143 protein-coding genes, 4 tRNA genes and 1 other RNA gene are annotated in these 168,599 nt (G+C 40.4%); 90 read left to right on the top strand and 58 right to left on the bottom strand.

Annotation, left to right across the window (positions count from 1 at the left end):
* Positions 1–218: 218 nt before the first annotated feature.
* The gene (gene metF, locus PVK70_RS06090; RefSeq protein WP_130047202.1) at positions 219–1,109 is read left to right on the top strand and encodes a methylenetetrahydrofolate reductase; all 891 of its coding nucleotides are present in this window, start codon (positions 219–221) and stop codon (positions 1,107–1,109) included.
* A 192-nt stretch (positions 1,110–1,301) separates the two neighbouring features.
* On the opposite strand, the gene ppc is transcribed toward metF, so the two are convergent.
* On the bottom strand, positions 1,302–3,932 hold the full coding sequence (gene ppc, locus PVK70_RS06085) for a phosphoenolpyruvate carboxylase (RefSeq protein ID WP_130043876.1): 2,631 nt from the start codon (positions 3,930–3,932) through the stop codon (positions 1,302–1,304).
* 179 nt (positions 3,933–4,111) lie between these two features.
* The gene (argE, locus tag PVK70_RS06080) at positions 4,112–5,248 is read right to left on the bottom strand and encodes an acetylornithine deacetylase (protein WP_130047194.1); all 1,137 of its coding nucleotides are present in this window, start codon (positions 5,246–5,248) and stop codon (positions 4,112–4,114) included.
* Between the two features lie 206 nt (positions 5,249–5,454).
* Here argE and argC point away from each other — a divergent pair, with 206 nt between their 5' ends.
* From argC to argH, 4 genes are all read left to right on the top strand, one after another.
* Complete coding sequence (gene argC / locus PVK70_RS06075) at positions 5,455–6,459, top strand: N-acetyl-gamma-glutamyl-phosphate reductase (RefSeq protein ID WP_130047193.1); 1,005 nt, start codon at positions 5,455–5,457, stop codon at positions 6,457–6,459.
* A gap of 15 nt (positions 6,460–6,474) precedes the next feature.
* Complete coding sequence (gene argB, locus PVK70_RS06070) at positions 6,475–7,257, top strand: acetylglutamate kinase (protein ID WP_130047192.1); 783 nt, start codon at positions 6,475–6,477, stop codon at positions 7,255–7,257.
* A gap of 67 nt (positions 7,258–7,324) precedes the next feature.
* Positions 7,325–8,536, top strand: coding sequence for an argininosuccinate synthase (locus tag PVK70_RS06065; protein ID WP_130047191.1), 1,212 nt, complete (start codon positions 7,325–7,327; stop codon positions 8,534–8,536).
* Positions 8,537–8,803: 267 nt separating this feature from the next.
* Entirely contained in the window at positions 8,804–10,678 is a 1,875-nt protein-coding gene (gene argH, locus PVK70_RS06060; RefSeq protein ID WP_130043881.1) for an argininosuccinate lyase, read from the top strand.
* 173 nt (positions 10,679–10,851) lie between these two features.
* Here the strand turns inward: argH and PVK70_RS06055 are convergent, their stop codons facing one another.
* The 3 genes from PVK70_RS06055 to PVK70_RS06045 form a co-directional block, all read right to left on the bottom strand.
* Positions 10,852–11,091: a DUF3624 domain-containing protein gene (locus PVK70_RS06055; protein WP_130043882.1), complete on the bottom strand. Its 240-nt coding sequence runs from the start codon at positions 11,089–11,091 to the stop codon at positions 10,852–10,854.
* Positions 11,092–11,194: 103 nt separating this feature from the next.
* Complete coding sequence (locus tag PVK70_RS06050) at positions 11,195–12,661, bottom strand: dihydrolipoyl dehydrogenase (RefSeq protein ID WP_130047190.1); 1,467 nt, start codon at positions 12,659–12,661, stop codon at positions 11,195–11,197.
* Positions 12,662–12,838: 177 nt separating this feature from the next.
* Positions 12,839–13,567, bottom strand: a complete 729-nt coding sequence (locus PVK70_RS06045; RefSeq protein ID WP_130043884.1) for a glutathione peroxidase — start codon at positions 13,565–13,567, stop codon at positions 12,839–12,841.
* Between the two features lie 180 nt (positions 13,568–13,747).
* Between PVK70_RS06045 and oxyR the strand changes: the two genes are divergently transcribed.
* Entirely contained in the window at positions 13,748–14,644 is an 897-nt protein-coding gene (gene oxyR / locus PVK70_RS06040; protein ID WP_130043885.1) for a DNA-binding transcriptional regulator OxyR, read from the top strand.
* Between the two features lie 109 nt (positions 14,645–14,753).
* On the opposite strand, the gene PVK70_RS06035 is transcribed toward oxyR, so the two are convergent.
* Positions 14,754–17,252, bottom strand: coding sequence for a penicillin-binding protein 1A (locus tag PVK70_RS06035; RefSeq protein ID WP_130047189.1), 2,499 nt, complete (start codon positions 17,250–17,252; stop codon positions 14,754–14,756).
* 138 nt (positions 17,253–17,390) lie between these two features.
* Between PVK70_RS06035 and pilM the strand changes: the two genes are divergently transcribed.
* The 17 genes from pilM (at position 17,391) to PVK70_RS05950 (ending at position 34,326) form a co-directional block, all read left to right on the top strand.
* Positions 17,391–18,389: a type IV pilus biogenesis protein PilM gene (pilM, locus tag PVK70_RS06030; protein WP_130047188.1), complete on the top strand. Its 999-nt coding sequence runs from the start codon at positions 17,391–17,393 to the stop codon at positions 18,387–18,389.
* Complete coding sequence (locus tag PVK70_RS06025; RefSeq protein ID WP_130047187.1) at positions 18,374–18,943, top strand: PilN domain-containing protein; 570 nt, start codon at positions 18,374–18,376, stop codon at positions 18,941–18,943. The genes pilM and PVK70_RS06025 overlap by 16 nt, the downstream gene beginning before the upstream one ends.
* Positions 18,936–19,514, top strand: coding sequence for a type 4a pilus biogenesis protein PilO (locus PVK70_RS06020; RefSeq protein ID WP_130043889.1), 579 nt, complete (start codon positions 18,936–18,938; stop codon positions 19,512–19,514). Before PVK70_RS06025 ends, PVK70_RS06020 begins: the two co-directional genes overlap by 8 nt.
* Entirely contained in the window at positions 19,511–20,026 is a 516-nt protein-coding gene (locus PVK70_RS06015) for a pilus assembly protein PilP (protein ID WP_130047186.1), read from the top strand. Before PVK70_RS06020 ends, PVK70_RS06015 begins: the two co-directional genes overlap by 4 nt.
* 20 nt (positions 20,027–20,046) lie before the next feature.
* Positions 20,047–21,768 carry a type IV pilus secretin PilQ gene (locus PVK70_RS06010; RefSeq protein WP_130047185.1) on the top strand — a complete coding sequence of 574 codons (1,722 nt, stop codon included), beginning with the start codon at positions 20,047–20,049 and terminating at the stop codon, positions 21,766–21,768.
* Positions 21,769–21,992: 224 nt separating this feature from the next.
* Entirely contained in the window at positions 21,993–22,511 is a 519-nt protein-coding gene (gene aroK / locus PVK70_RS06005) for a shikimate kinase AroK (RefSeq protein WP_012551169.1), read from the top strand.
* Positions 22,512–22,549: 38 nt separating this feature from the next.
* Entirely contained in the window at positions 22,550–23,638 is a 1,089-nt protein-coding gene (gene aroB, locus PVK70_RS06000) for a 3-dehydroquinate synthase (protein WP_130043892.1), read from the top strand.
* 3 nt (positions 23,639–23,641) lie between these two features.
* Positions 23,642–25,141: an SPOR domain-containing protein gene (locus PVK70_RS05995; protein ID WP_130047184.1), complete on the top strand. Its 1,500-nt coding sequence runs from the start codon at positions 23,642–23,644 to the stop codon at positions 25,139–25,141.
* Between the two features lie 83 nt (positions 25,142–25,224).
* Positions 25,225–26,055 carry an adenine-specific DNA-methyltransferase gene (gene dam / locus PVK70_RS05990; protein WP_130047183.1) on the top strand — a complete coding sequence of 277 codons (831 nt, stop codon included), beginning with the start codon at positions 25,225–25,227 and terminating at the stop codon, positions 26,053–26,055.
* 149 nt (positions 26,056–26,204) lie between these two features.
* The gene (rpe, locus tag PVK70_RS05985; protein ID WP_130043895.1) at positions 26,205–26,882 is read left to right on the top strand and encodes a ribulose-phosphate 3-epimerase; all 678 of its coding nucleotides are present in this window, start codon (positions 26,205–26,207) and stop codon (positions 26,880–26,882) included.
* 5 nt (positions 26,883–26,887) lie between these two features.
* Complete coding sequence (locus tag PVK70_RS05980; RefSeq protein WP_130047182.1) at positions 26,888–27,571, top strand: phosphoglycolate phosphatase; 684 nt, start codon at positions 26,888–26,890, stop codon at positions 27,569–27,571.
* A 106-nt stretch (positions 27,572–27,677) separates the two neighbouring features.
* Positions 27,678–28,694 (top strand): tryptophan--tRNA ligase, encoded by a 1,017-nt coding sequence (gene trpS, locus PVK70_RS05975; protein WP_060992628.1) that lies wholly within the window; start codon positions 27,678–27,680, stop codon positions 28,692–28,694.
* Positions 28,695–28,779: 85 nt separating this feature from the next.
* Complete coding sequence (locus tag PVK70_RS05970) at positions 28,780–29,358, top strand: aminodeoxychorismate/anthranilate synthase component II (protein WP_130047181.1); 579 nt, start codon at positions 28,780–28,782, stop codon at positions 29,356–29,358.
* Between the two features lie 308 nt (positions 29,359–29,666).
* Complete coding sequence (locus tag PVK70_RS05965; protein ID WP_130047180.1) at positions 29,667–30,881, top strand: aspartate aminotransferase family protein; 1,215 nt, start codon at positions 29,667–29,669, stop codon at positions 30,879–30,881.
* A 151-nt stretch (positions 30,882–31,032) separates the two neighbouring features.
* Positions 31,033–32,049, top strand: coding sequence for an arginine N-succinyltransferase (astA, locus tag PVK70_RS05960; protein WP_130047179.1), 1,017 nt, complete (start codon positions 31,033–31,035; stop codon positions 32,047–32,049).
* A gap of 12 nt (positions 32,050–32,061) precedes the next feature.
* A complete protein-coding gene (gene astD, locus PVK70_RS05955; protein WP_130047178.1) occupies positions 32,062–33,519 on the top strand; it encodes a succinylglutamate-semialdehyde dehydrogenase in 1,458 nt (485 codons plus the stop codon).
* 12 nt (positions 33,520–33,531) lie between these two features.
* Positions 33,532–34,326: a DUF1338 domain-containing protein gene (locus PVK70_RS05950; RefSeq protein ID WP_130047177.1), complete on the top strand. Its 795-nt coding sequence runs from the start codon at positions 33,532–33,534 to the stop codon at positions 34,324–34,326.
* A 70-nt stretch (positions 34,327–34,396) separates the two neighbouring features.
* Here PVK70_RS05950 and crp read toward each other — a convergent pair whose 3' ends face one another.
* Positions 34,397–35,029 carry a cAMP-activated global transcriptional regulator CRP gene (gene crp, locus PVK70_RS05945; RefSeq protein WP_005421074.1) on the bottom strand — a complete coding sequence of 211 codons (633 nt, stop codon included), beginning with the start codon at positions 35,027–35,029 and terminating at the stop codon, positions 34,397–34,399.
* Positions 35,030–35,274: 245 nt separating this feature from the next.
* Here crp and PVK70_RS05940 point away from each other — a divergent pair, with 245 nt between their 5' ends.
* Positions 35,275–35,676, top strand: coding sequence for an OsmC family protein (locus PVK70_RS05940; RefSeq protein WP_130047176.1), 402 nt, complete (start codon positions 35,275–35,277; stop codon positions 35,674–35,676).
* A 74-nt stretch (positions 35,677–35,750) separates the two neighbouring features.
* On the opposite strand, the gene hslU is transcribed toward PVK70_RS05940, so the two are convergent.
* The 5 genes from hslU to priA form a co-directional block, all read right to left on the bottom strand.
* The gene (hslU, locus tag PVK70_RS05935) at positions 35,751–37,085 is read right to left on the bottom strand and encodes an HslU--HslV peptidase ATPase subunit (RefSeq protein ID WP_130047175.1); all 1,335 of its coding nucleotides are present in this window, start codon (positions 37,083–37,085) and stop codon (positions 35,751–35,753) included.
* Positions 37,086–37,103: 18 nt separating this feature from the next.
* Positions 37,104–37,628, bottom strand: coding sequence for an ATP-dependent protease subunit HslV (gene hslV, locus PVK70_RS05930; protein WP_005421069.1), 525 nt, complete (start codon positions 37,626–37,628; stop codon positions 37,104–37,106).
* A gap of 191 nt (positions 37,629–37,819) precedes the next feature.
* Positions 37,820–38,395 (bottom strand): SPOR domain-containing protein, encoded by a 576-nt coding sequence (locus PVK70_RS05925; RefSeq protein WP_130043904.1) that lies wholly within the window; start codon positions 38,393–38,395, stop codon positions 37,820–37,822.
* Between the two features lie 176 nt (positions 38,396–38,571).
* Positions 38,572–39,579 (bottom strand): DNA-binding transcriptional regulator CytR, encoded by a 1,008-nt coding sequence (cytR, locus tag PVK70_RS05920; protein WP_130043905.1) that lies wholly within the window; start codon positions 39,577–39,579, stop codon positions 38,572–38,574.
* 194 nt (positions 39,580–39,773) lie between these two features.
* Positions 39,774–41,975 (bottom strand): primosomal protein N', encoded by a 2,202-nt coding sequence (gene priA / locus PVK70_RS05915; RefSeq protein WP_130047174.1) that lies wholly within the window; start codon positions 41,973–41,975, stop codon positions 39,774–39,776.
* Positions 41,976–42,214: 239 nt separating this feature from the next.
* On the opposite strand from priA, the gene rpmE reads away from it, so the two are divergent.
* Complete coding sequence (gene rpmE / locus PVK70_RS05910) at positions 42,215–42,433, top strand: 50S ribosomal protein L31 (protein ID WP_130047173.1); 219 nt, start codon at positions 42,215–42,217, stop codon at positions 42,431–42,433.
* 194 nt (positions 42,434–42,627) lie between these two features.
* Positions 42,628–43,875, top strand: coding sequence for a malic enzyme-like NAD(P)-binding protein (locus PVK70_RS05905; protein ID WP_130047172.1), 1,248 nt, complete (start codon positions 42,628–42,630; stop codon positions 43,873–43,875).
* Between the two features lie 120 nt (positions 43,876–43,995).
* On the opposite strand, the gene PVK70_RS05900 is transcribed toward PVK70_RS05905, so the two are convergent.
* From PVK70_RS05900 to metJ, 4 genes are all read right to left on the bottom strand, one after another.
* Complete coding sequence (locus PVK70_RS05900; RefSeq protein WP_130047171.1) at positions 43,996–44,820, bottom strand: MalM family protein; 825 nt, start codon at positions 44,818–44,820, stop codon at positions 43,996–43,998.
* Between the two features lie 71 nt (positions 44,821–44,891).
* A complete protein-coding gene (locus PVK70_RS05895) occupies positions 44,892–46,238 on the bottom strand; it encodes a carbohydrate porin (protein ID WP_130047170.1) in 1,347 nt (448 codons plus the stop codon).
* Positions 46,239–46,644: 406 nt separating this feature from the next.
* Positions 46,645–48,666 carry an alpha-amylase family glycosyl hydrolase gene (locus PVK70_RS05890; RefSeq protein ID WP_165367124.1) on the bottom strand — a complete coding sequence of 674 codons (2,022 nt, stop codon included), beginning with the start codon at positions 48,664–48,666 and terminating at the stop codon, positions 46,645–46,647.
* Between the two features lie 116 nt (positions 48,667–48,782).
* Positions 48,783–49,103: a met regulon transcriptional regulator MetJ gene (gene metJ / locus PVK70_RS05885; protein ID WP_045101132.1), complete on the bottom strand. Its 321-nt coding sequence runs from the start codon at positions 49,101–49,103 to the stop codon at positions 48,783–48,785.
* A gap of 184 nt (positions 49,104–49,287) precedes the next feature.
* Between metJ and PVK70_RS05880 the strand changes: the two genes are divergently transcribed.
* The 6 genes from PVK70_RS05880 to ilvN all read left to right on the top strand — a co-directional run bounded on the left by PVK70_RS05880 (position 49,288) and on the right by ilvN (position 58,871).
* Positions 49,288–50,454, top strand: coding sequence for an O-succinylhomoserine (thiol)-lyase (locus PVK70_RS05880; protein WP_130043910.1), 1,167 nt, complete (start codon positions 49,288–49,290; stop codon positions 50,452–50,454).
* Complete coding sequence (locus PVK70_RS05875; RefSeq protein ID WP_130047169.1) at positions 50,454–52,871, top strand: bifunctional aspartate kinase/homoserine dehydrogenase II; 2,418 nt, start codon at positions 50,454–50,456, stop codon at positions 52,869–52,871. The genes PVK70_RS05880 and PVK70_RS05875 overlap by 1 nt, the downstream gene beginning before the upstream one ends.
* Positions 52,872–53,219: 348 nt before the next feature.
* Complete coding sequence (leuO, locus tag PVK70_RS05870; RefSeq protein ID WP_130047168.1) at positions 53,220–54,209, top strand: transcriptional regulator LeuO; 990 nt, start codon at positions 53,220–53,222, stop codon at positions 54,207–54,209.
* A gap of 247 nt (positions 54,210–54,456) precedes the next feature.
* The gene (locus tag PVK70_RS05865; RefSeq protein WP_130047167.1) at positions 54,457–56,307 is read left to right on the top strand and encodes an AMP-dependent synthetase/ligase; all 1,851 of its coding nucleotides are present in this window, start codon (positions 54,457–54,459) and stop codon (positions 56,305–56,307) included.
* Between the two features lie 348 nt (positions 56,308–56,655).
* Complete coding sequence (locus PVK70_RS05860; RefSeq protein WP_130047166.1) at positions 56,656–58,377, top strand: acetolactate synthase 3 large subunit; 1,722 nt, start codon at positions 56,656–56,658, stop codon at positions 58,375–58,377.
* Complete coding sequence (gene ilvN / locus PVK70_RS05855) at positions 58,377–58,871, top strand: acetolactate synthase small subunit (RefSeq protein ID WP_130047165.1); 495 nt, start codon at positions 58,377–58,379, stop codon at positions 58,869–58,871. The genes PVK70_RS05860 and ilvN overlap by 1 nt, the downstream gene beginning before the upstream one ends.
* Before the next feature lie 391 nt (positions 58,872–59,262).
* On the opposite strand, the gene pykF is transcribed toward ilvN, so the two are convergent.
* The 4 genes from pykF to PVK70_RS05835 all read right to left on the bottom strand — a co-directional run bounded on the left by pykF (position 59,263) and on the right by PVK70_RS05835 (position 63,832).
* Complete coding sequence (gene pykF / locus PVK70_RS05850; RefSeq protein WP_130043919.1) at positions 59,263–60,675, bottom strand: pyruvate kinase PykF; 1,413 nt, start codon at positions 60,673–60,675, stop codon at positions 59,263–59,265.
* 385 nt (positions 60,676–61,060) lie between these two features.
* On the bottom strand, positions 61,061–61,462 hold the full coding sequence (locus tag PVK70_RS05845) for a hypothetical protein (protein WP_130047163.1): 402 nt from the start codon (positions 61,460–61,462) through the stop codon (positions 61,061–61,063).
* 83 nt (positions 61,463–61,545) lie between these two features.
* Complete coding sequence (locus PVK70_RS05840; protein ID WP_130047162.1) at positions 61,546–63,090, bottom strand: long-chain-fatty-acid--CoA ligase; 1,545 nt, start codon at positions 63,088–63,090, stop codon at positions 61,546–61,548.
* Positions 63,091–63,232: 142 nt separating this feature from the next.
* Entirely contained in the window at positions 63,233–63,832 is a 600-nt protein-coding gene (locus PVK70_RS05835) for a porin family protein (protein ID WP_130047161.1), read from the bottom strand.
* Between the two features lie 184 nt (positions 63,833–64,016).
* On the opposite strand from PVK70_RS05835, the gene PVK70_RS05830 reads away from it, so the two are divergent.
* The gene (locus PVK70_RS05830; RefSeq protein WP_130047160.1) at positions 64,017–64,166 is read left to right on the top strand and encodes a hypothetical protein; all 150 of its coding nucleotides are present in this window, start codon (positions 64,017–64,019) and stop codon (positions 64,164–64,166) included.
* A gap of 49 nt (positions 64,167–64,215) precedes the next feature.
* Here PVK70_RS05830 and PVK70_RS05825 read toward each other — a convergent pair.
* The 5 genes from PVK70_RS05825 to rpsU all read right to left on the bottom strand — a co-directional run bounded on the left by PVK70_RS05825 (position 64,216) and on the right by rpsU (position 68,929).
* A tRNA-Ile gene (locus tag PVK70_RS05825) sits at positions 64,216–64,291 on the bottom strand.
* Positions 64,292–64,443: 152 nt separating this feature from the next.
* Positions 64,444–66,285, bottom strand: a complete 1,842-nt coding sequence (gene rpoD, locus PVK70_RS05820) for an RNA polymerase sigma factor RpoD (protein ID WP_242504742.1) — start codon at positions 66,283–66,285, stop codon at positions 64,444–64,446.
* A 99-nt stretch (positions 66,286–66,384) separates the two neighbouring features.
* A complete protein-coding gene (gene dnaG / locus PVK70_RS05815) occupies positions 66,385–68,163 on the bottom strand; it encodes a DNA primase (RefSeq protein ID WP_130047159.1) in 1,779 nt (592 codons plus the stop codon).
* A 75-nt stretch (positions 68,164–68,238) separates the two neighbouring features.
* The gene (locus PVK70_RS05810) at positions 68,239–68,682 is read right to left on the bottom strand and encodes a GatB/YqeY domain-containing protein (RefSeq protein WP_130047158.1); all 444 of its coding nucleotides are present in this window, start codon (positions 68,680–68,682) and stop codon (positions 68,239–68,241) included.
* Between the two features lie 31 nt (positions 68,683–68,713).
* The gene (gene rpsU / locus PVK70_RS05805; RefSeq protein ID WP_130043925.1) at positions 68,714–68,929 is read right to left on the bottom strand and encodes a 30S ribosomal protein S21; all 216 of its coding nucleotides are present in this window, start codon (positions 68,927–68,929) and stop codon (positions 68,714–68,716) included.
* A 227-nt stretch (positions 68,930–69,156) separates the two neighbouring features.
* On the opposite strand from rpsU, the gene tsaD reads away from it, so the two are divergent.
* Positions 69,157–70,176: a tRNA (adenosine(37)-N6)-threonylcarbamoyltransferase complex transferase subunit TsaD gene (gene tsaD, locus PVK70_RS05800; RefSeq protein WP_130047157.1), complete on the top strand. Its 1,020-nt coding sequence runs from the start codon at positions 69,157–69,159 to the stop codon at positions 70,174–70,176.
* 49 nt (positions 70,177–70,225) lie between these two features.
* Here the strand turns inward: tsaD and plsY are convergent, their stop codons facing one another.
* Positions 70,226–70,822 (bottom strand): glycerol-3-phosphate 1-O-acyltransferase PlsY, encoded by a 597-nt coding sequence (plsY, locus tag PVK70_RS05795; protein ID WP_130043927.1) that lies wholly within the window; start codon positions 70,820–70,822, stop codon positions 70,226–70,228.
* A gap of 145 nt (positions 70,823–70,967) precedes the next feature.
* On the opposite strand from plsY, the gene folB reads away from it, so the two are divergent.
* The 3 genes from folB to PVK70_RS05780 are packed head-to-tail and all read left to right on the top strand — an operon-like array spanning position 70,968 to position 72,619.
* Complete coding sequence (gene folB, locus PVK70_RS05790) at positions 70,968–71,321, top strand: bifunctional dihydroneopterin aldolase/7,8-dihydroneopterin epimerase (protein ID WP_130047156.1); 354 nt, start codon at positions 70,968–70,970, stop codon at positions 71,319–71,321.
* Positions 71,318–71,806 (top strand): 2-amino-4-hydroxy-6-hydroxymethyldihydropteridine diphosphokinase, encoded by a 489-nt coding sequence (gene folK / locus PVK70_RS05785; protein WP_130043929.1) that lies wholly within the window; start codon positions 71,318–71,320, stop codon positions 71,804–71,806. Before folB ends, folK (PVK70_RS05785) begins: the two co-directional genes overlap by 4 nt.
* A 9-nt stretch (positions 71,807–71,815) precedes the next feature.
* The gene (locus PVK70_RS05780; RefSeq protein ID WP_130047155.1) at positions 71,816–72,619 is read left to right on the top strand and encodes an undecaprenyl-diphosphate phosphatase; all 804 of its coding nucleotides are present in this window, start codon (positions 71,816–71,818) and stop codon (positions 72,617–72,619) included.
* A gap of 123 nt (positions 72,620–72,742) precedes the next feature.
* Here PVK70_RS05780 and PVK70_RS05775 read toward each other — a convergent pair whose 3' ends face one another.
* Complete coding sequence (locus PVK70_RS05775) at positions 72,743–73,966, bottom strand: multifunctional CCA addition/repair protein (RefSeq protein WP_130047154.1); 1,224 nt, start codon at positions 73,964–73,966, stop codon at positions 72,743–72,745.
* A gap of 138 nt (positions 73,967–74,104) precedes the next feature.
* Between PVK70_RS05775 and PVK70_RS05770 the strand changes: the two genes are divergently transcribed.
* The gene (locus PVK70_RS05770) at positions 74,105–75,655 is read left to right on the top strand and encodes an ExeA family protein (protein ID WP_130043932.1); all 1,551 of its coding nucleotides are present in this window, start codon (positions 74,105–74,107) and stop codon (positions 75,653–75,655) included.
* A 1-nt stretch (position 75,656) separates the two neighbouring features.
* The gene (locus tag PVK70_RS05765; protein ID WP_130047153.1) at positions 75,657–76,361 is read left to right on the top strand and encodes a general secretion pathway protein GspB; all 705 of its coding nucleotides are present in this window, start codon (positions 75,657–75,659) and stop codon (positions 76,359–76,361) included.
* Positions 76,362–76,453: 92 nt separating this feature from the next.
* Here PVK70_RS05765 and PVK70_RS05760 read toward each other — a convergent pair whose 3' ends face one another.
* The 3 genes from PVK70_RS05760 to PVK70_RS05750 form a co-directional block, all read right to left on the bottom strand.
* Positions 76,454–77,065 (bottom strand): TIGR04211 family SH3 domain-containing protein, encoded by a 612-nt coding sequence (locus PVK70_RS05760; RefSeq protein ID WP_130047152.1) that lies wholly within the window; start codon positions 77,063–77,065, stop codon positions 76,454–76,456.
* A 174-nt stretch (positions 77,066–77,239) separates the two neighbouring features.
* Positions 77,240–78,520: an inorganic phosphate transporter gene (locus tag PVK70_RS05755; RefSeq protein ID WP_130043935.1), complete on the bottom strand. Its 1,281-nt coding sequence runs from the start codon at positions 78,518–78,520 to the stop codon at positions 77,240–77,242.
* A gap of 27 nt (positions 78,521–78,547) precedes the next feature.
* Complete coding sequence (locus PVK70_RS05750; RefSeq protein WP_130043936.1) at positions 78,548–79,228, bottom strand: TIGR00153 family protein; 681 nt, start codon at positions 79,226–79,228, stop codon at positions 78,548–78,550.
* Between the two features lie 188 nt (positions 79,229–79,416).
* Between PVK70_RS05750 and PVK70_RS05745 the strand changes: the two genes are divergently transcribed.
* Complete coding sequence (locus PVK70_RS05745; RefSeq protein ID WP_130047151.1) at positions 79,417–80,934, top strand: CYTH and CHAD domain-containing protein; 1,518 nt, start codon at positions 79,417–79,419, stop codon at positions 80,932–80,934.
* A 72-nt stretch (positions 80,935–81,006) separates the two neighbouring features.
* Here the strand turns inward: PVK70_RS05745 and PVK70_RS05740 are convergent, their stop codons facing one another.
* Positions 81,007–81,768, bottom strand: a complete 762-nt coding sequence (locus PVK70_RS05740) for an ion transporter (RefSeq protein WP_130047150.1) — start codon at positions 81,766–81,768, stop codon at positions 81,007–81,009.
* Between the two features lie 113 nt (positions 81,769–81,881).
* Between PVK70_RS05740 and PVK70_RS05735 the strand changes: the two genes are divergently transcribed.
* The 3 genes from PVK70_RS05735 (at position 81,882) to hldE (ending at position 88,054) form a co-directional block, all read left to right on the top strand.
* Complete coding sequence (locus PVK70_RS05735) at positions 81,882–83,483, top strand: methyl-accepting chemotaxis protein (RefSeq protein WP_130047149.1); 1,602 nt, start codon at positions 81,882–81,884, stop codon at positions 83,481–83,483.
* A 136-nt stretch (positions 83,484–83,619) separates the two neighbouring features.
* Complete coding sequence (glnE, locus tag PVK70_RS05730; protein WP_130047148.1) at positions 83,620–86,484, top strand: bifunctional [glutamate--ammonia ligase]-adenylyl-L-tyrosine phosphorylase/[glutamate--ammonia-ligase] adenylyltransferase; 2,865 nt, start codon at positions 83,620–83,622, stop codon at positions 86,482–86,484.
* Between the two features lie 139 nt (positions 86,485–86,623).
* Complete coding sequence (gene hldE, locus PVK70_RS05725) at positions 86,624–88,054, top strand: bifunctional D-glycero-beta-D-manno-heptose-7-phosphate kinase/D-glycero-beta-D-manno-heptose 1-phosphate adenylyltransferase HldE (protein ID WP_130043941.1); 1,431 nt, start codon at positions 86,624–86,626, stop codon at positions 88,052–88,054.
* Between the two features lie 97 nt (positions 88,055–88,151).
* Here the strand turns inward: hldE and tolC are convergent, their stop codons facing one another.
* Positions 88,152–89,480, bottom strand: coding sequence for an outer membrane channel protein TolC (gene tolC / locus PVK70_RS05720; protein WP_130047147.1), 1,329 nt, complete (start codon positions 89,478–89,480; stop codon positions 88,152–88,154).
* Between the two features lie 232 nt (positions 89,481–89,712).
* Between tolC and nudF the strand changes: the two genes are divergently transcribed.
* The 6 genes from nudF to parC all read left to right on the top strand — a co-directional run bounded on the left by nudF (position 89,713) and on the right by parC (position 96,510).
* Positions 89,713–90,351 (top strand): ADP-ribose diphosphatase, encoded by a 639-nt coding sequence (gene nudF, locus PVK70_RS05715; RefSeq protein ID WP_130047146.1) that lies wholly within the window; start codon positions 89,713–89,715, stop codon positions 90,349–90,351.
* Between the two features lies 1 nt (position 90,352).
* Positions 90,353–90,784 carry a DUF1249 family protein gene (locus PVK70_RS05710; protein ID WP_165366821.1) on the top strand — a complete coding sequence of 144 codons (432 nt, stop codon included), beginning with the start codon at positions 90,353–90,355 and terminating at the stop codon, positions 90,782–90,784.
* Between the two features lie 15 nt (positions 90,785–90,799).
* Entirely contained in the window at positions 90,800–91,624 is an 825-nt protein-coding gene (gene cpdA, locus PVK70_RS05705; protein WP_130047144.1) for a 3',5'-cyclic-AMP phosphodiesterase, read from the top strand.
* The gene (gene yqiA / locus PVK70_RS05700) at positions 91,625–92,209 is read left to right on the top strand and encodes an esterase YqiA (RefSeq protein ID WP_130047143.1); all 585 of its coding nucleotides are present in this window, start codon (positions 91,625–91,627) and stop codon (positions 92,207–92,209) included.
* A gap of 143 nt (positions 92,210–92,352) precedes the next feature.
* Positions 92,353–94,233, top strand: coding sequence for a DNA topoisomerase IV subunit B (parE, locus tag PVK70_RS05695; protein WP_130047142.1), 1,881 nt, complete (start codon positions 92,353–92,355; stop codon positions 94,231–94,233).
* Positions 94,234–94,236: 3 nt separating this feature from the next.
* A complete protein-coding gene (gene parC / locus PVK70_RS05690) occupies positions 94,237–96,510 on the top strand; it encodes a DNA topoisomerase IV subunit A (RefSeq protein WP_130047141.1) in 2,274 nt (757 codons plus the stop codon).
* 76 nt (positions 96,511–96,586) lie between these two features.
* On the opposite strand, the gene degS is transcribed toward parC, so the two are convergent.
* The 3 genes from degS to zapG all read right to left on the bottom strand — a co-directional run bounded on the left by degS (position 96,587) and on the right by zapG (position 99,675).
* Positions 96,587–97,654, bottom strand: a complete 1,068-nt coding sequence (gene degS / locus PVK70_RS05685) for an outer membrane-stress sensor serine endopeptidase DegS (protein WP_130043949.1) — start codon at positions 97,652–97,654, stop codon at positions 96,587–96,589.
* Between the two features lie 118 nt (positions 97,655–97,772).
* The gene (locus tag PVK70_RS05680) at positions 97,773–99,140 is read right to left on the bottom strand and encodes a Do family serine endopeptidase (RefSeq protein WP_130047140.1); all 1,368 of its coding nucleotides are present in this window, start codon (positions 99,138–99,140) and stop codon (positions 97,773–97,775) included.
* A 79-nt stretch (positions 99,141–99,219) separates the two neighbouring features.
* On the bottom strand, positions 99,220–99,675 hold the full coding sequence (zapG, locus tag PVK70_RS05675) for a Z-ring associated protein ZapG (protein WP_130043951.1): 456 nt from the start codon (positions 99,673–99,675) through the stop codon (positions 99,220–99,222).
* A 161-nt stretch (positions 99,676–99,836) separates the two neighbouring features.
* Here zapG and zapE point away from each other — a divergent pair, with 161 nt between their 5' ends.
* From zapE to sspB, 8 genes are all read left to right on the top strand, one after another.
* Entirely contained in the window at positions 99,837–100,943 is a 1,107-nt protein-coding gene (zapE, locus tag PVK70_RS05670) for a cell division protein ZapE (RefSeq protein WP_165366828.1), read from the top strand.
* A 279-nt stretch (positions 100,944–101,222) separates the two neighbouring features.
* Positions 101,223–101,651 (top strand): 50S ribosomal protein L13, encoded by a 429-nt coding sequence (rplM, locus tag PVK70_RS05665; protein ID WP_130043953.1) that lies wholly within the window; start codon positions 101,223–101,225, stop codon positions 101,649–101,651.
* A gap of 15 nt (positions 101,652–101,666) precedes the next feature.
* Positions 101,667–102,059, top strand: coding sequence for a 30S ribosomal protein S9 (gene rpsI, locus PVK70_RS05660; RefSeq protein WP_060994077.1), 393 nt, complete (start codon positions 101,667–101,669; stop codon positions 102,057–102,059).
* A 396-nt stretch (positions 102,060–102,455) separates the two neighbouring features.
* On the top strand, positions 102,456–103,049 hold the full coding sequence (petA, locus tag PVK70_RS05655; protein ID WP_130043954.1) for a ubiquinol-cytochrome c reductase iron-sulfur subunit: 594 nt from the start codon (positions 102,456–102,458) through the stop codon (positions 103,047–103,049).
* Positions 103,049–104,317 (top strand): cytochrome b, encoded by a 1,269-nt coding sequence (locus tag PVK70_RS05650; RefSeq protein WP_130043955.1) that lies wholly within the window; start codon positions 103,049–103,051, stop codon positions 104,315–104,317. The genes petA and PVK70_RS05650 overlap by 1 nt, the downstream gene beginning before the upstream one ends.
* The gene (locus tag PVK70_RS05645) at positions 104,314–105,051 is read left to right on the top strand and encodes a cytochrome c1 (RefSeq protein ID WP_130047139.1); all 738 of its coding nucleotides are present in this window, start codon (positions 104,314–104,316) and stop codon (positions 105,049–105,051) included. The genes PVK70_RS05650 and PVK70_RS05645 overlap by 4 nt, the downstream gene beginning before the upstream one ends.
* 144 nt (positions 105,052–105,195) lie before the next feature.
* A complete protein-coding gene (sspA, locus tag PVK70_RS05640) occupies positions 105,196–105,831 on the top strand; it encodes a stringent starvation protein SspA (protein WP_130043957.1) in 636 nt (211 codons plus the stop codon).
* Positions 105,831–106,289, top strand: a complete 459-nt coding sequence (sspB, locus tag PVK70_RS05635) for a ClpXP protease specificity-enhancing factor (protein WP_130047138.1) — start codon at positions 105,831–105,833, stop codon at positions 106,287–106,289. Before sspA ends, sspB begins: the two co-directional genes overlap by 1 nt.
* A 236-nt stretch (positions 106,290–106,525) precedes the next feature.
* On the opposite strand, the gene PVK70_RS05630 is transcribed toward sspB, so the two are convergent.
* From PVK70_RS05630 to PVK70_RS05615, 4 genes are read right to left on the bottom strand one after another with little or no spacing between them, the layout of a single operon-like run.
* Positions 106,526–107,116: a BON domain-containing protein gene (locus PVK70_RS05630; protein ID WP_130047137.1), complete on the bottom strand. Its 591-nt coding sequence runs from the start codon at positions 107,114–107,116 to the stop codon at positions 106,526–106,528.
* A 6-nt stretch (positions 107,117–107,122) separates the two neighbouring features.
* Positions 107,123–107,713 carry a phosphoheptose isomerase gene (locus tag PVK70_RS05625; RefSeq protein WP_130043960.1) on the bottom strand — a complete coding sequence of 197 codons (591 nt, stop codon included), beginning with the start codon at positions 107,711–107,713 and terminating at the stop codon, positions 107,123–107,125.
* A gap of 3 nt (positions 107,714–107,716) precedes the next feature.
* Entirely contained in the window at positions 107,717–108,088 is a 372-nt protein-coding gene (locus PVK70_RS05620; RefSeq protein WP_130047136.1) for a YraN family protein, read from the bottom strand.
* Positions 108,081–109,880: a penicillin-binding protein activator gene (locus tag PVK70_RS05615; protein ID WP_130047135.1), complete on the bottom strand. Its 1,800-nt coding sequence runs from the start codon at positions 109,878–109,880 to the stop codon at positions 108,081–108,083. The genes PVK70_RS05620 and PVK70_RS05615 overlap by 8 nt, the downstream gene beginning before the upstream one ends.
* A 136-nt stretch (positions 109,881–110,016) precedes the next feature.
* On the opposite strand from PVK70_RS05615, the gene rsmI reads away from it, so the two are divergent.
* The 16 genes from rsmI (at position 110,017) to lpxC (ending at position 128,053) form a co-directional block, all read left to right on the top strand.
* The gene (rsmI, locus tag PVK70_RS05610; protein WP_165367123.1) at positions 110,017–110,880 is read left to right on the top strand and encodes a 16S rRNA (cytidine(1402)-2'-O)-methyltransferase; all 864 of its coding nucleotides are present in this window, start codon (positions 110,017–110,019) and stop codon (positions 110,878–110,880) included.
* A gap of 56 nt (positions 110,881–110,936) precedes the next feature.
* Positions 110,937–111,343, top strand: an RNA gene (gene rnpB, locus PVK70_RS05605) — RNase P RNA component class A.
* A 166-nt stretch (positions 111,344–111,509) separates the two neighbouring features.
* Entirely contained in the window at positions 111,510–112,460 is a 951-nt protein-coding gene (gene rsmH / locus PVK70_RS05600) for a 16S rRNA (cytosine(1402)-N(4))-methyltransferase RsmH (protein ID WP_130047133.1), read from the top strand.
* Positions 112,457–112,783, top strand: a complete 327-nt coding sequence (ftsL, locus tag PVK70_RS05595; RefSeq protein ID WP_130047132.1) for a cell division protein FtsL — start codon at positions 112,457–112,459, stop codon at positions 112,781–112,783. Before rsmH ends, ftsL begins: the two co-directional genes overlap by 4 nt.
* Positions 112,780–114,519 carry a penicillin-binding transpeptidase domain-containing protein gene (locus PVK70_RS05590; protein WP_130047131.1) on the top strand — a complete coding sequence of 580 codons (1,740 nt, stop codon included), beginning with the start codon at positions 112,780–112,782 and terminating at the stop codon, positions 114,517–114,519. The genes ftsL and PVK70_RS05590 overlap by 4 nt, the downstream gene beginning before the upstream one ends.
* Before the next feature lie 7 nt (positions 114,520–114,526).
* Positions 114,527–116,008 carry a UDP-N-acetylmuramoyl-L-alanyl-D-glutamate--2,6-diaminopimelate ligase gene (murE, locus tag PVK70_RS05585; protein WP_130047130.1) on the top strand — a complete coding sequence of 494 codons (1,482 nt, stop codon included), beginning with the start codon at positions 114,527–114,529 and terminating at the stop codon, positions 116,006–116,008.
* Positions 116,005–117,363: a UDP-N-acetylmuramoyl-tripeptide--D-alanyl-D-alanine ligase gene (locus PVK70_RS05580; RefSeq protein WP_130047129.1), complete on the top strand. Its 1,359-nt coding sequence runs from the start codon at positions 116,005–116,007 to the stop codon at positions 117,361–117,363. The genes murE and PVK70_RS05580 overlap by 4 nt, the downstream gene beginning before the upstream one ends.
* Positions 117,363–118,445, top strand: coding sequence for a phospho-N-acetylmuramoyl-pentapeptide-transferase (gene mraY, locus PVK70_RS05575; RefSeq protein WP_130043969.1), 1,083 nt, complete (start codon positions 117,363–117,365; stop codon positions 118,443–118,445). Before PVK70_RS05580 ends, mraY begins: the two co-directional genes overlap by 1 nt.
* A gap of 1 nt (position 118,446) precedes the next feature.
* Positions 118,447–119,769: a UDP-N-acetylmuramoyl-L-alanine--D-glutamate ligase gene (gene murD, locus PVK70_RS05570; RefSeq protein ID WP_130047128.1), complete on the top strand. Its 1,323-nt coding sequence runs from the start codon at positions 118,447–118,449 to the stop codon at positions 119,767–119,769.
* A gap of 2 nt (positions 119,770–119,771) precedes the next feature.
* The gene (gene ftsW / locus PVK70_RS05565; RefSeq protein ID WP_130047127.1) at positions 119,772–120,968 is read left to right on the top strand and encodes a cell division protein FtsW; all 1,197 of its coding nucleotides are present in this window, start codon (positions 119,772–119,774) and stop codon (positions 120,966–120,968) included.
* The gene (gene murG, locus PVK70_RS05560) at positions 120,958–122,022 is read left to right on the top strand and encodes an undecaprenyldiphospho-muramoylpentapeptide beta-N-acetylglucosaminyltransferase (RefSeq protein ID WP_130047126.1); all 1,065 of its coding nucleotides are present in this window, start codon (positions 120,958–120,960) and stop codon (positions 122,020–122,022) included. Before ftsW ends, murG begins: the two co-directional genes overlap by 11 nt.
* Before the next feature lie 17 nt (positions 122,023–122,039).
* Positions 122,040–123,503, top strand: a complete 1,464-nt coding sequence (murC, locus tag PVK70_RS05555) for a UDP-N-acetylmuramate--L-alanine ligase (RefSeq protein WP_130047125.1) — start codon at positions 122,040–122,042, stop codon at positions 123,501–123,503.
* 228 nt (positions 123,504–123,731) lie between these two features.
* Entirely contained in the window at positions 123,732–124,472 is a 741-nt protein-coding gene (locus tag PVK70_RS05550) for a cell division protein FtsQ/DivIB (RefSeq protein WP_242504741.1), read from the top strand.
* Positions 124,473–124,486: 14 nt separating this feature from the next.
* On the top strand, positions 124,487–125,749 hold the full coding sequence (gene ftsA / locus PVK70_RS05545) for a cell division protein FtsA (protein ID WP_130043975.1): 1,263 nt from the start codon (positions 124,487–124,489) through the stop codon (positions 125,747–125,749).
* A gap of 33 nt (positions 125,750–125,782) precedes the next feature.
* Positions 125,783–127,030, top strand: a complete 1,248-nt coding sequence (ftsZ, locus tag PVK70_RS05540; protein WP_130047123.1) for a cell division protein FtsZ — start codon at positions 125,783–125,785, stop codon at positions 127,028–127,030.
* 105 nt (positions 127,031–127,135) lie between these two features.
* The gene (gene lpxC, locus PVK70_RS05535; RefSeq protein ID WP_130043977.1) at positions 127,136–128,053 is read left to right on the top strand and encodes a UDP-3-O-acyl-N-acetylglucosamine deacetylase; all 918 of its coding nucleotides are present in this window, start codon (positions 127,136–127,138) and stop codon (positions 128,051–128,053) included.
* Positions 128,054–128,120: 67 nt separating this feature from the next.
* On the opposite strand, the gene PVK70_RS05530 is transcribed toward lpxC, so the two are convergent.
* Positions 128,121–128,591 (bottom strand): DUF721 domain-containing protein, encoded by a 471-nt coding sequence (locus tag PVK70_RS05530; RefSeq protein WP_242504740.1) that lies wholly within the window; start codon positions 128,589–128,591, stop codon positions 128,121–128,123.
* 333 nt (positions 128,592–128,924) lie between these two features.
* Here PVK70_RS05530 and secA point away from each other — a divergent pair, with 333 nt between their 5' ends.
* Together secA and mutT are read left to right on the top strand one after the other, a co-directional pair.
* On the top strand, positions 128,925–131,648 hold the full coding sequence (gene secA, locus PVK70_RS05525) for a preprotein translocase subunit SecA (protein WP_130047122.1): 2,724 nt from the start codon (positions 128,925–128,927) through the stop codon (positions 131,646–131,648).
* 98 nt (positions 131,649–131,746) lie between these two features.
* Positions 131,747–132,145 carry an 8-oxo-dGTP diphosphatase MutT gene (gene mutT / locus PVK70_RS05520; protein WP_130047121.1) on the top strand — a complete coding sequence of 133 codons (399 nt, stop codon included), beginning with the start codon at positions 131,747–131,749 and terminating at the stop codon, positions 132,143–132,145.
* Positions 132,146–132,210: 65 nt separating this feature from the next.
* Here mutT and yacG read toward each other — a convergent pair whose 3' ends face one another.
* The 8 genes from yacG to nadC all read right to left on the bottom strand — a co-directional run bounded on the left by yacG (position 132,211) and on the right by nadC (position 139,430).
* Entirely contained in the window at positions 132,211–132,420 is a 210-nt protein-coding gene (yacG, locus tag PVK70_RS05515) for a DNA gyrase inhibitor YacG (RefSeq protein ID WP_130043980.1), read from the bottom strand.
* Between the two features lie 7 nt (positions 132,421–132,427).
* Complete coding sequence (zapD, locus tag PVK70_RS05510; RefSeq protein WP_130047120.1) at positions 132,428–133,174, bottom strand: cell division protein ZapD; 747 nt, start codon at positions 133,172–133,174, stop codon at positions 132,428–132,430.
* Positions 133,175–133,182: 8 nt separating this feature from the next.
* Complete coding sequence (gene coaE / locus PVK70_RS05505; RefSeq protein WP_130047119.1) at positions 133,183–133,803, bottom strand: dephospho-CoA kinase; 621 nt, start codon at positions 133,801–133,803, stop codon at positions 133,183–133,185.
* Positions 133,800–134,711 (bottom strand): prepilin peptidase, encoded by a 912-nt coding sequence (locus tag PVK70_RS05500; protein WP_130047118.1) that lies wholly within the window; start codon positions 134,709–134,711, stop codon positions 133,800–133,802. Before PVK70_RS05500 ends, coaE begins: the two co-directional genes overlap by 4 nt.
* Before the next feature lie 104 nt (positions 134,712–134,815).
* A complete protein-coding gene (locus PVK70_RS05495) occupies positions 134,816–136,060 on the bottom strand; it encodes a type II secretion system F family protein (RefSeq protein WP_130047117.1) in 1,245 nt (414 codons plus the stop codon).
* Positions 136,061–136,081: 21 nt separating this feature from the next.
* On the bottom strand, positions 136,082–137,770 hold the full coding sequence (gene pilB, locus PVK70_RS05490) for a type IV-A pilus assembly ATPase PilB (protein WP_130047116.1): 1,689 nt from the start codon (positions 137,768–137,770) through the stop codon (positions 136,082–136,084).
* 3 nt (positions 137,771–137,773) lie between these two features.
* Complete coding sequence (locus tag PVK70_RS05485; protein WP_130047115.1) at positions 137,774–138,205, bottom strand: pilin; 432 nt, start codon at positions 138,203–138,205, stop codon at positions 137,774–137,776.
* Positions 138,206–138,542: 337 nt separating this feature from the next.
* Positions 138,543–139,430: a carboxylating nicotinate-nucleotide diphosphorylase gene (gene nadC / locus PVK70_RS05480; RefSeq protein WP_165367122.1), complete on the bottom strand. Its 888-nt coding sequence runs from the start codon at positions 139,428–139,430 to the stop codon at positions 138,543–138,545.
* A 112-nt stretch (positions 139,431–139,542) separates the two neighbouring features.
* Here nadC and ampD point away from each other — a divergent pair, with 112 nt between their 5' ends.
* The 5 genes from ampD (at position 139,543) to lpdA (ending at position 147,497) form a co-directional block, all read left to right on the top strand.
* Positions 139,543–140,112, top strand: a complete 570-nt coding sequence (gene ampD, locus PVK70_RS05475; RefSeq protein ID WP_130047199.1) for a 1,6-anhydro-N-acetylmuramyl-L-alanine amidase AmpD — start codon at positions 139,543–139,545, stop codon at positions 140,110–140,112.
* A 269-nt stretch (positions 140,113–140,381) separates the two neighbouring features.
* Positions 140,382–141,152: a pyruvate dehydrogenase complex transcriptional repressor PdhR gene (gene pdhR, locus PVK70_RS05470; protein ID WP_130047198.1), complete on the top strand. Its 771-nt coding sequence runs from the start codon at positions 140,382–140,384 to the stop codon at positions 141,150–141,152.
* A 55-nt stretch (positions 141,153–141,207) separates the two neighbouring features.
* Positions 141,208–143,871 carry a pyruvate dehydrogenase (acetyl-transferring), homodimeric type gene (aceE, locus tag PVK70_RS05465; RefSeq protein ID WP_130047113.1) on the top strand — a complete coding sequence of 888 codons (2,664 nt, stop codon included), beginning with the start codon at positions 141,208–141,210 and terminating at the stop codon, positions 143,869–143,871.
* A gap of 27 nt (positions 143,872–143,898) precedes the next feature.
* Positions 143,899–145,794 (top strand): pyruvate dehydrogenase complex dihydrolipoyllysine-residue acetyltransferase, encoded by a 1,896-nt coding sequence (gene aceF, locus PVK70_RS05460; RefSeq protein WP_130047112.1) that lies wholly within the window; start codon positions 143,899–143,901, stop codon positions 145,792–145,794.
* Positions 145,795–146,069: 275 nt separating this feature from the next.
* On the top strand, positions 146,070–147,497 hold the full coding sequence (gene lpdA / locus PVK70_RS05455) for a dihydrolipoyl dehydrogenase (RefSeq protein ID WP_130043990.1): 1,428 nt from the start codon (positions 146,070–146,072) through the stop codon (positions 147,495–147,497).
* A 262-nt stretch (positions 147,498–147,759) separates the two neighbouring features.
* On the opposite strand, the gene PVK70_RS05450 is transcribed toward lpdA, so the two are convergent.
* Positions 147,760–148,365, bottom strand: a complete 606-nt coding sequence (locus tag PVK70_RS05450; RefSeq protein ID WP_130047111.1) for a TetR/AcrR family transcriptional regulator — start codon at positions 148,363–148,365, stop codon at positions 147,760–147,762.
* A gap of 326 nt (positions 148,366–148,691) precedes the next feature.
* Between PVK70_RS05450 and hpt the strand changes: the two genes are divergently transcribed.
* Positions 148,692–149,222, top strand: a complete 531-nt coding sequence (gene hpt, locus PVK70_RS05445; RefSeq protein ID WP_130043992.1) for a hypoxanthine phosphoribosyltransferase — start codon at positions 148,692–148,694, stop codon at positions 149,220–149,222.
* 498 nt (positions 149,223–149,720) lie between these two features.
* Positions 149,721–149,972 (top strand): DUF1127 domain-containing protein, encoded by a 252-nt coding sequence (locus PVK70_RS05440; protein WP_130047110.1) that lies wholly within the window; start codon positions 149,721–149,723, stop codon positions 149,970–149,972.
* Between the two features lie 75 nt (positions 149,973–150,047).
* Here PVK70_RS05440 and can read toward each other — a convergent pair whose 3' ends face one another.
* Positions 150,048–150,707 (bottom strand): carbonate dehydratase, encoded by a 660-nt coding sequence (gene can / locus PVK70_RS05435; RefSeq protein ID WP_165366823.1) that lies wholly within the window; start codon positions 150,705–150,707, stop codon positions 150,048–150,050.
* A 292-nt stretch (positions 150,708–150,999) separates the two neighbouring features.
* On the opposite strand from can, the gene PVK70_RS05430 reads away from it, so the two are divergent.
* From PVK70_RS05430 to PVK70_RS05420, 3 genes are all read left to right on the top strand, one after another.
* Complete coding sequence (locus PVK70_RS05430) at positions 151,000–152,655, top strand: SulP family inorganic anion transporter (protein ID WP_130047108.1); 1,656 nt, start codon at positions 151,000–151,002, stop codon at positions 152,653–152,655.
* A gap of 149 nt (positions 152,656–152,804) precedes the next feature.
* Positions 152,805–153,722: an ABC transporter ATP-binding protein gene (locus PVK70_RS05425; protein WP_130047197.1), complete on the top strand. Its 918-nt coding sequence runs from the start codon at positions 152,805–152,807 to the stop codon at positions 153,720–153,722.
* Complete coding sequence (locus tag PVK70_RS05420) at positions 153,722–154,492, top strand: ABC transporter permease (protein ID WP_130046426.1); 771 nt, start codon at positions 153,722–153,724, stop codon at positions 154,490–154,492. Before PVK70_RS05425 ends, PVK70_RS05420 begins: the two co-directional genes overlap by 1 nt.
* 117 nt (positions 154,493–154,609) lie before the next feature.
* Here PVK70_RS05420 and panC read toward each other — a convergent pair whose 3' ends face one another.
* The 7 genes from panC to sfsA form a co-directional block, all read right to left on the bottom strand.
* The gene (gene panC / locus PVK70_RS05415) at positions 154,610–155,491 is read right to left on the bottom strand and encodes a pantoate--beta-alanine ligase (RefSeq protein ID WP_130046427.1); all 882 of its coding nucleotides are present in this window, start codon (positions 155,489–155,491) and stop codon (positions 154,610–154,612) included.
* A gap of 9 nt (positions 155,492–155,500) precedes the next feature.
* Positions 155,501–156,295: a 3-methyl-2-oxobutanoate hydroxymethyltransferase gene (gene panB, locus PVK70_RS05410; RefSeq protein WP_130046428.1), complete on the bottom strand. Its 795-nt coding sequence runs from the start codon at positions 156,293–156,295 to the stop codon at positions 155,501–155,503.
* 22 nt (positions 156,296–156,317) lie between these two features.
* On the bottom strand, positions 156,318–156,803 hold the full coding sequence (folK, locus tag PVK70_RS05405) for a 2-amino-4-hydroxy-6-hydroxymethyldihydropteridine diphosphokinase (RefSeq protein ID WP_130047107.1): 486 nt from the start codon (positions 156,801–156,803) through the stop codon (positions 156,318–156,320).
* Positions 156,800–158,125 carry a polynucleotide adenylyltransferase PcnB gene (gene pcnB, locus PVK70_RS05400; protein WP_165367125.1) on the bottom strand — a complete coding sequence of 442 codons (1,326 nt, stop codon included), beginning with the start codon at positions 158,123–158,125 and terminating at the stop codon, positions 156,800–156,802. The genes folK (PVK70_RS05405) and pcnB overlap by 4 nt, the downstream gene beginning before the upstream one ends.
* 122 nt (positions 158,126–158,247) lie before the next feature.
* The gene (gene gluQRS / locus PVK70_RS05395) at positions 158,248–159,141 is read right to left on the bottom strand and encodes a tRNA glutamyl-Q(34) synthetase GluQRS (RefSeq protein WP_130046430.1); all 894 of its coding nucleotides are present in this window, start codon (positions 159,139–159,141) and stop codon (positions 158,248–158,250) included.
* A 64-nt stretch (positions 159,142–159,205) separates the two neighbouring features.
* Positions 159,206–159,655, bottom strand: a complete 450-nt coding sequence (gene dksA / locus PVK70_RS05390) for an RNA polymerase-binding protein DksA (RefSeq protein WP_130047106.1) — start codon at positions 159,653–159,655, stop codon at positions 159,206–159,208.
* Positions 159,656–159,818: 163 nt separating this feature from the next.
* Positions 159,819–160,526, bottom strand: a complete 708-nt coding sequence (gene sfsA / locus PVK70_RS05385) for a DNA/RNA nuclease SfsA (protein ID WP_130047105.1) — start codon at positions 160,524–160,526, stop codon at positions 159,819–159,821.
* Between the two features lie 59 nt (positions 160,527–160,585).
* Here sfsA and hrpB point away from each other — a divergent pair, with 59 nt between their 5' ends.
* From hrpB to PVK70_RS05360, 5 genes are all read left to right on the top strand, one after another.
* Positions 160,586–163,051, top strand: coding sequence for an ATP-dependent helicase HrpB (hrpB, locus tag PVK70_RS05380; protein ID WP_130047104.1), 2,466 nt, complete (start codon positions 160,586–160,588; stop codon positions 163,049–163,051).
* Between the two features lie 24 nt (positions 163,052–163,075).
* Positions 163,076–165,451, top strand: coding sequence for a penicillin-binding protein 1B (gene mrcB / locus PVK70_RS05375; protein WP_130047103.1), 2,376 nt, complete (start codon positions 163,076–163,078; stop codon positions 165,449–165,451).
* Between the two features lie 239 nt (positions 165,452–165,690).
* Positions 165,691–165,766: transfer RNA gene (locus PVK70_RS05370), tRNA-Phe, on the top strand.
* 54 nt (positions 165,767–165,820) lie between these two features.
* Positions 165,821–165,896, top strand: a tRNA-Thr gene (locus tag PVK70_RS05365).
* Between the two features lie 30 nt (positions 165,897–165,926).
* Positions 165,927–166,002: transfer RNA gene (locus PVK70_RS05360), tRNA-Asn, on the top strand.
* A 319-nt stretch (positions 166,003–166,321) separates the two neighbouring features.
* Here PVK70_RS05360 and PVK70_RS05355 read toward each other — a convergent pair.
* Positions 166,322–167,959 (bottom strand): methyl-accepting chemotaxis protein, encoded by a 1,638-nt coding sequence (locus PVK70_RS05355; protein ID WP_130049460.1) that lies wholly within the window; start codon positions 167,957–167,959, stop codon positions 166,322–166,324.
* Between the last annotated feature and the right edge of the window lie 640 nt (positions 167,960–168,599).

The raw sequence follows: 168,599 nt of genomic DNA, 5'->3' as shown, positions 1-168,599 counted from the left end.
ATCTCTCCGTTATATTCTTATTTCAATCCATTATTCTCGTCTGCTTTTCTATCTTGAAAATAACTCAATAACAACTTGAGAAAAATTCATAATCAGCCCCTTGACATTGAACTCCATAACATACATTCTGTAGACATATAGACGTCTAAATGATGTCGCCATGGATGATATATTTTTGTAATGCACTATCTTTAGCATTACAGCAGGGAGAGCAAGATATGGCCTATTCACACGCAAGCCACTTAGAGTCACTGAATCAAAATATTGCTGAGCTTGATGGTAATATCAATGTCTCTTTTGAGTTTTTTCCACCAAGTTCAGAGAAGATGGAAGAAACGTTGTGGAACTCTATTCACCGATTAAAAACCTTACAACCGAAATTTGTGTCGGTAACTTATGGCGCAAACTCAGGCGAGCGTGATCGTACTCACTCCATTATTAAAGAAATTAAAGAGCAAACGGGTCTTATTGCTGCCCCGCATTTAACTTGCATTGATGCAAGTCGCTCAGAGCTTGTTGATATTGCTAATGACTATTGGGCAAATGGCATTAAAGATATCGTGGCATTGCGTGGTGATATTCCACCAGGTGGTGGCACTCCAGAAATGTACGCTTCTGATCTTGTTGAATTACTGAAGTCTCAACATGACTTTGATATTTCAGTGGCTGCTTTTCCTGAGGTTCACCCTGAAGCAAAAAGTGCGCAGGCCGATTTATTGAATCTAAAACGTAAAGTGGATGCGGGGGCGAACCGTGCGATTACTCAATTCTTCTTTGATGTAGAAAGTTATCTGCGTTTTCGTGACCGTTGTGTGTCAGCTGGCATTGATGTTGAGATCATCCCTGGTATTTTACCTGTATCGAATTTTAAACAAGCTTCTCGTTTCGCCAAGATGAATAATGTGAAGATCCCAGGCTGGATGGCACAGCAGTTTGAAGGCTTGGATGATGATCCTGTGACTCGTCAAATGGTAGGAGCAAGTCACGCTATCGATATGACACGAGTTCTAAGCCGTGAAGGAGTGAAAGACTTTCACTTCTACACTCTAAACCGTGCAGAGCATACTTACGCACTGTGCCATACACTAGGTGTACGTCCCAAAGGTTAAGTTAGATTATCTTTCGAACTCATTATAAAGAGCCGCTACTATAGCGGTTTTTTTGTGTCTGTATCTATCTAAAAGATAAAAGATAAAAGATAAAAGATAAAAGATAAAAGATAAAAGATAAAAGATAAAAGATAAAAGAAAAGGCCACCGAAGTGACCTTTGAATATAGGAAGGAGGTTTAAACCCTAATGATTAGCCAGTATTACGCATACCTGCAGCAATACCAGCAATAGTAACCATTAGTGCTTCTTCAAGCTCTGGTGACGTCTCTTCTTTTTGACGAGTACGGAACAGAAGCTCAGCTTGTAGCATATTTAGTGGATCGACATAAATATTACGTAGACGAATAGACTCAGAACCCCATGGGTCACGTTCCATTAAGTGATCGCTGTTCTCTACGTTCAATACTGCTTTAATATCGGCTTGTAATTGATTGCGTAGACGCTCACCTAGAGGCCATAGAGACTTATCAGTTAAACGTTGGTCATAGTATTCAGACATCTGTGGATTACATTTGGTGTAAACCATTTCAAGCATACCAAGACGTGTAGAGAAGAATGGCCATTCACGACACATCTCTTCTAATAGTTCTTGGTGACCCTTATCAATTGAATATTGAATTGCTTCACCAGCACCTAGCCACGCAGGAAGAACCAAACGGTTTTGACTCCATGAGAAGATCCATGGGATTGCTCGTAAGCTTTCAACACCACCATTTGGGTTACGCTTAGCAGGGCGAGATCCTAGTGGAAGTTTACCCAATTCTAGCTCTGGCGTTGCCGCTCGGAAGTAAGGTACAAAGTCTTTTTCGCCACGAACTACATTACGGTAGGCTTCACATGACACTTCAGACAGCACTTCCATCAGATCACGCCAATCTTGTTTTGGCTCTGGTGGTGGCAGAAGATTAGCTTCAAGGATCGCACTTGCGTATAGGTTAAAGCTGTTTACTGCTACTTCAGGTAGACCCAATTTAAAGCGGATCATTTCACCTTGTTCAGTTACGCGTAAACCGCCTTTTAAGCTTTTTGGTGGTTGAGACAGAAGAGCAGCATGCGCTGGAGCGCCGCCACGACCAATAGTACCGCCACGGCCATGGAATAAAGTAAGCTCAATGCTCTCTTTCTCACACACTTCAACGAGTGCTTCCATCGCACTGTATTGCGCCCAACCCGCTGACATTACACCAGCATCTTTTGCAGAATCAGAGTAACCGATCATCACCATTTGATGGTTTTGGATAAATCCACGATACCAGTCAATAGAGAACAGTTGTTCCATTACTTCTTTAGAGCGGTTTAAATCGTCCAGAGTTTCAAACAGCGGACACACATCCATACGGAATGGACAACCTGCTTCTTGAAGTAATAAGTGAACCGCTAATACATCCGATGCAGTACGAGCCATTGAAATAACATAAGAGCCTAATGCTTCTTTTGATTGCTCAGCCACGACTTTACAGGTATCAATTACTTCTTGAACGTCAGGAGATGGCTCCCAATTACGAGGAAGAAGAGGACGCTTAGAGCTAAGTTCATTAACAAGGAAAGAAATCTTATCTTGTTCGCTCCACTGGTCGTAATCACCGATGCCTAAATAGCGAGTAAGTTCTGATAAAACATCTGAGTGACGTGTACTTTCTTGGCGAATATCAAGGCGAACAAGGTGGGCACCAAACGCTTTCACACGACGCAATGTATCCAGTAGAGAGCCATCTGCAATGATCCCCATACCACAAGCATGTAAAGATTGGTAACACGCGTATAGCGGGTTCCATAGCTGATCTGCATCAGTCAAGATGGCTTTATTTGGTGCAAGCTCACCCTTCATTTGTGCGTCTAAGTTTTCTAACGTATTGCTTAAAAGTACACGCAGTTGTTTTAGGATCGCACGGTAAGGTTCGTGCTCATCGCCAGCCAGTTCACGCACCTCATCAGAGCATTTTACCATTGAAAGTTCGCTGACTAATTCGTTAATGTCTTTTAGGTAAAGATCAGCCGCTTTCCAGCGAGAAAGAAGCATGACTTCTCGCGTAATTTTGTGCGTTACAAATGGGTTACCATCACGGTCCCCTCCCATCCAAGAAGACATATGGACAGGACGAGCATCAATAGGAAGCCCTTCGCCTAAATGGCCTTCTAAACGCTGGTCGAATTCACGTAAGAAATCAGGAATACCTTGCCATAAAGAGTTTTCAACAACGGCAAAACCCCATTTAGCTTCATCTAATGGTGTAGGACGTTCTTGACGAATAACATCAGAGTGCCACGCTTGTGCAATCAGTTGTTCAAGGCGACGTTCTGTTTTGTCACGCTCAGAGAAAGAGATATCACCAAGCTCAAGCTTTGATAAACATTCGTTGATTTTCACCAACTTATTGATCATGGTACGACGGGCAATTTCTGTTGGGTGTGCTGTTAATACCAGTTCAATATTCAGTTCACGAACCGCTTGTGCAGTATCTAATTTACTAACATCACTTTGATTTAATTTAGAGAAAAGGGTGCTAATCGCATCAGGTTCGCATACATGTGATTCACAATGGCGTGAAATCGTATGGTACTGCTCTGCCATATTGGTAAGATTAAGGAATTGACTGAATGCACGAGCTACTGGCGTTAATTGATCATCTGGGAGGCTTTTGATTTCTTCAATCAGTGCATTACGGTCTTCATCGCTTCCTGCGCGTGCTGTTTTAGACAGCTTACGAATGGTTTCAACTTTTGCTAATAACTCTTCACCATGTGCGTCTCGAATCGTATTACCAAGCAAATGACCCAACATGCTGACATTACTTTTTAAAGCAGAATACTTTTCATTCATACATACTTCCTATACGTGTAATTTTGTTACATCCAAATTTTTTCCTGACTCCAATCTATCCGAATTTACGGCGCTTCGTCAAATATTGAAGAATAAACGATGACTTTTTAAACAAATTATTGCCGTAGATCATCGAATATTCATTTTGATATTGACGGTTTTTGTAAATTTATTTCAGCTTAGAAACAGTGTTTATACATCAATTTACTTAATACATTGATCGTTGGGTCAATAAAAGAAAATGCTAAGAATTCATCAGGTTGGTGTGCTTGTTCAATTGACCCAGGACCTAAAACTAACGTTGGACACAGATCTTGTAAGAAAGGAGCCTCGGTACAATAGTTCACGGTTTCCACCTCTTGGCCGCAAAGTTCTGCGGTACTTGTAACAATTGGGCTGTCTGGGCTGCATTCATAACCAGGAATAGGCTCATGAAGAGGCGTGATATCGATCCGCCCCGGCCATTTAGCTTCAACTTCTTTTAGCGCATCACGCAGCATATTGTCGAGTCCATCAAGGCTGATCCCCGGCAATGGACGGACATCATAATGCAACTCACAACAACCGCAAATTCGGTTAGGGCTGTCTCCGCCATGGATATGACCAAGATTGAGTGTTGGGTATGGGATAGAAAAACCAGGGTTATGATATTCCTTCACCAGTTTATTTTTTAAACCCATTAATGCAAACATGATCTCATTCATGATCTCTAAGGCGTTTACTCCATGAGCAGGATCAGAAGAATGCCCTGACTTACCTGTTACTCGAATCGCATTCGCAACGTGACCTTTATGGCCTCGTATCGGTTTTAGGCTCGTAGGCTCACCGATAATGCAATAATCCGGTTGTATTTGGGTATTTGATGCAAAGTGGCGAGCACCAAGCATGGTGGTTTCTTCATCACAGGTTGCCAGGATATAAAGTGGTTTTGATTGGTCTTTCCAATTGATATTTTTAATTGCCTCTAAGATGAAAGCAAAAAATCCCTTCATATCAGCGGTACCAAGACCATAAAATCGATCGTTAGCTTCGGTTAATGCATGAGGTTCATAGTTCCAACGACCTTGGTCATAAGGCACGGTATCTGTGTGGCCAGCTAACAATAGACCACCTTCTCCTGAGCCAAGTTTAGCCAATAAGTTTAGTTTGCCTTTTTCGATCTCTTCAATCTCAACTTCACAGCCCAAGTCTTCACACCATTGCGCTAATTTGTGGATCACTTCGGCATTGCCTTCGTCCCAACTTGAATCGGTTGAGCTGATCGATGAGGTAGAAATGAGTTGCTGATAATAGTCTTTAAATTCTGGAAATTTCATTTATTCATACATCCACTGTTGACACAAAAGATAGAACCCTGTAAAACACATATTAAATCACATAAAGTGAATAGAAATACAGTTTAGTTTAATTTTTATGAATAAACTAAATTATAAAAAGGAAAGTCAGTATCAAATATGTGTAACGTTAAAGTTACCTTGAATGGCATTTTCCTTCAATAGATGAAGAGATAAACGGACGTATTATGTTGAAAACAACCATCATCGGAGCAAGCGGATATACAGGTGCAGAATTAGCACTGATGATATTTAAGCACCCACACCTTTCTTTAGCTGGTTTGTATGTATCAGAAAACAGCTTAGATAAAGGCAAAGCGATTAGTGAATTGTATGGTTCATTAAAAGGTATCGTTGATGATGTGTTGCAGCCATTATCGGATGTTACTCAAGTTGCTAAAGAGTCTGATGTGGTGTTGTTAGCAACAGCACATGAGGTGAGCCACGATTTAGCCGCGATATTTTTAGAGAATGATTGTGTTGTTTTTGATTTGTCAGGTGCGTTTCGCGTTCAACAAGAAGGTTTCTATTCTGAGTACTATGGCTTTAAACATAAGCATGAAGCATGGCTAGATAAAGCGGTTTATGGATTAGCAGAGTGGAATGCAGAAGCGATCACTCAAGCTCAATTGGTTGCTGTACCAGGATGTTATCCAACTGCATCACAATTAGCATTAAAACCATTAGTTGAATTTGATTTATTAGATAAGAATCAATGGCCGGTAATTAACGCGACGAGTGGTGTTACTGGTGCAGGGCGTAAAGCGAATTTAGCCAGCAGTTTTTGTGAAGTGAGCCTACAACCCTATGGCGTATTTACTCATCGTCACCAACCTGAAATTGCAGCGCATTTAGGCTGTGATGTTATCTTTACGCCTCATCTTGGTAATTTTAAGCGTGGAATTTTAGCGACGATAACCACTAAATTAACAAAAGGCGTTACTGAAAAAGAAATTCAACACGCTTTTGATAAGAGTTATGGCCAAGCCGCAGCGGTACGTTTATTGGGTAATGAAATGCCAAAAATTCAATCGGTAGAGAAAACCCCTTTCTGTGATATCGGTTGGAAAGTGCAAGGCGAACACCTAATTGTGGTCTCGGCGATTGACAATTTATTAAAAGGGGCATCAAGCCAAGCAATGCAATGCATTAATATTCGTTTTGGCTTTCCAATGTTAACGTCTTTAATATAAAGTATGGTATTTAGTATGAAGCAACGTCCTTTAGTGATTAAGTTAGGTGGCGCAGTATTATCATCAACCGAAACGTTAACACAATTATTTAAAACCGTTTCAAATTATCAACAGCAAGCAAACAGAGCTTTAGTCGTTGTCCATGGTGGTGGTTATTTAGTGGATGAGTTGATGGATAAACTTCAGCTTGAAACCATTAAAAAAGAAGGTTTGCGTGTGACACCAAAAGACCAAATTGGCTATATCGCAGGTGCTCTGGCTGGAACGGCAAATAAAATGCTACAAGGCCAAGCAATGAAAAGTGGAGTGAAGGCAATTGGTTTGAGTTTGGCTGATGGCGGTTTATGTCATATTACTCAACTGAATCCTGAGCTAGGTAATGTTGGCTTAGCAACAGCAGGTGATGCAAGTGTGTTAAATGCCATTTTAGCGACAAAAGTTACCCCAATAATTAGCTCTATTGGCATTACCGAACAAGGCGAATTAATGAACGTTAATGCAGACCAAGCAGCAGTAGCTGTGGCAACGGCATTAGATGCTGATCTCGTTTTATTGTCAGATGTCGCTGGTGTATTGGATAGCAAGAAGCAATTGATCACCAGTTTAGATTCAGAGCAAGCAGAAGCATTGATTCAGCAAAAAGTGATTACGGATGGCATGATCGTCAAGGTAAAAGCGGCATTAGAAGCGGCACAAGAGTTAGGTCGAGCGATAGAGGTGGCATCATGGCGCTCGCCAGAAAAATTAGCTGAGTTGTTTATTGGTAACAGTATCGGCACACAGTTTCAGCCTAAGTAGGCAATGAGTTTCAATTTTTAGTTTTTAGAATACAGTCGCCGCGAGTATGCGGAGCAAGGAGAATAGAATGAGCAAGAAAATAAAAGTAAACAAGGTTGTTGTTGCATACTCAGGTGGCCTAGATACCTCTGTGATCATCCCGTGGTTAAAAGAAAACTACCACTGTGAAGTTATCGCATTTGTCGCTGATGTTGGTCAAGGTGCTGAAGAGCTAGAAGGCATTGAAGCAAAAGCCATCGCATCAGGTGCTACTGAATGTTATATCGCTGATCTAAAAGAAGAAATGGTTGCTGAATACATTTACCCAACGCTTAAAACAGGCGCTTTGTATGAAGGGAAATATCTACTTGGCACATCAATGGCACGTCCTATTATTGCTAAAGCACAAGTTGAAGTTGCACGTAATGTAGGAGCCGATGCATTGTGCCATGGCTGTACAGGTAAAGGTAATGACCAAATTCGTTTTGAAGGCGCTTTTGCTGCACTTGCCCCTGATCTGCATGTGATTGCACCATGGCGTGAGTGGGATCTGGTTAGCCGTGAAGAGTGTTTAGATTACCTTGCTGAGCGTAATATCCCTTGCTCAGCATCATTAACTAAAATTTATTCTCGCGATGCAAATGCATGGCACATCTCAACAGAAGGCGGTGTTCTTGAAGATACATGGAATGCACCAAATGACGATTGTTGGGCGTGGACGGTTGATCCAGAGCAAGCACCAAATGAATCAGAGATGGTTTCTTTAAAAGTAGAAAAAGGCGCCGTTGTTGCGGTTGATGGTAAAACAATGACGCCTTATGAAGTCGTTGTTTATCTAAATGAGAAAGGCATTAAGCACGGTGTTGGTCGTATTGATATCGTTGAAAACCGTTTGGTAGGTATGAAGTCTCGTGGTTGTTACGAAACTCCAGGTGGAACCATCATCAATGAAGCATTGCGTGCTGTAGAGCAACTGGTTTTAGATAAAGCTTCATTTGAGTTTCGTGAAGAGTTGGGAATTAAAGCTTCTCATCTTGTATATGATGGTCGTTGGTTTACGCCGTTGTGTAAGTCTATCCTAGCTGCAACAGAAGAGTTGGCGCAAGACGTAAATGGTGACGTTGTGATTAAGCTTTACAAAGGTCAAGCAACAGTCACTCAAAAGCGTTCAGATAACAGCTTATACTCAGAAGAGTTTGCAACGTTTGGCGCTGATGAAGTGTATGACCAAAGTCATGCTGAAGGCTTTATTCGTCTTTACTCACTATCAAGCCGTATTCGTGCATTGAATAGCAAATAATTTTCACGTTCAGTAACAATACTTAAACAAATTGATTTACACTAATCGAAGTGCATTTAATAACTAAATGCGCTTCGATTTTTTTTATCTAAACATTAGTACTTAGGGTAACGTGTGCGTTGGTGAATAAATATGTAAATAAAGTGAATTAAACCTTTATTTTTACCAAGAATTACCGTAAGTTTGAACTATCAAGAAAAATACTGAATTGAATCAGAATTAATATTTGCAAAAAGCAGTGAGCACTGTGCATTTAGGAGAGACACCATGGCATTATGGGGCGGACGTTTTAGTCAAGCAGCAGACACAAGATTTAAACAATTTAACGATTCACTTCGTATCGATTATCGCCTTGCAGAACAAGACATTGTCGGCTCTATTGCATGGTCTAAAGCATTACTTTCTGTCAATGTGATTAATGAACTTGAACAGCAAAAACTTGAATTAGCTTTAAATGAACTTAAGCTTGAAGTAATGGAAGATCCAGAGCAGATTTTATTATCTGATGCGGAAGATATTCATAGCTGGGTTGAAACTCAGCTGATTGGTAAAGTGGGTGATTTAGGTAAAAAATTACACACAGGCCGTTCGCGTAATGATCAGGTGGCGACGGATCTAAAATTATGGTGTCGCCAACAAGGCCATCAACTGCTTCGTACTCTTGATTTACTTCTCAATCAACTCGTTACTGTCGCAAGCGAACATCAAGCAACGGTATTGCCTGGTTATACGCACTTACAACGTGCGCAACCTGTAACATTTGCTCATTGGTGTTTAGCTTATGTTGAGATGATTGAACGTGATTACTCTCGTCTTGAAGATGCGGTTAACCGTTTAGATACTTGTCCATTAGGCTCTGGTGCCTTAGCGGGTACGGCTTATCCAATGGATCGTGAGAAACTGGCTCGTAACCTTGGCTTTCAACGTGCGACTCGTAACAGTCTAGATTCAGTGTCGGATCGTGATCATGTGATGGAGTTAATGTCGATTGCTTCAATCTCAATGGTTCACTTATCTCGTCTTGCAGAAGATATGATTTTTTATAACTCTGGTGAATCAAACTTCATAGAGTTGGCAGATACGGTAACCTCGGGTTCATCATTAATGCCACAAAAGAAAAACCCAGATGCGCTAGAGCTTATTCGTGGTAAATGTGGCCGTGTATACGGAGCATTGGCTGGCATGATGATGACAGTAAAAGCACTGCCTCTGGCCTATAACAAGGATATGCAAGAAGATAAAGAAGGCTTATTTGATGCGTTAGACAGCTGGTCTGATTGCATTGAAATGGCTGCACTGTGTTTTGAAGGTATTAAAATTAATGGTGAACGTACCCTTGAAGCGGCAAAACAGGGTTATGCAAACTCAACAGAGTTAGCGGATTATTTAGTAGCCAAAGGCATCCCATTCCGTGAAGCGCACCATATTGTTGGTGTGGCTGTAGTCGGAGCGATAGAGAAAGGGTGCGCACTAGAAGAACTTTCTATTGCAGAGTTAAAAGCCTTCTCTGATGTAATAGAGGAAGATGTATATCAGATCTTAACCATTGAATCTTGTCTTGCTAAACGTTGTGCCCTTGGTGGTGTTGCACCAGAGCAGGTCGCTTATGCTGTAGAGCAAGCAGGTAAACGTTTAGAAGAGCGTGATTCAACGGGAGTGAAAGTACGTCCTGCTCGTTTAACTGATTTAGATGCATTAGAAGGAATGGTTGCGTATTGGGCTGGCCTTGGTGAGAACTTACCTCGTAATCGTAATGAATTGGTACGTGACATCGGCTCGTTTGCTGTATCAGAGCATCACGGAGAAGTGACCGGCTGTGCGTCTTTATATGTATACGATTCTGGTTTAGCGGAGATTCGTTCGTTAGGTGTTGAAGCGGGTTGGCAAAGCCAAGGTCAAGGTAAAGCGATTGTTCAACACTTAGTTGAGAAAGCTCGTGAAATGGCGATTAAAAAAGTATTTGTACTGACTCGTGTTCCTGAGTTCTTTATGAAGCAAGACTTTATTCCAACCTCTCGCTCACTGCTGCCTGAGAAGGTTTTAAAAGATTGTGACCAATGCCCTCGTCAACACGCATGTGATGAAGTTGCACTTGAGGTTAATCTGCAAGAGCAAGTGATCATAAAAACCTGTGTTGCTTAATGAGTATTACAATAGTTATGCGATACGCTTAGCTATTTAGTCAAAATAAAAAAGAAAAAGTGGTGAACTTTTTCATTTGATACTAGTCTTATTAATACTGCTTTTTCTTAGAAAGATTCTAAGAGGCCCTGACATCTATATTGATGTCGGGGCTTTATTTTTTGTGCGATATATTATTTTTTTGATGCTAAACGATAATATCCCATTAGCAGTAAATGCAAAGCCAGCAAGCCAGTAAAAGCACTGCTTATCATAAAAGTGGCAATCGCTTCGATTTGGTAAGGCGTTGCCTGGAAGAATTCTAGCCATGTGAGCCAACCGCCAATAGAGAGAAAAGTAAGTTGTTTCATGCAACGGGGGCAACGACCTAGCTTTTGTTTAAAGATGTCTGAACGACAAGTTTTACATGACATGATGATAGATTCTTAGACTAATACGCAATGCTCTGAACTTTAAATGCAAAAAGACCAATGCGCAAACATTGGTCTTTTATTTTTTTAAAGGTTATTTTTTTGATTAACAGCCAGGGCCACAATCCATGCAGTGTTTGATCATTTCAGGACCTAAATGTAATTTGGCATTTAAATCACGAAGTGCAGTACGAACACCCTCTTCGATTACAGGGTGGTAGAAAGGCATATCTAGCATCTCTGATACCGTCATCTTATTTTGGTGTGCCCAAGCTAATAAATGCGCTAAATGCTCGGCATTTGGCCCCATCATTTCTGCACCTAGGAAACGACCAGTTCCTTGCTCACCATATACATGAAGAATACCTTTATTGCGCAGCATTACTCGTGAGCGACCTTGGTTTTCAAAAGACACTTCACCCGTTGCGAAACAGCCACAAGTACCTAAGCGTGTTGTAATTTCTTTATACGTTTCGCCAACCATAGCAATTTGCGGGTCAGAGAATACTGCTGAGATTTTTGAGCGACGAAGGCCTGCTCGGATCTCAGGGAAGCGGCCTGCATTATCACCCGCAATACGTGCTTGGTCTGCGGCTTCGTGCAATAACGGCAGTTGGTTACTTGCATCACCTGCAATAAATACGGTTGATAGTGACGTTTGCAGTGTGTAATGGTCTGCCGTTGGTACGCCGCGCTCATCTAGTTCAATGGATGTATTTTCTAAGCCGAGTTTGTCGGTATTTGGACGACGTCCCGTTGCCGCTAATACATATTCAACAATATTAGTTTCCAGATCACCTTGTTTGTTGATGAATTTAATTTCAACGCGATCTTCACCTGACTCAGTCGTAATACGCTTCATGCTTTCTACTTTTACATCAGCATCAAGATAAAACTCTTCATTGAAGGCTTTATTTGCATAAGCCATTACTTCTGGGTCTGTTACAGGACCAACTTGACCACCTAGACCAAATAGCTTGGTTTCAACACCTAAGCGGTGAAGTGATTGACCAAGTTCAAGACCAATCACGCCAGGACCAAATACCGCGACTGATTTTGGTAAATCATCCCAGTTAAATACATCATCATTGATGATTAAACGATCACCCAGTTCATTCCAAACTACAGGGTAAGCAGGGCGAGAGCCTGTTGCGATAACAATGCGTTTTGCAGTGACGATAGTGTGGTCGTCAACTTGTAATGTATTGTCATCTAAAAATTTAGCGTAGCCAGAGATCTTGTCTTCTGCTGGAATTTCATCAACGCCTTCTAAAACAAAACCAACAAAACGGTCACGTTCAAACTTAACACGTTCCATTACTTCACGGCCATTAATGATGGTTTCACCTTGAGGGTGGATACCAAATTTCGGGGCTTTTTCAATTTGATGAACGCTTTCTGCTGCTGCAATTAATAACTTTGACGGCATGCAACCAACGCGAGCACAAGTGGTACCGTAAGGGCCGCCTTCGATCATGACAACACTGTCAGTATGTGCTTTTGCTGCACGGTAAGAGCCTAAACCTGCTGTACCGCCACCGATAACAGCTACATCTACATTGACTTGTTTCATAATAATTCTCTCGTAATCGCTTTATTTTGGATGCACTAACCCCTCCGACTTTTTATTATTTTTTAAAGTCAGTCTGAATTGTTAGTTTAGTTATTTGGTTTTGCTGAGTTTTCTAATTATTGAGGTGGTTAACTAGCCCACAAGGTGGTGGGCTAGTTATGGCTTTGTCTTAATCGATTAGCCTAGGAAAGCTTCTAGTTCTTCGCTGCCACCGATGTGTTTACCACCAATGAATACTTGAGGAACGGTAGTGCGACCAGAGATTGCACGTAGACTAACTGTTGTCGCGTCTTTGCCTAGTACCACTTCTTCATAGTTCAGACCTTTATCGATTAGGTTCTGTTTCGCTTTCATACAGAAAGGGCAGCCTGGTTTAGTGAATACTGTGATTGACTCTTGCTCTTTGTGTTCAGGAGCTAGGTAGTTCAGCATTGTATCTGCATCAGAAACGTTGAACGGGTCGCCTGCTACGTCTTCTTCGATGAACATTTTTTCTACCACGCCGTTTTTCACTAGCATGCTGTAACGCCATGAACGCTTACCAAAACCAAGGTCATTTTTCTCAACTAGCATACCCATGCCATCTGTGAATTCGCCGTTACCATCTGGAATGAAGGTGATGTTTTCAGCTTCTTGGTCTGCTTTCCATGCGTTCATTACAAACGTATCGTTTACAGAAACACATAAGATGTCATCTACACCATTCTCTTTAAATACAGAGTGTAGCTCGTTGTAACGAGGTAGGTGGCTTGAAGAACACGTTGGAGTAAATGCACCTGGAAGGCTAAATACGATAACGGTTTTGTCTTTAAATAGTTCTTCTGTTGTTACGTTAACCCAAGCGTCGCCTTTACGTGTAGGAAAAGTAACTTGAGGAACTGATTGACCTTCTTTAGATGTAAACATAATGATGTCCTTTAAATTTTAATTAATTTTAATTTCTTATTCGGGGTCTTCCCGGTTGATGTAGTTATTATGCAAAACCTTACTTGATAGTTCTAATCGTTTGGTGTTATCGTTTCAATCGTTAAAATCTATCGAATAGTAATGTCATATTATGAATCAAAGCTATCAGGAGTGTAATACATGAATATCCGTGATTTTGAGTACTTGGTCGCACTTGCTGAGCATAAACACTTTCGTAAGGCGGCTGAGTCTTGCTTTGTTAGTCAGCCTACGTTAAGTGGACAGATAAAGAAGCTAGAAGAAGAGGTTGGATTAACCTTATTAGAAAGAACCAGTCGTAAGGTGTTATTTACCGATGCAGGCTTACAATTAGTAGAGCAGGCTAAGCGGATCTTAACAGAAGTTAAGCTGTTTTCTGAATTAGCTAACCAACAAGGTAAAGATATGTCTGGGCCATTGCATCTTGGCTTTATTCCTACGGTTGGCCCTTATGTACTGCCTTGGATCGTACCAACATTAAAAGAAAGATTTCCAGACTTAAATCTGTACCTGCATGAGGCTCAAACGCATCAATTAGTTAAAATGTTAGAAGAGGGCAAGATTGACTGCATGATATTGGCTTCTGTTGATGAGACAAGCGCATTTATTGAAATACCAGTTTATGACGAGCCAATGGTGCTTGCGGTGCCAACAGATCATAAATGGGCGGATGAAGGGACAATAGATATGTCTCGATTAAGTGGCGAGTCAGTTTTAATGTTAGGGGATGGGCATTGTTTACGAGATCAAGCATTAGGGTTTTGTTTTGCTGCTGGAGCTAAGGATGATGACCATTTCAAAGCAACCAGTTTAGAAACATTGCGCAATATGGTTGCCGCGGGCAGTGGAATTACATTAATGCCGTACCTTTCAGTACCTAAAGAAAAAGTACGTGATGGAGTGTGCTATTTACCAGCGAAAGATCCTGTACCGCATCGACAAATCGTATTGGCTTATCGCCCAGGTTCACCACTGCGATCTCGTTATGAAGATTTAGCTAAAGAGATCGAAAAGAAAATGGCAGAGGTTATTTGCTAATACCAATTCCAATAAATAGGTCATCTAATTAATTATATTGGTATTAATCTATAAGAAATAAAAAGGACGCTAAATTAGCGTCCTTTTTTATTGCTTACTGATAGCTAGATTAGAAGAGACTTTCGTCTTCCATTCCGTCGCCATCCGTATCATTGGATGAGTAGATTGTGTCTTGGAAATCTTGTTTCACGTACTCTTTCGGCTCAGTGCCGCCAGCAAAGTATTCCCACATGCTAGTTTCATCATTTTTATTGGTCAATAGGCCTGTTTCACGGTCTATTTTGACTTTAATGATGTTTGCTGGAAGGCGTTGTTGCTCTTCTGGTACACCTTCAAGCGCCACTTTCATAAAGTTTATCCACGCATAGATAGCTGTTTTGCCACCCGCTTCACCACCAAAGGACATTTCTTCTTTGGTCATGTTGTCATTTTTTGTGGTGTAACCTAATCGGTGTGATGGGTTATCAAAACCAACCCATGCTGTTGCTACTACATTTGGTCCATAGCCGTTATACCAAGCATCAACAGAGTCATTGGTTGTCCCTGTTTTACCACCAATATCACGACGTTTTAATACTTGTGCTCGCCAGCCAGTGCCGTTCCAGCCTGTACCTTTATGCCAGCTACCACCGCCCCAAATATTGCTGTACATCATTTCCTTAGTTAAGAATGCATTTTGTGCAGAAATCACTTTCTTCGCATAAGGCGAGTCTTCATCATTTTGATTCGAACAATTTGTTTGGCAAATGGTTTTTGGTGTCGCTTTATACACCTCATCACCAAAAGGTCCCATGATATGGTCAATATAATAAGGTTCTACGTAATAGCCATTATTGGCAAATACAGCAAAACCTTGTGCCATTTGAACTGGTGTTAAGCTACCAGCACCCAGAGCGATGGTTTCAGAGCGAGGGATCTCTTCTTTTTTAAAGCCAAAGCGAGTGAGATAATCAATGGTTTCATCTAAGCCAACTTCACGTAATACACGAACCGCCATTACGTTTTTAGATTGAGCTAAACCAATACGTAAGCGTGCAGGACCAACATAAGTAGGTGGCGAATTTTTTGGTCGCCATGCCGTACCTTGGCTTTGATCCCAAGTATTGATTGGAGCATCATTTACCAAGCTTGCTAGTGTTTTACCATGGTAAAGTGCAGCAGAGTAAATGAATGGCTTAATACTAGAACCTACCTGACGCACAGATTGCGTTGCACGGTTAAACTTATTATGAACAAAGTTGAAACCACCCACTAATGACGTTATTGCGCCATCTGTTGGATCCATGGCAACAAAAGCGGTGTTGGCAGCAGGCACTTGGCTTAGTTTCCAAACCGTCGTTGTTACGTCATCGGTAGTTTCTTGGCTTAATGGACGAACATACACTTGCTCTCCTGCCGCTAAAATATCTGCCGCACGATGAGGTGCAGGACCTTGACGTTTGTCTGTTTTAAAGCGACGAGCCCACTTTAAGCCATCCCATGGAATGGTAGCGATACCGTTGTTTTTAATATCAACCGTTGCTGTTTTTCCTTTAACAGATAAAACAACAGCAGGCATTAGCTCACCATAAGAAGGTTCACTTCTAAGGTGTTTAGCTATTGATTTTTCATCCAGCGGTGTGGCTTTTGGTTCCCACACTGTTTTAACTGCACCACGGAAGCCATGACGTTCGTCATAAGCCAGCAGATTATCAATTGATGCTTTGTTTGCTGCCGCTTGCATTTTTGAATCGACAGTCGTGTAGATATTCATGCCAGAAGTATAAGCCGCTTCTTCACCGTATTTATTTACCATCCATGCACGGGCAATTTCTGCAATATAAGGCGCTTGAAGCTCTATTTCGGCACCGTGATATTTAGAAATAACAATTTCTGCTCTTGCGTCATCAAATTCTTGCTTAGTTATATAACCTTCATCAAGCATACGAGAAAGAACAACGTTTCGACGCGTAGTTGCGCGATCAACTGAGTAAATAGGGTTCATTGTTGATGGGGCTTTTGGTAAACCTGCGATGATCGCAACTTCACCTAATGTCAGTTGGCTTACTTCTTTACCAAAGTACACGTGCGCTGCGGCGCCGACGCCATAAGAACGGTAGCCTAAATAGATTTTGTTTAAATACAGCTCAAGAATTTCTTGTTTGGTGAGCAGTTGTTCAATATGGACAGCAATAAAGATTTCTTTAATCTTTCGCATTATTTTCTTTTCATTAGATAAAAAGAAGTTTCGAGCTAGCTGCTGAGTAATGGTACTCGCCCCTTGTTTTGCCGAGCCTGAAGCCAGAACAGCAAAAGCAGCACGAGTAATACCGATAGGGTCAAACCCATAATGGCTATAAAAACGACTGTCTTCAGTCGCGATAATTGCTTCAAGCAAATGAGGAGGCATCTCTTCTAATGTTAGAGGAATACGACGCTTCTCGCCAAATTGAGCAATTAATTTACCATCGCGGCTATATACCTGCATTGGTGTTTGTAGTTGTACATCTTTCAATGTTGCCACGTCTGGTAATTCTGGTTTCACATATTGGTAAAAACCAAAAATTGTTGTGACTCCAAGAATAATGCAAACCAATGTCGCTATAAGCAGTGCCTTTATGAACTTCACCTGATAATTCCCGTTTACTTTAATCTGTATTGTCGTTTCTAACCCATAACTGAGTAGTATAAATATAACACAACAAAAAATAACGTAAATTAACGCTTAATTTTGAGATATTTATTTATTACTTGGAGTTAAATCAGGATGATTTATCCCACGATCACAGGCTTGGATATCGGGCATCATAGCATTAAAGCTGTGTCAGCGAGGTTAAAAAAAGGTCAATTAGAACTAATTGATAGCCATGAGGTATTACTGCCTGAATCTGCTTTTTTAGATGTTAATACTTTACATATCGAAGAGGTAATCCCTTATCTAGGCCATTTAAAAAAGGGAATAAAACGAAACCAAAAAAAGGTCGCTTTTTCAATTCCTGATAACAGCATTATGAGTAAGGTTATCCAAGTAGATAGTCAGCTTGATGAAAAAGAAACTGAATTCACAGTGATACATACATTTGAGCAGCAAACGCCTTTTTTGGCCGAGGAATTGAACATTGATTTTGTTGCAATGGAGCAGAAAGGGGTTAATAGCGAGCAAATATCAATGTATCAAGTTTTTGCAGCAAAAAAAGATTTGGTTGAGAGTCGTGAAGGCTGTTTAAAGAGAACGGGTTTTTTACCTGTGCTTGCTGAGGTTCATTCCCATGCATTATTAACGCTGTGGCGACAAAGTATAACTCAATCTCCGAGTAAAAAAAATTGGATGTTGATTGATATTGGCCATTGCCAAACCACCTTCTGTATTACTTCGCCTAATCAGCACGCTTATAGTAAACAGGTTTTGTTTGGGGCTTCACATCAAAAGAGTGATATTGAATTATCCCCGTTAACCCCCTTAAATGAAGAAAAGTACACTCAATTTATTGCGTTATTGGCTGAGCATATTCACCGCCAACTCACGTTATATTCCTCTATTCATAATCATAAAGTAGATGGGGTTTGGTTAACAGGAGGAGGTTCAATGCTCCCTGAATTATCAGATTTATTGAGTTATGAGTTATCTCTGCCGACAGAGCAGCTCAATATTATGTCTTTATTTCATGGTACGAAAAGGCGAGAGGCTCAACTTAATACATTAGAAAATCAATATGCATTAGCTGCGGGGCTTGCATTAAGAGGTGTTGAGTGGCTTACCAAATAAACTTATTAGCTTGGCGTGAGAAAGAAAGAGAGAAGTACAAGCGCCGTTTTTTATTGATCTTATCTTTTGGGGTACTTTTATCAGTATCTTTTCAATGGGGATGGGCTCAATACTTAAGCTTACAGCATTCAACTCAAGTAAGCCGTAATCAATCATTAGATACTCATATCAATTGGTTAAATAGCGAATTAAAAGAGCTGAATGAGATTGGAAAACAACACGAAGCAATACTAACTCGATTGGCGGTTGTTGAAGAGTTACAGCAAAATAGAAACAAAACGACGCAATTATTAAATCTTCTTCCAGGGATTATTACGGAAGGAATTTATTTGAATAAGGTGCGAATGCACGAAAGATCGATTGAAATAAAAGGCTTTAGCGATAGTAATGCCCGTTTAGCCACCATATTGGATAAATTAGAACGTTCGCTCGAAATTGAGTCAGTAGAAATGCATTCAATTGTCTCTGGTAAACAGATATTTGGTCATGATGTAAGTAGCTTTGAACTCTCATTTAAATTACTTCCAATGGCTAAGGGTGACTCGCATGAGTGATTGGAGAGATCTTGAGTTAGATGAAATTACTGAGTGGCCATTGCTTCCTCAGTTATTAGTTATTGTTATTTTATGTTTTGTAGTTCAAGGAATGGGCTATTGGTTTTGGATAAAACCAATGATTCAAGATATTGAACAGCTAAAGCAAAAAGAGCTTAGCCTAAAAAGCACGGTGAAATATAAATATAACCAAGTGGCAGCAATGCCAAAAATGGAAAACCAACTGAATGAATTGAACTTGCGTTATGAGTTTTTAGCACAACAACTTCCTGCTCAAAAAGAGCTAGCGAGCATGCTTTCAGGTATTAACCAAGTTGGGATTCAAAATAAATTAACATTTACACGAATTGATTGGGGTGAGAGACAAAATAAAGCTTTCCTTTATAAGTTGCCACTGAATATTGAGTTAACCGGTCAGTATCACGATATAGGTTCATTTTCTGAAGCAATGGCCGATCTTCCAAGGATCGTGAGTTTGGAAAATATTGATATGCAACGAGTCAGTACAGAGAGCAGTACATTGCATTTTCGCGTAATGGCTTATACCTATCAATTTAAGGGGAAGGAATGAGAAATCGATGCTTTATAGCAGTGATGGTCTTTCTATTGGTGGGATGTAAAGCCAATACCGACCCACTTGATGTCTTTTATGTAGAGGCTAAAAAACAAGGGGATGCAGAGGTTAAGCAGCTTGAGGAGGTGGCATTATTTGCGGTGACTCCTTATGCTCAACTCACTGGGCGATCGCCATTTGTCTTGCCAAAACAACCTGAAATTGCAACACAGCCAATAAAGAAAAAATCATGTTGGCAACCAAAATATAGGAAAAAAAATGGGTCACTTGAACGATATGCGTTGAGAAAATTACGATTAAAAGGCGTGATGGGCTCAAACGATAATATTACTGCATTAATACAAACGCCAAAGGGAAGCGTAGTGAAAGTTCATAAAGGGCAATACATGGGAAGCAATAATGGTCAAGTGGTTGATATTAAACCACAGTACATGACATTAAGGGAAACCTTGCCTGATGGCATGGGATGTTGGCAAAAAAGATACGTTAAATTAGCTCTAAAACATTAACGGGATACCAAGGAATACGTATGTTGCTAGGATGCAAAACAAGCAGTAAATTACTTTCTATTCAGCTATGTTTGCTGTTTATATTTAGTTTTTTCAGCCACTCTTCGTTTGCAGAAGATATAGAACTTAACCAACTCGTTAATGTGAATTTTCAGTCGACAAAGAAAAAAGAAGGAGTGATTTCGGTTGATCTTGCCTCGGCAGCAGCCACGGTTGATTTACGAAAAGAAAAAGGGAAATTATTGATAGAGCTGCATGATACGAAAGTCAGTAATGATAAGTTAGTTATTTTAGATGTTGAAGATTTTTCGACATTGGTGTCTCGAATTGAAACCTTTCGAGAGTCTAAAAGTACGTTGCTGTCAGTAGATATCAAAGGTGATTTTCAATATGACTATTTTTTAAAAGATCGTTCTTTACAGGTTGTGATTTCAAAGCCACAGGTTAGCGCAAAGACAACTAACACCTCTGATGCTCAAGAGAGCAAGCCCATATCGATTAACTTTCAGGACATCCCTGTTAGGCATGTCTTACAATTAATCGCAGATTATAATGACTTTAACTTGGTCGTCGCTGATTCTGTGAAAGGTAACTTAACGTTGCGATTAGACGGGGTACCTTGGCAACAAGTATTGGATATTATTTTACAAGTTAAAAACCTAGATAAGCGAGTGGAAGGTAATGTTGTTTTAGTTGCGCCTAAATCAGAGTTGGATGCACAAGAGCAAAAAGTATTAGAGCAAGCTCAAATGGCTTCAGAGTTGGGGTCACTCTCTTCTGAAATCATTTCTGTGAGTTATGCTAAAGCTTCTGATATTGCCGAGCTGTTGGTTGGTGAAGGAGAGATAACTATGCTTTCAAGCCGAGGCAGTATTACGGTTGATGAGCGAACTAACTCTTTATTGTTACGAGATTTACCTGAAAATATTGATGTTATTAAAGAGATCATCGAAACCTTGGATATCCCTATTAAACAAGTTCAAATAGAAGCAAGAATTGTAACGGTAAATGAAGGTAACCTCGATGAGTTAGGGGTTCGTTGGGGCATAACCAATACTAATGGTAGCACCACGGTTGGCGGTTCAATTGAAAGTAATTTAGCGGCCGTAGGTCTTTATGATGGCGGTAGCGGTGGCGGATTACCCGTTGATGATTTTTTAAATGTAAATTTAGGATTGGCTAATCCTGCGGCATCAAGTATTGCTTTTCAGGTAGCAAAATTAGGGTCTAACTTATTATTAGATTTAGAACTTTCTGCTTTACAAGCTGAATCTAAAGCTGAGATCATTTCAAGCCCGAGGTTAATTACCACTAATAAAAAACCTGCTTATATTGAGCAAGGTACTGAAATTCCTTATTTAGAAGCCTCATCCAGTGGAGCAACCTCAGTATCATTTAAAAAAGCAGTATTGAGCCTAATGGTTACTCCGCAAATCACGCCAGATAATCGCTTGGTTTTAGATTTAACGGTTACTCAAGATAGACCTGGGCAAGTGGTTAAAACCGGGACGGGTGAAGCCGTCGCGATTGACACTCAGCGAATTGGAACTCAAGTACTGGTCGATAATGGTGAAACCGTTGTTTTGGGTGGGATTTATCAGCATTCTTTATCCAATAGTGTAGAGAAAGTACCATTACTTGGGGACTTACCTCTGCTTGGTGCCTTATTTCGTCGTAGCTCTGAAAATATAGGTAAAAAAGAATTATTGATCTTTGTGACGCCAAAAGTTGTTATACAGTAATAAGATAGCGTAACTTAATGTACATAATTGTAAGTAAAATTGAGTGTCAAACAATTTATTATGCTGAACTTTTCATCTAGCTATTGCAATCACTAGCTATAAACTGAGATAATTTTCGGTCTGATCACGAAATATCTGTGAGGAATATGGTGCCACAGACAAGCGTCTATGAAAGAGACAACTGTTGGCAATGTCGTTAATGAACTTTGCATAATTTCTAAAAAATGGCTGAAAAACGAAATATTTTCCTTGTTGGCCCAATGGGCGCCGGCAAAAGTACAATTGGTAGACACTTAGCACAGCAACTTCATATGGAGTTTCTTGATTCTGATACGGTAATCGAAGAACGTACAGGCGCAGATATCGCTTGGGTATTCGACGTTGAGGGTGAGGAAGGTTTCCGCATACGTGAAGAAGGTGTAATTAACGATTTAACCCAAGAGCAAGGTATTGTACTTGCAACGGGTGGTGGCTCTGTAATTAGTAAAGAGAGTCGTAATCGTTTATCTGCTCGTGGTGTTGTTGTATATCTTGAAACTACAATTGAGAAGCAACTAGCTCGCACACAACGCGACAAAAAACGTCCGTTGCTTCAAACTGATGAACCTCGTGAAGTGTTAGAAGCACTAGCGAAAGAGCGTAATGCACTTTATGAAGAAGTGTCTGATTACGTTGTTCGCACCGATGATCAAAGTGCAAAAGTAGTTGCAAATCAAATCATCCAAATGCTTGAAGAGCGTTAATTCAAGTTATTTACTAAGACAGATACTGGGAACGAATCATGGAAACGATTCATGTAGATTTAGCAGAACGTAGCTATCCCATCTCTATCGGCGCCGAGTTGTTTTGCAACCCGGCGCATTTTTCATCTGTAATACCTGCCAAAAAACGTGTTGTCGTTATCAGTAATGTGACGGTTGCGCCGTTATATGCTCAACAAATCATCGACACCTTACAAACGTTTGAATGCCAAGTATCACTGCTTGAATTAGACGATGGTGAGCAATATAAAAATTTAGATACTTTCAATAATATCCTTACTTTTCTATTAGAAGAGAACCACAGCCGTGATGTAACGATTGTGGCTTTAGGCGGTGGTGTTGTTGGTGATGTGGTTGGCTTTGCCTCTGCATGTTACCAACGAGGTGTTGATTTTATCCAAGTACCGACAACCCTTCTTTCTCAAGTGGATTCGTCAGTTGGTGGTAAAACCGCGATAAATCACCCGCTTGGTAAGAATATGGTTGGTGCTTTTTATCAACCTAAAGCTGTTATTATTGATATTAATTGCCTTAAAACCTTACCTGAGCGTGAATTCGCCGCGGGAATGGCAGAGGTGATTAAGTACGGCATTATTGTCGATCGCGAGTTTTTTGATTGGCTTGATGAGAACATGGATAAGCTTTATGCATTAGATCATGATGCGTTGGTTTATGCCATTTCCCGTTGTTGTCAAATCAAAGCTGATGTCGTGGCAAAAGATGAAAAAGAATCAGGAATGCGCGCGCTCTTGAATTTAGGCCATACTTTTGGCCATGCGATTGAAGCAGAAATGGGTTACGGTAATTGGCTGCATGGTGAAGCTGTGTCTGCTGGTACGGTAATGGCAGCGGTAACTGCGCAAAAAGAAGGGTTAATTTCACAATCTGATGTTGAACGTATTTGTTCTATTTTAGAAAAAGCGAAATTACCATTAAAAGCCCCAAAAGAAATGACAGTGGATGCATTTATGAAGCACATGATGCGTGACAAGAAAGTCTTGTCAGGTAAGTTACGCTTAGTTCTACCAACATCGATTGGCAGTTCTGAAGTGGTTACTGGTGTTTCTGAAGATCTGCTTGCCGAAGTAATTGAGCAATGTAAGGCGTAAGATATGAGTATTGGTCATGATTTAACTGTATTGGAATTAGAAAGTCAGTTGGATGTGCTATCACGCATTCAATTTGTTTCTCGGTTTGGTTCTAATTTAGTGCATGTAGAAGGGGTTAAAGGCTCTGGTAAATCATGGCTGGCTCAACGATATCTTGAAAAGTGGTGTGATGATGCAAATCAAGCACTATTGATGTGTCATTCTAATCAATCGATTCAGCAGCAACGTGGCATTATTTTAAAGCAAGTCGTTCGAGATCCGTTATTTAATGAATCTGATACGGTTGTTGATAGTATCGGTCGCATGTTAGCGGGAGAAAAATGCAATCTCGTATTAGTGATTGATGATGCTCATTTACTCGCTTCTGAGCTTCTTAGTGAGTTATGGCTATTAGTTCAAAAAGCCCAATCAACACCAAATTGGCAAATCAATGTCTTGTTATTTTCAGAATCTGGCAAGTTAGCACCTGCATTGACACGCATGTCTTATGGGCAAGATAATAAACCTGTTGATATTGATATTGAACCACTGACGGCAGAAGAAGCGGTGACATTTGCTGAGATGCTGGTTGTTCGTTTTGCGCCAAGCAGAGAAGATAAAATCCGCATCCGTAATTTAGTTGATAAAAGTAATTATTTGCCTGCCGAGCTTATTGCTTTGGGAGACAAAAAAGCAGAGCGCCGAATTATTATTCGCTCAGTGACGCATTCACCTGTTGGTATTTTAGGCCTGGCTTCTCTTTTATTGCTAGGCGCAGCAGGGACCTATTGGTGGTTGAATAGTCAATCATCAGAATTGCCGGTTATTGAAACTTTAGTTGATGGTGATGAGCCGTTAGTCGTTACTCTTGATGATAAACTTAATGCTGAATTAGTTCAGGTTAATGATGAAGAATTACAAAGTAACAACTTGCCTGAAGACGATACGGGTTCCATTCCGCCTGAAGTAATCGACACGCCTATTGTTGTTGATTCTAAGGTTGAAGAAGGAAAGCGTGTTGTTGTGCCATCTGAATTGGTTGACTCATTAATTGATGATAATGAGACCATTGAGCCTGAAGTTGAAATGAGCACTGACTTATCGAATTCAGCTCAAGTAGAGGTAGGTGAAGCGACGAAATCAACGGTTGCCATTGTAGAAGAAGATAAGAGTCAGATATCTCAATCGGATGTGGCTAAACCAGAAGAAGTGAAAGCGACTTTTGTTATCGCAGATAAAGAGCTTAAAGCGATCTCAGATAAGCGCTATATTCTTCAACTGGCGGCGTTAACCAATGAAACTGCAGTACAAGAGTTTCTTAATGAGCATCAAATTGAAGGCTCGGCTCGTATCTACCAAACACTTCGTAATGGGTCTATTTGGTATATCGTCACGTTTGGTGATTATGCGTCTATTTCTGCTGCTCGTGGTGCGGTACAAAACCTCCCAAGTTCGGTTCAATCTTTGGGTCCTTGGGCTAAATCGTTAGTGCAAGTGCATCGTGAAATTGATTCTGTAAAATAAGCGCTAAGATAAACAGATCCTAGCGAAAAAATAGGGTACAATCCCCCGCTTTCTGAATTAAGGTAAAAAGGCGTAAAAGACGTATGAAAAAGCATCGCGCATTTCTAAAGTGGGCTGGCGGTAAATATAGCCTAGTAGAAGAAATTCAACGTCATCTTCCTGATGCAAGAAAATTGATTGAACCCTTTGTTGGTGCTGGTTCTGTGTTTTTAAATACAGATTATGATCATTATCTTCTTGCAGATATAAACCCTGATTTAATCAATCTTTACAATCACCTTAAAGATGATCCTGAGCGTTTTGTTGAAGACGCTCGAGTGCTATTTCAACCAGAATATAATCAAAAAGAAGTGTATCTTGATTTGCGTATTGAATTTAACCAATGCACAGATACTTATCGTCGTTCTTTATTGTTTTTGTACATGAATCGCCATGGCTTTAATGGTTTATGCCGTTATAACAAAAAAGGCGGTTTTAATGTGCCTTTTGGTTCGTATAAAAAACCGTACTTTCCAGAGAAAGAGATGTACTTTTTTGCCGAAAAAGCAAAGAAAGCAACGTTTGTCTGTGAAGGCTATGTCGATACCTTTAAACGAGCACGCAAAGGTGCCGTTGTTTATTGTGATCCTCCTTACGCTCCGCTTTCAACCACTGCGAATTTTACCTCTTATGCAGGTAATGGCTTCTCTCTTGATGACCAAGCAGCATTGGCGGATATTGCGGAAAAAGCCGCGTTTGAGCGTGATATCCCAGTATTGATCTCTAATCACGACACCACATTGACTCGTCGTCTTTACCACGGTGCAACACTTAATACTATTAAGGTGAAGCGTACGATCAGTCGAAATGGTGCCGGTCGTAATAAGGTTGATGAGCTAATGGCTTTATTCCACGCGCCTGAGTGCCGCGAGTAAATTAATCGTTACCCTTCAAAAATCCCATCGAAAGACTCATTGAGCTTAAGACAGGTTTATAATTATCAGGTAGAATTGCGCCGTCGATTTAATCGATTGCGCCATATCGTTGTGGCGATACTTAAATAATTATTAACCTGAGGCTCAACATGAAAGACTTTTTGATCGCACCATCTATTCTCTCTGCTGATTTTGCTCGTCTTGGTGAAGACGTTGAAAAAGTATTAGCGTCAGGTGCTGATGTTGTTCATTTCGATGTAATGGATAATCATTATGTTCCAAATTTAACGTTTGGTGCACCAATCTGTAAAGCACTGCGTGATTACGGTATTACGGCTCCAATCGATGTCCACCTTATGGTAAAGCCAGTAGATAGCATTGTTCCTGAGTTTGCTAAAGCAGGCGCAACGATGATCACCTTCCATGTAGAAGCGTCAGAGCATATTGATCGCACGCTTCAATTAATTAAAGAGCACGGTTGTCAGGCGGGGGTAGTATTAAACCCAGCAACGCCATTATCTTGCCTTGATTACATTCTAGATAAAGTAGACATGATCCTACTTATGTCAGTTAACCCAGGATTTGGTGGTCAATCATTCATTCCAAGTACCTTAGATAAATTACGTGCAGTACGTAAGTTGATCGATGAGTCAGGCCGTGATATTCGTCTTGAAATCGATGGGGGTGTGAAGGTTGATAACATTCGTGAAATCGCTGAAGCGGGTGCGGATATGTTCGTTGCGGGCTCTGCAATTTTTAATCAACCAAACTACAAAGAAGTGATTGATGAAATGCGTGCAGAGCTAGCAAAAGTAAAAGGTAATTAAGAATCATGTTTGAAAACATCAAACTGATCGCCTTTGATTTGGATGGGACGCTGCTTGATAGCGTTCCAGACTTAGCTCGTGCGGTTGACCTTGCTATGCAAGATGTAGGTTACCCAAGAGTAACGCTAGAACAAGCGTCTCATTGGATTGGTAATGGTGCAGATGTGCTTGTTTCTCGTGCACTAAGCCAAAGTGTCACAGTTCGAGAAGGGTTAGACTCTGAATTGGTTAAGCAAGCTCGCGCTCGTTTAGATCATCACTACCATGATGGTGGTCATGAGTTAAGTCACTTATACCCAAATGTGAAAGAGACGCTAGAAGCGCTTTATCAACAAGGTTACGCATTAGCACTTGTTACTAACAAGCCCGCACAATTTGTTCCTGAATTACTTGAACAACATCAGCTTGCTCATCTTTTTGTCGATGTGATCGGTGGCGACACCTTTGTTGAGAAAAAGCCGAATCCATTTGCACTTAATTGGTTGCTTGATAAGCACCAATTAACGCCTTCTGAGATGCTGATGGTAGGCGACTCAAGAAATGATATTCAAGCAGCTCAAGCAGCCGGTTGCTATAGCTTTGGTTTAACTTATGGCTATAACCATGGGGAGCCTATCGCAGATAGTCAGCCTGATGTGGTGAGTGATGAATTTAATCATTTATTAGCCGTGATGAGTGTGGCAAGATAGTATTCATTGATAAGTACAAATAAAGACTATCAATACAATAGAATAACCATTAAATGATCCCATCGTGGATCATTTAATTTTTACAGTTAAACAAGGAATCATAACCATGAGCAAGCCCATCGTATTAAGTGGTGTTCAACCATCAGGTGAACTAAGTATCGGTAACTACTTGGGTGCTCTACGTCAATGGCAACAGATGCAAGACGATTATGATTGTCAGTATTGTGTAGTAGACCTTCACGCAATTACGGTTCGTCAAGATCCTAAAGCGCTGCATGAAGCGACACTCGATGCACTGGCAATTTGTCTAGCGGTTGGTGTTGATCCTAAGAAGAGCACGCTATTTGTTCAGTCGCACGTACCAGAGCATGCTCAACTTGGTTGGCTTCTTAACTGTTACACTCAAATGGGTGAATTGAATCGTATGACTCAATTCAAAGATAAATCAAAGCGTTATGCAAATGACATTAACGTAGGTTTATTTGATTACCCAGTATTAATGGCGGCAGATATTCTGCTTTATGGCGCACATCAAGTCCCTGTTGGTAGCGATCAAAAGCAACATTTAGAACTAGCGCGTGATATTGCTAATCGTTTTAACAATATCTACAGCCCTGAAGCGCCATTATTTACCGTACCAGAACCGTACATTCCACAAGTGAATGCGCGTGTAATGAGCCTGCAAGATGCGACGAAGAAAATGTCTAAATCAGACGATAACCGTAAGAACGTTATTACGCTGCTAGAAGACCCTAAGTCGATTCTTAAGAAGATTAATAAAGCACAAACAGATGCAGAAATGCCACCGCGTATTGCCCATGATTGGGAAAATAAAGCGGGTATTTCAAACCTGATGGGTCTGTACTCTGCGGCATCAGGTAAAACGTTTGAAGAGATCGAAGCGCAATACCAAGGTGTTGAAATGTACGGTCCATTCAAGAAAGACGTTGGTGAAGCGATTGTTACTATGCTTGAGCCTATCCAATCTGAATACAAGCGTATTCGTGAAGACCGTGCCTACATGGATTCAGTAATGAAAGCGGGTGCTGAGAAAGCCTCTGAGCGTGCTGCTGTAACATTGAAAAAAGCGTTTGAAGCGGTTGGTTTTGTTACTCGCCCATAGTCTTTAGCTCTGATAAAATAGATTGCTCGTAGGGTTTCTCTGCGAGCAATTTTTATTTCTTATTCATCTTTTTAAGTAGTTCTTTATGCTGTTAATGATCGACAATTATGATTCATTTACCTATAACCTATATCAGTACTTCTGTGAATTAGGTGCAGAGGTAAAAGTGGTTCGTAATGATGACATTGACATTGCAGGTATTGAGGCACTTAATCCATCTCATTTAGTTATCTCCCCTGGACCTTGTACGCCAAATGAAGCGGGTATTTCACTACAAGCAATCGAATATTTTGCGGGGAAACTGCCAATCTTAGGCGTGTGTTTAGGTCATCAAGCTATTGCTCAAGTATTTGGTGGTGACGTGATACGTGCGAAAAAAGTCATGCATGGTAAAACCTCGCCAATTATCCATACTAACCAAAGCGTATTTAAAGGGCTGAATAATCCTCTTACCGTGACTCGTTATCATTCATTAGTGGTTAAAGCTGAGACATTACCTTCATGCTTTGAAGTCACTGCATGGACAGAAAATGAAGTGGGAGAAATGGATGAGATCATGGGTTTTTGCCATAAAACGCTGCCGATTGAAGCGGTACAATTTCATCCTGAATCGATAATGACAGAGCAAGGTCACGATATCCTCTCTAATTTTATTAATAAATAATTAATATTTTCCCTGTTAACTAGAGCGATCTAGTTCACTCTTCTTACTTTTTCTTTTGTCTTTTTTTCTGCTTATTTATATGAAGATTTATGCATAAGCCTTGTGTCTTCTATTCTTATAAATTCGTTTACTTATCTACTCACCTGCTATAGCGTTATTCTATAACTATTCTAATAAACTGACTTATCAGTCAATATGATATAGAAAAGGGAACTTTTTTAGTTCAAAAAAAGAATTTTGTGCTATTGAAAAGGTTAATGGTTTGTAAATACTATGCTGAAAAACGGCATACGCAGAAGGAAAGTGTGATGACGACCAATTCACAAGTCGAACGTAAAGATTTTAATGATGTAATGATACCTTGTTATAACCCAATGGAAGTTATCCCCGTCAAAGGGGAAGGTGCTCGAGTGTGGGACCAAGCGGGCAAAGAGTACGTTGATTTTGCTGGTGGTATTGCCGTGAGTTGCTTAGGGCATTGTCATCCTATCATGGTTAATGCCTTACAAGAGCAATCACAAAAGTTGTGGCATCTTAGCAATGTGATGACCAATGAACCTGCGATTCGTTTGGCCAAAAAACTCACAGAGGTGTCATTTGCTGAAAAAGTTTTCTTTGCTAACTCAGGTGCAGAAGCAAATGAAGCCGCTCTTAAATTAGCGAGACGATGGGCTGTCGATGTTCATGGAGAAGAAAAAAGTGAAATCATCGCATTTAAACAAGGCTTCCATGGTCGAACTTTCTTTACCGTAACCGTCGGTGGCCAAGCGGCTTATTCTGATGGTTTTGGTCCTAAGCCCGGTGATATCTCTCATCTTGAATACAATAATCTTGCAGAGCTTGAAGCGCACATGTCAGAAAAAACCTGTGCAATTATGATGGAGCCATTGCAAGGTGAAGGTGGATTAATTTCTCCTACATCAGAATTTGTAGAAGGTGTTAGATCACTGTGTGATAAATACAACGCACTGCTTATTTTTGATGAAGTACAAACGGGTAATGGTCGTACTGGTGACTTTTACGCGTACCAAGGCTTAGGCGTTACGCCTGATATTTTAAGTACTGCAAAATCACTGGGTGGTGGTTTTCCAATTGGTGCCATGCTAACAACGACAGAGCTGGCTCAACACTTAAAAGTGGGTACACATGGATCAACTTATGGTGGTAACCCATTAGCATGTGCTGTTGCTGAAGCCGTTGTGGAAGAAGTGGCAAAGCCAGAAACATTGGCTGGCGTAAAAGAGCGTGAGCAATGGTTCCGCGATGGGCTAGAAGCGTTAAATGCAAAATACGATATGTTCGCAGAGATCCGCGGCAAAGGCTTGCTACTTGGCGCCGCATTAAATGACGCATGGCAAGGCCGTGCTCGCGATGTTCTTGTAGCAGCAGGCGAACAAGGGCTAATGGTTCTTGTTGCTGGAGTCAATGTTGTTCGATTTACTCCGTCGCTAGTTATTACTAAAGAAGACGTAGAGCTTGGTTTTGAGCGTCTAGATAAAGCACTTGCGTCATTAAATAAATAGATTCACATAAGGATTTGGGCAACACCAGTAGATAGGGTTGCCCTTCTTTTATTTAGATTAATTATCTAGTGCTCACTCCAATAGATAGTCTTGAAGTTTTATCTATTGGACTTAGCATAGTCTACGCAACATCGCATCGGAGGGAATATTGATGCTTGTTATTCGTCCTATCACTCAGGAAGATTATCCTGCGCTTCATCAGTGTGCTGTGGAATCCGGTCATGGTTTCACCTCGCTACCCGTTAACGAAGAACAATTACGAAATCGAATTGATCACTCCATAGATAGTTTTGAAAAAGAAGTTCAAGAGCCTGGAACAGAAGGTTACCTAATGGTTGGCCAAGATTCAGTAACGGGGGAAGTTACAGGAACTACAGGAATAGAGGCTGCGGTTGGTTTGGATTCTCCCTTCTATAATTATCACATCAGTAAAGTGGTTCATTTCTCACGTAAGCTCAATGTTAATAATGTCGTGAAGGTACTGACTTTTGGCAGTAATTACACTGGCAGTACTGAGATCTGTACGCTTTTCTTACGCCCAGAGTTTCGTGAAGGCCTGAATGGCCGTTTGATGTCTAAAGCGCGTTTTTTAATGATGGCGGAACATCCGCATCGTTTTTCGGACACTATTTTTGCAGAAATGCGTGGTGTTTCTGATGCAGAAGGGGAGTCACCATTTTGGAAATGGCTGCAAAAACACTTCTTCTCAATTGATTTTACTGAAGCGGATTATCTAACGGGTATTGGATATAAAGGATTCATTGCTGATCTTATGCCTAAGCTACCAATCTACGTTAGCTTATTAAGTAAAGAGGCTCAGGCGGTTATCGGTAAGGTGCATGACAACACTAAACCTGCTCTAAGACTATTAGAAAATGAAGGTTTCCGCTGTCGAGGTTATGTCGATATTTTTGATGCAGGGCCAACGGTTGAATGTGATTTACGCAGCATTGAATCGGTGCGAAATTCATTTAAAGCTAAAGTTATCATCACAGAGCATAACAGCTCACAGCAGTATTTAATTGCAAACACATCGTTTGAGAATTTCAGAGCAACAGCAACCACCGCCGCTTATGATAAAGCGACTGATACCGTTCATTTAACGCAAGAAGCGGCAACGGCATTGCAAGTAGAAGTGGATGATTACGTACGTTTATTAGCTCAATAGAGGACAAAGGATATGACACATTGGATTGCAGGGGATTGGGTTTCAGGACAAGGTGAAACCATACAATCAGTAAGCCCATACAACAGTGAAGTGGTGTGGGAAGGAGACAGCGCAACCAAAGAACAGGTTGAGTCTGCTGTTAGTGCGGCACGTCATGCCTTTATTGAGTGGAAAAAACAGCCTTTTGAAGCGCGCCAAGCGGTTATCGAGCGCTTTGCTGAATTGGTAAAAGAGAATGCTGATAAAGTTGCTGAAGTTATTGCAAAAGAGACGGGTAAACCTTTCTGGGAAACAAAAACCGAAGCGGGAGCTATGGTGGGGAAAATCGCGATTTCCATTCGTGCTTACCATGAAAGAACGCCACATAAAGAGCGTGAAGCTGCAGGGAATAAAATTGTACTAAGACATCGCCCACTAGGAGTAATGGCTGTCTTTGGGCCGTATAACTTCCCAGGACACCTACCAAATGGTCATATCGTTCCTGCGTTACTTGCGGGTAATACCGTGGTATTAAAACCTTCAGAGCAAACACCATGGACCAGTGAAGTAATTATGCAGCTGTGGCAGCAAGCCGGTTTACCTAATGGAGTGATTAACTTAGTACAAGGTGCTCGTGAAACGGGTGAAGCACTGGCTAGCGCTAAAGGGATTGATGGGTTGTTGTTTACCGGCAGTGCGAATACAGGGCATATTTTACATCGCCAATTTGCAGGAGATACAGGGAAAATGCTGGCCTTAGAAATGGGGGGGAATAACCCAATGGTGATCTCTCATAATTTTGGAGATCGAGAAGCGACGGTTTATACCATTATTCAGTCAGCTTTTATCAGTGCTGGTCAGCGTTGTACTTGTGCTCGTCGTCTGTATGTGCAAAAAGGCCAAGCTGGAGATGAGTTAGTTGTGCGTCTTGTTGAGGTCGCAAAAAGCATTGTGGTTGACCAACCTTTTGCTGATAACGCGCCATTCATGGGACCGCAAATATCCGTCGCTGCGGCAGAGTTTATTTTAAATGCTCAGAAGAATTTACAAGCTTTAGGTGGTGAATCACTGCTTGAGGCGAAAAGCTTAGGCCACGCCTTTGTTTCTCCGGGCATTATCGATGCGACTAATGTAGCTGAATTACCGGATGAAGAATACTTTGGCCCATTATTGCAAATAGTACGCTATGAAACCTTAGAAGAGGCGGTAGATCTGGCTAATGGCACTCGTTATGGGTTATCGGCAGGTCTTGTTTCAACTGATGACAATGAGTGGGAATATTTTGTAGAGCATATTCGTGCAGGTATTGTAAATCGTAACCGTCAATTAACTGGAGCAAGTGGTGACGCGCCATTTGGTGGTCCGGGGGCATCAGGCAATATGAAACCAAGTGCCTACTATGCGGCAGATTATTGTGCCTACCCAATGGCCTCAATGGAAGGCGATGCCTGTGAAATTCCCGCTCAACTGTCTCCGGGTTTAACTTTATAAGAGGTGATAGGCATGAATAACGTAACGTCTTTATTTTCGTCATTATGGCAAGATTATATTACTCGTTTATCCCCATCGGCAGGAAAGGTTCATCAGTTATTATCTAATGGCGATGAATTGATTAACGATCACATTGCATTACGTACGTTTAACTTGCCTAAGGTTGGCTTGCAAACGTTAGCTGCCCCATTTTTAGCAATAGGGTATAAAGCGTGTGAGACGTATGATTTTGAAGCGAAAAAACTCAAAGCACAGCATTTTGAGCATCCAGATCCTAATGCGCCACTTGTTTTTATTAGTGAGATTTTAGTTGAAGAGCTATCGCTTGAAACTCAGAACATTATTCATGCTTTGGTTGAACAGGTGCCAGCGCATTATTTTGCGACCAGCGATTTTCTTTCAGCGGGCCGTCCTTGGGCGTTAAGTTTTGAGGAATATCAAATCTTAGCAAAAGAGAGTGAGTATGCTTCTTGGCTGGCAGCTCATGGTTATGGTGCTAATCACTTTACGGTTTATGTTAATCAGCTTGAAGCGTTTGCTGAAGTGGTTGATGTGAACCAACACTTACGTGATGCTGGTTTTGCAATGAACGAAGTGGGTGGTGAAGTGAAAGGCTCTCCTGAGGTTTACTTAGAACAGTCATCAACCATGGCCGATAAAGTGAAAGTGAGCTTTACTGAGGGTGAGTTTGACATCCCAGGTGGATTTTATGAGTTTGCTAAGCGTTATTCGCTACCTAATGGCAAGATATATACAGGATTTGTCGCTGCATCTGCTGATAAAATTTTTGAAAGCACAGACAGTTAATTCTAAAATTTAGGCATAAAAAAACGCAGCTCAAGAGCTGCGTTTTTATTCGTTTAAGATAAGCGTTAAATTAACGAGTACCGTAAACTACGATTGTTTTACCGTGTGCAGAGATCAAGTTTTGCTCTTCAAGCATCTTCAAGATACGGCCAACAGTTTCACGTGAACAACCTACAATTTGACCGATCTCTTGACGAGTGATCTTAATTTGCATGCCATCTGGGTGAGTCATTGCATCTGGTTGTTTAGCTAGATTCAATAGAGTCTGAGCGATACGGCCTGTAACGTCTAGGAATGCTAAATCACCTACTTTTTGGCTAGTGATTTGTAGACGAGTTGCCATTTGAGCAGAAAGACGCATCAGAATATCTGGGTTTACTTGAATAAGCTGACGGAATTTCTTAAATGAAATTTCAGCCACTTCACAAGGGCTTTTAGCACGAACCCATGCTGAACGTTCTTGACCTTCTTCAAACAAGCCAAGCTCACCGATGAAGTCACCTTGGTTAAGGTAAGAAAGGATCATTTCTTTACCTTCTTCATCTTTGATTAGTACAGCAACAGAACCTTTTACGATGTAGTAAAGTGTCTCAGCTTTTTCACCAGCGTGGATTAAAGTACTTTTTGAAGGGTACTTATGAATGTGACAATGAGATAAGAACCACTCTAATGTTGGGTCTGTCTGAGGTTTACCTAGAACCATACTTTATACTTCCTCTGCGTTTGCCAAGTAGGCGATGTCCATTTTAAAATAACTGAGCCAAATATCAGTTTGGCCTATAGAATATGGTTATCGGAACAAGGCTGCATGTTCGTTGAGATAATTGATAAAATCATACCTTGTTTCGCCGTTGATTTCTTGACTTTGATCGTATGAAATGTGCGACCAAGGGCACAATTTCGTGAAATGGATCACGAGTTTTCTTTTTATGTAGTAAAGAGGCTTTTATGAACGCTGAAGTTAAATGGATTGAGGGATTTACTTTCCTAGGTCAATCTCAATCTGGCCACTCTGTGGTAATGGATGGAAATGGTGGTGAAAAAGCCCCAAGCCCGATGGAAATGGTATTAATGGCCGCTGGTGGATGCAGTTCTGTTGATGTTGTAGATGGACTTAAATCTGCAAATCAAAAAGTAACAGGCTGTATTGCTAAGTTATCAAGCGCGCGTCGTGAAACTGCGCCAAAGCTGTTTACTCATGTGAATATTCATTTTGAAGTGAGTGGTGATAATCTGGATCCTAGCATTGTTGAGCAAGTTACTGCTGATTCATTACAGAAGTATTGTTCAGTATGTTTAATGCTAGGTGAAGGCATTGATATGACACACTCTTGGGAAATCGTGGCTTAAAATAATGCGTTTCCTAAAGAGAAAGCCTCGCTAATTTTCATTAACGAGGCTTTATTTAGCATAAAGGCTAAAAATTACAGAATGAAGCGACTTAAATCTTCATCTGCGACTAGCTTGCCTAAACGCGAACTTACGTATTCAGCATCAACAACTAAGCTCTCGCCGTGTTTTTCAGAAGCATCGTAAGAGATCTCTTCCATTAAGCGTTCCATCACCGTATGTAAGCGACGAGCACCAATGTTTTCTGTACTTTCGTTTACTTGGAAAGCGGACTCAGCAATACGAGTGATGCCATCTTCAGTAAATTCAACGCTTACATTTTCGGTTGCCAATAGAGCTATGTATTGTTCAGTTAATGACGCGTTTGGTTCCGTTAAGATACGTTTGAAGTCATTTGCTGTTAATGCTTCAAGCTCAACACGGATAGGTAAACGGCCTTGTAACTCAGGGATTAGATCAGACGGTTTTGCCATCTGGAATGCACCCGATGTGATGAATAACATATGATCGGTTTTCACCATACCGTGTTTAGTGCTTACTGTGCTGCCCTCAACTAATGGCAGTAAATCACGTTGCACACCTTCACGAGAAACATCACCTGAATGAGAGTTTGAGCCTTTACAGATCTTGTCTATTTCATCGATAAATACGATACCGTGGTTTTCTACGTTAAAGATGGCTTGTTCTTTTAGTTCTTCAGGATTAACCAGTTTCACGCCTTCTTCTTCTGTTAGTGCTTTAAGGGCATCAACAATTTTCATCTTACGCTTTTTGGTTGTATTACCGCCTGATAGGTTTTGGAACATACCTTGAAGTTGGTTTGTCATCTCTTCCATGCCAGGAGGAGCCATGATCTCTACACCGACCTGAGGTGCTGCAACATCCACTTCAATTTCTTTGTCGTCTAGCTTGCCTTCACGCAGTTTTTTACGGAAAGATTGACGGGTACCAGAATCATTATCACCTTCTTCGTTATTACCCCATGCATCTCGCGCTGGTGGTAATAAAATATCTAGGATTCGGTCTTCTGCTTGCTCCTCAGCTCGGAATTTTACTTTTTCAACGGCTTGTTGGTGTGTCATTTTGATAGCAACATCGGTTAAATCACGAATGATACTCTCAACTTCTTTACCAACGTAACCTACTTCAGTGAACTTAGTCGCTTCAACTTTAATGAAAGGCGCATTTGCTAACTTCGCCAAACGACGTGCAATCTCTGTTTTACCTACACCAGTAGGACCAATCATTAGGATATTTTTAGGCGTAACTTCGGCACGTAAATTTGGTTCCAATTGCATACGACGCCAGCGGTTACGAAGTGCAATCGCGACTGAACGTTTTGCTTTATCTTGACCAATAATATGGCTATCTAGTTCGTGTACAATTTCACGAGGAGTCATTTCAGACATGGGAATTCCTTATTTTGGTTAAGCGTTCAGTTCTTCAACGGTATGATTGTGGTTGGTGTATACGTCGATATCACCAGCAATAGTTAACGCTTTTGTGGCAATTTCACGAGCATCTAAATCGGTATTCTCCAGTAATGCGGTCGCTGCAGAGCGAGCAAAATAGCCACCAGAACCGATAGTTAGTAAATCATTGTCCGCGTTGATTAAATCGCCCGTACCACTGATGATAAGAGAAGTGGTTTTGTCTGCCACAATTAACATTGCTTCAAGGCGACGCAATGCTCGGTCACTACGCCATTCTTTAGCTAACTCAACCGCAGCTTTGGTTAAGTTACCTTGGTGCATTTCTAATTTTCGTTCACACAGGTCGAACAGAATAAAGGCATCTGCTGTGCTACCAGCAAAACCAACAAGAACAGAATCATTGTATAGACGACGTACTTTTTTTACGTTGCCTTTTGCGATCATATCACCTTGAGATGCTTGGCCATCGCCAGCAACCACGACTTTGCCTTCACGGCGTACAGAAACAATTGTAGTCACGAGTAAAACCTCTTATTCGACGACGCCATTAATTAAAGCATGACATCATCTTCATGATTATTACTATTGTAATGGGGGGAAGGAGTAGGGTTTTCAAGTTGAATAGATAGAAAAAAGGAGCACTCAATGCGCTCCTTTTTAAATGTGTGATGCTATTAGCGATTTTAATCGCTGCACTTATTGATGAGTGATTACTGATCTTTCCAGATAGCGCAAGGTTCGATTTTAGCTCGTTGTAACTTATGGCGATCTTTTTCTGCATCACGTTTAAATTTATACGGTCCAAGAACCACTTTATACCAACTACTGCCGTCAGCATGACGAACGGTAGATGTTATGCCTTGGAAAGCAATATTCATCTTGCGCTCTTCAGCTTGTGAGCGTGATTTATAAGCGCCGCATTGCATGATGTAAGGAACTTCAGATACTTTTAGCTCTTTTTGTTCTACTTCAATTTCTTTATTTGGAAGTTCATCCATATAACTCCATTGCTCTTCTGGCAATGGTGGAATTTCTTGGTTAGAGCTTGTTTTCTTGGGTTTAGCTGGAGCGACTTCCGTTATGGTTTCTTTTTGCTCTGGCGCTGGAGAGTCATTTAAAAAGTAAAGGGCATAGCCAAATACTGCAACCAATAGGCCAGCAACGGCAACGGCTTTCCAAGGAGTAGAGCCCGGTGATATCGGCTGCTTAACGCCTTTTTTCTTGGCTGTTTTTTTTGCCGGTTTCTTGGGGGTGCGTCCACGTTTTACGTAATCTTTATTAGCCACAGTGCGTTACTTTATACAGAATTCAAAGAAGGTTCTTTATGGTAATCAGTTGTCGCTACTCATACCAGTATTTGTGTGAAAAAGTACGCAAAAAGTCACTAATTGGAGAGAAATATTGACCCAATCAATGACTTTGCTTTGTGGATTCCTCTTGCTGATGTTTAGAGTTCTTATGATTAATGGTTTTTTGGTGGTGCAGTGCTTTCTCTTATTACTAATGATGATTCTAACAATCTGGATCCTGAACGAACATCATGACCTTTAAGTAGCTCTAGAAGCATAAGCATAGATTGACGTCCGATCTCATAGCGAGGCTGTGAAATAGTGGTTAATGACGGCTCACAGTACTGGGAAAATTCAATGTCATCAAACCCCATAATGGAGATGTCTTGAGGTACACGAAAACCCATTTGCTTTGCTTTTTGAATTGCACCAATGGCCATTATGTCGTTGTGACAAAATACGGCGCTTGGTGGTGAGGAGAGAGAGAGCAGTTGGCTAATTGCCTTCGCACCTGCTTCAAAAGAGAAATCACCATAATGAATGTAGGCGCTGTTCATAGTGATTCCTGCTCGGCGCAATGCTTGTTGGTAGCCTTGGTGTCTGAATTGACATAGGGCAGAATCTTCAGGGCCAGATAACTCGGCAATACGTTTATGGCCTAGTTTAGTTAAGTAATTCACGGCTTCAAATGCAGCGGTTAAATTATCAATATGAACGGTTGGTAATTCTAATTCAGGCGCGTATTCACAAGCCATAACAAGAGGGGGTAAGTTTTTTTGTTCTTGGCGACTGGCATTGAAAGGAAGATCCGAGCCTAGCAGTACCATGCCATCAACCTGCTTGGTATAAACAAGATTTACAAAAGAATGCTCGCGCTTTTGTTGCTGGCTACTGTCGCCAACCAAAACGATATATCCATTCTCGACGGCGGTATCTTCAATGCCTCGTAGAATATCGCTAAAGTATGGGTCGCAAATATCAGGCACAATGGTCACTATTGTTTTAGATTCATTACGGCGTAAAGTACGAGTGAGTGTCGTTGGAGAGTACCCCGTTTCAATGATGGCATTCTCTACGCGTTTGCGAGTGGTTAACGATACTTTTTCTGGTGTCATTAGTGCTCGTGATACCGTAGCTGTTGATACCCCTGCCGATAGAGCAACGTCCTTCATTGTCGCCATAATAATTCTCTCCAACTAAAATCTAATGTTAAGTAAACGATTGCTCTGTTTATTTTAGAAGATATTTTATGTGTAAAATAAAGAATTAAATACGGGCGATCTAACAAAAATTACATCTACGTTGTGACTTGCCTCACATGGGGGCTGATTATCTTCCTCCTTAATGAAAAATAAATAGAATTAAAATCCTTACACTAACTAAGGTCTTGAGGCTCTATATCAAGCGTCCAGCGAACTTTTTTCGCTAATGGGAGCAGCTCAATCGCTGCCTTAGCTCCTCGTAACATACTCTGCATTACGGTTCTGTTTGGCGCTTGAAAAAGCAGTTGCCAACGATACTTACCTGCTCGTTTTGCTAATGGTGCAGGGATGGGCCCTAATACCGGCGTGGCGTCATGAAATTGTGGATGGCTCTCTAGTATGTCGCGCACTTGCCGTAAAAATTGCTCTACGTTATCACTATTATTTGCTTCTGCTCTGAATAGAGATAAATGGGTATAAGGAGGGAGCTGAGCAAATTTTCGCTCTTGTAAAGCATACTCAGCAAAGTGTCCATAACCTTGATGCAATAAGCTTTGTAGTAGCGAGTGTTCTGGATGGTGAGTTTGTAAAATTACTTCACCTGGTTTACTGGCTCGTCCAGCACGACCTGCCACTTGAATAAAGAGTTGAGCTAAACGCTCAGGGGCACGAAAGTCACTGCTAAATAATGAGCTGTCTACATCAATTAAGCCGACTAGGGTGACGTTGGGGAAGTGGTGGCCTTTTGCTAGCATTTGAGTACCAATTAAAATTTGGTATTCGTTATTTTTAATCGCGTCTAAGTAATTCTCTAAGCTGCCTTTTTTGCGGGTGCTGTCTCGGTCAATACGAACGGTTTTATACTCAGGAAATAAATTCATGAGTTGTGTTTCAAGCTGTTCTGTTCCAACGCCAACAGAGATCAATTGAGTCGAACCACAACCCTGACATTGATGAATAATGGGTTGCTGTGAACCACAGTGGTGGCAACGAATTTCATTGCTATGTTGATGAAAAGTATAATAAGCATCGCAACGTTTACATTCTGCCATCCAACCGCACTCGTGACACATGAGTGCAGGAGAAAACCCTCGGCGGTTTAAAAACAACATGACTTGATTGCCCTCAGATAAGTGTTTTCTCATTTGAGCAATTAAAGGGGCAGATAAACCACTATTTAAATACAGGCCTTTTACGTCTAATACGCCATGGCGAGCTGGAATTGCCGTACCTGCACGTTTGGATAACGTTAGGTGGTGGTATTTACCGACTTTCGCATTGTGCAGCGTTTCGAGTGCTGGAGTTGCCGAGCCTAAAATAATAGGGATGTTATCTAAGTTGGCACGCATCACTGCAAGATCGCGAGCGTGATATCTCATGCTATCTTGTTGTTTATAAGAGGCATCATGTTCTTCATCGACAATGATGATCCCAAGATCATGAAAAGGCGTAAATAGAGCTGAGCGGGTGCCTATAATTATGCCTGCGTGATTGTCTCGTGCGGCTAGCCATGAATTTAAACGTTCAGTGTCATTAAGACCTGAATGAATGACATCGACAGGAACATTAAAGCGACGTTTAAAGCGATTGATGGTTTGTGGCGTTAAGCCAATCTCAGGAACCAAAACCAGAGCTTGGCGGCCTGCTTTTAGAATGGGCTCTAATAATTGTAAGTACACTTCTGTTTTACCAGAACCTGTTACACCATCCAGTAAATAACAGCCGAACTCAGGACTTGCATTGACGGTTGCAATTGCAATAGCTTGTTCTTCATTGAGCTGTGGTTTCTCTTGGGTTACCTCAACATTGCGCTGCCAATAGCTCGGCTTTGGGGCAAGGGAGATTTCTTCAATCCAACCTTTATCTACAACCGCTTTTAATGTTGCCGCGGTGATCTCTTCTTCTAGCATTTGTTCATGGCTGCATGACTGATGACGAACTAAGTTCAGTGCTTTAGCTTGTTTTGGTGATCGAGTCAGTTTATTAAGATCTTGGTTTTTTCCTAATTCGGTTATTTGCCATGCCTTTAAGGCTGCAAAACTTGCCTCTCGACCTTTGCGTAACCAGGCTGGCATTGCATTCGCGAGGGTTTCACCTAGGGGATATTGATAGTAAGTACTGCCCCAGTTAAGCAATTTGTAGAGATGAGGAGGCCATAGCGATGCATTATCAAGCACCGCATCAATCCCTTTGAGCTTTTCTCGTGAGAATTCTGATTCATTGCTTAGTTTAACCACCACACCGATTAAGCGTTGACGCCCAAAAGGCACTTTTACACGGCCACCAATCACAGGAGCTTGTCCCGGTTTGATAAGATAATCAAACGAGCGATCAAGAGGAACGGGGAGTGCAATGTGGGCAATTGAATATGACATGGCTAACATTAATAAGAGATCAGAATGAGAATAGTCTACCCTTAGATAAAAATATCGCAAACTAGTAAAAAAAACGGCGAAAAAAGTAACAGATTAGTTGATTGATCGCTCCAGATTCATTACTATACGCGACCTTAAGTAAGCGTAATCTAATTATGCTTATTATTTTTGTTAAACTACGTGTGGTGTCCGGCATTAGAATCGGATGGCGACACGGCCTAAATTATTGAGGTTTTCCCATGAAAGCAGGTATCCATCCTGAGTACAAAGCTGTTAAAGCTACTTGTTCTTGCGGCAACGAGTTCGAATTCAACTCTGCACTAGGCAAAGACACAATCCACCTAGACGTATGTGGCGAATGTCACCCGTTCTACACTGGTAAGCAACGTATCGTTGATACTGGCGGCCGTGTTGATCGCTTCAACAAACGTTTCGGTGCAATTGGTTCTAAGAAATAATTACCAGTTTCCGATAAAAGAGGAGTCCTATAGGGCTCCTTTTTTTATGCCTGAAAAACGAGGGTGATCACATACCACATTCTGGTTGGTACGATGTGTAAGCCAAGACTATGAAGTTTGAGCTAGATCAACTATTATACAATTTACTGTTTTGAAACAATTCTCTTATAATTATTAGCATTCAGGAAATCACCATGTCAGAAGACTTTCGCGAACAAGCTCTCCATTATCACGCCTACCCAACACCGGGTAAAATTGAAGTTGCATTGACTAAACCTGCAGACACAGTAGAAGATCTTGCGCTGGCGTACAGCCCTGGTGTTGCTGAGCCGGTGCGTGAAATCGCGAAGAATCCAGATGATGTTTATAAATACACATCAAAAGGTAATATGGTTGCGGTGATTTCTAACGGTACCGCTATTCTTGGTTTAGGTAACTTAGGTCCTTTAGCATCAAAGCCTGTTATGGAAGGTAAATCACTGCTTTTCAAGCGTTTCGCAGGTTTAGATTCTATCGATATTGAAGTAAAACACCGTACGATTGATGAATTTGTAGATACAGTGGCTAATATTGCAGATACCTTTGGTGGCATTAACTTAGAAGACATCAAAGCCCCTGATTGTTTTGAAATTGAGCGTCGTTTAATTGAGCGTTGTGATGTACCGGTGTTTCATGACGATCAACATGGTACTGCGATTGTAACAGCAGCAGGCATGCTGAATGCAATTGAGCTTCAAGGTAAGAAATTGGAAGATGCGATCATCGTTTGTCTTGGTGCTGGTGCTGCAGCAGTAGCTTGTATGGAGCTATTAATTAAGTGCGGTGCAATGCGTGAAAAGATCTACATGTTAGATCGTAAAGGCGTGATCCACACTCGTCGTGATGACATTAATGAGTACAAACAACGTTTTGCAAACAATACCGATAAGCGCACACTTCAAGATGTGATTGAAGGTGCTGATTTATTTTTAGGAGTATCGGGTCCGAACCTATTAGATGCAGAAGATTTAAAACTAATGGCGGACAAGCCAGTTGTATTTGCCTGTTCAAACCCAGATCCTGAAATTAAACCTGAATTGGCTCACGAAGTTCGTGATGATCTAATCATGGGAACGGGGCGTTCAGATTACCCGAACCAAGTTAACAATGTACTTTGTTTCCCATTCATTTTCCGTGGTGCGCTAGATGTGCGCGCAAGCGTGATTAATGATGAGATGAAATTAGCGGCAGTAGATGCGATTCGTCAGTTAACAAAAGAGCCTGTACCTGCCGAAGTATTAAAAGCCGCAGGGGTTGATACGCTAGAATTTGGCAAAGGTTACATTATTCCTAAGCCAATGGATCCTCGTTTGCTTCCTCGTGTTGCTAAAGCGGTAGCACAGGCTGCGGTTGATTCAGGTGTAGCTCGTATTGAAATGCCAGAAGGATATATGGAAGCGTAGTTCGCTTTTGTTTTTCAGTTTAGCAAAAAGGCTTCTAACTAATTAAGTTAGAAGCCTTTTTTACTTAAATAAAAACTATATCAATGTGACTAATTCGATGAATTATTTATTACATTGGCATTATTTTTTGCTTTCTAAAGCTTGAACAAACGTATCTTGAGCATCTTTAATTCCTAATGCTTTAGCTTCTTCTAGTAGTGCTAATGCTTTAGGTATGTCGTTTGTTTTTACTGCTTCAGCAATGGCTTCTTTATAGAAAGTATGCGTTTCTGGTTGTGCTGATTTTATTGCTACTTTAGGTTGTTGAGGTGCTTGTTTATGCGCTTGTAATGAAAGCGTTTTTATCGATAGCTTTAGTTTACCAAAACGCTCATAAGCATAAGTCGGATCTGTCACCATAGGCATCGGTTCACCTAATTCTTCTGCTCTGATCCTTGCTGGGTGCTTCACCTTAATAGATTGACCTAAATATTCATTAGAAGAATAGATAATAAAATAAGGGGTTTTAGTTGCATCAAGTTGGAAATTTAATTGAAACTGAGTACGAGTAAACGCATCGGATGGTTTAATATCAAATTGGTCTAAACTTGTTGTATTTACAACGTTAAACTCATGATCGAGAGCAATGAGTTTAGGAGCAACAACCGAGTCATTAATCATTAAACTTGAAAGACGTAATTGTACTTTTCCTGAACGGTCGGATAATTTAAAGGCATTAAAATAGCTGTTTCCATCAGAAAAATGACCAATAGGTGAATCTTTATCTAATTGAAAATCGATATCTTCCGTTGTCGCCAGTTGTATCCAAGGGTATTGTGAAAAATCAGAGCAACACACTTCTGACGAGGTAATTGGAACCATTGGCTCTTGAATAACTTGAGTCGAAGAGCAGGCGGTTAAAGAAAGACCGATAAATAAGCTAAGTAATAATTTTTTGGTGTTCATCAAGACTCTCCATGATTCGACAAATAAACGCAAAAAGGCAGCCGATGTGGCTGCCTTTAATTTTAAAGTAATTAGAACCAGATTTCAGTGTGAACACCGATAATTGTTTCTGACTTACCATCTTTAATGCCAATTTGTTTAGCACTTGCTTCATCGTCAGCTGTAATGTAGCTCACGTATGGTTTGATTTGTGGGCGACCAAAGTAATCAGCGTTAACGGTAAATGCTGCAGCCAATTCAACATTAATAATGTCACTCTTCAGATCATCACCTGTACGTCCCCAGTAACCTTCAGCGCCCTCTTCGTGAGCGTAAGAGCCAGTTGCTTCAAGACGAAGATTCTCATTTACTTTGTATGATGGGCGTGCTGCAACAATATAGCGTTTAAGGTCTTTAGCGCCAAATAGCTCATCTAAAGCAGCAAAGTAAGTTACTTCAGAACCCATCTGCCAGTTTTCAGAAATATTTACCACACCACCAGAGGTAAAGAAGAATGATTCAGCATTATCATCACCGCCTGACCAGCTACCAAAGTTAACGCCACGGTTTTGAGCTGCGCCTTTACCGTAAGCGATCGCTGTTTGTGACCAACCATCTAAGCCGTAGTAGCTAGAGTTTAATGTGATAGAAGCACCGATACCATCGTCATGTTCAGCGTTAGCTTGAGTGATGTATTTAAAGTCAAAATCTAAGCTACCAAAACCAACATCAATACCGTAGTAGTATAAATCATGCGACGTTAGTGTTTGTCGACCGTCAGCTCCTGGACCCTTATTTATATCATCGTCTGTATCTGCAGCAACAATTGCAAAGCCAGCAGTATTTCCTGCAAGTTTAGTTTGGATACCAGCACCAACACCGGATGATTGTTTCCAGAATTCACCAGATAATGCACTTGCAGAACGGTTTAGGTAACGTTGACCACCCCAGATAGACGTATCTTCTCCTAGATATGATAGCCCACCAATTTCAACATAAGTTTCTTTTACTTCAAATTGTGCAGTTGTGTTGGCTTTTTGGCTACCAGGAGATGAGTAAGCGTAAGAGTTACCATTGCCGTATTCAGAGCGAACCACGAAATCAGACCAAACACCATTTGAATGTTCAGTGTGCTTTTTGATTACGAATTCAACTTGGTTAGTACTTTTTCCGTGCGTACCTGCTGTTTTATAATCAGGTTTACCAAATTCAGTATCTACTGTTTCGCCATCTACCATACGAAAGTTCATTGAAGCATAGCCGTGTACTTCCCAGCCATCTGAAATTACATCAGTCCCGTTCACTTTCTCAATTTTAGGTGCAGCAGCATCATCTCCAGATGTAACATCTAGAGCAAGGTCTGTTTCAGCAAGTGTTGCGCCAGAAAATAGAGCTGTAGAAACAGCAGCGGCAAGCAATGTGTATTTATTCATTTTCATCTTAAAATCCTATTTCCTTTTTAGAGGATATTTTGATTTGAAAATGTTTACTCCCAAATTTAATTCCGAAACAAGGCAGTGTAGGAAAGAGAAGTAAACATTTATTCTCGTTATTGAACGGGAAGCAGATTAAAAATAAATCACAATGTTTAACTCCTCCTCTTTTAATAAAAGGGAGGGCGTAGAGCTAGGGATGAGAAAAAATAGCGATAGGTCTTCTGTTGATAATAATCACACTTGGTAGGGTGTATTTAGAATATAAATGAGATAGTGCTCACGTGAGAAGATATTTAAAAATAGGAATTAATGTAAAAATAGAGGAAATAAAGAAAACAGGAAATAATCAGAAATGTGATCTAGCTAATAATTGACCTCATTAGCTAGAAATAGTTCACTTTATATTCGATTATTTACATTTAGAAACCATCATTGATTTTGGTTTTCCTTGAGGATTAAATTCTAAACTCCATACATAATTACCATCTTCAGGAAGATAGATCGCGGTATCTTGGCCGTAGCCACCGTTAATCAATGCATTCGATTGGCCTAGTTTTGGTGATAATCCATCAACAGTGTATTGAGCTCCCCAGTCTTTTGTTGCGTATTGCATTTTATAAGGACCTCGTTTTTCGTTTATCACTACTTGATAGATACCGTTTCCTTTATATTGATAGGATCTAGGTTCTTTGTGGCCCCAGCGAGAATCTGAGAAATCACCTACAAGGTATAGAGTGTCTTTAATGGGCGCATTAGTAATAGGCATTGTCGGATTATCACATTTGGCCATAAAACCGGTGCCATATAGGGTAATTTCTTTTGCTTCTACTTTCGGGCCTGTAGGGTTTGGTTTTTCTATCTTTAAAAATCGGCTTTCAAAGTTAGATAACGGAATGGTATATATCCCTTCAATGGGACTAAATTCTTGGTTAGTTAATAAGTCGACTAAATTACCTTTTGAACCTATCTGTTCAGCTTTAAGAGAAAGCGTTTGGTTCTGCTTTTGAGTGCTAACCATGAATAAAATCGTATTATTTTCTGCTTGCTTATGATCTACATATACCGCCTTATTAGCGATAATATTGGTTCTGACACCTTCCGATAACGCGGGGTTTTCAATACGTAAAGTCATTAACTCTGAGACGTAGGTTTTTAAGTTAAGTTGGTCAGGTGTTAGTGTTGCAGTAAGGCCATGAATTTTGGCGGATGAGCGAGCGATGTGGTCATCACATACTCCTTTAATAGCACAAGTGTCTTTATTTTCTTTGTTAGAGAAACCATCAACTTGATCGCCAATTTCATCTCCGTAATAAAGAGTGATAGGGCCGGTATAGGCTGCTTGGAATGAAAGGGCTGCTTTATGACGTAACCAATAATTCCTGTCACTTGGTTCTGCAATATCACCACGTTGTAATAAATCACCAAAGCGAACGACATCATGATTGCCTAGCATTAGGTTTGGCGATGCGTGTGAAGGGTAGAGTTCATGCATTTGCATTCCTTCATTAAGCCAATCACCGCCTTTATTTCCTACACCACTCTCATTGACGGCAAAGGTTTCAGCGACACGAAAGCGTAAAGGAAAATCAAAAGCAGAGCAAAGCGCTGGGTTTTGCTCAGTACCATAACCTGTTTCTGTAATATAGCTTTCGTTATTCCAGATCTCAGCCACCATGTAACCGAGCGGGTTAACTTGTTCGCCTTTATTATTAATATACGTCGTGTTTTGTGATGCATTATCAACGGCTTTTCTAATGTTTATCCAAGATTCAGTAGGGACTTGGTAAGCTTGATCTAATCGCCAACCATCAATCTTTAATTCGGATATCCAATAAGCTGCGACTTCAGAGTAAAAGTCTTCGCTCTCAGGATAGTCAACTGGATTATTGCTGCCACTCGGTAGTAAGCCTGATGGTGATGGCTTAATGAGGCCTTCTTTATGGTGACCAAATACACCATCAAATAAGACATACATTCCACGTTTATGTGCTTCTTCTACTAATTCTTTTGCTTTTTCTAATGTGCCAAAGCGAGGATCTATTTTAAAAAAGTCAGTAGCAAAATAACCGGTAGCATCGAGCTTATCTGCCCAATGATCTTGCCCCTCAATGGGAGCAGATTCAAAAATAGGCGTCATCCAAATGGTATTCATGCCAAGTGATTGAATATAGTCTAATGAATCAATGATCCCTTGCAGGTCGCCATTATGATGACTCGGACCATAGCCAGTACCGTGACCAATGTTTGGATCACCATCAACAAAGCTTTCCACCATAATTTGGTAGATGCGTAAATGATTACTTTTTTCCATCATCTGTGGATTACATTGATAGGCTGAGGTTGTTTGTGTTGTTTCTGAGGTTGAGCTACAAGCGCTCAGTAGAGAAGTAATAGCGAGTGCTATCGCTGTTTTTGCTATGTTATTTTTCACAGTTAATCCTTTATATTTATAGTAGGGCACTGTGATTGTTTATTAAGCAAGTAGAAATGTAATCCTCCTGATTTATAAAAAATGAGGAGGAGACAGGAGGCGGAGATGAAAGTTATTTACTCGTCGTCAAACGCTTCGAATTCAATGCCCATTGCGGTCATTAATGCTTTTGCTTCTGCAGGAATATCATCAGGGCGGTCTTTACGTAGATCTTCGTCTGTAGGTAAAGGTTGGCCTGTATAAGCATGAAGGAAAGCCTCACATAATAGTTCACTATTCGTTGCGTGACGTAGGTTACTTACTTGGCGACGCGTACGTTCATCAGTAAGGATTTGCAGTACCTTTGTTGGAATAGAAACAGTAATTTTTTTTACTTGTTCGCTTTTTTTACCATGTTCGGCATAAGGACTTAAATAGTCACCATTCCAATCAGCCATTGTTCACCTTCGTTCAGAATTATTGATGTTGAGTTAGAGTCTCTAATTCTAGCGATATTTACGGCTATAAGCAAAGATATATAGACGTCTAGAAGTATTGACGTCTCATTTTGTGGTGGTAAAGTAGAAGAATATAACTTATGGATTAGATTATACCACTGCTTAGCAGTTTGGAAGGGAAATTATGAGCGAGAGAAAACCGGCAACTATTGCAGTTCGTACTGGCATTGAAAGCGATTCACAACATAATGCGGTTGTGCCTCCTATCTACTTATCAACTAACTACAGCTTCCCTGAATTTGGTGATGTACCAAAGTACGATTATGCTCGCTCAGGAAACCCAACTCGAACACAACTAGAGACCACCTTATCTGATTTAGAGTGTGGTGCTGGTGCGGTTGTGACAAACTGCGGTACTTCAGCGCTTAATCTAATGGTTTCAGCTCTGCTTGGTCCTGATGATCTTATTGTTGCCCCTCATGACTGTTATGGCGGAACGTATCGCTTATTTAACACTCGCGCTAATAAAGGTGACTTCCAAACCTTATTTGTTGATCAATCGGATACTAAGGCTTTAGATGCCGCCATTGCTAAAAAGCCTAAACTTATTTTATTAGAGACCCCTTCTAATCCATTAGTTCGAGTGGTAGATATTGCTGAAATTTGTCAAAAAGCCGCAAAAGTAGGTGCTTTAGTTGCTGTTGATAACACTTTCCTTTCTCCTGTCTTACAGCAACCTTTAACGCTTGGTGCTGACTTTGTCCTTCACTCGACAACTAAATACATTAATGGTCATTCTGATGTTGTTGGTGGCGTATTAATCGCAAAAACACAAGCGCACGCAGATGATCTCGCATGGTGGGGAAATTGCATTGGTGCAACAGGCACTGCATTTGATAGCTACTTAACCTTACGTGGTATTCGTACCTTAGGTGCGCGTATGCGAGTGCATGAAGAGAATGCAATGGAGGTGCTTAAGTGTCTTCAAGAAGAAGCATTAGTAGGCACAATTTATCACCCAAGCTTACCTGAGCATCCGGGCCATGATATTGCTAAACGCCAACAAGCAGGGTTTGGTGCAATGTTAAGCTTTGAGCTAAATGGGTCATTAGAGCAATTAAAGGTGTTTGTAAAAGAGCTTAAATATTTCTCTTTAGCTGAATCACTTGGTGGAGTAGAAAGTCTCATTGCCCATCCGGGTACCATGACCCATAGAGCGATGTCTGATGAAGCGCAAGCAGAAGCCGGATTGGCTCCAACACTATTACGTATTTCCGTTGGATTAGAAGACAGCCGAGATCTGATTGCCGATCTTAAACAAGCCTTCCTTGTAGCAGCAGGAGTGAAATAATGACAGGAGTCGTCACGCGCCAGTTACATAAATTTGGTGGTAGTAGCCTTGCTGATCCGGAGTGTTACCGTCGTGTAGCTACCATATTAAAAGAATATTCTCATGATCATGATTTAGTGGTTGTCTCTGCTGCGGGTAATACAACGAACCGAATTTTAGAATGGTTTGAGGCACTATCAAAAGATGGTCGCCTTGCGCATGAAGTATTGGGATCCTTACGACAATACCAACAAGGTTTAGTCTCTGAATTATTGACCGTTGAAAATGCAGAGCCATTGCTTGAGGAGCTGCATAAGGAGTTGGTCGCTATTGGTCAATTATATGCTCCTTTGACAGAAGTTCAGCAAGCGGATGTACTTGGTCATGGTGAAGTATGGTCTTCAAGATTACTTGCTGCTTATTTAAATCAAATTGATCTACACGCTACTCCGCTTGATTCTCGTACTTTTTTACGCGCAGAGCGAGCTGCTCAGCCAGAGGTTGATCGCACACATTCTTGGCCATTATTCAAAGAGCAAATTGCTCAGCATCCTCATGGGCGTATTGTGATAACCGGGTTTATGGCTCGCGATCAAAAAGGAGAAACCGTTCTGCTTGGTCGTAATGGTTCAGACTATTCAGCAACCGTCATAGGCGCATTAGCTGAAGTTTCTCGCGTTACCATTTGGAGCGATGTCGCTGGGGTATTTAGTGCCGATCCTCGTAAAGTCGACGATGCGTGTTTATTGCCATTACTTCGTTTAGATGAAGCGAGTGAGTTAGCTCGGTTAGCTGCTCCTGTATTGCACAGTCGAACATTGCAACCTGTTGCTCAGAGTGCGCTTGATTTAAGTTTACGCTGCAGTTATCAACCAGAATCTGGTTCGACTAGAATTGAGCGAGTATTAGCTTCAGGGCGTGGAGCTAAAATTGTTACGTCACTTGAAGAAGTGTACTTAATTCAATTAGGCTTTGGTCGAGGGCAAGATTTTGAACGTGCAAAACAAGAGGTCCTTTCCCTTCTTACTCGCTCTCAGCTTCAGCCTTTGGCTTTAGAAGCACAAGCGGATCAATTTACATTATTACTTGCTTATACCTCTGAAGTCGTCAATGAAGCATTAGATGTATTACAGAGCTCTGCTGTTCATGCTGAGATTAAACTTAAAGAAGGCTATTCGATGATCGCTGCCGTTGGGGCTGGCGTGACAAGCAATGCTATTCATAGCCATGGTTTCTATCATCAGCTAAAAAACTGTCCACTTGAGTTTGTGTGCGAATCAGAATCTGGGTTAAGTTTGGTGGCGATATTACGCACGCTAGATACTACGCCTGTGATCAATGGCATTCATACGCATTTATTTCAGGCTCAGAAGCGGGTTGCACTGGTTTTATGTGGGCATGGCAACATTGGATCTCAATGGTTATCTCTGTTTACTCAACAAAAACGTAATCTTGAAAAGCGTCATGGGATGCAGTTTTCTCTTGTTGGCGTAATTGACCGTCACCGCCATTGGCTGGATTTTGATGGATTAGAGAGCGCTGCGATAACGAAACGCTTTGATGATGAAGCAATTGCTTATCAAGAATTTTCTTGGATAGAACAGCTTGGTGCAATACAGGGTTACGATGATGTGGTGGTATTAGATGTCACAGCAAGTGCCGAGCTATCACAGCAATATACAAAAATTGCAGAGCAAGGTATTCATCTTATTTCTGCTAATAAAGTCGCAGGCTCAGCACCAAGCGATGAATATCAAGCTGTGATTGATGCATTTGCTAAAACAGGTCGTCATTGGCTATATAATGCAACCGTTGGTGCAGGCCTTCCGATTAATCACACAGTAAGAGATTTACGAGAAAGTGGTGATGAGATCCTTGCGTTATCCGGTATTTTTTCAGGCACCTTATCTTGGTTATTTCAGCAGTATAATGGTGATGTACCGTTTACAGAGTTAGTTGATCTCGCATGGCAACAAGGATTGACTGAACCAGATCCAAGAAACGATTTAGATGGTTCTGATGTCATGAGAAAGCTAGTTATTTTAGCTCGAGAGGCTAGGTTAAAAATTGAACCGACTCAAGTTAAAGTCGAATCTTTAGTGCCTACTGAATTAAAAGATGTCAGCTTAGACGATTTCTTATCAAAAGGAGAGCTCATTAATATAGAGTTGCTCGAACGCTTAGAGAAAGCCAAAAAAGAACAGAAAGTATTACGTTATGTTGCTCGTTTAAATAAAGATGGCAGTGCGACAGTAGGCATTGAAGCCTTGTCTGAATATCATGCTTTAGCAAATTTATTACCTTGCGATAATATCTTTGCTATTGAAAGTAAATGGTATAAAGATAACCCATTAGTTATCCGAGGTCCTGGGGCAGGAAGAGAGGTAACAGCCGGAGCTATTCAGTCAGATTTAAATCGTATCTCTGCGCTTTTTTAATACCTTAAATAACCGTCTTATTATTTGAGCCATGTTATATAACATGGCTTTTTTGTACTCATTGTAAGAACAAACGGATTTAACACGTTTTTAGGTTATTTTATATTTTTTATCAGGTCCTTGTTTTATAGGGGCTTAGCTGCAATTAAGTTAAATTAAGCATAAATTAAAATTAAAATATTTTGCATGCTATGGATTTTGTAAATCTATTCAGTGATGATGGCCCTGAGTTGGCTAACATATATACGATAAATAGTTCGAAACATAACAATAATAAGCGTAGCCACTCATTCTTTAGATATTAATTTTTTTGAATTAATTGATTCACTGCCGATTGAGAGAACCATAATGAATACGCCCAAAATTACCCCAATGCTTGGAGATATAGCAGGAAATAGTGTCAGTTCAGAACAGGTGCTGCGAAGTGTCGATTTAAATCTATTAACTGTATTTGATGCTGTGATGCAAGAGCAAAATATTACACGTGCGGCTCACAATTTAGGAATGTCACAACCAGCAGTAAGCAATGCGGTTTCTCGATTAAAAGTTATGTTTAATGATGAATTATTTATTCGTCATGGAAGAGGCATACAACCGACACAACGAGCTCGCCAACTATTTGCTCCAATGCGCCAGGCATTACAATTAGTCAAAAATGAATTGCCAAGCTCTACATTCTCTCCTGAAACATCAGCAAGACAATTTAAACTCTCTATTTGCAGTCCATCGGACATTCGTTTTGCTCCGCGTCTTATGCGAGATATTCAACAAAAAGCGCCCCATATAAACCTTAAGCTATCTGGTGAGCATGAATCTGATATCGCTCAAAAATTACGTTACCAAGAAGTCGATTTCGTTATTGATTATGTGCGCTTTGATCAGCCGGGATACATGAGTACCGAGTTATTTACTGATGAACTTGTGGTTGTAACCTCTGTAAATCATCCTCGAATTCAAGGAAGCATAACAAAAGATCAGTTGGCGAGTGAGAAACATGCCGTGCCAGCTCGTCTTGAGAATACCAAAGGTTTTGCCGATCATATTTACATGGACCCAATTTATGAGCAAGCTTATAAAGGGGCCAGTATCAGCAATATTCTTTATGTAGTTTCTCAATCAGAGTTGATTACCGTAGCACCACGATGGCTAGTAAACTCAATGCCAAATCGTGCTCAGTTATCGATTCTTGACTTACCATTAGAATCAAAAAGTATCAGTGGTTACTTAAGCTGGCACGATTCATACCAAAAGGACAAAGGGCATATTTGGATGCGTGACCAACTAATGCTTATTTGTGGTGAAGAAGTCGTAGCATCAAGTAAAGGAATGATGTTTTAGTTTACGGTATTAGAAATAGTATAAGTGTTTTAGGCAGTGTATTTACACTGCCTTTTTTGTCGGTGCTCATACGATATAAATAAAATGTAGCTTTTAAATAATTAAATTGTTAATAGCACACTCGTGAAATGGGTTTCACACAACAATACTTACATTTTATACAGAGAAACAGTTGCCTTTTTTGCCACCAATTGTACACTTTGTGCAGATTATAGCTTACAAGTGTAAGCCTAAAGGTGAATTCGAGATGACTATCCAAAACCCACATATTGTAAAAGAGATCCGCCAACATATTGCTAATAAGCCAAATACTACCGCATTGCGTGAACGTAAGTGCAGTATTTTAATTGATACTGAGTGCGAAGCGTGGAGTGATATTACTTGGGGGCAATTTGGTGAGCAAATGGATACATTATCATTAGCCCTATTAGCTCATGGATTGAAAGTACAAGAAAAGGTAGGGATATTTTCAAATAACATGCCTCGTTGGACGGTTGCCGACTTTGCAACGATGCAATTGCGTTCTGTACCTGTACCTATTTACCCAACAAATACACCAACTCAAGCGGCTTACATTATAAATGACGCTGATATTCGTATTTTATTTGTTGGTGAACAAGCTCAATATAATGCCGCCGTGGTTATTTTTGAGCAATGCCCTCAATTGACTCATATTGTAGCATTGAGTGATGATATTGATTTAAATGATCATCAAGCGGGTATCTCGTGGAATGATTTTGTTTCTAAAGCTGATGATATACATAAAGAGGAGCTTCAAGCTCGTCTAGATAGCGCTGAAATGGATGACTTACTGACATTGATTTATACCTCAGGTACAACCGGTGAGCCAAAAGGCGTGATGTTAGATTATATTAATGTCGGTTCACAGCTAGAGGCGCATAACACAAATTTAGCATTAACAGAAAAAGATGTGTCACTGTGTTTTTTACCTTTATCTCATGTGTTTGAGCGTGCATGGACGTTCTATGTGCTTTATAAAGGCGCAACAAATTGCTACCTACCAAATACAAACTTAATCAAAGAAGCGTTGATAGAAGTCAAACCAACAGTCATGTGTGCTGTTCCTCGTTTTTATGAAAAGATTTTCTCAACGGTTCATGAAAAAGTATCTCGTGCACCCGCTCATCGCAAAGTGATGTTCACTTGGGCTGTAAACATGGGCGCGAAAATGTCAGCGTGCCAGCAAGAACAGCGTGAACCATCATGGCTACTTAAACAATCACATAAGATTGCAGATAAACTAGTATTGTCAAAGCTACGCATGATTTTAGGCGGTAAGATTAACTTTATGCCATGTGGTGGTGCAAAATTAGATGCGACAATTGGGCGTTTCTTCCATGCACTTGGCGTAAATGTAAAATTAGGTTACGGCATGACAGAAACCACAGCAACGATCTCATGCTGGGAAGATGGTAAATTTCATCCGGATTCTATCGGAACATTAATGCCTGGTGCCGAAGTTAAAATTGGTGAGAGCAGTGAAATTCTTGTTCGTGGCCCAATGGTCATGAAGGGGTATTACAATAAACCTGAAGAGACAGAAAGTAACTTTACTGAAGATGGCTTCTTAAAAACCGGTGATGCAGGTGAGTTTGACGCAGAAGGTAACTTATATATCACTGACAGAATTAAAGAGTTAATGAAAACGTCTGGTGGTAAATATATTGCACCACAAGTGATTGAAGGTGCGATAGGCAAAGATCACTTCATTGAACAAATTGCCGTTATTGCCGACACTCGTAAATTTGTATCTGCACTTATTGTTCCTTGCTATGACGCTCTAGAAGAGTACGCGAAAGAGCTAAATATTGCTTACCATGACCGTATGGAACTAATAAAACACAGTGAAATCGTAGAGATGCTTGAAAAACGCGTAGCAAATTTACAAAAAGAATTAGCTCGTTTTGAACAAGTGAAAAAGTTTACTTTGTTGTCTAAAGAATTTTCGATGGATAAAGGCGAACTGACGCCAACTCAAAAACTACGTCGTAAAGTGATCAATGAGCGTTATCAAGACGAGATTGAAGAAATGTACGATGAGAAAAAAGATCAAAAAGGAAGGAAAGATAAATCATAACTAATCTTTATCCTTCTGAATAATAAAAGAAACCAGTCTTATATAGGCTGGTTTTTTTATATAAAAAAAATACCATTTCATCTATTTTATTTTATATAAAATCAGAGCCTTAGTTTTCAACCTTAAATATATCGATGATTTTAATAAAACACCTCTAGACCAACGTGCTAATAAAAGGTTAAAGTTGTTTCGTGATGGTGGCTTTTGTTATCAATAACCGTTATCTACATAGGATTTTAATTTAATTAATATCGGTTTAGGCTAAAAATAAGCCCTAACTATGTAAACCATGAACTTATCGATAATTCATTTCGTATAAGTTGAGGGTTTAAATGTCTGGAGATAAATATGGAAATGTTATCTGGCGCAGAGATGATCGTACAGTCTCTGATTGATGAAGGTGTTGAGCACATTTTTGGGTACCCTGGTGGTTCAGTGCTAGACATTTATGATGCACTACACATGAAATCTGAGGATATTCAGCATGTGTTGGTAAGACATGAGCAAGCCGCTACGCACATGGCTGATGGATTTGCTCGAGCAACTGGTAAACCGGGTGTGGTTCTTGTTTGTTCAGGCCCTGGAGCAACCAATACGATTACAGGAATCGCAACCGCCTATATGGATTCTATTCCGATGATTGTGCTTTCTGGAAACGTACCAAACAGCATGATTGGAACTGATGCTTTTCAAGAGTGTGACATGGTAGGTGTTTCTCGTCCGATAGTTAAACATAGCTTTTTAGTTAGAAAAGCCGAAGACATTCCTGAAATTATAAAAAAAGCATTTTATATTGCTTCAACAGGCCGTCCTGGACCTGTTGTTATTGATATCCCAAAAGATGTCATGAGCCCTGCGTTTAAATTCCCTTATCAATATCCGACGTCGATGTCATTGCGATCTTATAATCCAACGACAACAGGGCATAAAGGTCAGGTTAAAAAAGGCCTTAAAACCCTTTTAGCTGCAAAAAAACCAGTGCTGTATATTGGTGGTGGTGCTGTTATCTCATCAGCAGAACAACACGTTATTAAATTAGCAGAATCACTTAATTTACCTGTAGTCAGTACGCTTATGGGCTTGGGTGCTTTTCCTGGCACACATAAAAATGCATTAGGTATGCTAGGTATGCACGGTACCTATGAAGCGAATATGGCGATGCATAACGCTGATTTAATCTTTGGTGTTGGGGTGCGCTTTGATGATAGAACAACCAATAATTTAGAAAAATATTGTCCTGACGCCACTATCATGCATATTGATATCGATCCTTCATCTATTTCTAAAAATGTTCGAGTTGATGTACCTATTGTTGGCTCGGCAGAGGTCGTTTTAGAGTCGATGCTTAAATTACTTGTTGAGCAAGGTGGAAGTAATGATGAGGCAGCTTTAGAACAATGGTGGAAAGAAATTTCAGTATGGCAAGATAAAAAATGCTTATCTTACGAAACCTCACCTGACCGTATTAAGCCTCAACAAGTGATTGAAACCTTACATCGACTAACGAATGGTGATGCTTATGTCGCGTCTGATGTTGGTCAGCACCAAATGTTTGCTGCGTTATATTACCCATTTAATAAACCACGTCGTTGGATTAACTCTGGTGGCCTTGGCACCATGGGATTTGGCTTACCAGCCGCATTAGGTGTGAAGTTTACTCATCCTGATGAAGTGGTTGTGTGTGTCACTGGTGATGGCAGTATTCAGATGAACATTCAAGAGCTATCAACAGCATTGCAATACGATATTCCAGTTAAAATTATCAACTTAAATAACCGTTTCTTAGGTATGGTTAAGCAATGGCAAGATATTATCTATCAAGGTCGTCACTCTAATTCTTACATGACATCAGTACCTGATTTTGCTGCGATTGCAGAAGCTTATGGTCATGTTGGTATTCGAATCAACCATCCTGATGAGCTTGAATCTGGATTAGAGAAGGCGCTGTCATTAACAGAACGTCTGGTGTTTGTTGATATAAATGTAGATGAAACAGAGCATGTTTATCCTATGCAGATCAAAGGTGAAGCAATGGATAAAATGTGGCTAAGCAAAACGGAGAGAACCTAATGAGACATATAATTTCACTATTATTAGAGAATGAATCAGGTTCTTTATCGCGCGTAGTAGGCTTATTTTCTCAGCGTGGTTATAACATTGAATCGTTAACCGTATCACCAACAGAAGATCCAACGCTTTCTCGCTTAAATATTACGACGGCAAGTGATGCCATGGAACTTGAGCAGATCCAGAAACAATTACATAAATTAATTGATGTAATTAAAGTTCAAGAAGTGACGGAAACTGAACATGTTGAGCGAGAGTTATTATTGGTTAAAGTGAAAGCGAGTGGTTTTGCAAGAGCAGAAGTGAAACGTACAGCAGATATTTTTCGTGGACAGATTGTTGATGTAACCAGTTCTCTATATACCATTCAGCTTGCTGGAACGTCAGAGAAACTTGATGCATTTATTTCTGCGGTATCAGAAGTAACTGATGTGGTAGAAGTCGCTCGAAGTGGGGTTGTTGGTATTGCTCGCGGAGATAAGGCGTTAAAAGTATAATCTGTTTATTATTTGTTACTTTTTAATCTTAACTATAAAGCCTTCCTTGTGAGGGTTTTATTTTGTCTGGATAATGGTTATTAGACTAAAGTCTAACCTTGTCTATACTTATGGCTACAAGATACACAAGTCTAATAGAGAACATTATTCTGCTAGTAGGGTGATGGAAGAGGACTGAAAATGATGTGAGGTTTCTATGTTTACTGACTTTTTAGTAAGGCTTACTGTAGGAAGTTTGGCTGTTTTAGGTTTTAAGTTGAGTGCGATTTATTTTTTATTAATGGTGGTATTAATCGCTACTCATAACAAAGAGTTTTTTGGATGGTGAACATGCCATAAAAAAAGAGGGCTAAGCCCTCTTTTTTATTAATTAGCTATACTCGTTTATGAATTATAGTACGTGTACAGATGCTGTGTTTGTTGTGCCTGATGGAACTAGAGCACCAGAAACCATAACAACGATGTCGCCTTTCGCGCCGATACCAGACTCAAGAGCTAGTTCTTTACCGCGTAGGTAGAATGCATCAGTGCTGTCGATAGAATCAACAACCATTGGTGTAATACCTTTAGAAAGACAAAGCTGTGCAGCAGTCTTAGTATTAGTTGTTACAGCGATGATTTTAGCTGTTGGGAAGTATTTACGGATTGAGCGAGCTGATTTACCAGCTTCAGTAGCAACAACGATAACAGGAGCGTTTAGTTTCTCTGCTGTATCTACTGCACCTTTACACACAGCTTCAGTAATACGTAGACGTGGGCTGTCTAGACGAGAGCCTAGCTCTGCTTTTAGTGCTGAATCTGTACGAGCACAGATTTGAGCCATGATAGTTACCGCTTCAACAGGGTATTTCCCTTTAGCTGATTCACCAGAAAGCATTACTGCATCTGTACCATCCATGATTGCGTTAGCAACATCACCCGCTTCTGCGCGTGTTGGACGTGGGTTTTTGATCATAGAATCAAGCATTTGAGTTGCAGTGATTACAACTTTACGTGCACGGTTACATTTTTCGATCATCATCTTCTGAGCGAAGATTACTTCTTCAACTGGGATTTCAACACCAAGATCGCCACGAGCAACCATGATACCGTCAGAAGCTTCTAGGATTGAATCGAAGTTATCAACACCTTCTTGGTTTTCGATCTTAGAGATGATTTGAATGTTCTCGCCGCCATTAGCAACAAGAAGTTCACGGATTTCTTTAACGTCTTCTTCTTTACGGATGAAAGAAGCAGCAACGAAATCAACACCTTGCTCACAACCAAATTTAAGGTCAGCTTTATCTTTTTCAGAAAGAGCAGGAAGTTGAACAGAAACACCAGGAAGGTTAACACCTTTGTTTTCGCCTAGGTCACCGTTGTTAAGAACTTTACATTTAACTTCAGTTTCAGTTGTCGCAACAACTTCCATTTCGATTAGACCGTCATCAACAAGGATAGTGTTACCAACTTCAAGATCTTTAGCAAAGCCTGGGTAAGTAACAGCAACAACGTCTTTGTTACCAACAACAGAAGTATCTGTTGTGAATGTGAAGTCTTGACCTGCAACTAGAGCAACATCGTCGCCGTTTTCTAGTTTGATTGTACGGATCTCAGGACCTTTAGTATCAAGAAGAATAGCAAGTTGCTTGCCAGTGTTTTTCATTACTTGACGTACGTTATCAATACGTTGGCCGTGTTCTGCGAAGTCGCCGTGTGAGAAGTTTAGGCGCATAACGTTCATGCCAGCATTTGCTAGTTCAGTTAGTTTTTCAACAGATTCAGTTTTTGGGCCGATCGTACAAACGATTTTGGTCTTTTTCATGTGAGAAATCTCTCCAGATGAGTATATTTAAAATGATAAACGCAGTAATGCTCAGCCAATGTTTGAAGTGTTGAAAAATTACAACAGTTTGTTCTTCATAAAACACGATAGCTAAGCATTGAAATTCAATAATTACCTGTATTTTAGCTCGAAAAGAGTAATGGATTATTGATTCAGGTAAACAATTTGTACTTTAATCACAATATTAAAAACAAATTTACATTACTCGACATAATTTCGAACATGTCTTTTTCGTAAGTTTCTATCTATTTTGATGCAAATTCTAACAGCAAAAGTCGTGAAGATCACTTTCTAGTTAGTATGATCTTTGGCAAATATTTATTTTATTACTCGAAATAAAAAAGGCGCATTAAGCGCCTTTATATTATTGATTTTCAATTGGTTGATATGCTTTAAGTTTTTGCATACCTTTAGCTAACTTAACGAACCAAGTACCAATAGCAAGGACAGAGATTACTGCACCAACAATTGGAATTGCAGCATAAACTTTATCAAGGACAGAGCTGTCTACCCAATAATCAAGACCCGCAGCCATACCACTCATTGTTGCAGCTGTTACTGCTAGAACAACGAAAAATGTTAGGAAAAGAAAAAAACTTTTAATGATCGCGTAGTAATGGCTATCAATGACTTCATCATTTGTGCCCTTATTCATTTGGTAGCCTGCATAAATAATCGCAACAATACCTGAAGCCATAAGAGTAATTGGAGTTAGTAGGCTTGCGATATAAGCAAACCAAATACCATTATCTGTTTTCTTTGACATAATATTTGTCCAGTAATGAAATGAATACTTGCAAGTATATACCTTATTTTTATTATGGGAATATACTTGCGAAGTTGTGATGCTTATTTCAGCATTCTTTTTAAGATTTTTCCTGTCGCTGTCATTGGCAGAGCTTCAACAATATCAAGATGTTTAGGACATTTATAATCAGCTAGCTGTTCTTTACTCCACTTGATTAACTCTTTTTCTGAAATAGAGTGACCCTCTTTTAAAATCACAAATGCTTTAACCTCTTCGCCAAAACGAGGATGCTCAACACCAATCACAGCAACAAGGTGAACTGAAGGGTGCTTCATATATACTTCTTCTACTTCTCTTGGGTAAATATTGTAGCCACCGCTAATAATTAATTCTTTTAAACGGTCAACGACATAGATATAGCCTTCATCATCGAAGCGAACAATATCACCGGTATGAAGCCAGCCATCTACGATTGTTTTCGCTGTTTCTTGTGGTTTTTTGTAATAACCTTTCATTACATTATGGCCACGGATAACTAATTCACCTTCTTGGCCTGTTGGAACTTCATGGCCATTTTTATCGACTACTTTCATCGTTACACCAGGTAATGGTTGTCCAATACTTCCCGGCTTACGTTCAAACTCTAGATGATTAAATGCAGCAACAGGTGAGGATTCTGATAAACCGTAACCTTCAATAACAGGTACTTGTAGCTTCTCTTCAAATTGTTTCAATATTTCTACAGGCATAGAGGCGCCACCTGAGATTGCCACCTTCAGAGTTTGTGCTATTTCTTTAAGATAAGCACCTGGGTGTTTTTCTGCATAAGCTAATAGACCGATAAACATGGTTGGAACACCTGCTAAGTGTGTCACCTTATGTTCATGTATCTGTTGAATAACTGTCTTTGGTACAAAGCGAGGAATAAGAACTAAAGCGCTACCAGCAAGGATGGAGGTGTTCATTATCAGTGATTGACCAAAAGTATGAAAAAGAGGAAGTATAGCAATACTAACATCAGTGCCCTTTTGGTTGGTTAATGCTTGGCAAGCCTGTGCATTACATAACATATTACTTTGGCTTAATTCCGCCCCTTTTGCTGCACCGGTTGTTCCTGATGTGTATAGAATTACACAACTGTCTTCTGCAGAACGATATACCGTTTCAAAGGTTTTTCTGCCTGTTTCTAACCATTGATTAAAAGAGTGCGCAGCTGTCGGTTTTTGAGAGTTTGGTGTGGTTTCGATAAGGATAAAGTGTTCACAAAAATCGGCTTTTGTGTAGCCTTCATAACCAAATTGGCCGATAGGCATTGCGTCAGAACCTTGATATGAAATCAGAGCTACGGCATCGGAGTCTTTTAAATGGTAAGCAACTTCATCACCTTTTAGCATGACATTTAAAGGAACGACAACAGCGCCTATTTTTTGAATCGCATAATAGGCAATAACGAATTCTGGCGTATTAGGGCAAGAGAGGGCGATTTTTTCATTTGGTTTAATATTTAACTGACTTAGATGATCCGCAATGGCGTTCACTTTTTGATTTAATTCTTGATAAGTAATTTTCTGATCTTGAAGGATTAAAGCGATATTGTTTGGACGAAAAGTGGCGTTGCGCTCAAGATTATTGGCTAAATTGTACATAGTTAACCTTTATTGTTATTAGTTAATATTGAATGTCTGGAAGTGTATATCAAGAAAGAAATAAAAGCAGAGAGGAAAAAACATTTTATTCGTTTATTAAGAATAAGAGCAAAGGTTGAGATACCAATGCTCCATTTTGTGACTAAAACTTATAAGAAGCACCAAGATATAAAGAGTCTAAGGCATAGAGATTGGTCTCTGAGTAATACCCATTCGTTGACTCATATTCAACCGCATACATATCCATTTCATAAGCTGCTCGAATTTGAACGCCGCCTAATGCTTTTGGTGTGTATTCAACACCAAATCCAAACTTAAAGGCCGCTCCGTTATCGTCGGTTAATTGATCTTCAGTTTGATTTAAATCTAAACTCGACATACCAACTAAGCCAAAAGGCCTAAGACCATTATTAAAGGTATATCCTAAGTTTGCAGCTAAGGAAATAGACGTTGGTTTCATTGAATAACGACCCATTTTCGCTTTGGCTGTACCATAGTCAGTATACGTTCCTTCAATACCTACTATTTTATTGAATTGATAGCCTAAATAAATTTTTGTTGAGTTGCCATCAGCTTCTGCAGAGAGAAGGTTATTATTATTGTCATTCCAAGAGTCCTCTTCTGAATAACCAAATGTTCCGAAACCTGCCCCAACATAAAATCCGCTAACCTTAGGTTGATCGTTAGCAAGAGCATAGAAAGAGGTGCTAGAGATAAGAAGGGGTAAAAGTAGTCGTTTCATTGATGGCTCCATGATCAAAGTAATTATCAATCATTATAGGTAGCTTTATTGAATATCCCAATTATTAATGCTTTTTTGTGAGCTATTGATAGTGCAATTGGTTCTTTGATAGTGCTATTTGCTATTTTTCATTGAGCGAGAGATCTTGAATAATAGTATTCGAATAATTTCTAGGATGGAGTATATGAATAAAAAAGGATTATTAGCGATTGTTATTGCATTGATTATTGCAGCCGTATGTACTTCAGGGTTGATGAGAGCAGCAATAGAATTATCTATATTTTTACTCTTGGTGGGCTATTTATTAATCATCAAGAAAAAGAAGATAAATTAAAAAAGCAAAAAGGCTGATAAGTAAAAATACTTATCAGCCTTTTCTAATTTGGTGGCCCCTCCCAGATTTGAACTGGGGACCGAACGATTATGAGTCGTGCGCTCTAACCACTGAGCTAAGGGGCCGTTGTAGGTGGTGATTATAGGGGAAGATGAAAACAGTGTCTAGACATAAGGCGTCTGCTTTTTAATCACTTGATTGAAAATATGCATCCAGATCGAAAAAAGGTGAGCCTAAGCCCACCTTTTTGATTCTATTAGCAAATAATTATGTTTAATTATTCGTCTAAGAAGCTACGTAATACTTCTGAACGACTTGGGTGACGTAATTTACGTAATGCCTTAGCTTCGATTTGACGAATACGCTCACGCGTTACATCGAACTGCTTACCTACTTCTTCAAGAGTATGGTCGGTATTCATATCGATACCAAAACGCATACGAAGTACTTTTGCTTCACGAGGAGTTAGGCCTGCAAGAACGTCGTTAGTTGCAAATTTCAAGCTTGTTGAAGTTGCAGAATCAACTGGAAGTTCAAGGGTGTTATCCTCGATGAAATCACCTAGGTGCGAATCTTCATCGTCACCGATTGGTGTTTCCATTGAAATTGGCTCTTTAGCGATCTTCAGAACCTTACGGATCTTGTCTTCAGGCATTTGCATGCGCTCTGCAAGTTCTTCTGGTAATGGTTCACGGCCCATTTCTTGTAGCATTTGACGCGAGATACGGTTCAGCTTATTGATCGTTTCGATCATATGAACTGGAATACGGATCGTACGTGCTTGGTCAGCGATTGAACGAGTGATCGCTTGACGGATCCACCATGTTGCATAAGTAGAGAACTTGTAACCACGACGGTATTCAAATTTATCTACTGCCTTCATTAGACCAATATTACCCTCTTGGATAAGATCTAGGAACTGAAGACCACGGTTCGTGTATTTCTTAGCAATAGAGATAACAAGACGTAAGTTTGCTTCAACCATTTCTTTTTTCGCACGGCGAGCTTTAGCTTCACCGATAGACATGCGACGGCTGATGTCTTTGATGTTCTCTACAGGTAAACCTGTTTCTTTTTCGATGCTGTCGAGTTTAGAGATTGAACGACGAATGTCTTCTTCGTAACGCTTTAAACGCTCAACGTATGGCTTGTCTGAAGCCATGATCTCATCAAACCATTCAATCGATGATTCGTTACCAGAGAAAAGTGAAATGAATGATTTTTTAGGCATTTTGCCGTATTCCACACACATACGCATAACTAAGCGCTCTTGTGTACGAACACGATCCATGCTGCCACGCATTTCTTTTACTAGGTAATCAAATTGTTTAGGGATCAGCTTGAATTCACGGAATACGTCAGTAAGCTCGCCAATCGCTTCGCGTGCTTTTGCGTTATCACGGCCATGCTCTTCAAAAGCAAGCTGCATATTGTGATAAGAAGTACGAAGCTCTGTAAATTTCTCCAAAGCAAGCTCTGGGTCAATACCTACATCTTCTTCTTCTTCGTCTTCAGTTTCTTCACCATCATCATCTTCATCGTCTAGATCAGATTCACTCAGTTCTGAGCCGATGTGTGTTGCTGTTGGTGCTGCAGAACCATCATCATTTGGATCAACAAAACCAGAAATGATATCAGTAAGACGAATCTCTTCAGCTTGAACTTTATCAAATTGTTCTAATAGGTATGAAATAGCGCCTGGGAATTCAGCAACAGAGCACTGAACTTCATTGATGCCTTCTTCAATACGCTTGGCGATGTCGATTTCGCCTTCACGAGTAAGAAGTTCAACGGTACCCATTTCACGCATGTACATACGAACCGGATCCGTTGTACGGCCAATTTCACTTTCTACACTTGATAGTGCGGCTGCAGCGGCTTCTGCTGCATCTTCATCAGTTACGGCATCATCATCATTTAATGACATATCATCAGCATCAGGTGCGGTTTCTACCACTTTGATGCCCATGTCATTGATCATTTGGATAATATCTTCAACCTGCTCAGAATCTACAATTTCTTCTGGTAGGTGATCGTTAACTTCTGCGTAGGTCAGATAGCCTTGTTCCTTGCCTTTGATTACAAGTAATTTTAGCTGTGACTGCGGATTTTGATCCATAGACGGTATCCTACTTCTGGTCTGTGTGAAGGAATTAGTATGCGAAATGCAAACCACTAATAATAACAAATTTTTTCATTAATGACGACAATTTAGGTTCTATGCTTTTAATTCTAGCATTAAGGCTAGCAGCTCCCTTTTTTCTTCGACTGATAAGCCAAGTGTTCTTTCTTTCGTCTGTAAACTTTCAATTTGTTGATTGATGCACTGGGCTAAAACGCTGTCCAGTGAATCCATAAATACATCTTGTATGTTATCTTGGTCTATTGGGAGTTCCCATGCTGCCAAGCGTGATAATAGTTTTTCATTTTTATCACTACGCCAATGTTCTAATAACCGGCCTGTGGTGATATGGGGGTTATGTCGACAATTTTCAAGTAGCTGAAGAAATAAACTTAATCCAGGCAGTGGAATATCTTTCACACTGTCTAGATCTGGCACCAGTAAGGCCAACTCTGGATTTTGTAATAGCAGAGTAATAACTTCACGCATGGCGGTACGTTTTATTTCTGGTTGCACAAAACGCTTTGGTTCATTTTGTTGTTGTGATGCTGACTTATTTAATTCATATAGAAAGCGATCTATTTGATCATGGCTCCAGCCCACTTTTAAGCTTAGCTCATCCCAGAGATAAGTTTTTAAAGATGGATCTTTAACTTGATTAAGTAAGGGCGCAGCTAGCGTCACAACGTGGCGTTTACCTTCTCGACTGCTGCTATCAACAACTCTTTCTAAAATATCTCTTAATAAAAAATCAGGTAGAGAAAGAGCTCGTGCCATTTCAATCTCTAATTGTTCTTTACCATATTTTCTTACATATGAGTCAGGGTCTTCACCTTCAGGTAAAAACATAACTTTTAAGGTTTTATTTCCATTTAAGTATGCCAAGGCGTTTTCTAATGCACCACGAGCGGCTTTTCGGCCCGCTCTATCTCCATCATAACAACAAACAACGGTGCTTGTTTGACGGAAAAGAAGTTGCATGTGATCGCCAGTAGTTGCAGTACCTAGAGAGGCGACCGCATAATCCACCCCAAATTGGGCTAATGCAACCACATCCATATAGCCTTCGACAACAAGGGCTTGTGGTAAATCTTTATAAGCTTGCAGTGCTTCGTATAAACCATAAAGCTCTTTGCCTTTATGGAAAATAGGTGTTTCAGGTGAATTTAAATATTTGGGAGTGCCTTCACCAATTACTCGCCCACCAAAACCAATTACGCGACCTCGGCGATCTCGAATTGGAAACATAACTCGACCACGGAAGCGGTCATAACGGCGGCCATTATCGCTTTCAATTAACATCCCACCACTGACTAAAGCATCTTGTGACGCTTTATCTCGGCCGAAGTTTTTCTTCACCAATTCCCATTCATCAGCAATATAGCCGATACCAAACTTCTGTACTATTTCACCAGAAAGTCCACGATCTTTTAGATAATTAATGGCATGAATATTAGCGGCGGATTTTAATTGGGAGCAATAAAACTGACTGATACCGCCCATTAAATCGTAGAGGCTACGTTTTTGTTCAGTACTGGCTGTTGGGCCTGAAGGGGCATTAAATCCACTGCGTTGTTCGCGAGGAACATCAAGACCCAGCATAGAAGCAAGTTCTTCGATGGCTTCAACAAACTCTAAGCGGTCAAACTCCATAAGGAAGTCAATTGCGTTGCCGTGAACACCACAACCGAAGCAGTGATAGAATTGTTTTTCTTGGCTAACAGAGAAAGAAGGGGATTTTTCATTATGGAATGGACAGCATGCGCCGTAGTTTTTCCCTTGTTTTTTCAGTTTTACTCTTGCGTCAATAATATCGACAATGTCGTGTCGATTTAAAAGCTCATCAATAAAACTGCGAGGGATATGTCCAGCCATTTTTCTTTTCCTGTAGATACAAACAAGCCGTGCATATCTAAAGATAGCACGGCTTGCTTTATAAATAGAGTATTATTAAGCCAGTTTAGAACGAACTAATTGGCTTACTTTACCCATGTCAGCGCGGCCTTGGATTTGAGGTTTTAACACGCCCATCACCTTGCCCATATCTTGCATTCCTTCAGCACCTGATTCTGCAATTGCTTTGTCTAATAACTCGGCAACTTCTTCATCGGTAAGTGCTTGTGGCATGAAATCTTCAAGCACTGTAATTTCAGCACTTTCTTTTTCAGCAAGATCATCACGACCAGCGGCAGAGAACTGCGATACTGAATCACGACGTTGTTTAACCATCTTAGTTAAAACAGCGATAATATCATCGTCAGACAAAGTTGTATGACCATCGATTTCACGTTGTTTTATTTCAGATAAAGCTAAACGAATAGTGCCAAGGCGTAATTTATCCTTGGCTTTCATCGCTAACTTTTGCTCGTCTTTGAGTTGTTCAATTAGAGCCATAACTTAATCCTAATTAAATTTAGGTAAGTTATTAGTACAGGCGAACGCGACGTGCGTTTTCGCGAGACAGCTTCTTAGCGTGACGCTTTTGAGCTGCTGCTTTAGCGCGTTTACGTACTGTAGTAGGTTTTTCGTAATGCTCACGACGGCGAACTTCAGAAAGAACCCCTGCTTTTTCGCAAGAGCGTTTGAAACGACGTAGTGCAACGTCGAACGGTTCGTTTTCACGTACTTTAACTACTGGCATATGCCTTTCACCTCAGGTGTTAGTCAATTCGCTGGTAGTTATAATTAACCAGCTATTATTCAAATTGGTGCCGAATTTTAATCCGATCAAGACGTTTTGTAAAGTACTCTTGATTAAGAATTGAGTAATTTCTTTGTTTATTTTGTCTTCTCTAGCGATCAGGTCGCTTGAGGTCGTGTAATGATGAAGGTAGTATGGCGATAAATTAACAGGTAACTGAGAAAAATATGCGAATTTTAGGCATTGAAACCTCGTGTGATGAAACGGGTATTGCGATTTATGATGATGAAAAAGGGCTATTAGCTCATCAACTGTATAGCCAAGTAAAACTGCACGCAGATTATGGTGGTGTCGTACCTGAATTGGCCTCTCGTGACCATGTTAAAAAGACGATCCCTTTGATTCAAGCGGCATTAAATGATGCAGGTCTGACTAAAGATGACATCGATGGTATTGCATATACTGCTGGTCCTGGGCTTGTTGGTGCATTATTAGTTGGCTCTACGATTGGTCGAAGCATTGCATATGCGTGGGATGTTCCAGCGATTCCTGTTCACCACATGGAAGGTCATTTACTTGCACCAATGCTTGAAGATGTACCACCGGAATTCCCATTTGTTGCTTTGCTTGTGTCTGGTGGTCACACCATGATGGTTGAAGTAAAGGGCATTGGTGAATATCAAATTTTAGGTGAATCTGTGGATGATGCTGCTGGTGAAGCGTTTGATAAAACAGCTAAATTAATGGGGCTAGATTACCCTGGCGGACCGTTATTATCAAAACTGGCTGAGAGCGGCACAAAAGGACGCTTTAAGTTTCCTCGTCCTATGACAGATCGTCCAGGTTTGGATTTTAGCTTCTCTGGTTTGAAAACATTTGCTGCGAATACGATTCGTGCGAATGATGATGATTTACAAACTCGTGCTGATATTGCATTTGCTTTCCAAGAAGCGGTTGTTGATACATTAGCAATTAAATGTCGTCGTGCATTAAAACAAACGGGCATGAAACGTTTAGTAATGGCTGGTGGTGTAAGTGCGAATAAATACTTACGTCAAGAGCTTGAAGTGATGATGAAAAAAATTGGTGGAGAGGTGTTCTACCCTAGAACTGAATTTTGTACCGATAATGGTGCGATGATCGCTTATGCGGGTATGCAACGTCTGAAGAATGGTGAAACAACGGATTTGGCGGTTCAAGCTAAACCTCGTTGGCCAATAGATCAGTTAGAGCCAATTAAAAAATAAGATGATCCATTTAGATCATAAAAGATCGTTATCTATATAAAGGGGCTAATTAGTCCCTTTTTCTTTGCCAAATTTTCTTTTCTTCACCGGCAAAGAAGCGGCGTATATTTTCATGATGCTTGAGAACGATTAAGCAAGAAAGCATAGCAACAGGTAGCGTGTATTGAGGTTTTACAAACCAAGTGAATAAAGGGGCAAGTAACGCGGTAAGCATCGAGGCTAAAGAAGAGTAGCCAGTGACTAATATCGTAATAACCCAACTACCAAATAACATTCCTGTTAAATCCAACCCAATTGGAGCAAGTGCGCCAAGGGCCGTTGCGACTCCCTTTCCCCCTTTAAAATGAAAAAATAACGGATACATGTGACCTAAGCAGGCCGAAATAGCAATGATGCCTAATAGAAGAGGGTTAATCTCAAGAAAGTAGCCTCCCCAAACCGGTAGCATACCTTTTAATATATCACAGAGAAGAACCAAACCAGCGGCACCTTTACCACCGAGACGATAGACATTGGTCGCGCCAGGGTTATGAGAACCGTATTTTCTAGGGTCAGGTAACCCTTTCAATCGACAAATTAAAACCGCACTAGAGATCGATCCTAGCAGATAGGCGATGATGATCATAATTAGTGCAAGAGGGGTCATGAATGAGCCTTTATTTAAGTGATCAGGAGCGAACAAAAACCATTTTTATAGTATATTGCTGAACATATCGAGCAAGGTAATATCAATATTACGTTGTTTTTCTTTTGATGGGTATCCGACCTCTTAATAAAAAGTGTGATCAAAGATGGATTTAGTATTTATAAAACAGCTTGAAGTTATTACAACCATTGGCGTTTATGAATGGGAACAAGGCATTAAACAAAAGCTTGTATTAGATATTGATATGGCTCATGACAATAAACCTGCAGCAGCATCTGATGATGTTCAACATTGTTTAAACTACGCAGAAGTGAGTGAGGCGGTGACGGCTCATATTCAAAACGGTCGCTTCTTATTAGTTGAGCGTGTTGCAGAGGAGATCGCAGATCTTATTATGACGCGTTTTTCAGTGCCTTGGCTTCGCATTCATCTATCTAAGCCTGGCGCTGTAGTTAATGCACACAGTGTTGGGGTTGTGATTGAGCGAGGAAGCAAATGATCACAACTTATATTGGTATTGGCTCCAATATTTCTCCTGAAAAAAATGTAAAAATAGCCATTGATGAATTACATCAACTTGGTGAAGTAACAAAAGTGTCAACGGTATATGAAGCTGAGCCTGTGGGTTTTTCTGGTCATAATTTTTTCAATTTAGTCGTTGAGCTAAAGGTGAATCACTCACTGGGTGAACTTGGCGCTCTATTGCGTGCGATTGAAATTAAATGGGGCAGAGAAGTCAATGCGAAGAAGAACCAAGATCGAACATTAGATCTAGATATTCTTTTGTACGGTGATTTGGTTTCAGAGTCGGATCCCAAATTACCTCGAGAGGATCTGTTTAAGTTTGCCTTTGCTATTTTACCAATGGTAGAACTGAATCCAGATCTGATTATCCCAAGTACACAACGTACCATCAGTGAAATTTGGGCTGAATTCCCTTATTCTCAATCACTAAAACCAGCTTTATTAAACTTAACATTCTAATGGACTATCATGACATATTTTGAAGCATTTTTTCTTGCGTTGTTGCAAGGATTTACTGAGTTTTTACCTATCTCGAGCTCCGCTCATCTTATTCTTCCTTCCGCTGTTCTTGGGTGGCCAGATCAAGGGTTAGCCTTTGATGTTGCTGTTCATGTGGGTACTTTAGCGGCGGTGATTATTTATTTTAGAAAAGAGGTAGTGAGCTTATTAACTGCTTGGGTTGGCTCTATGGTTAAAAAAGAGCACAACAAAGAATCTAAATTAGCTTGGTTAATCATTTTATCGACTATTCCGGCTGCACTTTGTGGTCTGTTGTTTAAAGATTTTATCGAAGTGTATTTACGTAGTGCGTGGGTTATTGCAACCACAACGATTGTATTTGGCCTTTTACTTTGGTGGGTTGATAAAAACTCAGAGTTAGTTAAAGACGAGTATGAAATGACGTGGAAAAAAGCGTTATTTTTAGGTATTGCTCAAGCGATGGCGATGATCCCTGGAACCTCTCGTTCAGGCATTACTATTACTGCTGCTCTTTATTTAGGCTTTACTCGTGAAGCGGCTGCGCGTTTTTCATTCTTAATGTCGATCCCAATCATTACTCTTGCCGGATCTTATCTTGGTCTTAAATTGGCGATGAGTGATATCTCTATTAATTTTGGTCTATTAAGTACCGGTGTGGTGGTTTCTTTTATCAGTGCTTACATTTGTATTCACTTTTTCTTGAAGCTGATTTCAAGCATGGGAATGACGCCGTTTGTTATCTACCGTTTGTTGTTAGGTGCCGGCTTGTTTGCTTGGTTAAGTTTCGCTTAAAAGCAGGATTCAGATCGGTCGCAAGCTCCCTTAAAGGGTTCAGAGGTGATCGCGGTGATAGAATAAATTACCGCGATTGACTCTGAATTCTGCTAGCGAAGCGATCTGAACTCTACTTGGTCTTTAATTAATTCTTAATGCTGACTTCACCGCTTCAATTCGTCTTTTACTCAACTCATCCCTAATCTCTGGTCCTTTAAATCCTGCCGCAACCACTTCTTTTACTTCCACATTTTTTGCCGCTTCAAACGCCATTTCAAAACGCGCTTTTTGTGGGTAAGGTTCTGACTCTAGTCCTAACCGTCCCGCGTGATCAGCTTGGCAACAAAGTAAAATAGGTTCTAAGCGCTCAGGCTTACGCCATACATCCATTTTATCGAGTATTTTAATAAAGGTTTGAGCACGAAGCTCAGAAGCTCGATGGATATTGGTGTGATGCTCACAAACCAGTAACGCTAAATCTCGATATTCATTGGGAACCCGAACACGATTGCATAGTTGCTTAATGATTTTAATACCAGTATGGCAATGCATTTTATGGCTTGGCCATTCTGACTCTGGCGTAATGCCTTTACCTAAGTCGTGGACTTGAGCTGCAAAACGAGTTGGTAAGTCTTGGCTTAGTAATGTGGCTTGTTGAGCCACCATTAATGTATGAACACCCGTATCAATTTCTGGATGCCATTTTTCAGGTTGAGGCACACCGAACAATGCATTCAACTCAGGTAATACAACCGCTAGAGCACCACATTCTTTTAGTACGGAAAGAAAGACCTCAGGGTGTTGGCTCGATAGTGACTTCTCCCACTCTTGCCATACACGTTCTGGAGTCAGGTGAGATAACTCTCCACTCTCTACCAAGGTTTTCATTAAGGTCATGGTTTCTGGTACGACAGTAAAACCGAGAGAATGAAAGCGAGCAGCAAATCGAGCGACACGTAATACCCGCAGTGGGTCTTCGACAAACGCGTCAGATACGTGGCGTAATAAACGATTATTTAAATCATCTTGTCCATTGTAAGGATCGATGAGCTCACCATTATCGGCTTTAGCAATCGCATTAATAGTAAGGTCGCGGCGCAGTAAATCTTCTTCTAACGTAACATCGGGTTCCGCGTAACAAGTAAATCCTTTATACCCTTGACCACTTTTACGTTCTGTTCTTGCTAGGGCATATTCTTCTTTGGTTTTGGGATGAAGAAAGACAGGAAAGTCTTGGCCAACCGCTTGATAGCCAAGTGAACCCATTTCGTTTGGTGTAGAGCCAACAACAACCCAGTCTTTATCTTTTACCTCAATATTGAGAAGTGAATCTCGAACTGCGCCACCAACTAAATAAATTTCCACGTTTTGCCCTACTCGCTACCAAGATAAAGAGAACTTTCTTTACTTTCTTAGTTCCAATGATACCGTGCAATCATAGCTTTTCGACTTTTATTCTCTATTTATTCTTAGAATTATCCTGATAGGACACATTGCATTTTTATGTACCAAGATTTTTTTGGCTTTAATGAGCTTCCATTTTCAATGACGCCTAATGCGCGTTTTCTCTATTTGAGTGAACGCCATAAAGAAGCGCTGAATTATTTATTGTCTGGGTTAGGGCAAGGTGGTGGGTTTGCATTATTAACAGGAGAGGTAGGTACGGGTAAAACAACCGTATCGCGTGCATTATTTTCTCAATTAGATAGCAATGTACATCTTGCCTTAATTTTAAATCCGATGTTCAGTGCCCAAGAGTTATTAGAGGCAATTTGTGATGAATTTAAGATTAGCTATTCTGAAAATGCACCGTTAAAGCAATTAACAGACCGTATTGTTCACTTTCTTAAAACAGAGCGTGAGAATGGTTTTCAAACTATTGTTGCTATTGATGAAGCGCAGCATTTGGGTCCTGATGTTTTAGAACAGCTGCGCTTATTAACCAACTTTGAAACCGACAGTGATAAGTTATTAAAAGTATTATTGATTGGCCAGCCAGAGTTACAACAAAAATTGCAGCAAGCAAACTTACGTCAACTCGCTCAACGTATTACGGCACGATACCATTTATTGCCTTTAACACAGAAAGAGATTGAGTCTTATATAAAGCATCGTCTGAGCATTGCTGAAGGGGAGTTATCCTTATTCTCTGCCTCGGCGATAAAGACGATTGTTCGTCGTTCAAATGGCATACCTCGTATCGTTAACTTATTGTGTGATAAAGCGCTATGGATTAGCTACCAAAAAGGAACACAGAGGGTTGATCATCAAGCCGTTGAGGAAGCGTGTAAACTGGTACTTGATTGGCAAGTAGAGACGCAAAGTGTAGCGCCTACGACACCACAGTTATGGTTCCCTTCGCTCATTGCCATAGGTGTATCTTTATTATTGAGTATTGGCAGCTATCGCTTCCTACCTCAATATTTAGAAGCTAATTATCCAATAGTTAAACCGATTATTGAGAAACCATTAGACGGTTTTTCTTCGCAATCCAGTGCTTTTCAAACCTTACTATCGGTTTGGGGATATTCGGTAACTGAGTTTCAAGCGAATTGCACTAATGCCAAAAGAGCGCAATTATATTGTGTGGAGAGCAATGGTACGTTGACTGATTTATTGGCACTAAATCGCCCTGCACTGGTTTGGTTACAACAAACTTCTGGAGAGGGGTTGTTGGCTATCCTTTACCGCGTAAACTCAAAGGGAGCTGAATTATTATTACCTTCTAAGAGGATAAAAGTATCACATCAATGGTTTGAGCAACATTGGAATGGCGCGTATACACAGCTTTGGAAAAAACCGATTATTACTGAGAGAGCAATGAAACTAGGTGATCAAGGAGACGCTATTTTAGCATTAAATCGCTTACTTTCTTTTGCGCTAGAGCAGCCAATCAATAGCTCTGATTTATTTAGCAAAGAGACTGAACAACAAGTGAAAGAATTCCAAGAAATTTTTGATCTTAAGACGGATGGTATCGTTGGTTCGAGTACACAAATGTGGCTTGATACCATTGTGAATGTTGATGCTCCTTTATTACAAGGAGGTGAATAATATGACACTATCTCGTTTATCATGGAAATCATTATCGGCGATTGTGGTATTACCTCCATTAGCGGTATCAGCATATATTGCCTTTCCTTATTATCAAGCCAGCCAGCAGGAAACCCCTTTACCTGAGTTGTCATATACGCAATTGGATTTCCCAAGCATTACGACCAATAAGTTACCCATACGTGCTCAAGAGTTAGCGTTACAGCGATCATCACAGAGTGATAAAACTGACGCTGATGCTATCACAGTAATACCAAGCAATACTTCGGTTACTCAACCCCAAAGCAATAGGGCTGAAGTGAAAAAACAAATTGAAGACACTGCTTCATCACTAGATATCAATAAGCTCGATTTATCAGGGTTATCACCAGAGTTGGCTGCACGGTTTGAATCAGTTTTGAATGATCCCTCTGAGTATGACGATCATGAGGCTATTGAGGATGAGCCATTAGAAAGTAACGGTTATCTTGAGTTAGATAAAAATGGTTCACAACTTTCAGGGCGTTTGCCTCCTCTTAATTTCCAAACTCATAATTACACCTCTAAGCCGAGTCGTCGGTGGGTAAAGGTTAATGGTCAAGAGGTTAATATTGGTGGCAGTATTACTCCTTCAATCACGTTACTAGAGATTAACCCTAGGGATGTTGTGATTGAGTTTAAAGGACAGAAAATCGAAGTTCCTGCTCTGTATGAATGGAAAGGGTAATCAAACTCAGTGGTTATTCGAACAGATATAAAAAAGCTCAGGAAATCCTGAGCTTTTTTGAATTGATTATTTCTTAATGGACTTAGCGTCGATTAAGCCCAACCGTTTTGTTTTTTCTTACGGCTTGGGATCATGTGAGGAAGTAGAAGGCCAAATAACAGACCAATACCAGCAACGCCACCGCCATACATGAAGTACTTAAGTAATAAGTCTTCTTTTTGAGTATCTAGCTTAGCGCGTAGTTCACGAACTTCAGTTTGAGAACTCACTAGCTGATTGTTCACATCATTATAGGTTTTTTCTAGATTTTGAATTTGTTGATTACGTTGAGTCAAACTATCAGCAAGTCCTGCTTTTTCATCATTTGCCGCTTTACGAGCGTTAGCTAATTGCGCTTTAACTGAGGCAAGTTCAGCTTCAACTTTTGGTAAGCGTTCACCTAGACCTGCTTGGCGAGAAACAAATTTAGACTCAATCCAACCCTTACGGCCTTTAGTATCGACAATTTGAGTAAAGCCAGTGTTCTTATTTGCTGCTAGTTGAGTGATACGATCACCTGCATTCACACTACCAATGATTTTAAATTGATTACTTGGACCTGAGTGCATGTAGGTAAACAGGTTATCAGAAATATAACGAGTTTGAGCTTGTGCTGGCGCAGCAATAGCCCAAGCAAGTAGAATCAGGCTAATAAAATGCTTCACAATAATATTCCTTTGAAAAGTGGATCCTGAATCGCTTACGTAAAAAATTTATCTATGTATTAATCGCGATTCAAACGAAGGTATAGATACTAAAAATATTTGGGCCCAGATGCAAGAAAAGAGGAGATTTTACTCTCCTCTTTGTGCATTTGTTTCAAAATTGATTAGGCTTACTTAAGCGCCTATACCAAAGACAGCTTGCATTAGGTAATAGAAAACAACAGCTAATAGAGCACCAGCAGGCAGAGTAACAACCCAAGATGCTACGATGTTACGTACCACACCTAAGTTTAATGCGCCAATACCACGAGCAAAGCCCACACCCAATACCGCACCTACAAGAGTTTGCGTTGTTGAGATAGGAAGACCAGTGCCTGAAGCTAATACTACCGTTGATGCTGTTGCTAGTTGAGCAGCAAAACCACGACTTGGTGTTAGTTCAGTGATACCTGTACCTACGGTTGCCATTACTTTATGGCCTAATGTTGCAAGACCAACAACGATACCAATACCACCTAGAGGAAGGATCCACCAAGCAATTGTACTTTTCGTTGTGATTTCACCCATATGTTCAACGGTTGAAACAACAGCAGACAGTGGACCAATCGCGTTAGCAACATCGTTAGAGCCATGAGCAAATGCCATTGCACACGCAGTGATAACCATTAATGTACTGAAGATGCTTTCAACGCCAGTAAAACCACGGCTGTCTTTTTCATCATTTACTGTGTTTGCAAATTTACGAGAGATATAGATGTAACCACCAACCATAACTAAAGCAGACACACCAGCAGAGGCAACCCATGCTTCACCGTTACTTAAATGAAGACCAACGTGTTTTAGGCCTTTTTTGATAGTAACTAGAGCGATAACCATTGTCGTAATGAACATGTAAACAGGAACAAAACGCTTTGCATTCATGAGTGGTTTGTCAGTATCAAATATCAGTCGTTGAGCACTGATAAAGATCATATAAGCAAAGATACCAGAGATCAGTGGGGTAACTAGCCAGCTACCAACAATACCTTGTACTGAGCTCCAATCAACCGCTTCGGTACCCACAGCAACACACGCAAAACCGATGATTGCACCGATGATAGAGTGAGTTGTTGATACAGGCCAGCCCATGTAAGAGGCAAGCAATAACCAAGTACCAGCAGCAAGAAGGGCTGACATCATGCCGTAAACTAATACTTCAGGCTGATGAGCGAAAAGAGAGGTATCAATTACCCCTTTACGAATTGTATCTGTAACCTCGCCACCTGCAAGGTATGCCCCTGCAAATTCGAAGATCATAGCAATGATGATTGCTTGTTTTACTGTTAGTGCTTTAGACCCTACAGAGGTGCCCATTGCATTGGCAACATCATTTGCACCAATACCAATCGCCATAAGGAAGCCGAAGAAGGCCGCAACTAAAATTAGGGTCGTGCCGTAGTTAGCAAGAATATCCATTGTATTACCTGTTACTGAATCACAAACTTATGAGCGAGATAGCATTAGTTCTAAACGAGAACCAACACGCTGTGCTTGGTCGGCAATGCCGCCAACCCACTCAAGAATTTTATAAAGGAACATAACATCGATCGGATTGTACTTGTGTTCGATGCTCATGAGTTGCTGGCGCAGTTGAATTTGCAATTCATCAGTATCATCTTCAATGATATCTAATTTATTGATCATCTCAGCAACCAAAGTGACTTCACGTCCCTTAAAGCCGGTTTCTAATAGCTCGTCCAATTCGCTGATCACTTCTTGCGCTTGATTAGCCGCATCTAAACAACGTTGAACATAAGCTAAAAATGCATCCTGCATAGAGCTTGGAATTTCAAGTTGGCGACCAACAACGCGACCTGCGATGTCTTTAGCCAGGTTTGCAAGTTTATCTTGCTGAGTTAATAGACCGAGCATATCGGTACGATCAACAGGCATGAATAAACCACGAGGAAGTTTTAAACGAATTTCTCGTTTTAGTACGTCCGCTTCTTTCTCTAAATGAGAAATTTGTGCACGAAGTTCGTTCGCTTTTTCCCAATCACCTTTTGCACACGTTTCGAAAAACGGAACAAGCAGTGAGCAGCATTCATTGACACAAACAACGTGTCGCTGCAAAGGTTTCATTGGGGACTTTGCGAATAACCCCATAATAGTATTTACTGGCATGGTTTCTTAACCTATAAAACAAGTAGCACCTAATGGTGAATTGTTAGACGATGGCCATAAAGGCGCGAATGTTAACCCAATCCCACTATCAATAAAACTACTTTAGATCATGGTTTTGGCATTATTTCTAGCTTGATACCGGACAGTTTAAGCCATATCCTTGGAAAGACAACGGTTATGAGGTCATTATGGAAACTGAAATAGAACTAAAATTTTTTGTTTTTCCTGAGTTTGTAGACACCATTATAGACAAAATTTCAGGTGCAAGAGTCATAGAGCAGAGTTGTCTTCACTTAGGAAACATCTATTTTGATACTCCTGAGCAGCATCTTCGTAAGCATGATACCGGGCTTAGAATTCGACGCTTTAATGATGAGCGAGTGCAAACATTAAAGACAGCAGGGCGTGTTGTAGCCGGATTACATCAGCGACCAGAATACAATGCTGAGCATGATTCAGACACTCCAAATGTGCATTTACACCCTGAAGACGCATGGCCAAATGACATCGCTTTAGATGATCTCCAAGCACAACTGTATCCTTTATTCTCCACCAATTTTGTTCGTCAACAGTGGCTGGTTGCCATGCCTGATGGCAGTGAAATTGAATTGGCTTTTGATCAAGGAGAGGTTATTGCTGGCGATAAAACTACGCCAATTTGTGAAGTGGAGCTTGAACTTAAATCGGGTCAAACCGATGCATTATTTACACTTGCTAGAGATTTATGCAGCTCTGGTGGAATGCGTTTAGGTAACCAAAGTAAAGCGGCAAAAGGCTATCGTTTAGCCATGGATGCACCAGCAGATAATGTAAAACCGCTAACATTAGTAAGAACAGAATCAACAGACAGCGTTGAAACGTGTTTTGTTAATTCATTAGAACACGCATTATCGCACTGGCATTATCATGAGCAGATTTATATCGACACTCAAGATAAATTAGCATTACAAGAAATTCGTATTGCGATTGCCTTTTTACGACAAATCTTTTTAGTCTTTGGTGAAATGGTACCAAAACGTGCCAGTGAATTATTACGCCAAGAACTGAAATGGTTAGAGGATGAGTTACATTGGTTAGATGAATCAGAGCACCTTGCTTACTTAATTGAAGAAAAAGGGAATGTGCTGAGAAAACTGGATGCTCGTAAATTTCTTGTTGCAAGTTTAAAAGAGAGTGCAGCGAGTCTACCAAGCCAAGATGAAATGCTTTCTTTATTAATGTCAGCTCGCTACTGTGGTTTGTTGCTTGATTTGAGTCGTTGGATCTTAACGCGAGATTGGCAGCCATTTTTAGATGATAAGAAGCGTCAAATATTACAAGAATCTATTGATGGCCATTCAGGTACGTTATTAGATAGAACATGGGAAGCATTAGATTCAGCGTTTTCAACATCAAATCAGTTATTACCTACTGATTATTTTAAGCAAAAAATGCGTTTACGTCGAAATCTAATGACAGGAACCTGTTTTGCATTAATTTATGATGATGAGCGAAGAAAAGGCTTTCGCTTACCTTGGTTAGATCTATTACAAGGTATTGGTGATCTAATGAGTTTGGAGCCACTTCGTTCACGAGTGCAGTCGCTTGAAGATGAAGAAGAGCGAGAGCAACTACAGCGCTGGTTACTTCGCCAAGAACGATCGATCTTACATGCCATGGAACAAACTCGCAGAGCTGGGCTTGAATACCCCCCATACTGGCAATAGTATTTATATTACTCTTAATTGATTTAGATTAAGCGGTAAAAAGAAGAGAAGTTAGCAAGCAACCCTGTTTGATTACTTCTCTTTTTTATTTTCTATTTGTTCTAGTTTTTTTAGTATTTCACTTTGTTGTTGTAATAATAAGTGAAGCTTCTCATCCCGATCGTGTTTTTCTTTCTGCTCGTGTCGTCTTTGTTCTACTTTTGCAGGCTCTGTAATAATTGAGGTTATCAACCCCGAGATCATACCGAAGATGCCAACCCCAGATAAAATAATCAACACCGCTAGCACTTTCCCTGCAACAGTCACTGGATAATGGTCACCATAACCGACGGTTGATATTGTAACAAAGGCCCACCATATCGCATCTCCTGCGGTATGTATGTTTGCTTCAGGGTTTGATCCTTCAAACATCAACATAAAGACAGAACCCAAAGAAATAAGTGTCACCATTAATACTAAAATTGAAGCAATAGTGGCTTCTTTTCGATTTGACTGAATTTGTTTTAACAAAGATTGGCTAGAGCGAAGTAAACGGCATATACGTAAAATATGGAAAATCCTAGCGTAACGAATAGGTTCGATAATGGGGATGCTCGCAATAAAATCTATCCAGTGATCTTTTAAATACTGGCGACGGTGCTTACTGCGAAATAAATCAAGACTAAGCTGAAAGAGAAAGAGACCACATATAATAGTGTCGAGTGCGATTAGCATGGTGCGGCTGGTGTGATCTAGTGGTACGAACAGCAGGCTTGAGATCACAATTAGTGATAAAAAGGAAAGTATCAGTGACATTAAGCTCAAGGGTCTTAGGTCAATTTTGTTATGATTCATGTTAATTATTTATACCTATCCGTCGATACAATATTGATGCGCGTAGTTTTTGTGCAGATATCTATTTATCATGCACTAAAAAAATTGATTCTGAAAGCGAACAGGGAGTGAGGATGTCAACAATAACCTTTAAGCCATGGGAAAGATTGGTCACTGATATTAAATTGGTGCCAAAGTTAGTCATGTTAATGGTGTTTAGTACGGTTCTATTAGTAACAAAACAATTGTGGGATGCGAATAACTTTTACCAATCTGTTATTACTATTCAGAAAGAACGAGCACAAGAGTTAGCCATTGCTAATGCTGAATTAGTAAATCGTCTTTTAAATTATAACTCAGAAGGAAACGATTTAGTCGCTGAAGCAATCACCAGTCAATCAAAAGGCTGGAAAGACGGTAATTATATTTATGTGATTGATCGTAAAAGTGGTGAGGTTTTTGGGCATCAATCTATCCGTTCACTTTCTTCTTTTAATAATACACTGGATGATGGGGCCTCTTTGCAGCAGTTATTCCGTGGGTTGTCTTCTCAAAAAGCATATTCATTAAATGAGCATTCTCGTTTTGAATCGGCAGTAAAAGTTCCAAACCATGATTGGGTCGTTGTGGCTTCACAATCTTCAAATGTTGCTGAACAATATTATCAAGAGTATTTAACGCAAGTGATCTGGCAAACATTAGCGATGATCGTTTCTTTCATGGTTATTTTATTGAGCGCTTCAAGCATTATGCTGCGTCAAATGAAGTATTTAAATGCTTCAATGAAACAGATTGCCGCTCAAAATCTTTCAGAGCCTGTTGAGATGAACTGCAAAGATGAGTTTGGTGATTTGGCAAGAGAACTAAATAAAACACGATTACAGCTTAAATCTGTGGTTGAAACTCAGTTATCAGCATCTCAAGAGCTCGCTGGGTTGACGGAAATCATGACCATCAGTATGGAAGGAACAAAAGAAGCGGCTCAAGAAGAGTTTGCTGAAATTGATCAGCTAGCAACAGCCATGAGTGAAATGAATTCAACGGTTCAGAATGTGGCTGAGAATGCGCGTAATGCTTCTATTGGTACCGAGCAGGCACAAACTCAAGCAAAAGTAGGTCAAGAATTTGTTGAAGGTACGATAGTTAAGATCCAAGCATTATCGGGTGATATTGCTGCTTCTGCTGAGGTGGTTAATCAAGTAGAAGAAAGAGTGATGTCAATCAGCTCGGTGGTAGAAACGATTCGTGGTATCTCTGAGCAAACCAATTTACTTGCATTAAATGCAGCGATTGAAGCGGCTCGAGCAGGTGATGCAGGACGTGGTTTTGCTGTCGTTGCCGATGAAGTAAGAAACCTAGCACAAAGCACGCAAGGTGCTACGGTTGAAATTCAAGAGATGATCACTCAATTACAAAACAGTGCAAACCAAGCGGTTGAGTTGATGGAAAAAAGTGTGGTTGAAGCTGCGGAAGGTGTAGAGCTTGTAACTAATGCAGGCACAGAGTTAGACAGCATTGTTAATCAAGTAAACCATATTAATGAAATGAACTTCCAAATCGCAAGTGCAGCAGATCAGCAAAGTTCAGTAGCAGAAGAGATGGATCAAAACTTAACCAATGTTCGTGAATTGGTAGATGCGTCTGTTGTTGTGATGACAGAGCTAACCGAAACATCAGAAGAAATGCAGAAAAACGCAGAAGAGTTAGAAGCAAAAATGAAAGTCTTTAAACTTTAAGACAAACTAACTTAATTTAATTAACGCCTACACTCAGTTGTAGGCGTTTTTATTTGCGGCGAAAAACAAAATTTGGCACAGTATCAATAGTCTGATCGTACTTGGCGGTCATAAGGAATTTTCGATAAGGAATATCATGTCTTTGCCATCCTCATTAGCGTCATTAGCAGAACGTCGTCAACAAGAGTTAACTCATCTTTCCCATATACAGCAGTGGCCTAATACATTACAGGGGCAGCTCTCGATAGCTTTAGGGTGCAGTGATTTCCTGCATGAGGCATTTCAGCAAGACGAAGTATTATGCCAACGCTTCCCATCAATGTTTGAAGTGATTGATCGTAGTGAAGATTATCGTTCTCGATTACAAGAGTGTTTATCTCAATGTAATGACGAAAATACGTTGATGCGGGAGCTTCGCTATTTTAGACGACGTGAAATGGCCTATATCGCGTGGCGTGACTTCACGTTAGCCCATGAGAAGGAGGGCCATCATTGGTCTTTAGAAATCAGTTTATCTCATCTTTCTTTATTAGCTGAAGCTTTGATTGTCGAGTCATATCAATGGCTTTACAAGCAGGCGTGCATTGATTGGGGAACACCAAGAAACGCACAAGGTGAGGCGCAACCGATGTTGATTATAGGGATGGGGAAGCTAGGTGGTGGAGAATTAAACTTCTCATCAGATATTGATTTGATTTTCACCTATCCTGAAAATGGAGAAACCGAAGGCGCTCGTCGAAGTATAGCGAATGCACAATTCTTTACTCGCTTAGGTCAGAAGATCATTAAAGCATTAGATCAAACCACATTTGATGGCTTCTGTTATCGTGTTGATTTGCGTTTGCGCCCATTTGGGGAAAGTGGCCCATTAGTCATGAGCTATGCGGCGTTAGAAGATTACTATCAAGAACAAGGTCGCGATTGGGAACGCTACGCGATGATAAAAGCGCGAGTGATGGGCAAAGAAACTTACAGCCATTATCAAGAACTTCGCCAAATGTTACGCCCATTTGTTTTTCGTCGTTACATTGATTTTGGTGCAATCCAAGCCTTACGTCGAATGAAATCAATGATTACCACCGAAGTTCGTCGCCGTGGTTTGAATGATAATATTAAACTTGGTCCTGGTGGTATTCGAGAAGTTGAATTTATAGCTCAAGTATTTCAATTAATCCGTGGTGGCAGAGAGCCTTCTTTACGTGGTCGCGGGTTATTAGAAACGTTAGAAGCAATTAAAGAACTAGGCCAATTATCAATCCAAGAAGTTGAAAATTTAACCGTGGGTTATTGTTTCTTACGTCGTTTAGAAAACTTATTACAAGCAATTGGAGACAAGCAAACTCAGACATTGCCCATGGATGAAAGAGATCAATCCCGCTTGGCTTTTGCGATGGGAATGGCTAATTGGGATGAGCTATATAGCGCGATAGAAAAGCACATGAATAGTATACATTCTGTGTTTGAAAATTTGATTGGTCATGATGAAGAAGAGCAAGAAAATAGCATTGATAAGTCGTATGTCGAATTATGGGATATGGCACATAACCCTGAAGTGCTTGAGAGTATCTTACAAGAGTTGAATGCTGAACAAGCAGAGTCGCTCACTCGTCATATTATTGAGTTTAAAGGTGAACTTAAAAAGAAAACGCTAGGCCCAAGAGGGCGTGAAGCGATTATACATTTAATGCCCAAATTGTTCAGCATAGTGATTAGCCGAGAAGACGCAAGTGACACTTTGCCTCGATTAACGAAATTGATCCAAGCAATTGCCACAAGAACCACATACCTAGAATTGCTTGATGAGCACAATGGCGCATTACAACATTTAGTTCGTTTGTGTGCAGCAAGTCCAATGGTTGCTGAGCAACTGACTCGTTATCCGATATTGTTGGATGAACTATTGGATATTAATCAACTCTATAACCCAATTGAGTTGAGCCAATATAAAATTGAATTGAATGAATTTCTTGCCCGCATTCCTGAAGATGACATGGAACAGCAGATGGAGGCGCTACGTCAGTTTAAGCAGGTGTGTTTACTTAGAATTGCAGCCTCCGATATCGCGGGTGGTTTGTCATTAATGAAAGTAAGTGATCACTTAACCTACTTATCAGAAGCGATAGTTGAAGCGGTGGTTAATCAAGCCTGGTTACAAGTCACTGAAAAATTTGGTGAGCCAACGCACCTTGAAGGGCGAGACAGTAAAGGCTTTGCGGTAATTGGTTACGGTAAAGTTGGCGGCTGGGAGCTTGGTTATAATTCTGATCTTGATATCGTCTTCATGCATGATTGTGATGTGAATACCTATACCAATGGCAAAAAAGAGATTGATGGTCGTCAGTTTTATTTGCGATTAGCACAACGAATTATTCATATTTTCTCTGTGCGAACCCCTTCTGGAATTTTATATGAAGTCGATACACGTTTACGCCCATCAGGCGCATCGGGTTTATTGGTGAGCACCAGTGAAGCATTTGATGAATACCAAAGAGAAGAGGCATGGACATGGGAACACCAAGCTCTGGTTCGTGCTCGTATGATTTATGGGGATATGACGTTGCAGTCTGCATTTAATGCAACGCGTCATGATATTCTCTGCTTAGAGAGAGATGAACAAAAATTACAACAAGACGTTGTCGAGATGCGCGAGAAAATGCGAGATCATTTAGGCGGAAAGAAAGCAGGACGCTTTATGTTGAAGCAAGATACAGGTGGTATTACTGATATTGAGTTTTTAGCCCAATACTTAGTGTTAAATCACGCTAACCAAGCGCCAAAACTCACTCGATGGTCTGACAATGTTCGTATATTTGAAAGCTTTGCGGAGCAGGACGTCATGAGTGAGGAGTTATCTCAATCCTTAATTCATGCTTATTGCGTAATGAGAAATGAAATCCATCATCGCAATTTATTAGGTTTTGATGCCGATGTTGCCGATACAGGTTTTAATGAAGAGAGAAAAACAGTAGTAACTGCTTGGAATCAATGGTTTGGTGAGTAAGTTTTACTAAACCTAGAGTTTACTCTTTCTAAGTTGGCGCAGAACTTGCGTAAATGCTACCATTTATAGCAGATAATTTTGATAGATAGCACAAACCAATAATGGTAGATGATTTGCTGTTTATTACCCGGAGAAAAGAATGAAACCGACACTTCCTAATTACGAACAATCCGGTGTATTGATTGTTGGTGATGTAATGCTTGACCGCTATTGGGGTGGTCCAACGAATCGTATTTCACCAGAAGCACCAGTGCCTGTGGTTAAAGTAAATAATATTGAAGAGCGTCCTGGTGGTGCAGCAAACGTTGCCATGAATATTGCTGCGTTAGGCGGTAATGCTCATCTTGTTGGTCTTGTTGGGGATGATGAACCAGCAAAAGCATTAACAGCAACATTAGCGTCATTAAAAGTGCATTGTGATTTTGTTTCTCTTCCTGAGTTTCCAACGATTACCAAACTACGAGTGATGAGCCGTGGTCAACAGCTTATCCGTTTGGATTTCGAAGAAAGCTTCCATGATGTTCCTGCTGAGCCTTTAATCAGCCGTATGCAAGCTACGTTATCAAAAGTAAAAGCGGTTGTATTATCTGATTATGCAAAAGGGGCATTAGAGCACGTTCAGTTAATGATCCAAGAAGCACGCAAAGTAAATGTTCCTGTATTTATCGACCCTAAAGGCGCTGATTTTGAACGTTACCGTGGTGCAACATTATTAACACCAAACATGCTTGAATTTGAAACGGTTGTTGGCAAAGTAAAAGACGAAGACGATTTGGTTGCCAAAGGCCAACAGATTATCGAAGAATTTGATTTTGAAGCGTTACTTGTTACGCGTAGTGAGCATGGCATGACATTACTTCGTCGTAATATGGAGCCATTACATTTGCCTACTCAAGCTCGCGAAGTATTTGATGTGACGGGTGCTGGCGATACGGTTATTTCTGTTTTAGCTGCATCAGTATCAACAGGCAAACCACTTGATGAAGCGTGTGCATTAGCGAATGCAGCAGCAGGTGTAGTTGTTGGTAAACTGGGTACATCGACGCTATCAACCATTGAACTGGCAGAAGCGATTCACGGTAGCCAAGATTCTGGTTTTGGAATTATCAGTGAAGATGCTTTGGTTAATGCGGTAAAACAAGCTCGTGATCGTGGTGAAAGAGTAGTAATGACCAATGGTTGTTTTGATATTTTACATGCAGGTCATGTTTCTTATCTAAACCACGCAGCAGAACTAGGCGATCGCCTGATTGTAGCGGTTAACACTAACGAATCAGTACAGCGCTTGAAGGGCCCAGGTCGTCCTATCAACCCAACAGATCGTCGTATGGCGGTATTAGCAGGGCTAGGTGCGGTTGATTGGGTTGTTCCTTTCTCTGAAGATACACCTCAGCGTCTTATTTCTGAAGTATTGCCAACCTTACTTGTAAAAGGTGGTGACTACGCAATCGAAGACATTGCGGGTGGTGCAGAAGTGATTGCTGCTGGCGGTGAAGTGAAAGTATTAAACTTTGAAGATGGTTGTTCAACAACAGGCATTATTGAAGCAATTAAAGGCGGTCGCGGTTAATATCATCCGTAATGCATAAAAGAAAAGCCACATTATAGTAATGTGGCTTTTTTGTTTGTGCTATACCCATCATAAAATGTATACGATGGGTATTGGCTTATTTAGCTTGCGTGGTTTTGTTTGCTTTTAAACCCGCGTTAATATCCATGATATCTTGCTCGCTTAATGTACCAACCGCTTGTTTTAGCTGAAGGACACTTAAGATGTAGTCGTAACGAGCGTTTGCTAGGTTACGGTTTGCATCATACAAACGACGCGTTGAATCTAATACATCAACAATAGTACGTGTACCAACATCAAAACCTGCTTCTGTTGCTTCTAATGCTGATTTTGCCGAGATTACCGTTTGCTCGTACGCTTTTAATGCACCAATGGACGCATTGATGTTGTTGTTGTAAGCGCGAACATTTTTAGTTACATCACGGTAAGTCGCTTCTAAATCTTGACTTGCTGCAACGTATTGGAATTCTGCTTGGCTAGTTAATGAGCTTGTGTTGCCACCAGAGTAAAGTGGGATATACAAGTTAATACCTGCATTGATATCACTTGAGTCGTAATCGTTTGAGCCATTATTATATGTGCCACTTTGATCTGTATATTTATAACCCGCATCAAATGTTAATGATGGCATGTGACCAGAGCTTGCTAGAGAGATATTATCTTTTGCAACATCAGCACTGATACGAGCAGCCAATAGGCTTAAGTTCTTTTGTTGTGCTTCATCAATTAGGCTGTCAGAGCTTTGTGCTGAAGGGCTAGCAGAGAAGCGCTCAGTATCTAATACACTGAGTTTTGTGTGCCCTTGACCTGTTATAACACGAAGATCTTCATAGCTGTTTACTAATTGATTTTCTGTTAACACTTCATTTGCTAATACGCTGTCGTATTGTGCTTGTGCGTCATGAACATCGGTAATTGCAGATAAACCCACATCAAAACGTTGTTTTGTTTGCTCAAGTTGGCGACCAACCGCTGCTTTTTCTGCACGAACAAATTCAAGGCTATCGTTAGCGCGTAATACATCAAAGTAAGCTTGAGCAACACGTAAAATAACACCTTGTTGTTCTGCTGCATAAGCAGAGTCAGCTTGGCGAGCACTTTTTTCTGCTATATCTAAGCTAACCCAGCTCGATTGTTGGTAAAGCTCTTGAGATAAGCTGATGCCAGCGGTTAATCGGTCATTTTCATTTCGGTCTAGATCACTACGAACGATATTATAACCCGCAGTTAAATCAATCTGTGGCAATAGAGAACTTTGAGATGAATTCACTGCTTCAAAAGCGGCATCTTTAGTCGCAGCAGCTCTTAGAAGTTGAGGATCATTTTCTTTAGCTTGATTGTATACTTGCGCAAGGTCATCGGCAGCAGCTAAAGAGCTGAAACTACCTAATGCCATTCCAATTAAGAGTGGAAGCAGTTTTCTCATGGTGGTTTGTCCTGCAAAAATTGTTTTATATAATATAGTACATAGAGTGTACCTTAACTCTCAGTACTCTGGCTGTAAAGATTACGTTTTTTTACGTTTTATCGACTTCTGGTATCTTAATAATGTGGAAAGCATCTAAAAAAAATGTAAGCATTATCAAAAAAGTTGAGTTAAAAAATTGTTGCCGTCTTCAATGAGTGATAAAACTGAGCCACAAAATGCGGAGAGCAAAATGAATTCATCATCAAAAACACAATTAGAAAGCCAATTTAGTTCAGGTGATGTTGATATTTTGTCGAAAGTATCGCTCTACAATGGCTTTTTCAAAATGACAAAAGTGAGCTTTCGCCATCAACTATTTCAGGGTGGTTGGAGCGAGATAATCGAAAGGGAGTTGTTTGAGCGCGGGCATGCTGTAGCGTTACTGCCTTATGATCCGATAAGCGATAGTGTCGTGTTAATAGAGCAAATTCGAGTTGGTGCACTAGAATCTGATTCTCCTTGGCAGTATGAGATCGTTGCTGGAATGATAGATAAAGATCAAACCGCAGAGCAGGTAGCCATTCGAGAAGCCAACGAAGAAGCCGGTATTGACGTTTCTCATTTAGAGAAAATCTCTCATTTTTACCCCTCTTCTGGTGGCTGCACAGAGCAACTAGATGTATTTGTCGGTTGTGTTGATGCCTCTAAAGCGGTTGGTATTCATGGCTTAGAAGAAGAAAATGAAGACATTCGGGTTCATGTTGTGACCAGAGAAGAGGCTTACGCATTAGTGACTCGTGGCATAATTGAGAATGCTGCCTCAATTATTGCGCTTCAGTGGTTAGAATTAAATGTTTCGCGCTTACGATCACAGTGGAACACGCAATAACATGCGTAAATACCATGTAGATTTAGCAAGTTTGATGAGAGTGTATGAAACTAATTACGCTAAATTGGTGTCACTTTTACCAAAGAATGAAAAAATAGGTGCACTAACTCGTTATCAAGTTTGTCAGCAACAGTATCAGATCAAAGTTTTAGAAGTGACAGTATATACAACATTAGTTGAAGTTTATCAGATAGATGAGAAACCAATTTATCCACTTCCGAAGTTAACAGTAAGGCTTTATCATGATGCGAGAGTTGCAGAGGTGTGTGCGAGCCAGCAACTTGCCTACATTAAAGCGAAATACGATTACCCAAATGGGAAGATGCTTCAAAAAGATGAAAAGCATCAATTAAACCAGTTTTTAAGTGACTGGCTAACGTTTTGTTTGAAAAATGGGATAAGCCAAGAGCCCATTTTTTTAGAAAAGAATTAAAAGGTTGTAGCTATTTTGCTCTCGGAAACATTACTAAATAACGAAAACGGCCCAATTCGGTTGTTACAGATAACAGATACGCATTTGTTTGCGCCTGAAGATGGAGCGCTTCTTGGTGTACCTACATTAAAAAGTTTTCAAACTGTTGTTGAACAGGTGCAACAGCGTACGCCAAATTTTGATGCGATTATTGCAACGGGTGACATCTCTCAAGATCATACCGTGTCGTCATATCAACATTTTGTTGATGGAATTAAGCCATTAGTAAAGCCATGTTATTGGTTACCAGGTAATCATGACTATAAACCTAGTATGGGGGGAGTACTGCCATCCTCTCAAATCCAAGCTTGTGAGCATTTATTTATAGGTCAGCACTGGCAACTAATTATTCTGGATAGCCAAGTGGTAGGCGTGCCTCATGGGGCATTATCAAAAGAGCAATTAGCTTTACTTGATAGCGTGTTATCCCAAAATCCAGACCGTCATTCCTTAGTGCTATTACATCATCACCCACTGCCTGCGGGTAGTGCATGGCTTGATCAGCATCAGTTAAAAGACAATGATGAATTTTGGAGTGTCGTTGGTCAGCATGACAATGTCAGTGGCATTGTATGTGGCCATATTCACCAAGAACTTGACCGTATTGTTAATGGTGCCCGTTTACTTGCAACGCCTTCAACGTGTGTACAATTTCTTCCAGATTCAGATGATTTTGCCTTAGACTCACAAGCACCAGGCTGGAGAACATTGGATTTACTGCCTGATGGAAGAATTGAGACGCAAGTACACCGTTTAGAGAATTGTGATTTTTCTGCTGACAGTAATGCTGGAGGCTATTAAGTGAAAAAACCAAGCTTACTCTTATATATTCATGGTTTTAACAGCTCACCGTTATCCCATAAAGCGCAAGTCATGACTCGTTATTGTGAAGCGCAACGTCCAGACATTAAAGTGATAACACCTCGATTACCTTCTTATCCAAAAGAAGCCGCTCAGTATTTAACTCAACTGGTCGAAAAGTACCAAACTGACTACCAAATAGGTTTAGTTGGCAGTTCGCTAGGCGGGTATTTATCAACATGGTTAAACCATCGCTATGGATTAAAAGCGGTGTTAGTTAATCCAGCCGTGAAGCCTTATGAGTTGCTTGAGGATTATTTAGGAACTCAAGTGAACCCGTATACACAAGAAGAGTACTTCCTTGAAGAAAAACACATGAAAGAACTCTTTTCATTGCGTGTTGATTTGATTGATACCCCGAGCTCTTTGTGGTTATTACAGCAAGAAGGCGATGAAGTGCTTGATTATCGACAAGCGGTAGACAAATATTCAGCCTGTAAGCAAACAATAGAAAAAGACGGCGACCACAGTTTTGTTGATTTTGAGCGTTACCCTGAACAAATTATTCAATTTCTAAATTTATAGTTACCGTTTCTCTACGATAGAGACACAGTATCTATACAATCTTTAATACAAAGCCACATATTTAGAGTGGAATAGGGGCGTTTGCTTGACTTTCCTCTCTCCCTTTCAGACTATGTGACAAATTTTAAGAAGCCTTCCGAGATATGACTGAACAATATAATGCAGGAGCCATTGAGGTTCTAAATGGCCTTGAGCCCGTTCGTCGCCGTCCTGGTATGTATACCGACACTGTTCGCCCAAACCATTTGGGCCAAGAAGTTATTGATAACAGTGTTGATGAAGCGTTAGCCGGACACGCGAAAAAAGTTGAAGTAATTTTACATGCCGATCAATCACTTGAAGTTATTGATGATGGGCGTGGTATGCCTGTTGATATCCATCCAGTAGAAAAAGTATCAGGCGTTGAACTTATTTTATGTAAGTTACACGCGGGTGGTAAATTCTCAGGTAAAAACTACGAATTCTCAGGCGGCTTGCATGGGGTTGGTATCTCTGTCGTAAACGCCCTTTCAAAACGCGTCGAAGTTACTGTCCGTCGTGATGGTCAAATATATGAAATTGCGTTTGAACACGGTGAAAAAGTATCGGACTTAACGGTAACGGGCACTTGTGGTCGCCGTAATCGCGGTACCAGTGTTCATTTTTGGCCTGATACAAGCTATTTTGATTCAGCAAAATTCTCGGTTAGCCGTCTTATTAATAATCTAAAAGCTAAAGCCGTATTATGCCCAGGCTTAGAGATTATTTTTAAAGACAAAGTAAACGATAAAGAGCATAGATGGTGCTATGAAGATGGTCTTAAAGATTATCTATTAGAGGGCGTTAGTGGTTATACATTGTTACCTGAAGACCCATTTACTGGCGCATTCTTAGGTAAAGGCGAAGCCGCTGATTGGGCCGTAACTTGGTTGCCTGAAGGCGGAGAACTTGTTTCTGAAAGCTATGTAAACCTTATTCCTACCGCTCAAGGTGGTACGCACGTCAATGGTATGCGCCAAGGCCTTTTAGATGCAATGCGTGAATTCTGTGAGTTCCGTAACTTACTTCCTCGTGGCGTTAAATTAACAGCAGATGATATTTGGGATCGCTGTGCTTACGTTTTGTCGGTTAAAATGCAAGATCCTCAATTTGCAGGCCAAACTAAAGAGCGTTTATCTTCACGTCAATGTGCTGCATTTGTTTCTGGTGTTGTGAAAGACGCATTCAGCTTATGGTTGAATGAAAAACCACAAATAGCAGAATTGATTGCCGAAGCTTGTATTGCTAATGCACACCGTCGTATGCGAGCGGCTAAGAAAGTCGTTCGTAAGAAGATTGCATCAGGTCCTACATTACCTGGTAAATTGACAGACTGTTCAATTCAAGATTTAGCTCGTACCGAACTTTTCTTAGTGGAAGGGGACTCGGCGGGTGGTTCTGCGAAACAAGCGCGTGATCGTGAATTCCAAGCGGTAATGCCACTGCGTGGTAAAATTCTAAATACATGGGAAGTCTCTGCAGACCAAGTTTTAGCATCTCAAGAAGTTCACAATATTTCTGTCGCGTTAGGTATTGACCCTGATTCAGATGATTTATCAGGGTTACGTTACGGTAAAGTATGTATCCTTGCCGATGCCGATTCAGATGGTCTTCACATTGCGACGCTTCTATGTGCGCTATATCTGAAGCACTTCTCTTCTTTAGTTCGTGCTGGACACGTTTATGTAGCCATGCCGCCACTGTATCGTATTGACTGTGGTAAAGAGGTATTTTATGCCCTTGATGAAGCAGAAAAAGAAGGCGTGTTAGATCGTTTAAGTAATAAACGTGCAAAAATAAACGTGCAACGATTTAAAGGGTTGGGTGAGATGAACCCACTTCAACTTCGTGAAACGACAATGGATCCAAACACTCGTCGCTTGGTGCAATTAACCATTGATGATGATGAGCAAACCAATGAAATGATGGATATGCTTTTAGGTAAAAAACGTGCAGACGATCGTCGTGCTTGGCTACAATCTAATGGCGATCAGGCAGAGGTATAATATATGAGTTCAGAAATGTCCTTGGAAGGTGTTGAACAGCTGCCGCTGCGCAAGTTTACAGAAGACGCTTATCTAAATTACTCCATGTACGTAATCATGGATCGCGCATTACCTTATATTGGTGATGGTTTAAAACCCGTTCAACGTCGTATTATTTATGCGATGTCAGAGCTGGGTTTATCTGCGAATGCAAAATACAAAAAATCGGCACGTACGGTTGGTGATGTATTAGGTAAATACCACCCACACGGTGACTCTGCGTGTTATGAAGCGATGGTACTAATGGCTCAGCCTTTCTCTTACCGATACCCATTGGTAGATGGTCAGGGTAACTGGGGTGCGCCGGATGATCCGAAATCGTTCGCCGCAATGCGTTATACCGAATCAAAATTATCGAAGTTTGCTGACGTATTACTTGGTGAAATAAGCCAAGGTACGGTTGAATGGCAGCCAAACTTTGATGGTACGATGAAAGAGCCTAAGATCTTACCTGCTCGTCTTCCTCATATATTGCTGAATGGCATCATGGGTATCGCGGTTGGTATGGCGACGGATATTCCTCCTCATAATGTGCGTGAAGTTGCGAATGCGACAGTGCATTTATTGGATAATCCAAAAGCAGATTTAGATCAAGTTATGGATTTCATTCAGGGGCCTGATTACCCAACTGAAGCTGAAATTATTTCATCTCATACCGATATTAAGAAGATCTACCGTACTGGTCGTGGCAGCATTAAAATGCGTGCAGTGTGGCATAAAGAAGGCAGCGATATCGTTATTACTGCATTACCACACCAAGTCTCAGGCAGTAAGTTATTAGAACAAATTGCAAGTCAAATGCGAGCGAAGAAACTACCAATGGTAGACGATCTTCGTGATGAGTCAGATCATGAGAACCCGACGCGTATCGTGATTGTTCCACGCTCAAATCGTATTGAAGCTGAACCGTTAATGAACCACCTATTTGCTTCTACGGATCTTGAAAAAAGCTTCCGTGTGAACCTAAATATGATTGGTTTGGATTTACGTCCGCAAGTTAAAGGCTTAGTTAGCATTCTTAATGAGTGGATTGAATTCCGTCGCACGACGGTTCGTAAGCGTTTACAGCATCGTCTTGATAAAATCTTAGCACGTTTGCATATTTTAGATGGTCTATTGGCTGCGTATTTGAATATCGATGAAGTTATCGAAATCATTCGTACCGAAGATGATCCAAAACACGAATTAATGACACGCTTTGATTTAACTGAAATTCAAGCGGAAGCCATCTTAGAGATTAAACTTCGCCAGTTAGCAAAACTGGAAGAAATTAAGATCCGTGGTGAACAAGATGAGTTAGCGAAAGAACGAGATCAAATTGAGACGTTATTAGGTTCTGAGCGTCGTCTAAATACGTTAATTAAGAAAGAAATTTTAGCGGACGCTGAGAAGTTTGGTGATGATCGTCGCTCTCCATTGGTTGAGCGTGAAGAAGCTAAAGCATTAACAGAGCGTGATTTAATTCCAAGCGAAACGATTACGGTTGTTCTTTCTGATAAAGGTTGGATCCGTCATGCGAAAGGGCATGAAGTTGACCCAACAACCTTAAACTATAAGTCGGGTGATAAATACCTAGCTCATGCTCGCGGTAAGAGTAATGCTCCTGCGGTATTTATGGGTAGCAACGGCCGAAGTTACGCATTGGAATCACATACTTTGCCTTCAGCAAGAAGCCAAGGTGAGCCTATTACGGGTCGCTTGAATATCACAGCTGGCAGTCAAATTACTCATGTAGTTATGGGAGAAGAAGAGCAAACATGGCTAATCAGTTCAGATGCGGGTTATGGTTTTGTTTGTAAGGGATCTGACTTACTGTCTAAAAATAAGAATGGTAAAGCGCTACTAACGCTACCTGAAAATGCTCAAGTTATGCCGCCAGAAACGGTGTTAGATTTGGACAATGATGAGATTTTAGCAATCACCAATGAAGGCCGAATGCTTCTGTTCCCTATCAAAGATTTACCGCAACTAGGTAAAGGTAAAGGGAATAAGATCATCAATATTCCAGCAGCGCGTTCGAAGTCTCGTGAAGAGTTCTTGTCTCACTTATTACCACTGCCTCAAGGTGCAACTATTACTTTGTATGCGGGTAAGCGTAAATTAGGTTTGAAACCTACGGATTTAGATAACTTCCGTGGTGAGCGTGGTCGTCGTGGTAGCTTATTACCAAGAGGTCTGCAACGAGTGACTCGCATTGATATTAATGGTGAGTGCACCGTAACTGAAGAGAGTGAATAATCTTTAGTTGTTTTTCGATATAAAAATAGCGCATGGTGAATGCGCTATTTTTTTATGTCGCTAGTATTGAAGTTGATCAGTTTGAAGGATCTTCAGCAATGGTAACTTTAATCGTCTTCGCCTTGCCCTTACGAATAATATCAACATCGACTTCAGTTTCTGGGCGTAACTCGGTCACAATATCCGTAACATTTTGTCGATTAATGACACTTTTCCCATCAATACTCGTAATAATATCTTGAGTTATGATCCCTGCTTTTTCTGCCGGGCTATTTGGTGCAACGCCTAAAACTAAAATACCATTAATGTTATCTGCATTCATTAAGCGAGCCATTGCCGGGTTGATATCTCGGCCATCAATGCCTATATAACCACGAATAACTTGTCCATCTGCAATTAAGCGGCGCATGATTTTATCAGCCAGAGCATAAGGAATAGCAAATGAAATTCCATAGGTTTCAAGCTCAGTTGCCTGCTGGAAAGAGGCGGTATTAATACCAACTAGCTCTCCCCGTGTATTCACTAGGGCGCCACCTGAGTTGCCTCTATTAATTGCAGCGTCGGTTTGGATTAAACCTTGTGTTCCATCAGAGCTTAATGCCGCGCGGCCAGTTGCTGAAATAATACCAAACGTGGTGGTTTGTCCTAAATTATAGGGATTACCGATAGCAAGAACCACATCACCAATATCTGCTTGATAGCTTGGATTTAATGGGATAACAGGAAGGTTAGTGTCTTTAATTTGTAATACGGCTAAATCAGTACGCTTATCTTTACCAATTAACTGAGAGTTAAATAAGCGGCCATCTTGCAGAGCTACAATCACTTGATCAGCATCGGCAACCACATGATAGTTTGTAATTATATAGCCTTTATCACTTACAATAACGCCAGAACCTAAACCTTCTGTATCTAAACGAAGGCGGTCTTCATTATTGTATTTTCGGCTATAAATATTCACAACCGCAGGTGCCGCTCGACGAACTGCATAATTAAATGAGATTTGATTACTTATTTGCTGTGGGGCTTGGTTTGTTTGAAGTTGCTCTGTCGTAATGGATGAGCGAAGATTAGGGAATGCAAATAGCAGAACGGCAGCGGTCGCTGTTCCGATAATAGCTGAGCGCAATAAGAATGAAAGCATTGCCTTCCTAACCTTTAAAAATCATAAAATAGTGGGCTAGGATAACATTGAACGTTTAAAAAAAGTAGATGTGAGAATAAGCGCTCACCTGAACACTTATTCTCTTTTTAGGCTTTAATTATTTAATCACAAGGTAAAGCGTTTGCTCTCCACGCTGAATATTAAGAGCAAGTACCGGTGGTTTATCTTCTAATAGCTTTCTAAAGTGTTGTAAATTAGTCACGCGGCTTCGGTTAATACCAATAATGATATCTCCTTTTTGTAAACCATAACGTTGAGCCATAGATCCCTTTTGAATACTGCTAATTTTCACGCCTTTAACAGGATCTGAATGGGATGTATTTTCTAGTTCGGCGCCTTTTAAGCCATCATGCAGTTTTTCGGCTTTCGCTTTTACTTGTTCCGCTTCTTTCAGTGTCGCTGTGACGGTTTTTTCTTTTCCATCACGGATTAGCCCTAAGGTCACTTTTTTACCCGCACCTAGAGTGGCGACTTTAGCGCGTAATTCACCAAAGGTTTGAATTTTTTTACCGTTAATCGATATAAGAATATCACCCGCTTTAATTCCCGCTTTATCTGCTGCGCTGTCTGGTATTACTTGACTAACAAAGGCACCGTGATTGGTGTCGTAATCAAAGGCCTCTGCCAATTCAGCAGTAAGCTCTCCACCTTGAACGCCAAGTATGCCGCGTTTTACATGACCAAATTCTAAAATTTGCTCTGATAAATTACGAACCATATTGGATGGAATAGCAAATCCAATCCCAACATTACCGCCATTAGGTCCTAAAATAGCCGTATTAATACCAATAAGTTCACCATTCAAATTCACCAGTGCGCCACCGGAGTTGCCGCTGTTGATTGCTGCATCGGTTTGAATAAAGTTTTCAAAATTATCGAGGTTTAATCCACTACGTCCAAGGGCTGAAACAATGCCTGAGGTCACGGTTTGCCCTAAACCAAATGGGTTACCTATAGCAACGCTAAAGTCTCCAACTCGTAGATTATCAGAATCAGCTAATTGGATTTGAGTTAGGTTTTTGGCTTCTTCTAGCTTTAATAAAGCAATATCGGACATTTCATCACTGCCAATCAATTCAGCAGTGTATTCACGACCGTCATGCAATTGAACAAGGATTTCTTTCGCACTGTTAATAACGTGATGGTTCGTTACGATATAGCCTTTTTTAGCATCAACGATGACACCAGAACCAAGACCTCTAAATGGTCGCTCTTGAACTTGTTCAGCAGGGAAGTCTGGCCCTAAAAAGAAACGAAACTGCTCAGGTATATGTTGTTTTGATACTTGAGTTCCAGAAACGGAGATACTGACTACTGCTGGTGTGATTTTTTCCAGCATAGGTGCAAGGCTAGGCAGTTGCTGAGAGTTGACCGCAAGGGGTAAGGCTGCTTGAGATTGAATAGGGGTAAGAATTGCACTGATGCTTAAAGTTAAAGCACCTAAAACAAGCAAAGGCTTTTTCATCGATAATGTACTCTTAGTTAAACAAAGTGTACTTATTCGACTCAAAAGCCTTTATAAAAGTTCATAGTAAATGCAAATTTTAAGCGATTTTATCTTCTTTTTTTGCGCTTACATCGCTAAGTGGTTCATCTTTTAATAAGCCACTTGCACCATTCGCATAGTCTTTTGGTGGGCTATTAATTTCATCTTTTACATGAGCCATTTTTTTATTTAACTCTGGTGAAAGAGTCATCTCATCCAAGCGAGCTGAGAATGGATTATCTTGCTCTGGCAAGTTTGGCATTAATTCTTTAGATGTTGACGCCATGTGGTCATACATTTTATTAAAATCTTTTGCTAATGCTTCTAGCATGGTGGCACTTGTCGCGAAATGGTCCACCAACTCTTGACGATACTGTTCCAACTCATACTTAGATTTTTCTAAATCTTGTTTTAATGATTTTTGGTCTTTGATACTAGGAACTGTAAAACGAGAAATCATAAAGCCAATGGTGATACCAATAGCTAAGCCAATTAAAGCGTATGTCCACGCCATGAAGTACTCCTTACCGTTTTTATTAATATGGGTCGACTTAATACTAATCTTATTAACTGTATATTCAGATTGGTATAACTGTGAGTTAGCCCACTCATAGTGTGAGTTGAGAACATGCTACTATGAAGGCAGTCAATCAACAAAAGAAAAGATTAAAAGTGATGACACCATTAGAAAAATATCAGCAAGACCTCAATCAAGAGGGGTTTATGCATGATAGCGCTCAACAAAATGCTGTAGAACATCTTGATGATTTATATCGACGGTTTTTAGAATTAAAAGTTCCTCAAGCACCAATAAAAAAGTCTTGGAAACGATTTTTTAAAAAAAACGAGCCACAAAAACTCGTGCCTGAAAAAGGACTTTATTTTTGGGGCGGAGTAGGCCGTGGTAAAACTTATTTAGTCGATACCTTTTATGATGCATTACCTACAGAAAGAAAAATGCGTGTTCATTTTCATCGTTTTATGCAACGAGTGCATGATGAACTGGGTGAACTAAAACAACAGTCTGATCCTTTACTTATTGTTGCTGATAAATTCAAACAAGAGACAGACATTATTTGTTTTGATGAGTTTTTTGTCTCAGATATAACAGATGCAATGATTCTGGCTACTTTATTAGAAGCTTTATTTGAGCGTGGGATTGCTTTAGTCGCAACATCAAATATTGAACCACATAACCTGTACCGTAATGGTTTGCAGCGAGCACGCTTTCTTCCTGCTATCGCATTAATAGAAGCGCATTGTGACATTGTTAATGTCGACAGTGGCATTGATTATCGATTAAGAACGTTAGAGCAAGCTGAAATTTTTCATTTTCCATTAGATGCGAAAGCGGAAAATAACATGAAAATGTATTTTGACAAGCTGACCTCAGAAAGCGAATACAAGGCAAAAACCATTGAGATAAATCATCGGCAACTAGAAGTAAAAGCGGAAGGGGATGGTGTGGTTCATTTTGATTTTGAATCACTGTGTGAGAGTGCACGTAGCCAGCACGATTACATTGAGCTTTCGCGTTTATATCACACGGTTTTGTTGTCTAATGTAAAAATCATGGGGGAGCTTAATGATGATGCTGCTCGTCGCTTTATTGCCATGGTTGATGAGTTTTATGAACGAAACGTCAAATTGATCATCTCAGCAGAAGTTGATTTAGCTGCTATTTATGAAAAAGGGCGCTTAACGTTTGAATTTAAACGTTGTCAGTCTCGTCTAGTTGAAATGCAAAGCCACGAATACTTAGCAAAAGAACATTTATCTTAATCATTACCTCCTATATTTTTATAATTTATAGCGGAGATTTGGTGTGATGAGAGTCAAATTTCATTTTTTTTGCTGTTTTTTCATAATATGTGAAATATCTTCAAAAAAAAGGTGATTTTTTCTTCACGCTTCACTATAATCCTCCGACCCACCGTTACTGTACTGGCGTAATTGCCAAGAGTGCCAACCACTCGAAGGGGTGATGACTGGGCTCAAAAATATACAGTGGGAGCGAAAGCTCCTAATCAGTGAAATTATTTAATAACGGGTATCATTAGCATGAAAACTTTCGTTGCTAAACCAGCCGCTGTAAAGCGTGACTGGTATGTTGTAGACGCTGAAGGTAAAACTCTTGGTCGTATCGCAACTGAAATCGCATCTCGCCTACGTGGCAAGCATAAAGCAGAATACACTCCTCACGTAGATACTGGTGATTACATCATCGTTATCAACGCAGAGAAAGTACGCGTAACAGGTAATAAAGCGGCTGGTAAAATCTACTACCGTCACACTGAATTCCCTGGCGGTCTAAAATCTATTTCTTTCGAGAAACTGATCGATCGTAAACCTGAAATGGTTATTGAATTAGCTGTTAAAGGTATGCTTCCACGTGGTCCTCTTGGTCGTGCTATGTACCGTAAACTTAAAGTTTACGCTGGCGCTGAGCATAACCACACTGCTCAACAACCACAAGTACTAGACATTTAATCGGGGATTATGGCAATGGCAGAGAATCAATACTACGGCACTGGTCGCCGTAAAAGCTCAGCAGCTCGTGTTTTTATCAAACCGGGTACTGGCAACATCGTAATCAACAAGCGTAGCCTTGAAGTTTACTTCGGTCGTCCAACAGCACGTATGGTTGTTAACCAACCTCTAGAGCTAGTTGAAATGACTGATAAACTAGACCTATTCATCACTGTTTCTGGTGGTGGTATTTCTGGTCAAGCTGGTGCGATCCGTCACGGTATCACACGCGCTCTTATGCAATACGATGAATCACTACGTCCTGCACTACGTGCAGCTGGCTATGTTACGCGTGACGCTCGTTGCGTTGAGCGTAAGAAAGTTGGTCTACGTAAAGCACGTCGTAAACCACAATTCTCTAAGCGTTAATATTACGCTTACCAGTGGCTTTGTTTTCAGAGCCACTTGGATATTGTGTTCAAAAGCTCAGCATTTATGCTGGGCTTTTGTTGTTTTTGTGAGGTGAAATACTCTTCACAGCTTGTATTCCTTCTACTTTTCTTATCTTTTCTCCCTTCTCATCATAAAAAGTCTACCCACTTCACAAATGTTGCAAAAAAGTAGCTTTACCTTGTCAAAAAGTAAGGTTTTCTTTATCATTTATGGGTAAAAACAACAGCATAATAATATATGAACAAATTCTGTGGTTATTTTAAGAATTTATAACATCTAAATCCTGTTGTATCACACCATTGAAGTTAGCCGTAGCTCGACAATGTATGGACATAATAAAAACTACATAAAGAGCACATGGGAGAAAGTTGGATGAGCAATGCGCCAGTGAGTAATGGTCGACGCCGTTTCTTAACAGCAACAACTGCGGTTGTTGGTGGTTTAGGAGCTGTGGCGGTGGCCGTACCTTTTATTAAATCTTGGAATCCGAGTGCAAGAGCGAAAGCTGCAGGTGCACCGGTTGAAGTCGATATCAGTAAGCTCGAGGATGGGCAGATGGTTCGTGTTGAGTGGCGAGGTAAACCTGTATGGGTTGTACGCCGTTCAGAAGCACTTTTACAATCATTGACTGAAATCGATGGTCAACTTCGAGACCCATCTTCAGGCGAAGAGCAGCAACCTGTGTACGCTCAGAATGCATATCGTTCGATTAAGCCTGAAATATTTTTAGCCGTTGGTATTTGTACTCACCTTGGCTGTTCACCTACCTATTTACCTGACAGTTTTAGTGAACAAGTTGAAGGGGTTAACTCTGGTTTCTTCTGTCCGTGCCATGGCTCTAAATTTGATATGGCTGGTCGAGTATTCCAAGGGGTGCCTGCGCCATTGAACCTAGTGGTTCCTAAACATATGTACCTTAGTGATACGCGTATCCTAGTTGGGGTTGATGAAGGAGGGGAAGCCTAATGCAACCGTTACTCGATTGGGTAGAAAAACGTCTACCTGCGATGAATGCGTATAAAAAGCATTTATCTGAATACCCAATGCCAAAAAACTTTAACTTTTGGTATTTCTTTGGCTCATTAGCTATGTTGGTTTTAGTTAACCAGATCGTTACTGGTATCTGGCTAACAATGAACTATGTTCCTTCTGGTGAGGGTGCATTTGCCTCTGTTGAATACATCATGCGTGATGTTGATTATGGTTGGCTACTTCGCTATATGCACTCTACAGGTGCGTCAGCCTTTTTTGTTGTTATTTATCTGCACATGTTCCGTGGCTTAATTTACGGCTCTTATCAGAAGCCTCGTGAATTGCTATGGCTATTTGGTATGCTGATCTTCTTAGTGTTAATGGCTGAAGCGTTCATGGGATACTTACTTCCATGGGGACAAATGTCTTACTGGGGTGCTCAGGTTATCATTTCACTGTTTGGTGCAATTCCTGTTATTGGTGATGATTTAACATTGTGGATCCGTGGTGATTACGTGATCTCAGGTGCGACGCTGAACCGTTTCTTTGCGCTTCACGTTATTGCTCTCCCAATTGTATTATTGCTATTAGTAGTATTACATGTACTCGCTTTACATGAAGTTGGTTCTAATAACCCTGATGGTATTGAGTTGAAAATACCAAAAGCAAAAGATGACAAGGGTGAGCATAAAACACAATTTAAATTCCATGAATACTATACGAGCAAATATAACATTATTGACTCGGTGCCTTTCCATCCATACGGAACGGTAAAAGATATGATTGGTGTAGCTGGTTTCTTATTCTTCTTCTGTTATGTGTTGTTCTTTAACCCTGAAATGGGTGGATACTTCCTTGAGCCGCCTAACTTTGAAGCGGCAAACCCATTGAAAACTCCTGAGCACATTGCTCCCGTTTGGTATTTCACGCCATTCTATGCAATCTTGCGTGCGGTTCCTGATAAGTTATTAGGCGTTGTCGCTATGGGTGCATCGATTGTTGTGCTATTCCTTCTTCCTTGGTTCGACCGTTGTAAAGTTCGTTCATACCGTTACCGTAGTAAATTGCATTTACTGAATATTGCACAGTTTACTGTTAGCTTTATTGCTCTTGGTGTTCTTGGTGCATTACCTGCGACGCCTACTTATACGTTATTAGCACAAATTTTCAGTCTGACTTACTTTATGTTCTTCGTTCTGCTGTTTGTATATAGTAAAAACGAAGCGACGAAACCACTGCCAGAGAGGGTAACATTCAAATGAGAAAGTTGATTTTAGTACTTTTTGCTTTGTTGCCATCAATGGTAATGGCGGCAGGTGCAAAGGTTCCACTAGATAGTGCGAATAACGACATTCGTGATCAAGCATCGCTACAAAATGGTGCGAAATTATTCATGAACTACTGTGCTGGTTGTCATTCAACTCAGTATCAACGTTATGGCCGTGTTGCTGAAGATCTAGGTATTCCAGTTGATCTTATGATGGATAATCTTGTTTTTGATCCAAACGCCAAAATTGGTGATTTGATGGAAAATGCGATTCCTGAAAAACAAGCAGCGAATTGGTTCGGTGCGCCGCCACCAGACTTAACACTGGTTGCTCGTGTACGTGGTACTGATTGGTTATACACTTACTTACGTACATTCTATGCCGATCCAACGCGTCCATTTGGTGTGAATAATATGGTATTCCCAAGTGTTGGTATGCCTCATGTATTACAGGAACTTCAAGGTGTTACAACTCCGATTTATGAGACAACCATGGTTGATGGTGTGGAGCATAAAGTCGTTGTTGGTGTTGAATCTGATGGTACCGGCGAATTAAGTTCAGGTGAATATGATGCAGCCGTTCGTGATTTGGTTAACTTTTTAGAGTATTCAGGTGACCCTGTTCAACTTGAGCGTCATCGCTTAGGTTGGTGGGTTATGGGCTTTTTAGTGATATTTGCTTTTGTTTCTTACTTGCTTAAGAAAGAATATTGGCGCGATGTCCACTAATCATGATATTCTAGATCGTTAATTGTACGCAATGGAGGCTTAGCCTCCATTGTTTTTGTGTCACTACTATTTCATACTAAATAGATAGCTGACAGGCACCTAAATTCGGTGCTTTTTGCTCCTAGATAAATACCGGAGGGCTCAATGGCTGTTGCTGCCAACAAACGCTCAGTAATGACGCTTTTTTCAGACGCTTCTGACATGTACAGTCACCAAGTACGCATCGTACTGGCTGAGAAAGGAGTAAGTGTTGAAGTTGAATTGGTTGATCCATCCAACTTACCAGCAGAACTTGTAGAATTAAACCCTTACAAAACTGTACCAACACTTGTTGATCGTGAGCTTGCTTTATACAACTCTAATATCATCATGGAATACTTAGATGAGCGTTTCCCTCATCCGCCATTGATGCCTGTTTACCCTGTTGCTCGTGGTAACAGCCGTCTAATGATGCACCGTGTTGAAACTAACTGGTATTCATTAGCAGAGAAAGTTGCGAAAGGATCTTTTGAAGAATCTGAAGCAGCACGCGCAAAACTGCGTAATGATCTTCTAATGTTAGGTCCAATCTTCGCTGAATACACATACTTCATGAGTGATGAGTTTAGCTTAGTGGATTGTTACTTAGCTCCGTTATTATGGCGTTTACCATCTATGGGTATTGAATTATCAGGCCCAGGTGCTAAAGAACTTAAGATCTACATGAACCGTGTATTTGAACGTGATTCATTCCTAGCTTCATTAACTGAAGCTGAGCGTGAACTGCGTCTAACGAACTAATGGATATTAGCTCAATGATGCCCCGTCGCCCATACTTGTTACGTGCATTTTATGAATGGATTGTAGATAACGAGTTAACACCACATCTTGTTGTTGATGCAACAATGAATGGTGTGCGAGTTCCAGAAGAGTTTGTTCAAGATGGTCAGATCGTTTTAAACGTAGCACCACACTCTGTTGGTAATTTAGAAATGGGTAATGAAGCGGTGACATTTAATGCTCGCTTTGGTGGTCGTCCTCACTCGCTAATTTTACCGCTCTATGCGATTCAAGCTATCTATGCACGTGAAAACGGCGCTGGAACTATGTTTGAACCAGAAGACGCGTACGAATTAAGCTCAGAAGAGGGGATCTTTGAGGAAGATTTAGTATCTACTTCAGAAGAAGATTCAGCGTCTGATGATAAGCCTGAGCCACCACGTCCAACGGGTCGTCCAAGCTTACGAGTGGTTAAATAGCTTTTCCACTACAGCTTTAAATTTAAAAAGCCTGCATAGATTGCAGGCTTTTTGTTATTGATTTAGATAATACCAATCACAGTAAGTAAGAGAACAATAATAGCGAAGGAAAAATGCTTGAGAACAAGGCGAAATTTTTTGATAAGTAGTTATTCTACAATCAAAAATTTCAACGCAGTTATCGAGAGTTTTAACCAGCTAGGATGATCAGTTATTTACTACGATTGGTATAATAATTATTCTTTTTCTACACTGCCACCTTGGCCGTATTCAAAGGCTTTAATTACCTCTTTAACCCCTTTGATATTACGAGCAACTTCTGCTGCAATATTTCCCTGTTCTTCAGTCACAAACCCAACAAGAAAGACCTCTTGAGCTTCAGTGAAGACACTGATCTTTATTCCATTTAGCTCTGATTTTGCGAGAAGCGAAGATTTCACTTTTGTGGTTATCCAGCTATCGTTATTTATTTGAGTAAAGGTTAATAAAGGACGAACACGGATTTGATTATAAACGGTATTAACACCATTTAAGCTTTTAATTTGTTTTTCAAAGGCTTGATTAAGTTGATTATTTTTTGCCTGCCCCATTAAAAGGGTTTTTCCGTTATAGGTTACGGCACTGACTCGCATATTATATTGATAAGGAGCTTTGTTAGCTAAGCCTGTTGCTTCTAATGAAATATTCTTATCCGTCAATTGCTCTTTCATTGTTCTATTGTCTGTCACGACTGAAGCTGTAGTTGCCGCTCCTGCAATGAATAAACCGGCACAGCCTTGAAGTAAGACGGCAGAAAGGAGCAATGCGCTTAATTTAATTAACTTCATCTATAATTACTCAGAATGCTGTGGGAAAAGAACCTGATCAACTAAATCACAAATACAATGTAAGGTTAAAAGGTGAACCTCTTGAATGCGTGCGACACGGTGAGATGGAATTCTAATCTCAACATCCGATTCACCTAATAGGCCAGCCATCACACCACCATCCATACCTGTTAACGCAATGATGGTCATATCACGACTTACCGCAGCTTCCATTGCTTTTAGAATATCCTGACTGTTTCCACTGGTGGAGATAGCAAGCAATATGTCTCCAGGTTGGCCTAGGGCTCTTACTTGCTTAGAGAAAATTTCATCATAATTGTAGTCATTTGCAATTGCTGTCAGCGTTGAAGTATCAGCCGTTAGTGCCATTGCGGGTAAACTTGGGCGTTCAGTTTCAAAACGGTTTAATAAACACGAAGCAAACTGTTGAGCGTTAGACGCTGACCCACCATTACCACAGCATAAAATTTTGTTGCCATTTAATAGGGTTGCCACCATGGCTTGAGAGGCATGCATGATGTGATCAGGAAGCGCTTCCGCTGCTGCGATTTGGATTTGGATGCTTTCGGTAAAGCTTTCTTTAATGTTTTCTAGCATTGTTTACCCTTCAACAATTGCATTTTTGATCCAGTTGATTTCCTGACCTTGAGAGTGGATAGCAACTACATCAAATCTAAAAGATGTATGTTCAACAGAGAGCCCATTTTTCATGAGCCAAAAGAGAGCGGTTCGTTGTAATTTGCGCTGTTTCTGCCATGTTACCATTTCTTGCGCAGAACCGTAATTTGAAGTGGTGCGATATTTTACTTCTACAAATACGAAAGTGTCTCGATCTCGCATGATGAGATCGAGCTCTCCAGTTTTAGAGTGGAAATTGCGTTGAATGAAGATGAGTTGATGTTGTTCTAAATAACGTTTAGCCATCAACTCATAATATTCACCCTTAGCGCGCTTATTCTGTTTCTTATCCATGAATAGCCCAGCTCATTTCTCGTTGAATAACACACTGTTGGTTAATACTGAGTTCACCCGTTTTGCCTTGCATATGGTAGTTATCGACCGCTTTCATTTGTGGTAGCTCAGCGATTAGTTGATAAGCATCCATACCTAACGCATGAAGACGTGTTTCACCATTACTGCTTTTTGGCCATAGTTCATCGTATTGCGCTTTGAACTTATGGTCTTCTTTTATCAGTAATGGAATATCACTAAATTCAATGCCTTTGATTTCGACAAGTTTAGTTTGGCGACCGCTGTTACTGCGAGAACTTGCATATAGCTTAGGTGGTGTGATCCCCGGGTTAATCGCAACATCGATGAAAGGCTTTAGAAGCACTAATTCACTGCTTTTTGCGACCATGTAAACCGCATCAATATCACGACGGCTACGAGGTTGTGATTCCAACTCCATCTTAGCCAGTGCGTTCATTTGATAGATACGTGCTTGGCTGCTTTCAATACCAAACACACTGTTTACTTTTTGTTGTAATTGCGACTTTTTACCAAAATAGCTAATTGATGGTTTCTTAGCCGTTAATTGGTACCATTTATCGCTGAAGGCTTGGCTTAAACGCTCACCCATTGTGCCTTGTGGGGCAAGAAATAAGGGGTGTTTATGTCCTTGTTCAAATAGGTGGATAGCAGCTTGTTCTGCTTCTTGTTCTGGAGAAAGCGTAAAGTAACAGCTGTTTTCCTCAGGATTTACTTCTGTGGGAATGTTTAGCGCTAATTGAGCGATATTTGTTTCATTTAATGATTGGAATTCTTCAATTTTACTACGCAGAAGAGGGCCAACCACAAATTGGATATCTTCTTGAGTTAACGTCGCCATGATCTCTTCCATAGAAGCCGATCCTGTATCAATTACTTTAAATTTAGTAAACTCACCACGTTCTTTATCTTCCATCATGCCATTTATAAAGCCATCACGAACGCGTATGGCTTGTGGTCCAAAGCGGCCACTTAAAGGTAACAGTAAAGCAACGTTATCAGGACGAACAATTTCGAGAGCTAGAATATCAAGCACTTCTTGTGGTGTATAAGTCGCAGCTGGATGTGTTGGATTTGCTTGCAGCCATTCATTCAAGGCTTCTTGTAATCGTGTTGGTGAATGCTTTAGTGTGTCTAAATAAGTGGCTAATTGCACCCAACCGTGAAGAGTCGTTTCACTTTCATCTAATTTAATATCTTGAAGGTTTGTGCTGTTAAATGAAGAAATACTTGTCCACACTTGGGACCAAAGTTGTTGTTTTTGGTCTTCAGGTGTATAGGCATTAAGGGAAATTAATTCTCTTGCTGCATTGAGGTTATCACCATTAAATAGGTGAAGCTCATAACGTAATTGGTAGTATTCAACCCATTGGCTGTCTTCAATTTCCCACCAAGCTTCGAAATTCAGAACTTGCAGAGCCTCATCAAATTTATTTTGTGATTTTAGCATTTTTGCATGATTAAGCTGCATTTCGGCCGTTTGAGTTGGTGATAATTGCAAACCTTTGAGTCGTGTTAATAGGTTAGTTGCAAGTGCAAAATTTTGTTCTTGTACAGATGCCTTTAAAGCCATGATTAAAAAATCAGCCTGAAGAGTACCTTGTTGCTGATCGGCTTTTAAAATATAAGCAGAGCTGGTTTCTACTGGCGCTTGAGTAATATCAAGACGTTCAGGTGCTTTTGGTGAACTCGAACAAGCTGCTAATGTTAGAGCAAGGGCTACAGGAGCAATCAGGCGTGTTACACTGTTCTTTCTAAGGGTCATATTTGCCATGGGTAATATACTGGTCCTACTTAAAAGGGCTGTTTTTACTATGGATGCGAATCACCCGAACAGCTAAAATATTATTTTGATTATAGTGGTGTCTATCTATATTCCCTATATTAATCGCAGAAGAGATAGTAAACAAATGACAGAACACAATTTATCTGTGGTAGAGACTGCAACTTTGTACATTGTTCCTACCCCAATCGGTAATTTAGGCGACATAACGCAACGTGCTTTAGAGGTGTTAAAATCCGTTGACTTAATTGCCGCTGAAGATACTCGCCATACAGGCAAGTTATTGTCTCACTTTGGTATTTCTAGTCAAACATTTGCGCTACATGATCATAACGAACAGCATAAAGCAGACTTGTTGATCAGTAAATTACAACAAGGTCAATCTATTGCACTTGTCTCAGATGCGGGAACGCCGTTAATTAGTGATCCAGGATACCATTTAGTGAACCGTTGTCGTCAAGCGAACGTCAATGTTGTGCCGTTACCTGGTGCATGTGCGGTGATTACGGCACTGTCAGCGGCGGGTTTACCTTCTGACCGTTTCAGTTTTGAAGGCTTTCTGCCTCCGAAAAGTAAAGGGCGCCGCGATAAGTTTGAAGAAATAGCACAAGCAGAACGTACGTGTATTTTTTATGAATCTCCTCATCGTATCATGGATTCTTTAGAAGATATGCTGACGGTTCTTGGGCCAGAAAGACAAGTGGTTTTAGCTCGTGAGCTAACTAAAACCTATGAAACCATTTATGGCGCGCCATTAGGTGAGCTAATTGAATGGATAAAAGAAGACGATAACCGTAAGCGTGGAGAGATGGTTTTATTGATCCATGGCTTCAGAAGTGAAGTTAAAGATGAATTGCCATTTGAGGCAACACGCTCAGTGTCTATTCTTGTAAAAGAACTTCCGCTTAAAAAAGCAGCAGTAATGGCCGCTGAAATTCACGGTGTGAAGAAAAATGCACTGTATAAATGGGGTTTAGAGCATTTAGATTAAGAGAATTGTGAAAAAGGGGTGGTAAGTTATTACTGACTCTTATATCATTCGCCTCAGGAGCTGACTCGGTAATCGCTGCTTCATTGATGTCCTTCGGGAGACTGATGGAGGGGAGGAAAGTCCGGGCTCCATAGAGCAGGGTGCCAGGTAACGCCTGGGGGGCGCAAGCCTACGACAAGTGCAGCAGAGAGAAAACCGCCGATGGCTTAATCTTCTTTATTCTTCGGGATAGGAAGTAAGCACAGGTAAGGGTGAAAGGGTGCGGTAAGAGCGCACCGGGCGTCTAGTAATAGTGCGTTGCAAGGTAAACTCCACCCGGAGCAAGATCAAATAGGCCCTCACATAGCATTGCTCGTGTTTGGGGGCGGGTAGATTGCTTGAGCCTGTGAGCGATTGCAGGCCTAGACGAATGGTTACCACCGCGCAAGCGGGACAGAACCCGGCTTATATGTCGGCTCCTAACTTAGCCCACCATAGTACTATTTCGGTAGTGTTATGGTGGGCTTTGTGCTTTCTGCAACATTGGTTTAGAATTATCACTAATTTGACACACATCCCTGTATTTTTAGTTTACACTTCTAACTAAAATTCAGTCGCTTATTTCATAATCACGGTAGTAAATACTCACTATGTCTGAACAATTCCAACACGTATCCGTTCTTCTTCATGAATCAATTGATGGCTTAGCTATCAAGCCTGATGGTATCTATATCGATGGTACGTTTGGTCGTGGAGGCCATAGCCGTCAAATCTTATCAAAACTGGGTGAGAATGGCCGCTTGTACAGTATTGACCGTGACCCTCAAGCCATCGCAGAAGCAAAAACCATTACGGATCCAAAGTTTACTATTATTCATGGACCTTTCTCTGGCCTGAAACAGTATGCTGAAGAGCTTGATCTTGTTGGAAAAATTGATGGTGTATTGTTGGATTTAGGGGTGTCATCACCGCAATTAGATGATGCCGATCGTGGCTTCAGTTTTATGAAAGATGGCCCTTTAGATATGCGAATGGATCCGACCTCAGGTATGCCAGTATCTGAATGGTTATTGGATGCTGATGTTGAAGATATTACATGGGTTATTCGTGAGTTTGGCGAAGACAAACATGCATGGCGTATTGCTAAAGGTATCGTTGCTTATCGTGAAAACGAAGAAAATGAACCATTAACACGTACGAGTCAATTAGCTAAATTGATCTCAGAGGTTGCGCCTAAGAGTTTCAAAGAGAAAAAACACCCTGCAACACGTACATTCCAAGCGTTCCGAATTTACATCAATAGTGAATTAGATGAGATTGATACTGCGTTAAAAGGGGCATTAGACGTACTCGCTCCAGAAGGACGCTTATCGGTGATCAGTTTCCACTCTCTTGAAGATCGTATGGTGAAGCATTTTATTCGTAAAGAGAGTAAAGGCCCTCAAGTGCCTCATGGTTTGCCACTAACTGAAGAGCAAATTAAAGCATTAGGTAGCGCGAAAATGAAGGCGGTTGGTAAAGCGATTAAACCAACGAAAAGCGAAGTGGATGTAAATGTTCGCTCTCGCAGCTCTGTATTACGTATTGCTGAGCGTTTATGAGTCAATCAACTCCTCCACAATCTAGCTTAACAAAGATGATTGGCCTAGACCTTTTGGGTGTAGGTCGTCTTCATGCAATTCTATTAATCTTTATATTTATTAGTGCGATAGGCGTTGTATTAGCAACACATAATACCCGTCAAATGGCAGTACAAAGAGAGAATTTGCTGCTTGAAAAAGATATTTTAGATGGTGAATGGCGTAATTTGATTTTAGAAGAAAGTGCACTTGCAGAGCACAGTCGAGTTCAGTCTCGCTCTGTAGAGGAGCTGAATATGGAACGCCCTGCGCCAGATAAAGAAGTCATAATAAAACTACGATGAAATTACCAAATAGAAAAAAAAATAATAAACGCATAACCAAAGCGCCGCCGACTCTCATTCAGTGGCGCTTTGGCGTTATTGTTTTCTTTGTTTTTCTTGCTTTAGCAATCTTAATTGCCCGCGCAGCTTATATTCAAGTGATTGAGCCAGATAACCTTATTAAACAAGGGGATATGCGTTCTATTCGTGTTAAAGCCCTTCCTTCTGCTCGTGGCATCATTTCAGATCGTAATGATGAACAGCTTGCTGTAAGTGTTCCTGTTGATGCGGTTTGGGCTGATCCTGTCGCAATTTATAAAGCTGGTGGTTTAGTTGAAGTAGAGCGTTGGTATGCGCTTGCTGATGTCTTAGGGCTAAAACGAAAAGAATTATTATCTAAGATAGAGAAGAACAAAAAACGTCGTTTTATTTATCTTCAACGTCAAATATCTCCAGCGGTTGCAGCTTATATTCGTAAATTAAAATTAGCGGGTATCGGCTTAAAAGCAGAATCACGTCGTTATTACCCAAGTGGTGAGATCAGTGCGCATGTTATTGGTGTAACAGGTATTGATAGCCATGGTTTGGAAGGGGTAGAGCGCAGTTATGATGGCTGGCTAACGGGAGAGCCGGGTCGTAGAACCGTACGTAAAGACCGTTATGGTCGCGTGGTTGAAAATATTTCTCTAAAAGAGAAGCAAGAAGGTAAACCATTAACCCTAAGTATCGATCAGCGTTTACAAGCGATAGCTTATCGCGCAATTAAACAAGCGGTATCTGACTTTAGAGCAATGTCTGGTTCAGTTGTTATGATCGATATTAAGACGGGTGAAGTACTTGCAATGGTAAATGCACCATCTTACAACCCGAATAATCGTGAACAGTTACAAAGCTTTAGAATGCGTAACCGTGTTATTACCGATACGTTAGAACCGGGCTCTACGGTAAAACCTTTTGTAGTATTAGCCGCTTTAGATGGTGGAACAGCGAACTTAGATACGGTCATTGATACCGGCAATGGCATCATGCGTATTGGCGGCAGTCGTGTTCGTGATAGCTCGAAAGTGGGTAAAGCGGATTTAACCACTATTTTGAAGAAATCAAGTAACATCGGTGTTGCGCATTTAGCGTTGGGAATGCCATTACAAGAATTATTAGCCGAGTATGCGGCGGTTGGTCTTGCTGATCCATCAGGCTTAAACCTAATTGGAGAGGCAACGGGTATTTTCCCTGATCGTCGTCGTTGGTCTGATTTTGAAATTGCGACGTTAGCGTTTGGCTATGGTCTTTCTGTTACGCCAATTCAGTTAGCACACGCCTATGCAACATTAGGTGCTTATGGCGAATATAGACCGCTGTCTATTTTGAAAACCACAGGCCCCATTCCAGGTAAACAAGTGGTGGATCGCAATAACGCTAAAGCCGTATTAGAAATGATGGAAACGGTTACTCAGCCCGGCGGTACGGCAACGAGAGCGGCGGTTCCGGGATATCGAGTTGCGGCTAAAACGGGTACGTCACGAAAAGCGGTACGAGGTGGTTACAGTGATGAATACATGACGGTCACCGCGGGTGTTGCTCCTGTAAGTAACCCAAGAATTGCACTGGTTACAATAGTGAACCAACCACAAGGTGATGAGTATTATGCTGGTCAAGTTGCGGCACCGATCTTTGGTCAAGTAATGAAAGATGCACTACAAATTTTAAATGTAGCGCCAGATGAAAGTACCGTAAAACATATCGATGTATTGAATTAGGAAAGTGATGATGCAGTTATCTGAATTACTGTTGCCGTGGTGCGAGTTAAATCAATCTGTGGCAATTTCATCTATGACATTGGACAGTCGCCAAGTATCTCCTGGCTGTTTATTTGTAGCAATTAAAGGCCATGCAGTGGATGGTCGCCAATTTATTTCATCAGCAATTGAACAAGGTGCTGTTGCGGTTATTGCTGACGCTGATGAAGATAATATTACTGGTACAGTAAAGGTTATTGATAACGCTGTTGTTGTCTATATTGATTCTCTTTATACGAAGTTAAGTGCGATTGCAGGAGCTTTTTATCAAGCGAATAAGAGAAGCATGCAACTCGTCGGTATTACTGGTACTAATGGTAAAACGACGATTTCTCAGATCATTGCGCAATGGACGACTTTATTAAATCGACCAGCTGCTGTGATGGGGACTACGGGTAATGGATTATTGTCGGACCTTAAACCTGCCTTGAATACAACGGGTAGTCCAATTGAAATCCAACAAACACTGACTGAGCTTGAAAATATCGGAGCTAAACTGACGGCACTAGAAGTGTCGTCTCATGGTTTAGTTCAAGGGCGTGTTAATGCGTTATCTTTTGATGCTGCCGTATTTACGAACTTAAGCCGTGACCATCTTGATTATCATGGTGATATGGAAAACTATGCTGAAGCTAAAAAGTTACTTTTTACTTCTCATCGCCCAAAAAACTCAATCATCAATGCGGATGATCAAGTGGGCTGCCAATGGCTAAAAGAGATGCCTCATGCCGTCGCCGTTTCTTTAAATGAAGAAAGCCTATCTTTTCATTCTGGTAAGAAGGTATTTGCGACATCGGTTGTTTATTCAACCGAAGGCATTCAACTTTCCGTTTCTTCAGATTGGGGAAATGTTGCTTTTTCAGTGCCTTTAATTGGAGCATTTAACGCAAGCAATATTCTCGTTGCTTTCGCGACACTTCTTTCTCTTGGTTATGACATCAATGCTTTAGCTCAAACTGCACCTCAGTTGAATGCAGTTATTGGCAGAATGGAACTGTTTACTGCTGATAATAAAGCTAAAGTCGTAGTGGATTACGCGCATACACCTGATGCTTTAGATAAAGCGTTGCAAGCATTACGTGTTCACTGCGAAGGTAAGTTGTGGTGTATTTTCGGCTGTGGTGGCGATAGAGATACAGGTAAACGACCAATGATGGCAAGTATTGCTGAGCAACAAGCGGATGTGGTCATTCTTAGTGATGATAACCCTCGTTCAGAAGATCCAAGTTTAATTACTGATGACATGTTAGCTGGGTTAAAAACACCAGAATTAGCACATGTTATTCATGACCGTTTTAAAGCCTGTCAGTTCGCACTATCTCAAGCGAATGAAAGCGATATCATTTTACTCGCAGGTAAAGGGCACGAAGATTATCAGGTGTTAGCCGATAAAACCGTTCATTACTCGGATCGTGAAACGGCACAAAAATTATTAGGGTTACAAGCATGATAACGATGTTACTTAGTGAAATAGCAAAAGCGTGTGACGGTCACTTGGTTGGGACGGATTGTCAAATATCATCAGTATCAACAGACAGCCGACATATTGAGGCTCAAGGGCTTTTTGTTGCTCTTATCGGTGAACGCTTTGATGCTCATGATTTTATTCCCGCAGTACAAGAGCAAGGTGCCACCGCGCTTCTTGTATCAAAAGAAGTTGATACATCACTTCCTCAAGTAATTGTTTCTGATACGCAAAAAGCGCTAGGCTTAATGGCGAAACACGTACATCAGGTTTGTCATACTTTTACGTTTGCCTTAACAGGCAGTTGTGGCAAAACCACAGTAAAAGAGATGCTCGCTTCTATTTTGACTCGCACTGGTGAGGTGTTGGCAACCGCTGGAAACTTTAATAATGAGATCGGCGTTCCGTTAACGTTATTACGCTCTCAACCAAGCAATGATTTTGCCGTTATCGAATTGGGTGCAAATCATCAAAATGAAATCTCATACACAACTCAATTAGCTCAACCCAATGTTGCTCTGGTTAATAATATCGCGGCAGCGCATTTAGAAGGGTTTGGTTCAATTGAAGGGGTAGCGAAAGCAAAGGGTGAGATTTTTGAAGGGCTACAAGAAAACGGAACCGCTATTTATAATTTAGATAGCAATGGCCTACCAAAATGGTCTTCGCTATTTGAAGGTAAACAAGTCGTTAGTTTTGCTATGAGTAACTCTAGTGCCGATTTTTATGCTTCAAATATTGAAATAAATGGCATGGGTGAACCAAGCTTTCAAATCAATACACCTCAAGGAAGTACTCAGGTTTCTTTAGGCATTATTGGCAAGCATAATGTAGTCAATGCAGTTGCTGCTGCGGCTTTAGCTATTCAAGCTAACGTGTCACTAGATGATATTCAACAAGGGCTACAACAGTTGGGTAGCGTAAAAGGACGTGTTGCCGTTGAAACGTTAGGCTCTGGTTTGAAGGTTATTGATGATACTTACAATGCCAGTGTTCCAGCAATGAAGGCTGCAGTGGATTTACTGGGTGGGTTCGAAGGCCAACGCTGGCTTGTTTTAGGTAATATGGCAGAGCTAGGTGAAGAAAGCCTTGCACTTCATCGTGAAGTTGGGGAATATGCTGCCCCATATCAATTTGAGCAAGTCGTGACATTTGGTGATGACACAAAAGTGATCAGTGAGCTATGTAATGGCCGCCATTTTGAAACGCGTTCTGATTTGAACGCCTACTTACTTAAAGAATTACAATCTATTAAACATAATGAGGTTACCGTGCTAGTTAAAGGTGCCAACAGTTCACGAATGAGCGAAGTGGTTTCTGCTCTTAAGGAGTGTCAATAATGATTATTTGGTTATCCAATTTTCTAGAGCAATATTTTCCATTTTTCCGCCTATTTGAATATTTAAGCTTTAGAGCCATTTTAAGTATTATCACAGCATTAACCATTTCTCTTTGGATGGGGCCGAAATTAATTAAATGGTTACAGAACCTACAAATCGGTCAAGTTGTACGTGATGACGGTCCTGAATCGCATTTCAGTAAACGTGGTACACCAACCATGGGCGGTATCATGATTCTTACTGCGATTACGGTGACTGTGTTTTTGTGGGCAGATCTGACAAATCCTTATGTATGGGCAGTGATGTTTGTATTGTTAGGCTATGGCGCGGTTGGTTTTGTTGATGACTATCGTAAAGTTGTTCGTAAAAACACCGATGGTTTGATTGCTCGTTGGAAGTACTTTTGGCAGTCAGCAATTGCGTTAGTGGTTGCTTTTGCTTTATATGCTTACGGTAAAGATACGGCTGCAACACAGTTAGTGGTTCCTTTCTTTAAAGAAATAATGCCTCAACTTGGCCTTGCTTATATCCTTCTTACTTATTTTGTTATTGTGGGTACAAGTAATGCGGTGAACTTAACCGATGGTCTTGATGGTTTAGCTATCATGCCTACGGTATTCGTTGCTGCTGGTTTTGCCTTTATTGCATGGGCTACTGGTAATGTACAGTTTGCGAATTACTTACATATTCCACACATCCCACAAGCAAGTGAATTGGTGGTTGTGTGTGCTGCGATTGTTGGGGCGGGTTTTGGTTTCTTATGGTTTAACACATACCCAGCACAAGTATTTATGGGCGATGTAGGTTCATTAGCGCTTGGTGGTGCATTAGGTACGATTGCGGTGTTAGTTCGTCAAGAGTTCCTATTGGTTATCATGGGTGGTGTATTCGTTGTTGAAACCTTATCGGTAATTCTTCAAGTAGGTTCATATAAACTACGTGGTCAGCGTATCTTCCGTATGGCACCAATCCATCACCATTATGAGTTAAAAGGCTGGCCAGAGCCTCGCGTTATTGTGCGTTTCTGGATTATTTCTATGTTATTGGTTCTTATCGCATTAGCGACATTGAAGGTACGTTAATATGAGTGGTTTTGGTGGTGTGAAAAATGTTGTAGTGGTTGGCTTAGGCATGACAGGTTTGTCTGTTGTTAAGCATTTACTGAGACAGCCTGAAGCGTTAACAATTAAAGTGATTGATACTCGTGATACACCACCAGGCCATGACCAATTGCCTAAAAATGTAGAACTGCATTCAGGAGGGTGGCAACAAGATTGGCTGATTAATGCTGATCTGATTGTTACTAATCCTGGAATCGCCTTAGCTTCACCTCAACTTATACCTGCGATTGATAAAGGGATTCAAATTGTTGGTGACATCGAGTTATTTGCTTGGGCTGTGAATGCACCTGTTATTGCGATTACCGGTTCTAATGGCAAAAGTACGGTGACTGATCTCACCGGAGAAATGGCAAAAGCGGCTGGAGTAAAAACAGCCGTTGGTGGAAATATTGGTTTTGCAGCTCTTGATTTACTAGAGCAAGATGCAGAACTTTATGTTCTTGAGCTTTCGAGCTTCCAACTTGAAACAACCTCTACATTAAAACTGAAAGCGGCTGCATTTTTGAACTTATCTGAAGATCATATGGACCGCTATCAAGGCATGGCTGATTATCGTCAAGCTAAGCTGCGTATCTTTGATCATGCAGAGGTAGGTATTGTTAACCGTGACGATAAACAAACTTACCCTGATGTTGAAAAAACAGTAAAAAGTTTTGGGTTTGATCAAGGTGATTATGGCTGCATTGAAAAAGATGGCATTGAGTATTTAGCTAAAGACTCAGCGCCAATTATTGCAGCGAGTGAATTAGGGTTAGTTGGAAAACATAACATAGCAAACGCCTTAGTCGCTATCGCTTTACTTGATGCCGTGGGCATAGATATTAAATCTACACTCGATACATTAAGAACTTACAATGGATTGACACATAGATGTCAGGTTGTCGCTGATAATGGCGGTATTCGTTGGGTTAATGATTCAAAGGCGACCAATGTGGCAAGTACGTTAGCCGCATTATCTGGTTTAAACATCGATGGAAAGCTGCACCTATTGGTTGGTGGCGTTGGTAAAGGTGCTGATTTTTCAGAGCTCTCTCCGGCATTAAAAGCGCTTGATTTAATGATGTATTGTTTTGGAGAAGATGGTCCCCAATTTATTCCATTAGACCCACGCTCTGGCTTATTCCAAACTATGGATGAAGCATTAGCATCCCTTTTTCCAACACTAAATGCAGGCGATATGGTGATGCTTTCTCCTGCGTGTGCAAGTTTTGATCAGTACGCAAATTTCATGGCTAGAGGTGATGCTTTCACTCAACTAGCAAAACAGTATTCAGCTGAGAGTTAATTTTGATAATTGATCGTATTAAACAATGGGCATCTCCAGTTCAAGACTGGTGTTTAACTCCATCACCTAAAGTCATGTTTGATCGTCAGTTGGTTTGGATTGCACTTGGTTTGATGCTTACTGGATTGGTAATGGTTGGTTCAGCCTCTTTTCCAATTAGTACGCGTTTAACGGATCAGCCATTTCATTTTATGATGCGACATATGCTATTTGTATGTTTAGCGCTTGGTGCCTCATCAGTAGTATTACGAATTAAACTGGATGATTGGTTGAAATACAGTATGTTGCTACTGTTTATTTCATTTGCATTATTGGCCGCTGTTTTAGTGGTGGGTAAATCTGTAAATGGTGCCGCTCGTTGGCTACCTTTAGGAATTTTTAACTTACAACCCGCTGAGGTTGCAAAGCTTTCTTTATTTGTTTTTATCTCTGGTTACTTAGTACGTCGTCACGGTGAAGTTCGCGATAGCTTTAAAGGCTTTGTAAAGCCTTTAGTTGTTCTTATCGGTCTTGCTTTCTTCTTACTATTGCAACCTGATTTAGGAACAACCATTGTAATGTTTGTTACTACCATTGGAATGTTATTTATTGCTGGAGCTAAGTTATGGCAATTTATCGCACTTGTAATGAGTGGTATTTCGTTAGTGATTGTTTTGATCATTGCAGAACCTTATCGTATGCGTCGTGTCACCTCTTTTTTAGACCCGTGGCAAGATCCATTTGGTAGTGGTTATCAGCTGACTCAATCTCTGATGGCTTTTGGGCGAGGAGGTTGGTTTGGGGAAGGTCTTGGTAACTCAATTCAGAAGCTAGAGTACTTACCAGAAGCGCATACTGACTTTGTTTTTGCGGTTATTGCAGAAGAATTAGGGTTTGTAGGTGTTACTCTTGTTTTAGTATTAATTTTTGCGTTAGTACTAAAAGCGTTACTTATTGGACGTAAATGCTTGCAGCATGATCAGCGTTTTGGTGGATTCTTAGCTTTTGGTATTGGTATTTGGTTTGCTTTCCAGACTTTGGTAAACGTAGGTGCAGCGGCGGGTATCGTTCCAACCAAAGGGCTAACGTTGCCACTCATCAGTTATGGTGGTTCCAGTTTAATTATTATGTCGATAGCGGTGTCGCTGCTTATTCGAATTGATCATGAATGTCGGGTCTTTTTAGAAAACGAGCTTCCACGGAGCGAAAATGAAGAATAAAAATAAACGTTTATTAGTGATGGCTGGTGGTACTGGTGGGCACGTGTTTCCTGGTTTAGCCGTAGCGAAGCAACTTCAAAGTGAAGGTTGGGAAATTCGTTGGCTAGGAACAGAAGACAGAATGGAGGCGGATTTAGTCCCAAAACATGGTATTGAAATCGACTTTATTAAAGTAAAAGGGTTGCGTGGGCAAGGTATAAAAAAATTGCTTGCCGCACCGTTTCAGATTTTAGGTGCAATTTCTCAAGCAAAAAAACACATTAAAGCGTGGCAGCCTGATGTTGTTCTTGGTATGGGTGGCTATGTAAGTGGGCCAGGCGGTATTGCTGCATGGTTATCTGGCATTCCAGTGGTATTGCATGAACAAAATGCCGTTGCAGGGTTAACCAATCAATGGTTATCTAAAATTGCAAAACGGGTTTTTCAGGCGTTTCCAGGAGCATTCCCAAATGCTGAGGTCGTCGGAAATCCTGTACGTGAAGATGTATGCCAATTGCCTCACCCAAAAGAAAGATTTGCAGAGCGATCTGGCCCTATTCGTTTGTTAGTGATGGGGGGAAGTCAAGGTGCTCGCATTCTAAATACGACCTTACCAGAAGCGTTACCCCAGCTAAATCATGCTATTGAAATTTGGCATCAAGCAGGTAAAGGTAATCAAGAAACTGTAAATCAAGCTTATAAGGATAGCGGTATTGCAGATGCTAAAGTGACAGAGTTCATTGATGATGTAGCAGAAGCTTACGCATGGGCTGATGTATTAGTTTGTCGTTCGGGTGCATTAACGGTATCTGAAGTTTCGGCAGCTGGGGTTGGTTCTGTATTTATTCCTTTTATGCATAAAGATCGCCAACAAGCATTAAACGCAGATCATCTCGTACAGTGTGGCGCAGCGCAAATGATTGAACAACAAGATTTAACAGTTCAAGGTTTGGTTGATACACTGAACGGTTTAGAACGAAAAGAATTAGTAGAAATGGCATGTAATGCACGTAAGGCTGCGATTATTGACGCTGATGTACGTGTTGCCAATGCGATTAAAGACCTCGCAAAATAAAAGAATTGAGATTTAGAATGATAAAAGATCAGAAACTGCAATTAGCTGAAATTAGAACCATGATCCCTGAAATGCGCCGAGTTGAATGCATTCACTTTGTCGGCATTGGCGGTGCGGGCATGAGTGGTATTGCTGAAGTACTTCTAAACGAAGGCTATAACATTAGCGGTTCAGATATGGCTGAGAATACAGTTACGGTTCGTCTAGCTCAAAAAGGAGCGACGATCTTTTTTGGACATCAAGCAAGTAATGTAGAAAAAGCCAGTGTAGTGGTTGTATCTACAGCAATTGATCCAACGAACCCTGAAATTGTTGCAGCAAAAGAACATCGTATCCCTGTTATCCGTCGTGCTGAAATGTTAGCGGAACTTATGCGCTACCGTCACGGTATTGCGGTTGCAGGTACGCACGGAAAAACGACAACAACAGCATTAACCACGCAGATTTATTCAGAAGCAGGGTTAGATCCAACGTTTGTAAATGGCGGCTTGGTGAAAAATGCAGGTACAAATGCACGCTTAGGTTCTAGTCGATTTTTAATTGCAGAAGCGGATGAGAGTGACGCGTCATTCTTACACTTACAACCTATGGTAAGTATTGTTACCAATATTGAAGCTGACCACATGGATACTTATGGTGGTGACTTTGAAGTATTAAAACAAACGTTTATTGATTTTCTTCATAACTTACCATTCTATGGTCAAGCGGTAATGTGCATTGATGATAATGTGGTTAGAGAGTTATTACCGCGAGTCAGTCGTCAAGTGATTACCTATGGTTTTTCAGAAGATGCTGATGTGCGTTTAATTAATTATCGTCAAGTTGGTCAGCAGAGCTTCTTTACGGTACAGAGAAAAGATCGTACTGATTTAGATATTATTTTAAACATTCCAGGTAAGCATAATGCGTTGAATGCAACCGCAGCTATTGCCGTAGCAACAGAAGAAGAAGTAGAAGATGAAGCGATTCTATCTGCACTTTTAAACTTCGAAGGTGCAGGGCGTCGTTTTGACCAACTTGGAGAGTTTGAAACAGGTAATGGCTCAGCAATGTTAGTGGATGATTATGGTCACCATCCGACAGAAGTTGATGTAACGATTAAAGCAGCGCGTGCTGGCTGGGCTGAAAAGCGCCTTGTTATGATTTTTCAACCGCACCGTTATAGCCGAACCCGTGATTTATATGATGATTTTGCCAATGTATTGGATAATGTTGACGTATTAATCATGCTTGATGTGTATTCTGCTGGTGAAACCCCAATAGCAGGGGCAGATGGAAGATCACTGTGCCGAACCATTCGTGGTCGAGGAAAAATTGATCCTATCTTTGTACCAAATATTGATGCATTACCTCCAGTGTTGGCAAATGTGATCCAAGAAGGTGATCTCGTGCTTACTCAAGGTGCTGGAGATGTAGGTAAATTAGCAAAACAATTAGCTTCAATGAAACTAAATATTGAAACTATGCGTGAGTTTGGGTAATTATTGTTTAATTAGTTAGAACTTCTAATAAAAATACGAATAATGAGATAGAATCCTTATTGTATTAATAATATCCTATTAGAAGTTGGGATAGAGGGACTTTGAGCCCTATACTTATTAGATGAAATTTGTTTTATCGCCATTAAAGTATAATAAATTGGTTTAGTTTATTGTAGATGGCGTTATATATTGGCTCTGTTGTGAAAGAATATGATTAAGACGATCAAAATGAATACTTCATTTGATAAAGAAAAATTAAGAAAACACCTTCCTGGTGGGCTCTTTCTTTCTTTAGTCGTAATTATTTCATTATGGCTTGTTATCTCAACAGTGAGTTGGATGACAGATGAAGACAGATTGCCTTTATCTCATATGATTATTCAAGGTCAATTAAAACACATTACGGCAGATGATATTCGAGAAGCCATTGATTCAATGGATTCTATTGGGACGTTTATGACCCAAGATGTGAATAAATTGCAAGATGCATTATTGTCTTTGCCTTGGATCGCCCAAGTTTCTGTTCGTAAGCAGTGGCCTGAAACGATTAAAGTGTTCGTTGTTGAGCACCAACCTGAAGCAACTTGGAATAACAGCGTTATTGTTAATCCTGAGGGCGTTGTATTTAATGCGCCAATGAGCGATTTATTAGAGCCAAAACCCGCTTTATTTGGACCAGAAACGAGCAGTAAAGAAGTGCTTGCCTTTTGGCATCAGTTACAAAAGCAATTTGCCCCGTTAAATATTACGGTTCGCAGCGTCGCATTGACAGACAGATTGTCTTGGCAAGTTGTTTTAGATAACGGTATACGACTAGAGCTTGGTCGTGATGCCAGAGAAGAAAGAGTCAATCGTTTTGTTGCTCTATATAAGCAATTAACAAATAAAAAGAATTCGATAGATTATATAGATCTTCGTTACGATACAGGTGCCGCCGTTGGGTGGAAGCCTGATGATGTTGAAGATTAAAGAAGAGAATTGACATGAGTAAAACGCCAGAAGGCAGTATTATTGTTGGTTTAGATATCGGTACAAACAAAGTATCAGCGTTAGTTGGTGAAGTTTTACCTGATGGCCAAGTGAGCGTTATTGGCTCTGGTTCATGTCCCTCAAGAGGAATGGATAAAGGTGGTGTGAACGATCTTGAATCGGTAGTCAAATCGGTTCAAAGAGCGATTGATCAAGCCGAATTGATGGCTGAATGCACCATTACCTCCGTGTTTATTTCTTTATCTGGTAAGCATATAGCCAGCCAAATAGAGAAAGGAATGGGGTCTATTTCTGAAGAAGAAGTAACTCAAGATGACATGGACAGTGTTATTCATACAGCAAAATCAGTAAAGATTGGTGATGAACAACGCACCTTGCATGTGATACCTCAAGAGTTCTCCATTGATGTGCAAAAAGGCATTCGAAACCCTATTGGATTATCGGGAATGAGAATGGAAGTAAGTGTTCACCTTATTACTTGTCATAATGATATGGCGCGTAACATCGTAAAAGCAGTAGAGCGTTGTGGCTTGAAAGTTGAGCATGTTATATTCTCAGGATTAGCATCAAGTAATGCTGTTATTACCGAAGATGAGCGTGATCTTGGGGTTTGTGTTGTTGATATTGGTGCAGGTACGATGGATATTGCCATTTGGACTGATGGCTCATTGCGCCATGCTGAAGTACTTCCTTATGCCGGTAACGCAGTAACCAGTGATATTGCTTATGCCTTTGGTACACCTTTTAACGATGCTGAAAAATTAAAAGTTAAATACGGTTGTGCCATTAGTGAGCACATTAATCGTGATGAAACGGTCAATGTTCCAAGTGTTGGTGGTCGACCATCAAGAAGTTTACAGCGAAGAATGCTAGCGGAAGTTATCGAACCGAGGTATTCTGAACTGCTAGGCCTTGTAAACCAGCGTATTCTTGCAATTCAAGATAAATTACGCGCTGAAGGAACAAAGCATCACCTTGCTGCTGGTATCGTATTAACTGGTGGTGGGTCGCAGATTGAAGGTTTGGTAGATTGCGCTGAGCGTGTTTTCCAGACTCAGGTTAGGATAGGTCAACCTTTAGAGGTTGCGGGCCTAACTGATTATGTAAAAGAACCTTATCAAGCAACAGCGGTAGGACTTTTACATTACGGTAAAGAAAGTCAGCTGCATGACGATGAAGATTATGTGCCAAGTAAGCACCAATCTTTCACAACCGTAATAAAGAAATTTAAAAATTGGATACTAAAAGAGTTTTAACCTGAAGCGAACAGGAAGAAACGGAGAGAACAGATGTTTGAGCCGATGATGGAAATGTCCGACGACGCAGTAATTAAAGTTGTTGGTGTAGGTGGCGGTGGCGGTAATGCTATCGAGCACATGGTACGTGAGTCAATTGAAGGGGTTGAATTCATCAGTGTAAATACTGATGCTCAAGCACTTCGCAAGACAAGTGTAAATACAGTAATTCAGATTGGTGGAGACATCACAAAAGGCTTAGGTGCTGGTGCAAACCCGCAAGTAGGTCGTGATGCTGCTCTAGAAGATCGTGAAGCACTTAAAGAAGTACTTGCTGGTGCCGATATGGTATTTATCGCAGCGGGTATGGGTGGCGGTACTGGTACTGGTGCGGCACCAATTATTGCTGAAGTAGCAAAAGAGCTGAACATTCTAACCGTTGCTGTAGTTACAAAACCATTTAGTTTTGAGGGCCGTAAACGTCTTGCTTTTGCTGAGCAAGGCATTGAAGAGCTATCAAAACACGTTGACTCGTTAATTACGATTCCAAACGAAAAGCTATTAAAAGTTTTAGGTCGTGGCATCACTTTACTAGAAGCATTTGCAAAAGCGAATGATGTTCTACGTAATGCGGTTCAGGGTATTGCTGAGCTGATTACTCGTCCTGGTATGATCAACGTCGATTTCGCCGATGTTCGCACTGTTATGTCTGAAATGGGACATGCAATGATGGGTAGTGGTATCGCAGTGGGTGAAGATCGTGCTGAACAAGCAGCGGAAGAAGCGATTTCAAGTCCATTACTTGAAGATATCGATCTTGCTGGTGCGCGTGGCGTTCTTGTAAACATCACTGCTGGTCTAGATATGCGTCTTGATGAATTTGAAACTGTTGGTAATACAGTTAAAGCATTCGCATCAGATAACGCAACGGTAGTTATTGGTACGTCTCTTGACCCTGATATGACTGATGAGATCCGTGTTACCGTTGTTGCTACAGGTATCGGCACTGAAAAAAAGCCTGAAATCACGTTAGTGACAAATAAAGCAGCAGCACCAACTCAACCAGTGGCAACACCGGCACCAGCAGCGCAACCTGTTGTTCAAACACCTGTACAGCCAAAAGCCGCAGTTGTTGAACCAACAGTAGAGAAAGCGGCACAAAATGTGCAAGCGACTAAACCTGCTGCATCATCAACGTCACCAGCAGCTGGTGTGCAAAATGCGGGTGCAGCACAAGCTAAACCAGATCAAAAAGAAGATTATTTGGATATCCCTGCGTTTCTACGACGTCAAGCTGACTAATTAATCATCAAACGATTTGGTTTTATAGAAATTTGTGTGCTAAAATGTCAGACCAGTTCTTAGAATTGGTTTGAAATCAAGCATATTTATAGTTGAGATGAGCATATGATCAGACAACGTACACTGAAAAGTATCGTACAAATGACAGGCGTGGGTTTACACTCAGGCCGTAAAGTTACGCTTACTCTTCGTCCAGCAGCTGCAAATACAGGTGTTATTTATCGTCGTACAGACCTTAATCCACCAGTAGATTTCCCTGCGGACCCAGAGTCAGTACGCGATACTATGTTATGTACAGCGTTAGTTAATGATGAAGGCGTAAGAATCTCAACGGTTGAGCACTTAAATGCTGCACTAGCAGGCATGGGCATTGATAACGTTGTTATTGAAGTTGATGCTCCTGAAATTCCTATTATGGATGGCAGCGCAAGTCCTTTTGTTTATCTTTTACAATCTGCGGGTATTGAAGAACTTAATACAGCGAAGAAATTCATTCGTATTAAGAAACCTGTTCGCATTGAAGATGGTGATAAGTGGGCGGAAATTCGTCCATATAACGGCTTCCGTTTAGATTTCACTATTGACTTCAATCACCCTGCGATTGATTCTGATGACCAAAAGTTAGTGTTTGATTTTTCAAGCCAATCGTTCATCAAAGATATCTCTCGAGCTCGAACTTTCGGGTTTATGCGTGATATTGAGTACTTGCAATCACAAAACCTATGTTTAGGTGGTAGTTTTGATTGTGCAATCGTACTAGATGATTACCGTATTCTAAATGAAGACGGGTTACGTTTTGATAATGAATTTGTAACGCATAAAGTTCTAGATGCTGTAGGCGACCTATATATGTGTGGTCATAGTATCTTGGGTGAATTAAGCGCTTATAAATCAGGTCACGCTCTGAATAATCAGTTACTTCGTGCTGTTCTTGCTGATCAAGAAGCATGGGAGTGGACAACCATTGAAGATGAGCAAGAGTCACCAGTTGCATTTATGCAGCCAGGAATGGTACTTGCCTAGTCCATCATCAAATTAAAAAAGCCAAGCAGTTTGCTTGGCTTTTTTATATCTAATATATTCTTACTTCTTACTTCTTATTCGCTAATGCAGCTAGGCTTTCTAAGCGTTTTTTTAATTTAGGAGAGGCAGTTTCTGCGACCATTTCTAATGCGCTTGCCGCCGCTGCAGATAGCTCGCGTTTTGCTTGTTTCTCTGATTTATAAACGGCCGGTTTTTCACCGACAAAAGATCGAGCGAGATCAGGATTGATCTTTACTTCTAAGTTAGAAAGCCCTGGTAAACCATGTTTTCGAAAAGCGGATAAAATAGAGATTCTTTCATAATTAATCCGAGTTGCCCAAACGCTGCTCGATACCTCGATCACTAAAGATCCTTGGCGATAATTTGCCACACGGCAATGATCTTCACACCCTTTAGGTAGCGCATCTTTTAGTACATGCGACAGCTTAGATAAAATAATCGCTTTTTCTTGCAGATCTTTAAAGCGGGTATTATTAAAAAAATCATTTGCAGGTTGGGGTCTGTGGTCTCGCATCATCAGGAATTCTCACAACAAGGGCGTTATTTAATAGGGTTTTATCAAAGAAAAAGTCATAAATGCCAATTAGATCTGAATTTTTCAGAATTGAAATCAAACTCTACGGATTTAACTTAGGATTGCTTAACGATATCGCTTATACTTTGTTAATTATTACTTATGATGACTAGCAACACAAGAATCAGAGTAGGCCTTGAAAAATCAAGGGCTGATCCCCATAAGATAAGTATATAAAGAAGTATTTTTCTTAGAGTACATTCTCTAGGCGATTGATTCACATTTCAGAATAAACCGATCAGTAATGATCAAGAGATAAAGAGAAGCAACGGAATCATGTTTTCTAAAATTCTAACAAAAGTTATCGGTAGCCGTAATGATCGAACATTACGCAAACTACGTAAAATCGTAGATCAAATTAATAAGCTTGAGCCGCAATTCGAATCATTACAAGACGAAGAATTGAAAGCGAAAACAATCGAGTTCCGTGCACGTCTAGAACAAGGCGAAGAATTAGACAATTTACTACCAGAAGCATTTGCAACGGTTCGTGAAGCATCAAAACGTTTGTATGGCATGCGCCATTTTGATGTTCAAATGATTGGTGGCATGGTGCTAAACAATAGCCAAATCGCAGAGATGCGTACTGGTGAAGGTAAAACATTAACAGCAACACTACCATGTTATTTGAACGCACTGACAGGAAAAGGTGTTCATGTTGTTACTGTAAATGATTATCTTGCAAAGCGTGATGCTGAAACAAACCGTGAGCTTTTTGAATTCTTAGGAATGACGGTTGGTGTTAACGTACCAAACATGGCTCCACCTGAGAAAAAGCAAGCGTATTTATGTGATATTTTATATGGCACAAATAACGAGTTTGGTTTCGATTATCTACGTGACAATATGGCTTTCCGTGCCGAAGACCGTGTTCAACGTGAGCGCTATTTTGCAGTAGTCGATGAAGTGGATTCAATCTTAATCGATGAAGCTCGTACTCCTCTTATCATTTCAGGTCCTGCTGAAGATAGCTCTGAATTATATACACGAATCAACACCCTAATTCCTCAACTTGTAAAACAAGATGAAGAAGATAGCGAAGAATATCGTGGTGAAGGCCACTACACGCTAGATGAAAAGGGAAAACAAACGCACCTAACAGAAAATGGTCAAGAATTTGTTGAGCAACTTCTAAAAGATGCAGGCTTGATGGAGCAAGAAGATACTCTGTACTCTCCAGCAAACATTAGCCTACTTCATCATATTAATGCCGCTTTACGCGCGCATGTGTTATTTGAAAAAGACGTTGATTACATCGTAAAAGACGATGAAGTTATCATTGTAGATGAACATACTGGCCGTACAATGCCGGGTCGTCGTTGGTCTGAAGGTTTACACCAAGCTGTTGAAGCAAAAGAAGGGGTGAAAATTCAGAACGAAAACCAAACATTGGCTTCTATTACGTTCCAAAACTTCTTCCGTCTGTACGATAAACTGTCAGGCATGACAGGTACTGCTGATACCGAAGCATTTGAATTCCAATCTATTTACGGCCTAGATACGGTAGTTATACCAACAAACCGTCCGATGGCACGTAATGATATGGGTGATTTAGTCTACATGACTGAAGCCGAGAAATTTGCTGCAATCATTGAAGATATCAAAGGTTGTTCTGAGCGTGGTCAACCTGTACTTGTTGGTACCGTTTCAATCGAGAAATCAGAACTGCTTTCAAATGCACTGAAAAAAGCAAAAATTAAGCATAATGTACTTAATGCTAAATTCCATGAAAAAGAAGCAGATATCGTTGCAAATGCAGGTACATCAAGTGCGGTAACTATTGCAACTAACATGGCTGGTCGTGGTACAGATATTGTTTTAGGTGGTAGCTGGCAGGCAGAGGTTGCAAAACTGTCTGATCCAACAGAAGAGCAAATCAAAGCATTAAAGGCTGCATGGAAAGAAGCGCATGACGCTGTTCTTGCTGCTGGCGGTCTTCATATTATTGGTACAGAGCGTCATGAATCTCGCCGTATTGATAACCAATTACGTGGTCGTGCTGGTCGTCAAGGTGATGCGGGTTCTTCACGTTTTTATCTATCAATGGAAGATGCTTTAATGCGTATCTTTGCATCGGATCGCGTATCTAGCATGATGAAAAAGCTAGGTATGGAAGAAGGTGAAGCAATTGAGCATCCATGGGTAACAAAAGCAATTGAGAACGCGCAGCGTAAAGTTGAAGGCCGTAACTTTGACATTCGTAAGCAATTACTTGAATACGATGATGTTGCTAACGATCAACGTAAAGTCGTTTACGAACTGCGTGATGAGTTAATGAACGTTGATGATATCAGTGAAATGATCGGTTATAACCGTCAAGAAGTTCTTGAAGGGTTATTTGGTCAATATATTCCACCTCAATCTCTTGAAGAAATGTGGGACGTAGAAGGTTTAACGACTCGTCTACGTGCTGATTTTGATTTAGATCTTCCATTGCAAGAGTGGTTGGATAGCGATGATAAACTTCACGAAGATAACTTACGTGAGAAGATCATTGAAGCTTCAATTCAAGTTTACAAAGAGAAAGAAGAGTCAGTAGGCGAATCGGTTCTGCGTAACTTTGAAAAAGCAGTTATGCTACAAACACTTGATGGGTTATGGAAAGAGCACTTAGCTGCGATGGATCATCTACGCCAAGGTATTCATTTACGTGGTTACGCTCAGAAAAACCCGAAACAAGAGTACAAGCGTGAGTCGTTTGAGTTGTTTGAAGGCCTGCTAGATACGTTAAAATATGATGTTGTCTCTATTTTAAGTAAAGTACGCGTGCAGCAACAAGAAGATGTAGAGCGTATGGAAGAGCAGCGTCGCCAACAAGCAGAAGCAGCAGCTCGTCGCCAGCAACTTCAACACCAGAATGCTGAAAACCAATTAGATGATGGTGAATCGTCAGATGAAAACCACACACCAGTTGTTCGAGATGAGCGCAAAGTGGGTCGAAATGAACCTTGCCCATGCGGCTCTGGTAAGAAATACAAACAATGTCACGGTAAGATCTAGTTAATACTTACTGTTATTGATATTAATTGAAAAATAAAAGCCGCTATCATTTAGCGGCTTTTTTTATAAGCGTGATATAGAGATAGGAAAGGCTATACATGAAGCGATTACATATAGTTGCAGCAATCATTTTAAATGCAGAAAAGAACCAAGTCTTTATTACTAAACGCCCAGATAAAGCGCATAAAGGAGGCTTTTGGGAGTTTCCTGGTGGTAAGGTTGAAGTTGGTGAAAGTGCAGAGCAGGCGCTTATTAGAGAGTTGTATGAAGAGATTGGTATTAACTCAACAGAACTCGATTTATTTGAATCGCTAAATCACGATTACCCTGATAAATCACTCTACTTTGATTTTTTCACTGTGACCCAGTTTGAGGATCTGCCTTATGGAAAAGAAGGGCAAGAAGGGTTATGGGTATCAATTTCTGAGCTTAAAGGCTATGATTTTCCTGAAGCGAATGTACCCGTATTAAATAAAGTCATTGAGCTGTTTAGTTAATCATAAGCCATATCGTTTAAGTCGATATAAAAAAAGCGATCCTGATGATCGCTTTTTTATTGGTATTAGTATTGGTCTTCAGACCAACCATCAGAATCTGACATGTCTGGAGCGCCAGGAATCGATTTTTCTTCATCAGCCCATTCACCAAAATCAATCATTTGGCATTTTTTGCTACAGAAAGGACGAAATTGACTTTCTTCGTTCCAAGTAACGGCAGCTTGGCATGTTGGGCATTTAACAATAGTTGGTTGAATGTTGTTTGATTCTGACATGGGTTCCTCAACAGACAGCAAGCGTAAACTCAATGTCTTTTTCGCAATTCTTATTGGTTTCAAAAGACATAAATCGTAACGCAAAACGGCTCTTATGCCCAGAAATCATTGGATAAACCCCTTGCTCAATAGGTATTTCTAAGCGCAGTAAGTTTGCATTTTCCATCTCACTTTGCATAAAGCCATTACGTGCAATTTGTGGCTCGAAACGTGCGGTTTCTCGTGTTAATCGTAGCCATAATGACAACGCATCAGAGAGAGAAAGTAATTGAGACATCCAGTTATGTGTATTTCGGCAACGAACTTCTAAAGGAAGGTGTAACCAATGGTGAAGTGCAGGTAAATCAAAGCAGCAATCGCCACCTGGAATAAAAAATCGTTGTTTTAATCCAGATAGAAAGCGATCTTCTTTTAAAGAGTGGCCAGGTCGAGTCGTTTGCATTAGGTTATAATGAACCTGACTAATTTGCTCTAAAACAGAAAGTAAAGCTGATTGGTCAACACCTTCGATATCCATCCAAGCGCGATATTGCAGACGAAGTTTTTCTAAATCTTTACCCAGTTCGGCTTTGACTTGCACCTGCTCTAAAATATCAAGCATATTAAAAAGAGAACTAAAGAAAACTTGATACTCAAATGGCTGAGTTAGATCAGCAGAATGCCCAAGTTTACGAAATAGAGATTCAATTCGTAAATAAATTCGAGTCCTTTCATTTAAAGGGTGTTCAAACCTTTGCATAGCTGATCCATTCATAGTTGTTATTAATGTTCTTTATTTATAGATGTTTGAGACAATAACAGATATTTATTATGTAGCAGAGCTATTTCACTGTCTAAATCGTAAATAGTGTGATCATTCTTGATTACATCATCAGCAATGGCTAATCGCTCTTCTCGTGAGGCCTGTGAAGCAAGAACCGCTTTAATTTGTTCTATATTTACTTTATCACGATTTGCCGTTCGATTAATTTGAGTTTGCTCCAAAACATCAACAACAAGCACGCGATTTGCTAAATATTGCAATTGATTTTCAACCAATAGCGGAACAACCAATAAGGTGTAGCAGGAGGTTGATAATGAAAGCTGATGCTGCATTTGCTCTCTTATCAGTGGATGAAGTAAATTATTCAGCCATTCTTTCTCGGTTGGATTTGAAAAAATACGCTGTCTTAGCTCTGCTCGATTTAACTGTCCATTTGGTAATAAAATGGATGGCCCAAAATGCTCTGTGATCGACATTAAGCCTTTGGTATTTGGTTCTACGACTTCACGAGCAATGATATCGGCATCAACAATAGAAATCCCGTGATTGTTTTGAAAAGTATTGGCGACCGTGGTTTTCCCACTGCCAATTCCGCCGGTAATAGCAACTACATAACTCATAATGGAAAGCCTAAGATTGTAGTGAAATACCATTGTCCAATTTGTTGTCCCCACAGTAAGCAAACCCAACCGGCAATGGCTAAGTAAGGGCCAAATGGGATTGCTTTATCTAACCCTTTCTTCTGAGCACTTAACATTGCAATACCAATGATCGCACCGACAACAGAAGAAAGTAAAACAACTAAAGGCAATTGCTGCCAACCGAGCCAAGCGCCAAGTGCAGCGAGTAATTTAAAGTCCCCATACCCCATGCCTTCTTTGCCAGTAAGTAATTTAAAGCCCCAATAAATTGACCATAAAATAAGGTAACCAGCCATCGCACCAATGACTGCATCGGTTAAGCTTACCGGACTCCAACCCACTAAGGCTAAATAAAGACCTGACCATAATAAAGGTAAAGTGATTTGATCCGGCAGTAGCATGGTGTCTATATCGATAAACGTTAGGGCGATAAGCACCAAGGTAAATATAACCGCGGCAATGGCAAAGTAAGAAAAAGGAAATAGATAAGAAACCGTAAAGCACATGGTTCCTGAGAGTAATTCAATTGCAGGATAACGAAAACTGATCGGATTACTGCATTGACGGCACTTACCCCTTAATAATAACCAACTAATGACAGGGATGTTGTCATAAAATTTAATTGGAGTATTGCATTTTGGGCAACGAGAGCGAGGAACACTTAAGTTAAATGTTTCTTCTGTTTTCTCTGGCTTATTCTCTGGCTTATTCTCTGGCTTATTCTTTGGCGTTAAGTCAGGAAAGCAATCAATACACTCTTTTTTCCACTCTCTCTCCATCATGATAGGGAGGCGATAAATCACCACATTGAGAAAGCTACCAACCAATAAACCAAATAGGGTAGCAAAGAGAGGAAAAAGCCAAGGGTAGTAATCAAAAACAGCCATGAAAGGACGTCCAAAATGAGATTAAGTATATAGGGCTGATGGTATCAGAATTCCAAAAAATGAAGTAGTGAAGAGTCTTTATTTACGGTTCTACTCTTTATTTTTTAACCAATCACACTCATTAGATTAAAGATAGGCAAGTACATTGATATAACTAAACCACCGATCATTATCCCTAAGAAGAGAATAATAAAGGGTTCAAGAATTTTTCCTAAATTATCAACGGTATTATCAACATCATCTTCATATACAAATGCCACTTTATTCAACATATCGTCTAATTTTCCCGATTCTTCACCAATCATGACCATTTGCAATACCATTTCAGGAAAGGCTTGGGTGTGGCGCATGGCTAAATAGAGGGGCATTCCTGCCGCGGTATTCTGCTGTACTGATTGTATGGCTTCTTGATAATAAAGGTTTCCAGCGGTTTTACTGGTGGTTTGTAAGCTATGTAAAATAGGCAATCCTGAACTAAAACTGGTGGCTAATGTTCGACTAAATTTAGCGATAGCGGCTTTAGACAGTACCGGGCCGATGATTGGGATCTGCAAACAATGTCGATTGATAAACCGACGAAAGGCATAAGATTTTTTGCTTAATAAACGCAGTGAGGCAGTCAGTAATAGTAAGGTTAAGAGAATCCAAAAACCATAATTTTGCAGAAAATGAGAAGCATTGACAACTTGCTGGGTAAACCAAGGCAGTGCGGCGCCAAACCCTTTAAAAATGGCTTCAAATTCTGGAATAACAAACACCAGCATTAAAACGGTAACCGCAATCGCGATAAAAAAAACCATGGTTGGGTATATCATCGCTTTGACGACTTTTGCTCGTAATGCTTCACTCTTTTCTCGGTATTCTGCTAAACGTGCAAATGCGTGCGATAAACTGCCTGTCTCTTCTCCTGTCGCCACTAAATCAATATAAAAAGAATCAAAATGAGAGCAACTGGTAGAGAGTGCTTTTGAAAGTTGAGTTCCCGCCTCTATTGATAAACAGACTTGATTGAGTATGGATTTCATTTCAGCTTTAATATTGTTTTCAGCGATGAGTTGTAATGATTGAACGATAGGAACACCCGCACTAAGCATTGTCGCTAACTGGCGAGTGAAAAGAGTGATGTCTTTTCGTTTAACGGTGTGTTGCATTTTTTCTAAGCTAGAAATTCTGCGCTTTTTAATTTTCTTTATTTGAATGCTTTGCTCATTGAGCTTTGCCCTGACTTCTATTTCGGTGAGGGCAAGTAATTTCCCTGATACTTTTTTCCCCGTGTTATTAATGCCACGCCATTGGAAATTATGTAGGGTTTGCGTTTTTATTTTTATTTTTGTTTTTTGTTTTAGCATGAGAAATGACTTACTTAAGAATTAAAAGTAAAGAACACGAGTAAGCTCTTGTAAGCTTGTCGTGCCATCTTCAAGACGTTTTATGCCTGAGGTTGCAAGATTATCCATGCCTTGGTTAACTGCGATTTGTTCTATTTGTCTTACCGTTGCTCCTTTCAGGATCGCAATAGACAGTTCTCGAGTGAAAGGCATAACTTCATAAATACCAATACGGCCTGAGTACCCATGAGTACATTCATTACAGCCCTCAAGCCGAGCTTTAAAAACAGTACTTAATAAATCGATTCCGTACTCTTCCCTTGTTTCTGAGCTGAGGTTGTCAATCTCTTTACAGTGGGGACAAAGTCTTCTTGCTAAGCGTTGGGCGATAATTAAGCTAAGAGAAGAGGCAAGGTTGAAGTTCTCTATTCCCATATTGCCTAAGCGAACGACGGTTTCTGCTGCAGAATTAGTGTGTAAGGTAGACAGCACTAAGTGTCCTGTTTGGGCTGCTTTTACTGCGATTTCTGCTGTTTCAAGATCTCGAATTTCCCCTACCATAACGATGTCTGGATCTTGTCGTAAAAAAGAGCGTAAGGCATGGGCAAAAGTAAAACCGATTTTAGGTGCGACTTGTACTTGGTTTACTCCATTAAGATTAATCTCAACCGGATCTTCAGCGGTGGATATGTTTTTTTCGGTGGTATTTAAAATGTTTAAACCAGAGTAGAGAGAGACGGTTTTGCCGCTGCCTGTAGGACCAGTCATTAATATCATCCCTTGAGGGCGTTTTAATGCGTTAAGATAAAGTTCTTTTTGTTTGTCGCTGTAGCCTAATTTATCAATATCCAAACTTGCTGCGCTGCTATCTAGCAGACGTAAAACAATTTTTTCTCCCCATAGCGTGGGAAGTGAAGAGACGCGCATATCGATGGATATGTCATTATTCAATTTGAGCTTTATACGACCATCTTGTGGTAAGCGGCGCTCTGCAATATCAAGTTTAGCCATGATTTTTAAGCGAGCAGAAAGACGGCGACTTAAATGTGAAGAGGGCGAACTGTTCTCTACTAAGATCCCATCGCAACGAAAACGCACACGGTAGCTTTCTTCGTAGGGCTCAAAATGAATATCTGAAACCCCTTTTCGGACCGCTTCTAATAAAATTTGGTTAATAAATCGAGTGACAGGGGCATCGTCTTGGCTGAGATCTTCTGTGGCGCTTATCTCATCAAGTGACACATCAACCAGTGAAGCTAGCTCATCTTGAGTTATCTCTTTATGTTGGCTATTGCTTGCTGATAATCCTACACCGTAGACACGACGAATGGCTGCTTGGATCTGTCCTTGATCGGCAAGCATTAATTCAATTTGCTTTCCGCTGGTAAAGCGAAAATCATCTTCTATTTGCGCAATACTAGGATCGGCAACAGCAAGACGAATGGTGCAATTGTCATAACTGACAGGAAGGGCTTGGTAACGAGTAATGAGATCGCGAAGCCCCAACTTTTGACAGGTAGCAACGTAATCAAATTGAGTTACATTGATCACCTCAAGCCCAAAGATTTGAGCAAGGTGACTGACCAGTTCATCAGGAGTAAAGATCCCCTGAGCTAAAAGAGCAGAAGGCACGGTGTGCGCTTCTGCTTGAACTGACTCTATGATGCTGCTTTCTTGCGTCGCGCTGATTAACTCAGCTTGACGCAAGATAGAGGCGAGGTTGGTGTGCATTTATTATGAGCAGCCTTTAGGATGAGCTTTAGTATTAGTTGAATCTGTAGTACAAGTCCATTCACCACCATTAGATCTATTTATTTGTATTGTTTCAGTATTAGCGATGCCTTCGTCAAATGTAACAACAATAGAGCCGGCTGTTGAGGTGGCTCCACTTACAGAAAAACTAATGTCACCGTTAGCGAAACCTGAAGCACCTAAATCTGTTGGACTAGCGCCAGAGGTACCGCTAGGAAAGTTTCCATTTGTAGCAATATAATCTTCAACATTAATTTTTAATGCGCTTACTGTTGCTAAACCTGCACCTAATTCCGCTTTATGTACATAATTTTGATATTGAGGGATCGCAATCGCTGATAACACTCCAATTACTGCAACTACAATCATTAACTCGATTAAGGTAAAGCCTTTCTGTCCTTGACGCTTTTTCATATTTCTCTCCAAGATGAATCAGGGATGATTCGTGATTTATTTAATGGGTAAAATAGTAAAACGAATAGGGATATATGATAGAAAGAAAAGAGAGGCTTTCGAGTGAGTAACAAGTTTGTAATGTGATGAATGTAAAAGTAAAAATCAAATACGATTCACTTCAAAAAGTTATAAATTAAACCTTGTTGCCGATCGCAAGTCTTAATTTAAATACATTCGTTTAACTTATTGGGTAAGCTGTTAATTATGTGAATAATATCAAAGATATAAGAGGGGAATTGTGTAATAAAAAAAGCCAGCAAGTTGCTGACTTTTTGTTTATTGATAATGTGACGATTTACTTAAAACGCATCGATAAATCCATGGCTTTAAGATGTTTTGTTAGTGCGCCAACAGAGATGTAATCAACCCCTGTCTCTGCAAACTCAGCAATCGTATCTAAAGTGACATTACCAGAGTTTTCTAGTGCGGCACGACCAGCGTTAATTTTTACTGCTTCACGCATCATGTCAGTGGTGAAGTTATCGAGCATGATAATGTCAGCCCCTGCATCAATCGCTTGTTGCAGCTCTTCTAAACTTTCAGTTTCAACTTCTACAGGCTTACCAGGGTTAAGTTCTTTTGCTGTTGAAATCGCTTTTTCAATTCCGCCACACGCGATAATGTGATTCTCTTTAATTAAGTAGGCATCAAATACGCCAATACGGTGATTGAAACCACCACCACAAGCGACAGCATATTTTAATGCACTGCGTAAACCTGGAATGGTTTTACGAGTATCAAGCAGGCGACATTTGGTGTGGGCAATTTTTTCAGCGTAGGTTGCTGTTACGGTTGAGCACCCAGATAGGGTTTGAATAAAGTTCATTGCATTACGCTCACCGGTTAATAGTGTGCGAGCAGGGCCTGTTAACGTACAAAGCGTTTGGTTTGGCTCTACGTTATCACCATCTTCTACATGCCATTCAATAGAAACGGTACCGCCTAGTTGTTTAAAGACTTCATCGGCCCACATTTTTCCACAAAACACACCATGTTCACGAGTGATGATGGTTGCTACAGACTGCGTATCTTCAGCAATTAAACTTGCTGTGATATCTGTACTTACCTCTAATGTACCGCCTAAATCCTCACGTAATGTGTCAGAAACCGCACGAGTGATTTCTGCGGGAAGCTGTTGTTTTAAATACTCAAGGCGAGAGGCGCTATCATGGGTTTTGATCATGGTAAGGTCCATTGAATGTGTGAAATAGGATTATGGCGACAATAATACTCGCGCTAGAGCAGAATTTCATCATAAGATACAAAGATTAGTTTAATTTGAACGGGAATAAATGATGATATTCACTTTATCAACAGATCATTGGCTTAATGAAGCAAATCATGTCGTCTCACCATTTTATGACGAGCGTCCTGATGATAAAGATATTTCATTATTGGTTGTCCATAATATCAGTTTGCCACCAGGGCAATTTGGCGGGCCGTATATAGAGCAGTTATTTACAGGAACGTTAGATCCTAATGAACACCCATTCTTTAGCGTTATTTATCAGTTTAGAGTATCAGCTCATTGCCTAATTAGACGAGATGGTAGCGTCATTCAATTTGTCCCATTTAATGCAAGGGCTTGGCATGCAGGGGCATCTTCATTTGCAGGTCGTTCACGTTGTAATGATTTTAGTATTGGTATTGAGTTAGAAGGCACTGATTTTACGGCATACACGCAAGAACAATATGAAAGCCTGGCAGCCGTAACAAACGTGCTACAAGGCGCTTACCCATTGATAAGAGATGAAAGAATTACAGGTCACCAGTATATTGCCCCGTTTAGAAAGAGTGATCCTGGTCTTTCATTTAATTGGAATAAATACCATAAGTTAAGGAAATTGAAGGAGTTAGCGGTATGATTTTTTATTGTTTTTCTTAATTTTGAAGCGGTTTTATTTATTGTGAAAAACTAATTGGTCATACCAATTATAAATATCATGTTTTCTTAATGTTAACTAAAGGTGTAAATCAACTCTGTTCCATGATTCAAATCAACTTTTATCTAGACAAATTCCCTTTTTTAATGATAAATTGCCTCTCAAATTAAATTGGTAATACCAATTATTTAAAGTGACGAATGACTCACGGTAATGTGAGAAGTAATCAACTTAAATTAGGTCGAGCTACGATGACATATCAAAGGATACGTCAGCCAAAGCTGTCTGATGTAATCGAGCAAGAGCTTGAACGGCTGATTTTAGAAGGAACTCTTTCCCCAGGTCAGAAATTACCAGCAGAAAGAGAGTTAGCGAAACAGTTTGATGTCTCTCGCCCCTCAGTTAGGGAGGCGATACAACGTTTAGAAGCGAAGCATTTATTAACTCGTCGCCAAGGTGGTGGCACTTTTGTTAATAAGGGCTTATGGCAAAGTTTTTCAGAGCCGTTGTTAGATTTATTAGCGACGCATCCTGAAACACAATTTGATTTACTCGAATCGCGCCATGCGCTGGAAGGTATTTCAGCTTATTACGCTGCTTTACGTGGTAATGACGAAGATTTTAAGCGGATTAAAGAGTCACATTATTTAATCCAACAAGCACAACAAGATGGGGATATTAAAGCGGAAGCTTCCGCTGTTATGAACTATCTTATAACGGTGACAGAATCAGCGCACAATGTGGTATTACTTCACATGGTACGTAGCCTGGAGCCTTTGCTTGAACAAAATGTATTACAAAATTTTACCCTATTAAATCGTCGTGAATCGGTGGTAGAGAAGGTAAGAGAGCATAGAGCGGAGATTGTAGAAGCGATAGTGTCAGGGAAGCCTGAAGAGGCTCGTTTGGCGTCGCACTCACATCTTGCTTATATTGAAGAAACATTGTTGGAATTGACAAAAGAGGAGAGCCGTAGAGAGTGCTCACTTCGTCGAATTCAACAAAGTAATGATATGGATTAATTCGGTCCATTTCATTGTCACCCTATTTGAACCAACAAATAAAAGGATAGCTCGCATGTCTGACATGAAGCATGACGTTGATGCACTAGAAACTCAAGATTGGTTAGAAGCACTTGAGTCAGTTGTACGTGAAGAGGGTGTTGAACGCGCCCAGTATCTATTAGAGCAAGTTCTTGATAAAGCTCGTTTAGATGGTGTTGATATGGCTACAGGTATCAATACTAACTACATCAATACCATCCCTGCAACGCAAGAACCTGCGTACCCAGGTGATGTTACTCTTGAGCGTCGTATCCGTTCAATTATTCGTTGGAACGCTATCATGATCGTTCTACGTGCTTCTAAGAAAGATTTGGATCTAGGTGGCCACATGGCATCTTACCAATCTGCTGCTGCATTCTACGAAGTATGTTTCAACCACTTCTTCCGTGCTCCTAACGAGAAAGATGGTGGTGATTTAGTTTATTACCAAGGTCATATCTCTCCAGGTATCTACTCTCGTGCATTCGTTGAAGGCCGCTTAACTGAAGAGCAACTGGATAACTTCCGTCAAGAAGTTGATGGTAAAGGTATTCCTTCATACCCGCACCCTAAACTAATGCCTGAATTCTGGCAGTTCCCTACGGTATCTATGGGTCTTGGTCCAATTTCTGCTATCTATCAAGCGCGTTTCCTTAAGTACCTTGATGGTCGTGGTCTTAAAGACACTTCAGCTCAACGTGTATACGCTTTCTTAGGTGATGGTGAGATGGATGAGCCAGAATCTCGTGGTGCAATTTCTTTCGCTGCGCGTGAAAAACTGGACAACCTATGTTTCCTAATCAACTGTAACCTACAGCGTCTAGACGGCCCAGTAATGGGTAACGGTAGCATCATCCAAGAACTTGAAGGTCTATTTAAAGGCGCAGGTTGGAACGTTGTTAAAGTTATCTGGGGTAGCAACTGGGATTCTCTACTAGCTAAAGACACGACTGGTAAGCTTCTTCAACTAATGAATGAAACTATCGATGGTGACTACCAAACATTTAAATCTAAAGATGGCGCATACGTACGTGAGCACTTCTTTGGTAAATACCCAGAAACAGCTGCATTAGTAGCTGACATGACTGACGACCAAATTTTCGAATTGAAGCGTGGTGGTCACGATTCTTCTAAACTGTTTGCTGCATTTAATAATGCAAAAGAAACAGGTGGTAAACCTACAGTAATCCTAGCTAAAACAGTTAAAGGTTACGGCATGGGTGATGCTGCAGAAGGCAAAAACATCGCACACGGTGTTAAGAAAATGGACATGACTCACGTACAATACCTACGTGATCGTCTAGGTCTACAAGACATTCTTTCTGATGAGAAAGTAGCTGAACTTCCTTACTTGACACTGGAAGAAGGTTCTGCTGAATACGAATACTTGCACGCTCGTCGTAAAGCACTACAAGGTTACACGCCTAAGCGTCTACCTAAGTTCACTCAAGAATTTAAAGTGCCTGAACTTGAAGAATTTGCTCCTCTACTAGGTGAGCAAAAGCGTGACATCTCTACAACGATGGCTTACGTTCGTACGTTAAATATCTTACTTAAAGATAAGAACATCGGTAAAAACATTGTTCCTATCATCTGTGATGAAGCGCGTACATTCGGTATGGAAGGTCTGTTCCGTCAGATTGGTATCTACAATCCACACGGTCAGGCATACACTCCTGAAGATAAAGGCATTGTTTCTTACTACAAAGAAGCAACATCAGGCCAAGTGCTTCAAGAAGGTATCAATGAATTAGGTTCAATGGCGTCTTGGGTTGCTGCTGCAACATCATACAGCACTAACGATCTTCCAATGATCCCATTCTACATCTACTACTCAATGTTCGGTTTCCAACGTATTGGTGACATGGCATGGCTAGCGGGTGACCAACAAGCACGTGGTTTCCTATTAGGTGCTACTGCTGGTCGTACAACGCTAAACGGTGAAGGTCTACAACACGAAGATGGTCACTCACACATCATGGCAAACACAGTTCCTAACTGTATTTCTTATGACCCAACGTTTGCTTACGAGCTAGCGGTAATCATGCAAGACGGTATCCGTCGTATGTATGGTGAGAACCAAGAAAACATTTACTACTACCTAACAGTAATGAATGAAAACTACGCAATGCCAGCAATGCCAGAAGGCGCTGAAGAAGGCATCCGTAAAGGTATCTACAAGCTTGAATCTCACGCTGGTGCTAAAGCTAAAGTTCAGTTAATGAGCTCTGGTACTATCATGAACGAAGTACGTAAAGCGGCACAAATCCTAAGTGAAGAGTACGGCGTAGCGTCTGATATATTCTCTGTAACATCGTTCAACGAATTAACTCGTGACGGTCAAGATGCAGAGCGTTACAACATGCTACACCCAGAAGCAGAAGCGAAAGTACCGTACATCACAACCGTTCTTGGTAACGAACCAGCAATCGCTGCGACAGATTACATGAAGAACTACGCTGAACAAGTACGTGCATTTATGCCAACTGAATCTTACAAAGTACTTGGTACTGATGGTTTTGGTCGTTCAGACAGCCGTGAGAACCTACGTCGTCACTTCGAAGTTAACGCAGGCTACGTAGTTGTTGCTGCTCTAACTGAATTAGTGAAACGTGGTGATATTGAGAAATCTGTTGTTACAGAAGCTATTGCTAAATTCAATATCGACACAGAAAAAACTAACCCGCAATACGCATAAGACGTCCATTAATTAAGGAAACAAACAATGACAATCGAAATTAATGTACCTGACATCGGTGCAGATGAGGTTGAAGTAACTGAGATTCTAGTTAAGGTCGGTGACCGAGTTGAAGAAGAGCAGTCACTAATCACTGTTGAAGGCGATAAAGCTTCAATGGAAGTTCCTGCGTCTCAAGCGGGTATCGTTAAAGAGATCAAAATCTCTGAAGGCGATTCAGTAACAACAGGTTCTCTTATCATGATCTTTGAAGCAGAGGGTGCTGCGGCACCTGCTGCTCCAGTAGTTGAAGCGGCTCCAGTAGCTGAAGCGGCTCCAGTAGCTGCTCCTGCTGCTGCATCAGTTGCCGAGCTTAAAGAAGTTCACGTTCCAGATATCGGCGGTGATGAAGTTGAAGTAACTGAAATCATGGTTGCTGTTGGCGATACAGTAGAAGAAGAGCAATCTCTTTTAACTGTTGAAGGCGACAAAGCATCGATGGAAGTACCTGCGCCATTCGCTGGTACAGTGAAAGAAATCAAAATCGCTTCTGGTGATTCAGTATCTACTGGTTCTCTTGTGATGATCTTTGAAGTTGCAGGTTCAGCACCTGCTGCAGCTCCTCAAGCGGTAGCAGCACCAGTTGCAGCGGCTCCAGCAGTATCTGCTGAGAAAGAAGTAAACGTTCCAGATATCGGCGGTGATGAAGTTGAAGTAACTGAAATCATGGTTGCTGTTGGCGATACAGTAGAAGAAGAGCAATCTTTAATTACTGTTGAAGGCGACAAAGCATCAATGGAAGTTCCTGCTCCGTTCGCTGGTACTATCAAAGAGATTAAGATTGCTGCAGGCGATAAAGTATCGACTGGCTCTCTAATCATGACGTTTGTTGTTGAAGGCGCAGCACCTGCAGCACCTCAAGCTGCGGCGGCCCCTGTTGCACAAGCTGCACCAGCACCAGTAGCTGCGGCTTCTGCTCCTGCAACTACGAGCGAATTTGAAGCGAACAACGATTACGCTCATGCGTCTCCAGTTGTACGTCGTCTTGCTCGTGAATTTGGCGTAAACCTAGCTAAAGTTAAAGGTACAGGTCGTAAGAACCGTATCCTTAAAGAAGATGTTCAAGGTTTCGTTAAAGATGCACTTAAACGTCTTGAATCTGGTGCAGCAGCATCTGGTAAAGGTGGTGACGGTTCAGCGCTTGGTTTACTTCCTTGGCCAAAAGTTGATTTCAGCAAGTTTGGTGAAACTGAAGTTCAGAAGCTTTCTAAGATCAAGAAGATTTCTGGTGCAAACCTACACCGTAACTGGGTGATGATCCCTCACGTTACACAGTGGGATAACGCAGACATCACTGAGCTAGAAGCATTCCGTAAAGAGCAGAATGCAATCGAAGCGAAAAACGACACAGGCATGAAGATCACGCCACTTGTGTTTATCATGAAAGCGGTTGCGAAAGCACTTGAAGCGTTCCCATCGTTTAACTCTTCTTTATCTGAAGATGGCGAAAGCATCATTCTGAAGAAGTACGTAAACGTAGGTATCGCTGTTGATACGCCAAACGGTCTTGTTGTTCCTGTATTTAAAGACGTGAACAAGAAAGGTATTTACGAGCTATCTGAAGAGCTTATGGCTATTTCGAAGAAAGCGCGTGCTGGTAAGCTAACGGCGTCTGATATGCAGGGTGGTTGTTTCACAATCTCAAGCCTTGGTGGTATCGGTGGCACAGCATTTACACCAATCGTAAATGCACCAGAAGTAGGTATCCTAGGGGTATCTAAGTCTGAGATTAAACCTGTATGGAATGGCAAAGAGTTCGCTCCACGCCTACAGCTTCCACTGTCTCTGTCTTATGACCACCGTGTTATTGATGGCGCAGAAGGTGCTCGTTTCATTACGTTCTTAAACAGTGCCTTATCTGACATTCGTCGCCTAGTACTGTAATTAGCGGTTATTGAAACAAACAATAAGGTGGCTAATGAGCCACCTTATTGCTTAATAAATTAGGGGATTAACCTCTTAATTTGAATTTATTAAAGCAATTTGCGGTGATTTCAATGTTCCTATCTTTGAACATACAAACGTGAATTGTTGTCTAGCTCACAGGCTAACTTAATCTTGCTTTCACACTGTTAACATCTATGTAAAATAGACGCAGTCTGAAAACAATAATAGAACATTTGTCAGCCTGTTAGGGAAATGACTATAACGAGGTCAAAATGAGCAAACAAGTTAAAGCCCAAGTAGTTGTACTTGGTTCAGGTCCTGCTGGTTACTCTGCTGCTTTCCGTTGCGCGGATTTAGGTCTAGAAACAGTATTAATCGAGCGTTATAACACGCTTGGTGGTGTATGTTTAAACGTGGGTTGTATCCCATCAAAAGCACTTCTTCACGTATCTAAAGTTATCGAAGAAGCAAAAGCAATGGCAGATCACGGCGTTGTTTTTGGTGCTCCACAAACAGACATTAATAAGATCCGTATCTGGAAAGATAAAGTAGTTACTCAGTTAACTGGCGGTCTTGGCGGCATGGCTAAAATGCGTGACGTTAAAGTTATTAACGGTTTTGGTAAGTTTACTGGCCCTAATACGATTGAAGTTGAAGGCGAAGAAAACACAACAGTTACGTTTGATAACGCTATCATTGCTGCTGGTTCTCGTCCGATTAAACTTCCGTTCATCCCGCATGAAGACCCACGTATTTGGGATTCAACTGACGCGCTAGAACTGAAAGAAGTTCCAGAAAAACTATTGATCATGGGCGGTGGTATCATCGGTCTTGAAATGGGTACGGTTTACCACTCTTTAGGTTCTAAAGTTGAAGTGGTTGAGATGTTTGATCAAGTTATCCCAGCGGCGGATAAAGACATCGTTAAAGTGTACACAAAACGTATTAAAGATAAGTTCAAGCTAATGCTTGAGACTAAAGTAACGGCTGTTGAAGCAAAAGAAGACGGTATCTACGTTTCAATGGAAGGTAAAAAAGCACCTTCAGAAGCTGAGCGTTACGATGCGGTTCTTGTTGCTATCGGTCGTGTACCAAATGGTAAACTTATCGATGCTGAAAAAGCAGGTATCGAAGTTGATGAGCGTGGTTTCATCAATGTTGATAAGCAAATGCGTACCAATGTTGCTCACATTCATGCAATCGGTGATGTTGTTGGCCAACCAATGCTTGCTCACAAAGGTGTGCATGAAGGTCACGTAGCTGCTGAAGTTATTTCTGGTAAGAAGCACTACTTCGACCCTAAAGTAATTCCTTCAATTGCTTACACTGAGCCAGAAGTTGCTTGGGTTGGTAAAACAGAGAAAGAAGCAAAAGAAGAAGGTCTGAACTTTGAAGTTGCTACTTTCCCATGGGCAGCATCAGGCCGTGCAATCGCATCTGATTGTGCAGATGGTATGACTAAGCTTATCTTTGATAAAGAAACTCACCGTGTTATTGGTGGTGCTATCGTTGGTACAAACGGTGGTGAACTACTTGGTGAAATCGGCCTTGCAATCGAAATGGGTTGTGATGCAGAAGATATCGCTCTTACTATCCACGCTCACCCAACTCTACATGAGTCTGTTGGTCTAGCTGCGGAAGTATTTGAAGGTTCAATCACTGACCTTCCAAACAAAAAAGCAGTTAAAAAGAAAAAATAATTCTATACCATTCTGGATAAGTAGTTGTTCAGATAATTGCGTAGGAAAAATCGATTATAGCAAGGCATAAATTACAGTAACTAGTGGATCTAATTACAAAATTTATAACGCTGATATAATCGATTTTAACAAGCAAGAATGATCAAATACTTATGTAGATTGGTATTATTTAACAACGCGTTTGTTAAGACATAAAAAAACCGCTGAGAAATCAGCGGTTTTTTATTATCATTTCCTGAATCCTGAATCCTGAATCCTGAATTTATTTATAAATACACAGCATATTTAAGAAACAGGTAGCCGTATCTTCAAGTTCTTCAATTGAAGAACTGCGATTCGCTTGAATGAAAACAGAGTAGCAAATGCCATGCAGCATTTTAGCTAAGTTTTCAGGCGTATGATCGTTACACACTTCGTTACGCTCAATACCTTCTTCAAACATCGTACGGATGATCTTCTGATTATTCACATGCGTGCTTAAGAATAAAGGCCATACTTCTTCGCGAGTAGACGTACTCCATTCAAACCAGACTTTGATCCACTTTTCACCAGATTGAACGGTATCAATAATGTTTATTAAGAGGGTATGAAGGTTAGTACGTACATCAAGTTCAAGAGAAATTGAGTTCTGTACGAATTGGTGGAATTGTTCTTCTACTTTATTCAATACATCATCAACAAGATCTTCTCTCGTTGGGAAATAGTTGAAAACGGTAGCGACAGATACTTGTGCTATTTCGGCAACATCAGCATGGCCGCCACGGCCAATACCACGTTGTGAAAATACCTCGATAGCTATATCTAGTAGTTGTTCTTTACGCTTTTCTGGGGATAGCCTTGTTCTAGGCCTTTTTTGGATCGTATCCATTTTAATATATCCTTGCCAACAAATTATTATTTTATATAGGGTTTTATTATTATTATTCTCAATAACTTTACATAAGGCTGATTATATATTCAACAATTATTCAGCTTATCAATTAAAAATATGACGAAGTTAAAGGTTATTTTTTCAAGTTGCAGCGATTTACCGTATAAATCTATTTTTGTTGAATTTTCCTTATAAAGTGGCAAGGTTAATATTAGAGACATAAAAAACTTTTGTAATTGGATCTACGTCAACGGCCGTTTTATTGTAAACTGTAGAGGTCTAAATCTTGCCTTAGGTAAGTTCAACGAATTAAGTGAGATAGTATGAAACATACAGTAGAAGTGATGATCTCTGAAAAAGAGGTTGCTCAACGTGTTAAAGAACTAGGCCAACAAATATCTGAACACTATAAAGAGTCAGAAGGATTGGTGATGATAGGTTTGTTACGTGGTTCATTTGTTTTCATGGCTGATTTAGCACGAGCGATTGATACGCCAATGACGGTGGACTTTATGACAGCATCAAGCTATGGCAATAGCATGGAGAGTACACGTGATGTACGCATCCTAAAAGATCTTGATGATGATATTAAAGGCAAAGATATTCTGCTCGTTGAAGATATTATTGATACAGGTAATACGTTAAGTAAGGTATGCGAGATATTGTCTATTCGTGAGCCTAACTCAATCACTATTTGTACGTTGCTTGATAAACCTTCTCGCCGTGAAGTTGAAGTAAAAGTAGATTGGATTGGTTTTTCAATCCCAGATGAATTTGTTGTTGGTGTGGGTATTGATTACGCTCAAAAATACCGTAACTTACCTTATATTGGTAAAGTCGTACCACAAGAATAATACGCTTCATTATTGTCGTATTGGTATTATTTAAATTAAGCCGAAGATACATTTGTTTCTTCGGCTTTTTTATTGATATATCTATATTTTATATAATATAGCGGAAAGTATGGTCAAACAGGGCAAAATAAACAATGTTTAGAATGAATATATAGTTACCAGTAAACTAATAGTGCATTCATTTTGTTTTAATTATGTTGCTAATTTGTGCTTGATTATTAATCACAATTGATTACAATTTAACCGTAAATCTAATTTACAACTTACCCATTTATAGAATTAATTTTACGTTTTAGGAGGTCAACATGACAGTTATTCATTCATACAAAATGTGTTGCGCCACCACTATGTCGTTTACACCCGTTAACGATCAAAACGATTAATTAATTCGTAACCTTCTTTGGCTGCGAATATTGCGGCTATCTTATCTAAGAAGGGAACTGCCTACCTTATGATGCCAGTCGCACTATATTCTCAGCTTACTATTGGAGAAATATTATGCGTCATTCACTATACCTACGTTTAGCTACTTTATTAATTAAAGCCGATCTTGCTCAAGAAGAGCGTAAATGGAAACGAAAAGTTCGTAAAGTTCAATATGAGATCCCTTGGGGAAATGAATATCTATTAAGAGATATTGGTTTGCATATTGATGGTCGAACAATCAGTGATCTTGAGGTTCCAGCAATAAAAACTGAACGCCAAATCCGCCATCTTCGTCGACTCGTGCGTTTGAGAATAGCAACGTAAAATAAAGCCAGAGAAATTAAGGTGATGTTTTCTCTGGCTATTGTCTAATGTAATAAAAGGGGAGTTGTTGCCCTTTTATTTTTCACCGCTAGTCTGTGTTATAACAGACATAGCTGCTTGGTAGGATATTTCTAATGATTCTCGACTGTGGCCTTTTACACCCAGATCATTCAAAACGCCATCTCCCATACCGTAAACAACGCCGTGAACTTGAACGTCTTGTCCTCGTTCCCAAGCGGTTTGCATTACGGTTGAATTACCAACGTTATAAACTTGTTCTGCGACATTTATCTCACACAACTTATCTCCCCATTTCTCACGAGGTAAACTGCCAAATACAGTTCTGTGTTTTAGATAAAGATCTCTAATATGAAGTAACCAGTTATTAATAAGGCCTAGTGGGGGGTTATCAATGGCTGCATTCACACCACCACATCCATAATGCCCACAAACAATGATGTGTTTAATTTTTAAAACATCGACGGCATATTGCAAAACAGACAGGCAATTTAAATCAGTATGAATTACTTGGTTGGCTACATTACGGTGAACAAATAGTTCGCCTGAATGAAGTCCAGTTAAACGTTCAGCAGGAACTCGACTGTCAGAGCAACCAATCCATAAAAAACCAGGGTTCTGTCCTTCCTCAAGCTGAGTAAAGTATTCAGGGCGTCCCGCTTTAATTGATTTTGCCCATTTAGAATTATTTTCAAAAAGCTCTTTAATTTCTGGCATTTTAAATCTCTCATCCCTTAAATACATAAGAAGCAAGGGGGTTCCTTACACTTCTTTCTGTTAAAAACGTCAACAGGTCTATTTACTATACACAATGTTACAATTTCAATCTGCTAAAAACTTGCATGAAAAGTACTCATCTGACGAGTAGAGGCGTTAAAAGAAGCGGCTGGAGTATTAATTAGATAAATAGGACATAAGCTGAAGTCATTAGTTCTAATTAATAGTTATGAGAGATGAATAACTTTTGTTAAATTAATGGCGATACGAGTTTATAAACAGGGAGCTAACGGTGTTTGGGCAACGATTTGAGAGTGTAAACTTTAAAGGTGATTTATTTGGTGGCGTAACGACGGCCATTATATCACTGCCTTTGGCATTGGCCTTTGGTGTTGCTTCAGGAGCAGGGGCTGAAGCAGGGCTTTGGGGAGCCATTATGGTGGGGCTTTTTGCTTCTCTATTTGGTGGTTCTTCAACATTAATCTCCGAACCAACGGGACCAATGACGGTCATTATGACCGCGGTCTTAACCAGTATGGTCGCTAAATACCCTGAGACTGGAATTGCAATGACGTTTACCGTTGTGATGATGGCCGGTGCATTTCAGATCCTCCTTGGTACTTTAAAGTTGGGTAAATACATCACTTTAATGCCATACAGTGTTATTTCAGGCTTTATGTCAGGCATAGGCGTAATTCTCATTATCTTACAGCTTTCCCCACTGCTTGGTCATGCAGCACCAGCAGGTGGTGTTATAGGAACGCTGAAAGCTTTACCTGATACATTGGCGCATTTAGATATTAAAGAACTCTTTCTTGGTGTATTGACGCTTGGTGTTTTGTTCCTTTTTCCTCAACAGTATCGTAAATATGTTCCTGCTCAATTAGTTGCTTTAGTTGCTGTTACACTTATTTCAGTCATTATTTTTGATACAGATTCTATTCGTCGAATTGGAGAGATCCCCGCAGGTTTACCCTCCATTGTCATTCCTACCATTAACAGTGATATGTTTATGACCATGGTCATTGATGCTTTAGTGCTAGGTACATTAGGGTGTATTGATACGCTATTAACCGCTGTTATTGGTGATTCATTAACACGTAAAGAGCATGACTCAGATAAAGAGTTACGAGGCCAAGGCTTAGCAAATATGATCTCTGGCTTATTTGGTGCGCTGCCTGGCGCTGGTGCAACAATGGGGACGGTTACTAATATTCAAGTGGGTGCTCGTTCACCACTATCTGGGGTATTTAGGGCTGCGGTGCTTGCTTTAGTGGTATTGGTTGCGGGTGGATTAACAGAGCCGATCCCAATGGCTGTTCTTGCGGGTATTGCCGTTTATGTCGGCTTTAATATTCTTGATTGGAGCTTTATCCAGCGAGCACATAAAGTCAGTTTTGCCGGCATGGCCATTATGTACGGTGTAATGCTACTGACGGTATTTGTCGATTTAATTGTCGCCGTTGGTCTTGGTGTTTTTATTTCTAATATCATTATCATTGAACGCTTAAGCCGTGAGCAAGCTCGCCAAGTAAAAGCAATTAGTGATGCCGATGAAGATGATGTCCCTCTCACTGATAGCGAAAGACGTTTATTGGATAAAGCGAATGGAAAGGTGTTGTTCTTTTATTTATCAGGGCCAATGATTTTCAGTGTATCTAAAGCGATTGCACGTCAACACTCCAGTATTTCTGATTATGAAGTGATGATTTTAGATTTAACCGATGTCCCGATGATAGATGTAACCGTTGGTTTGGCGTTAGAGAATGCGATTAATGATGCGCTAGATGCAAATTGCAAAGTGTATTTATTGTGTCCGAATGAAAAAACCAGAGAGCAATTAGAGAAGTTTCATGTAACAGACTTAGTTCCTGATGAAAATACGTTTAAATTTCGTTATGAGGCACTTAAGTCAGCGATTAGATACGTTTCACCTGATGAAATCTAAGTGATTAATTTAGTTATTTTTAATCAAGCCGTAGAGTGGTTTTCTCTGCGGCTTTTTATTATCTAATCGTTTTCAAATTTGCATTCATCGTCATTCAACGATAAGCTAACTTGAATAATAGATGCTTAATCTAGGTGATGAATAAACATATGTATGCATTAGAGATAGAACAATTACGAAAAACATATGCCGGTGGTTTTGAAGCGCTCAAAGGCGTGGATTTAACCGTAGAGCAAGGTGATTTTTACGCACTACTGGGACCTAATGGGGCCGGTAAATCAACAACCATTGGGGTAATTAGTTCACTTGTTAATAAAACCTCTGGCCGAGTTAAAGTGTTTGGTTATGATATAGATACTCATCTTGTTCAGGCTAAACAGCAAATCGGTTTGGTTCCTCAGGAGTTTAATTTTAACCCATTTGAAACCGTGCTGCAGATAGTAATACAACAAGCAGGCTATTATGGTGTTTCTCGCTCATTGGCAAAAGAGAGAGCACAAAAATACCTAACTCAGTTAGATCTGTGGGAAAAGAGAAATGATCGCGCACGTAATTTATCAGGTGGTATGAAACGCCGTTTGATGATCGCTAGAGCCTTAATGCATGAACCTAAGTTATTGATCCTTGATGAACCTACAGCCGGTGTTGATATTGAACTACGTCGCTCAATGTGGGAGTTCTTAAAGCAAATTAATGAGCAAGGTGTGACGATTATTCTTACTACACATTATCTTGAAGAAGCTGAGATGCTGTGTCGAAATATTGGAATTATTAATAAAGGTGAAGTCATCGAAAATACATCGATGAAACGATTATTAAATAAACTTCAGGTTGAAACTTTTATCTTAGATTTGGCAGAAAATAGCCCAACACCTCAGTTGGAAGGCGCTAAAATCACAAGCAGTAAAGAAGGTTCGATTGAGGTTGAAATAGATAAATCACAAGGGCTTAATTACCTTTTTGAACAATTAAACCATCAAGGGGTAAATGTACTTTCTATGCGAAATAAAGCGAATCGATTAGAAGAGTTATTTGTCAGTATTGTTCGTTCAGGGGAAGCTAAATAATGATGAACTTATATTGGACAGCATTTAAAAGCCTTATATCTAAAGAGATAAACCGATTCACACGTATTTGGGTGCAAACACTGGTTCCACCAGCCATTACCATGACGTTATATTTTATCATTTTTGGTAATTTGATTGGTTCACGTATTGGTGAAATGAGTGGCTTTAGTTATATGGAATATATTGTTCCAGGTTTGATAATGATGTCTGTTATCACTAACTCTTACTCGAATGTGGCTTCTTCGTTCTTTAGTGCTAAGTTCCAAAAAAACATAGAGGAGTTACTTGTCGCTCCTGTACCTAATTACATTATTATCGCTGGTTTTGTTGGTGGTGGTGTTGTTCGAGGTTTATTGGTTGGTGCGTTAGTGACTTGCGTGTCTCTGTTTTTTGTTGATATTCAAATTGCGCATTTTGGTGTGATTATACTGACAGTATTAATGACATCGATTGTATTCTCTTTAGGTGGATTGATTAATGCGGTTTTTGCTAGAACCTTTGATGATATCAGTATTATTCCGACGTTTATTTTAACGCCATTAACGTATTTAGGTGGGGTATTTTATTCGATTAGTTTGTTGCCTGAATTCTGGCAAGGGGTCTCTAAATTAAACCCGATTGTTTATATGGTAAATGCATTTCGTTATGGTTTTTTAGGTGTATCTGATGTCGGTATTGGTACTGCATTTGCGGTATTAGCGGCATTTATTGTGGTGCTTTATGCCGTGGCTCTGCACTTAATCTCTAAAGGTACTGGCCTTAGAAGCTAATATTAGTGTCAGGACAGGACAATAAAAAAGGGCAGACGATCAGCGATCATCTGCCCTTTTGTTTAGTCGTTAATCATACTAATGCTATTAATGAACATCTAATTCGTTACATTGGTATTATTCTTCAGTGTCTTCTTCGCTTGCTGCAATATGAAGTTCAACCACTAAGTTATCAATCAAGCGGACTTGACCAAGGAAGGCTGCCATAAGGATAACAGCTTGAGTTGTCTCTTCTGTCGGCTCTTGCAGCGTTCTTGCATCACGAATGAAGATTTCATCAGGCTGTAAATCTGCTGCACGTAGTTGATCACTAGCGTCTTCAATTAGGGATAGATAATCATTACGACCACCACGCATTTGGCTGCTGATCCAACGCATAGTGCGAGCTAAAACAGGCGCTCGCTGACGCTCATTTAATGTCAGCAGGTTATTGCGAGAGCTCATTGCTAAGCTATCAGCTTCACGTACTGTTGCAACACCAACAATCTCGATATCTAAGGCCATATCAATGACCATTTGACGAATAAGCGCAAGTTGCTGGAAATCTTTCTCACCAAAGCAAGCAACATCAGGCTGAACAATGTTGAAGAGCTTATTAACAACCGTTGATACGCCTCTAAAGTGACCAGGGCGAGAAGCGCCTTCCAAAATGGTAGAGATAACCGGGACATCAACAGTCGTTTGTTTATCTAACCCTTCTGGGTACATGATCTCTGGCGTTGGAGTAAAGACAAGATCAACCTTTTCAGATGTGAGTTTTTCAACGTCTTCATCTAATGTTCTTGGGTAATTTGTTAGATCATCAGCATTGTTAAATTGCATCGGGTTAACAAAAATACTAGCAACAACAATATCAGCATGCTCGCGAGCAGTGCGGATCAGTGTTAAATGACCTTCGTGCAGGTTTCCCATTGTTGGAACGAAAGCGATACGCTTGCCTTCGCGTTTCCAAGCTTTGATCTGCTCGCGTAATGGTAAAATTTCAGAAAAAATGTCCATTACGTTTCCTTAATTAAATGTATGTTCAGCAGCAGGGAAGACACCTTGCTCAACATCTTGAATATACTTGGTGACCGCTTCACGCATATCACCGGTTTCCGCTAAAAAGTTTTTAGAGAATTTAGGCATATAGTTAGCAGAAATACCAAACATGTCATGCATTACTAGGATTTGACCATCCGTAACATTACCTGCACCAATACCAATAACAGGAACAGTACATGCTTTTGTAATGCGTTCAGCAAGAGAAGCAGGAACACATTCTAGTAGAATAATTTGAGCGCCAGCGGCTTCAAGTGTTAGTGCGTCTTTTACCATTTGTTCAGCTTTTGCTTCATCACGGCCTTGAATGCGGAACCCACCAAAAATATTAACCGATTGAGGAGTTAAACCAAGGTGTGCACAAACTGGTACTGCGCGTTCAGCAAGGATACGAATGGTTTCAGCGATCCAAGCGTCACCTTCAATCTTCACCATGTTAGCGCCCGCTTGCATTAGCTTGCCTGCATTTTCACACGCTTGCTCAGGAGTAGCGTAGCTCATGAATGGCATGTCAGCCATTAATAGACTGTTTGGACTACCTGCACGCACACAACGAGTATGGTAAGCGATCTCTTCAGTTGTTACAGGCAAAGTATCACTCTTGCCTTGTAAAACCATACCTAATGAATCACCGACTAATAGAACAGGGACTTCTTGCTGTTCAAATAGTTGTGCGAAGCTAGCATCATATGCTGTAACAGTGGCAAATTTTTTGCCTTCTTGCTTCCACTTCATTAAGTCATGAATAGAGATTTTTTTCATAAAACATCCTTACTAGAAGCGATTAATCTTCCCAAATGGACAAACCATTTCTATCTACAGTGTTTAATAACTGAGAGAGGGTTGTGCCATCAGGTAAAGTTAAATCATTATAAAGTTCAGCGAGCGGATAAAGAACAAATTCACGTTCTTTCATGCCATAGTGAGGCACAGTTAATCGCTCATTGTCGATCGTTTGATCGCCAAATAAAATAATATCAAGATCTAAAGTTCTTGGTCCCCAGCGCTCTTCTTTACGCACACGGCCTTGCTCAAGCTCAATCTTTTGAGTGAGTTCCAATAATTCCATTGGAGCAAGGTTGGTCTCAATCTCAACAACCGCATTAATGTAATCTGGTTGATCTTGAGGGCCCATTGGTGAACTGCTGTAAAGTGAGGATACGGCTGTTACGTTGGAGTCCGGAAGCTGATGCAATGCATTGATTGCCACTTTAGCTTGAGCTACGGGGTCTCCAAGATTACTCCCAATCGCAATAATTACTTTGATCATGAATCGTTATTCGCACGTTTTTTCTTACGATATGGGCTACGACGCTTACGAGTCCCTGTAGAGCGGCCACCATGAAGGTTTTGGACCATATTATTACGGTGCGGTGCAGGTGCATCTTGGAACTCTGTCCACCAATCCGAAAGTGTTTTTATTTCACCACCTTCTACTTTTCCGCGCATTTCAAGGAAATCATAAGCAGCACGGAATTTTTGTTGTTCGATAAGTACGAACGCGCGCTTGCCATTTCGACGAGGTAAGCGAAGCTGAAGTTGCCAAATATCACGGATAGTCGCCGTTAATCGACGAGGGATTGCGGTACTTTTAACTTGAATATCAAGCATGATATTAGCCGCTTCCATAATGGATTCGTAGTGATCATACTTTGGATTTTCATCCTGAATTTCTTGGGCTTTAGCCGTGAGGGGGTACCAAAGCATTGCCGCAAACATAAAGGCTGGGTTTACACGCTTACCGCTATTAATACGTTTGTCTGTTGAGTGCAGAACTAATTCAATCATTTGCTCAGTAGGGCTATTACCTTCTTCTGTTAAGAAAGGCGTCAGTGCTGGAAACAATTGTTGAAATAAATTCAATTCACGTAATAAATAGTAAGTATTTAATCCTTTACCGGCTTGCAGCAGTTTTAATGACTCTTCAAACAGTCGAGCGGCAGGAATATCTCTTAAAAGCGGAGATAACTCTACAATTGGCTCTACCGTTTTATCACAAATAGTCATGTCTAACTTAGCAGCAAAACGCACAGCTCGAAGCATACGAACAGGGTCTTCACGATAACGCGTTTCAGGATCACCAATTAAACGTACCAGATTATTATTTAAATCTTCAATACCATTGGCGTAATCATGAATCGAATAATCGGCAATATTATAATACATGGCATTAATGGTGAAGTCGCGGCGTTGAGCGTCTTCTTCTACTGTGCCATAAACATTATCACGCAGCAGCATGCCTTCTTTAGACTGAGCTGAGATATTTTTCTTCTCGGACTCTTCTTCTTTGTGGTGACCACGGAAGGTTGCCACTTCAATGACATCTCTACCAAATAGAATATGAGCGAGACGGAATCGACGACCAATTAAGCGACAATTACGAAATAATTTTTTGATCTGCTCTGGCGTTGCGTTAGTGGCGATATCAAAGTCTTTAGGTTCTTGACCTAGAAGAATGTCGCGCACCCCTCCACCTACGAGATAAGCGTCGTATCCCGCATTACTTAAGCGGTAAAGAACTTTTAGTGCATTATCACTAAGATCTTTACGTGAAATATTATGTTCTTGGCGTGTGATAACGTTCAGTTTCAAATCCTCTGTAGAGCAAATATCACTGTTGTTTTTGAGTAAATTACGGCAAAAACGGGCAACTTGATTAAAGATAATAACCTCGATATTCAAGTGAGCAGTCAAAAATAGGCGCACATCATAGCTTAAATTGTGGGTTTTGAGAATGGGGTAGTGATCTCGAGCCCAGTTGGGAGCTGTTTTAGTTGCCAATTTTTGATTGCCCATTGAAAAATTTCATTCAATGTGGCGGTTTCTATGTCCTTTGGTAAGACAAACCCTAAAAAACACAACGCTTCAAGTAAGGTTGGAATTGGATTTGTGTTATCAATTGCAGGAGCATAGTTTTGTTTTGATAATTTGTTTCCTAGCTCATCAACAGCAAGGGGTAAGTGAAGGTAGCTAACTTCTTTTACTCCTAATTGGCGATAAAGCGAAATTTGGCGTCCTGTGGGCTCTATTAAATCAGCGCCACGAACCACTTCAGTCACACCTTGGTCAATATCATCTAAGACCACTGCAAGATTATAGGCAAATAATCCATCTCTGCGTTTAATAATAAAGTCTTCTTGAGCCAATTGTGCTGGTATTTGAATCATCCCGTGCTTTATATCATAAAATGACTCAACAGGATGCTGCATTACTAAGCGTACAGACGCGTTATTTTCTGAAAGGTGTTTATATCTACAGTGGCCTAAATAAAATCCGCCAGCTTCTTTTATTTGTTTTCGAGTACACTGGCAAGAATACGCATCACCGTTATCAATCCATTGGTTAATTTGATATTGATACATAGCGTGACGTTGGCTTTGATACACAATCTCATCATCCCATTCAAAACCGTAATCTTCTAAGGTTTGAATGATCAAAGAGGAGGCACCAGGTATCTCACGCGGTGGGTCTAAATCCTCAATGCGAACCAGCCATTTTCCTTGCTGTGATTTCGCTTGTAAGTAGCTCCCTAAAGCTGCAACAAGGGAACCAAAATGCAGTGGACCAGATGGGGATGGAGCAAAGCGACCTATGTATTGAGTAGTCATAGACATTCACTGTATAAACGTAAAAAAGGGAGCCAGTGCTCCCTTTTTATTATATTGATTGGTATTAGCCAGCCATTTGCTTTTCTTTGATTTCTGCAAGTGTTTTACAGTCAATACAAAGATCTGCGGTTGGACGCGCTTCTAAGCGACGAATACCGATTTCAACACCACAAGAATCACAGAATCCGAAGTCTTCGTCTTCAATCTTGTTTAGTGTTTTTTCAATTTTTTTAATTAGACGGCGTTCACGGTCACGGTTACGCAGTTCTAAACTAAATTCTTCTTCTTGAGCAGCGCGATCCACAGGATCTGGGAAATTCGCAGCTTCGTCTTTCATGTGATTTACTGTGCGTTCAACTTCTTCTCTAAGTTGATTGCGCCAAGCTGCTAGAATCTTCGTAAAGTGCTCAATTTGGGCTGGGCCCATGTACTCTTCACCTGCTTTTTCCTGGTAAGGTTCAACACCAGCGATAGCTAGAATACCTAGCGTTCTTTTTGTATTGCTCTCTGGCATTACAGCTTCTCCTAAACGTCTTTGACTCTCACTAGCCAAATGAGGGCGCTATCTATAACAGAAAGAAAAGAGGCAATCAAATATTGATTTCATCAATTGAGATCCAGTAGCAAGAACGTAGCACTTTTTTTAAAAAGAATGTAAGCATTGCTAAATAAAGCAGCTAAATATAAAAAGGTAGCTTGCGTACGATCTTCATCTCTTTTGATGACATCTCTGCTTGGTAGCAGAGAACGGTAACCCCACTTTCAATCGCATCTAATAATAAAGAATAATATTGATGGTCTATATGGTGTGCGATTGAGACTTTTTCAATGCCTGAATGTAAAACAGCGAAAAATAATACTGCTTTTTTTCCATTTAGGGCGATTTCACTCAGCTCTCGTAAGTGTTTTTGACCTCGGGTTGTGACGGCATCAGGAAAGAATCCTTGGCCTTGGTCTCCCAATAACGTAACGCTCTTTACTTCAATATAGCAGTCAGGCAGTGAATCTTCACTAAGTAGGATATCAATTCGGCTATTTTCTGAGCCGTATTTCACTTCCGTTTTAAGTGTAGTGTACTCATTTAACTCATCAATGCTTTTATTGTTAATGGCTTCAACCACCAATTGATTTGCTCGAATAGTATTAACGCATATTATGTGATTACTTTCTGTGACGCTGAGCTCCCAACTATTAGGGTATTTACGTTTTAGGTTACTAGATGTTGAAAAAAACACCGTATTGCCAGGCGTTGCACAGCCAGTCATTGCTCCTGTGTTGGCGCAATGGATAGTTCGTTCACTTTTATCTGGTAATTCTATGTCTGTTAAAAAGCGTTTATAGCGTTTTATTAATATTCCAGATTCTAATTTAGGTTCAAATTTCATTTAACTACTGTTTTTTTGTACAATGGTTTAATTCAAGATAATGCCATAAGGCGAACCCATTGTCACAGTTACCGATTGAAAGAGTGATCCCATCACTGATTGAGAAATTACAGAACCATTCTCAACTCATTTTAAAAGCATCGACAGGCGCAGGTAAGTCGACACATCTGCCTTTAATGCTATTAAAAGAACAAGTGATTAATGGCAAAATAATAATGTTAGAGCCAAGACGGTTGGCAGCTCGTAATATCGCGAGTTACTTAGCATCTCAATTAGGTGAGAAAGTCGGTGAGCAAGTTGGGTTTCGAATCAAAGGTGAAACTAAAGTTAGCCCTCAAACTCGATTGGAAATTGTGACGGAAGGTGTGATGACTCGAATGATCCAATCAGATCCTGAATTGTCAGGTGTTGGATTATTGATTTTTGATGAATATCACGAGCGAAGTATTCATGCTGATACTTCATTAGCTTTTGCCTTGGAAGTGCAAGAAGCGCTAAGAGATGATCTTAAGTTATTAATTATGTCTGCCACCTTAGATCAATTGGCATTACAGACGTTATTGCCAAGAGCTGCGTATGTAGAGTCAGATGGACGAATGTTTCCGGTGACAACGTCTTATACCCCTCTTAAAACAAACCAACGAATTGTTGAGGCAACTGAGCAAGCCATTCGCAAAACATTATTAAATGAAACAGGTTCAATACTGGTATTTTTGTCTGGAGTAGGTGAAATAAAACAGTTGGAAGAGAGATTAAATGATCTTTCTTCTGATATTGTCATTAGGCCTTTATATGGTCAGCTCGATACAAAAAAGCAGCAATTAGCATTAAAACCAGCATTGAAAGGCGAGCGAAAAATAGTTCTCGCAACCAACGTTGCTGAAACCAGTTTAACTATTGAAGGGATCCGCATTGTTATTGATAGTGGCTATGAACAAAAAGCAACGTTTGATGCAAAAACAGGGATCACTAAGCTAGAGAAAAAACGAATAGCTCAATCATCTGCTGAGCAAAGAAAAGGACGAGCAGGACGATTGGAACCCGGGGTATGTATTCGTTTATACACTGAAGCTCAATATCAACAGCAGCCCCAAGTCCAAATACCTGAGATAGAATCTTCTGATCTTTCATCTTTGGTTTTGGAGTTAACAAAGTGGGGAGTTATCAACCCGTTGGATCTGCAATGGTTAACCCCGCCACCTGATGGCAATATTCAACAAGCTCGGTCTTTATTATCTCAATTAGACTTGATTGATAAGCAAGGTCAGCTTTCTATATTGGGGGAAAAATCACAGCAATTGAATATAGAGCCTCGCCTTGCTGCTGCATTATTACAAGCTAGCACTCAATCAGCTTCACATCTGCAAACAGCCTTATTTATGTTACCAATCATAGAAGAGCCTGCTAAATCAGTACAATCAAAAGATCTTAGCTTTCATCTTTCCTTATTTCTTGAAGGTCGCTACCCAAAACAGACAGAGTATCAACAAAGAGTTCAGCGACTGGCTCGCACTTTATCTGTAAAGGCAGACATAACTCAGGTTTCAATTGATTTTATTGGTGAGGTATTAGCATTAGGTTTTCCTGATAGATTAGCGGTAGCAAAAGGAACTCTAGGTCAATTTCAATTATCGAATGGCCATGGTGTGCAAGTTGATGAAATTGAATCGATAGCACAAAGCGATTATTTAGTAGTGGTGGACTTACTAAAAGGCAGTCAAAATCGCAGTTATGTTTTTCTTGCGGCATCCTTATCTAAATCATCTTTGTTCAGTGCTGTTTCTCATTTAATTATAGAAAAAGAGTATGTGGATTGGGATGAGAAGTCGGGAAGGATAGTCGCTGAAAAACGTACGTATTTAGGGCGAGTCATTCTGCAAAAAGAGCGAATGAGTTCACCAGACCCTGACAAAATTTCGTTGGCATTGCTTAATATGCTCAAGGGAAAAGGAATAGAGAACCTAGATTGGAATAAAGAAGTACAGGCTTTGCATTCTCGCTTGTTGTGCTGTGAAGAATGGTTACCAGAGATACCTCTTCCTGCGATGAGTGAAGCGCAGTTACTTGAGAGTGCAGAACTGTGGTTATTGCCATTTATGAATGGTATTAAAAATGATAAGCAACTTAAGAGCATTAACCTTACTAACGCATTAGAAGCCTATGTGGGGTGGGATGCGATGAAACTTATTAATGAATATTTGCCAGCGTATTATTTGTTACCAACAGGCACAAAAGCAAAGATCAATTATCAATTGCAATCGGAACCTAAGATTTCAGTAAGAATGCAAGAGGTGTATGGTGAAGCGCAAACGCCATTATTAGCGCAAGGAACAAAAAAATTGGTAATGGAATTATTATCCCCAGCTCAAAGGCCATTACAAACAACCAGTGACTTAGCTGGTTTTTGGAAAGGGTCGTACAAAGAAGTACAAAAAGAAATGAAAGGACGTTACCCAAAACATATTTGGCCGGATGACCCTGCGAATCATCAAGCAACGAAAAAAACAAAGCGTCACTTTAATTAATTCTCTAACTTGAAAAGAACTCTCATGGCTGAAAAGAAAAAAGCACCAGCGAAAACCGCACCTAAAAAAACGGTGACAAAGAAAAAAACACCAGCAAAAAGAAAATCGGCAAGTAAGAAAAAAGCCAAGTCGCCTCGTTCTTTTTGGAAGGGGTTAATGATACTAGGTTTTAAACTAAGCCTTGTTGTATTAGCGATTCTTGTTATTGCTGGGATTTATTTGGATACCGTGGTTAAGAATCGCTTTGATGGTCAATTATTTACTTTGCCCACCGTAGTATATAGCCGGGTTCTGACATTGGCTCCAGGGCAAAATATCAGTTTGGAAACAGTTAAAAAAGAACTGGATTTATTAAAGTACCAGAAAGTTCGTCAGCCCCAACGTTCAGGAGAGTACTCTTCATCATCAACTAAAATAGAGTTGATCCGTCGTCCATTTGAATTCCAACAAGGACCCGAGCCAGATCGCCATGTCATGCTTTATTTTAATTCAGATGGACTACAGAAGATTGAAAATCGTACGGCAAAAAAACAAATGGGCTTTTTGCAAATAGAACCTCAATTTTTAGGAATGTTAGATGCGGACGATGATCAGCAGCGTCTATTTTTACGCAGAGAACAATTTCCAGAGGTGATGGTCGATGCATTATTAGCGACGGAAGACAGAGACTTTTATCAGCATGATGGTGTATCACCACTAGCGATAGCTCGTGCAATGGTGGTTAATGCCAAAGCAGGTAGAACGGTTCAAGGGGGGAGTACATTAACTCAGCAGTTGGCAAAGAACTTATTCTTATCTCGTGAAAGAACATTATGGCGCAAGGTTCGTGAGGCTTATATTGCGTTGATTTTAGATTATCGCTATAGCAAAGATAGAATATTAGAAGCGTATTTAAATGAAGTTTATTTAGGGCAAACAGGTGGAGAGGCTATTCATGGTTTTGGGTTAGCAGCGCAAGTGTATTTTGGCCGCCCAATAGAAGAATTAAGAATTGATCAGTTAGCCATGTTAGTTGGTATGGTTAAAGGGCCATCCTATTACAATCCAATGCGCTTTCCTGAACGCGTAAAAGAGCGCCGTGATTTAGTATTACGTTTGATGATGCAAGAAGAAATCCTTTCTCCTCGTCAATATGAAATGGCAGCAAGCCGTCCATTGGATGTGAAAAAGCGTGCAAGTATCTCAACAAGACAACCTGCTTATTTCCAACAATTAAAATGGGAGTTAAAAGAAAAAGCAGGAGAGGCTTATCAAAGAGGTGAGGGATTACGGGTATTTACAACGCTTGATCCATTATCGCAGCAGAAAGCAGAAAAAGCAGTGGAACGAATTGTTCCTCAATTAGAAAAACGAGCAGGTAAAGGCTTAGAGTCAGCTATGGTTATCGTCGATCGTCAAAGCGGAGAGATCCGAGCTATGATTGGTGGCAGCAGAACGGGATTTGATGGCTTTAATAGAGCGATCAATGCAAAACGCCCAATTGGCTCTTTAGTTAAACCGGCTATTTATTTATCAGCATTAGAAAGCCCAGAGAAATATTCACTAGCGACCACATTAGATGATAAACCAATTTCATTAAAAGGCAGCAAAGGGACAACATGGACGCCTAGAAACTATGACCGAAAGTTTAGAGGTCAAGTTCCTTTGTATTATGCACTTTCTCGCTCATTAAATGTTCCAACCGTTAATTTAGGTTTAATGGTTGGCCTTAATAAGGTGACAGATACATTAGTTAAACTTGGTGTGAATGCTCAAGAGATTAATCAAGTACCATCAATGTTACTTGGTTCAATTAGTTTATCTCCGTATCAAGTGGCTCAAATGTACCAAACGTTAGGCAATGGTGGACGAAAAGCGCCTCTTACGGCATTAAAAGCGGTGGTGAATACAGATGGGGTATTACTTTATGAGAACTTTCCTCGTTCGTCACGAGTCGTTCCAGAGCAAGCGACTTGGCTGACTATTTATGGAATGAAAAAAACGGTGAGTGAAGGAACGGCAAGATTTTTAAATAGTAAATACAGCTGGGCAGCATTGGCTGGAAAAACAGGAACAAGTAATGACTCAAGAGATAGCTGGTATGCAGGTATTGATGGGAGAGAAGTTGCGATTACTTGGCTTGGTCGAGACGATAATAAACCAATGAAATTAACAGGTTCGAGTGGTGCGTTAAGAGTTTATGCTGATTATTTAAGTATGAGACCACCTGAAGCTTTTAATTTACCGTGGCCAAATGAAGTAACGACAGCTCATTTTGACTTACAAGAAAATAAAACGCTAAAACCGGATTGTTCTGGCAAGGAAAACATACCAATTTGGGATATTAAAGGCCAATATAAAGCGGAGTGTGAAAGGAGAAATACACCAGCCGCTTGGTTAACTGACATTTTTGGTTTTTGATTTTGATAAATTGCTGACTCCTCTTTAGTATGCAGATTTTAAAGAGGACGGCCTTTATTTAGATTAGGGCTTATTTGCGTAAAAAACTAATAAACGTTTCTTAAGCCATTAAAAGTAGCGTTATTTTTTAATCAAAATGTTATAAAAACAAGCATTGCGAATATATTTCAACCAAAAGGTGTTTTTTTTAAAATTATTAGTTGACCAGAGAAGCAAAAAGCCGTTTAATACACCTCGTTGCCCGGATAGCTCAGTCGGTAGAGCAGAGGATTGAAAATCCTCGTGTCGGTGGTTCGATTCCGCCTCCGGGCACCATATTAAATTGTTGGTGCTTAATATTCGTTAACACGAGCAATAAAAAATTAGTGTGCCGACTTAGCTCAGTAGGTAGAGCAACTGACTTGTAATCAGTAGGTCACCAGTTCGACTCCGGTAGTCGGCACCATTAATTCTCTTAATGAGACGTAAGACCTGTTCCCTTTTAGTTCAGTCGGTAGAACGGCGGACTGTTAATCCGTATGTCGCTGGTTCAAGTCCAGCAAAGGGAGCCACATTTAAAAGCCTCGTCAGAAATGACGAGGCTTTTTTTATGCTTTTCTGTAATCAAGTACGTAATACCAATCGTAGTAAATAACTGATCATCCTAACTAGTTAAAATTTTTGATTGTAGAATAACTACTTATCATAAAATTTCGCCTTGTTCTCAAGCATTTTTCCTGCGTTATTTCTGATCACTTACTTACTGTGATTGGTATAATTAGTAATTTACTACGATTAGTATTATCCAAATTACGGTTAGAGGTTTTGTTATAAAAAAAGCAGACAATCAATGTCTGCTTTCTTATTGCTTCTAGTAATCTTACATTATCACTATTTGTCTAGGTTGCTATTTACTCGAAATTTGTTTAACCAAGTCTCTAAATCATCAGCTAATTCAGTTAGGATATGAGTACTTTGTTTACTCTCTGCGACAACACTTGCTAACTGCTGTCCACTTTCTTCTATCATATTAACTCGTTGAGTGATGTCTTCACTTACGTGTTTCTGTTCTTCAGATGCACTTGCAATTTGATGACTCATACTTGAAATTGACTCAAGGGCAGTAACAATTTGCTGTAGAGCATCGGAGGCATTTTGAGATTCAGATACGGTGCTTTTGCTGGTTTCGGCACAGATCTCCATACTAGCTATTGCGTTACGAGAGCCTTGTTGTAAGTTTGAAATCATTAACTGTATTTCTTTTGTACTACCTTGAGTTCTTCCCGCTAAATTACGAACTTCATCAGCAACAACAGCGAAACCTCGACCTTGTTCACCAGCTCGAGCGGCTTCAATTGCAGCATTTAAGGCGAGTAAGTTGGTTTGCTCTGCAATATCACCAATGACATCAAGAACCTTAACAATGTTGTTCACATTGCTATCTAATTCAGAAACCGCAGTACTTGCTGTATTTAATTGTTCAGCAAGTCCTTCTATATTAGACACGGTCGCAGTAATTAATTTTTGAGTTCGAACACTTCGCTTATCGGCTTCGTCTGTAGTAATGGCTGTTTCTTGTGCTGAATCTGCTACATTATTAGCAGAAGAAGCCATCTCAGTAATCGCCGCTGCTATCATCTCTGTTGATTGGTGCTGGTTTTCAGTCAATTCACTTGCAGTCCCTGCTCTAGAGTGAACATCAGATAACTCAGCTTTTAACGCAAGCATTGCTTGAGTTAGATGTTCAACTAACTCTGCTAATGATAAATTCATTGTTTGAACTGCGTGATAAATACTGCCTTCAGGTGCTTTTTCTGTAAATTGAGTAACAATCTCACCAGCAGCAACAGTTTGGATTGCAGAGTGGACATCTTTAGGTTCGCCACCTAATAATGAAATCATACGTTTCATAGAAATCATTAGAATGCTAAAAATTAAACTCGCAATGATAAAGGTTAAACCAAATTGCCATTGAGCTGTAGACCAGAATCGAGAATTAACTTCTGTTTCTCCAATACCAGTGCCTACAATCCAATTCCAATCTTGTGTTTTTTCTGCAATAGAAAGCTTTTTATCAATACTTCCATCTGGCATTTTTAAAGACCATGTATATTCAGCCATGCCTGATGGATTTTGATTTATGGCATTTTCTAAAATTTGGCCAACACTTTTTCCTTCACTATCACGGAACTCATGAAAGCTAGTACCATGAAGTTGAGGATCTAAAGGAGCAGCTAAGAACATTAGGTCTTTATCTGCAACATATACGTATTCATTATCTTTATAGATATTGTTTCGTAAAATTGTAATTGTGAGCTCTTTGGCTTTATCCTCTTCTATTTTTCCTTGCCTTACCATTTCTTCCATATTGGTAATTAGGTTATAGGTTGTTTGGAATAATTCAGTAACTCGAGATTTATTATCCATAGAGCTAGCAATACGTAATGTCCATAGCCCTGTTGCTGTCATTAATATAAGAGAGCATAAAATAATAGCTGCGAGGACGTAAGATTGTGTTTTTAACTTCATGCTTATTTGCTCCGAGAAAATATAAGCGACATTTAACCTATGTATCGACCGATAAAAGTATAAGTTTAATGAATTATACGAGTGCCGATATATAAGAGGGAGTCTTATGTTGTGCTTTGTATGATTATCACCTTCTAAATGAATGATTTTAAATTATTAGTTATTGATTCTATTTTTTAGGTCATGATTTGCAGTGCTATAGATAGAATTAGACCTTAAGTGGTCTATTTTTAGCGTTAAAGTGAACTATAACTAAGCATATTGATGCCTATTTATGCAATTGAATCAAATTTTAAGAATAAATAGATAAAGTACTTGCTAATGTGATCGAACTCTCTATAATGCGACCTCACTGATACGGAGAGCCCGTCCCGTAAGGGGTTGGAAGGAAAGGTTAGTGTGATGAGTTATCAACATTCATTTCAAATAAGTGCTTGACACTTTATCTGAAATGAATAAAATGACCGTCCTCTTCGCTGATAAGATTGAATGCTTTGAAAGTAGAAGAAATGCTCTTTAACAATTTAACCAAATCAATCTGTGTGGGCACTTGTGAGTTGATAATCACTATTTGCGAAAGCAAGCTGTTTGTTTTCATTTTTAAAAATGAAAGTAAATGGAATCAATGAACTGAGTGACT

The organism is Aliivibrio sp. A6 (assembly GCF_028765505.1).
Classification (GTDB): Bacteria; Pseudomonadota; Gammaproteobacteria; order Enterobacterales; family Vibrionaceae; genus Aliivibrio; species Aliivibrio finisterrensis_A.
This window is presented reverse-complemented; position numbering and strand designations above follow the sequence as displayed.

Coding starts and splice junctions, on each gene's coding strand:
- metF (WP_130047202.1), top strand. CDS start 219: ATGGCCTATTCACACGCAAGCCACTTAGAGTCACTGAATCAAAATATT.
- ppc (WP_130043876.1), bottom strand. CDS start 3,932: ATGAATGAAAAGTATTCTGCTTTAAAAAGTAATGTCAGCATGTTGGGT.
- argE (WP_130047194.1), bottom strand. CDS start 5,248: ATGAAATTTCCAGAATTTAAAGACTATTATCAGCAACTCATTTCTACC.
- argC (WP_130047193.1), top strand. CDS start 5,455: ATGTTGAAAACAACCATCATCGGAGCAAGCGGATATACAGGTGCAGAA.
- argB (WP_130047192.1), top strand. CDS start 6,475: ATGAAGCAACGTCCTTTAGTGATTAAGTTAGGTGGCGCAGTATTATCA.
- PVK70_RS06065 (WP_130047191.1), top strand. CDS start 7,325: ATGAGCAAGAAAATAAAAGTAAACAAGGTTGTTGTTGCATACTCAGGT.
- argH (WP_130043881.1), top strand. CDS start 8,804: ATGGCATTATGGGGCGGACGTTTTAGTCAAGCAGCAGACACAAGATTT.
- PVK70_RS06055 (WP_130043882.1), bottom strand. CDS start 11,091: ATGTCATGTAAAACTTGTCGTTCAGACATCTTTAAACAAAAGCTAGGT.
- PVK70_RS06050 (WP_130047190.1), bottom strand. CDS start 12,661: ATGAAACAAGTCAATGTAGATGTAGCTGTTATCGGTGGCGGTACAGCA.
- PVK70_RS06045 (WP_130043884.1), bottom strand. CDS start 13,567: ATGTTTACATCTAAAGAAGGTCAATCAGTTCCTCAAGTTACTTTTCCT.
- oxyR (WP_130043885.1), top strand. CDS start 13,748: ATGAATATCCGTGATTTTGAGTACTTGGTCGCACTTGCTGAGCATAAA.
- pilM (WP_130047188.1), top strand. CDS start 17,391: ATGATTTATCCCACGATCACAGGCTTGGATATCGGGCATCATAGCATT.
- PVK70_RS06020 (WP_130043889.1), top strand. CDS start 18,936: ATGAGTGATTGGAGAGATCTTGAGTTAGATGAAATTACTGAGTGGCCA.
- PVK70_RS06015 (WP_130047186.1), top strand. CDS start 19,511: ATGAGAAATCGATGCTTTATAGCAGTGATGGTCTTTCTATTGGTGGGA.
- PVK70_RS06010 (WP_130047185.1), top strand. CDS start 20,047: ATGTTGCTAGGATGCAAAACAAGCAGTAAATTACTTTCTATTCAGCTA.
- aroK (WP_012551169.1), top strand. CDS start 21,993: ATGGCTGAAAAACGAAATATTTTCCTTGTTGGCCCAATGGGCGCCGGC.
- aroB (WP_130043892.1), top strand. CDS start 22,550: ATGGAAACGATTCATGTAGATTTAGCAGAACGTAGCTATCCCATCTCT.
- PVK70_RS05995 (WP_130047184.1), top strand. CDS start 23,642: ATGAGTATTGGTCATGATTTAACTGTATTGGAATTAGAAAGTCAGTTG.
- dam (WP_130047183.1), top strand. CDS start 25,225: ATGAAAAAGCATCGCGCATTTCTAAAGTGGGCTGGCGGTAAATATAGC.
- rpe (WP_130043895.1), top strand. CDS start 26,205: ATGAAAGACTTTTTGATCGCACCATCTATTCTCTCTGCTGATTTTGCT.
- PVK70_RS05980 (WP_130047182.1), top strand. CDS start 26,888: ATGTTTGAAAACATCAAACTGATCGCCTTTGATTTGGATGGGACGCTG.
- trpS (WP_060992628.1), top strand. CDS start 27,678: ATGAGCAAGCCCATCGTATTAAGTGGTGTTCAACCATCAGGTGAACTA.
- PVK70_RS05970 (WP_130047181.1), top strand. CDS start 28,780: ATGCTGTTAATGATCGACAATTATGATTCATTTACCTATAACCTATAT.
- PVK70_RS05965 (WP_130047180.1), top strand. CDS start 29,667: ATGACGACCAATTCACAAGTCGAACGTAAAGATTTTAATGATGTAATG.
- astA (WP_130047179.1), top strand. CDS start 31,033: ATGCTTGTTATTCGTCCTATCACTCAGGAAGATTATCCTGCGCTTCAT.
- astD (WP_130047178.1), top strand. CDS start 32,062: ATGACACATTGGATTGCAGGGGATTGGGTTTCAGGACAAGGTGAAACC.
- PVK70_RS05950 (WP_130047177.1), top strand. CDS start 33,532: ATGAATAACGTAACGTCTTTATTTTCGTCATTATGGCAAGATTATATT.
- crp (WP_005421074.1), bottom strand. CDS start 35,029: ATGGTTCTAGGTAAACCTCAGACAGACCCAACATTAGAGTGGTTCTTA.
- PVK70_RS05940 (WP_130047176.1), top strand. CDS start 35,275: ATGAACGCTGAAGTTAAATGGATTGAGGGATTTACTTTCCTAGGTCAA.
- hslU (WP_130047175.1), bottom strand. CDS start 37,085: ATGTCTGAAATGACTCCTCGTGAAATTGTACACGAACTAGATAGCCAT.
- cytR (WP_130043905.1), bottom strand. CDS start 39,579: ATGGCGACAATGAAGGACGTTGCTCTATCGGCAGGGGTATCAACAGCT.
- priA (WP_130047174.1), bottom strand. CDS start 41,975: ATGTCATATTCAATTGCCCACATTGCACTCCCCGTTCCTCTTGATCGC.
- rpmE (WP_130047173.1), top strand. CDS start 42,215: ATGAAAGCAGGTATCCATCCTGAGTACAAAGCTGTTAAAGCTACTTGT.
- PVK70_RS05905 (WP_130047172.1), top strand. CDS start 42,628: ATGTCAGAAGACTTTCGCGAACAAGCTCTCCATTATCACGCCTACCCA.
- PVK70_RS05900 (WP_130047171.1), bottom strand. CDS start 44,820: ATGAACACCAAAAAATTATTACTTAGCTTATTTATCGGTCTTTCTTTA.
- PVK70_RS05895 (WP_130047170.1), bottom strand. CDS start 46,238: ATGAAAATGAATAAATACACATTGCTTGCCGCTGCTGTTTCTACAGCT.
- metJ (WP_045101132.1), bottom strand. CDS start 49,103: ATGGCTGATTGGAATGGTGACTATTTAAGTCCTTATGCCGAACATGGT.
- PVK70_RS05880 (WP_130043910.1), top strand. CDS start 49,288: ATGAGCGAGAGAAAACCGGCAACTATTGCAGTTCGTACTGGCATTGAA.
- PVK70_RS05875 (WP_130047169.1), top strand. CDS start 50,454: ATGACAGGAGTCGTCACGCGCCAGTTACATAAATTTGGTGGTAGTAGC.
- leuO (WP_130047168.1), top strand. CDS start 53,220: ATGAATACGCCCAAAATTACCCCAATGCTTGGAGATATAGCAGGAAAT.
- PVK70_RS05865 (WP_130047167.1), top strand. CDS start 54,457: ATGACTATCCAAAACCCACATATTGTAAAAGAGATCCGCCAACATATT.
- PVK70_RS05860 (WP_130047166.1), top strand. CDS start 56,656: ATGGAAATGTTATCTGGCGCAGAGATGATCGTACAGTCTCTGATTGAT.
- ilvN (WP_130047165.1), top strand. CDS start 58,377: ATGAGACATATAATTTCACTATTATTAGAGAATGAATCAGGTTCTTTA.
- pykF (WP_130043919.1), bottom strand. CDS start 60,675: ATGAAAAAGACCAAAATCGTTTGTACGATCGGCCCAAAAACTGAATCT.
- PVK70_RS05845 (WP_130047163.1), bottom strand. CDS start 61,462: ATGTCAAAGAAAACAGATAATGGTATTTGGTTTGCTTATATCGCAAGC.
- PVK70_RS05840 (WP_130047162.1), bottom strand. CDS start 63,090: ATGTACAATTTAGCCAATAATCTTGAGCGCAACGCCACTTTTCGTCCA.
- PVK70_RS05835 (WP_130047161.1), bottom strand. CDS start 63,832: ATGAAACGACTACTTTTACCCCTTCTTATCTCTAGCACCTCTTTCTAT.
- PVK70_RS05830 (WP_130047160.1), top strand. CDS start 64,017: ATGAATAAAAAAGGATTATTAGCGATTGTTATTGCATTGATTATTGCA.
- rpoD (WP_242504742.1), bottom strand. CDS start 66,285: ATGGATCAAAATCCGCAGTCACAGCTAAAATTACTTGTAATCAAAGGC.
- dnaG (WP_130047159.1), bottom strand. CDS start 68,163: ATGGCTGGACATATCCCTCGCAGTTTTATTGATGAGCTTTTAAATCGA.
- PVK70_RS05810 (WP_130047158.1), bottom strand. CDS start 68,682: ATGGCTCTAATTGAACAACTCAAAGACGAGCAAAAGTTAGCGATGAAA.
- rpsU (WP_130043925.1), bottom strand. CDS start 68,929: ATGCCAGTAGTTAAAGTACGTGAAAACGAACCGTTCGACGTTGCACTA.
- tsaD (WP_130047157.1), top strand. CDS start 69,157: ATGCGAATTTTAGGCATTGAAACCTCGTGTGATGAAACGGGTATTGCG.
- plsY (WP_130043927.1), bottom strand. CDS start 70,822: ATGACCCCTCTTGCACTAATTATGATCATCATCGCCTATCTGCTAGGA.
- folB (WP_130047156.1), top strand. CDS start 70,968: ATGGATTTAGTATTTATAAAACAGCTTGAAGTTATTACAACCATTGGC.
- folK (WP_130043929.1), top strand. CDS start 71,318: ATGATCACAACTTATATTGGTATTGGCTCCAATATTTCTCCTGAAAAA.
- PVK70_RS05780 (WP_130047155.1), top strand. CDS start 71,816: ATGACATATTTTGAAGCATTTTTTCTTGCGTTGTTGCAAGGATTTACT.
- PVK70_RS05770 (WP_130043932.1), top strand. CDS start 74,105: ATGTACCAAGATTTTTTTGGCTTTAATGAGCTTCCATTTTCAATGACG.
- PVK70_RS05765 (WP_130047153.1), top strand. CDS start 75,657: ATGACACTATCTCGTTTATCATGGAAATCATTATCGGCGATTGTGGTA.
- PVK70_RS05755 (WP_130043935.1), bottom strand. CDS start 78,520: ATGGATATTCTTGCTAACTACGGCACGACCCTAATTTTAGTTGCGGCC.
- PVK70_RS05750 (WP_130043936.1), bottom strand. CDS start 79,228: ATGCCAGTAAATACTATTATGGGGTTATTCGCAAAGTCCCCAATGAAA.
- PVK70_RS05745 (WP_130047151.1), top strand. CDS start 79,417: ATGGAAACTGAAATAGAACTAAAATTTTTTGTTTTTCCTGAGTTTGTA.
- PVK70_RS05740 (WP_130047150.1), bottom strand. CDS start 81,768: ATGAATCATAACAAAATTGACCTAAGACCCTTGAGCTTAATGTCACTG.
- PVK70_RS05735 (WP_130047149.1), top strand. CDS start 81,882: ATGTCAACAATAACCTTTAAGCCATGGGAAAGATTGGTCACTGATATT.
- glnE (WP_130047148.1), top strand. CDS start 83,620: ATGTCTTTGCCATCCTCATTAGCGTCATTAGCAGAACGTCGTCAACAA.
- hldE (WP_130043941.1), top strand. CDS start 86,624: ATGAAACCGACACTTCCTAATTACGAACAATCCGGTGTATTGATTGTT.
- tolC (WP_130047147.1), bottom strand. CDS start 89,480: ATGAGAAAACTGCTTCCACTCTTAATTGGAATGGCATTAGGTAGTTTC.
- nudF (WP_130047146.1), top strand. CDS start 89,713: ATGAATTCATCATCAAAAACACAATTAGAAAGCCAATTTAGTTCAGGT.
- PVK70_RS05710 (WP_165366821.1), top strand. CDS start 90,353: ATGCGTAAATACCATGTAGATTTAGCAAGTTTGATGAGAGTGTATGAA.
- parE (WP_130047142.1), top strand. CDS start 92,353: ATGACTGAACAATATAATGCAGGAGCCATTGAGGTTCTAAATGGCCTT.
- parC (WP_130047141.1), top strand. CDS start 94,237: ATGAGTTCAGAAATGTCCTTGGAAGGTGTTGAACAGCTGCCGCTGCGC.
- degS (WP_130043949.1), bottom strand. CDS start 97,654: ATGCTTTCATTCTTATTGCGCTCAGCTATTATCGGAACAGCGACCGCT.
- PVK70_RS05680 (WP_130047140.1), bottom strand. CDS start 99,140: ATGAAAAAGCCTTTGCTTGTTTTAGGTGCTTTAACTTTAAGCATCAGT.
- zapG (WP_130043951.1), bottom strand. CDS start 99,675: ATGGCGTGGACATACGCTTTAATTGGCTTAGCTATTGGTATCACCATT.
- zapE (WP_165366828.1), top strand. CDS start 99,837: ATGACACCATTAGAAAAATATCAGCAAGACCTCAATCAAGAGGGGTTT.
- rplM (WP_130043953.1), top strand. CDS start 101,223: ATGAAAACTTTCGTTGCTAAACCAGCCGCTGTAAAGCGTGACTGGTAT.
- rpsI (WP_060994077.1), top strand. CDS start 101,667: ATGGCAGAGAATCAATACTACGGCACTGGTCGCCGTAAAAGCTCAGCA.
- petA (WP_130043954.1), top strand. CDS start 102,456: ATGAGCAATGCGCCAGTGAGTAATGGTCGACGCCGTTTCTTAACAGCA.
- PVK70_RS05650 (WP_130043955.1), top strand. CDS start 103,049: ATGCAACCGTTACTCGATTGGGTAGAAAAACGTCTACCTGCGATGAAT.
- PVK70_RS05645 (WP_130047139.1), top strand. CDS start 104,314: ATGAGAAAGTTGATTTTAGTACTTTTTGCTTTGTTGCCATCAATGGTA.
- sspA (WP_130043957.1), top strand. CDS start 105,196: ATGGCTGTTGCTGCCAACAAACGCTCAGTAATGACGCTTTTTTCAGAC.
- sspB (WP_130047138.1), top strand. CDS start 105,831: ATGGATATTAGCTCAATGATGCCCCGTCGCCCATACTTGTTACGTGCA.
- PVK70_RS05630 (WP_130047137.1), bottom strand. CDS start 107,116: ATGAAGTTAATTAAATTAAGCGCATTGCTCCTTTCTGCCGTCTTACTT.
- PVK70_RS05625 (WP_130043960.1), bottom strand. CDS start 107,713: ATGCTAGAAAACATTAAAGAAAGCTTTACCGAAAGCATCCAAATCCAA.
- PVK70_RS05620 (WP_130047136.1), bottom strand. CDS start 108,088: ATGGATAAGAAACAGAATAAGCGCGCTAAGGGTGAATATTATGAGTTG.
- PVK70_RS05615 (WP_130047135.1), bottom strand. CDS start 109,880: ATGGCAAATATGACCCTTAGAAAGAACAGTGTAACACGCCTGATTGCT.
- rsmI (WP_165367123.1), top strand. CDS start 110,017: ATGACAGAACACAATTTATCTGTGGTAGAGACTGCAACTTTGTACATT.
- rsmH (WP_130047133.1), top strand. CDS start 111,510: ATGTCTGAACAATTCCAACACGTATCCGTTCTTCTTCATGAATCAATT.
- ftsL (WP_130047132.1), top strand. CDS start 112,457: ATGAGTCAATCAACTCCTCCACAATCTAGCTTAACAAAGATGATTGGC.
- PVK70_RS05590 (WP_130047131.1), top strand. CDS start 112,780: ATGAAATTACCAAATAGAAAAAAAAATAATAAACGCATAACCAAAGCG.
- murE (WP_130047130.1), top strand. CDS start 114,527: ATGATGCAGTTATCTGAATTACTGTTGCCGTGGTGCGAGTTAAATCAA.
- PVK70_RS05580 (WP_130047129.1), top strand. CDS start 116,005: ATGATAACGATGTTACTTAGTGAAATAGCAAAAGCGTGTGACGGTCAC.
- mraY (WP_130043969.1), top strand. CDS start 117,363: ATGATTATTTGGTTATCCAATTTTCTAGAGCAATATTTTCCATTTTTC.
- murD (WP_130047128.1), top strand. CDS start 118,447: ATGAGTGGTTTTGGTGGTGTGAAAAATGTTGTAGTGGTTGGCTTAGGC.
- murG (WP_130047126.1), top strand. CDS start 120,958: ATGAAGAATAAAAATAAACGTTTATTAGTGATGGCTGGTGGTACTGGT.
- murC (WP_130047125.1), top strand. CDS start 122,040: ATGATAAAAGATCAGAAACTGCAATTAGCTGAAATTAGAACCATGATC.
- PVK70_RS05550 (WP_242504741.1), top strand. CDS start 123,732: ATGAATACTTCATTTGATAAAGAAAAATTAAGAAAACACCTTCCTGGT.
- ftsA (WP_130043975.1), top strand. CDS start 124,487: ATGAGTAAAACGCCAGAAGGCAGTATTATTGTTGGTTTAGATATCGGT.
- ftsZ (WP_130047123.1), top strand. CDS start 125,783: ATGTTTGAGCCGATGATGGAAATGTCCGACGACGCAGTAATTAAAGTT.
- lpxC (WP_130043977.1), top strand. CDS start 127,136: ATGATCAGACAACGTACACTGAAAAGTATCGTACAAATGACAGGCGTG.
- PVK70_RS05530 (WP_242504740.1), bottom strand. CDS start 128,591: ATGATGCGAGACCACAGACCCCAACCTGCAAATGATTTTTTTAATAAT.
- secA (WP_130047122.1), top strand. CDS start 128,925: ATGTTTTCTAAAATTCTAACAAAAGTTATCGGTAGCCGTAATGATCGA.
- mutT (WP_130047121.1), top strand. CDS start 131,747: ATGAAGCGATTACATATAGTTGCAGCAATCATTTTAAATGCAGAAAAG.
- yacG (WP_130043980.1), bottom strand. CDS start 132,420: ATGTCAGAATCAAACAACATTCAACCAACTATTGTTAAATGCCCAACA.
- zapD (WP_130047120.1), bottom strand. CDS start 133,174: ATGAATGGATCAGCTATGCAAAGGTTTGAACACCCTTTAAATGAAAGG.
- coaE (WP_130047119.1), bottom strand. CDS start 133,803: ATGAGTTATGTAGTTGCTATTACCGGCGGAATTGGCAGTGGGAAAACC.
- PVK70_RS05500 (WP_130047118.1), bottom strand. CDS start 134,711: ATGGCTGTTTTTGATTACTACCCTTGGCTTTTTCCTCTCTTTGCTACC.
- PVK70_RS05495 (WP_130047117.1), bottom strand. CDS start 136,060: ATGCTAAAACAAAAAACAAAAATAAAAATAAAAACGCAAACCCTACAT.
- pilB (WP_130047116.1), bottom strand. CDS start 137,770: ATGCACACCAACCTCGCCTCTATCTTGCGTCAAGCTGAGTTAATCAGC.
- PVK70_RS05485 (WP_130047115.1), bottom strand. CDS start 138,205: ATGAAAAAGCGTCAAGGACAGAAAGGCTTTACCTTAATCGAGTTAATG.
- nadC (WP_165367122.1), bottom strand. CDS start 139,430: ATGATCAAAACCCATGATAGCGCCTCTCGCCTTGAGTATTTAAAACAA.
- ampD (WP_130047199.1), top strand. CDS start 139,543: ATGATATTCACTTTATCAACAGATCATTGGCTTAATGAAGCAAATCAT.
- pdhR (WP_130047198.1), top strand. CDS start 140,382: ATGACATATCAAAGGATACGTCAGCCAAAGCTGTCTGATGTAATCGAG.
- aceE (WP_130047113.1), top strand. CDS start 141,208: ATGTCTGACATGAAGCATGACGTTGATGCACTAGAAACTCAAGATTGG.
- aceF (WP_130047112.1), top strand. CDS start 143,899: ATGACAATCGAAATTAATGTACCTGACATCGGTGCAGATGAGGTTGAA.
- lpdA (WP_130043990.1), top strand. CDS start 146,070: ATGAGCAAACAAGTTAAAGCCCAAGTAGTTGTACTTGGTTCAGGTCCT.
- PVK70_RS05450 (WP_130047111.1), bottom strand. CDS start 148,365: ATGGATACGATCCAAAAAAGGCCTAGAACAAGGCTATCCCCAGAAAAG.
- hpt (WP_130043992.1), top strand. CDS start 148,692: ATGAAACATACAGTAGAAGTGATGATCTCTGAAAAAGAGGTTGCTCAA.
- PVK70_RS05440 (WP_130047110.1), top strand. CDS start 149,721: ATGCGTCATTCACTATACCTACGTTTAGCTACTTTATTAATTAAAGCC.
- can (WP_165366823.1), bottom strand. CDS start 150,707: ATGCCAGAAATTAAAGAGCTTTTTGAAAATAATTCTAAATGGGCAAAA.
- PVK70_RS05425 (WP_130047197.1), top strand. CDS start 152,805: ATGTATGCATTAGAGATAGAACAATTACGAAAAACATATGCCGGTGGT.
- PVK70_RS05420 (WP_130046426.1), top strand. CDS start 153,722: ATGATGAACTTATATTGGACAGCATTTAAAAGCCTTATATCTAAAGAG.
- panC (WP_130046427.1), bottom strand. CDS start 155,491: ATGGACATTTTTTCTGAAATTTTACCATTACGCGAGCAGATCAAAGCT.
- panB (WP_130046428.1), bottom strand. CDS start 156,295: ATGAAAAAAATCTCTATTCATGACTTAATGAAGTGGAAGCAAGAAGGC.
- folK (WP_130047107.1), bottom strand. CDS start 156,803: ATGATCAAAGTAATTATTGCGATTGGGAGTAATCTTGGAGACCCCGTA.
- gluQRS (WP_130046430.1), bottom strand. CDS start 159,141: ATGACTACTCAATACATAGGTCGCTTTGCTCCATCCCCATCTGGTCCA.
- dksA (WP_130047106.1), bottom strand. CDS start 159,655: ATGCCAGAGAGCAATACAAAAAGAACGCTAGGTATTCTAGCTATCGCT.
- sfsA (WP_130047105.1), bottom strand. CDS start 160,526: ATGAAATTTGAACCTAAATTAGAATCTGGAATATTAATAAAACGCTAT.
- mrcB (WP_130047103.1), top strand. CDS start 163,076: ATGGCTGAAAAGAAAAAAGCACCAGCGAAAACCGCACCTAAAAAAACG.
- PVK70_RS05355 (WP_130049460.1), bottom strand. CDS start 167,959: ATGAAGTTAAAAACACAATCTTACGTCCTCGCAGCTATTATTTTATGC.